This window comes from Rhizobium sp. SSA_523 (assembly GCF_030435705.1).
GTDB lineage: Bacteria > Pseudomonadota > Alphaproteobacteria > Rhizobiales > Rhizobiaceae > Neorhizobium.
This window is the reverse complement of record NZ_CP129382.1, coordinates 1,132,306-1,352,624: the sequence shown is the minus strand read 5'-3', so window position 1 is coordinate 1,352,624 and position 220,319 is coordinate 1,132,306. Positions and strand designations below refer to the sequence as shown.

Annotated in this window: 230 protein-coding genes, 2 tRNA genes and 2 pseudogenes (1 of these 234 running past the window's edge); 129 read left to right on the top strand and 105 right to left on the bottom strand. The window is 62.2% G+C overall.

Annotated features, from left to right (window positions below):
• The first annotated feature begins 8 nt into the window (after window positions 1–8).
• Together QTJ18_RS14965 and tig are read left to right on the top strand one after the other, a co-directional pair.
• A tRNA-Leu gene (locus tag QTJ18_RS14965) sits at window positions 9–93 on the top strand.
• Between the two features lie 162 nt (window positions 94–255).
• Entirely contained in the window at window positions 256–1,746 is a 1,491-nt protein-coding gene (gene tig, locus QTJ18_RS14960) for a trigger factor (RefSeq protein WP_252751344.1), read from the top strand.
• A gap of 371 nt (window positions 1,747–2,117) precedes the next feature.
• Here the strand turns inward: tig and QTJ18_RS14955 are convergent, their stop codons facing one another.
• Entirely contained in the window at window positions 2,118–2,369 is a 252-nt protein-coding gene (locus tag QTJ18_RS14955; protein WP_252750988.1) for a hypothetical protein, read from the bottom strand.
• Between the two features lie 304 nt (window positions 2,370–2,673).
• Here QTJ18_RS14955 and QTJ18_RS14950 point away from each other — a divergent pair, with 304 nt between their 5' ends.
• Window positions 2,674–2,931: a DUF6894 family protein gene (locus tag QTJ18_RS14950; protein ID WP_252750987.1), complete on the top strand. Its 258-nt coding sequence runs from the start codon at window positions 2,674–2,676 to the stop codon at window positions 2,929–2,931.
• Window positions 2,932–3,100: 169 nt separating this feature from the next.
• On the opposite strand, the gene glgB is transcribed toward QTJ18_RS14950, so the two are convergent.
• From glgB to QTJ18_RS14925, 5 genes are all read right to left on the bottom strand, one after another.
• Window positions 3,101–5,308, bottom strand: coding sequence for a 1,4-alpha-glucan branching protein GlgB (glgB, locus tag QTJ18_RS14945; RefSeq protein ID WP_252750986.1), 2,208 nt, complete (start codon window positions 5,306–5,308; stop codon window positions 3,101–3,103).
• The gene (treS, locus tag QTJ18_RS14940; RefSeq protein WP_489667170.1) at window positions 5,305–8,589 is read right to left on the bottom strand and encodes a maltose alpha-D-glucosyltransferase; all 3,285 of its coding nucleotides are present in this window, start codon (window positions 8,587–8,589) and stop codon (window positions 5,305–5,307) included. The genes glgB and treS overlap by 4 nt, the downstream gene beginning before the upstream one ends.
• A gap of 21 nt (window positions 8,590–8,610) precedes the next feature.
• Window positions 8,611–11,802 carry a maltotransferase domain-containing protein gene (locus QTJ18_RS14935; protein ID WP_252751343.1) on the bottom strand — a complete coding sequence of 1,064 codons (3,192 nt, stop codon included), beginning with the start codon at window positions 11,800–11,802 and terminating at the stop codon, window positions 8,611–8,613.
• Window positions 11,803–12,061: 259 nt separating this feature from the next.
• Entirely contained in the window at window positions 12,062–12,283 is a 222-nt protein-coding gene (locus QTJ18_RS14930; RefSeq protein WP_252750984.1) for a DUF982 domain-containing protein, read from the bottom strand.
• 191 nt (window positions 12,284–12,474) lie between these two features.
• Window positions 12,475–14,421: a sensor domain-containing diguanylate cyclase gene (locus QTJ18_RS14925; RefSeq protein ID WP_252750983.1), complete on the bottom strand. Its 1,947-nt coding sequence runs from the start codon at window positions 14,419–14,421 to the stop codon at window positions 12,475–12,477.
• A gap of 290 nt (window positions 14,422–14,711) precedes the next feature.
• On the opposite strand from QTJ18_RS14925, the gene QTJ18_RS14920 reads away from it, so the two are divergent.
• Together QTJ18_RS14920 and QTJ18_RS14915 are read left to right on the top strand one after the other, a co-directional pair.
• On the top strand, window positions 14,712–15,299 hold the full coding sequence (locus tag QTJ18_RS14920) for a thermonuclease family protein (RefSeq protein WP_252750982.1): 588 nt from the start codon (window positions 14,712–14,714) through the stop codon (window positions 15,297–15,299).
• A gap of 128 nt (window positions 15,300–15,427) precedes the next feature.
• A complete protein-coding gene (locus QTJ18_RS14915; RefSeq protein ID WP_252750981.1) occupies window positions 15,428–15,688 on the top strand; it encodes a DUF6074 family protein in 261 nt (86 codons plus the stop codon).
• 433 nt (window positions 15,689–16,121) lie between these two features.
• Here the strand turns inward: QTJ18_RS14915 and QTJ18_RS14910 are convergent.
• Window positions 16,122–16,197: transfer RNA gene (locus tag QTJ18_RS14910), tRNA-Lys, on the bottom strand.
• Window positions 16,198–16,460: 263 nt separating this feature from the next.
• Between QTJ18_RS14910 and QTJ18_RS14905 the strand changes: the two genes are divergently transcribed.
• Window positions 16,461–16,952, top strand: coding sequence for a heme-degrading domain-containing protein (locus QTJ18_RS14905; protein ID WP_252750980.1), 492 nt, complete (start codon window positions 16,461–16,463; stop codon window positions 16,950–16,952).
• A gap of 83 nt (window positions 16,953–17,035) precedes the next feature.
• On the opposite strand, the gene QTJ18_RS14900 is transcribed toward QTJ18_RS14905, so the two are convergent.
• Complete coding sequence (locus tag QTJ18_RS14900; protein ID WP_252750979.1) at window positions 17,036–17,287, bottom strand: GlsB/YeaQ/YmgE family stress response membrane protein; 252 nt, start codon at window positions 17,285–17,287, stop codon at window positions 17,036–17,038.
• 297 nt (window positions 17,288–17,584) lie between these two features.
• Here QTJ18_RS14900 and QTJ18_RS14895 point away from each other — a divergent pair, with 297 nt between their 5' ends.
• From QTJ18_RS14895 to QTJ18_RS14880, 4 genes are all read left to right on the top strand, one after another.
• A complete protein-coding gene (locus QTJ18_RS14895; RefSeq protein ID WP_489667169.1) occupies window positions 17,585–20,272 on the top strand; it encodes a mechanosensitive ion channel domain-containing protein in 2,688 nt (895 codons plus the stop codon).
• 176 nt (window positions 20,273–20,448) lie between these two features.
• Window positions 20,449–22,962 (top strand): GcvT family protein, encoded by a 2,514-nt coding sequence (locus QTJ18_RS14890; protein ID WP_252751342.1) that lies wholly within the window; start codon window positions 20,449–20,451, stop codon window positions 22,960–22,962.
• Between the two features lie 263 nt (window positions 22,963–23,225).
• A complete protein-coding gene (locus QTJ18_RS14885; RefSeq protein WP_252750977.1) occupies window positions 23,226–24,083 on the top strand; it encodes a response regulator in 858 nt (285 codons plus the stop codon).
• 15 nt (window positions 24,084–24,098) lie between these two features.
• A complete protein-coding gene (locus QTJ18_RS14880) occupies window positions 24,099–25,493 on the top strand; it encodes a GGDEF domain-containing response regulator (RefSeq protein WP_252750976.1) in 1,395 nt (464 codons plus the stop codon).
• A 3-nt stretch (window positions 25,494–25,496) separates the two neighbouring features.
• Here the strand turns inward: QTJ18_RS14880 and QTJ18_RS14875 are convergent, their stop codons facing one another.
• Both QTJ18_RS14875 and QTJ18_RS14870 read right to left on the bottom strand, forming a co-directional pair.
• Window positions 25,497–26,564, bottom strand: a complete 1,068-nt coding sequence (locus tag QTJ18_RS14875; protein WP_252750975.1) for a GlxA family transcriptional regulator — start codon at window positions 26,562–26,564, stop codon at window positions 25,497–25,499.
• A 186-nt stretch (window positions 26,565–26,750) separates the two neighbouring features.
• Complete coding sequence (locus tag QTJ18_RS14870) at window positions 26,751–26,987, bottom strand: hypothetical protein (protein ID WP_252750974.1); 237 nt, start codon at window positions 26,985–26,987, stop codon at window positions 26,751–26,753.
• 253 nt (window positions 26,988–27,240) lie between these two features.
• On the opposite strand from QTJ18_RS14870, the gene QTJ18_RS14865 reads away from it, so the two are divergent.
• Window positions 27,241–28,137: a LysR family transcriptional regulator gene (locus QTJ18_RS14865; RefSeq protein ID WP_252750973.1), complete on the top strand. Its 897-nt coding sequence runs from the start codon at window positions 27,241–27,243 to the stop codon at window positions 28,135–28,137.
• A gap of 330 nt (window positions 28,138–28,467) precedes the next feature.
• Here QTJ18_RS14865 and QTJ18_RS14860 read toward each other — a convergent pair whose 3' ends face one another.
• Window positions 28,468–29,244 (bottom strand): formyl transferase, encoded by a 777-nt coding sequence (locus QTJ18_RS14860; protein WP_301557809.1) that lies wholly within the window; start codon window positions 29,242–29,244, stop codon window positions 28,468–28,470.
• Window positions 29,245–29,523: 279 nt separating this feature from the next.
• Here QTJ18_RS14860 and QTJ18_RS14855 point away from each other — a divergent pair, with 279 nt between their 5' ends.
• Window positions 29,524–29,682, top strand: a complete 159-nt coding sequence (locus QTJ18_RS14855; RefSeq protein ID WP_252750971.1) for an entericidin domain-containing protein — start codon at window positions 29,524–29,526, stop codon at window positions 29,680–29,682.
• A 96-nt stretch (window positions 29,683–29,778) separates the two neighbouring features.
• Here QTJ18_RS14855 and QTJ18_RS14850 read toward each other — a convergent pair whose 3' ends face one another.
• Complete coding sequence (locus QTJ18_RS14850; RefSeq protein ID WP_252750970.1) at window positions 29,779–30,129, bottom strand: hypothetical protein; 351 nt, start codon at window positions 30,127–30,129, stop codon at window positions 29,779–29,781.
• A 637-nt stretch (window positions 30,130–30,766) separates the two neighbouring features.
• On the opposite strand from QTJ18_RS14850, the gene cobU reads away from it, so the two are divergent.
• On the top strand, window positions 30,767–31,306 hold the full coding sequence (cobU, locus tag QTJ18_RS14845; protein ID WP_252750969.1) for a bifunctional adenosylcobinamide kinase/adenosylcobinamide-phosphate guanylyltransferase: 540 nt from the start codon (window positions 30,767–30,769) through the stop codon (window positions 31,304–31,306).
• A gap of 68 nt (window positions 31,307–31,374) precedes the next feature.
• Here cobU and QTJ18_RS14840 read toward each other — a convergent pair whose 3' ends face one another.
• The gene (locus QTJ18_RS14840; RefSeq protein WP_252750968.1) at window positions 31,375–32,160 is read right to left on the bottom strand and encodes a TSUP family transporter; all 786 of its coding nucleotides are present in this window, start codon (window positions 32,158–32,160) and stop codon (window positions 31,375–31,377) included.
• A gap of 301 nt (window positions 32,161–32,461) precedes the next feature.
• Between QTJ18_RS14840 and QTJ18_RS14835 the strand changes: the two genes are divergently transcribed.
• From QTJ18_RS14835 to QTJ18_RS14805, 7 genes are all read left to right on the top strand, one after another.
• Window positions 32,462–33,421 (top strand): nucleoside hydrolase, encoded by a 960-nt coding sequence (locus tag QTJ18_RS14835; protein ID WP_252750967.1) that lies wholly within the window; start codon window positions 32,462–32,464, stop codon window positions 33,419–33,421.
• 135 nt (window positions 33,422–33,556) lie between these two features.
• Window positions 33,557–33,835 (top strand): acyl carrier protein, encoded by a 279-nt coding sequence (locus tag QTJ18_RS14830; protein ID WP_046797252.1) that lies wholly within the window; start codon window positions 33,557–33,559, stop codon window positions 33,833–33,835.
• A gap of 20 nt (window positions 33,836–33,855) precedes the next feature.
• Entirely contained in the window at window positions 33,856–34,326 is a 471-nt protein-coding gene (locus QTJ18_RS14825) for a 3-hydroxyacyl-ACP dehydratase FabZ family protein (RefSeq protein WP_252750966.1), read from the top strand.
• A gap of 167 nt (window positions 34,327–34,493) precedes the next feature.
• Entirely contained in the window at window positions 34,494–35,699 is a 1,206-nt protein-coding gene (locus tag QTJ18_RS14820; RefSeq protein ID WP_252750965.1) for a beta-ketoacyl-ACP synthase, read from the top strand.
• A 10-nt stretch (window positions 35,700–35,709) separates the two neighbouring features.
• The gene (locus QTJ18_RS14815) at window positions 35,710–36,999 is read left to right on the top strand and encodes a beta-ketoacyl-ACP synthase (RefSeq protein WP_252750964.1); all 1,290 of its coding nucleotides are present in this window, start codon (window positions 35,710–35,712) and stop codon (window positions 36,997–36,999) included.
• Window positions 37,000–37,204: 205 nt separating this feature from the next.
• Window positions 37,205–38,233 (top strand): zinc-binding dehydrogenase, encoded by a 1,029-nt coding sequence (locus QTJ18_RS14810; RefSeq protein WP_252750963.1) that lies wholly within the window; start codon window positions 37,205–37,207, stop codon window positions 38,231–38,233.
• A 4-nt stretch (window positions 38,234–38,237) separates the two neighbouring features.
• The gene (locus tag QTJ18_RS14805; protein ID WP_252750962.1) at window positions 38,238–39,173 is read left to right on the top strand and encodes a lipid A biosynthesis lauroyl acyltransferase; all 936 of its coding nucleotides are present in this window, start codon (window positions 38,238–38,240) and stop codon (window positions 39,171–39,173) included.
• Between the two features lie 95 nt (window positions 39,174–39,268).
• On the opposite strand, the gene QTJ18_RS14800 is transcribed toward QTJ18_RS14805, so the two are convergent.
• Window positions 39,269–39,691 carry an SRPBCC family protein gene (locus tag QTJ18_RS14800; RefSeq protein WP_252751341.1) on the bottom strand — a complete coding sequence of 141 codons (423 nt, stop codon included), beginning with the start codon at window positions 39,689–39,691 and terminating at the stop codon, window positions 39,269–39,271.
• Window positions 39,692–39,895: 204 nt separating this feature from the next.
• Here QTJ18_RS14800 and gndA point away from each other — a divergent pair, with 204 nt between their 5' ends.
• The 3 genes from gndA to QTJ18_RS14785 all read left to right on the top strand — a co-directional run bounded on the left by gndA (window position 39,896) and on the right by QTJ18_RS14785 (window position 43,996).
• A complete protein-coding gene (gene gndA / locus QTJ18_RS14795) occupies window positions 39,896–41,326 on the top strand; it encodes an NADP-dependent phosphogluconate dehydrogenase (protein WP_252750961.1) in 1,431 nt (476 codons plus the stop codon).
• Between the two features lie 150 nt (window positions 41,327–41,476).
• On the top strand, window positions 41,477–42,520 hold the full coding sequence (gene mgrA, locus QTJ18_RS14790; protein ID WP_252750960.1) for an L-glyceraldehyde 3-phosphate reductase: 1,044 nt from the start codon (window positions 41,477–41,479) through the stop codon (window positions 42,518–42,520).
• A 168-nt stretch (window positions 42,521–42,688) separates the two neighbouring features.
• Entirely contained in the window at window positions 42,689–43,996 is a 1,308-nt protein-coding gene (locus QTJ18_RS14785) for a hypothetical protein (protein ID WP_252750959.1), read from the top strand.
• 62 nt (window positions 43,997–44,058) lie between these two features.
• On the opposite strand, the gene QTJ18_RS14780 is transcribed toward QTJ18_RS14785, so the two are convergent.
• On the bottom strand, window positions 44,059–45,264 hold the full coding sequence (locus QTJ18_RS14780) for a GTP-binding protein (RefSeq protein ID WP_252750958.1): 1,206 nt from the start codon (window positions 45,262–45,264) through the stop codon (window positions 44,059–44,061).
• Window positions 45,265–45,368: 104 nt separating this feature from the next.
• Window positions 45,369–46,436: a zinc ABC transporter substrate-binding protein ZnuA gene (znuA, locus tag QTJ18_RS14775; RefSeq protein ID WP_489667163.1), complete on the bottom strand. Its 1,068-nt coding sequence runs from the start codon at window positions 46,434–46,436 to the stop codon at window positions 45,369–45,371.
• A gap of 100 nt (window positions 46,437–46,536) precedes the next feature.
• Here znuA and QTJ18_RS14770 point away from each other — a divergent pair, with 100 nt between their 5' ends.
• Genes QTJ18_RS14770 through QTJ18_RS14760 form a run of 3 tightly spaced genes read left to right on the top strand, consistent with a single transcriptional unit; the run spans window position 46,537 to window position 48,822 of the window.
• Window positions 46,537–47,607, top strand: a complete 1,071-nt coding sequence (locus tag QTJ18_RS14770) for an ATP-binding cassette domain-containing protein (RefSeq protein WP_252750957.1) — start codon at window positions 46,537–46,539, stop codon at window positions 47,605–47,607.
• Complete coding sequence (znuB, locus tag QTJ18_RS14765; RefSeq protein WP_252750956.1) at window positions 47,597–48,424, top strand: zinc ABC transporter permease subunit ZnuB; 828 nt, start codon at window positions 47,597–47,599, stop codon at window positions 48,422–48,424. Before QTJ18_RS14770 ends, znuB begins: the two co-directional genes overlap by 11 nt.
• The gene (locus QTJ18_RS14760) at window positions 48,421–48,822 is read left to right on the top strand and encodes a Fur family transcriptional regulator (RefSeq protein ID WP_252750955.1); all 402 of its coding nucleotides are present in this window, start codon (window positions 48,421–48,423) and stop codon (window positions 48,820–48,822) included. The genes znuB and QTJ18_RS14760 overlap by 4 nt, the downstream gene beginning before the upstream one ends.
• A 239-nt stretch (window positions 48,823–49,061) precedes the next feature.
• Here the strand turns inward: QTJ18_RS14760 and QTJ18_RS14755 are convergent, their stop codons facing one another.
• From QTJ18_RS14755 to QTJ18_RS14745, 3 genes are all read right to left on the bottom strand, one after another.
• A complete protein-coding gene (locus tag QTJ18_RS14755; RefSeq protein WP_252750954.1) occupies window positions 49,062–50,267 on the bottom strand; it encodes a GGDEF domain-containing protein in 1,206 nt (401 codons plus the stop codon).
• 501 nt (window positions 50,268–50,768) lie between these two features.
• Window positions 50,769–51,302: a gamma carbonic anhydrase family protein gene (locus QTJ18_RS14750; protein ID WP_252750953.1), complete on the bottom strand. Its 534-nt coding sequence runs from the start codon at window positions 51,300–51,302 to the stop codon at window positions 50,769–50,771.
• An 18-nt stretch (window positions 51,303–51,320) separates the two neighbouring features.
• The gene (locus QTJ18_RS14745; RefSeq protein WP_252750952.1) at window positions 51,321–52,016 is read right to left on the bottom strand and encodes a fumarylacetoacetate hydrolase family protein; all 696 of its coding nucleotides are present in this window, start codon (window positions 52,014–52,016) and stop codon (window positions 51,321–51,323) included.
• A 182-nt stretch (window positions 52,017–52,198) separates the two neighbouring features.
• Between QTJ18_RS14745 and QTJ18_RS14740 the strand changes: the two genes are divergently transcribed.
• Window positions 52,199–52,540, top strand: coding sequence for an ArsR/SmtB family transcription factor (locus QTJ18_RS14740; protein ID WP_252750951.1), 342 nt, complete (start codon window positions 52,199–52,201; stop codon window positions 52,538–52,540).
• Window positions 52,537–53,448: an SRPBCC family protein gene (locus QTJ18_RS14735; RefSeq protein WP_252750950.1), complete on the top strand. Its 912-nt coding sequence runs from the start codon at window positions 52,537–52,539 to the stop codon at window positions 53,446–53,448. Before QTJ18_RS14740 ends, QTJ18_RS14735 begins: the two co-directional genes overlap by 4 nt.
• A 10-nt stretch (window positions 53,449–53,458) precedes the next feature.
• Here QTJ18_RS14735 and QTJ18_RS14730 read toward each other — a convergent pair whose 3' ends face one another.
• Window positions 53,459–54,280 carry an NAD(P)H-binding protein gene (locus QTJ18_RS14730; RefSeq protein ID WP_252750949.1) on the bottom strand — a complete coding sequence of 274 codons (822 nt, stop codon included), beginning with the start codon at window positions 54,278–54,280 and terminating at the stop codon, window positions 53,459–53,461.
• A gap of 65 nt (window positions 54,281–54,345) precedes the next feature.
• Between QTJ18_RS14730 and QTJ18_RS14725 the strand changes: the two genes are divergently transcribed.
• From QTJ18_RS14725 to QTJ18_RS14675, 11 genes are all read left to right on the top strand, one after another.
• Window positions 54,346–54,801 (top strand): winged helix-turn-helix transcriptional regulator, encoded by a 456-nt coding sequence (locus QTJ18_RS14725; RefSeq protein WP_289851932.1) that lies wholly within the window; start codon window positions 54,346–54,348, stop codon window positions 54,799–54,801.
• A gap of 45 nt (window positions 54,802–54,846) precedes the next feature.
• Window positions 54,847–56,181 carry a cation:proton antiporter gene (locus QTJ18_RS14720; RefSeq protein ID WP_354669047.1) on the top strand — a complete coding sequence of 445 codons (1,335 nt, stop codon included), beginning with the start codon at window positions 54,847–54,849 and terminating at the stop codon, window positions 56,179–56,181.
• A gap of 126 nt (window positions 56,182–56,307) precedes the next feature.
• Window positions 56,308–57,714, top strand: a complete 1,407-nt coding sequence (locus tag QTJ18_RS14715) for a FecR domain-containing protein (protein ID WP_301557808.1) — start codon at window positions 56,308–56,310, stop codon at window positions 57,712–57,714.
• Between the two features lie 41 nt (window positions 57,715–57,755).
• Window positions 57,756–60,533 carry an EAL domain-containing protein gene (locus tag QTJ18_RS14710; protein ID WP_252750947.1) on the top strand — a complete coding sequence of 926 codons (2,778 nt, stop codon included), beginning with the start codon at window positions 57,756–57,758 and terminating at the stop codon, window positions 60,531–60,533.
• A gap of 211 nt (window positions 60,534–60,744) precedes the next feature.
• A complete protein-coding gene (locus QTJ18_RS14705) occupies window positions 60,745–61,779 on the top strand; it encodes an ABC transporter substrate-binding protein (RefSeq protein WP_252750946.1) in 1,035 nt (344 codons plus the stop codon).
• 5 nt (window positions 61,780–61,784) lie between these two features.
• Window positions 61,785–62,594, top strand: coding sequence for an ABC transporter ATP-binding protein (locus QTJ18_RS14700; protein WP_252750945.1), 810 nt, complete (start codon window positions 61,785–61,787; stop codon window positions 62,592–62,594).
• On the top strand, window positions 62,588–63,439 hold the full coding sequence (locus tag QTJ18_RS14695; protein ID WP_252750944.1) for an ABC transporter permease: 852 nt from the start codon (window positions 62,588–62,590) through the stop codon (window positions 63,437–63,439). The genes QTJ18_RS14700 and QTJ18_RS14695 overlap by 7 nt, the downstream gene beginning before the upstream one ends.
• A gap of 87 nt (window positions 63,440–63,526) precedes the next feature.
• The gene (locus QTJ18_RS14690) at window positions 63,527–64,885 is read left to right on the top strand and encodes an FAD-dependent oxidoreductase (RefSeq protein ID WP_252750943.1); all 1,359 of its coding nucleotides are present in this window, start codon (window positions 63,527–63,529) and stop codon (window positions 64,883–64,885) included.
• Window positions 64,882–66,042, top strand: a complete 1,161-nt coding sequence (locus QTJ18_RS14685; RefSeq protein ID WP_252750942.1) for a CaiB/BaiF CoA transferase family protein — start codon at window positions 64,882–64,884, stop codon at window positions 66,040–66,042. Before QTJ18_RS14690 ends, QTJ18_RS14685 begins: the two co-directional genes overlap by 4 nt.
• Entirely contained in the window at window positions 66,039–66,812 is a 774-nt protein-coding gene (locus tag QTJ18_RS14680) for an enoyl-CoA hydratase-related protein (protein WP_252750941.1), read from the top strand. The genes QTJ18_RS14685 and QTJ18_RS14680 overlap by 4 nt, the downstream gene beginning before the upstream one ends.
• Before the next feature lie 40 nt (window positions 66,813–66,852).
• The gene (locus tag QTJ18_RS14675) at window positions 66,853–67,776 is read left to right on the top strand and encodes a LysR family transcriptional regulator (protein ID WP_252750940.1); all 924 of its coding nucleotides are present in this window, start codon (window positions 66,853–66,855) and stop codon (window positions 67,774–67,776) included.
• Between the two features lie 66 nt (window positions 67,777–67,842).
• Here QTJ18_RS14675 and fdxA read toward each other — a convergent pair whose 3' ends face one another.
• Window positions 67,843–68,202 (bottom strand): ferredoxin, encoded by a 360-nt coding sequence (gene fdxA / locus QTJ18_RS14670; protein ID WP_252750939.1) that lies wholly within the window; start codon window positions 68,200–68,202, stop codon window positions 67,843–67,845.
• 320 nt (window positions 68,203–68,522) lie between these two features.
• Here fdxA and QTJ18_RS14665 point away from each other — a divergent pair, with 320 nt between their 5' ends.
• The 7 genes from QTJ18_RS14665 to QTJ18_RS14635 all read left to right on the top strand — a co-directional run bounded on the left by QTJ18_RS14665 (window position 68,523) and on the right by QTJ18_RS14635 (window position 78,346).
• Window positions 68,523–69,509 (top strand): BMP family protein, encoded by a 987-nt coding sequence (locus QTJ18_RS14665; protein ID WP_252750938.1) that lies wholly within the window; start codon window positions 68,523–68,525, stop codon window positions 69,507–69,509.
• A gap of 9 nt (window positions 69,510–69,518) precedes the next feature.
• Entirely contained in the window at window positions 69,519–70,922 is a 1,404-nt protein-coding gene (locus QTJ18_RS14660; protein WP_252751337.1) for an amidase, read from the top strand.
• A complete protein-coding gene (locus QTJ18_RS14655; RefSeq protein WP_252750937.1) occupies window positions 70,919–72,487 on the top strand; it encodes an ABC transporter ATP-binding protein in 1,569 nt (522 codons plus the stop codon). The genes QTJ18_RS14660 and QTJ18_RS14655 overlap by 4 nt, the downstream gene beginning before the upstream one ends.
• Window positions 72,477–73,526: an ABC transporter permease gene (locus QTJ18_RS14650; protein WP_252750936.1), complete on the top strand. Its 1,050-nt coding sequence runs from the start codon at window positions 72,477–72,479 to the stop codon at window positions 73,524–73,526. The genes QTJ18_RS14655 and QTJ18_RS14650 overlap by 11 nt, the downstream gene beginning before the upstream one ends.
• Window positions 73,523–74,467 (top strand): ABC transporter permease, encoded by a 945-nt coding sequence (locus QTJ18_RS14645; RefSeq protein ID WP_252750935.1) that lies wholly within the window; start codon window positions 73,523–73,525, stop codon window positions 74,465–74,467. Before QTJ18_RS14650 ends, QTJ18_RS14645 begins: the two co-directional genes overlap by 4 nt.
• A gap of 16 nt (window positions 74,468–74,483) precedes the next feature.
• Entirely contained in the window at window positions 74,484–75,779 is a 1,296-nt protein-coding gene (locus QTJ18_RS14640) for an amidohydrolase family protein (protein WP_252750934.1), read from the top strand.
• Window positions 75,780–76,519: 740 nt separating this feature from the next.
• Window positions 76,520–78,346 (top strand): toll/interleukin-1 receptor domain-containing protein, encoded by a 1,827-nt coding sequence (locus QTJ18_RS14635; protein WP_252750933.1) that lies wholly within the window; start codon window positions 76,520–76,522, stop codon window positions 78,344–78,346.
• Between the two features lie 52 nt (window positions 78,347–78,398).
• On the opposite strand, the gene QTJ18_RS14630 is transcribed toward QTJ18_RS14635, so the two are convergent.
• The 20 genes from QTJ18_RS14630 to QTJ18_RS14535 all read right to left on the bottom strand — a co-directional run bounded on the left by QTJ18_RS14630 (window position 78,399) and on the right by QTJ18_RS14535 (window position 90,196).
• Complete coding sequence (locus tag QTJ18_RS14630; RefSeq protein ID WP_252750932.1) at window positions 78,399–78,662, bottom strand: pyocin activator PrtN family protein; 264 nt, start codon at window positions 78,660–78,662, stop codon at window positions 78,399–78,401.
• A gap of 308 nt (window positions 78,663–78,970) precedes the next feature.
• Window positions 78,971–80,086, bottom strand: coding sequence for an ATP-dependent DNA helicase (locus QTJ18_RS14625; protein WP_252750931.1), 1,116 nt, complete (start codon window positions 80,084–80,086; stop codon window positions 78,971–78,973).
• Window positions 80,083–80,511 carry a hypothetical protein gene (locus tag QTJ18_RS14620; RefSeq protein WP_252750930.1) on the bottom strand — a complete coding sequence of 143 codons (429 nt, stop codon included), beginning with the start codon at window positions 80,509–80,511 and terminating at the stop codon, window positions 80,083–80,085. Before QTJ18_RS14620 ends, QTJ18_RS14625 begins: the two co-directional genes overlap by 4 nt.
• Before the next feature lie 41 nt (window positions 80,512–80,552).
• On the bottom strand, window positions 80,553–80,870 hold the full coding sequence (locus QTJ18_RS14615; RefSeq protein WP_252750929.1) for a hypothetical protein: 318 nt from the start codon (window positions 80,868–80,870) through the stop codon (window positions 80,553–80,555).
• 258 nt (window positions 80,871–81,128) lie between these two features.
• Complete coding sequence (locus QTJ18_RS14610) at window positions 81,129–81,329, bottom strand: DUF2783 domain-containing protein (protein ID WP_252750928.1); 201 nt, start codon at window positions 81,327–81,329, stop codon at window positions 81,129–81,131.
• Window positions 81,326–81,781, bottom strand: a complete 456-nt coding sequence (locus QTJ18_RS14605; protein WP_252750927.1) for a hypothetical protein — start codon at window positions 81,779–81,781, stop codon at window positions 81,326–81,328. The genes QTJ18_RS14610 and QTJ18_RS14605 overlap by 4 nt, the downstream gene beginning before the upstream one ends.
• A complete protein-coding gene (locus QTJ18_RS14600; protein ID WP_252750926.1) occupies window positions 81,778–81,936 on the bottom strand; it encodes a hypothetical protein in 159 nt (52 codons plus the stop codon). Before QTJ18_RS14600 ends, QTJ18_RS14605 begins: the two co-directional genes overlap by 4 nt.
• The gene (locus QTJ18_RS14595) at window positions 81,933–82,304 is read right to left on the bottom strand and encodes a hypothetical protein (protein WP_252750925.1); all 372 of its coding nucleotides are present in this window, start codon (window positions 82,302–82,304) and stop codon (window positions 81,933–81,935) included. Before QTJ18_RS14595 ends, QTJ18_RS14600 begins: the two co-directional genes overlap by 4 nt.
• Window positions 82,301–82,465, bottom strand: coding sequence for a hypothetical protein (locus tag QTJ18_RS14590; RefSeq protein ID WP_252750924.1), 165 nt, complete (start codon window positions 82,463–82,465; stop codon window positions 82,301–82,303). Before QTJ18_RS14590 ends, QTJ18_RS14595 begins: the two co-directional genes overlap by 4 nt.
• A complete protein-coding gene (locus tag QTJ18_RS14585; protein ID WP_252750923.1) occupies window positions 82,431–82,901 on the bottom strand; it encodes a hypothetical protein in 471 nt (156 codons plus the stop codon). The genes QTJ18_RS14590 and QTJ18_RS14585 overlap by 35 nt, the downstream gene beginning before the upstream one ends.
• Window positions 82,898–83,224, bottom strand: a complete 327-nt coding sequence (locus QTJ18_RS14580; RefSeq protein WP_252750922.1) for a hypothetical protein — start codon at window positions 83,222–83,224, stop codon at window positions 82,898–82,900. The genes QTJ18_RS14585 and QTJ18_RS14580 overlap by 4 nt, the downstream gene beginning before the upstream one ends.
• Window positions 83,225–83,232: 8 nt before the next feature.
• Window positions 83,233–83,964, bottom strand: a complete 732-nt coding sequence (locus QTJ18_RS14575; RefSeq protein WP_252750921.1) for an exonuclease domain-containing protein — start codon at window positions 83,962–83,964, stop codon at window positions 83,233–83,235.
• Window positions 83,961–84,275 carry a hypothetical protein gene (locus tag QTJ18_RS14570; protein WP_252750920.1) on the bottom strand — a complete coding sequence of 105 codons (315 nt, stop codon included), beginning with the start codon at window positions 84,273–84,275 and terminating at the stop codon, window positions 83,961–83,963. The genes QTJ18_RS14575 and QTJ18_RS14570 overlap by 4 nt, the downstream gene beginning before the upstream one ends.
• Before the next feature lie 48 nt (window positions 84,276–84,323).
• On the bottom strand, window positions 84,324–85,577 hold the full coding sequence (locus QTJ18_RS14565) for a RecT family recombinase (protein ID WP_252750919.1): 1,254 nt from the start codon (window positions 85,575–85,577) through the stop codon (window positions 84,324–84,326).
• Window positions 85,555–86,685, bottom strand: a complete 1,131-nt coding sequence (locus tag QTJ18_RS14560; protein WP_252750918.1) for a hypothetical protein — start codon at window positions 86,683–86,685, stop codon at window positions 85,555–85,557. Before QTJ18_RS14560 ends, QTJ18_RS14565 begins: the two co-directional genes overlap by 23 nt.
• Window positions 86,682–87,185: a hypothetical protein gene (locus QTJ18_RS14555; protein ID WP_252750917.1), complete on the bottom strand. Its 504-nt coding sequence runs from the start codon at window positions 87,183–87,185 to the stop codon at window positions 86,682–86,684. Before QTJ18_RS14555 ends, QTJ18_RS14560 begins: the two co-directional genes overlap by 4 nt.
• Window positions 87,182–87,601, bottom strand: coding sequence for a hypothetical protein (locus tag QTJ18_RS14550; protein ID WP_252750916.1), 420 nt, complete (start codon window positions 87,599–87,601; stop codon window positions 87,182–87,184). Before QTJ18_RS14550 ends, QTJ18_RS14555 begins: the two co-directional genes overlap by 4 nt.
• Window positions 87,598–88,875 (bottom strand): AAA family ATPase, encoded by a 1,278-nt coding sequence (locus tag QTJ18_RS14545; RefSeq protein ID WP_252750915.1) that lies wholly within the window; start codon window positions 88,873–88,875, stop codon window positions 87,598–87,600. Before QTJ18_RS14545 ends, QTJ18_RS14550 begins: the two co-directional genes overlap by 4 nt.
• A 58-nt stretch (window positions 88,876–88,933) precedes the next feature.
• Window positions 88,934–89,104: a hypothetical protein gene (locus tag QTJ18_RS14540; protein WP_252750914.1), complete on the bottom strand. Its 171-nt coding sequence runs from the start codon at window positions 89,102–89,104 to the stop codon at window positions 88,934–88,936.
• 477 nt (window positions 89,105–89,581) lie between these two features.
• Window positions 89,582–90,196: a LexA family transcriptional regulator gene (locus QTJ18_RS14535; RefSeq protein WP_252750913.1), complete on the bottom strand. Its 615-nt coding sequence runs from the start codon at window positions 90,194–90,196 to the stop codon at window positions 89,582–89,584.
• A gap of 113 nt (window positions 90,197–90,309) precedes the next feature.
• Here QTJ18_RS14535 and QTJ18_RS14530 point away from each other — a divergent pair, with 113 nt between their 5' ends.
• The 13 genes and pseudogenes from QTJ18_RS14530 (at window position 90,310) to QTJ18_RS14470 (ending at window position 97,771) form a co-directional block, all read left to right on the top strand.
• Window positions 90,310–90,573, top strand: coding sequence for a hypothetical protein (locus QTJ18_RS14530; protein ID WP_252750912.1), 264 nt, complete (start codon window positions 90,310–90,312; stop codon window positions 90,571–90,573).
• A gap of 138 nt (window positions 90,574–90,711) precedes the next feature.
• Window positions 90,712–91,059, top strand: a complete 348-nt coding sequence (locus QTJ18_RS14525; RefSeq protein WP_252750911.1) for a hypothetical protein — start codon at window positions 90,712–90,714, stop codon at window positions 91,057–91,059.
• A 1-nt stretch (window position 91,060) separates the two neighbouring features.
• On the top strand, window positions 91,061–91,567 hold the full coding sequence (locus QTJ18_RS14520; protein WP_252750910.1) for a ribosome modulation factor: 507 nt from the start codon (window positions 91,061–91,063) through the stop codon (window positions 91,565–91,567).
• A 57-nt stretch (window positions 91,568–91,624) separates the two neighbouring features.
• Window positions 91,625–91,873: a hypothetical protein gene (locus QTJ18_RS14515; RefSeq protein ID WP_252750909.1), complete on the top strand. Its 249-nt coding sequence runs from the start codon at window positions 91,625–91,627 to the stop codon at window positions 91,871–91,873.
• Window positions 91,874–91,885: 12 nt separating this feature from the next.
• Complete coding sequence (locus QTJ18_RS14510; RefSeq protein ID WP_252750908.1) at window positions 91,886–92,266, top strand: HNH endonuclease; 381 nt, start codon at window positions 91,886–91,888, stop codon at window positions 92,264–92,266.
• Window positions 92,263–92,874: a hypothetical protein gene (locus tag QTJ18_RS14505; protein ID WP_252750907.1), complete on the top strand. Its 612-nt coding sequence runs from the start codon at window positions 92,263–92,265 to the stop codon at window positions 92,872–92,874. Before QTJ18_RS14510 ends, QTJ18_RS14505 begins: the two co-directional genes overlap by 4 nt.
• Window positions 92,871–93,461: a hypothetical protein gene (locus QTJ18_RS14500; RefSeq protein WP_252750906.1), complete on the top strand. Its 591-nt coding sequence runs from the start codon at window positions 92,871–92,873 to the stop codon at window positions 93,459–93,461. Before QTJ18_RS14505 ends, QTJ18_RS14500 begins: the two co-directional genes overlap by 4 nt.
• Window positions 93,461–93,793 carry a hypothetical protein gene (locus tag QTJ18_RS14495; protein WP_252750905.1) on the top strand — a complete coding sequence of 111 codons (333 nt, stop codon included), beginning with the start codon at window positions 93,461–93,463 and terminating at the stop codon, window positions 93,791–93,793. The genes QTJ18_RS14500 and QTJ18_RS14495 overlap by 1 nt, the downstream gene beginning before the upstream one ends.
• Window positions 93,793–94,131: pseudogene (locus QTJ18_RS14490) on the top strand (CHC2 zinc finger domain-containing protein); the annotation flags it as partial. The gene QTJ18_RS14495 and the pseudogene QTJ18_RS14490, both read left to right, overlap by 1 nt.
• Window positions 94,132–94,215: 84 nt before the next feature.
• Window positions 94,216–94,896, top strand: a complete 681-nt coding sequence (locus tag QTJ18_RS14485; protein ID WP_489672083.1) for a DUF7146 domain-containing protein — start codon at window positions 94,216–94,218, stop codon at window positions 94,894–94,896.
• A complete protein-coding gene (locus tag QTJ18_RS14480; protein ID WP_252750904.1) occupies window positions 94,862–96,301 on the top strand; it encodes a replicative DNA helicase in 1,440 nt (479 codons plus the stop codon). The genes QTJ18_RS14485 and QTJ18_RS14480 overlap by 35 nt, the downstream gene beginning before the upstream one ends.
• Complete coding sequence (locus QTJ18_RS14475) at window positions 96,298–96,702, top strand: hypothetical protein (protein WP_252750903.1); 405 nt, start codon at window positions 96,298–96,300, stop codon at window positions 96,700–96,702. Before QTJ18_RS14480 ends, QTJ18_RS14475 begins: the two co-directional genes overlap by 4 nt.
• 247 nt (window positions 96,703–96,949) lie before the next feature.
• Window positions 96,950–97,771, top strand: a complete 822-nt coding sequence (locus QTJ18_RS14470; protein WP_252750902.1) for a hypothetical protein — start codon at window positions 96,950–96,952, stop codon at window positions 97,769–97,771.
• A 136-nt stretch (window positions 97,772–97,907) separates the two neighbouring features.
• Here QTJ18_RS14470 and QTJ18_RS14465 read toward each other — a convergent pair whose 3' ends face one another.
• The gene (locus QTJ18_RS14465; RefSeq protein WP_252750901.1) at window positions 97,908–98,354 is read right to left on the bottom strand and encodes a hypothetical protein; all 447 of its coding nucleotides are present in this window, start codon (window positions 98,352–98,354) and stop codon (window positions 97,908–97,910) included.
• Between the two features lie 33 nt (window positions 98,355–98,387).
• Entirely contained in the window at window positions 98,388–100,007 is a 1,620-nt protein-coding gene (locus tag QTJ18_RS14460) for a DUF4942 domain-containing protein (RefSeq protein ID WP_252750900.1), read from the bottom strand.
• A 130-nt stretch (window positions 100,008–100,137) separates the two neighbouring features.
• Here QTJ18_RS14460 and QTJ18_RS14455 point away from each other — a divergent pair, with 130 nt between their 5' ends.
• Window positions 100,138–100,755 carry a hypothetical protein gene (locus tag QTJ18_RS14455; protein ID WP_252750899.1) on the top strand — a complete coding sequence of 206 codons (618 nt, stop codon included), beginning with the start codon at window positions 100,138–100,140 and terminating at the stop codon, window positions 100,753–100,755.
• A 62-nt stretch (window positions 100,756–100,817) separates the two neighbouring features.
• On the opposite strand, the gene QTJ18_RS14450 is transcribed toward QTJ18_RS14455, so the two are convergent.
• From QTJ18_RS14450 to QTJ18_RS14320, 27 genes are all read right to left on the bottom strand, one after another.
• Window positions 100,818–101,531, bottom strand: coding sequence for a hypothetical protein (locus QTJ18_RS14450; protein ID WP_252750898.1), 714 nt, complete (start codon window positions 101,529–101,531; stop codon window positions 100,818–100,820).
• A complete protein-coding gene (locus tag QTJ18_RS14445) occupies window positions 101,524–101,901 on the bottom strand; it encodes a helix-turn-helix domain-containing protein (RefSeq protein WP_252750897.1) in 378 nt (125 codons plus the stop codon). The genes QTJ18_RS14450 and QTJ18_RS14445 overlap by 8 nt, the downstream gene beginning before the upstream one ends.
• A 40-nt stretch (window positions 101,902–101,941) precedes the next feature.
• A complete protein-coding gene (gene dnaN, locus QTJ18_RS14440; RefSeq protein ID WP_252750896.1) occupies window positions 101,942–103,111 on the bottom strand; it encodes a DNA polymerase III subunit beta in 1,170 nt (389 codons plus the stop codon).
• Window positions 103,112–103,180: 69 nt separating this feature from the next.
• Window positions 103,181–103,510 carry a hypothetical protein gene (locus QTJ18_RS14435; protein WP_252750895.1) on the bottom strand — a complete coding sequence of 110 codons (330 nt, stop codon included), beginning with the start codon at window positions 103,508–103,510 and terminating at the stop codon, window positions 103,181–103,183.
• A 66-nt stretch (window positions 103,511–103,576) separates the two neighbouring features.
• The gene (locus tag QTJ18_RS14430) at window positions 103,577–104,317 is read right to left on the bottom strand and encodes a hypothetical protein (RefSeq protein ID WP_252750894.1); all 741 of its coding nucleotides are present in this window, start codon (window positions 104,315–104,317) and stop codon (window positions 103,577–103,579) included.
• A 34-nt stretch (window positions 104,318–104,351) separates the two neighbouring features.
• Window positions 104,352–104,594: a hypothetical protein gene (locus QTJ18_RS14425; protein ID WP_252750893.1), complete on the bottom strand. Its 243-nt coding sequence runs from the start codon at window positions 104,592–104,594 to the stop codon at window positions 104,352–104,354.
• Between the two features lie 2 nt (window positions 104,595–104,596).
• Window positions 104,597–104,893 carry a hypothetical protein gene (locus QTJ18_RS14420; RefSeq protein WP_252750892.1) on the bottom strand — a complete coding sequence of 99 codons (297 nt, stop codon included), beginning with the start codon at window positions 104,891–104,893 and terminating at the stop codon, window positions 104,597–104,599.
• 5 nt (window positions 104,894–104,898) lie between these two features.
• Window positions 104,899–105,561: a hypothetical protein gene (locus tag QTJ18_RS14415; RefSeq protein WP_252750891.1), complete on the bottom strand. Its 663-nt coding sequence runs from the start codon at window positions 105,559–105,561 to the stop codon at window positions 104,899–104,901.
• Window position 105,562: 1 nt separating this feature from the next.
• On the bottom strand, window positions 105,563–105,886 hold the full coding sequence (locus QTJ18_RS14410) for a hypothetical protein (RefSeq protein ID WP_252750890.1): 324 nt from the start codon (window positions 105,884–105,886) through the stop codon (window positions 105,563–105,565).
• Window positions 105,879–106,208, bottom strand: a complete 330-nt coding sequence (locus QTJ18_RS14405; protein ID WP_252750889.1) for a DUF5983 family protein — start codon at window positions 106,206–106,208, stop codon at window positions 105,879–105,881. The genes QTJ18_RS14410 and QTJ18_RS14405 overlap by 8 nt, the downstream gene beginning before the upstream one ends.
• A 1-nt stretch (window position 106,209) precedes the next feature.
• Window positions 106,210–106,605, bottom strand: a complete 396-nt coding sequence (locus QTJ18_RS14400) for a hypothetical protein (protein WP_252750888.1) — start codon at window positions 106,603–106,605, stop codon at window positions 106,210–106,212.
• 32 nt (window positions 106,606–106,637) lie between these two features.
• The gene (locus QTJ18_RS14395; RefSeq protein ID WP_252750887.1) at window positions 106,638–107,792 is read right to left on the bottom strand and encodes a vWA domain-containing protein; all 1,155 of its coding nucleotides are present in this window, start codon (window positions 107,790–107,792) and stop codon (window positions 106,638–106,640) included.
• 45 nt (window positions 107,793–107,837) lie between these two features.
• Window positions 107,838–108,137 (bottom strand): hypothetical protein, encoded by a 300-nt coding sequence (locus QTJ18_RS14390; RefSeq protein WP_252750886.1) that lies wholly within the window; start codon window positions 108,135–108,137, stop codon window positions 107,838–107,840.
• 1 nt (window position 108,138) lies between these two features.
• The gene (locus tag QTJ18_RS14385) at window positions 108,139–108,510 is read right to left on the bottom strand and encodes a hypothetical protein (RefSeq protein WP_252750885.1); all 372 of its coding nucleotides are present in this window, start codon (window positions 108,508–108,510) and stop codon (window positions 108,139–108,141) included.
• Window positions 108,510–108,848, bottom strand: a complete 339-nt coding sequence (locus tag QTJ18_RS14380; protein ID WP_301557807.1) for a hypothetical protein — start codon at window positions 108,846–108,848, stop codon at window positions 108,510–108,512. The genes QTJ18_RS14385 and QTJ18_RS14380 overlap by 1 nt, the downstream gene beginning before the upstream one ends.
• Window positions 108,841–109,845, bottom strand: coding sequence for a MoxR family ATPase (locus tag QTJ18_RS14375; protein WP_252750883.1), 1,005 nt, complete (start codon window positions 109,843–109,845; stop codon window positions 108,841–108,843). The genes QTJ18_RS14380 and QTJ18_RS14375 overlap by 8 nt, the downstream gene beginning before the upstream one ends.
• Window positions 109,815–110,270, bottom strand: a complete 456-nt coding sequence (locus tag QTJ18_RS14370; RefSeq protein WP_252750882.1) for a hypothetical protein — start codon at window positions 110,268–110,270, stop codon at window positions 109,815–109,817. Before QTJ18_RS14370 ends, QTJ18_RS14375 begins: the two co-directional genes overlap by 31 nt.
• The gene (locus tag QTJ18_RS14365) at window positions 110,252–110,815 is read right to left on the bottom strand and encodes a hypothetical protein (RefSeq protein ID WP_252750881.1); all 564 of its coding nucleotides are present in this window, start codon (window positions 110,813–110,815) and stop codon (window positions 110,252–110,254) included. Before QTJ18_RS14365 ends, QTJ18_RS14370 begins: the two co-directional genes overlap by 19 nt.
• An 83-nt stretch (window positions 110,816–110,898) precedes the next feature.
• Window positions 110,899–111,804: a hypothetical protein gene (locus tag QTJ18_RS14360; RefSeq protein WP_252750880.1), complete on the bottom strand. Its 906-nt coding sequence runs from the start codon at window positions 111,802–111,804 to the stop codon at window positions 110,899–110,901.
• Window positions 111,801–112,016 carry a hypothetical protein gene (locus QTJ18_RS14355; protein ID WP_252750879.1) on the bottom strand — a complete coding sequence of 72 codons (216 nt, stop codon included), beginning with the start codon at window positions 112,014–112,016 and terminating at the stop codon, window positions 111,801–111,803. The genes QTJ18_RS14360 and QTJ18_RS14355 overlap by 4 nt, the downstream gene beginning before the upstream one ends.
• A gap of 399 nt (window positions 112,017–112,415) precedes the next feature.
• Window positions 112,416–112,652, bottom strand: a complete 237-nt coding sequence (locus tag QTJ18_RS14350; protein WP_252750878.1) for a hypothetical protein — start codon at window positions 112,650–112,652, stop codon at window positions 112,416–112,418.
• A 20-nt stretch (window positions 112,653–112,672) separates the two neighbouring features.
• Window positions 112,673–112,810: a hypothetical protein gene (locus tag QTJ18_RS14345; protein ID WP_252750877.1), complete on the bottom strand. Its 138-nt coding sequence runs from the start codon at window positions 112,808–112,810 to the stop codon at window positions 112,673–112,675.
• Window positions 112,807–113,070, bottom strand: a complete 264-nt coding sequence (locus QTJ18_RS14340; protein ID WP_252750876.1) for a hypothetical protein — start codon at window positions 113,068–113,070, stop codon at window positions 112,807–112,809. Before QTJ18_RS14340 ends, QTJ18_RS14345 begins: the two co-directional genes overlap by 4 nt.
• Window positions 113,063–113,248, bottom strand: a complete 186-nt coding sequence (locus QTJ18_RS14335) for a hypothetical protein (RefSeq protein ID WP_252750875.1) — start codon at window positions 113,246–113,248, stop codon at window positions 113,063–113,065. The genes QTJ18_RS14340 and QTJ18_RS14335 overlap by 8 nt, the downstream gene beginning before the upstream one ends.
• 199 nt (window positions 113,249–113,447) lie before the next feature.
• Window positions 113,448–113,621 (bottom strand): hypothetical protein, encoded by a 174-nt coding sequence (locus tag QTJ18_RS14330; protein WP_252750874.1) that lies wholly within the window; start codon window positions 113,619–113,621, stop codon window positions 113,448–113,450.
• Window positions 113,614–113,781, bottom strand: a complete 168-nt coding sequence (locus QTJ18_RS14325) for a hypothetical protein (protein WP_252750873.1) — start codon at window positions 113,779–113,781, stop codon at window positions 113,614–113,616. The genes QTJ18_RS14330 and QTJ18_RS14325 overlap by 8 nt, the downstream gene beginning before the upstream one ends.
• A 333-nt stretch (window positions 113,782–114,114) precedes the next feature.
• Complete coding sequence (locus tag QTJ18_RS14320; RefSeq protein WP_252750872.1) at window positions 114,115–114,744, bottom strand: hypothetical protein; 630 nt, start codon at window positions 114,742–114,744, stop codon at window positions 114,115–114,117.
• A 1,376-nt stretch (window positions 114,745–116,120) separates the two neighbouring features.
• Between QTJ18_RS14320 and QTJ18_RS14315 the strand changes: the two genes are divergently transcribed.
• From QTJ18_RS14315 to QTJ18_RS14215, 22 genes are all read left to right on the top strand, one after another.
• Window positions 116,121–116,300, top strand: a complete 180-nt coding sequence (locus QTJ18_RS14315; RefSeq protein WP_252750871.1) for a hypothetical protein — start codon at window positions 116,121–116,123, stop codon at window positions 116,298–116,300.
• Between the two features lie 135 nt (window positions 116,301–116,435).
• Entirely contained in the window at window positions 116,436–117,125 is a 690-nt protein-coding gene (locus tag QTJ18_RS14310; RefSeq protein WP_252750870.1) for a hypothetical protein, read from the top strand.
• Window positions 117,125–117,709 (top strand): hypothetical protein, encoded by a 585-nt coding sequence (locus QTJ18_RS14305; protein WP_252750869.1) that lies wholly within the window; start codon window positions 117,125–117,127, stop codon window positions 117,707–117,709. The genes QTJ18_RS14310 and QTJ18_RS14305 overlap by 1 nt, the downstream gene beginning before the upstream one ends.
• 82 nt (window positions 117,710–117,791) lie before the next feature.
• Window positions 117,792–119,678, top strand: coding sequence for a terminase gpA endonuclease subunit (locus tag QTJ18_RS14300; protein ID WP_252750868.1), 1,887 nt, complete (start codon window positions 117,792–117,794; stop codon window positions 119,676–119,678).
• On the top strand, window positions 119,678–119,914 hold the full coding sequence (locus QTJ18_RS14295) for a phage head-tail joining protein (RefSeq protein WP_252750867.1): 237 nt from the start codon (window positions 119,678–119,680) through the stop codon (window positions 119,912–119,914). Before QTJ18_RS14300 ends, QTJ18_RS14295 begins: the two co-directional genes overlap by 1 nt.
• Window positions 119,914–121,485, top strand: a complete 1,572-nt coding sequence (locus QTJ18_RS14290; RefSeq protein WP_252750866.1) for a phage portal protein — start codon at window positions 119,914–119,916, stop codon at window positions 121,483–121,485. The genes QTJ18_RS14295 and QTJ18_RS14290 overlap by 1 nt, the downstream gene beginning before the upstream one ends.
• On the top strand, window positions 121,469–123,658 hold the full coding sequence (locus QTJ18_RS14285; protein ID WP_252750865.1) for a prohead protease/major capsid protein fusion protein: 2,190 nt from the start codon (window positions 121,469–121,471) through the stop codon (window positions 123,656–123,658). Before QTJ18_RS14290 ends, QTJ18_RS14285 begins: the two co-directional genes overlap by 17 nt.
• Window positions 123,659–123,735: 77 nt before the next feature.
• Window positions 123,736–124,065, top strand: a complete 330-nt coding sequence (locus QTJ18_RS14280; RefSeq protein ID WP_252750864.1) for a DUF2190 family protein — start codon at window positions 123,736–123,738, stop codon at window positions 124,063–124,065.
• A gap of 55 nt (window positions 124,066–124,120) precedes the next feature.
• Window positions 124,121–124,375 (top strand): hypothetical protein, encoded by a 255-nt coding sequence (locus QTJ18_RS14275; RefSeq protein ID WP_252750863.1) that lies wholly within the window; start codon window positions 124,121–124,123, stop codon window positions 124,373–124,375.
• Between the two features lie 9 nt (window positions 124,376–124,384).
• Complete coding sequence (locus QTJ18_RS14270; protein ID WP_252750862.1) at window positions 124,385–124,807, top strand: hypothetical protein; 423 nt, start codon at window positions 124,385–124,387, stop codon at window positions 124,805–124,807.
• Window positions 124,804–125,592, top strand: coding sequence for a hypothetical protein (locus QTJ18_RS14265; RefSeq protein ID WP_252750861.1), 789 nt, complete (start codon window positions 124,804–124,806; stop codon window positions 125,590–125,592). The genes QTJ18_RS14270 and QTJ18_RS14265 overlap by 4 nt, the downstream gene beginning before the upstream one ends.
• Complete coding sequence (locus QTJ18_RS14260) at window positions 125,589–126,128, top strand: hypothetical protein (RefSeq protein WP_252750860.1); 540 nt, start codon at window positions 125,589–125,591, stop codon at window positions 126,126–126,128. The genes QTJ18_RS14265 and QTJ18_RS14260 overlap by 4 nt, the downstream gene beginning before the upstream one ends.
• A gap of 11 nt (window positions 126,129–126,139) precedes the next feature.
• Window positions 126,140–126,352 (top strand): hypothetical protein, encoded by a 213-nt coding sequence (locus QTJ18_RS14255; protein WP_252750859.1) that lies wholly within the window; start codon window positions 126,140–126,142, stop codon window positions 126,350–126,352.
• Between the two features lie 14 nt (window positions 126,353–126,366).
• Window positions 126,367–126,780 (top strand): GPW/gp25 family protein, encoded by a 414-nt coding sequence (locus QTJ18_RS14250; RefSeq protein WP_252750858.1) that lies wholly within the window; start codon window positions 126,367–126,369, stop codon window positions 126,778–126,780.
• Window positions 126,781–126,797: 17 nt separating this feature from the next.
• The gene (locus QTJ18_RS14245) at window positions 126,798–127,742 is read left to right on the top strand and encodes a baseplate J/gp47 family protein (protein ID WP_252750857.1); all 945 of its coding nucleotides are present in this window, start codon (window positions 126,798–126,800) and stop codon (window positions 127,740–127,742) included.
• 8 nt (window positions 127,743–127,750) lie between these two features.
• The gene (locus QTJ18_RS14240) at window positions 127,751–128,407 is read left to right on the top strand and encodes a phage tail protein I (RefSeq protein WP_252751335.1); all 657 of its coding nucleotides are present in this window, start codon (window positions 127,751–127,753) and stop codon (window positions 128,405–128,407) included.
• Window positions 128,404–130,701 (top strand): hypothetical protein, encoded by a 2,298-nt coding sequence (locus tag QTJ18_RS14235; protein ID WP_252750856.1) that lies wholly within the window; start codon window positions 128,404–128,406, stop codon window positions 130,699–130,701. The genes QTJ18_RS14240 and QTJ18_RS14235 overlap by 4 nt, the downstream gene beginning before the upstream one ends.
• A gap of 10 nt (window positions 130,702–130,711) precedes the next feature.
• Window positions 130,712–131,122 carry a hypothetical protein gene (locus tag QTJ18_RS14230; protein ID WP_252750855.1) on the top strand — a complete coding sequence of 137 codons (411 nt, stop codon included), beginning with the start codon at window positions 130,712–130,714 and terminating at the stop codon, window positions 131,120–131,122.
• A complete protein-coding gene (locus QTJ18_RS14225) occupies window positions 131,091–131,912 on the top strand; it encodes a hypothetical protein (RefSeq protein ID WP_252750854.1) in 822 nt (273 codons plus the stop codon). The genes QTJ18_RS14230 and QTJ18_RS14225 overlap by 32 nt, the downstream gene beginning before the upstream one ends.
• Window positions 131,909–132,799 (top strand): glycine-rich domain-containing protein, encoded by an 891-nt coding sequence (locus tag QTJ18_RS25560; protein WP_354669046.1) that lies wholly within the window; start codon window positions 131,909–131,911, stop codon window positions 132,797–132,799. Before QTJ18_RS14225 ends, QTJ18_RS25560 begins: the two co-directional genes overlap by 4 nt.
• Window positions 132,800–132,804: 5 nt before the next feature.
• On the top strand, window positions 132,805–133,227 hold the full coding sequence (locus QTJ18_RS14220; protein WP_252750853.1) for a hypothetical protein: 423 nt from the start codon (window positions 132,805–132,807) through the stop codon (window positions 133,225–133,227).
• Window positions 133,228–133,237: 10 nt separating this feature from the next.
• Window positions 133,238–133,459: a hypothetical protein gene (locus QTJ18_RS14215; RefSeq protein WP_252750852.1), complete on the top strand. Its 222-nt coding sequence runs from the start codon at window positions 133,238–133,240 to the stop codon at window positions 133,457–133,459.
• Here QTJ18_RS14215 and QTJ18_RS14210 read toward each other — a convergent pair whose 3' ends face one another.
• The gene (locus QTJ18_RS14210; protein WP_252750851.1) at window positions 133,460–133,936 is read right to left on the bottom strand and encodes a thermonuclease family protein; all 477 of its coding nucleotides are present in this window, start codon (window positions 133,934–133,936) and stop codon (window positions 133,460–133,462) included.
• On the bottom strand, window positions 133,930–134,133 hold the full coding sequence (locus QTJ18_RS25555) for an excalibur calcium-binding domain-containing protein (protein ID WP_354669049.1): 204 nt from the start codon (window positions 134,131–134,133) through the stop codon (window positions 133,930–133,932). The genes QTJ18_RS14210 and QTJ18_RS25555 overlap by 7 nt, the downstream gene beginning before the upstream one ends.
• A 171-nt stretch (window positions 134,134–134,304) precedes the next feature.
• Between QTJ18_RS25555 and QTJ18_RS14205 the strand changes: the two genes are divergently transcribed.
• The 14 genes from QTJ18_RS14205 to QTJ18_RS14140 all read left to right on the top strand — a co-directional run bounded on the left by QTJ18_RS14205 (window position 134,305) and on the right by QTJ18_RS14140 (window position 144,839).
• The gene (locus QTJ18_RS14205; protein ID WP_252750850.1) at window positions 134,305–135,780 is read left to right on the top strand and encodes a phage tail sheath subtilisin-like domain-containing protein; all 1,476 of its coding nucleotides are present in this window, start codon (window positions 134,305–134,307) and stop codon (window positions 135,778–135,780) included.
• Window positions 135,781–135,810: 30 nt separating this feature from the next.
• Window positions 135,811–136,320, top strand: coding sequence for a phage major tail tube protein (locus QTJ18_RS14200; RefSeq protein ID WP_252750849.1), 510 nt, complete (start codon window positions 135,811–135,813; stop codon window positions 136,318–136,320).
• A gap of 29 nt (window positions 136,321–136,349) precedes the next feature.
• Window positions 136,350–136,853, top strand: coding sequence for a phage tail assembly protein (locus QTJ18_RS14195; protein WP_252750848.1), 504 nt, complete (start codon window positions 136,350–136,352; stop codon window positions 136,851–136,853).
• 105 nt (window positions 136,854–136,958) lie between these two features.
• Window positions 136,959–139,751 carry a phage tail tape measure protein gene (locus QTJ18_RS14190; protein ID WP_252750847.1) on the top strand — a complete coding sequence of 931 codons (2,793 nt, stop codon included), beginning with the start codon at window positions 136,959–136,961 and terminating at the stop codon, window positions 139,749–139,751.
• Window positions 139,751–140,212: a phage tail protein gene (locus tag QTJ18_RS14185; RefSeq protein WP_252750846.1), complete on the top strand. Its 462-nt coding sequence runs from the start codon at window positions 139,751–139,753 to the stop codon at window positions 140,210–140,212. Before QTJ18_RS14190 ends, QTJ18_RS14185 begins: the two co-directional genes overlap by 1 nt.
• Window positions 140,213–140,280: 68 nt before the next feature.
• Window positions 140,281–141,279: a phage late control D family protein gene (locus QTJ18_RS14180; RefSeq protein ID WP_252750845.1), complete on the top strand. Its 999-nt coding sequence runs from the start codon at window positions 140,281–140,283 to the stop codon at window positions 141,277–141,279.
• Entirely contained in the window at window positions 141,276–141,518 is a 243-nt protein-coding gene (locus tag QTJ18_RS14175; protein WP_252750844.1) for a tail protein X, read from the top strand. The genes QTJ18_RS14180 and QTJ18_RS14175 overlap by 4 nt, the downstream gene beginning before the upstream one ends.
• Window positions 141,519–141,574: 56 nt before the next feature.
• Complete coding sequence (locus QTJ18_RS14170) at window positions 141,575–142,267, top strand: NlpC/P60 family protein (RefSeq protein ID WP_252750843.1); 693 nt, start codon at window positions 141,575–141,577, stop codon at window positions 142,265–142,267.
• 69 nt (window positions 142,268–142,336) lie between these two features.
• Window positions 142,337–142,840, top strand: coding sequence for a hypothetical protein (locus tag QTJ18_RS14165; protein ID WP_252750842.1), 504 nt, complete (start codon window positions 142,337–142,339; stop codon window positions 142,838–142,840).
• The gene (locus tag QTJ18_RS14160; RefSeq protein WP_252750841.1) at window positions 142,833–143,081 is read left to right on the top strand and encodes a hypothetical protein; all 249 of its coding nucleotides are present in this window, start codon (window positions 142,833–142,835) and stop codon (window positions 143,079–143,081) included. Before QTJ18_RS14165 ends, QTJ18_RS14160 begins: the two co-directional genes overlap by 8 nt.
• A 153-nt stretch (window positions 143,082–143,234) precedes the next feature.
• Window positions 143,235–143,534, top strand: coding sequence for a hypothetical protein (locus tag QTJ18_RS14155; protein ID WP_252750840.1), 300 nt, complete (start codon window positions 143,235–143,237; stop codon window positions 143,532–143,534).
• Window positions 143,531–143,767 carry a hypothetical protein gene (locus QTJ18_RS14150; RefSeq protein WP_252750839.1) on the top strand — a complete coding sequence of 79 codons (237 nt, stop codon included), beginning with the start codon at window positions 143,531–143,533 and terminating at the stop codon, window positions 143,765–143,767. The genes QTJ18_RS14155 and QTJ18_RS14150 overlap by 4 nt, the downstream gene beginning before the upstream one ends.
• Window positions 143,748–144,365, top strand: a complete 618-nt coding sequence (locus QTJ18_RS14145; RefSeq protein ID WP_252750838.1) for a hypothetical protein — start codon at window positions 143,748–143,750, stop codon at window positions 144,363–144,365. Before QTJ18_RS14150 ends, QTJ18_RS14145 begins: the two co-directional genes overlap by 20 nt.
• A gap of 111 nt (window positions 144,366–144,476) precedes the next feature.
• Window positions 144,477–144,839, top strand: a complete 363-nt coding sequence (locus QTJ18_RS14140) for a hypothetical protein (protein ID WP_252750837.1) — start codon at window positions 144,477–144,479, stop codon at window positions 144,837–144,839.
• A 95-nt stretch (window positions 144,840–144,934) separates the two neighbouring features.
• Here the strand turns inward: QTJ18_RS14140 and QTJ18_RS14135 are convergent, their stop codons facing one another.
• Together QTJ18_RS14135 and QTJ18_RS14130 are read right to left on the bottom strand one after the other, a co-directional pair.
• Window positions 144,935–145,468 (bottom strand): hypothetical protein, encoded by a 534-nt coding sequence (locus QTJ18_RS14135; RefSeq protein WP_252750836.1) that lies wholly within the window; start codon window positions 145,466–145,468, stop codon window positions 144,935–144,937.
• Window positions 145,458–146,579, bottom strand: coding sequence for a site-specific integrase (locus tag QTJ18_RS14130; protein ID WP_252750835.1), 1,122 nt, complete (start codon window positions 146,577–146,579; stop codon window positions 145,458–145,460). The genes QTJ18_RS14135 and QTJ18_RS14130 overlap by 11 nt, the downstream gene beginning before the upstream one ends.
• Before the next feature lie 98 nt (window positions 146,580–146,677).
• On the opposite strand from QTJ18_RS14130, the gene dusA reads away from it, so the two are divergent.
• Window positions 146,678–147,751 carry a tRNA dihydrouridine(20/20a) synthase DusA gene (gene dusA, locus QTJ18_RS14125; protein ID WP_489667162.1) on the top strand — a complete coding sequence of 358 codons (1,074 nt, stop codon included), beginning with the start codon at window positions 146,678–146,680 and terminating at the stop codon, window positions 147,749–147,751.
• A 27-nt stretch (window positions 147,752–147,778) separates the two neighbouring features.
• On the opposite strand, the gene QTJ18_RS14120 is transcribed toward dusA, so the two are convergent.
• Window positions 147,779–147,976 (bottom strand): hypothetical protein, encoded by a 198-nt coding sequence (locus QTJ18_RS14120; RefSeq protein ID WP_252750834.1) that lies wholly within the window; start codon window positions 147,974–147,976, stop codon window positions 147,779–147,781.
• 254 nt (window positions 147,977–148,230) lie between these two features.
• A complete protein-coding gene (gene uvrB / locus QTJ18_RS14115) occupies window positions 148,231–151,290 on the bottom strand; it encodes an excinuclease ABC subunit UvrB (protein WP_252750833.1) in 3,060 nt (1,019 codons plus the stop codon).
• Window positions 151,291–151,421: 131 nt separating this feature from the next.
• On the opposite strand from uvrB, the gene QTJ18_RS14110 reads away from it, so the two are divergent.
• Window positions 151,422–152,027, top strand: coding sequence for a class I SAM-dependent methyltransferase (locus tag QTJ18_RS14110; protein ID WP_252750832.1), 606 nt, complete (start codon window positions 151,422–151,424; stop codon window positions 152,025–152,027).
• A gap of 34 nt (window positions 152,028–152,061) precedes the next feature.
• Here the strand turns inward: QTJ18_RS14110 and QTJ18_RS14105 are convergent, their stop codons facing one another.
• Together QTJ18_RS14105 and QTJ18_RS14100 are read right to left on the bottom strand one after the other, a co-directional pair.
• Complete coding sequence (locus tag QTJ18_RS14105; RefSeq protein ID WP_252750831.1) at window positions 152,062–154,080, bottom strand: putative bifunctional diguanylate cyclase/phosphodiesterase; 2,019 nt, start codon at window positions 154,078–154,080, stop codon at window positions 152,062–152,064.
• Between the two features lie 252 nt (window positions 154,081–154,332).
• Entirely contained in the window at window positions 154,333–154,725 is a 393-nt protein-coding gene (locus QTJ18_RS14100) for an acyl-CoA thioesterase (protein ID WP_252750830.1), read from the bottom strand.
• Window positions 154,726–154,973: 248 nt separating this feature from the next.
• Between QTJ18_RS14100 and QTJ18_RS14095 the strand changes: the two genes are divergently transcribed.
• From QTJ18_RS14095 to QTJ18_RS14085, 3 genes are all read left to right on the top strand, one after another.
• The gene (locus QTJ18_RS14095; RefSeq protein WP_252750829.1) at window positions 154,974–156,785 is read left to right on the top strand and encodes a methyl-accepting chemotaxis protein; all 1,812 of its coding nucleotides are present in this window, start codon (window positions 154,974–154,976) and stop codon (window positions 156,783–156,785) included.
• 184 nt (window positions 156,786–156,969) lie between these two features.
• Window positions 156,970–158,331, top strand: coding sequence for an extensin-like domain-containing protein (locus QTJ18_RS14090; protein ID WP_489667161.1), 1,362 nt, complete (start codon window positions 156,970–156,972; stop codon window positions 158,329–158,331).
• A 147-nt stretch (window positions 158,332–158,478) separates the two neighbouring features.
• Window positions 158,479–159,537: a D-alanine--D-alanine ligase family protein gene (locus QTJ18_RS14085; protein WP_252750827.1), complete on the top strand. Its 1,059-nt coding sequence runs from the start codon at window positions 158,479–158,481 to the stop codon at window positions 159,535–159,537.
• Window positions 159,538–159,641: 104 nt separating this feature from the next.
• Here QTJ18_RS14085 and QTJ18_RS14080 read toward each other — a convergent pair whose 3' ends face one another.
• From QTJ18_RS14080 to kaiC, 3 genes are read right to left on the bottom strand one after another with little or no spacing between them, the layout of a single operon-like run.
• Window positions 159,642–161,126 (bottom strand): sensor histidine kinase, encoded by a 1,485-nt coding sequence (locus tag QTJ18_RS14080; protein ID WP_252750826.1) that lies wholly within the window; start codon window positions 161,124–161,126, stop codon window positions 159,642–159,644.
• A gap of 8 nt (window positions 161,127–161,134) precedes the next feature.
• Complete coding sequence (locus QTJ18_RS14075; protein ID WP_252750825.1) at window positions 161,135–161,425, bottom strand: circadian clock KaiB family protein; 291 nt, start codon at window positions 161,423–161,425, stop codon at window positions 161,135–161,137.
• Between the two features lie 4 nt (window positions 161,426–161,429).
• Window positions 161,430–163,115, bottom strand: coding sequence for a circadian clock protein KaiC (gene kaiC / locus QTJ18_RS14070; RefSeq protein WP_252751333.1), 1,686 nt, complete (start codon window positions 163,113–163,115; stop codon window positions 161,430–161,432).
• Window positions 163,116–163,463: 348 nt separating this feature from the next.
• Here kaiC and QTJ18_RS14065 point away from each other — a divergent pair, with 348 nt between their 5' ends.
• Window positions 163,464–164,387: an ABC transporter ATP-binding protein gene (locus QTJ18_RS14065; protein ID WP_252750824.1), complete on the top strand. Its 924-nt coding sequence runs from the start codon at window positions 163,464–163,466 to the stop codon at window positions 164,385–164,387.
• Window positions 164,387–165,148 carry an ABC transporter permease gene (locus tag QTJ18_RS14060; RefSeq protein ID WP_252750823.1) on the top strand — a complete coding sequence of 254 codons (762 nt, stop codon included), beginning with the start codon at window positions 164,387–164,389 and terminating at the stop codon, window positions 165,146–165,148. Before QTJ18_RS14065 ends, QTJ18_RS14060 begins: the two co-directional genes overlap by 1 nt.
• 22 nt (window positions 165,149–165,170) lie before the next feature.
• Here QTJ18_RS14060 and QTJ18_RS14055 read toward each other — a convergent pair whose 3' ends face one another.
• Genes QTJ18_RS14055 through cobS form a run of 3 tightly spaced genes read right to left on the bottom strand, consistent with a single transcriptional unit; the run spans window position 165,171 to window position 166,889 of the window.
• Entirely contained in the window at window positions 165,171–165,875 is a 705-nt protein-coding gene (locus QTJ18_RS14055) for a TIGR02281 family clan AA aspartic protease (RefSeq protein WP_252750822.1), read from the bottom strand.
• Window positions 165,872–166,102, bottom strand: a complete 231-nt coding sequence (locus QTJ18_RS14050; protein ID WP_252750821.1) for a DUF1289 domain-containing protein — start codon at window positions 166,100–166,102, stop codon at window positions 165,872–165,874. The genes QTJ18_RS14055 and QTJ18_RS14050 overlap by 4 nt, the downstream gene beginning before the upstream one ends.
• A 19-nt stretch (window positions 166,103–166,121) precedes the next feature.
• Window positions 166,122–166,889, bottom strand: coding sequence for an adenosylcobinamide-GDP ribazoletransferase (gene cobS, locus QTJ18_RS14045; protein ID WP_252750820.1), 768 nt, complete (start codon window positions 166,887–166,889; stop codon window positions 166,122–166,124).
• 147 nt (window positions 166,890–167,036) lie between these two features.
• On the opposite strand from cobS, the gene cobT reads away from it, so the two are divergent.
• Complete coding sequence (gene cobT, locus QTJ18_RS14040) at window positions 167,037–168,074, top strand: nicotinate-nucleotide--dimethylbenzimidazole phosphoribosyltransferase (protein WP_252750819.1); 1,038 nt, start codon at window positions 167,037–167,039, stop codon at window positions 168,072–168,074.
• A gap of 119 nt (window positions 168,075–168,193) precedes the next feature.
• Here cobT and QTJ18_RS14035 read toward each other — a convergent pair whose 3' ends face one another.
• The gene (locus QTJ18_RS14035; RefSeq protein WP_252751332.1) at window positions 168,194–169,729 is read right to left on the bottom strand and encodes a sensor histidine kinase; all 1,536 of its coding nucleotides are present in this window, start codon (window positions 169,727–169,729) and stop codon (window positions 168,194–168,196) included.
• 118 nt (window positions 169,730–169,847) lie between these two features.
• Between QTJ18_RS14035 and QTJ18_RS14030 the strand changes: the two genes are divergently transcribed.
• The 3 genes from QTJ18_RS14030 to QTJ18_RS14020 all read left to right on the top strand — a co-directional run bounded on the left by QTJ18_RS14030 (window position 169,848) and on the right by QTJ18_RS14020 (window position 171,650).
• Entirely contained in the window at window positions 169,848–170,450 is a 603-nt protein-coding gene (locus QTJ18_RS14030) for a thermonuclease family protein (RefSeq protein WP_252750818.1), read from the top strand.
• Complete coding sequence (locus QTJ18_RS14025) at window positions 170,447–171,097, top strand: uracil-DNA glycosylase family protein (protein WP_252750817.1); 651 nt, start codon at window positions 170,447–170,449, stop codon at window positions 171,095–171,097. Before QTJ18_RS14030 ends, QTJ18_RS14025 begins: the two co-directional genes overlap by 4 nt.
• Window positions 171,098–171,161: 64 nt before the next feature.
• A complete protein-coding gene (locus QTJ18_RS14020; protein WP_252750816.1) occupies window positions 171,162–171,650 on the top strand; it encodes an Lrp/AsnC family transcriptional regulator in 489 nt (162 codons plus the stop codon).
• A 103-nt stretch (window positions 171,651–171,753) separates the two neighbouring features.
• Here QTJ18_RS14020 and QTJ18_RS14015 read toward each other — a convergent pair whose 3' ends face one another.
• The 5 genes from QTJ18_RS14015 to QTJ18_RS13995 form a co-directional block, all read right to left on the bottom strand.
• On the bottom strand, window positions 171,754–172,623 hold the full coding sequence (locus QTJ18_RS14015; protein WP_252750815.1) for an NAD(P)-dependent oxidoreductase: 870 nt from the start codon (window positions 172,621–172,623) through the stop codon (window positions 171,754–171,756).
• A gap of 150 nt (window positions 172,624–172,773) precedes the next feature.
• Window positions 172,774–173,184, bottom strand: a complete 411-nt coding sequence (locus tag QTJ18_RS14010; RefSeq protein WP_252750814.1) for a CopD family protein — start codon at window positions 173,182–173,184, stop codon at window positions 172,774–172,776.
• Window positions 173,185–173,189: 5 nt separating this feature from the next.
• Complete coding sequence (locus QTJ18_RS14005; RefSeq protein WP_252750813.1) at window positions 173,190–173,750, bottom strand: DinB family protein; 561 nt, start codon at window positions 173,748–173,750, stop codon at window positions 173,190–173,192.
• Window positions 173,751–173,795: 45 nt separating this feature from the next.
• Window positions 173,796–174,614 carry a methyltransferase domain-containing protein gene (locus QTJ18_RS14000; RefSeq protein ID WP_252750812.1) on the bottom strand — a complete coding sequence of 273 codons (819 nt, stop codon included), beginning with the start codon at window positions 174,612–174,614 and terminating at the stop codon, window positions 173,796–173,798.
• Between the two features lie 85 nt (window positions 174,615–174,699).
• Window positions 174,700–174,966 (bottom strand): usg protein, encoded by a 267-nt coding sequence (locus tag QTJ18_RS13995; RefSeq protein ID WP_252751331.1) that lies wholly within the window; start codon window positions 174,964–174,966, stop codon window positions 174,700–174,702.
• Window positions 174,967–175,290: 324 nt separating this feature from the next.
• Here QTJ18_RS13995 and QTJ18_RS13990 point away from each other — a divergent pair, with 324 nt between their 5' ends.
• Window positions 175,291–177,405: an OmpA family protein gene (locus QTJ18_RS13990; protein WP_252750811.1), complete on the top strand. Its 2,115-nt coding sequence runs from the start codon at window positions 175,291–175,293 to the stop codon at window positions 177,403–177,405.
• Window positions 177,406–177,545: 140 nt separating this feature from the next.
• Here the strand turns inward: QTJ18_RS13990 and mobB are convergent, their stop codons facing one another.
• Genes mobB through QTJ18_RS13970 form a run of 4 tightly spaced genes read right to left on the bottom strand, consistent with a single transcriptional unit; the run spans window position 177,546 to window position 180,826 of the window.
• Complete coding sequence (gene mobB / locus QTJ18_RS13985) at window positions 177,546–178,064, bottom strand: molybdopterin-guanine dinucleotide biosynthesis protein B (RefSeq protein WP_252750810.1); 519 nt, start codon at window positions 178,062–178,064, stop codon at window positions 177,546–177,548.
• Entirely contained in the window at window positions 178,061–178,693 is a 633-nt protein-coding gene (gene mobA, locus QTJ18_RS13980; protein WP_252750809.1) for a molybdenum cofactor guanylyltransferase MobA, read from the bottom strand. Before mobA ends, mobB begins: the two co-directional genes overlap by 4 nt.
• Window positions 178,680–179,903 (bottom strand): multidrug effflux MFS transporter, encoded by a 1,224-nt coding sequence (locus QTJ18_RS13975; RefSeq protein WP_252750808.1) that lies wholly within the window; start codon window positions 179,901–179,903, stop codon window positions 178,680–178,682. Before QTJ18_RS13975 ends, mobA begins: the two co-directional genes overlap by 14 nt.
• A 17-nt stretch (window positions 179,904–179,920) precedes the next feature.
• Window positions 179,921–180,826: a DMT family transporter gene (locus tag QTJ18_RS13970; protein ID WP_252750807.1), complete on the bottom strand. Its 906-nt coding sequence runs from the start codon at window positions 180,824–180,826 to the stop codon at window positions 179,921–179,923.
• A gap of 657 nt (window positions 180,827–181,483) precedes the next feature.
• Between QTJ18_RS13970 and QTJ18_RS13965 the strand changes: the two genes are divergently transcribed.
• Entirely contained in the window at window positions 181,484–184,006 is a 2,523-nt protein-coding gene (locus QTJ18_RS13965; protein WP_252750806.1) for a methyl-accepting chemotaxis protein, read from the top strand.
• Window positions 184,007–184,037: 31 nt separating this feature from the next.
• Here the strand turns inward: QTJ18_RS13965 and QTJ18_RS13960 are convergent, their stop codons facing one another.
• A complete protein-coding gene (locus tag QTJ18_RS13960; RefSeq protein ID WP_252750805.1) occupies window positions 184,038–184,559 on the bottom strand; it encodes a hypothetical protein in 522 nt (173 codons plus the stop codon).
• Between the two features lie 306 nt (window positions 184,560–184,865).
• Here QTJ18_RS13960 and QTJ18_RS13955 point away from each other — a divergent pair, with 306 nt between their 5' ends.
• A complete protein-coding gene (locus QTJ18_RS13955; RefSeq protein WP_252750804.1) occupies window positions 184,866–185,357 on the top strand; it encodes a DUF2231 domain-containing protein in 492 nt (163 codons plus the stop codon).
• Complete coding sequence (locus tag QTJ18_RS13950; RefSeq protein WP_252750803.1) at window positions 185,354–187,084, top strand: PQQ-dependent sugar dehydrogenase; 1,731 nt, start codon at window positions 185,354–185,356, stop codon at window positions 187,082–187,084. Before QTJ18_RS13955 ends, QTJ18_RS13950 begins: the two co-directional genes overlap by 4 nt.
• Before the next feature lie 15 nt (window positions 187,085–187,099).
• On the opposite strand, the gene QTJ18_RS13945 is transcribed toward QTJ18_RS13950, so the two are convergent.
• Together QTJ18_RS13945 and moaA are read right to left on the bottom strand one after the other, a co-directional pair.
• Window positions 187,100–187,666, bottom strand: a complete 567-nt coding sequence (locus tag QTJ18_RS13945) for a GNAT family N-acetyltransferase (RefSeq protein ID WP_252750802.1) — start codon at window positions 187,664–187,666, stop codon at window positions 187,100–187,102.
• A 2-nt stretch (window positions 187,667–187,668) separates the two neighbouring features.
• A complete protein-coding gene (gene moaA / locus QTJ18_RS13940) occupies window positions 187,669–188,661 on the bottom strand; it encodes a GTP 3',8-cyclase MoaA (RefSeq protein ID WP_252751330.1) in 993 nt (330 codons plus the stop codon).
• 237 nt (window positions 188,662–188,898) lie between these two features.
• On the opposite strand from moaA, the gene QTJ18_RS13935 reads away from it, so the two are divergent.
• The 3 genes from QTJ18_RS13935 to QTJ18_RS13925 all read left to right on the top strand — a co-directional run bounded on the left by QTJ18_RS13935 (window position 188,899) and on the right by QTJ18_RS13925 (window position 191,391).
• Entirely contained in the window at window positions 188,899–189,300 is a 402-nt protein-coding gene (locus QTJ18_RS13935) for a gamma-butyrobetaine hydroxylase family protein (RefSeq protein ID WP_252750801.1), read from the top strand.
• A gap of 82 nt (window positions 189,301–189,382) precedes the next feature.
• Entirely contained in the window at window positions 189,383–190,591 is a 1,209-nt protein-coding gene (locus QTJ18_RS13930) for a low temperature requirement protein A (RefSeq protein ID WP_252750800.1), read from the top strand.
• A gap of 191 nt (window positions 190,592–190,782) precedes the next feature.
• Window positions 190,783–191,391, top strand: coding sequence for a pyridoxamine 5'-phosphate oxidase family protein (locus QTJ18_RS13925; RefSeq protein WP_252750799.1), 609 nt, complete (start codon window positions 190,783–190,785; stop codon window positions 191,389–191,391).
• A gap of 16 nt (window positions 191,392–191,407) precedes the next feature.
• On the opposite strand, the gene QTJ18_RS13920 is transcribed toward QTJ18_RS13925, so the two are convergent.
• Complete coding sequence (locus QTJ18_RS13920) at window positions 191,408–192,478, bottom strand: GGDEF domain-containing protein (protein ID WP_252750798.1); 1,071 nt, start codon at window positions 192,476–192,478, stop codon at window positions 191,408–191,410.
• Between the two features lie 402 nt (window positions 192,479–192,880).
• On the bottom strand, window positions 192,881–194,272 hold the full coding sequence (gene fumC, locus QTJ18_RS13915) for a class II fumarate hydratase (RefSeq protein WP_252750797.1): 1,392 nt from the start codon (window positions 194,270–194,272) through the stop codon (window positions 192,881–192,883).
• Window positions 194,273–194,886: 614 nt separating this feature from the next.
• Between fumC and QTJ18_RS13910 the strand changes: the two genes are divergently transcribed.
• Entirely contained in the window at window positions 194,887–196,683 is a 1,797-nt protein-coding gene (locus QTJ18_RS13910; protein WP_489667167.1) for a L,D-transpeptidase family protein, read from the top strand.
• A gap of 335 nt (window positions 196,684–197,018) precedes the next feature.
• Window positions 197,019–197,813, top strand: coding sequence for a class I SAM-dependent methyltransferase (locus QTJ18_RS13905; RefSeq protein ID WP_252750796.1), 795 nt, complete (start codon window positions 197,019–197,021; stop codon window positions 197,811–197,813).
• A 17-nt stretch (window positions 197,814–197,830) separates the two neighbouring features.
• On the opposite strand, the gene QTJ18_RS13900 is transcribed toward QTJ18_RS13905, so the two are convergent.
• A complete protein-coding gene (locus QTJ18_RS13900; RefSeq protein WP_252751328.1) occupies window positions 197,831–198,475 on the bottom strand; it encodes an HAD family hydrolase in 645 nt (214 codons plus the stop codon).
• Between the two features lie 256 nt (window positions 198,476–198,731).
• On the opposite strand from QTJ18_RS13900, the gene rpiA reads away from it, so the two are divergent.
• The 3 genes from rpiA to gor all read left to right on the top strand — a co-directional run bounded on the left by rpiA (window position 198,732) and on the right by gor (window position 201,687).
• Window positions 198,732–199,427 carry a ribose-5-phosphate isomerase RpiA gene (gene rpiA, locus QTJ18_RS13895; RefSeq protein WP_252750795.1) on the top strand — a complete coding sequence of 232 codons (696 nt, stop codon included), beginning with the start codon at window positions 198,732–198,734 and terminating at the stop codon, window positions 199,425–199,427.
• Window positions 199,428–199,445: 18 nt separating this feature from the next.
• On the top strand, window positions 199,446–200,012 hold the full coding sequence (locus QTJ18_RS13890) for a DUF2059 domain-containing protein (protein ID WP_252750794.1): 567 nt from the start codon (window positions 199,446–199,448) through the stop codon (window positions 200,010–200,012).
• A gap of 286 nt (window positions 200,013–200,298) precedes the next feature.
• Window positions 200,299–201,687, top strand: coding sequence for a glutathione-disulfide reductase (gene gor / locus QTJ18_RS13885; protein WP_252750793.1), 1,389 nt, complete (start codon window positions 200,299–200,301; stop codon window positions 201,685–201,687).
• A gap of 57 nt (window positions 201,688–201,744) precedes the next feature.
• Here gor and QTJ18_RS13880 read toward each other — a convergent pair whose 3' ends face one another.
• A complete protein-coding gene (locus QTJ18_RS13880) occupies window positions 201,745–202,977 on the bottom strand; it encodes a TadE/TadG family type IV pilus assembly protein (protein ID WP_252750792.1) in 1,233 nt (410 codons plus the stop codon).
• A 323-nt stretch (window positions 202,978–203,300) separates the two neighbouring features.
• Here QTJ18_RS13880 and QTJ18_RS13875 point away from each other — a divergent pair, with 323 nt between their 5' ends.
• The 5 genes from QTJ18_RS13875 to bluB all read left to right on the top strand — a co-directional run bounded on the left by QTJ18_RS13875 (window position 203,301) and on the right by bluB (window position 208,806).
• Window positions 203,301–204,677: a class II 3-deoxy-7-phosphoheptulonate synthase gene (locus QTJ18_RS13875; RefSeq protein WP_252750791.1), complete on the top strand. Its 1,377-nt coding sequence runs from the start codon at window positions 203,301–203,303 to the stop codon at window positions 204,675–204,677.
• A gap of 186 nt (window positions 204,678–204,863) precedes the next feature.
• Window positions 204,864–205,280: a GFA family protein gene (locus QTJ18_RS13870; protein WP_252750790.1), complete on the top strand. Its 417-nt coding sequence runs from the start codon at window positions 204,864–204,866 to the stop codon at window positions 205,278–205,280.
• An 87-nt stretch (window positions 205,281–205,367) separates the two neighbouring features.
• Window positions 205,368–207,041, top strand: a complete 1,674-nt coding sequence (locus tag QTJ18_RS13865; RefSeq protein WP_252750789.1) for an NAD+ synthase — start codon at window positions 205,368–205,370, stop codon at window positions 207,039–207,041.
• An 89-nt stretch (window positions 207,042–207,130) separates the two neighbouring features.
• Window positions 207,131–207,964 (top strand): TolB family protein, encoded by an 834-nt coding sequence (locus QTJ18_RS13860; protein ID WP_252750788.1) that lies wholly within the window; start codon window positions 207,131–207,133, stop codon window positions 207,962–207,964.
• Window positions 207,965–208,086: 122 nt separating this feature from the next.
• The gene (gene bluB, locus QTJ18_RS13855; protein WP_252751327.1) at window positions 208,087–208,806 is read left to right on the top strand and encodes a 5,6-dimethylbenzimidazole synthase; all 720 of its coding nucleotides are present in this window, start codon (window positions 208,087–208,089) and stop codon (window positions 208,804–208,806) included.
• A gap of 21 nt (window positions 208,807–208,827) precedes the next feature.
• Here bluB and QTJ18_RS13850 read toward each other — a convergent pair whose 3' ends face one another.
• Complete coding sequence (locus QTJ18_RS13850) at window positions 208,828–209,574, bottom strand: hypothetical protein (protein ID WP_252750787.1); 747 nt, start codon at window positions 209,572–209,574, stop codon at window positions 208,828–208,830.
• A 211-nt stretch (window positions 209,575–209,785) separates the two neighbouring features.
• Complete coding sequence (locus QTJ18_RS13845; protein ID WP_252750786.1) at window positions 209,786–212,116, bottom strand: NADP-dependent malic enzyme; 2,331 nt, start codon at window positions 212,114–212,116, stop codon at window positions 209,786–209,788.
• Window positions 212,117–212,325: 209 nt separating this feature from the next.
• On the opposite strand from QTJ18_RS13845, the gene QTJ18_RS13840 reads away from it, so the two are divergent.
• The 4 genes from QTJ18_RS13840 (at window position 212,326) to QTJ18_RS13825 (ending at window position 217,039) form a co-directional block, all read left to right on the top strand.
• A complete protein-coding gene (locus QTJ18_RS13840; RefSeq protein ID WP_489667166.1) occupies window positions 212,326–213,147 on the top strand; it encodes a UDP-2,3-diacylglucosamine diphosphatase in 822 nt (273 codons plus the stop codon).
• Between the two features lie 314 nt (window positions 213,148–213,461).
• Window positions 213,462–214,748 carry an MFS transporter gene (locus QTJ18_RS13835; protein WP_252750784.1) on the top strand — a complete coding sequence of 429 codons (1,287 nt, stop codon included), beginning with the start codon at window positions 213,462–213,464 and terminating at the stop codon, window positions 214,746–214,748.
• A 541-nt stretch (window positions 214,749–215,289) separates the two neighbouring features.
• Window positions 215,290–216,045, top strand: a complete 756-nt coding sequence (locus QTJ18_RS13830) for a hypothetical protein (RefSeq protein WP_252750783.1) — start codon at window positions 215,290–215,292, stop codon at window positions 216,043–216,045.
• A 238-nt stretch (window positions 216,046–216,283) separates the two neighbouring features.
• Window positions 216,284–217,039, top strand: a complete 756-nt coding sequence (locus QTJ18_RS13825) for a hypothetical protein (protein ID WP_252750782.1) — start codon at window positions 216,284–216,286, stop codon at window positions 217,037–217,039.
• A gap of 167 nt (window positions 217,040–217,206) precedes the next feature.
• Here QTJ18_RS13825 and QTJ18_RS13820 read toward each other — a convergent pair whose 3' ends face one another.
• A complete protein-coding gene (locus QTJ18_RS13820) occupies window positions 217,207–218,136 on the bottom strand; it encodes a calcium-binding protein (protein ID WP_301557806.1) in 930 nt (309 codons plus the stop codon).
• Between the two features lie 290 nt (window positions 218,137–218,426).
• Window positions 218,427–219,622 (bottom strand): annotated as a pseudogene (locus QTJ18_RS25595) (dipeptide epimerase).
• Between the two features lie 90 nt (window positions 219,623–219,712).
• On the opposite strand from QTJ18_RS25595, the gene QTJ18_RS13805 reads away from it, so the two are divergent.
• Window positions 219,713–220,319 carry the 5' portion of an ABC transporter permease gene (locus tag QTJ18_RS13805; RefSeq protein WP_252750780.1) on the top strand. The gene runs 554 nt beyond the window's last position, so 607 of the gene's 1,161 nt are visible here — the first part of the coding sequence; it begins with the start codon at window positions 219,713–219,715; its stop codon lies off the right edge, out of view.

The following is a 220,319-nucleotide window of genomic DNA, read 5'->3' as shown; positions in this document are numbered from 1 at the left end:
TTTGGGGCGCGGGTATGGTGAAATTGGTAGACACGCCAGATTTAGGTTCTGGTGCCGCAAGGCGTGGGAGTTCAAGTCTCTCTACCCGCACCAGTTCCGCGGCAGCTTCTGCCGCAGGCCTGATCCGACTGGCGGCTGTATGAGCCCCAGCGCAAACGAGATTGCATCGAAGCCACGACCGGCGACAGGTTCCGGCGTCGTGCTCATGGAAACCACGGCTGTGTGAGCACCGCCGCATGATATGAAGGTATGACAATGCAGGTTATCGAAACGCTCGCTGAAGGGCTGAAGCGCGAAATCAAGGTCGTAATCCCGGCCAAGGACATGGAGCAGCGCATGAACGAGCGCCTGGCGGAAGCCAAGGACAAAGTGCGCATCAATGGTTTCCGTCCTGGCAAGGTGCCGGTCGGTCATCTGAAGAAGATGTACGGCAAGTCGATCATGGCCGAGCTCGTCAACGAGATCGTCCGTGACCGGCCGAGCGCGATCCTGTCCGAGCGCGGCGAAAAGTCGGCAACCCAGCCGTCGATCTCGATGACCGAGGACGAGGCAGAGGCCGACAAGATTCTTTCGGCCGAAGCCGATTTCGAATTCACCCTGTCGTATGAAGTGATTCCGCCGATCGAATTGCAGCCGACCTCCGGCATCAAGGTGACGCGCGAAGTCGTCGACGTCACGGAAGAAGAAGTCACCGAGCAGATCCTCAAGATCGCCGAAAGCGCCCGCACCTACGAGACCAAGGACGGCGCGGCTGAGACGGGCGACCGCGTGACGATGAACTATCTCGGCAAGGTCGATGGCACTGCCTTCGACGGTGGCGCAGCCGAAGATGCCGAACTGGTCATCGGTTCCAACCGCTTCATCCCGGGCTTCGAAGACCAGCTCGTGGGCGTGAAGGCTGGCGACGAAAAGACCATCACGGTCACCTTCCCGTCGGAATATCCGGCAGCCAACCTTGCCGGCAAGGAAGCCACCTTCGACATCACCGTCAAGGACGTGGCGGCTCCTGCCGAAACCGAGCTGAATGACGACCTGGCTTCCAAGCTCGGCGTCGAATCGCTCGACAAGCTCAAGGAAATCGTTCGCGATCAGATCCAGGGCCAGTACGGCAATGTGACCCGCCAGAAGGTGAAGCGTCAGATCCTCGACCAGCTGGACGAGCTCTACAAGTTCGAAACGCCTGCCGGCCTGGTGGATGCCGAGTTCGACAATATCTGGCGCCAGATCAACACGGACCTGCAGCAGTCGGGCAAGACCTTTGCCGACGAAGACACGACCGAAGAGGAAGCCCGCGAAGAATATCGCAAGCTTGCCGAGCGTCGCGTTCGCCTGGGCCTCGTTCTCTCCGAAATCGGCGAGAAGGCCGGCGTAGAGGTGACGGAAGAGGAAATGCAGCGCGCGCTCTATGCGCAGCTCCAGCAGTTCCCGGGCCAGCAGAAGGAAATCCTCGATTTCTTCCGCAACACGCCGGGCGCCGCCGCGTCCCTGCGCGCGCCGATCTTCGAAGAGAAGGTCATCGACCAGCTCCTGTCGGAAATCGACGTGACGGACAAGACGGTCTCCAAGGAAGAGCTCCTGGCCGAAGACGAAGATGAGGACGGCGAAGCCGCTCCGAAGTCTGAAAAGAAGAAGGCCGCTCCGAAGAAGAAGGCCGCCAAGGCAGAAGCTGCCGAAGGCGAAGAGGCTGCCGCTCCGAAGAAGAAGGCTGCTCCGAAGAAGAAGGCCGCCGAGGGCGACGCCGAGTAAGCGTTGGATCGATCGAGATCTGCATGAACCCCTGGCAGCAATGCCGGGGGTTTTTCGTGTTCGGGTAGGGCGGTCGCTGCGTTTGCGGTTCCGGTTTATACGATTGGCCGCGCCAGTCTTGACCGCTGCGGTTCGCTCTGGAGTATCAGGAAGATCGATGGGTGCGAGGTCGCGGTCTTAGAACCCGGGTTCCCGGGATGCGCAAAAGCCGTCTTGGCGACCTTCAAGGCTTGTGACTGTGTTCGGGCGCTCGGTTTCGCGGCTGACCCTGAAGCAGGGCGGGGCTCACCAACTCATGCGAGTAGGGGGTCCGCGAGCCCCTGACCGGCGTCATGCCGGCTGAGGTCATAATCCTCAGCTTCTGCGCCGGCTCAAGACCGCGGGGCCCTGAGGCCCGCCAAAGCTGCCTCCACCCTTAAATTTCCATAAATGCCTGCATCGATATGGCGCACCGTATCCTCCATCGCCCAGCCGAACTGCCAGGCATGGAAGAGTTCCGCTGCATCCTCGTCGCGGGGACATTGTCCCGCGCAGTCGGCAAAGGGATTGTCGGCGAGAGGTTGACCGAGGATGCGGGCTTTGGACCCACGTTCCTGTATGTCCAAAAGCGACTCAAAATTCATGCGCTTCACCTTCCGAGAGCAGCGCCTTCTATGTGGCGCCCAACCGGCTCGCAAGGTGAAAATGTGATTGGTTGGCACTTTATTTTATTTGTCTGAAATCGAACAAAGCCTAGACGAATCAAGGACTTCTTGTTCGCAACCTGCGGCTGTCCCATCGGCGTCCGATCACACGCGGATCACACGCTTATCACATGCCCGCTCCAATGCATCACGCGAGGGTTAATCTGAGGAGGTCCGGCTCCGTCATTTGACGGGAACATTCGGTGCTAAAGGTGATTTTGTATCATCTCATCAAGGTGGTAGCATGGCTCTCTATCAATTCAGTCTCGGCAGCGATGAGGTCACGACGACCGATATTGCTGTCATCGAGCTCTCCTCGCCCGCTGATGTCGTGGAGGAGGCGGGCCGGATCCTGGCCGATATGGCGCGCGACGAATTGCGCGGGCGCGATCGCGCCTCCGTTTTCCTGATCGTGCAGGACGATGAGGGGCGGCCGGTCTTCGTCTCCAATCTCTCGTTTGCGGCAGTCTTTCCCTCCACAGTGCCGACCAAGGGTCATTAGGCGCCTTTGCCGGCCAGCCTTGGGAGGCGCGCAAGGGCGCGCCCTTGTGACGTGCAAACGGCCCGGATGAGAGGTCCGAGCCGTCAACAGTGTCCAGGACTGTCCCGTCAGGTGCGGATCGAAGGCCTTGGCCCCCGATCCGACCTTTCTGTCTGTTCGCTCTCTTCCGTCAGCTCTCCCATTTCAGGAAGATGGTGGAGAGCGGCGGAAGCGTCAGTACCAGCGACTGGCCGTGGCCATGGGCGGCCTGCGGCTCGCTCCAGGCCTCCACATTGCCGAGATTGGAGCCGCCATAGACGCCGGCGTCGGTATTCAGGATCTCGCGCCAGCGGCCTTCCACGGGCACGCCAACGCGGTAAGCCTGGCGGGGCACCGGTGTCAGATTGCTGATGGCGAGGATGAGGCCGGTCTTATCCTCTGATTTCCGGAGCATGCCGAACACCGAATTCGCCGCGTCATCGCCGATGATCCATTCGAATCCCTCGGGGTGCAGATCGCCGTATTGCAGCGCCGGCTCCGTGCTGTAGAGCCGGTTCAGGTCGCCGATCAGGCGCTGCAACCCGGCATGGTCAGGCCGGTCGAGCAGGTCCCAATGCAGGGATGCGTCGTGATTCCACTCGCTCATCTGGCCAATTTCGCCGCCCATGAACAGCAGCTTCTTGCCGGGATGAGCCCACATGAAACCGAAATAGGCGCGCAGATTGGCCATTTTCTGCCAATGATCGCCCGGCATCTTGCCCACCAGCGAGCCTTTGCCATGGACCACCTCGTCATGGCTGAGCGGCAGCATGAAGCGCTCCGAATAGGCGTAAACCATGCCGAAGGTCATCATGCCATGATGATATTGCCGGAAGAGCGGCTCCTTCTCCATGTAGTGGAGCGTGTCGTGCATCCATCCCATGTTCCACTTAAAATCGAAGCCGAGGCCGCCCTGTTCCACAGGCTTGGTGACGCCCGGCCAGGCGGTGGATTCCTCCGCCACGGTGAAAGCATGCGCGCAGCGATCATGGATGATGCTGTTCAGGTGTTTGAAGAACTCGACCGATTCCAGGTTCTCGCGGCCGCCATACTGGTTGGGTATCCATTCGCCGGCATTTCTCGAATAGTCGCGGTAGAGCATGGAGGCAACGGCATCGACGCGCAGCGCGTCGATGTGGAAATGCTCCAGCCATTCCAGTGCCGAGGCCAGGAGGAAACCTTTCACCTCGTTGCGGCCGAGATTGTAGATCAGCGTGTTCCAGTCCTTGTGGAATCCTTCGCGGGGATCTTCGTGCTCGTAGAGCGCCGTTCCGTCGAACCGGGCCAGGCCCCAGATATCGGTCGGGAAATGGGCGGGAACCCAGTCGAGGATGACGCCGATGCCGCTGGCATGGCAGCGATCGATGAAATAGGCGAAATCTTCCGGCGTTCCGTAGCGGCCGGTCGGCGCGAACAGGCCTAGCGGCTGATAGCCCCAGGAGCCGCCGAAGGGATGCTCCATGATCGGCAGAAGCTCGATATGCGTGAAGCCGAGCCGCTTTGCATAGGGCACCAAGCGCTGGCTGAGCTCCACCCAGTCAAGCGAGCGATTGTTCTCTTCCGCGATCCGCAGCCAGGAGCCCAGATGGACCTCGTAGACAGAGATCGCTCCCTCGCCGGAGCGCCGCTCGGGCGCCTTGCGCATCCAGTCGTCATCGGTCCAGCGGAAGGGCTGGCTGGATGCGACGATGGATGCCGTGGCCGGGGCCGGTTCGCTCGCCCGGGCCACCGGGTCGGCCTTTTGCGGCAGGACCTGCCCATGCGCGTCGACAATTTCGTATTTGTAGCGATCGCCCGGGCCAAGCCGAGGCACGAACAATTCCCATACGCCGGATGACTGGCGAAGGCGCATCGGGTGACGGCGGCCGTCCCAGGCATTGAAATCGCCGACGACGGAGACGCGGCGCGCATTGGGTGCCCAGACGGCGAAGCGGACGCCGGCCACGCCATCGACATCCATGGCGCGGGCGCCGAGCGTGCGTCCGAGATCGTAATGCGTTCCCTGGCCGATCAGGTGCAGGTCCAGATCGCCGAGCAGCAGGCCGAAGGAATAGGGATCTTCCGTTTCCTGCACCGCATCCGGCCAGCGGATGCGATAGAGATAGCTGCCGCCGCTATCCACTGCCGCGGCAAAGACGCCGGCGGGGTGGATCGTGTGCATCTTGCCCTTGACGCCGCCGCCATCACGGCTCAGCACCTCGACGCCCTCTGCCCCCGGCAGAAAGGCGCGGATGATCGTGGCGCCCTGGGCAGGATGCGGGCCCAGAATGGCGAAGGGGTCGCCATGGCGGCCATCCACCAGAGCATCGAGCGCTTGGCGATCGATCCCGGTCATCAGTTCAGAGCGTTCCAAATTCATGAGTTCTTCTCCGTCAGCCTGTCCACGATCGCGGCAAAGCCGCTCAGCGGGATCGGCAGCCATTTCGGCCGGTTGCGGGCTTCGTAGCCAATTTCATAGGCTGCCTTTTCGAGCAGGTAGAGGTCGAGCATCCGCTGGCGCTTCTCGGGATCGGTGGCAAGTGCCGCCGATGCCTCGCTGGCGGCGAAATAGGCATCCAAGAAGGCCTGTTCCGCCCTTTCGATGAAGCCGCGCACCAGGGCCTCGCGGTCCGGGTTCTCGGTATCGTTGACGGCTTCGGTCTCCAGATCTGCCGTGGCGGCAAGATAGCTCAGCGATCTGAGAAGGCCTGCGACGTCACGCAGGGGAATGGTCTTGGCCCGGCGTTCGGACAGATCGCGCGCCGGCTCGCCCTCGAAGTCGATGATATACGCATCCGCTTCGGCGACCAGCACCTGGCCCAGGTGGAAATCGCCGTGGTTGCGGATCATCAGGGAGCCTTCGGCAGCCTTGGCCAGATCGGCGGCAAGCGCCAGCAACTGGTCGCGGCGCGACAGGAGCCGATCCACCACTGCCGCCGTCTGCGGCTCCAGTTCCGCTTTGGCGTTCTCGAGAATGGCAAGCGCCTTTTCGATCTGGCCGACGGCACTTACCCGCCAGAATTCGACATTTTCGGGTTTGGCCGGAAGCGGACGGAAATCCTCGTCATCGGTCTCCTGCGCCAGTGCGGCATGCAATTCGCCAAGCCGGGTGCCGATGGTTGCGGACATGGCGAGCAGGGGATGCAGCATGTCCTCGATCGCATCTTCGCCCGCCTGTGTCAGGCCAATATCATCCAGCGCCCGGCGCAGGTTGGTCAGCATCCAGTTCCAGGCATCACCCTGGTTGCGGATCGCCCCCTGAACGAGGATCAAGGTGAAGCGCGAGCCGTCCGGTGCCGTCCGTGCCACCTCGCCGAGCAGCGGCGCGGTGTTCTTGTAACCGACCTTGGTGAGATAGCGCGTCATTTCCACTTCGGGATGGATTCCCGGGAAGATGTGCCGGATCAGCTTCACCATGGCCATGTCGCCGACGATGAGCGAGCTGTTGGATTGCTCGGCCGAAAGCCAGCGCACCGTCATATCCTCGCTCAGCGTCATGCAGTCGAGCTGTTCGCTACCGAGATATTCCAGCGTGCCAGCGCGGCCGGAAATCACCGAGCGCTCGCACAATCCGCGGATGACGCCGCGCGCCAGGGCCTCGACGGCAAAGCCATCGGTGAGATAGCCGACGCGACGACCCTGCCGGATGCGTGCCAGCGCCAATTGCTGCGCCAGGGCCGAGGGCTGCTGCTCGTCCCATACGGGGGTCAGCGGCAGCAGATAGGTCTCGGTATGGCCCTCCAGCTCGGCTTCGAGTTCGCAAAGCATGATGTTGTGGGTAAAGCCCATCGGCGTTGCCGCCACCAGGCGCGCACTTTTCAGCGTCTCGCCCTTGGAGCCGAACCAGCGGCGCTTTCCGAGATAGGCCGGCAGCACGTCGCGGGAGAGCATGTCCGAAAGCCGGCCTTCGTCGACGAGTTCGGTCAGGTCGCGGCGCACCACAAGTGTGGTCAGGTCGGCCATCTGCTCCGGCGGTTCGGTGCGCCAGGCGGGTCCGTCTGATTCCGCCACCAGCTGGAACCAGTAGAAGGAAAAGGGCGGCAGCGTCAGGAGATAGGTCAGCTGTCCGATCGGCGGGAAGGGCGACATGCCGGTGAGCTCGATCGGGACTCGTCCTTCGAACTCGGAAAGGTCCAGCTCCACCGCCTGCGGCAGCCGCGACAGATTTGCGACGCAGAGCAGTGTCTCGCCCTCATGCTCGCGTAGATAAGCGAGGATCTTGCGGTTGCCGGGTGTCAGGAAGCGCAGCGAACCGCGACCAAAGGCCGGGTGGCGTCCCCGCAGGGCCAGCATGCGGCGGGTCCAGTTCAGCAGGGAATGCGCGTCAGCGCTTTGCGCTTCGACATTCAGGGCTTCATAGCCGTAGAGCGGGTCCATGACCGGCGGCAGAACCAGGCGCGCGGGATCGGCGCGGGAAAAGCCGCCATTGCGGTCCGGCGACCATTGCATGGGCGTGCGCACGCCGTCGCGATCGCCGAGATAGATATTGTCACCCATGCCGATTTCATCGCCGTAATAGATCACAGGCGTTCCGGGCATGGAGAGAAGCAGGCCGTTCATCAGCTCGACCCGTCGGCGATCCCGCTCCATCAGAGGCGCCAGGCGGCGGCGGATGCCGAGATTGATGCGGGCGCGCCGATCGGCGGCGTAGATGTTCCACAGGTAATCGCGCTCTTCATCCGTCACCATTTCGAGGGTCAACTCGTCGTGATTGCGCAGGAAGATCGCCCATTGGCAATTCTCCGGAATTTCCGGCGTCTGGCGCATGATGTCGGTGATGGGAAAACGGTCTTCCTTGGCAATGGCCATGTACATTCGGGGCATCAGCGGGAAGTGGAAGGCCATATGGCATTCGTCGCCATTGCCGAAATATTCGCGCGTATCTTCCGGCCACTGATTGGCCTCGGCCAGCAGCATCTTGCCGGGATGGGTGGCATCCAGTGCAGCGCGGATCTTGCGCAGGATGTCGTGCGTTTCCGGAAGGTTTTCGTTGATCGTGCCTTCACGCTCGACGAGATAGGGAATGGCATCAAGACGAAAGCCGTCTATGCCCGTCTCCAGCCAGAAGCGCATGACCGTCAGCAATTCTTCCAGCACCTGAGGATTGTCGAAATTCAGGTCGGGCTGGTGTGAATAGAAGCGATGCCAGTAATAGGCGCCCGCCACCGGATCCCAGGTCCAGTTGGATTTCTCCGTGTCGAGGAAGATGATGCGCGTTTCGGGAAATTTCTGATCGGTGTCCGACCAGACGTAGAAATCCCGCTCCGGCGACCCGGGCGGCGCATTGCGGGCGCGCTGGAACCAGGGATGCTCGTCGGACGTGTGGTTGATCACCAGCTCGATGATCACCTGGATATTGCGCTGATGCGCGGCATCGACGAAGGCACGGAAATCCTCCATCGTCCCGTAGTCCGGGCTGACATTGCCGTAATCGGCAATATCGTAACCATCGTCCCGGCGCGGCGAGGGGAAGAAGGGCAAAAGCCAGATGGCTGTCGCACCGAGCGACGCGATGTGGTCGATCTTCTCCGTCAGTCCGGCGAAATCGCCAATGCCGTCACCATTGCTGTCATAGAAGGATTTCACATGCAGCTGGTAAATGATGGAATCCTTGTACCAGAGCAAATTGGGATCGCTCTGCACCTGTTGGCCTTGCGTCATATCCATCAAATCTACCTCCAATTACCGTACGCGCCACAGGGAGAAGGGCTGGTGCGGCTCCAGGCGGAGCCTCTGCCATTTCCCCGTCGCCACGAAGCTTGAGCCCGTGACCAGATCCTCCATGGTAAGCGCGCCATTGTCCGGGAGGTTCCATGACCAAAGCGGGATCTCGACATCCGCTTCCTGCGCATTGTGCGGGTCGAGGCTGACGCCGATCAGAAGGACGTTCTCGCGGCCGGGACTGGCCTTTTCGAAGAACATGATGTTGTCGTTAAAGGCGATCAGCGGGCGCAGGCCGAGATGCGAATGCAAGGCCGGATTGTCACGCCGGATGCGGTTCAGCATGGCGATTTCCGCCTTGATATTGCCCGGACGATCGTAGTCCCAAGCGCGGATCTCGTACTTTTCCGAATCCGCATATTCCTTGCGCTTCGCATCGGGCCGGCCCTCGCAAAGCTCGAAGCCGTTATAGACGCCCCACAGGCCGGACAGGGTGGCTGCCAGGGCCGCGCGGATGAGATAGGCCGAGCGCGGCGCGTTCTGCAGGAAGTCCGGATTGATGTCGTGGGTGTTGACGAAGAAGTGCGGCCGGAAGAATTCCTTCGGCGCTTCCGTCGTGATCTCGCGCATGTAGGTTTCCAGCTCCCACTTGGTATTGCGCCAGGTGAAATAGGTGTAGGATTGCGAGAAGCCGACCTTGGCCAGGCGATACATGACCTTGGGCCGCGTGAAGGCTTCCGAGAGGAAGACGACTTCGGGATGCCGGTTGCGGATATCGGCGATCAGCCACTCCCAGAAGGGGAAGGGCTTGGTATGCGGATTGTCGACGCGGAACAGCTTGACGCCCTGGTCGACCCATTTCTGCACCACGTTGCGCAACTCGATCCACAGACCCGGAACAGCGTCGCGGGCGTAGAAATCGACATTGACGATATCCTCGTATTTCTTCGGCGGATTTTCGGCGTAGCGCACCGTGCCGTCCGGCCGCCAGTCGAACCAGCCGGGATGATCCTTCAGCCAGGGGTGATCGGGCGAGGCCTGGATGGCAAGGTCGAGGGCGATTTCCAGGCCGTGATCCTGCGCCGCAGCGATCAGGCGCCGGAAATCCTCGAAGGTGCCGAGCTCCGGATGGATCGCGTCATGGCCGCCGGCCTCCGAGCCGATCCCATAGGGGCTTCCCGGATCATTGGGGCCGGCCTGAAGGCTGTTGTTGCGGCCCTTGCGATTGGTCTTGCCGATCGGGTGGATGGGCGGGAAATACAGGACATCGAAACCCATGTCGCGGATGGCCGGCAGGCGGCGGATGACATCGTCGAAAGTGCCATGGCGATTGGGATCGCCGCTCTGCGAGCGGGGAAAGATCTGATACCAGCTGGCAAAGGCCGCTTCGCGCCGTTCGGCGTCAAGCGGCATGGCAGCGGAGCGCACCCGGTGCGGCCGGCGATCCGCCTTGGCCATCAGGTCGAAGGTGTCGTTTGCCAGCAGCAGGGAGATCTTCTCCTGGTCCGCAGCCTGTTCCAGCCGCGCGAGCCGCTCTCTGATTGCCCCGGCGGTCTTTGTCTCGGCATGATCGAGGGCGTCGCGGATCAGCGCCATGCCTTCCTGGATTTCCAGCGTCAGGTCGAGGCGCGCCTCGTGCTTCTTGCCGAATTCGTAGCGGAAGATCTGGAAGGGGTTGCGCCAGGTCTCCACGGCATATTCATGGCGACCCATCCGGCGCGGGGTGAATTCAGCCCGCCACCGATCATTTTCCACCAGCCGCATCGGCACTTCCGTCCAGGCGTCCTCGTCGGCGGCGCGCCAGAAGAGGGCGGCGGAAATCGGATCGTGTCCGTCACCGAAAATATCGGCCTCGACCACAACCGTGTCACCCACCACGCGCTTGACGGGGAACCGGCCTTCATCAACGCTCGGCTCGATGGCTTCGATGGCAAGCCGGGGGCTGGCCGCCGCTTCCATCACATCGATGGCCGGCACGGCATTTTCGATGGCCGGCGAGCTCTTGCCTTTCAGAAGAAGCACTTCCGCGGGCTGCAGGCGCAAAGCGAGATCGACAGCCTCGTCCTCCGATTGTGCCGCGTCCGCCGGCGTCAGAGGCAGGAAGGCGGATGCCGCCTCGCGCAGCGCATTCAGAGGCGCCGGCGCGGTGCGCCGCAGGTCACGGTTGACGACCACAAGCCGCACGCGGCTGGCATTGCGCGCATCTTCGCTATCGGTCTGCAGGAGCGCGAGCGTTGAATTCTGCGTGCTGGAGATCAGTTGCAGCGGCCGGCGGGCGAATGTCGCAGCCGACGGCCTGGCAAGCTCCTCATTGATCTGCCGGATCATCGACGACAGATCATAAGTGCCGCGATCCGCCAGGCCGCGAAGGCCATCGGGAAAGCCGTGCATGGGATCGAGCGGGGCGGTGGCGCCATATTCAAAGCCCATCGGCACCATCAAGCCTTGCCCGACAAGCGCCGAGAGCTTCAATGCCTGCTCGGCACGCCGAAGGCGGATTTCCGTGCTGTCCATGCCATGCGCCACACGGCGGGCGAAAGGCGCCTCCGGAAAGGTGATCTGCCGGTCGAAGCGACGCTGAATATCATATTCCTCGACAAACCAGCGCGACTGCAGATCCCACCAGGCAAGCGAGGAGAAGCAGCCGTCAAAGCCGAGGTCGGGCAGGGCGCGGCGGCGCTCGAAGGCGGTGCCGGGCGTCCAGGCAAGAAAGCTTACGCTTGGATTTTCTGCCCGGGCCGCCTCAACGAGGCCGCGCCAGGCGTCATCCGCGGTGCGGTCTAGGCCAAGGCAGCGAAAGCCCGCAATGCCGGCGCGGACCATGGTCTTGATGCGCAGTGACCAGGCATCGAGATGCGTCCGGTAGTTCTCCGCCTCCGCCTGCGACAGACGCCGGCTGAAGGCATCCTGGGGCGAAACGCGGGGATCGGCAAGGGCATGCGCCGTCGTCTCAGTGTCTTCCCCGACCCGATCGATGACCAGGTCCAGCATCAGGCGGAGCTTGTGCTGGCGTGCCAGGTCGCAGAGCTGCTGCAGTCCGCCGGCCAGATCGTCACCCAGCCCATAGGCCGGGTCCAGGCGATCGAGGTCCTGCGCAACGAATAGGCTTGCTCCCGTCATCCGCCTGCTCAGCGGTGCGGTGAGCACCGTATCGAAGCCGAGACTTGCCGCATGCCGGAAGAGGTTTTCCCATCCGGCGGGGTCGGTCATCATCAGGGGGTGGACGTAATAGAGACGAGGGGCTTGTGTGGAAGCTGTGGACGGTGTGGAAGGTTGCGTATCAGTCGCCACGCGGTCGGCGAGGTTCATCGGGCGGTCCCTCCTGGTTGGATCTGGCCTCGGTGGATCTGGCCTGTTTCGATCTGGAAGGTCTAACGCCAAGGCGCAGGGCAGGTTCCCGGCAAAGCGTGCAGGAGAGGACCGTTATGGCGCGGCCGGCCGGGGAAAGGGGCCGGAGCGTCCGGCTCAAAGCTCAGTGCAGCTGCGCTTCATCGACCGCTTCGGCAAACAGCAGGCGGGCATGATCGGCGCTGTCGCGTCCGTCAAGCGCGGCAAGGCAGGTCTCATGCGCCTGCGCAAAGAGCAGGCTCTTCTTCTGCGGCCAACCGTGATCCATGAAATGAATGGCTTCCAGAGGCGTGCGAATGGCACGCCCTGCGGCGCGGACAGGTCTTTTCCATGGGGCGTCGAGCATCGTGGTCTCTCCCTGATACGAGGACAGACGGCTTGCTTGCGCCTGTGGCGCTGACGCGTCGGGCACGCCGGCATCTGCCTCAATGGCAGGCAACCAGCGAAAGCGCATAAAGTTCCCGGAGACGCAGCGAAAGCTCCGAGGCGCTGGCAGCCGTTAAAGTCAAAGGAAAAAAGGACGGAGGTTGATCGCCGTCATCGGACCAGGGAGGCACCCCGCGATCCGCCAAGCTTTGCCCCGAGGGGCGCCTGGTCGAGCGGGCCGCTCAAGGGGCTGTCGGACGAGACGCAGCGGTTGCGGCCACCGCGTTTGGCGCGGTAGAGCGCCCGGTCGGCGGCTTCGAACAGGGCCTTTGCCCCTTCGGATGCATCGTCCGGCAGATGCGGCGGCCAGAGCGAAGCGGTGCCGATGCTGATCGTCAGATGACCCCAGGGCAGGTTGCGCTCATGGGTCAGCCGCAGATCGGCGACGTGAAGTCGGATCTTGTCGGCCACCATCGCGGCGATTTCGGGAGCGGCATTGTCCAGGATCACGGCAAATTCCTCGCCGCCGAAACGCGCCACGAGATCGCTGCTGCGCACGGCATCGCGAATGGCGCCGGCCACCTGGCGCAGTGCCTCGTCGCCATTGGCATGGCCATAGGCATCGTTGAAGCGCTTGAAGCGGTCGACGTCCGTGACCAGCAGAGACAAGGGACGCCCGCTGGCACGGGCAATGTCCAGGCGCTGTTCCAGCTCGCGGTTGAAGGCGCGGCGGTTGGCCAGGCCCGTCAACGTATCGGTATTGGCAAGCTCGTCCAGCCTGTCCTGATGCAGCTTGTGACGCGTCACGTCGCGCGTGACGGCGACGATGCCGGTCAGCTCGCCCTGCGCCTCCACAGGGCTCAGCAGCGTTTCCAGCCAGGCCTGCCGGCCACCGGGATCGATGTAGCGGACGGTGATCCGCCGTGTTGTGCGCTCCTTCAGGAAGGCTTCGAATTTCTCGATCGCGCCGCCCCGGTCCTCCGGCGGAAGATCGTCGAAGATGCGCGTGCCGATCAGTTGCTCCGGCGGGCGGCCGAGGATCTGCGTCGAGGCGGCGGAGACATATTCGCGGACCCCGTCGAGGCTGAGGCGTTCAATGAGATCGCCTGAGGCATTGGCCAGATGCTGCAATTCCTGATCGCGCATCAAGAGCATCTTGCGGCTGTCATGATGCAGGCGCGCCTGCCTGTACCAGCGGATGCTGAGAAGAATGCCGGCCACGAGCAGGCCGACGCTGGCAAGCCATCTGGGGCTGGCGAGCCGCATCCATTGCGCCAGGATTCCCGCTCTCGGCGAGCCGATGATGATAGAAAATGCCGGCCTGTCCGACATGAAGACCGCGGTCTGGCGCTGGATGCCGTCCATCGGCCATGTGATCGGCTCCGCTTCGCCCTCCTGCCTGTCGGCATGGGCCGTCAGGCTTTTCAGGGTGTCGGGCGGCATCGTTTTCCCGATCATCGAGACAAAGGCGGAGGTGCTTCCGAGAACCGTGCCGTCGTGACGGACGAACAGGGCGTCGGCATCGCCGAAGCTGCGCAGATAGCGCTCGAGAAAGAGGTTGAAGCGTTGGATGGACAGATGGGCGACCAGAACGCCGGTAAACCGCCCGTCCGGTGCGTTCAGCCGACGGGTGACCGTGACGATCTGCTCGCCGCTTACCCGGCTGACGATCGGCGCTCCGAGATACAGCGTATCCGAGGGATCGCTGGCGTGATGGCGGAAGTAGCCGCGATCGGCGAAGCGTGCGCCCATATCGGCATCCTGGACAGTGGTGGCGATCAGATGGCCATCCGCGCTGATGACATGCAGATTGCGCAGATCATTCTCGTTGCGGGAGTAGCGGCTGAAGATCAGCGCAAGGGCAGCGCGTACGGCCGCAGGATCGGACAGGTCGCCCAGCCGGGCCTCGATGCCGAGCAGCGCCAGATCCGCCAAGTCGATGCTGTCGCTGATGTTCTGGCCAAGGGCGACGGAGGCCTGGTCCAGACTCTGATTGATGGAGGCGAGATAGGTTGCACGACTGTTCATCTCGCCCCAGAAGACGATGCATGCCGCCACGGCCACAGCCCCCAGCAGCAGGATCAGGATGTGGAAGGGGGAGCTGCTATCCGTTTTCATGGCCTTCGAGGTCCGCAATCTGTCACTCAATCAACTTGCCATGTAATAATTAGTAACAACTAAATGAGATGCCTCCGAAACGGCAGCCGGGCTCGACGTCGTCCAGCAGAATGAATCAGTCTTTAACACGGCTGTGACAACGGTTTGGCAATCTCCTCGGCAGAGAATGCGCGGCATCTTCACAAACGGGCATGGCAGAGGCGATGGCAGGCAAAGGAAGACGGACGGCACGCAAGCCGGCTTCGCGGAAAAAGACCGGGCAGAGGGGTCGCATTTGGCCCTGGCTGTTTGTGCTCACCGCAACGATCGGCGGCATTGCCGCTTATGATCATCGCGAGGAGCTTTCGGCGCTTCTGCCGGGGGATCATCGCAAGCCGGCTGTCCAGGCCGCGTCGCATCGCTCGCCGGCGCCACGCCAGGCGCCGCAGCCGCTTGTCGCGACGCCCGTCGCCTTGCCGGTGACGCGACCGGTTGCGAAGCCCACGGAGCCTGTCGCGCCGGGGGGAGCCGTGCTGGTGGGGCAGGGTTTCAGCAATACATTCTATTTCTGCGGCACATCCGGCCTCGACAATTGCGTTGCGAGCGGCGACATCTTCTGGTTTCGCAAGCAGGCCGTGCATCTGGCTGATATCGTTGCACCGGAAACCGAACGCGCCCGCTGCCCTGCGGAACGGACCAAGGGTTTCGCCGCGAAGGTGCGCCTGCGCGATCTGCTCAATTCCGGCAATTTCGATCTGGTGGATTGGCCGAATTCCGACACGGATTCCCAGGGACGAAAGCTGCGGGTGGTGATGCGCAAGGGACAGTCTCTCGGTGGCGTGCTGATCCGCGAAGGTCTCGCGCGCAGCCCCTCCGAATCGGGCCGAGGCTGGTGCTGATTGCGAGCACCATTTGTCCCGAAAGCGGATTTACGCGAAGTCTATTTTCCGTGTTCATGATTTGAGAACCAGTTCGGACGATTCTTGCCACCATGTCAGTGATTCGAGCACGTGTAGCAGGAGAGAGTATGACGCTTGCAGTTTTCCCCGCCGACAGGCGGACGGCAGAAATCCGGCGCTGTGCGCAAGCGCTTGTCAGCCTCCAGGGTGAGGCCGCAAACCTGTTCTGGCGTCGCGAAATGGCGGCATTTGCAGCCCGGCTCAGCGAGCAGGGCGTGGCAGGCTGGGAAATCTCCCATCAGGCGGCGCTGTTCATGAATGCGGTGCAACTGGAGCTGCAGCAGCTCTTTGCCGATCAGGATGACTGCGCTCTGGATGTTCGGGCCTGAGCGACCAAGGCCCGTTCTTGAGCAATCTGCCGGCCTCGCGGCCCCGCATGGCTTCCATGAAGTGAGCGAGATCTGGTTCCTGTCCGAGCCATCACGTCACAAAGCTATTTTCGACCTCTTCCAAGGCTAGATCCGCCACGTAGCGCTCCAAATCCCCATTGAGTTTGACCCTGATCCTACACTTTCCCTGATCAGCCGACGGACGGACATCCTGTGCCCGGCCGTCGGCTGCAGATGAAAATGGTCAGGTGCGAGCGCCGGGCGCCGGATCGAGGGCCAGAGATTCCAAGCGAATGTAACTAAGGAAATTCGGCGGAAGAGTCGTCTGGGCCTTGAAAGCCGTGACTGTGCCGATGCCTATCTTGCCGAACTAAAGGAGAAGGAATTTGTCACCGGATTTCCGGCGATCCCGCCGCTAAGGCGTTGAAAGTAATGGTGGGTGATGTAGGGCTCGAACCTACGACCCGCTGATTAAGAGTCAGCTGCTCTACCAACTGAGCTAATCACCCGTCCCATTTGGCTGCCGTTTGTCTCGGCGCCGCCGGTGTGATGGGGCGTATAAAGGGGAAGTTTCGGCTTGTCCAGCGCCCTCGACAAAAAACTTCGCATGTTTTTCAACGAAGCTTTCGCAGTGCAATGAAAACTCCCGCAAAACCGGGACGGGGCACGCCTGCAGCGGATCGAAAAATCGTCGGCGATGGCTGAACCGGCTTTACAGGCATGGTCCGGCGGGTCATGACATGGCCTGTCGAGATGTCAGGAGGATGACGCCGTGAGCACCAAGGACGATATTCGCCGCGTGAGCGCCCAGGAATCGGCCCTGCGCTTCGAGAAATTCGATCTGGATTCTGCCTGGACGCTGGGCCAGCATATTCGCTCGCTGGCGGCCTCGGCGCATCTTGTCTTGTCGGTCGACATCCATCTCAACGGGTCACAGGCCTTTTTCGCCGCCATGCCCGGCGCCAAGCCCGATTTCGAACACTGGATCCGCCGCAAGCGCAACCTGACCCTTCGCATGCTGCGATCGAGCTACGGGCTGGGGCTGGACCTTCTGGAGCAGAAGACGACGCTTGACGCGAAATGGGGTCTTGCGAGCACCGATTATGCCGCACATGGCGGCAGTTTCCCGATTCATGTCCATGGCGTGGGCTGTGTCGGAGCCGTGACGGTGTCCGGGCTGCCGCAGCGTGAGGATCATAACCTTGTGGTAGAGGCGCTTGCCGTGCATCTGGGGCTTGATCCGCACCAGCACAGATTGGCTTGATCAAGCAGGCCGGGCAGCGCTCACAAAAAAACGGGCCGTCTGTCGACGACCCGCTTCCGTTGAGCCTTTGAAAGGCCGTGGCCTTATCGCCTTACGGCGCGGCCGATGGCAATCAGGATACACGCCCCGATGAAGCCGGCAATCAGGTAGCCGATCCAGCCGCCCAGCACGACGCCGAAGATGCTGAGGATGGCGTTTGCGATGATCGCGCCCACAATACCCAGCAGGATGTTCATGAGGATGCCCATATTGCTCTTCATGAACTGTTCGGCCAGCCAGCCTGCGATACCGCCGATGATGATGGCGGCGATCCAACCGATTCCTGCACTTTCCATGACCTTACTCCCTGGTTTCATGTCAGCAGGGAAACGCGAGGAATGCTGGCTGGTTCCAACCCGCCGGCTTCAAGGCCATAGTTTTGCCCGCCGGTGCTGACAGATCATCGCTCCCCCCGGTGTCGGCAGCGTTTTTCCGCCCCGCATCGGCACGAATCAGGCACACATCCTTTCGGGCGCATGCCTGTGAGATAAGAGGTTTCGGCGTTGCATCATCTTCTTGTTCATCCTTTGCTTGCGACCGGCCGCGCGGCGCTGGCCTCGTGCCTTGTCTGCCTTGTCTGCCTTGTGCTGCTGATGGCCAGCATGCCGTCCGCATCGCCCGCCCGCGCCCAGCAGGACGCTCCCGCGTCGTCCGGCTCCGCGGCGTCTCCGGCCGTGCCCGCTGGAAGAGATGCAGGCGGGGCGGCGGCGCAAGAGCCGGCATCCCAAGAGCCGGCATCCCAGGGGCCGGCGCCTGGCGAGGGATCGTCCGGCAATCCGGATTCGCAGACCTCGCGGCTTGCACAGGTCTTCGACAAGGCGCGGCAGGAGTTCGAGGCACTCAGGGACAAGGCAACCTCCAGCGAAGCGGACGATGCCCAGCTGGCAGAGATCAAGACCGAGGTGGATACGCTCGTCACCCAGGTGACGGAGACCAATGCGCTCCTGCAGGAAAGGCTGAAGCAGATCGAGGCACGGCTTGCCGATCTCGGCGAGCCGCCCGGCGCCGGAAAGCCCGCCGAATCGGCGCTTGTCACCGGCGAACGCGATCACCTGCTGGCGGAGCGCTCGGAGCTCAACGCGCTCTCCAGCGACAGCGCCGGATTGACGGCGGCGACGACCGGTCTCTCCAACCGGATCACGGAACGCCGGCGGCAGATGTTCAGCGACGCGCTGCTGCGCCATACCGATCTGTCGATGGACATGATCAACGAAGCGGGTGCGGCTTTCGTGACCGAACTGCGTCTGCTGGCCGATACGGTGGGCAGCTGGGCCGGCTTCGTCCTGCGGTTCAAACTGCCGCATCTGTTGACCGCCATGGCGCTGTCGCTCGGCGCGGCGACCTTCTTCCTCTTCGGCAGCTACCGGGTATTCGGCCGCCTGGCGCGGCGCAATCCGGCGCTGGAAAACCCGCCTTACATCACCCGCCTGTCCTTCGCCTTCTGGTCGCTGATGGTGCCGGCGCTGGCGCTTTCCGCCTTCCTCGTCGCCACCTATCTCTTCCTCACCGGCTTCAACGTGCTGCGCCCCGACCTCACGCCGCTTGTCGGCGCCTTCTTCGGCTTCATCGGCGGCGTCTTCTTCGTCGCGCGCCTGAGCTATCTCGTTTTCGCCCCGGATTTTCCGCAGTGGCGGCTGGTGCGCCTCTCCAATCTCGGCGCCAGACGGGTCTTTGCGCTGGTGGTGGCGATGGCGCTGATCAACGGCCTGGATCTGCTGCTGGCCACCGTCAGCGAAGTGCTGAATTCGCCTCTGGCGCTGACCATCATCAAGAACCTCGTCGCCTCGATCATCATCGGCCTCATCCTGATCGCGCTCTCCTTCCTGAAACCGGTGCTTGCGGAAAATCGCGATCCCCGCATTCACGGCCGGGCATGGCCACGCGGTCTGCCCTTCCTGCTGCGCATTGCGGGGCTTGCGCTCATCGTCGCCGCGCTGACAGGCTATGTGGGGCTGGCGCGGTTCGGCGCGACGCAGATCGTCGTGACCGGCGCCTTGCTGGTGACGATGTATATCGGTCTGCTGTCCGGCAAGGCGGTGGCCAAGCAGGGCGCCTTCGGCGAGACGGCCTTCGGCCGCTATCTGCAGCGCCGCTTCACGCTCGGCACCGTGGCGCTGGACCAGATCGGCCTGGCCGCAAGCTTCGGCATTTACGGCCTGGCGCTGCTCTTCGGCGTTCCGCTGATCCTGCTCACCTGGGGCTTCCAGATCCAGGATATCCAGAGCGCCGCCTACCGCCTTTTCACCCGCATCACCATCGGCAATATTTCGATCTCCATCGTCGGGATCTGCGCCGGAATTCTCCTGTTCGCCTTCGCCTATATGGTGACCCGCTGGATCCAGCGCTGGGTCGACGGCAATATCATGGCGCGCAGCCAGGTGGATGCCGGCGTGCGCAATTCGGTCAAGACCGGGATCGGCTATCTGGGCGTCGGCCTGGCGCTGGTCTTCGGCGTATCGGCGGCGGGCGTCGACCTCTCCAGCCTGGCGCTGGTGGCCAGCGCGCTCTCCGTCGGCATCGGTTTCGGCCTCCAGAATATCGTGTCCAATTTCGTGTCCGGCCTGATCCTGCTCGTGGAGCGGCCGTTCAAGGTCGGCGATCATATCGTCACCGGGACGACGGAGGGGATCGTGAAGCGTATCTCGGTGCGGGCCACCGAGATCGAGACCTTCCGCAAGCAGTCGATCATCGTGCCGAATTCCGAGCTGATCAATGCCTCGGTCGGCAACTGGACGCACAAGAACCGGATGCAGCGGTCGGAAATTCCGGTCGGCGTCTCCTATGATGCAGATCCGCGCCAGGTCATGGATATTCTGATCGACGTGGTGCGCAACACGCCGCAGATCCTGCAAAATCCCGAGCCGCATGTGGATTTCGTCGCGTTCGGGGCGTCCTCGCTGGATTTCGAAGTGCGGTTCTTCATTGCCGATATCAGCGACGGGATCGGCACGCGCGCCCATGTGCGGACGGAAATCCTGCGGCGGTTCAAGGAAGCCGGCATCGAGATCCCCTATCCGCATCAGGATGTGAAGATCAGCGGGACCTTGGTCACGGCGCCGGCGGATCGGCCCGATCCCTCCGCGGAACTCAAGACAGGCGGCGAGGCCGCGCCGGAATCAGAAGCCGAATCAGGACCAGACTCAGAGACAGGCGGAGCGGGCGACCCGATGACCGAGCCCCGAGCGGAGGCGGCTTCCACGGCCGCGACCGGCGGATCGGCCGGATCCGAAAAGCGCCTCCCGGACGAAGATGATGCAGCGCCCTCGCTTGCCCGGCGATAGGCTGCCCGCCAGGCCATCCTCGACCGTTTGCGGCCCGCTTATGCCTGCGTCGCGGTGAAGCTTCACCCATGTCGTAAACAGGCGTTTCCAGGCGCGCGCGGATCGGCATAGTCGAAGCCGAAGATGTGGGCTGAAAGGCCGCAATGCAGCGCTTGCCGGACGAGGGGATCGAGGCGATGAAGACACAGGCACGGGCAGTGGTGATCGGAGGCGGCGTCGTCGGCGTCTCCACGCTCTATCACCTGGCAAAGAAGGGCTGGAGCGACTGCGTGCTGATCGAGCGCAAGGAACTCACCTCCGGCTCCACCTGGCATGCAGCCGGTCTCCTGCCGCTGTTCAACCTGTCTTATTCGGTGGGCCAGCTGCACAAATATTCCGTTCGCTTCTACGAGGAGCTGCAGACGGAGACCGGCATGAATGTCGGATTTTCCAAGGTCTCCAATATTCGACTTGCCCGCACGCGGGACCGGTGGGACGAGTATATGTACTATGCCGGCATTGCCGAGACGATCGGTGTGACGGTCAATATTCTGACACCGGACCAGGTGAAGGAGATCTGGCCGCTCTGCGAGACCGAGGGCCTGCTCGGCGCGATCCAGCATCCGGATGACGGCTATATCCAGCCGGCCGATCTCACCCAGGCGCTGGCCAAGGGCGCGCGCGATCTTGGCGCGACGATCTACAGGAACACGGCCGTGACCGCTCTCAAGCAGCGGCCCGATGGTCAGTGGACGGTGACGACGGACAAGGGTGAGATCGTCGCCGAGCACGTCGTTTCCTGTACCGGCTCCTTTGCCCGCAAGACCGGCGAAATGGTCGGCATCAACATTCCGGTCATTCCCGTCGAGCACCAGTATATCGTCACCGAGCCGCATCCGGCGATCCAGGAGCGCCGCCGGCAGGGGCTGCCGGAAATGGGCGTGCTGCGGGAATCCGATTCCGCCTGGTATATGCGCGAGGAGGCCGGTGGGCTCATTCTCGGCCCCTACGAGGTCGGAGCGCCGGTCTGTTATGTCGACGGCCCTTCGGCGGAGAGCGAATACGAGCTCTTCCAGGAGGATCTCGACCGCCTCATGCCGCATATCGAGGCGGCGATCGCAAGGGTGCCGGCCTTCGGCGAAGTGGGCATCAAGAAGGTCTATAATGGCGCCATCGCCTACACACCGGATGGCAATCCGATCGTCGGGCCGGCGCCGGGCCTCAGGAGTTTCTGGCTCAACGAGGGCCATTCCTTCGGCATCACGGCGGCGGGCGGGGCCGGCTGGCAGCTGGCCGAATGGATCGTCGATGGCGAGCCGACCGTGGATCTGATGGGGGTGGATCCCCGTCGCTTCGGTCCTTACGCAACGGAAGGCTACCTGATCGCCAAGAACGAAGAAGCCTATGCCAATGTTTTCACGATGCATTATCCCGATGAGGAGCGTGCCGCCGCGCGCCCGCTGAAGACGACGCCGATCTATGACCGGCTGAAGGCGATGGGCGGCGTGTTCGGCTCGCTCTATGGCTGGGAGCGCGCCAACTGGTTTGCGCCGGATGGCTACAGGCTTGCCGACAGCGAGAGAGGAGTCGGCGCCGACGTCATCACCAACCATAATTACGCGCCGCCGCTGGATGACGGCCGCTATGTGGAGAAATGGTCCTTCCGTCGCTCCAATTACTTCGAGCATGTGGGCCATGAGGTGGAGAGCGTCACCACCAATGTCGGCGTCCTCGACATGTCGCCTTTTGCCAAGATGGAGGTCTCGGGTCCCGGTGCCCGAGCCTGGCTCGAGACGATCTTCGCCAATGCGATCCCGAAGAAGCGCGGCCGCATCGCGCTTGCCCATATCCTGACCCCTGCCGGCGGCGTGCGTGCCGAATTCACCATCTATGAATGGGCGCCGGACCGCTTCTATATGGTCTCGGCCGGTGGTCTCGAAGCGCATGACCACGACCTTCTCCAGCGGCTGGCGCCAGAGGACGGGTCGGTCGTCCTGCGGCCGATCACACAGGCCTATGGCGTTCTCGTGCTTGCCGGCCCGCGGTCGCGCGACGTGCTGCGCAAGCTGACGCGCACCAGCCTGGACAGCCGGGATTTCCCGTGGTTGACCGGCCGGCAGATTTCCGTCGGCCTTGCCACTGCCCACGCCTTGCGGGTCAATTTCGTCGGCGAGCTGGGCTGGGAGCTGCATCATCCGATCGAGATGCAGGCCTATATCTTCGACCGGCTGATGGAGGCCGGGGCGGAATTTTCGATCAAGCCCTTCGGCATCCGCGCCATGGTGTCGATGGCGGTCGAAAAATCCTACCGCAATATGGGCCGTGAGCTGTCGATCGAATATAATGCCTATGAAAGCGGCCTCGATCGCTTCATCCGCCCGGAAAAGCCCTTCCTCGGCCGCGACGGCCTGTTGGCGCACCGGGCCGAGGGCCTGCGATGGATCTTCTCGACGATCGAGGTCAAGGGGACGACAGATGTCGATGCCCGGGGATCCGAAGCCATCTACAACAGCGCGGGAGAACTGGTCGGCCGGGCTACCAGCGGCGGCTATGGTTGGCGCGTCGGAAAGTCGCTGGCGCTTGCCATGCTCGATCCGCAGCACGCCGCAATCGGCACGCAGCTCAGGATCCGCATTCTCGGCACGCTCTACGAGGCCGAAGTGATCGGCGAAAGCCCCTTCGACCCCGACAATCAGCGACTGCGCGGCTAGAAACCCCGACATCTCAAAGACCCCGCTGCGGGGATCGACCGGCGGCAGGCGCCGCAGAATATTTACCAGGATTTGCGAAGCGGCCGCCAGCGGCCGCTTTTTTTATCCGGCAGACCATTCGCGGTCGATCCGCTTAATGTTTCAGCAATTGAGCTTGATTAGTTTGATCCTCAGCTAGGGCATTTCCGGTGAATACGGGATCATGATCATCGCATGAACCGCAGTATTTTCTGGAAATACTCTAGAGGGGACAAAGGGTGGTCATGACATATCTCGGTTTTTCGGGGATGCAGTATTCCGGTGAGCAATTTCCGAAAGCCCGGATCATCGTTGCGGAAGATTCCAACGTCTTTACATCGATGATACGTCAGCGATTGAAGGAGATCTTCAATATTGAGGCAGAGATCTGCCGAACCTTCGACGATCTGACCACTGCCAATGAACTGTCCGACGAGCCCGTCACGCTGGCCATTTCCAATATCAACCTGCCCGGTGCCGAAAACGGCGAGGCGCTGGAATATCTGGTGGACCTCAATATCCCGACGATCGTCTTCACCGGAACCTTTCAGGAGCAGACCCGCGAGGCGCTGCTGGCCAAGGAGATTGTCGACTACATTCTCAAGGACAATGTCTATGCCGTCGAGATGCTGGTCGAATCGGTCTGCCGCTTCCTGACCAATCATCGTCATCATGTGCTGATCGTCGACGATAGCCCGACTGCCCGCGCTTTGCTCTCGACGCGGCTGAAGCGTTACAACTTCCGGGTCAGCGTTGCCGAAAGCGGTGCCAAGGCAATCGAAATCCTCAAGAAGAACGCCGATATCGGCCTGGTCGTCACCGACTACAACATGCCCGATATTGACGGGTTCGAACTGACCCGTCGCATCCGCTCCGTGCGCGGCTCGCATGAATTGCGGGTGATCGGCGTCTCCTCGTCCTCCGACCGACTGCTGACGGCGCGCTTCCTGAAGGCCGGCGGCAATGATTTCATGCTGAGGCCGTTCATCGACGAGGAATTCTACTGCCGCGTCAACCAGAACCTCGACACCCTCGTGCAGATCAAGTCCATGCAGGCGGCGCAGGAGCGTCGTCAGCCAGCCATGCGCGCTGTGACAGCCTGACGAAAGGGACAGGACATGCCCTATGTCCAGCAGATCGTTGCGCCGAAACGCGACCGGGATGACGGGCCTGTGCTTCTGGTGGAGGATTCGCGTACCTTCGCCTCCATCCTGTCCTATCGGTTCCGGGAGGAGATCGGCCGCAATGTCTGCCATTGCGCCAGCCTTTCCGCCCTGCAGGAAACCTTGAAGGCAAACCGGGGCAATTTCCCGGTGGCCGTCGTCGATCTCAACCTTCCCGGCTCACCGCATGGCGAGGTGCTGGACCTGGTCATCAGCTTCGGCATTCCGGTGATCGTCTTCACCGGCAGCTTCGACATGGGCGTGCGCGAGCGTATTCTCGACCGCCGGGTCGTCGATTACGTCGTGAAGGACAATGAGCGCGCCTGCGACATGATTGTCGATTCGGTCCGCCGTGCACTCGCCAATCGCGATATACGCGTGCTTGTGGTTCACGAAGCCGGCGAGACCCGCACGCATCTGGCGCAAATGCTGAGGGCGCAGCTTCTCAATGTCATCGAGGTGGCGACCGGCGAAGAGGGGCGGTCGCTGATCGAGACCAATCCCGATATCGAACTCGTCGTGATCGGCAAGCAATTGCCGGATATGGACGGATTGCAGTTCTGCAGGCGCATTCGCCGCAAGCATGGAGAAGACCGGTTGCGCCTGATCGGCCTTCTGCCGACGGCGGACCGCTTCCTCTCGGTCGGCTTCATCAAGGCGGGTGCCGACGATGTCATCTATCAGCCGCTTCTGGCGGAAGAGGTGCAGTGCCGCGTCGCGCATGCCATCGACACCCTGTCGCAATTGAAACGCCTGCGCATCGCGGCCTCGAGCGATTATCTCACCGGCCTCTCGAACCGGCGTTACTTCTACCTCGTCGGACCGGACCGGGTGGAAAAATGCCTGCAGACCGGCACGGCCTGTTCCATGGCCCTCGTCGATATCGATCATTTCAGACGGATCAACGAAACCTACGGCAATGACGTCGGCGATACGGTGCTGATGGGGGTCGCCTCGTGCCTGCAGCAAATGCTGGCGGGCGACGATCAGCTGATTGCGCGGCTTGGCGGCGAAGAATTCGCCTTGCTGCTTGTCGGCATGGACGGTGCGCGCGCATCGATCTTCTGCGAGATGCTGCGCCACGAAATGTCGCGGCTGAAATTCACTGCCGGCGATCAGAGCGTGTCGATCACCGTGTCGATCGGCGTTGCCGAGATCGAGGGACGCGAAACCTTCGACAATTACCTGAATGCCGCCGACCAATTTCTGTTCATGGCCAAGCAGAGTGGCCGTGACCGTGTATTCTCCGATCACTGGATGCGAGTTATCGGCGAGGCGACCCGGGCGGACGGCCCGCGGCGTCCCCAGCCCTTCGAAACGGGCGGCGATGTGCTCTATCTGAGCGCCTGACTGTTACCTTAGCGCCTGGCTGGCTGTCAGCAGCGGCGGATCTGCCTTCTCCTCCCTGCTGCGCGAGGATGGCGCCGGGCTGATTGTCAGCTTGCGCTCCGCACGCTCCTGTTGCGGCGAGCGATTGTAGACCTCCCGATAGCATTTGGAGAAATGCGAGGCGGAAACAAAGCCGCAGGCAACCGCCACTTCCACGATCGGCAAGGAGGATTGCACCAGAAGATGCCGGGCGCGATCCAGCCGGATCTCGAGATAATAGCGCGCCGGCGAACGACCCATCTCCTGGCGGAACAGGCGTTCCACCTGCCGTCGCGACAATCCCACCTGATCGGCAATGTCGACGAGCGTCAGAGGCTCGGCAAGATGGCTTTCCATCAGTTCGATGATCGCCAGCACCTTGTTGTGGTGCACGCCGAGCCTGGCCCGCAAGGGCAGGCGCTGCCGGTCATTCGGGTTGCGGACGCGATCGGTCAGCTGCTGTTCGCAGACGCGGTTGACAAGCGTCTCGCCGAAATCCTGGCCGATCAGGTTCAGCATCATGTCGAGTGACGCGGTGCCGCCGGCGCATGTGTAGAGATTGGCGTCGACCTCATAGAGATCGGCATAGACTTCGACCTGAGGGAAGGCTTCGGCGAAGCCCGGCAGATTCTCCCAGTGGATGGCGCAGCGCCTGCCGTTCAACAGGCCTGCCTGCGCCAGCACATGGGCGCCCGTACAGAGGCTGCCGACGGCGACGCCGCGATTATAGGTCTCGCGCAGGAAGGCGTGGACCGATTTGTTGTTGAACTCCTCCACGGCGATGCCGGAACAGACCAGCACCATATCCGGCCGAAAGGCCCCGCCAAGATGGCGCCGTTCATCCGCCAGTGACGAATTCACCTCGATGGCGATGCCGCTCGAGGAATGCACCTTCTCGCCATCGGCCGACATCAGCCGCCAGTCATAGGCCTGATAGCCCAGCATCCGGTTGGCGATGCGCAGCGTTTCCACCGCGGCCGCAAAGGGCAACATGGTGAAATTCGGGACAAGAAGGAAAACGAGTGTCCGCTTGAGGGTGGGCGGCTTGGTCATCCGGGGTCAGGCTCCATGAGCCTATAGTGGTCGCGTGAAATTATGGCCTTGGCATGTTCCGGTTGCGACGTTTCTTACAGTGTCTGCGACATTGCGCATATTCTACTCTTAGGCAAGCAACGGCGAGGTTCGATCGGGCAATCTCCGTCGATCGATCCTCGCCGTCAGGCACACGAACCGCTCATCTTAGGAGAACTTTCGCGGCTGGTCGGCATCGGAAGGCCAACCGATATCCTTGCGCACGTCGAAGGGGAGAGCTTCGATCTCCCGCAATGTACGGGCGCGCGTCCGGGTGGTCCGCCATTGTTCGAAAGCGGAAAGAAGGGGGGAAAGGAGGGCGGTCACATGCGCCGCCAGCCTTTCCAGGCGGGACGAGGTGTGGCGGCGGGACAGGCCCAGCCGGTGGTCGAGAAGAAATGTCATGGTACGGCTCCTTGTCTGGTTGTCATGTCTGCAGGCTCTGGCTGCTGGTATGTTGGTCCTGGCTCCTCAACAGAAAGCACCGGATCTCTCCATCAATCAAACGAATGAATTTCATGGGAATCATTCACTCAAATGATGCTCCATGAGGCGTGCCCCGAGGGTCGATACCTCAGCCTGCAGTGTCGCGCCCCGTTGACGATCAATCAAATGAAATGATATGGTGCTTAAGTTCATTTAATTTGAAGGTCGTCCCATGAACGCGCCGTTTCGACAGATCCTCCCGCTGCTGGACAATGATGTGCTGCGCACCTTCGTCGCCATTGCCGATACGGGCAATTTCTCGACGGCAGCGGAAGCCGTTCTGAGGACGCCCTCGGCCGTCTCCATGCAGATCAAGAAACTGGAGGAGCAGCTACGCACGACGCTGTTCCTGCGCGATGCGCGGTCCGTATCGCTGACGCCGCATGGCGAGATGCTGCTATCCTACGCCCGGCGCATGATCGCGCTGTCCAATGAAGCGGTGTCGCGCTTCGTGATGCCGGAACTGTCCGGTGTCGTGCGCCTGGGTGCTGCCGATGACATAGCAGAGCGGTTGCTGCCGAACATTCTGAAGGATTTTGCGGCGAAATTCCCCGGCATCATGGTGGATGTCACAGTGGATATGAGCCTGAAGCTGCGGCGGCGCATGGAGGAGCAGCGGCTGGATCTGGCGCTGATCAATTATTCCGCCCGCTCCAGCATGCCCGCCGGCGAGGTGGTGTACAAGGATCGGCTGGTCTGGGCCGGAGCGAAATGCGGCACGGCGCATCTGCGTGATCCGCTGCCGATTTCGATCTGGGAAGAGGGGTGTATCTGGCGCGAGACGGCAATTGCCGGGCTGGAGCAGATGAAGCGGCCCTATCGCATTGCCTATCTCAGCGCCAATACCATGGCGCAGCGCGCGGCGGTGCTGTCCGACCTTGCCATCGCGCCCTTCCCAAGATCCTATATCACCAGCGATATGGCGGTGCTGGGTCCCAAGGAAGGTCTGCCCGAACTCATGACTTTCGACATCCGCCTCATCTCCGCGCCCCAGCTTTCCGTGCCCGCCAAAGCGGTGGCGGACAAAATCCGCGATGCCTATCGGGAATATGAAAAGGCGGTTGCCTGACAGGCGGATGCCGCGAGGCTTCACCCCGCTTCAGGCGAAGTGGGGCTTTATGTCCAGAGGCTCATGGCGACAGCCCCGACGAGGGCTGACAGCGAAGCCAGGGCGACGGCCTGGCGGAAGGTCAGGCGCAGGCGGCGTTGGTTGCCGGACCAGTCATATTGCATGGTCGGATCCTTTCAGGCGGCAGTCCGTGCTCATCATGAAACGGCGCGCAATGATGGCGGAGTGCATTCCGCCCTCCTGCATCTACGCGTCGAAGCCTATGCGAGGCTTGTTGAGGCGTTTTGAGCCTGGTCTTCCAAAAACCTCCCCGCTGCACCCGAGGATGCGTCACCAGATGCGGCGGGCAAGTCCGTGATAGAGATAGGTCCAGACCGGCGGCGGAAAGCGAAGCACGGAGCGCCCTTCCGGCACAGAGGCCTGCGCAGTGCCGTTGAGGACATCCCGCAGGAGGTCCGGCGCCATTTGGCTCGCCGCGGCCGTCAGCAGCAAGGGATAGGTGGCGATCGTGTCGTCTCGCGACGGGGCGAGCCGGATCTCGGCCAGCGTGGCCCCGGTGTCCGTGCCGGCATCGACAAGATGGAATGTCGCGCCGAACTGTTCCGGTTCTTCATCGACCAGCGCCCAATAGGCGCCCATCTGTCCGCGATAGGCCGGATTGATGCCCGCATGAAAGTTGACGACGGGGCAGGCAATCATGTCCAGCGTCTGGCGTGTCAGGAGGCGACAGGAGATGGTCAGGATCAGATCCGGGGCATATCGCGCAATGGCCTGATGCGCCGCAGCCTCGTTCACCGAGGCGACGCGGGTGACGGGCAGCAGGGGATCTCTTTCTGCCGATACGCCATACTGCGCCAGGATTTCGCGGCTGCGCCGGATCGCCAGGCGCTTGCCCAGCCGCGACACGACCATGGTCGCCAGCTGTCCGAGCGCAACCGCCAGCCCGAGGCGACGGGCCCTGCGCCGGAGGATGGCGGATTTCGGCTCGTAATCTTCCTCGATCACGGCCAGATTGGGAAAATGCGCCGCAAGGGCATTGATCATGACCTGCGGATTGGGACCTCCGGCAGTAAGAACCAGAAGCCGTGCCTGCCTTGTATCTTGCATCGTCATCGCCTGTATCGCCGCATTCGCACATACGAATGTTCAACATCAGTGAATATTCGAAAATGCTTTACCAATTGGTAGAGCGGAAGGCGTTCGGCTTTATGCTCTGCGGGCTTTCTGGAGCGAGCGAACGCCGGCAAAGCGCGGCTCTGGCGGGGCGGACGAAATTGTCTTCAAGACAGGTCACAGGCGCGTGAACTTTTTCCGACTTCAAACGTTCCCATGGCGGAAACAGGATTTCCAAGCGGACCAGCTTTTCTCTATCGGAGTTTCAAAATCATGACGGCCAAGTCAATCACCGTAATTGCAGCCCTTTTCGCAACGATGTTCTCGCTGTCGTCCTGCGGCAACACGATCCGCGGCGTCGGTCAGGATGCGGCCAATACCGTCAATGCCACGCAGGACGCCGGCACCCGCGTCCAGCGCGCAGCCCGTTGATCCGCGCTCCGGCGGTCGATGCCTTTTTAGGCGTCGGCCGTCGGATGTGTCTCGCCGCAAGTGCGGCTTGATGCCAATTTGCCTTGTGCCCGGCGCTTAGACCGGCGCCTTGGGATAGGCGCGATCAAAGCCGCCTGACTTGATGAGCCCATCGCGAAAGGCCAGGAAGGCGGGATGCTGGCTCGATTTGGCCGCCTCCATCAGGCGGATCTGCAGCCGGCCGGGCGCATGATTGCCGGTCCATTCTCCCGTCTGCGACAGTTTCAGCGAATTCAGGAAGCTAGCCTCCGACGCCCGGTCGAGAAACAGGTGCAGCCCATCCAGCAGCGTATCGTCGGCCTGTGGGTTTTCCATCATCAATCGCAGCCATGCCTGATTCTCCGCAGACAGATGCTTCAGGGCGTCGCACACCGTCTCTCGTGTGCCGATGGGGGAAATACTGGTCATCGTCTCTCGCGTCGTGATTGCCTGGACAGACGGGAGCGGATCCGGCGTCTGCGCAAGGCTACTCTCCTTCATCGGCCTTGCGTCAGACTGGCAGCGGCGAAATTGTGCCGGTCGGGTCGACCGCGCGGCACGCCGTGAGCCTCCGGCGCGACGAACATGACGGGCGGCCAGCCGCCCGCGGGTCTAAAAAGTTTTTTTGCTCTCAATCGCGAAAAGTAGCGGGAGCTAACGCCTCGGTAAGAATCAACCAGCTATGAGTGGCGCGTGGCCAAGCCGCCAAGGCTCCGGAAATGTAGTGCGTCCCGGAGCCGTTTTCTTTTTTCCGCCAGTATCTTGGCGATATCTCCCATGGTCCGGGCGAGAGCCTTTTCTGCTGAACTTCCGCCTTGCGTCAGCGTCCTGTGTGGCGACGGGCCTCCGGTTCCGGTTGACAAGCCGGTGCCGCTTTTGCAAAGCTTGCAGTGCAGCCCGTTCTAAGCGCCGGCAGGGCAGCCGATCCTTTGGTGGATTGTCCGGCTATCGGCTCGTACCGATGCATCATGATCAGCCCGGCGGCGCCTCTTCATCTACGAATTCGCCGCTTTCATGCATGCAGCCCGGTACGGGCCGAGCCATCCTTCCGCGTCCCAAGGCCCGCATGACGATTGATTCGACACCCGAGCGTTCCGGCAAGATCTCCTTCGTGCTGGGCGGTGCGCGATCGGGCAAATCCCGATTCGCCGAAGATTGCGCGGCAGCGAGCGGCCTGCAACGCCACTATCTGGCGACCTCGCAGATCTTCGACCAGGAGATGCGCGAGCGAATAGACCGGCACCGGCTGGACCGGGGTCCGGACTGGATGACGCATGAGGAGCCGCTTCGGCTGACCGAGACACTTCTTGACCTTGCCCGCGCCGACCGCGTCATCCTCGTCGATTGCCTGACCCTGTGGGTCACCAATCTGATGATGGCCGAGGCGGATGTGGATGGCGAGGCAGACCGGCTCGCCGCGGCCTTGCCGTCCTGTGCCGGACGCGTGATCTTCGTTTCCAATGAGGTCGGTCTCGGCATCGTGCCGGACAATGCCATGGCGCGCGCCTTTCGCGATCATGCGGGGCGTCTGCATCAGCGGATAGCGGCAACCGCCGACGAGGTCTTTTTCATCGCGGCAGGATTATCGCTGCGGATGAAGGGCTGATCAATTTTCGCCAACGTGCGATGCGGTCTGGCAATGGGACAGGCATGGCCGGGCAGGCCGGTTGACGGCTAGATTCCCAGCCAGAGCCGGATCGGATGGGCCGGATCCGACAGAAGTTTTGCGGCCATGGCAATGCAGGACAGGACGAGCAGCGGCTTGATGATCTTTGCGCCGCCGTGCATGGCCAGTCGCGATCCGATCTGCGCGCCGATCAGCTGGCCGACGCCCATCATCAGGCCGAGTTTCCAGAAGATGACGCCGTTGACGGCAAAGACTGCGAGCGAGCCGAGATTCGATCCGAGATTGAGAAGCTTGGTGTGGGCGGTTGCCTTCAGCATGCCGAAGCCGGCCAGCAGAACGAAGCTCAGCATGTAGAAGGACCCGGCGCCAGGGCCGAAGACGCCATCGTAAAGGGCGACGAGCGGCACGGCGATCACCGAAAACAGTGCCGGCGTCATGCGCTGCGCGCGGTCCACGTCGGAGAGGTTGGGCTTCAGGGCAAAGAACAGGGCAATGCCGATCAGCAGAAAGGGAATGGCCGCGCCGAGATAGTGGCCCGGCACATGCGACGCGATGAGCGCGCCGATGCCGCCGCCGACAAAGGCGATCGCCGCCATCGGCAATTGCGCTTTGAGATCGACATGGCCGCGCCTGGCATAGGCAATCGTCGCCGAAGCCGCACCGAAAGGACCCTGGACCTTGTTGGTGGCCAGCGATTCGAGCGGCGGTATGCCGGCCAGGAGCATGGCAGGAATGGTAATCAGCCCGCCGCCACCGGCGATCGAATCGATGAAGCCGGCCAGAATGGCGGCCAGGAACAGCAGCATCAGGATTTGAGGGGCAAGATCGTGCACGGCAGGGCTCGGTATCGGAGAAGCAGGGTCGCATCTGCGGGCAGATGCCGGGGCAGGGCGCGTGTCTTCTGACACCCTCCATGCATCCTGGCAAGCCATGCCTGCGCCGGCTCTTGGCAGGGAAAGGCAGGCAAAGACGGAAGAGGCGGGGAGAGACAGGGAAAGACGGAGAGAGTTGGGGAAAGGCTGGGAGAGGCCGGGGATGGCTTGCGTCCTGATCCGGCGGCGCTATTGTGCGCGCCTTCCAACACCAGGCCGGCGGCGCATTCATGCGCGCCGTCCAATCTTCAGGATCGTGTGCATGCATAAGGTCATATTCGATACGGATCCGGGCATTGACGATGCCATGGCGCTTCTTTTCCTTCACAAGCATCCTCAGATCGATCTGATCGGCGTGACCACGGTCTTCGGCAATGCGCCGATCGAGCTGACCACGCGCAACGCGCTTTATCTCGCGCAGGCCTGGTCCATCCCGGCACCTGTTGCGCAAGGCGCGGGAGAGACCTTCGATCCGGCGCGGGGCGGAAGCTACTGGCCGACCGCCATTCACGGTCATAACGGTATTGGCGATGTGCCCGTGCCCGAGGCTCTGTCGCGCACGGTCGATCCACGACCGGCCTACCAATTCATCATCGATACCGTGCGCGCCCATCCGGGCGAGGTCACGCTGATCGCCGTTGGCCGGATGACCAATCTCGCACTTGTCCTGCAGCACGATCCCGATGTCGCGGCTCTGGTGCGCGATGTGATCATCATGGGCGGCGCCTTCGGCATCAATGGCAATGTCTCGCCGGCGGCCGAGGCCAATATCCATGGCGATCCGGAGGCTGCCGATCTGGTCTTCACCGCGCCCTGGCGGGTCACGGTCGTGGGCCTCGACGTCACCATGCAGACCGTCATGACGAGCGGCTTCCTGGCGGAAATGGTTCAGGCCGGCGGCGCCGATATCGGTCTACTCTCCGATATCTCGCAGCTTTACATCGACTTCTACAAGAGCCGCGTCGCCGACGGCATGGTCGTGCATGACAGCTGTGCCTGCGTCTATCTCGTGCGGCCGGACCTGTTCGAGACGCGCAGCGGGCCGATCCGCGTGGTCTGCGGCGGCATTGCCGATGGGCAGACGATCCAGAAACCGGACGGCCGGGCCTTTCCGCCGGGCCACTGGGACGGCCATCCGAGCCAGCTGATCACCACGCATGTGCAGCCCGAGGCGGTGCTTTCGGTGATTCGAACGGCTCTGGTTGAGGGGCGTGCCGGCTGACGCACCGCAGCGCGCGATTGCCGTTGGGCAACAGTTAAGGTGCAAAATTCGGCCTCGCGGCTTCGAGGCCATTGGCATTGATGCCGGTTTTCCCTATGTGGAACATCAAACTTAAGAGATTCAGAGGATGAAAGCGTGACCGCTACCTTCGACAAAGTCGCCGATATCATTGCGGAAACCAGTGAAATCGATCGCGAGACCATCACCCCCGAAAGCCATACGATCGACGATCTGGGCATTGATAGCCTGGACTTCCTCGACATCGTCTTCGCGATCGACAAGGAATTCGGCATCAAGATTCCGCTGGAGCAGTGGACCCAGGAAGTCAACGAAGGCAAGGTTTCGACGGAAGAATATTTCGTGCTGAAGAACCTGTGCGCCAAGATCGACGAGCTGAGGGCGGCCAAGGCCTGACGGCCTGCCGGTGAAGCCGCATGCTTCTTGAATATTTCCAGATGATCGATCGGGTCGATTCGGTCGATCTGCAGGCCGGTATATTGACGGCACGATCTGTCGTGCCGTCGAAAAGCCCGGTCTTCGAGGGACATTTTCCCGGCATGCCGCTGGTGCCCGGTGTTCTGCTGATCGAGACCATGGCGCAGGCCGCCGGCTTTCTCGTACTGGGCGCCACCGACTTTTCCGCCATGCCCTTTCTGATGTCCGTCGACAGCGCCAAGATGCGCAGCTTCGTCGAACCGGACGCAGTGCTCGACATCGAGGCGTTTCTGGAGCATCAAGGCTCCGGCTATGCCGTTGCAAAAACCAAGATCACGGCGGCGGGCAAGAAGGTCTGCGATGCGCAGCTGAAACTGCGCACCATGCCTTTCGACCAGGTTCCGCTGGCCGATATCGTGCGAAAGCGCGCCGACGAAGTAGGGCTCGTGGACGCGCTGGCAAAGGCGTGATCCCTGGCGCTCGCAGCGGCGCAAAGTGGAATATGCGGGCCGAAGGGTTTTGGTGCTCCGGTCCGACCGAAAGCCCTCTTTCGTCAGGCGCATCCGCGCTGTAACCGGTCATGATGACGGCCCATCGTCGAAGCTTCGAAGGCGTGGGTGAAAAGGATGATCTCCAGATGAGCATTTCTGACATGGATGTCGTAATCACCGGAATTGGCATCGTCACCTGCCAGGGCGTCGGCAAGGCGCCGCATGTGGACCTGCTGACCGGCCATGAAACGCGCCGGCCGCCGGTCGAGACGGAGCGCTTCCATCCCTATCCGGTCCATCCCATGCCGGAGATCGACTGGTCGCAGCAGATCGCCAAGCGCGGCGATCAGCGCCAGATGGAAAACTGGCAGCGTCTCGGCGTTTTTGCGGCTGGTCTTGCGCTCGACGATGCCGGGCTGAAGGACAATGCGGACCTCTGCGGCACGATGGACATGATCGTTGCGGCCGGTGGCGGGGAGCGGGATATCAAGGTCGATACGCTCATCGTCGACGAGGCCCTCAAGCGCAACGACCGCGAAATGTTGCTGAACGAGAAGCTGACGACCGAATTGCGCCCGACGCTTTTCCTCGCCCAGCTCTCTAATCTCCTGGCCGGCAATATTTCCATCGTGCACAAAGTCACCGGCTCGTCCCGCACATTCATGGGCGAGGAGGCGGCCGGGATTTCCGCGGTGGAGACAGCCTATCATCGCATCAAGGCCGGCCAGTCGACCCATTCGCTGGTTGGCGGCGCCTTCGTTGCCGAACGGGCGGATATTCTTCTGCTGGTGGAGGGCATTCGCGCCCATGCGACCGGCGATTGGCGTCCGCTGTGGTCGCGTTCCGCCGAACATGGCGGCGGCATGATCATGGGATCGGTCGGTGCCTTCCTGGTCATGGAGAGCCGCACCCATGCGGAAGCGCGCGGCGCACATATCTATGCGGTCGTCGATACGATCGAGGGAGATCGCGGCAACCGGGAGGATCGCGGGCTGGAAGGCCGCCTGAGCCGCATGAGCGGCCTTGCGCGCAATGCCGTGCCCGGCGATCTCGTCGTCTTTTCGGGTTCGAGCGGGCTTGTGGACCTGGCGGCGCGCGAACGCGCGGCCCTGGAGGCGGAGTTTCCGGGCGCGGCGCTTCGCGGCTATGGCGGGGTCACGGGCCATGCCATGGAAGCACAGTTCCCGCTCGGCCTGGCTCTCGCCGCCCTCTCGCTCGATCAGGGCGCGCAGGTGCCGGTCTTCGATCCGGAACACGAAAAGCAGATGAGCGGCGGCGCCAGCCATGCGGTGGTCACGACCGTGGGCTACCTGCGCGGCGAAGGGCTTGCTGTCCTGTCGAAGAACGGTTGAGGATGACATCATGAGCACTGCTGCCTTCAAAGACCATCTGGGCCGTCCCATCATCGCCGTCACCGGAATGGGCGTCATCACCTCGCTGGGGCAGGGGCTGACCGACAACTGGTCGGCGCTGACCTCCGGCACCTCCGGCATTCACAAGATCACCCGTTTCCCGACCGAGGGCCTTTCCACCCGCATTTGCGGAACGGTGGATTTCATCGAAGTTCCCTATCCCAATTCGGTCGAGCGCTCCTTTGCCATGGCGCGCGAGACGACGACGGAAGCGCTGGCGCAGGCCGGCCTTTCCGGCGATTTCGGCGGGCCGCTCTTCCTCGCCGCGCCGCCTGTGGAGCCGGAATGGAGCGCCCGTTTCGAACTGGCGGACCGCGCGCCGCCGCCTGCCAGGGATGCCGATGCCTATGACCGCTTCCTGACCGCCATGCGCGAAAGGCCCGACCCGGTCTTTCTCGAGGCCGTGCAGTTCGGATCGATCTCCGAGCGCCTCTCCGACCATTTCGGCACGCGCGGTCTGCCGATCACCCTGTCGACCGCCTGTGCATCCGGAGCGACGGCGATCCAGCTTGGCGTCGAAGCCATCCGCCAGGGCCGGACGGACCGGGCGCTGACGGTTGCGACAGACGGCTCCGTCAGTGCCGAAGCGCTCATTCGTTTTTCGCTTCTTTCGGCGCTGTCGACACAGAACGATCCGCCGGAAAAAGCCTCCAAGCCCTTCAGCAAGGATCGCGACGGCTTTGTCATCGCCGAAGGGGCCGCGACCCTGGTGCTGGAATCGCTCGAATCAGCCGTTGCGCGCGGCGCGAAGATTCTCGGCATCCTGAAGGGTTGCGGCGAAAAGGCCGATCACTTCCACCGCACCCGTTCCTCGCCGGACGGCGGGCCGGCGATCGCGACGATCCGCGCAGCGCTTGACGATGCCGGCATGGACGAGAGCGGGATCGGCTATATCAACGCTCATGGCACGTCCACGCCGGAAAACGACAAGATGGAATATGGCGCCATGCTTGCCGTGTTCGGCGACAGGCTGAAGGATGCCATTCCATGTTCCTCCAACAAGTCGATGATCGGTCACACGCTGACGGCCGCCGGTGCGGTGGAGGCGGTCTTCTCGATCCAGACCATGTTGACGGGAACGCTGCCGCCGACCATCAATCATGTCAATCCGGATCCCGCCATTGTGCTGGACGTGGTGCCCAACAGGAAGCGGGATCAGCAGGTCACGGCCGTGCTGTCGAACTCCTTCGGCTTTGGCGGGCAGAATGCCAGCCTTGTCATGACGGCGGAGCCGGCTTAAACAGCGCTGACAGCGGAGTTTTCAAACCGGCCATCCACCGGGTCGAAGGCTGTTGGCGTAAGCTGGGGCTACGCCATGCAGCCGGTTTGTCCAGGGGAAGGAACTGGTCTGGACCGACAGGATCGGTCCGACCGGACCGAATTCCGCTCTCATTCCGGCATCATGCCCCACACGTTTTGACGCCTTCGGGCGAAGGGATATATTCATGCGCGCTCTGCAACTGATCGATGACCGCCGCCTTGAAGCGACCGATATTCCGGAACCGGAGGCACCGGCGCCAGGCGAGGTCACGCTGAGGGTCAAGGCGGTGGCGCTGAACCACATCGATGTCTGGGGCTGGCGTGGAATGGCCTTTGCCAAGCGCAAGATGCCGCTGACCATCGGCGCCGAGGCGTCCGGGGTCGTCGAAGCCATTGGTCCGGGCGTCGCAAATGTGCTGCCGGGCCAGCTGGTCTCCGTCTATGGCGCGCGCACCTGCGGCCTCTGCAGGCCCTGTCGCGAGGGCCGCGACAATCTGTGCGAACATGTCTCCGGCGTGCACGGCTTCCATCTGGACGGCTTTGCGCAGGAGAAGATCAACATTCCGGCCCGTCAGCTGGTGCCGGCACCGCCCGGTATCGATGCCATTGCCGCTGCGCTTGCTCCGGTGACTTTCGGGACGGTCGAGCACATGCTGTTCGACAATGCCAAGCTCGAGCCGGGCGAGACCATCCTCGTCCATGCCGGCGGTTCCGGCATCGGCACCGCGGCCATCCAGCTGGCAAAGAAGATGGGCTGCACCGTCATCACCACCGTCGGTTCCGACGACAAGATCGAGAAGGCGAAGGCGCTCGGCGCCGATCATGTCATCAATTACCGGACCGACCGCTTCGAGGGCGTGGTGCGCAAGCTGACCCGCAAGAAGGGCGTCGATGTCGTCTTCGAACATGTCGGCAAGGATACATGGGCCGGCTCCATGCTCTGCATGAAGCGCGGCGGCCGTCTCGTCACCTGCGGCTCCACCTCCGGCGTCTCGACCGATATCAATCTGATGATGCTCTTCCAGCAGCAGCTGAAGCTTTTCGGTTCCTTCGGCTGCCGCATGGAGAACATGGCCAATGCCATGCAGAAGATGGCGCGCGGAATCGTCCATCCCGTCGTCGATACCGAAGTCACTTTCGGCGAAATTGACCGCGCGCTGGAGCGCATGGAAGGCCGGCAGGTTTTCGGCAAGATCGTTCTGAGGATGGACTGATCCGTTGAAAATGCTGATCACCAGGATCGTGCTCTTCCTGCGTCGCCTGCAGCAATGGCTGGTGGCGCAGGCGGCTTTCGGGTTCCTCAACCTCCTGAAGCTCTTGCCGGCCGATCCGGCGATCCGCTTTGCCGATGGGCTGGTTCGAAAGATCGGGCCGATGACCGGCCGGCACAGGCTGATGCTCGTCAACCTCGAAAATGCCTATCCGGAGAAGTCGCAGGCCGAGCGCGAAAAAATCGCCCTTGCCTCCTGGGGTCATATGGGCCGGCTTGCAGCGGAATATGTCTTCCTCGATCGCCTCTTCGATTTCGATCCGGCAGCGCCGGAGCCGGGCCGGGTGGAGGTGTCGGGAATACCGATATTCCTCGATCTGCGCGACAATCCGCGGCCCTTCATCGTCTTCACGGCGCATACAGGCAATTTCGAACTCCTGCCCGTCGCCGGCAATGCCTTCGGCCTCAACGTCACGGTGATGTTCCGGCCGCCGAACAACCCCTATATCGCCGAGAAGGTCTTTTCGTTCCGCGCCTCGCGCATGGGCAAGCTCGTGCCATCGCATGCCGGATCATCCTTCGCGCTGGCGCGGCAGCTGGAGGCGGGCAGAGGCATTGGCGTGCTGGTCGACCAGAAGTTCCAGAAGGGGCTGTCGACCAGCTTCTTCGGCCGCCCGGTACAAACCAATCCGCTTCTGGCAAAGCTCGTCCGGCAGTTCGATTGCGAAGTCTATCCGGCACGGTGCGTGCGCCTGCCCGACAATCGCTACCGGCTGGAGATCGAGCCGAAGATAGACATTCCGCGCAACGAGAAAGGCGGTGTGGACGTGCAGGCGACCGGCCAGCTTCTCAATGACAAAGTGGAAAGCTGGGTGCGGGAAAATCCCGAACAATGGCTGTGGTATCACGACCGCTGGAACATCAAGCACAGCCTGAAAGGGTGAAGATCCGAAACGGCCCGGCGCTTACAGAGCCTTTCGTCGACCCATCGGGATTACGAAAGACCGCATTTCACGTTTTTGCCCGAGGCTCCAGCGCGTCAATCCTGCGCCTCGGCGCCTTCTTCCTCCATAATTTCCTTCAGGCGTGCCAGATCCTTGGCCACATGCGCGGCGTCCTTGGCGAATTGCTCGGCCGTCTGATCCGGCAGACGGGTGACCAGGAAGATCGCTTCGGCGCCGCGGCCGTTCTGGACAATGCGGAATGCGTTATGCACCTTGAGGCCGGACGGCATATGCACGGTATGGTCCATCACGCCGAACGCATTGCGCGGGGTGAAGGTGACGCGCACCTGGCCCAGCGGGCCGCCATCGGCCAGCCAGTCTTCACCCTCTTGCGTCAGTCCTGCACCCAGGCCGGATGCCCATCGCGCCATGCATTCCGGTCGATGGGCAAAATCATAGACCTCAGCCCATGGCCGATCGATCGAGACATGTACGCATTTTGCCTCCATGGGCTGCATGGCCATCCTCCATCCTGTTCATGGCTTGTTCTTTATGGCGCAGGGATTGCGAAAGGCAAGGGGATGACGCGAGCCACGGCTGCCTGCGGCAAAGGCAAATCTGTCAGGGGTTCAATTATTGGCCGGATTTGCGCTGCCTCGACCTTGCCGTCCGCCCGTTTGGATGCCAAAACAGCCTCCCAACAGTATTGGAGGCATCCCCCCGTGGAACAGGCAGAAATCGGGCTTATCGGCCTTGGCGTTATGGGTTCCAACCTGGCTCTCAACATTGCCGAGAAGGGCAACAAGATTGCCGTCTTCAACCGCAGTCCTGAAGCGACGCGAAAATTCTATGCAGAAGCCGGTGCGCTGCAGGGGCAGATCATTGCCTGCGAGACGCTGGAGCAGTTCACGGCTGCCATCCGTCCGCCGCGCCCGATCATCATCATGATCAAGGCCGGCGATCCGGTGGACCAGCAGATGGAACTGCTGAAGCCCTATCTTTCGGCCGGCGATATCATGATCGATGCCGGGAACGCCAATTTCCGCGATACGATGCGCCGCTTTGCCGCTCTCAAGGACAGCCCCTTCACCTTTATCGGCATGGGTGTCTCCGGCGGCGAAGAGGGCGCGCGCCATGGTCCCTCGATCATGGTGGGCGGCACGGAAGAGAGCTGGAAGCGCGTGGAAACCGTGCTGACCTCCATTTCGGCGAAGTTCAATGGCGAGCCTTGCGTTGCCTGGCTCGGCAATGACGGTGCGGGCCATTTCGTCAAGACGATCCATAACGGCATCGAATATGCCGATATGCAGATGATCGCCGAGATCTACGGCATCCTTCGCGACGGTCTGAAGCTGTCCGCAGCCGAAATCGGCCAGGTCTTCGGCCGCTGGAACGAGGGCCGGCTCAACTCCTACCTCATCGAGATCACCGAGAAAGTGCTGTCCGCGATCGATCCGATCACCGGTCAGCCGATGGTGGACGTCATCCAGGATGCTGCCGGACAGAAGGGAACCGGCAAATGGTCGGTGATCGAGGCGCAGAATCTTGGCGTCGCCGCAATGGGTATCGAGGCGGCCGTGGCGGGCCGTATCCTGTCTTCGCAGAAGGTGGAGCGCATCGCAGCCGAAAAGGTCCTCGGCCTGCCGGATACGGTTGCCTTCCCGGCGACTGACGGCGTTTCTTTCCTGGCGGATCTTGAGAATGCGCTGCTTGCGGCCAAGGTCGGCGCTTATGCCCAGGGCTTCGCGGTCATGGCGGCGGCCTCGAAGGAATATGGCTGGAACCTGCCTATGCCGACCATTGCCAGGATCTGGCGTGCCGGCTGCATCATCCGCTCGCAATTCCTCGATGAGATTACGTCGGCCTTTTCGAAGGATCCTGATGTTGCGAACCTGATCGTCACCCCGGCCTTTGCACAGCTGGTGAAGGAAAGCGATGGCGCGCTGCGCCGCGTGGTCTCCACCGCCGCCATGGCCGGGCTTCCCGTTCCGGCCCTGTCCTCGGCGCTGGCCTATTTCGACAGCTATCGCCGTTCGCGCGGCACGGCGAACCTCATCCAGGCGCAGCGCGATTTCTTCGGCGCCCATGGCTTTGATCGCGTCGACGGCGTTGACAGACATCACGGACCCTGGGGCAGCGGCCTGAACGCCTGATCTGCGCCCAGCCGAACAGAAACGGGGGCAGGGTGCCGATCGGCAGCCTGCCTTTGCCATCTTCGGTCATGCGCGGCGAGTCGGGCTCGGATGCCTGTCCGGCCGGCTGCGGAGCATGACGATCTGCACGACCTTATGGAGGAGTAATCAATGGCCTGGACGCCTTCGGACGACCGCTATTCGCGCATGAAATACAATCGTTGTGGCCGCTCGGGGCTGAAGCTGCCGGCGCTCTCTCTGGGCCTCTGGCACAATTTCGGCGATGATACGCCGCATCAGCGCAAGCGCGACATATGCCGCACCGCCTTCGATCTCGGCATTACCCATTTCGATCTCGCCAATAATTACGGACCGCTGCCGGGCAGCGCCGAAACGGCGTTCGGCGAGATCCTGCGCACGGATTTTGCCGGCTATCGCGATGAGATGATCATCTCCTCCAAGGCCGGCTACAACATGTGGCCCGGACCCTATGGCGAATGGGGCAGCCGGAAATATCTGATCGCGTCCTGCGACCAGAGCCTCAAGCGCATGGGCCTCGATTACGTCGATATCTTCTATTCGCATCGTTTCGACCCCGATACGCCGCTGGAAGAGACCTGCGGCGCGCTGGATCACATCGTGCGTTCCGGCCGGGCGCTCTATGTCGGGATCTCCTCCTATAATTCCAAGCGCAGCCGCGAGGCCGCGGCCATTCTCAAGGATCTCGGCACGCCCTGCCTGATCCACCAGCCGAGCTATTCGATCATCAATCGCTGGGTGGAAGAGGATGGACTGCTCGACACGCTGGATGATCTCGGCATCGGCTCCATCGTGTTTTCGCCGCTGGCGCAGGGCATGCTGACCTCGAAATATCTCGGCGGCATTCCGGATGACAGCCGCGCCGCACAGGGCAAGTCGCTGCGTCCCGCCTTCCTCAACGAGCGCAATATCGAAAACCTGCGCGGCCTCAACGCAATTGCCGAAAAGCGCGGCCAGACGCTGGCACAGATGGCGATCGCCTGGGTGCTGCGCGGCGGGCGCGTGACATCAGCACTGATCGGCGCAAGCCGGCCCGAGCAGGTGACCGATTGCGTTGCGGCGCTGGAAAAGCCCGACTTCACCAAGGAGGAGCTGGCGGAGATCGAGGTATTCGCCAAGGATGCGGATATCAATCTGTGGGCCGCCTCCGCGGAACGGAACGGTCCCTCCCGCTAAAGGTTAGACTTCAAGCCCGGTGCGCCTCCCTTGGCGCGCCCGGCCCCTGCAGAGACCCGGAAGGATCTCTCAGTCTAGGGTTGCATTTGACTATAGTCTTCGTCACATTGCTCGCCTGAATTGCACCCGAGACCGTCAGCGTCTCCTACCAGCACCCGGGAATGTGCCATGCGCCTGCCTTCCGTCCGCACATCCATGATGGCGGCCGTCCTCCTCTGCCTTGCCGCCTGGGCCATCGGTTTCCTCGCTGACCGCATTCTCTCCGCGGATGGGTCCTATTACCTGGCGCGATTGGCCGACTGGCAGGGTTTCGTTCTGGTCGGCTGGCATCGCAGCAATGCCCAATATGCCACGCAATTTCTGCCGGTTTATGGGTCGCGGCTTTTCGATCTCGGTCTGGAAGAGATCAAACATCTCTATGCGCTGAACGTCTTTCTTCCGGCGGTGGTGAGCTTTGCGCTCTGCCTTGCCTGGATGAGAAATGCGCCGACGCTGCTGGCCTATCCGCTCATTTCCTTCGTTCTTCTGGAACTCAACAGTACCTTCATCATCATGGGCGAGCATCACGTCCTTGCGCTCTGCGCCTGGCCCTTGCTCGCCTTTTGCCTGTTTCCCGAGCGGCGCTGGTATGACTGGGTCGCCTTTTACAGCCTTTGCATTCTGTCCCTGCGGCTCTACGAAGCGGCGGTTGTCGTTCTCGCCATTCCTTTTTGCCTGTGCCTGTGGAACGGCCGGACGAGCTCGATTAGGCGAAAAAGCGTGTTGTGGTTTGCGGGAGCCGTACTGCTGGCCATCGGCATCGGCATATCCCTCGACGGGATTGTGCATCCGCGCGATGTGAGCAATTACAACGGCTTTCGCGAGCAGACCATGGTCGCGCTCGGCTCGCCCCTGGCGCAGGCCTGCCTGGCCATGGTGCTGGCCGTGCTGGCCGCCCAGGTGACGGGCAAGCGCCGCTACCTCGTGGCGGGTGTCATTGCGGTGGTGGCGATCCTCTTCGTGGCGCAGATGACCTGGCACCGCATTACCGGAGGCCAGAGCTTTGCGGCCCGCACCTTCTCCGTCAGCGTGCTGCCGCTGCTGATGGCGGCGGCGGTGCTGCATGTGCGCTTACGCATCGGGCACGCCTTCGACCGGACGGCAGCCGCCTGTTTCGCCGTCTTCATCGGCATTGCCTGCGCCTATTCGGCGATTACCGAATGGCGATGGCACAAGTTGATGGTGCGCCTGGAGCAGGCGCTCGACGCCAGAAGCGGCAGGCTGTCGCTCCCGGAGATCGGCATTGGCTACGAGGAATTTGCCAGCACATTTCCGCTCCCCACCATGAGCGTGATCATGTCCGGCCCTTGCGTCACCCGCATGCTGCAGCTGCCGGACGATTACTGGGTGCCCTATGATCCCGTTCGCGACAGAATTCTGACGCGCTATCGCGACTATGCCGAGAGCGTGGGCGGGCCCGGATGTCCCTCATCCTGACCCGCTTCCTCTGACCCGCTTTCGGCTCACCCGCTCGTTCTGGCCTGCTATGTTCAGCGGGCTCAGGCGGCACGGCGGTTCCAGCTCGCAAAGGGGTCCGGCAGGTCGCGCCAACGGTCCGGTTCGAAGCGGCTGTCGGGCAGGAGGCAGGTATCCAGCCTGTCGCGAATGGCATGCTCGTCCATCTCGCCGCTGCCGATGAAGACGATTTCCTGGCGGCGATCACCCCAGACCGGATCAAGATAGCGGGCAAGGCCATCGCGGAAATCCTGATCCTGCGGCCATTGCTCGCGCGGGACCGAATCCCACCAAAGGCCAAGCTTTTGCGTGCGCACCATGGCGCCGGCCTGGGAAATTTCGCCCACATGATAAGGCCGCGTCGCCAGCCAGAAAAAGCCCTTGGCGCGGATCACGCCCGGCCAGCTTTGCTGGATGAAGGCATGCAGCCTTGCCGGGTCGAAGGGTCGCCGCGCGCGGTAGACGAAGGAGCGGATGCCGTATTCCTCCGTTTCCGGCACGTGATCCGCAAAGCCATGCAGTTCCTTGAACCAGAGCGGGTGCGTTTCGGCCTTGGCAAAATCGAAGCGTCCCGTGCCGAGCACGTCGCGCGGATCCACTCGACCAAAATCCACCTCCACAAGGCGGGCATCGGGGTTCAATCCGGCAATGATGGTGCGAGCCGCAGCAAGATCCGCGGCGCGCGCGTCCGATACCTTGTTGAGAACCACGACATCGGCAAATTCGATCTGCTCCACCAGCAGATCCACCAGGGTGCGGTGATCGCCTTCGCCTGCCGTCTCTCCGCGGTCCGCCAGGAAATCGGCCGAACCGTAATCCTTGAGCAGATTGGCGGCATCGACGACCGTGACCATGGTGTCGAGCCGGGCCAGATCGGACAGGCTGTCGCCGTTCTCGTCGCGGAATTCGAAGGTGGCAGCCACCGGGAGCGGCTCGGCAATGCCGGTCGCTTCGATCAGCAGGTAATCGAAGCGCTTCTGCGCTGCCAGTGCCCGCACTTCCTTCAGAAGATCATCGCGGAGCGTGCAACAGATGCAGCCATTGGTCATTTCCACCAGCTGTTCCTGCGTGCGCGAGAGGTCTGCCCCGCCCTCCCGCACCAGGGCCGCATCGATATTCACCTCGCTCATATCGTTGACGATGACTGCGACGCGCAGGCCCTGCCGGTTGGAGAGGATGTGGTTGAGAAGCGTGGTCTTGCCGGCTCCCAGGAAACCGGAAAGCACGGAAACAGGAAGACGAGTGTCCATGAAAGCCTCACTGTTGTTATAACATTACATTGTCTAATCTGAAAAAAGGGCGGAAGATCCGCCCTTGACGGCGCAACGCTAAGGAGAGCGCCGCCTTTTAAGGGTCAGGTGTCGCGGCCGAGGCAATCGACGAGCGAGGTGGCCAGTCCATTCATCAGGTTGAAGTAGAGATCGGGTCCGGCCTCAAGCGTCGCGCCTTCCGGGTCCAGCACGCCGGATCTGGCGCTTGTCCCTTCGGTCACCACCTTGATCAGCTTCGGCTCGAATTGCGGTTCGGCGAAGACGCAGGTCGCGCCGAGTTCGCCAATCTTCGCCTGGATCTGTTTCAGGCGCTCGGCGCCCGGAGCGCTTTCGGGGCTAACGGTGACGGACCCGGCCACCCGGACGCCGTAATGATGCTCGAAATACTGATAGGCATCGTGGAAGACGATGAAGGGCTCGTCCTTGACGGGTGCGATCGTCCTGGCAATCTCGCTATCGAGGCCATCCAGCCGCTTCAACAGGGCCATGGTGTTGCGCGTATAGGTCTCGGCATTGGCCGGATCGGCCGCGATCAGCTTTGCCTGGATCTCCTTGACCATGGCTGCGGCATTTTCCGGATCGAGCCAGAGATGCGCATCGAAGCCGCCATGATCATGGCCATGCTCCTCCTTGCCATGCTCCCCCTTGCCATGCTCCTGCGCACTATGTCCGGCATGCGCCTCTTCATCATGCCCGTGGTCATCAGCGTGGGCATGGTCGTGATCATGGTCGTGGACATGAGCATGGTCGTCGTGCTGATGCGCCTCGAAAGCGCCGCCTTCGCGGAAGGGTAGACGTTCGACGCCGGGTGCCTGACTGAGAGCGACGACATCCGCCTTGCCGGCCAGGGCGTCGAGCGGCTTGTCGAGGAAGGCCTCGAGACCGGGGCCGACCCAGAAGACCAGATCCGCGCCCTCGATGGCGCGTGCATTGGAGGGGCGCATCGAATAGGTGTGCGGCGAGGCGGCCCCTTCCACGATCAATTGCGGTTCTGCCACATCCTGCATGACGGCCGCGACCAGCGAATGGATCGGCTTGATCGATACGACGACATCCGGCGCTGCACCGGCTGCGGTCGAGGTTGCGGAGGCGAGGGCAGCGCCGAGAATGGCGGCTGCCGGAAGGGAAAGGCGGCTTGCGTTGCGCATCATGCAGACGCTCCTTGAAGTGCACTGTTATGTTATTACATAGATTGCGTTACGCTATTACGCGTGTCATAGCAAGAGCGCAATCGTGCTCCAGGATTTCGGGATGGTGATGCAGATCGAGACGCGTGACGACTTTCTCGTCTCCCTGACCAATGCCGGTGTCAGCCGGCAGGGGCGGTGGCTAGTGCGCGGCGTGGATATTGCGCTGCGCCGCGGCGAGATCGTGACCCTCATCGGGCCGAACGGCGCCGGCAAATCCACCACGGCCAAGATGGCCATCGGGGTGTTGAGGGCCGATGAAGGCAAGGTGCAGCGCAAGCGCGGCCTGGTGATCGGCTATGTGCCGCAGAAACTCAATATCGACCGCACAATGCCGCTGACGGTCGAGCGCCTGATGCACCTGACAGGCCGGCTTGGCGACGAGAAGCTCACCGCCTCTCTGGCGGCGGCCGGGGTCTTGCATTTGCGCCGGGCGGAAGTGCAGCATCTCTCGGGCGGCGAATTCCAGCGTGCCCTCCTGGCGCGGGCCATTGCGCGCGATCCCGACCTGCTGGTTCTGGACGAGCCGGTGCAGGGCGTCGACTTTGCCGGCGAGAGCGCGCTCTATGCGCTGATCGGCGATATTCGCGACCGGATTGGCTGCGGCATTCTGATGATCAGTCACGATCTTCACATGGTGATGGACAAGACAGATACGGTGATCTGCCTCAACGGCCATGTCTGCTGCCGGGGAACACCTTCGGTCGTCAGCAGGAGCCAGGATTACCGGCGGCTGTTCGGCCGCGCACCGGAAGGATTGGCCTTCTATGATCATCGTCACGATCACACGCATCTGCCGGATGGACGGGTGGTGCATGCCGATGGCAGCGTGACGGATCATTGCCATCCTGCCGACGGTCATCATCATGACCACCATGGCGATCGGCACGCCGATGGCGATCCGCCCCATGCGCATGATCACGCTCACAGTGACGGGCACAGCCACGACCATGATCATTCTCATGGTCAGGCTCCCGGTCAGGCTCCCGGTCACGCCCCCGGGCACGATCACGCACATGATCACGGACACGCCATCGATCATGGCCATTCTCAGGATCCGTCGGCTGAGGATGCCGCCCATCCGGCCAAGGTTCTGAATGGCCAAACCCGTGGGGAGGGCCATCGTGCTGGATGATTTCTTCACGCGCGCCCTTTTGGCCGGCATAGGTCTGGCGCTGACGGCCGGGCCTCTCGGCTGCCTGGTTGTCTGGCGCCGCATGGCCTATTTCGGCGATACGATGGCGCATTCGGCGCTTCTCGGCGTCGCATTGTCGCTGTTCTTCCAGATCAACCTGTTGCTCAGCGTGTTCTGCGTGGCGGTGATCGTCTCGCTTCTCCTGCTGTTCCTGCAGAAGCGCCAGGCGCTTTCGGCGGATTCCCTGCTCGGCATCCTGTCGCATTCCACCCTGGCGCTGGGGCTCGTCATGGTGGCGTTCATGTCCTGGGTGCGGATCGACCTGATCGGCTTTCTGTTCGGCGACATCCTCGCCGTGACGGTTCAGGACGTGCTCCTGATCTGGGGCGGCGGCGCCGTCGTGCTTGCCGGTCTTGCCTTCTTCTGGCGCGCGCTCATCGCCTCCACCGTCAGTCATGAACTCGCCGAGGCCGAAGGCCTCAATCCGGACCGGGCGCGCCTCTTCTTCATGCTGCTGATGGCACTCGTCATCGCAATCGCCATGAAGATCGTCGGCATTCTTCTGATCACGGCCCTGTTGATCATTCCGGCGGCCACGGCGCGGCGTTTTTCCGCCAGTCCCGAAGTGATGGCCGTCAGCGCCTCGCTGATCGGCGCCATGGCGGTGATGGGCGGCCTTACCGGCTCGCTCTACGCCGATACGCCGTCCGGCCCCTCCATTGTCGTTGCGGCGCTTGCGCTCTTCGTCGTGAGCCTGCTGCCATCCGTCCGCCGGATCCGCGCCGCCGGCTCCACCGTTCCAGGAGACCGATCATGACCACGCCGACCCTCACGAAAAACCAGACGCTTGTCTTTCAGGTGCTGACCGAGGCCGAACAGCCGATGAGCGCCTACACGATCCTGGACAAGCTGCGCGACCACGGCTTCCGGGCGCCGCTGCAGGTCTACCGGGCACTTGAGAAACTGCTGGATTTCGGCCTCGTGCACCGCCTGGAAAGCCTCAATTCCTTCGTTGCCTGTTCGCACACGCATGAGACCTGCTGCCAGGCTCACGGCACCGTCGCCTTCGCGATCTGCGAGAAATGCGGCCAGGTCAACGAGTTCCATGATCATGCCATCGACGACCGCCTGCGGGGTTGGGCCCAGCAAAAGGGGTTCAAGGCCGAGAAGACGACGATCGAACTCAGAGGGCTTTGCAGCGCCTGCGCGCCTTAAAGCATGTCGCGCAAAAGTGGTTGCCGGTTTTGCGGTCACGACATGCGAAGAGGAAAGACGCCAGCATGTCGCGCAAAAGTGGTTGCCGGTTTTGCGGTCACGACATGCGAAGAGGAAAGACGCCAGCATGTCGCGCAAGAGTGGTTGCCGGTTTTGCAGTCACGACATGCGCAGCCGCGCGTTGAACCGGCTCGCGCATGTCCGCCTGTTGCCTGAGTGAGGCTCTGGTTCGGGTCGGCTCATGCGGCCAGGGCGGCGGCGATCGTCCGGTTTCGGCCCTGTTCCTTGGCATCATAGAGCGCGCGGTCGGCCGCCATCAGCACCTCCTGTGCCGAATGTCCCTCGTTCAGGGTCGCAAGCCCTATGCTGACGGTCACGGAGCTCAGCGCTGCGGGCCACTTGGCCTGCAGCGCGCGGTGAATGCGCAAGGCGACGTCGCAGGCCGCGGCCTTGCCGGTATTGTGCAGCACCACGGCAAATTCCTCGCCGCCGATGCGGGCGGTCAGGTCATCGGCGTGGCGGATCTCGTCGGCAATGATCGAGGCGACCTGCCGCAGGCAGGCATCGCCGGCCGGATGCCCCCAGCTGTCATTATACCGCTTGAAATGATCGACATCGACCAGCAGCAAGGAGAGGTCCGCGCCGCTCTCCTGCGCGTGGCGCACGGCGCTGTCGAAGTCCTGGTCGAAGCGGCGCCGATTGGCAATACCGGTCAGCGCATCGGTGAGTGACATGGTGCTGAGTTCCTGGTTGACCTTTTCCACGCTGCTGCTGCGCAGCTGCTCGCGCAGCATCAGCAGGTAGAGATGCCGCAGCGTTGCTTCCAGCCGGTGATTTGCGACCAGCGTCACCAGCGACGCGGCAAAGAGGAAGGCGAGCGAAAGCAGATCCGGATGCGTCATGGCCGGCGCCTTCCACCAGAGGAAGCCGGCAGCCATGACGATGATGAGGCCGGACACGGTGGCGGCAACCGCCGTGCGCAGCTGGAAGACGCTGTTGGTGACGATGATCAGCAGGCCGAGGCTGAACAGAAGATGGGCCGGCGGTGCATCACGTAGGCTGACGATGATATTGATCGAGAGGCCGATCCAGACAAGGCCCGCGCCCGACACCCAGTCGCGCAGCCAGGAGGGGTTCAGGTCGCGGCTGTACCAGACGAGAGCCAGGCAGGGCAGGGAGGCCAGGACGAGGCGCAGGAACAGGAACTGCCAGAACAGATGCGGCTGGGCGGCGTGATCGATGAAAATGCCGAGGTTGAAAATGGCGATGCAGATGACGGCAGACATCACGCGATGACGCATTTTCAGATCGGCGGCATAGGCCTGATAGGCAGCTTCCGGCGGCGGCCGGAACCGCCCCTTCCGCCGTCCGGAGCCAATGGCTTCGTCCAGCAAGGGCTGCAGCACGGCGGCGCTCTCGACTTGATCCAAGGGTCGATCACTCATTGATTTCATCCATCCGATGCATTCGGCGGTAAAGGCATGACGCATAGCCCGGCCATGATGATGAGCACCGGTCCGCGCCGGCGCGATCACGATGCCCGCGCGAGGAAAACAGCGCTCGGGTCCTGATAATCAGTACGAATTTCGGGTGTCTGCGCACGCAAGCGTCTGTCTGCACGCGGCGTCGGCATAACGTTGCGGCACCCGCTTTACCGAATGAGAGCCTGCGTTCCCGTCAAATGGGTCCTCACAATGAAAAATTCTGATTGGGCTTCGACCCTAACGCTAATCGTCAAATGTAAATTTTTACTTATTTAGTTCACGCTACGTCAACGAATGAATGAACCTGCCGTACCGGCAGATGATCCTGATAAATAATATGACATGTTGTCATATTATTGCGTGGCGCGAGAATTCTTACTGTCTCTGTTCTTGGAAAGAATGTGAAGAGCGGCGACAGGCGGGAGATGGGCATCAAGCAGGCCGCGACTTCGCGGCCCGGTCTCAGTTGGAAAGGGTCCGCAGATCTGTGGCGAAGCGCTTCCAGTTCCTCGCATAGTTGTCCGCCGAAAGCGTCAGTTTCGTGATCGCCTCCTCGTCCAGCGTGCGAATGGCCTTGGCGGGCGAACCGACGATCAGCGAATTATCCGGAAATTCCTTGCCCTCGGTTACCAGCGCATTGGCGCCGACGAGGGAGTTCTTGCCGATCCGCGCCCCGTTCAGGATGGTCGCGCCCATGCCGATCAGCGAATTGTCGCCGATCGTGCATCCATGGATGATGGCGCCATGGCCGATGGTGCAGTGATGCCCGATCCTGCCGGGAAAACCCCAATCCGTGTGGATCATGGTGTTTTCCTGAATGTTGGTCATGGCCCCGATGGTGATCCACTCATTGTCACCGCGGATCGTGACGCCGAACCAGATGCCGACATCCTCGCCAATCTCAACCTTGCCGATCACATGCGCGCCGGGAGCGATCCAGAACCGGCCCGGGGCTGGCGTTTTGGGGGAACTCTCTCCCAGCGCGTAAAGCGGCATGGCCTTCTCCTTTGGCGGTCAGACGACAGTGACGTCCAATGTTGCGATCCCCTCGGCAGCGCAGACGATGCGATCGCCCTTCCGGACGGCGCCGACGCCTGCCGGCGTTCCGGTCATGATGACGTCGCCCGGCGCCAGCGTAAAGAGCTTCGACAGTTCCACGATGATTTCCGGCAGTTTCCAGATCATCTGGGCGAGGTCGCCCGATTGCTTGCGCTCGCCATTCACCTCAAGCCAGATCGGCCCGGACTGCGGATGTCCCAGTACTTCGGCGGGGACGAGATGCGAGACGGGTGCCGAAGCCTCGAAGGCCTTGGCGGCTTCCCAGGGTCGGCCGGCTTTCTTGATCTGGTCCTGCAGATCGCGCCTGGTGAAGTCGATACCGACGCCATAGCCGAACACGCAGTCCAGCGCGTCTGCAAGGGCGATATCGCTACCGCCGGATTTCAGCGCCATGACCAGCTCGACCTCGAAATGAACGTTGGAGGAGAGCGGGGGATACGGAAAGCGACCATCGGACACCAGGTTTTGCGGATTTTTCTGGAAGAAGAAGGGCGGTTCGCGCGAGGGATCATGACCCATCTCGATGGCGTGATCGGCATAGTTTCGGCCCACGCAATAGACGCGCCGAACGGGGAAAAGCGCCTGTGTATCCGCAACCGGCAGATAGACCGGTGCAGGTGGGGCGAAAACGGTTTCGAGCGGCGCAGTCATGGCGGGTCCTTCCGATGCAATATTCCTGTCTCCTCTTTAGACACTCTCTCCTCGACAAGCCAGACAGCGAATGATGGAAGAGCCTTCTGGGCGCTCTCTGTACCGGCAGGTCTTTTGTCAATAGATAGCCGATTGGCTAAGTTTCGCTTGCGCATCCATTCGGCTGTGGCATAGTTAGTCACATGACTAAGCATGATCCCGATCTGTCCATCCTCTTTCACGCCCTCTCCGATGCGACGCGGCGGTCGATTCTGACGCGTCTGGCCGAAGGGCCGGCAGCAGTCAGCGATCTCGCCGGCCCGACGGGTCTGCGTCTGCCGACCGTCATGCGGCATCTGGCGGTGCTGCAGGAGGCAGGGCTGATCGCCACGGCCAAAGATGGCCGGATCCGGACTTGCGCCATCGTGCCCGAGGCTCTGGAGCCGGCGCGTGGCTGGCTGGATGCGCAGCGGGCCCTGTGGGAAGCGCGGCTGGATCGGCTGGATGCATTTGTGATGACCGTGATGAAGGACAAGGAAAAATGACAGACAGATCCATCGGGCAGGTCCGGCATGCCTCCGGCGACCGCTTTGCAAGGCTGAGTTTCGAGCGACAGGTGGAGGCGCCGCTTTCCGTCCTGTGGCAGGCCTGGACGGCGCCTTCCGCCCGTCAGGTCTGGGCGGCTCCCTCGCCCTCGGTCACCGTCGAGTTTCTCGAGGCCGACAGCCGGATCGGCGGTCGCGAAGTCTCGCTGTGCAAGGTCGAGGGGCAGCCGGATATTCGCTGCGAGATCGGCTGGCTCGACCTCAAGCCGCAGCATCGCAGCGTCAATTACGAAATGCTGTTTTCAAACGGTGTGCCGCAATCGGCTGCACTGGTGACCGCCGATCTGTCCGGCAACGAAACGCGCAGCCGCCTTATGGTGACCGTGCAATTGTCCTCGCTGGCAACCGCCATGGAGGAGGGCTACCGGCAGGGCTTCAATGCCGGGCTGGACAATCTCTCCCATGTCGCCGCCCGAACCATGGTGCTGGAGCGGGTGATAAAGGCGCCGCGCGCTGTGGTCTGGGGCGCCTGGATGAATGCCGAGACGCTGCCGCAATGGTGGGGGCCGGAAGGCTTCTCCTGCGTGACGCGGCGGATTGCGCTTGGCGCCGGCGGCGAATGGGTCTTCGACATGATCGGTCCGGACGGGACGGTCTATCCGAACCATCACCGCTATGGCGAGGTCCTGCCCGAGGAGCGGCTGGCCTATACGCTCTTATGGGGCGAGAATGGTCCCAAGCATGCCGATGCCTGGGCTTCCTTTGCAGAGGAGGATGGCGCGACCCGGGTGACGCTGGGGATGATCTTCAGCACGACGGACGAATATCAGCAAGCCGTCGGCTTTGGCGCCCCGGCTCTGGGACAGGAAACCCTCGGCAAGCTGGAGCGCTTCGTCGCCGGCCGCTAGCTCGCGCGTTTCATGGCTTGCGCGTTGCGGCTGGCTCTTGCGCTTCTTGCGCCGCATTGCAGGCAAGCGTCAGCGCATCGCGGGCCTGGGGGATCAGCGCCAGGAGATCGCTGCCGTCCGACCGCAGAAAGCCGGCCATGGCTGCCGAGGCGATGGAAAGAAGCATTGGCGGCTGGAATGGCAGGAGCGGCAGGGCCGACAGGCGCTGGCGTTCGGCCGTCAGGCTGCTGGGCTCATAGGCCACCCCCAGCCTCTCGGCCAGTTGCGGGATGGTGAAGGGGGCGATGCCGGACAATTCGTAGATGCGGCCGGCATGCCTGCCAGGCTCGCGAAGCACCTGGACCGCCGCGTCGGCGAGATCGTCGCGCGCCACGGCGGAGATGGGAGCCGTGCCGTAAGGCACCGTGATCCGTCCCGCATGAGGTGCGGCGAGCATACCGATCAGTTCTGCGTAGAGGCCGTTGCGGAGGATTGTCCAGGCTACTCCGCTCTCCATCAGGAGACGCTCCGTGACGCGGTGCGCCAGCGCAAATCCCAGGTGATCGCTGGCGGCCGAGAGGCTGGTATAGACGATGTGGGTCACGCCGTGTCTTTTCGCCGCCGCCAGCACGGCTGCGTGGCGTTGCATGACGATATCGTCCTCGGCATAGCCGGCGGAAAGCAGAAGAAGTGTCTCGATGCCGGAAAAGTCGAGCGTGTCCGGCTGGTCGAAATCCATGACGCGATCGGCCTGCGGCGAGCGGCTGGCGGTTTGAACCGGCAGGCCTTCCGCCTTTGCCGTCTTCGCCATGCGGGATGCGAGCTGGCCCGAGGCCCCGGTAATCAGTATCATTGACGTCCCTTTCCAATTGGTGGGACCCTAGGACGTTTCGACCCTGCTCATAAGGAGGCACAATCTTGTCTGCCACGCACATTCCTGTTCGCCCCGCTGATCCGCATCCTGATGAAAGGGACGCAACGCTCGAGCCCTGCGGCGCGCCCGGTCATGAAGATTGCGGCATACGGCTGGTGCTGGACCGGCTGGGCGAGCAGTGGACGGTGATGACGCTGGCCGAGCTTTCCGCCGGTCCGCGCCGCTACCGGGAGCTGGAGCGCGCCCTTGGCGGCGTGTCGCAGCGCATGATGACCCTGACGCTGCGGCGGCTGGAGCGGGATGGCCATGTCCGCCGCGACGTCGAGGCGACAGTGCCTCCGAGCGTCACCTATGAATTGACGGAGCTTGGCCGCGCCTTTGCCGGTCAGGTGGCGGCACTGGTCACCTGGAGCAGGCAGCACAAGGCGGCAATCGAGGGCGCCCGGGAAGGTTATGACAGCCGCGCCAAGGCTCCGGCCAGACTGATCCGGATCGGCTGACGGCGGGCGGCGGGATCGAAAATCCCGCTTCTTCGTTTGGTTGGGATGATGAATATAAGCGACTGGTCGCCTGACCCTTACATTCTGGTGCTGACGGGCATGGGCTTCCTCATCGCTCTCGTTGCCTGGCTGCCCCTGGCGCTGCAGCGCCTGCCGCTCTCGCTTCCGATCGTCTGCATCGCGATCGGCGCCGGCCTGTTCCTCATTCCCCGCGTTTCCGGCGAGCCGCTGCCTTCGACCTATCCGGATATCACCGAGCGCTTCACCGAATTTGTCGTCATCATCGCCCTGATGGGCGCGGGCCTGAAACTCGATCGCGTCTTCAGCTGGCGGCGGTGGAGCGTGACCTGGCGCCTGCTCGCCATCACCATGCCGCTCAGCATCGCCGCCATTACCCTGCTCGGCGTCTGGGGTCTCGGCCTGCCGCTTGCAATCGCGCTGCTGCTCGGCGCCAGTCTCGCACCGACCGATCCGGTGCTGGCCGCCGATGTGCAGGTTGGCCCGCCGAAATCCGGCCAGGAGGACGAGGTGCGCTTTGGGCTGACCTCGGAGGCCGGGCTGAACGACGGCTTTGCCTTTCCTTTCGTCAATCTCGCAATCGTCCTGGCCGTGTCGGCAAAGAGCGGCGAGCCCTGGTTCACCCAATGGGTTCTCCACAATGTGGTGTGGGAGATCGCCGCCGGCGTCGTCGGCGGCTGGCTGGTCGGCCGTCTGTTCGGCTGGCTGACATTCCGCATGCCGGCCGAAACCAAGCTGGTGCAGACGGGCGACGGGCTGATCGCCATCGCCGCGACCTTCGTCTCCTATGGCCTGACCGAGATGATCGAGTGCTACGGTTTCCTCGCCGTCTTCATCACGGCCTTGACCTTGCGCCATGCCCATCGCTCGCACGACTTCCATCGCGAGATGCATGACGTGACAGAGCAGGTCGAGCGATTGGCCATGATGATCCTGCTCGTGCTGTTCGGCGGCGCCCTGGTCAGCGGCCTCCTGACACCGCTTGTTCCCATGGATGTGGTGGCCGCCTTGGTCATCATCCTGGTGATCCGACCGATTGCCGGTGCCGTTGGCCTGATCGGCTTCAAAGCGGAATGGCGGGAGAAGCTGACACTTGCCTTTTTCGGCATTCGCGGCGTCGGATCCTTCTACTATCTCGCTTATGGCCTGAACCATATGCCCGCAGAGGGCGGGGATCGTCTCTGGGCCATACTGGGGCTGGTCGTGCTGTTTTCTGTTCTGCTGCACGGTCTGACCGTAACGCCGGTCATGCGGCTGCTGGACCGCAGCCAGGGACGCGATCCGGATGCCGAGGTAACGCCACCGCCCGGGCTGCAGGGGCCGGCCACACCCGCCTCCGATGCCGCCCCGGGCTCCGGCTGACCAGGACTACCCTCACAAAATGCCGGATGAGTATAATTACAACCTAATAAACGTTAGAAATCCGACATTTGCTCAAACTTCCTTCAGGAGATTTTAATCCAGCTCCTACACTCATTAGGAATGAGTATGGGGGATCGCAGCATGCGTTGGTGGCTGGCACTATTGATGGTCGTGTTCATGTATTCGTCCGCGCAGGCGGCGAACGAGTGGCAGGTCAAGATGACGACCCGGAACGTCAAGGTCACCACCGACAATAGCACCTGGCTTCCTGTTCAGGTGGGCGACATGATTCCCAACAAGGCCTGGATCTCCACTGGCCCGAAAGGCCGTGTCCAGCTGACGCGCGGGGTGGAAAGCCTCACCCTCCAGCCCAATACTCTCGCAGGAATGACAACGTCGGGCTTCTTCCGCAAGACCACCGAGATCTTCCAGCAGAGCGGCACCCTGGATCTGGAGATCGAGAAGCGTAACCGGCCGCATACAACGGTGCAGACGCCGTATCTCGCCGCCGTCGTGAAAGGCACGAGCTTCAGGGTGTCGGTCGGCAAGAGATCCGCGAATGTATCCGTCGAAGAGGGTCTCGTGGAGGTCAAGGCCTTTGCCAGCGGTCAGTCGACGAATGTCGGACCGGGCCAGAGCGCCGCGGTTGACAAGGATAAAGGAATGAGTGTCGCAGGTGTGGCCTCGACGCCTTCGATCTCGGCCGGGGCGCCGAGCTCCGCCAGCGTGCTTGCGGCCGGCGCAACAGCTCTCGAGGGTCAGGGCGCTGCGACCACCTCTGCAGGCGGCGGCTTTGCCAGCGACAATGCCACAGCAGGGCAGGACGGCGAGCGCGGCGATAATGGTCCGGGTGGCGGTGGCAATGGCGGCGGAAACAGCGGAAACGATGCCGGTAGCAATTCCAATGCTGGCCTCGGCAACGGCAACGGCGGCGCCAATGGCAACGGCGGCGGCAACAATGGTGGCGGCAACGGCAATGGTGGCGGCAACGGTGGCGGCGGCAACGGCAATGGTAATGGCGGCGGCAACGGCAACGGCAACGGCAACGGCGGCGCCAATGGCAACGGCGGCGGCAACAATGGTGGCGGCAACGGCAATGGTGGCGGCAACGGTGGCGGCGGCAACGGCAATGGTGGCGGCAACGGTGGCGGCGGCAACGGCAATGGTGGCGGCAACGGTGGCGGCGGCAATGGCAACGGTGGCGGCAACGGCAACGGCGGCGGCAACAATGGCGGCGGCAACAACGGTGGCGGCAACGGCGGCGGCAACGGTAATGGCGGCGGCAACGGTGGCGGCAACGGCAACGGTGGCGGCAACGGCGGCGGCGGCAACGGCGGCGGCAACAACGGCGGCGGCGGCGGCAACAATGGCGGCGGCAATGGCAACGGTGGCGGCAACGGCGGCGGCAACGGCAACGGCGGCGGCAACAACGGTGGCGGCAATGGCAATGGCGGCGGCAACAACGGCGGCGGCAACGGCAATGGCGGCGGCAACGGCGGCGGCAACGGCAATGGCGGCGGCAACGGCCGGTAAGACCGGCTTTGGGGCAGAGGCTGCGGCGAGGGGGACAGGCAATGGCATTTGGCACACACCGCGCCGCCTTTCAGCATATCCCGCGGGTCTGTCTCATCCTGCTTGCTCTTCTGGCGCCCTTTGGCGCCTTCCGGCCGGTCACCGCCGTGATCGACCAGTTCCTCGGAGAGCTCCGCTTCTCGGCCTTCCAGCGTGACGCCTCGCAGCAGATCGCCTTCATAGCGATCGATAAGGACAGCCTGGAGAAGATCGGCGTCTGGCCATGGCCCCGCGGCATCTATGCCGATATCCTGGATTCGCTGTCGCATTTCGATCCGAAGGACATCTTCTTCGACATCGATTTCAGCACGCCATCGTCCCCTCAGGAGGACGCCAAGCTGGCCGAGGCGCTGGACCGTGCCGGGGGCGGCGTCATCCTTCCAATCTTCAAGCAGCACGGAAAGGCGGGAGAGCTTTCCGCCGTCGATCTGACGAAGCCGATCGCGCTCTTCTCCGATATGGCCTGGCCGGCCTTTGCCAATGTCGCGCTGGATGATGCGGGTCTTGTCAGCCGGTTCGCCACCTCGGATGATGCGGAGGGTCTGCGCATCCAGACCGTCGCAACCGTGCTGGCGGGCTACGAGGGCCCGGACGGGACCTTTCCCATCGATTATTCGATCCAGCCGACGACCATTCCGACTTTTTCCGTTTCGGATCTGCTGGCCGGCAAGATCCCGGCTTCGAGCCTGCAGGGCAAGACGATCGTCATCGGCGCCTATGCGACCGAATTGAAGGACATCTATCCGGTGCCAGTGCACGGGGCGATCAGCGGCCCGCTGATCCACATTCTGGCGGCCGAGACCATCCTGCAGGATCGCCTGCTCGGCGCGGTGGACCAGCTTCCGCTGGAGCTTCTTCTGGTCGCGGCCGTCATCGCGGCGGCCCTTGCGGCAAGACGTGTCCCGGTCCTGTCGGGCGTGGCGGCGACAGGGCTTGCGATTGTCGGGATGGAAGCCGCAGCGCTCTGGCTCCAGCAGTCCGGCGCCCTTATCTTGCACACCGGCGAAAGCTGGACGATCGTGCTGCTGGGCCTCTGCCTCTTCATCAGCGAGAAGTTCGATTTCAACCGCTTTCTCCTGCGCCGCGCCATGGCGGACCGTCGTCTGGCGCGCACGGTCCTGCAGCAGATCATTGCCGAAAGCTCCGATGCCGTCATCGTCTTCGACGACCGCCTGACGATCGTCGAGGCAAGCCAATCGGCGGCTGCGCTCTGGCCGCGCAAGCGCGCCGAGGCACGGCGACTGGACCGCACGCTTCCGGCGGATCTGTCATCGGCTGTCGAGCGCATGGCGGAAAACTACCGGACGGAGCCTGGGCACTCGCTCGCGGAGACCATCCATTTTTCGACCGACGAACCGCCGACGCGCCGCTATTTCGAAGCATCCCTCACCATATCGCCCCGCGTGGTGCATCTCGAGCGGGGTGGCACAGACCAGTCCTCCTTCATCGGCAGCCTGATCGTCAGGGACCGGACCGCCCAGCGCAAATATGAACAGGAGCTCTTGCGTCTGTCGCAGACCGACGAGCTCACCGGGCTGCTCAATCGGCGGGAATTCGCCGTTCGCCTCGCGCGCGAGAGCGGGCCGGTGATCGTTGCGGCGGTCGGTTTCCATCGTTTCGAGGTCGTCGCCAAGGTTCTGGGCACTATGCTTTCGGACCGCCTGCTGCCGGCGCTGGCCGACCGCTTGCGGTCTCTGCCCCAGGCGCTGCTTCTCGGCCGGCTGGGACCGGACAGGTTCGTCATCGCCATTCGCGACGGCCATGCAGGTGCCGCGGAGGCTTTGGCCGGTGCTGTGGCCGAGCTCTTCAAGGATCCGATCGATCTCGGTGGGTCGATGATCCCGGTGGATGTCCGGATCGGCCTTTATCGCAGCCAGGCCAATGACGAACCCCCGGCCAACAGTCTCGCCTATAGCGAGGCGGCGCTGGAAAGCGCCTGCAGCGTCAGCAGCCATTGGTGGCGGGAATTCGATCCTGCCCTTGCCAGCCGTCAGGAGCGGGCGCGGCGGCTGGAGCATGAGATGCGCGCCGGGCTGCAGCGCGGCGAGTTCTTCCTTCTCTATCAGCCGCAGGTGGATCTGAAGACCGGCGCCGTGGTGGGTGCCGAGGCATTGCTACGCTGGAACCATCCGGAAACCGGTGCCGTCTCCCCGGCGGAATTCATCCCTGTCGCGGAAGCGAGCGGCTTCATCCGCGATCTCGGCCGCTTCGCACTTGTCGAGGCCTGTCGCGCGGCGCGCCAGTGGCCATCCCCTATGAGCGTTGCCGTGAATGTCTCCGGGGTGCAGATCCAGGCTGGCGGGCTGCTCGATGATGTGCGGCATGCCCTGGCGGAGAGCGGCCTGGCACCCGGCCGGCTTCACCTCGAAATTACCGAATCGGCCTTTGTCGAAGGCTCGCGCGCCGTGCTCGACCTGATTGCCGTGCTGCGCGATATGGGACTGTCGATCGCGCTCGACGATTTCGGCACCGGCTATTCGAGCCTGAGCTATATGACCTCCATGCCGCTCGACAAACTGAAGATCGACCAGTCCTTCATCCGGCGGCTCGCCGCCACTCCGGGCAATCTCGTCATCATTCAATCCATTCTCTCGCTTTCCCAGGGACTTCGGCTGAAGACGGTTGCCGAGGGAATCGAGAGCCAGGAGGAATGGGACATCCTGCGGTCGCTCGGCTGCGAGGAAGGCCAGGGCTATCTGTTCGGCCGGCCGATGAGCACGCCGGACCTGCTGGTCTGCGAAAGAATGCGCGCCGAAAGCCCCGCTCTTCGCGCGGGGTGATCGCCTCGTGCTCCCGGACACGCCGCCCAAAGCCGGCGCGCTCTGGGCGGCGATCGGCACTAACCCAATTTTTGTGGCGACAGGCTTGGGAAGAACCGGGCGGCGTGGTTTGCTGAATCGGCAACGGATCGCGCTCAAAATTGTTCTTTAAGTCAACGCCTGCTTCGGCGATGATCCCGTTAATACATCTCGAAAAAGAGAGGGGATCCACATGACGCATATCTCATTCAACAGGCGAGCCTTCATGAAAACCGCCACGGCCCTGGGAGCCGTTGCCGCGGGACAGACATTCATCTCCATCCAGCCAGCCATCGGCGCGTCTCCTGCAAAGCTGCGCATGCAGCTCGGCTGGCTCGCCTCCAACGGCCTTCTGGGCGAAGTCGTGGCAATGAAGAAGGGCTACTATGCCGAACAGGGGCTGGAGCTCGAAATCGTGCCCGGCGGCCCCAATGTCGATGGCGTGGCCGGCGTTGCATCCGGCCAGTCGACGCTCGGCCAGATCTCCTCAAGCCCGTCGATCATGCTGGCGCGCGGCGCCGGCATCCCGATCAAGGCGATCGCCGCGGGCTACCAGAAACACCCTTACGCCTATTTCTCCAGGAAGGAAAAGCCGATCCGCTCCGCGCAGGATATGATCGGCAAGACGGTCGCCATCCAGCCGACCGGCGCCATTCTCTTGCGCGCCTTGCTCGCCAAGAACAATGTGCCGGAGGATCAGGTCAAGATCGTCAACATGGGTGCCGATATGAACCAGCTCGTCACCGGCCAGGCGGATGCAGTGGTCGGCTGGCTGACCAATACGAATGCCCTGAAGGTCCTGGGAGACGATCGCGTCGACCTGATGCTCTGGGATACGGGCATCCAGCTCTACGCAAACGTCTATTACACGACCGACACGGAACTGGCCGAGCATCCAAAGGAGCTGGCCGGTTGGATGGCGGCGACCGCGCGGGGCTGGGGCTATGCCCGCGACAATCAGGAAGAGGCGGTCGACATCCTGGTCGAAACCTTCCCCAATCTCGATCGGGCAAGCGAGATGGAAGCGATCGGTCCCCTGATGACCTTTGCCTTCACCGAAACGACCAAGGCCGGCGGCTGGGGCGCCATGACCGCGGAAAACTGGGCGGCACAGCTCAAATCCTACGCAGATCTCGGCCAGTTCAAGGAGAAGGTGCCGGCGGTCGAGGATGTCATGACGCTGTCCGTTCTGGACGCGACGGCCGACATCCGCAAACAGGTGGGGTAACCGCCATGGCCCTGGCTCAGCAAACACTCGACCTGCCATCGCCGAACGACCAGCTCGCCGCTGTGTCCGTCGACCATGTGGACGTGCAGTTCGGCTCCGGGCAATCGGTATTCACGGCGCTTCGGGATGTGTCGGTGACCATTCCGAAGGGGGCGCTGGTCACCATGATCGGCCCGTCCGGCTGCGGCAAGTCCACGCTTTTGCGCTGTATCGCCGATCTGGTCAGCATCAGCGATGGCGCGATCTCGGTGCTGGGCCAGTCCCCGCAGAAAGCCCGCGAGGCCCGCGATTTTGCCTTCGTCTTCCAGGAGGCGACGCTGCTGCCCTGGCGCAGCGTTCTCGACAATGTCCGTTTGCCGCTCGAAGTCGGCAAACGGTCGGACACGCAAGCCTATGCCGATCCGGAAAAGCTTCTGGCGCTGGTGGGTCTGCAGGGGCGGGAGAACGCCCTGCCACATGAATTGTCGGGCGGCCAACGTCAGCGTGTGGCCATTGCCCGCGCGCTGGTCAGCCGGCCGCGCATCCTTCTAATGGATGAACCCTTCGGCGCGCTGGACGAGATCACGCGTGACAAGCTCAATGAGGAATTGCTGCGGCTGTGGAAGGAGACAGGCACGACGATCATCTTCGTCACCCATTCCATCCCGGAAGCGGTTTTCCTCGGCGAATATGTGCTGATGCTTGCCGCGCATCCGGGTCGGGTCAAGGAATTCGTCAAGGTGGATCTTCCCTCGGAGCGCACATTGGCCATCCGCGACACCGTCGAATTCATTCGCATCACCGCGCATCTGCGCCGGCTGCTGGAGGAATGCTGATGGCCGAATCTCTCCATTCCCTCGCCCCTGCCGAAGCCAGGCGCACGGACACGGCATCGCGCCGCGCTGTCACCGCCCACCGCATCTTCGGCCCGCTGACGGATAATCTTCCCGCGGCGCTTGCCATCATCGGCTGCATCGCGCTCTGGCAACTGGTCGTCTGGGGCTTTTCGGTGCCGACTTTCATGGCGCCAAGCCCGGTCGCGGTTCTGTATGCCTTCCATGAGAACGGCGCGACGCTCTGGGCCAATCTTTTGCCGACCCTGCTGGAGGCCGCGCTCGGCTTCGTCTTCGGCAATCTCGTAGCGGTGCTTCTGGCGATATGGTTTGTCTACAGTCCGCTTGCGGAGAGGGCCTTCTATCCGATCGCCGTCATCATCAAGTCGATCCCCATCATCGCGCTCGCGCCCATTCTCGTGCTGCTGGTCGGAAACGGCATTGCCCCCAAGGTCATCATTGCAGGGTTGATCTGTTTCTTCCCGACGCTGGTCAACATGGTCCAGGGGTTGAAATCCGCAAACCCGGCAATGCTCGATCTGATGCGTGTCCTGTCGGCCAGCCACGCCGAAATCTTCTGGAAGGTGCGCCTTCCCGCCTCCTTGCCCTTTCTGTTCGCCGCCTTGAAGATCGCCGCCACCAGCAGCGTGATGGGGGCGATCGTGGCGGAATGGATCGGCTCCAGCTACGGGCTCGGCGCACTGATCATCGAGGCTACCTATAATTTCCGCTCGCCGCTGCTCTATGCAACGGTGGTGATCGCCGCGGCGCTGGCCGTCATCCTGTTCTTCGTCGTCTCGATTGCCGAGAAGAAGATCATCCGCTGGAAGCCTTCCGCTCACGAATAGCGCTTCGAGCCCCATCACCAGAAACAGCCGCGCGTCCATCGCGACGGCGCACCCTTCACCATGCCGGCATTACCGGGAGGAACGAGCATGCATGCGACCATCCACATCCCCCAACGTCCCGCAACCGTTGTCGATCGCTCCGATGTGGTCGTGGTGGGCGGCGGTCCAGCAGGAATATCCGCGGCCATCTCCGCCGCCCGCAATGGCGCATCGGTCACTCTCGTCGAACGCTATCCCTATCTCGGCGGGCTTGCGACGGGCGGCATGGTGCTGGTGCTCGACGACATGGTCAACGGGCTTGAGATCACCGTGCAGGGCATTTGCGGCGAGATGATCGACCGCATGCGGTCGAAGAACCTCTGCGTCGTGCCGGATGAGAACGACCGGCAGATCGACAGCCGCGACCTGCCGGAAAACTGGCGCCGCTGGGCGCGCTGGGGATTGTTCGATTTCCATACGCCGACCGCGCCGCACCCGATCTGCTACGCGGCGGCCTTCGATCCCGACGGCTTCAAGCAGGCGGCCTATGACATGTTCGTGGAAAGCCGCATCAAGCTGCGCACCCATAGCTGGTTCTCCTCGGCCATTGTCGAGGACGGGGTGATCAAGGGTGTGGTCTGCCAGACAAAGTCCGGGCTGGAGGCGATCATGGGGAGCGTCATCATCGATGCCACGGGCGATCTGGATGTCGCCGCCAATGCCGGTGCCGCGCATATCGAGGACACCTTCATTCTGACGACCGTCTCCCGCTGGGGTGGCGTCGACACCGAGGCGGCGGAACGGTTCGAATTCGAAGAGCCGGAGGCCTTCAAGGCGCTCGATCACGAGGCCAAGCGACTGATCGGCGGGTGCTGGTCCTATTGGTGGCTGAAGACGCCGCTGCCGGGGGTCATCTGGCTCAATTGCCCGCATATGCCCAAACTCTCCGGCCTTAAGGTGGAAGACCTTGCGGCGGCGGAGGTGGAGGGCCGGGCGCGCATGGGCCGGCTGATGGAGTTCGCCCGCGCCAAGCTGCCGGGCTTCGAACAGGCCTATGTCGTCGATTTCGCGCCCCAGACCGGCGTGCGTCAGACGCGCATGCTGCAAGGCGAATATGTGGTGACCAAGGATGATGTGATGAGCCGCCGGCATTTTGCCGATTCCGTCTGCCGTGGCCGCGATTATTACACGCCCTACCGCGCCATGCTGCCGAAGGAAGTCGACCAGCTGCTGGTTACCGGGCGTCACTATTCCGCAACGCCGCAGGCGCAGAAATCGAGCCGCGAGATCCCGCCCTGCATGGCCATGGGCGAGGCTGCCGGCGTGGCGGCAACGCTTGCGCTGAAGGCCGGCACCACCGTGCGCAAAGCCGATGTGAAGGCCATTCAACACCAAATGCGGGCTCAGGGTGCCGATCCCGGCGATACCCCTTCCGCCAATGCCAGCTATCTGGAGGCTGCCGAATGAATACCCTACCTCTGACCGATATCCGCGTCGTGGATTTCACCCAGGTGATGCTCGGCCCCTGCTGCACGCAGATGCTGGCCGATTACGGCGCCGATGTCATCAAGATCGAGAAGGAGAAGATCGGCGATCTGTCCCGCTGGTCGCTGGGTTCCGATCCCGACGGTCTCAACAATCCCGTCTTCTGCTCGCTCAACCGCAACAAGCGCAGCCTTGCGCTGGATCTGAAGCGGGAGGATGCGCGGGCTGCCGTCCTGGCGCTGATCGACCGGGCCGATGTCGTGGTCAACAATTTCCGGCCGGGCGTGATGGAGCGGATGGGGTTTGGCTATGAGGCGCTGAAGAAGCGCAATCCGAAGCTCATCTATGCGGTCGGCACCGGTTACGGATTGACCGGGCCTTACGAGCACAAAGGCGGCCAGGACGTTCTGGCACAGGCCGTTTCCGGAGTGATGCGACGCAAGTCCGACCAGAGCCACCCGCTCTCCATCTATGCCACGCCGCTGGCGGATTTCTCAGCCGGCATGCATCTCGTGCAGGGCATTCTCCTGGCGCTCCTTCAGCGCGCGAAGACCGGCGAGGGGCAGCAGGTGGCCGTCAGCCTCTACTCCTCCATGCTGGCCATGCAGATGCAGGAGGGAACGGTCCACATGATGCGCAACAAGGAGCTGAACTGGGGCGCATTTCCGCTGACCGGCGTGTTCGAGACGACCGACAGCGCGATCGTGATGGTCGGCGCCTTCAAGCCGAACCCCCTGCAGGATATCTGCAAGGCGCTGGAGATCGACGACCTGTCCGCCAATCCGCGCTATGCGAGTTTCGATGTCCAGATGGAGCACCGGCCGGAACTGCAGACTGTCTTCCGTGAAGAGTTCAAGAAGAATTCGACCGCTCATTGGGTCAAGCGGCTGGAGGGTGTCGACATTCTCTGCGCTCCCGTCCGCACGATCGCCGAAGCGCTGGAGGACGAGCAGACCCTGATCAACCGCATGATCCTGGAGGCGGGCGAAACGGCGGCGGGGCCTATCCGCCTGATCGGGTCTCCCATCGACATGTCCTCCGCCGAGGTTCGCGTGCGCATTCCGCCGCCCCGCCTGGGCGAGCACAATGCCGAAATCCTCGCTTCGATCGGTGGCGACGGGCAAGAGGATGCGGCATGAGCGTTGATTTTCTGGTCGCCGACCGCGTCGCGCGCGTAACGATCGACCGGCCCGACCGCATGAATGCCGTCGATGCCGCCACGGAAGAGGCGCTGGAAGCCATCTGGCAGGAGATCGAAGCGCGTGACGATATTTCCTGCGTTGTTTTAACCGGTGCCGGCACCAAGGCCTTTTGTGCCGGCGCGGATATGAAAGGCGTCAGCCAGTCCGGGCTGGACTATTGGGCCGTTGACCGCCGCAACGGTTTTGGCGGTCTCTCCTTCCGCCGCAGTCTCGATGTTCCGGTCATCGCGCGCGTCAACGGCTTTGCGCTCGGCGGCGGTTTCGAAATGGTGCTCGGCTGCGATATCGTGATTGCCGCGTCGAGCGCCCGCTTCGGCCTGCCGGAGGCGCGTGTCGGGCGCATGCCGCTCGATGGCGGCATGGTGCTGCTGCAGCGCAAGATCCCCTATAATCGCGCCATGGAGGTCCTGATGACGGGACGCCAGTTCAGCGCCGACGAAATGCACGCCTTCGGCATCGTCAACGCGGTTGTCGAGCCGGAGCAGCTCGACGAGGAGGTGGACCGCTTTGTCGGCGATATCGTTGCCTGCGCGCCGCTGTCGCTGAAGGCCATCAAGCATACGGTGAACCGCACGGCGCATCTAACTCCCGCCGAGGCGCAGGCCTTGAAGACACATGCGCTTGTCCGGGCGCTGCGGAGCGAGGATGCGCAGGAAGGTGTCACCGCCTTCATCGAGAAACGCAAGCCGGTGTGGAAGGGACGCTGATCGTGCGGTAGAACAGGAGCTTCGAACCGCGGGAGACGCCATGCACGCCAGCATTCTCAGGTATTTTGCCGCCGTCGCCCGCTCCGGCTCCATTCGCAGGGCGTCCGAGGAACTGCATGTTGCCACATCGGCGCTGAGCCGACAGATCAAGAAGCTGGAGGACGAGCTCGGGATTCCGCTCTTCGAGCGGATGCCGGATGGTCTGCGCTTGACCGGGGCAGGGCGGATCGTCCTGCGACACGCCAAGGCGACGCTTCAGGATTACGAGGTGATGCGCGGCGAACTCGGCGATCTTGCCGGCAAGATCACGGGGCGCATTCCGATCGCCTGCCTCGACAGTCTCGCGATCACCTTCATGCCGCAATGCCTGATGGACTTCACCCGCAACCATCCAGCCGTCGATTTCCGTATCCGGACCGAAAACTACGCCCGCATCTTCGGCCTCCTTACCGATGACGACGTCGATGTCGGCATTACCTTCGATATTGCCAGGCCAGGGGATGTCAGGCTGCTCTCCTCGGTCCCGATGCCGATCATGGCGATCGTCGCCCGTGACCATCCGCTGGCGAAAATGAAGACCGTTTCCGTGGAGCAATGCGCTCAGTTCAAGCTCCTGCTGCAGCTCGACAATGACGTGACGAGCTTCATGTTCTCTCTGGAGCTGGGCGCTCTCGAACGGCACGCCCGGGCGCTGGTCTCGAGCAATAACCAGATGATGCTGAAGCCGCTCATCCTGTCGGGCGCCGGCGTCGCCTTCTACACGCCCATGGGATTTTACGAGGAGCTCAAGGCGGGCCACGTGCTGGCGCTGCCGATCTCCGGGGTGCGGACCGAGACGGCGCGCCTGGGGGTCATCGTGCCGCGAACCCGCAAGCTTCCCTATGCCTCCGACGTGATGGCCGAATATCTCTCGGATCGTCTGGCGATTTTCGCGGCGATGATCGAGGAGATCGTTGCCCGGTGACGATCCTGCCGCAACGATCGGTGGGAGATGACGGGTCGTTGGGGATCCTGCCGGGGAGGCTGACCCTCATCCAGCGTCGTGGCCCGTCGCCTGGCCGTGCGGGAATCTTGGTTCGAAGGCGGCAACGGCCGGATGATCGGCTGCGACCATTGCCTTCTCCCATCCGCCGGGAGAGCCGAGGCCGCTGACCTCGGCCGAAAAGAACTGCCGGTTGATGTCGAGGAAGACCTCGGCCTCCGGCTTGATCTCCTCATCCCAGGTGATCGCGTCGACAGGACAGATCGACAGGCAGAGGCCGCAATTGATGCATTCGTCCGGATGAATGTAGAACATGCGGCCGCCCTCATAAATGCAGTCGACGGGACAGGCTGCGGTGCAAGCCCCATCCTTGACATCGATACAGGGCGCAGTGATCACATAGGCCATGCCGGAAACGCTCCTCGTTTGCCTCTTGCCCTGATGGATCCCGATATCTCGTCCGGATAAGGCAGGCAGGCGGTGCCAGTCTATGGTTTCAGAGGCAGGCATTGCTGGGAAGTTGAAATTTGCGCAGTGTTCGTTGCCGATTGGGCAACGCTCTGCTAGGCGCAAACCTGCGAAAGAAGTTGAGGTCAGATGCGAGCCGCAGGACAATTCTGCCAGCCAAGATGGGTAGACGTGCCCAATTTGCAATCAACTGATTTTCTTGACTTTAATTTAGGCGATGCTACGAATTTACCGAGTGGTAAAATCCAGGGGAACAATCGATGATCAACAGACTGTATCTTTCCAGGCGCGGCGTCCTTGCCTCCGGTCTGGCCCTTTCCGCAAGCGCCCTCGTGCCCTCCGTTCGTGCGGCGTCACCGGTCAAAGTCGCCGGCATTCACGGCTCGCCGGTGGAAAATGCCTGGAACTCGGTTCTCCACAAGGCACTGCAGGATGCGGCCAAGGAAGGCGTCATCGAGTATGTCTTTTCGGAAGGCGTGTCCGGAACCGATTATCCCCGTGCCATGCGTGAATATGCCGAGCAGGGCGCCAAGCTGATCATCGGCGAAACTTTCCCTGTGGAAAAACAGGCCCGCGAAGTGGCCGCTGATTATCCGGAAACCGCCTTCGTCATGGGGTCGAGCGGCAAAGAGGCCGGCGATAATTTCGGCGTCTTCGGCACCTGGAATTTCGACGGCGCCTATCTCGCCGGCATGCTTGCCGGCAAGATGACCAAGTCCAACACCGTCGGCTCGGTCGGCGCCATGCCCATTCCGGAAGTCAACATGCTGATCAACGCTTTCGGTGCGGGCGTGAAGGCCGTCAACCCGGACGCCAAGCACCTCGTGACCTTTATCGGCACCTTCTTCGATCCGCCGAAGGCTCGCGAGGCCGGCCTGGCGCAGATCGATGCCGGCGCGGACATCCTGTTCGGCGAGCGGATCGGCACGGCGGATGCGGCCAAGGAGCGCAAGATCAAGTCGATCGGTTCGCTCATTGATTATACGCCGCGCTATCCGGACACCGTATTTGCCAATGCACTCTGGAATTTCCGTCCCATCCTGAATGCCGCATTGGCCGATATTGCCGCCGGCAAGCCGACCGGTCGCGACTACACGGCCTTTGGCCTGATGAAGGAAGGCGGCAGCGACATCGTCTACGTCAAGGGCGTGGCGCCGGCCGATGCGGAAGCCGCGATGGAAGCCAAGCGCGCCGAGATCAAGGCCGGAACTTTCGAAGTGCCGAAGATCATGGACGAGCCGAAGTAAGCCTTGCCCATGCATGCGGATGCAACAGCGCTGGCAGAGGCGATCGGCGATAGCCGTCTCTCCAGCCGTCAGGTCATGACGGCCGCCATGTCGGCAGCGCAGGCTTTTAAGGATCTCGGCGCCATTGCGCATCAGGATCCGCAAAAGGGGCTTGAGGCTGCCGAACGCATCGATGCCTTGCCTGTCGACGAGCGGCGGGCCATGCCCTTTGCCGGCGTGCCGACGCTCGGCAAGGATCTTGGTGGTCCATTTGCCGGGTTTCCGGTCACGGCCGGCTCGAGGCTGATGGCGCGGCGCGGCGGAGTGGTCGATTCGGATCTGGCGGAACGGTTTCGCGCCGCCGGCTTCTGCCTGTTCGGCCTGACAACCAGTCCGGAATTCGGCCTGTCGCTGGCCAGCGAACCGGCCGTCGGCCCGCTGGCCCGCAATCCCCTGGCGCCGGCTCTTTCCGCCGGCGGATCGTCCGGGGGCGCGGCAGCCGCCGTTGCGGCGGGCATTGTGTCCATCGCCCACGCCACCGATGCCGGCGGCTCGATCCGCGTACCGGCCGCCTGCTGCGGCCTTGTCGGGCTGAAACCGAGCCGCGGCCTGATGCCGGCCGGGCCGCTCTTCGGCAATCATCTGGGCGGCATTGCCACGGAACTCGGCATCTGCCGCTCGGTGCGCGATACGTCCGCGCTCTTCGCCGCCGTGTCGGGCAAGACCCGCGGACCCTATCCGCCCGTTGCCCTGCAGCCCGTGCCGGGCGGGGGGCTGCGAATAGGTCTGCTGACCGGGACGGGGGAGGCGCTTGCCACGACGCCGGAGCGAAGCCAGGTCGTCGAGGATGCGGCGCGCCATCTGGAATCGCTCGGCCACAGGCTTGTGCCGCTCGCCGCCTCAGCAGTCGAGGCGATGGCAGCGACGAGCCGCCGCGCCTTCGTCGATATCGTCTGCGTCAATCTTGCCGATACCATTACGAGGTTCGACCTCGATGCGGGAAAAACGGAGATATTGACCCAGGCCGTCATCGAGCGCGGCCTGTCGATCACGGCGCGCGGCCTGTGGCAGAGCCTGAACGCGATGATCCTTGTCAGCCGGGATCTCTGGCGCCTGTTTGACGGCATCGACTGTCTGCTGAGCCCGATCCTGTCTTCGGCACCTCTGCCGCTCGGCTCCTTTCCCAGCAATCACCGGGATACGGATCTGCATTTTCAGCGCATGGCCGCCTTTGCGCCGCTTGCCGCCCTTGCCAATGCCTCCGGCTTTCCGGCGCTGACGCTGCCATTCGGCGCCGATGCGGAGGGATTGCCGCTGCCGGTCCAGCTCATGGCGCCCATGGGTGCGGAGCCTTTGCTGTTGCAACTGGCCGCTGCCCTGGAGCAGGATGGACGCTGGCAGCACCGTTTCCCGATTGCAGGATGGCCCTCATGAGCACAGCGGTTCTTCAGATCGAGGGTGTGAGCAAGCGGTTCGGCACCATGCTGGCCAATGACAATATCTCTCTGTCGCTGGCCAAAGGCGAGATCGTCGCCCTGCTCGGCGAAAACGGCGCCGGCAAGACGACGCTGATGAACATCCTCTTTGGCCATTACGTGCCCGATACCGGCCGCGTGCTGGTTGATGGCGCGGAACTGCCGCCCGGCAAGCCGCGCGCGGCAATTCGCGCCGGGATCGGCATGGTGCACCAGCATTTTGCCCTCGCACCCAATCTGACGGTGCTGGAAAACGTGACGACAGGCACCGAAAGCCTCTGGTCGCTCCGCCTGAAGCGGGCACAGGCCAAGGCAAAGCTGATCGGCATTTCACAGCGCTTCGGCCTGAAGGTCGATCCGGATGCAAGGCTTGGCGATCTTTCGGTCGGCGAGCAGCAGCGTGTGGAAATCCTCAAGGCGCTGTACAATGATGCCAGGATCCTGGTCCTCGACGAGCCGACGGCGGTGTTGACGCAGATCGAGGCCGAGCATCTGTTCTCCACGCTCAAGGACATGGCCCGGCAGGGGCTTTCGCTGATCTTCATCTCGCACAAGCTGGACGAGGTGATGTCGACGGCAGACCGTGTCGTGGTGCTGCGCGGCGGACGTCACGTTGCCGAGCGCAAGCCGTCTCAAACCAGCAAGGCGGAATTGGCCGAACTGATGGTCGGCCGGACCGTGGAGCGGCCCGTCCGCGACGCCTCGACGCCGGGCGAGATCGTGCTGGAAGCAGCAGGGATCACGGTGCGCCGCGGCGGCGTGGACAGGCTCAAAGCGGTGGATTTTTCGCTGCGGGCAGGGGAGGTTCTCGGCATTATCGGTGTTTCCGGCAATGGGCAGGCGCTGCTGGCGCAGCTTCTTTCCGGCACGGCGGCCAGGACGGCGGGCGATCTTCGTCTCTTCGGCCAGCCCGTGGGCACCCTCTCGGTCGCCGATGTCGTCTCCGCCGGGATCGGCCGCATTCCCGAGGACCGCAACGCCGAAGGGGCGATCGGCGAGATGGCGGTCTGGGAAAACGCGGTGCTGGAACGCCTCTCGGGTTTTTCGCGCAAGGGTCTCGTTGACCGCAGGAAAGGCATGGCTTTTGCGCAGAAGATCATCGACGAATTCGACGTGCGCGGCGCAAGCCCGGCCAGCCGCATCCGGCTGCTTTCCGGCGGCAATATGCAAAAGCTCATCCTCGGCCGGAACCTGATCGAGCATCCCCGCATCCTGATTGCCGCACAACCGGCGCGCGGCCTGGATGAAGGCGCGGTGGCCGCCGTGCATCACCGTATCCTGGAGGCACGGAGGCAGGGAACGGCCGTGCTTCTGATTTCGGAGGACCTGGATGAGGTCATGGCGCTTGCCGACCGGATCCAGGCCATTGTCGGCGGCCGTCTGTCGCCGCCGATCCCGGCACAGGAGGCCTCGGCGAGACGGCTTGGCCTGATGATGGCGGGCGAATGGCTCGGTGATCGCGCAGGCGACGGGGCGACGGGCCGGATTGGCAATTCGGAAGGAGAGGCGAACCATGCGGTTTGAGCGGCGCGAACACAGGCCGGTGGCGCTGGTCATTGCCACGCCCCTCATGGCAGTGGCGGCGGCGCTTGCGATTGCCGGCATCCTGATCGCGATTGCCGGCGCGCCGGTGCTGGAGGCCTATTGGCGCATCCTGACCGGTGCCTTCGGCTCCAGGCTTTCGGCAACGGAAACCTTGACGCGCGCCACGCCGCTGATCCTGACCGGACTGGCCGCGGCCGTCGCCTTCCGCGCCCGGCTGTGGAATATCGGCGGGGAGGGGCAGCTTTATCTCGGGGCTATCACGGTGGCCTGGGCCAGTTCGCACCTCACCGGTTCCTGGCCGTCCGCCCTGCAGATTCCGGCGCTCCTGGTGCTCGGTGCGCTTGCCGGCATGGTGCTGCTTCTGGTCCCGCTCTGGCTTCGCCTGCGTTTCTCCGTCGATGAGGTGGTCACGACGCTGCTGCTGAACTTCGTTGCGGTGCTCTTCGTCTCCATGCTGATCGACACGGTTCTGAAGGATCCGACCGCGTTCGGTTGGCCGCAGTCGCAATCGGTGGCCGATGCGGCCATGTTGCCGAAGCTCCTGGCGCGCTCGCGCCTGAATCTCGGTCTCGTCATCGCTGCCCTGCTGGCGCTCCTGCTGGCCTTCGTCCAGTCGCGCACGGTCTTCGGCATGCAGGCGCGGGCGGCAGGTCTCAATCCGCCGGGCGCTGTCTTTGCCGGCGTGCCGCTCGGCCGCACGCTGGTGATCGTCGCCTGCGTTTCCGGCGGACTTGCCGGTCTTGCCGGCGCCGTGGAGGTGATGGGCGTCAAGGGCTATGTCACGACGGATCTGTCGCCCGGCTATGGCTATTCGGGCATTGTCGTCGCCATGCTGGCCAATCTCAACCCGCTCGGCGTGGTGGTGGCGAGCCTCTTTACCGCCACCATGTTCGTCGGAGCCGATGGCATGAGCCGGGCCATGGGCATTCCAAGCTACATTGCCGATGTCATCGTAGCCTTGTCCTTGCTGACCATGCTGGTCGCCGTCTTCTTCACCCAGTACAGGATCCGCCGATGACCGCGATCGTCGATATCATCGCCTCTGCCGGGCTTTGGGCTGCGGTGCTGCGCATTGCCACGCCCCTCATTCTCGGTACGCTCGGCGCGCTGCTGTGCGAACGCTCGGGCGTCCTCAATCTGGGCATCGAAGGCATCATGACCTTCGGGGCGATGATCGGCTGGCTGGCGGTCTATAACGGTGCCGACCTGTGGACGGGGTTCGCGGTGGCCGCCCTGGCCGGCGCCCTGCTCGGCCTCCTGCATGCGGGGCTGACGGTAACGCTCGGCCTGTCGCAGCATGTTTCGGGCCTCGGCGTGACGCTGTTTGCCGCAAGCTTCAGCTATTACGTCTTCCGCCTTGCCGTTCCGGTTGCCGGCACGCCGCCCACCATCACGCCCTTCCAGCCAATCGCCCTTGCGGGCCTCAGCGACCTCCCCTTTGTCGGACCGGCCTTCTTCTCGCAGACGCCGCCCACCTATGTGGCGATCGTTCTGGCGCTCGGTCTTGCCTATGTGATCTTCCGCACGCCGCTCGGTCTTGCAATCCGCATCACCGGCGAAAATCCCCACGCGGCAGAGGCGCAGGGCATCAATCCGATGATCGTGCGCTATGGCGCAGTGATGGCCGGCAGCGCGCTGATGGGCATGGCCGGCGCCTTTCTGACGCTCTCGGCCTTCAACAGCTTCTTTCCGACCATGGTGCAGGGGCGCGGCTGGATCTGCATCGCGCTCGTCGTCTTCGCATCCTGGCGGCCGGGCCGGGCCCTGCTGGGGGCGCTGCTGTTCGCCTTCTTCGACGGCTTCCAGTTGCGCCTGCAGACGGCGCTGGGCGGCGCCGTGCCCTATCAGCTGTTCCTGATGATCCCTTATGTCCTGTCGATCGCTGCTCTCGCCGTCATGGCGCGTCGCGCGCGCGTTCCGCAGGCCCTCATGCAACCCTATCGGCGCGGCGAGCGCTGACCGGAGGACTAGATCTATGTTTGACCTCATCATCCGCAATGCCAACCTGCCGGACGGCCGCCAGGGCTTCGATATCGGTCTGGCCGACGGCAAGATCAAGGCGATCGAGACATCGATCGAAGCCACTGCCGGCGAGGAGATCGATGCGACCGGCCGGCTGGTCAGCCCGCCCTTTTGCGACCCGCATTTCCATATGGACGCGACATTGTCGCTCGGCATGCCGCGGATGAACGTCTCCGGCACGCTGCTGGAGGGCATTGCGCTCTGGGGCGAATTGCGGCCGCTGCTGACGAAGGAGGCGCTGGTCGAGCGCGCGCTGCGCTATTGCGATCTTGCCGTCTCCCAGGGCCTTCTCTTCATCCGCAGCCATGTCGATACGTCCGATCCGCGGCTCGTCACCGCGGAAGCGCTGATCGAGGTGCGCGAGCGCGTTGCCCCCTATATCACCCTGCAGCTCGTCGCCTTTCCGCAGGACGGCTATTACCGGGCCGCCGAGGGTGAGAAGGCGCTCAACCGGGCGCTCGACATGGGGCTCGACATTGTCGGCGGCATTCCGCATTTCGAGCGGACCATGGATGAGGGCCGTCGCTCGCTTGAAGCACTCTGCCGCATTGCCGCCGAGCGCGGCCTGCCGGTCGACATCCATTGCGACGAGACCGACGATCCCATGTCGCGCCATATCGAGACGCTGGCGGCCGAGACGGTGCGCCACGGGCTGCAGGGCCGGGTGGCGGGCTCGCACCTTACCTCCATGCATTCGATGGACAATTATTACGTCTCGAAACTCATCCCGCTGATGGCGGAAGCCGAAATCAACGTCATCCCCAATCCGTTGATCAACATCATGCTGCAGGGCCGCCATGACACCTATCCGAAGCGGCGCGGGATGACGCGGGTGCGCGAACTGATGGCGGCCGGCCTCAACCTCTCCTTCGGCCAGGATTGCACCATGGACCCCTGGTATTCGATGGGCTCCGCCGACATGCTGGAAGTCGGCCATATGGCGATCCATGTGGCGCAGATGGGGGGCATCGAGGACAAGAAGCAGATCTTCAACGCGCTGACGGTCAATTCGGCAAAGACCATGGGCCTTGAAGGCTACGGCCTGGAGATCGGCTGCAATGCCGATCTCATCGTGCTCCAGGCCGCCGACGTGATCGAGGCGCTGCGGCTGAAGCCGACCCGCCTGGCCGTCATCAAGGCCGGTAAGGTCATCGCGCGCTCCGCCCCGCGCATTGGCGAACTCTTCCTCGACGGACGACCCGCATCGATCGATCCCGGCCGCGATTACGTGCCGCGCAGATCTGTCTAACGGTCAGAGTTCGACGTTTGCTTCGTGCGCCGCACGGCCGCGAGAGCAGGTCAAGATCTCCAAGATCCCTATTTTCGCCTCGTGATACCTTGGACGGGTCTCTCCGCAGCCGTTCATCCTGCAGTCGAGCCATTTTTCCGCCAAACAACGGACTGATATCCATGTCAATCGACCGCAAGGGGAATGCTGCACGATCCGCATTCACACCGGGCCCATAGGCTGCCGAGCCTTTACCCGCAGCGCAGGAATACATTGCGTGGCCGACCCTGGTCCGGTTCATGAGGAGCCCTGGCTTGTTTTGCCCGCTGGAGCTATTTTACCCTGGATCTGGCTGGCGCCGCCCCTGAACACGACGGAGAAGAAACTGTTGCAAGCCTTTGTCAAGACAGACAGAAACCGGTATTTCCAGGCTCCTGTTTTCGCCGTTGCGCCTATGATCGACTGGACAGCGGTCTGCCTTAAGTACATGATTCACATGTAAAAAAATCTGCGTATGCGAGATGATGCGTACCGCAGGCGTACTAACAAAGCCAATCCATGATGGGAATGAACATGGGGGCGGAGGAGAAAGATCTCTCGATATAGAGTACAAAAATGTTACGCCTTATGCCCACAGGGACGCTTATCAGTCTTGCCGACCAGTGCACTCATTGCTATTCGCAGTTAAGGCAGTTGCCGTTCCGACGACCGGAAGTAGGTAGTTAGCCACAGCTGACCAGCCGTTCCGTGCGGAGAAAATTATGGCGAACGCGCATCATGTCAGATGGCTTCGGGAGGGCAGAGAGGCGTGGAACCTTAGGCGGAGCACTCGGCATTTTGTTCCAATCCTCCAAGATGCTAATCTGAAGGGAACCGATTTACACGGGTATAACCTGCGCGGCGCTCAGATGAGGAACGCGATACTCGCTGAAGCGGACCTTTCGCACGCTGACCTTGTGGGCGCACAGCTTTACGCCGCTGATCTGCGCCGTGCGGATCTTACAGATGCGCAATTGGGAGGCGCAAACCTTGCATTTGCTCGTTTGATTGGCGCTGATCTGTCCGGTGCGGACCTAGGCGACGCTGATTTCAGCTCAGCTGATCTCTCCAGGGCAAAGCTAACGCCTTCATTCCCATTGCGGGCCAACTTTTCTCAGTCAATCACAGTCCTTCTTGACGTGAGAACGACATCTCATGATTTGTTCGTTGATCTTTCCTTCGCGCGAGGACTCGATCAGGACCAGTTGAACGCAATGCTTGGGGACCTTATGACCGGTGTCCCTGCAGGGCTAGAGCGTCCCAGCTCATGGATCGAGTTGTCAAGCATAAGGCATCGTGCGCTGCAAGAAGATAGCGTACGCGACAGCAGCCCCCCTGATGAGAAGTTTGTCTTTCTGTCGTATGCAAGAGCCGACAAAGATTTGATGGAGAATGTGGCTCGTCGTATATTGGAGGCTGGGATTACACTCTGGCATGATGCCCATATATTTCCGGGTGATACTTGGAGAGAGGCGATCAACAGTAATCTGCAGAAAGCGGCTGCAGTTCTGACGCTATGGACAGTGAACAGTACTGAGTCTTTGCCGGTGGCTGAGGAGGCCAGTTTTGGGCAGAAGGCAAAAAAGTTGGTGCATGCGCGTATGGACGACGCACTGTTGCCCTATGGATTTGCAGAGACCCAGTACGTCGATCTAAGGGCCTGGAATAACGATGCAAATGATCCTGAATTCCGAAAGCTGTTGCAGGCGCTGAAGGATAAGCTGGATCCTCCTTCGCCAGACCAAATACAGAAACGGCTTATCGATGCGGCACCGGTAGCTGCGGTGCTTGAGAACGGCTTGGTGACGGCAAAAGACAGCCCACCGAACGCTGCGCCTCCACATCCAGACAGCAATGATTTGGAGGCGCTACTGCGGGCGCAAGAAGTCCTGGCACGAAAGGCACTCAATGCACTTCACGCCCTCGACAACAACCTAGGCGAAGGTATCCGCTTCGATTTGTCTCATTTTGTCGAACAGGTAGCGGCGAGGCCATCCAGCTGGTACATCCTCGATAATGACATCAGCGGCCTTAAGGAATATTTGACCGGCGACGACCAACCGTCATGGCCGGGAAGCACAAGAAGTATGATTGAGAACTTGTGCAGAAATCATGAGTTGCTCCGCCCGCGTTTGCAGCCCGTTCAACCGTCCTTGTCTGCACCAGAAGCACCACTTCCTCCGCCTGTTCCTGATGCTTCCAAAGTAACTGAAACGGTCCTTGAGGAGATCGCTTCGAAAGCGTCGGGCATCTTCTCAGGTGCTGACGCCGAAGAGGTATTAGCAGAACCCGCGATCAGGGCTGGCACCTACCTTGCCGTTGAAATCGATGAAGCACGGAATCCATTAAGTGCAAGCGATAAAGCTGAAGAGCAACGGCAGGTAAGGTTGCGGAAGGCGCTAATAGCTCTAGCTGGATTCATTGGAACTACAATCGCATCATTAGCGACCGGAATATCGACCAACGTCCTTACATCACCAGAAGCGGCGAAGACATTTCTCGAAAGTCTCAAGCGACTATTTGAATTGATTGTGAACATCTTCAATTAGAAGGCCGGCTTTGGCGTCACCGGCCAAACAAGCAGTCGTCAACGCTCGTCTCTCAGGCCCGCGTCATCTGCCGGAGTTCCTGTTCCGCTTCCGCCCGTCTCGCGTCCAGATAATCTGCGAGATCCTGGAGGTGGACACCCTTCGCCGCCTTGTTACTTCCCTCCATCCTGGTGACGGGGATTTTGATTTCTCCTTTGCCGACCTTCCGGAGGAAAATGTCGACGGTCAGGTGCGTGAAATAGTCAGCGCAGACGTCCTTGACGGGAATGACGGCCTTGCCGTTGTACTGCGCCATAAGAAGGAAAGCTGTGTTCATCTCGTCGTTTCCATATTTGGAGGGGAGTTAGGCGTTGCCTATAGTCTCGTAGGTGGCAACGTCGTGGATTGCATATGCCTCGACGATGTGTCGGGCTGTTGCGAGCGTACCAACTGCGCCGAACCGGCGGAGCTGCGTCAGCGGATAGAAGGTCCCGCACGGCGAGCAATGGACGCTGCCCATGTGCGTTGTGCCGATCAGGTATCGGGTGACCAGAGCGCCTGGGTTAGCGACGCCGGTTGATTCCAAGTCAGTCCAGCTCGTCTCGAAATATATCCATGCCTGCAGACGGGTTGACCAGAACCTCATCATATCACCAGCGTCAGCTGCTCGGCGGCGCGGGTGCAGGCCGTGTAGAGCCAGCGGGCCCGGTCGTCACCGAAGACGTTGGACTCGTCGAAGACGCAAACGTCCCGCCATTGTGATCCCTGCGCCTTATGGCAGGTGATCGCGTAGCCGTAGGTGAATTGCTGCGTTCCGCGGATCTCCTTGTATGGCAGCTTTCCTGCAGCGACATCGTCGTGGAAGAACTCCTTGCGCACTGTCACCTTGATTCCTGACCGATCGCCTGCCTGGTCCTCCATCGTCATCTGGATTGACTTCTTGCCGACCCGCTTCTTTGAAACGGTGAGAATGTCGCCGTTGAATATCTTCGTCTCCTTGTCGTTCCGCAGGCAGATCAACGGCTCGCCGACGACTGGCAGCGGATTATTGCCGGCGAGGTCGGCGCCGACTTTGTGTTCGCGGAGACGGCGATTGAACTTCATCCGGGTGTCGTTGCGCCCGACAAGCACGATGTTCGCGTCACGCACGAGCACCGGATCCAGGTTGCCGCGATCGGTGATGACTAGCCCGTTCGTGTTCATGAGGTCGCGGCGGTACCGGCCCTCGCGGATCTCGGTGGCGAGCCAGATGATCGGGCTGTCGGCCGCCTGCCGGTGAACCTCCGTCAGCATGAAGTCCGGCTGCTGCTCTGTGAAGAATCCGCCTCCTTTCACCGGCGGCAGCTGAGCGGGATCACCGAGGACCAGAATGGGGATGCCGAATGAGAGCAAGTCGTTTCCGATTTCCTCGTTCACCATTGAGCACTCGTCGATGACGATGAGGCAGAACTTGCTGAGGCTCTCGCGATGTCGTAGCGACGTCCTGACCTCACCAGTGATCGGATCCGTCTCGGACTCGTATATCAGCGAGTGAATGGTCTTCGCGCCGATGCATCCCTTCGATCGCATGACCATCGCCGCTTTGCCGGTGAAGGCGGCGAAGGCTACCTTGCCGCTGGCGTGCTGAGCGAGGTGGATCGCAAGGGTGGTCTTGCCGGTGCCGGCGAACCCGAAGAGCCGAAACACCGGCTGATAACGCATCCGGAGCCATGCGCCGGCCTTCGCCAGCGCCTGTTCCTGTTGGGGGGACCAGGTGGTCATGTTGCACCTCCATCCAAGGGGGCATCGATCTTGAGGACCGGGATGTGCCACTTGATGACCAGGCAGTCGTCTCGGCCGAATAGCGGCGCATACTCACCGATGATCCAGACGGGCTTTTCACATTTGCGGTCGAAGGCACCGTCATGACGGCGCCATCTAACGCCCGGCCGCTCGCCGGTTGGATGAGTGGCGCTGTATTCAGGCAAAGCGTTAAACTCACGCTTCGTCAGGTAGAGCGGCGGCAAGGAGGCGTAATCGAAAGCCTTCGTCTCGCATTCCTCCCGATACGGGCACAGTGACTTATGGAGCCGGGCGATCTCGTTGTCCCCATAGTCGGAGTCCCCGCATTCGCGGCAAGAGAATACAGGCACCGAGCAATCCGCGTCTGGATAGCACCCGCAGTTCGTGCCGCCGAGGATCGTCATGACGTGCCCTGATGCGCAGTAGGTGAGGCCGGGTTCCCGCATTATTCGCCCACCATCATCTGCGCCACCGGAATGTCCTTCAGAAGCGCGCAATCGGAGCAGAGCAGCCGGCGCACAGAGGGCATTCGATGCGCGACATTGGTCGATGGCGCGAAGACAGCGGCGATCGCCGCATTGCCCATCATCATCTCAAGCCCTTGCTGCTGCCGAATGCTCGGCAGGTCCGCGATGCATTGCGTGATTTCCACCTCATAGAAGTGGATCTCGCCGTTGTGCATGACGCCCTTGCCGCAGCCGTGGCAGTTTTCAAGCTCTCGCCGGTCGAAGGGCTTCGGGTCATTTCCCTGTTGAGTCTTCATCGTTCTCTTCCTCGATCGGGATCAGCATCAAGCGATACCCGAGATGGTTCGCGATCTCCTCGACGCGCATGACGCCAGGCTCGGTACGTCCGGCTCGGTAGGCCCAAAGAAGGGACGCACCGGTCCCCATTGTGAGGGCGAGTTGAGAGATCGAAGTTCTTCGCCTGTCGATCTCGTCAAACAAAGCTCGGACTGTTGGGCTCGCCGACCGTGACGGGCCCTTGTTCTGAATCCCCCTCCTTGATCTGGTGGGGATGGTCATCGTTCAGGAACCTCAAGACCGTGCTGGTTGATGAGTTCGACCAAGCGAGCGGCCATTGCTTTGGACTGCTCTTTGCTGATGCCGGCGGTGCTCCCAATTAGTGCGATCTGGAACGCCACATGACCTTTCTCGGTCATCAACAGGATCCCACCGCCGACGACGCTGGAGTAGGAGACCGCTTGTGCGATGAGCTTCATGGCGCACCCCCATCAGATCTGCTGGGTGGGATTGCCGGGCTTCCGTCGCATAAAGAGATGAACCTGTCTCTCAGGGCAAACCAGTCGAAGCCTGGCGCACTGGATCCGGGGAGGACGCCTGCACGGGCGAAAGCCTGCAGGCTGATCGACAGCTCTTCTTCAGCAAGGATCTCGGCGGCTGGCGCATACTTGCCGTGAGCGCATCCCCACACGACCCGCGAGGGGCCGCGGAACACGACCTCCCCGACGAGGGCGTGGGCTATTTCGTGCTCGTGGCAGTACCTCATGAGGTAGCTGCCGTAGCCACACCGCTGCGAGAGCGTCAGGTACTCATCCGTGTACTGCGGCTCGGCGCCGTAGCTGGTCCCGTCAGGAAAGTGGGTGGCGATCCAGTCCTGCCCGATATCGATCCGGCAGAACAGCATCTGGATAGAACGGAGGGGATTGGTCATGGCCAGATCCCCGCATAACCGGCGAACATGATGACCATCCCGACGGTGCTTATCAGTGCCGCTCGCTTCCCCTCTTCGTTCGTCTTGCTCCGCTCGAGCTGGTGGATACCGAAGATCACTATGAGTGCGCCGACAGCAAAGAGTGCCCACATCATCGCGATCCCTCCGTGACCGGTCTGAACTTGCCGCAGCGGATGCAAGCCTCTCCCAGATACGTCTTGGTCATGATCGCCTGGATCTCAGACTGACCGCCCTCCATGGACTTTATTCCCTCTGGAAACCGGCTATGGTACCGGGCCTGGAACTTACAGCCACCGATGAACTTGCCTTGTTGCGGGCAGGTCGCGTCGAGTTCGCTTTGCGACGAGTCTTGAGACAGATCCTGGATCAGGCCGAACATCGCAACATGCAGGCCATCCAGACGAAAGTACCGGCTGCCATGGGAATGGGTCGCTACACTCCCGTCCTCTTCCCGAACCACGACCACCTCGCCGTCGAAAAATTCGCGTTTGAAAGCAGTCATGCTTCACCACCCTTCACCAGCTTCACGCGAGCAATGTGGAGCTTCGGGTTGGCATCGCTGAATCGCTCGCGCGCCTGAAGTGGATCCGCGGCGAGGACGTCGGTGTGCCCGCCTGCGTGATGGATCCTAAAGGTCTTCTGGACCGTCTTCTCGTCTGTCATGCCTCTTTCCTTTGGTCGCATTGTTGCGGGGGTTAAGCCGGCGCTTCGGCCACCGGCTCTTGTTTGCGGGCTTCTCGCCCTGGCTGCGCGCCAGCATCCGCTGACGCATCTCCTCCTGTTTCTTCGTGAGCCGGCGGACCTTGGCGATCCGACCGATGTCGCTATCCGCCGTTGTGGCCCGCTTCTCTCCGCCTCTGCCGAACGTCTTTTCCTTGTGCTCGACAAGGAGAAGCATATCGATATGGTCTGGATCGTTGGCCGGGGGGATGGTGTCGCCGGTGTGCGGGTTGACAGGTCGCAGCTCGAGCGCTGGATTGTGGTCGAACTGGACCTCGGTGATCGTGAGCCCGATCCGGCGGAGAGCCGCGATAAGCTTCACCCGGTCAGGGATTGCCTTTCGCTTCGGCCTCGCCGGCCTATCCGGGGCCGCCGTCATGGTTCCTCCTTTGGTGCAGGCGGCTCCCGAAGGAGATCCATTGCGGCGGCAACTTGGGTGCCGCCGTCGGCGTATTTCACCCAGACCAGGCAGTCATGCGTTGCGATAACCTCGACAGCGGATGGATCTTTGCCCGCGTCAGTCGTGCTGGGAAGGTATCCCTTGTCACCCGCAACAAAGTGCCGCTGGTGAAGTGTCACGTCCTCGGGGGCGATAAACACGTCGTGATGGTTCACCGTCACATGGAGATGGGTGTCCGGGCGTTGGTCGAACCGCAACGTGCCGACGATCGTGACCTGATCGCCTTTCTTCATGAGCTCCATGACGCACCTCACGCAAACGAAGTGCCGGCCAGGCCGCGCGACTTATTGAGCCAATAGCGAGCGGTGTAGAGAACCTCTTCCTTGAACGGCCCTTTGGTGGGATCGAGAATGAAGCTGAGGTAACCCTCGTCCATATTGGACCACAGCTCGCCGGCATACTTCCCGGACTGCACCGTCTTCAGGAGCACCGGAGTGTTGGTCAGCTCAACCAGTCGCGCCGGGCTCTTCATGAGCTGCATCCGGTTGGCGATATGCGCGGTCACGTAGGCATCGGGTCCGGCTCGATGCGGAGGAAAGGCGAGCTCCGGCCATGCGAACTCCTGGTCGAGGCCCAGCCAATACCGCAGCGTCTGGTTCGAGTAGCCTGGCGCATCCTCCCATAGGTGCTTCGCGCACTTCATGGTGCAGATCCAAGGAAAGGGACCGCCGGCGAAGAAGGCGCGCTCGAATGCGGCGTTGTGGGCGCAGAAGAAGTCACCCGCTTCCATCCCCTCCATCAGCATTCGAAGAACGCGGTCCGGTGGCGGGGCGCCAATGAGCATCTCATCGCTGATGTGGTGGACGGCCCGGGCTTCCGGCGGAACAGTCATGCCGGGGTTTACAAGCAGGGCCATGGGGCGCGAGACGCGGCCAGTGTCGTCAACGTCCGACCAGCCGATTTCAACGATCCCGACGCCGTGACCTTTGAGCTTGTCTTCAGCCTGACCGGTGGTTTCCATGTCGATGACGCGGATCTTCATGCCGAAGCTCCCGCATCAGGGTGACCCACGACCATTATGTCTGCCGCGGCGCGCTGGAATGCTCGCTCCTTCGTGTCCGTGAGAGCGATCTCGGCTCTCCGGACCATGATCTGGAGAACCTTGTCCCCTGGAAAGCCGTCGGCAGCGAGCCGCTCGACCGTGTCTTTCACCAGCTGGTCGGGATGGTCGACGGAGAGGTGGAGCCGGAACTGACCACCTCTGGCGATGAATTGGTTGAGGATCAGCAGATCCTGTTCTCGTTCGGCGGCTTGTTTGGAGAGCGCCAACATCTCCTGACTGTAGGTTTGCATGATCGCGGGTTTCCTTTGCATGATTGCTGGGGGTAGATCGTCGGCCGGTCAGGGATATTTGCCGATGCTCAACTTCTCGACATCCAGAAGCGTTTTCACCTTGTGGACGAATGTCGCGTGCTCGGCCGACCAGGGTTCACCATCGCGAATGCGGCGAATGGACCAGTCCGTCATATCGATGCAGGATCTGAGGAGTGGGTGCAGATAGTCGGGCGTCTGCTCTTTCCAGACCTCGGCCGTGTTGATGAGGATGCCCTTCATCGAAGGAGGATCGATGTCAGGTGTGAGCGCGATCGCCAGGATTTTCTGGACGGCTTCGACCGTCTTTGCATGGTCATCCTTTTTCACGCTGACGTCAGGCGGTGCGGTCGGCGGGCCGGCTGGCTTGTCCGCCTTGTTGCTGTCTTGCGTCTTTCCGCCGCTGGCGCCCTGCGGTTGACGATCCGAGGTGCGCTGGCCCCTCTGGTCGTCCGCGGGCTTCGATTGCGTCTGGCGACCCTGTGCGGGCTCTTTGTCGCCCCGCCCGCCAGTCTGGCTGTCCATCGACATCTGAGGCTTGTGCTCAATAGCTGGGGCGGCCGTGGACTCGATCACTTCGCCGGTGAACGGGTTGACGCGCTCGACGGTGCGAGGCTGGGTAAAGTCGAACATATCGTCCTGGCGCTCAAGGAGTGCCCGGATCTTGTCGTTGTTGATCGCGATGTATTTGGCGCCTCGTCGAAGCACAGCCTTCCGATACATCTCATTCGTCCAGTTCTTCCAGGCTGGCGAATCCGGCGCCTTCGATGCCTTCCGAACCCGGTCGAAGTCATCCATCGACATCGTCTCGAGGTGCATCACCTTCTTGTCGCCGTCTCGGAAAATCGAGTAGCCGCCAACGACCTTGCCGCGGTCTTTCGAGAACGGATCAGATTTGTGGATAAGTGAGTCTGGGTCGGCTTCGTTGAGGATGAACTCGTCTTTCTCGAAGACGAGATTACAGGCGATTGAGAAGACGCCGCCGAGTTCCTTGACGCGTTTGATGATCCCGAGAACCATCGGTTGATACTGCAGCTCCCCCTTGTAGGGGATCATGGCAGCTTCTTTGTTGTCAGGCACAAGGCCGTCCGCCGCGCACTTCCGGATCTCGCGCTTGATAGAGAGCTCGGAGCACTTCAGAATTTCTGGGTTCTGCTGAACGGCGGTCATGAAAACCGTCCGGAGCCGATCGAACGACTGCCCGCTTTCCTGCAGCATCGGGGCCAGGTCGACCCGAAGCTCGTCAAGGACGCTGACCGCATCAACGGTGATTTGGTTGCTCATATTGAATCCCTCGGTTGTATGCCGGCATGACAGAGTGGTTGAGACGCAGTGGCGCAGCCGGCGGCGGCGTCCACAGCTGATTGGGGCCGAACTCAGCCATGAACTGGTGATAGGTTTCGATGGCGTGAGCGACGATGCGCTTGGCCTGCACGAACATCTTGTCGTCGGTATCGATCGATAGGGTGACCGGGATCATCCCCGAGTCACGTCGGATCATCACCCAGACCCAATCCACGCCGTCCGACCCGAGAAATTCTTTGAGAAACCCGTCATGCGGCGGTGCGCCGTAGACTGCGCCATATGCGAGGAGGCGCTTTGCCTCCGCATACAGGTCCATGTAAGAGGCGACCTGGATGTCGTAGCACATGTCGTAGACCTTGCGGATCGCGGCCTCCTCATGCGTGCCGCCTTTGTAGGTGGTGAACGATTTCAGGTCCACGATCAGAGACTTCACCCGCGCGCCGGCCGGGGGGATGGGGTAATCGAAGCGGGCTTTGCGGCGAACGCCTTCAATGGTGGCGATGATTGAGAGCTCCGGCGCACCGTTGATAAGCGAGCCCGCAACCATGACCGATGCGAGGGTGGGATCGCGGCTCATGTTCGCCACCGCATCCTCGATTTCCTGCACCTGCCGATCGCTGAGAAATTCGTGGTCTGGGTGTTCGATGTGCCAGCGCGCGAGGATCTCGTCGAAGAAGGGCGGGCAATCATCAAGCTCGCGGGCACGCGCCATCAGTTCCGGCTTGTTGCCGGTGAGCTTCTGGCCGTTCTGGCGCAGGAAGTCCTTGATCTGGTCGGTCGTGTTGAGCGCGTTCGGATAGTCGCTCGGGACCGGCGGGTTGGCGTAGCGCTCTTCGAAGGCGGCCTTGCCTTCCAGTACGCGGCAGTGCCAGGCACGGCCCCATGTCAGATACTCGGGCGTCACCTCCTTGCGCGGCCGAAGCCGGTCGTACTGCCATTTGCACGGATCTTTCGCCAGCGCCATCAAAGAGGTGGAGCCGATCGCGGTATCCGCGTGGTAGATCTCTTCCGGCAAGTCGAAATAGATTCCGTCCGGCAGCTCGTAGCGGCCATCGGCGTCGGGTGTGAAGTGCAGGTAGGTTTTCACTGGTCGCCTCCTTGCTTTGCTACCCGGTACCGAATGATATCGCTGTTGAAGTCCTTGTTGTCCGGCGGAGAGTGCTTCCACCAGACCCTTCGCACTCGGGCCTTTTCAACCCTGCCGTCTCGAGTCTGGACCTCGACGAGCGTATCTTCCGAGAGGGCGGGTTTCTCGTCGCCGCTCCAAACGATCCACGCCTCGTTGTCGAAGATGCCTTCCTCCGGCGGAGGGACAACAACATCGGGTAACGCGCCGTCGAGCATATCTGCAAGCGCGCGGAGTGTGCGCGCCGACTTCTCTGCTTCGGATTGGTGCTGGCTGACGCGAGCATGGAAGTCATAGGCAACGGAGACGTTGATCACGGTGCCAACCTTGACGTCCCGCCCGCCGTTGAACTTCTCCCACGCTGTGTTGTAGGTGGTGGAGAAGCCGGCTGCCTTGACGATCTCATCTTCATGCATCTCGACGAGGAAGGTGTTCTTGCTGATAGCTGCGACGACCTTCATGCTGCACCGCCTTTCATGTGTAGGCTCACCCCATCGTGGAAGCGGTAATCCCACATCGTCCGGAAATCCGTGTCGGGGGTCAGCGTCTTGGCTTCGATCTCCTCGATCAAACCGATCACTCGGGCAGCGGCCGCGTCGTTGCTCTCCGCCTTGAACTGGTACCCGTGGTTTGCCGGCTGGAGCATGTAGACTGGAGGGTCCACCGGCTTGGACGGATCGAGTGCGAACACCTGAAGCTCGTGCGTCATGCCATCGCGATGGATTACTGCAGGTGCGCCAGGAATTTCCGTCGTCAGATCGTAGAGGCAGAAAACGTAGGAGCGCCAAAGTGGATGGGCCCAAGGAGCTTCGACGATCCACGTCTTGCTAAATGCGGGAGTTGCCGGCTTTTCCGGTGTCCATTCGCGATACGTCATCCCGCAGCCTCCGCAAAAGCACGCACCCGACCGTCTTCGATGACGACAGCGGTTTCGCGATTAGACGACACCGTCTCAACCCACACCTGGAGATCATGCTCCTCGGCGTACTGGCTGAGGGCCGCCATAGATTTCGCGTCGAGGAGCGAGCCGTCGCGCACGCGGATCACGCGGAGCTTGGGGTTAAGCGCGCCGGCTACGGCGATGGAAACCCGCAGCTGCTCGGCATCGCTGCCTTGGTTGAAGGGCTGGCCGTTGAGGAGGATCTCGTCTTCGGTGAGTTCGAGTCCCGGTACCGGCAGCTTAGCCTCTCGCACCGCCTTGGCAGCCGCCGACTTGCGGTCGTTGATCGCCTTGGTGAGGGCGGCGCTCTTCTTCTCGGCCTCGGCGAGCTCCTCCTCCATGGCCATGCGCTGCTTCTTGCGCTCGACATAGCGGTTGGTCTCTTCAGCCTGGGTAACCTTCAGTCGGATGGGCTCGATGTCGTGCTTTTCACCAGACGGCACGCCATCCAGCTCGTCGCGCAGCTCTTCGATCAACTGCTCAGCGTGAACAATGGCGACCTCTGCCTCCTTGATCGCCGCCCGCTTCATGGCAATGACCAACTCCTGCGTCTCAATTCTACCGGCCAGAATTTCGCGGGTGTTGGTGTCTGCGTCGATCCTGCTGTTGTGATCCATCGCTCGGGACAGCCCCGCCATGAGATCGTCGACGCTGATCCGTTCATCGGGCGTGTCGTCAGGAACGGTGATGCCGTCGATGCGCGCCTGCAGATCGCGGATAGTGCGGTTGACATCGGTCCTGGTCTCGAAGTCCTCCTTGTTGAGGCGGTCCGCCTCGGCGAAGTCGTATGCCGGCACCAGCGCACGAAGGGCTACGACCTGATCCTTCGGCTTCATTCGCGAGAAGGCGAGGGGGTCGAAGGTGAGGTTTCCGATAAAGCTGGCGAGGAGCTCAACCGGGCTGCCATACTTGGCGCCGTCCTTATTCTGGACGGTGAGCTGGATTGCCACCTCACCTCCGTCTTTCACCTTGAACTTTTTGGTGACGACATACTCCCCGAGATCCAGCTTGATGAAGCCGGTGTCGGCACCATCGCGGACAGGCTTGGACTGCACGACCTTGTTCGTGTCGAGCGCCCACCAGATTGCATCCAAGATTGATGTCTTGCCTTGGGCGTTGTCGCCCGTGATCTCGACCAGATTTCCATCAGGCGTGATTTCCACGGCCACGAGCCGCTTGATGTTCTCCGCCTGGAGATTCACGATTTTCATAGTTGACCCTCTGCTGCGTTGCGTGCGGCTGCAGCCTCCCGAAGGAGCGCTCTCCATGTCACTGGCGAACGAATCCATCATCCCCGACATGAGCGCGAAGCAGAACGGAGCGGCGGGCATCGTCGATCAGATCGATCTGCCTGCCAGACAGCGGCATGCCGCGGTGCCAGGCACGGATAGCCTCTGCGAGGTCTTCTTCATGGTCATGGTGAGGAGTGTTGTTTCGCATCGTTGCCTCCAGCGATGGGAGGAAAGTACGATATGTACGATCATGGGTCAAGTACGATTTGTACGAAATGTCTTGCTATCAAGAATCCGGAGTCGTACAAAAGAAAAACCCCAGGCCACGAACCCGGGGTTTTGAAAAGAGAGCGGTTGGTTGAAGACGGTGGCGCTCTCTCCGTGTGATCACGGTTCGTTCTATACCACTGGGCGCAGGAATATAGAAGCCCCACTCCGAAAGTCCGAAGGGGTTCCTGCCGTTGCCTACCAGGGTGACGAGAAAGTGCGGACAACTGGCGGCGCTGGTAACGACCGTCGGGGATGGGTGATAGGCGGCTCCGTCGTTCAAGTTCACCTGGCATAGGGGCTAACTCCGGATGCTCTAAGAGCACGGGGCTTAGTCCTCCTATGTCCGGGCTCCTGGCTCACCATCGTTCAAAACAGGAAACCTACCAGACTCTTATGGTCTCTTCTGTATCCGATATTAGATGTCGTGAATCACACGTTTAGCGCGACCGAAAACGTAGAGATCATCACGATCAGCCGGTGTGGCCATGTGATCCGGATTGGTAGAGTACGGCTGCAACCTATTGGGGTTCCTCTTGAACATCTTGAAAGTTGCGTCCCCGTCGCCGAGCGAGAAGATGTAAAAGCGGCCATCGATCAGCCGGTCGTCGGACCGATCGACCAGGATAATTGCCCCGTCAGGAGCGACCCGGTTCATCGAATCTCCGTCGACCTGGAGCGCGATCCAATCCCCGCGGGGAAGCTCACCCACCTTGATCCGGCGGATGATGTCATGCTCCTCCACGGTCGGCTGGAAGCGCAAATTGCCGGCGCTGACCATCGAAAGCAGTGGAACGTCGACATCGGTGGTTGCAGGCGGCATCGAGTTCGTGCCGTATAGTAGCCATCCGGCGTCCACGCCAAACAGCTTGCCATAGGTCTCGGCCATCTTCCGCGAGATCGGCCGATTACCGTTTTCGTTGCTGATCAAGGTGTTCTTGTTCAGCTCGGGGATGAGACGCGCGGCTTCGCTCGGGCTATCGAAGCCTGCGGCGGCGCGTGCTTTCTGTAGTCTGTGCTTCGGTTCTTCCATCCGTACATTATGAACTCTTTTCCTCGCCCAAGGTGTACGATTTTGTCTTGAAAAGCGTTCGTACGTAACGTACTGTTTGGCATCTGAAGCAGACGAACCTGATTGTGGCGGACATGACCGAAGACTTATCATCAGTAGCGATTCTCCCGGTTGACGAAACTCCCAGCACCGTCGCTGACCTTATCGACAGGTGGGAAACCATCGGCGCTTTCGCGGCTGATGCCGGCTGCGGATACGAGGCGGCCCGCAAGATGCGCAGCCGCGGAAGCATTGCGCCCGGCAACTGGGACGGCGTGATCGCCGCTGCCGAAGGCAAGGGGATTCCGGGCATCAATTACGAGTGGCTGGTGAAGAGCAGATCGGCGAAGTCGGCATAGCTGGTTCGTGGGCAAAGGCGTTCTCCATCCAAGCAAGTCATCGGGGTGACGCGGCCGGCGGCGACGTCACTGGGGCCGCGCAGCACGGCAACGGTAGCAACTGCTTTTTTTCGATTTTCTAGCGTCGTGAGGTTTGATGTGGCGGGGTTTTGGAATGACGAACGAGACCTTGCTCTCCGCCAGATGGCTGCCGAAGGCACATCAATCCGCGCAATGGCAGCTGCAATCGGCGCCAGCCACGTGACGACATGGAAAAGGGTGCGCAGGCTCGGCATCAGAATTTCTGCAGCTGGCGCAAGCGATGAGGAGTCGAGGGTGCCGGCGCCGATCGGCAGCCATGTAGAAGGCTACAAGCTGGCCAGGCGCGGCTTTTACGTCCCGGCTCACCTCGAGAGCCAATACTTCGAGCTCCTGAAGGCCGGAGTGCCGATCGCTGAAGCATGTCGGCGATTGAAAATCACCACCAACCAACGATCAGAGGCGTGAAATGATGAGCAAGGACCACAATCAAAAGACCGAACAGGAGCTTCGTGAGGAGCAGAAATTTCTGCAGGGATTCACCGACATCAAGAGCCTGCGCTCCGAGATGGCAAGCACCAAGGCTGACATGGGCGCTATTTTCAAGCGGTTGAAAGATATCGGGTGGACGAAGGTCGACATCGATTTTGCTTTCTCGCTCGAGGATAAGGACGTCGGTCAGGTCATCGCCGACTTCGAGCGCAAGATCCGGATCGCCAAGATGTTCGGTCACCAACTCGGACGTCAGCTTGAACTGCTGGATAAGGACCGTACGCCTCAGCAAGACCGCGCCTACGAGGACGGGCTCGCTGCTGGAAAGCTGCGCAGGGCGAACAACAATCCCTATCACGCCGGCTCCAAAGAGGCTGACGCGTGGCAGCGAGGCTTCAATGAGGGCCACGAGTTCATCAACCGAGATATGGACGGCGCCGTCAATGGCACCAGCCAGGATGAAGGCGAGCAGGCGCCGGACTGACCCACCTGCAGGCGACCACCCCCCCCCCGGCAATGATGCCAATAACAGGAGACTGAAATGAGCGATTTTCTTGGCCATACCTACAGGGACACGATCTCCGGCTTCACCGGCGTGGCGATCGGGCACGTCGATTACATCACCGGCTGTAACCAGACCTTGCTCCAGCCGCGGACGATGGACGCTAACAAGCGTCCGGATGCTGAGTGGTTCGACGATCAGCGCCTCGAGCGCGTTCTCAACGTTTCTCGTATCGTGCTCGACAATGGCAATACGCCGGGCTGCGATCGCGAGGCGCCGAAGCGCTGATGCCTGCGTGTCATGGGCTATCAGATCACCTTGTTCCAGCAACGCAAGCTGGATGCCGCCTTCGCGAAAGCTGATCGCGAAGCGGCACTGAGGAAGCAGGACGGCCGCTGCAAATACTGTCTCTGCAAGCTCACCTACAAAAACGTCACCCGGGACCATGTGGTCGCACGGGCGATGGGTGGCCTGGACCACCGGGACAACATCGTCGCGGCGTGTGCGCGATGCAATCGCGCCAAAGGGAAGCTGTCCGTCAAGCTCTTCGTCCGAATGGTCTCGTTCCCACAGCCAGGGGAGCCGATGGCCTTTCGAATGATCTGGTTCGACCGGCGCCTCAACAAAGCACTCGACGAAATGGAAACGAACGTGTTCCGAGCTGTGGGAATCCGACGGTGAGCGAAACCAAAATCAAAAACGCGCATGTCTGGGAACGCGGCGAGCTCGACTGGTACGTCGAGCCCGAGGCAGCGACGGCCTCTCTTCTCAAGGAGGAGAGGTTCGTCGGCGCCATCCATGATCCGGCCTGCGGGCAGGGCAACATCGTCAAGACTCTCATTGCCCACGGCTACCACGCAAGTGGATCAGATGTCGTTGACCGCGCCGGCACGCCCGGCTGGTTCAAGGGCAAGGCCGATTTCCTCGGACCCGAAGCGATCTTCGCGGACAACATCGTGACCAACCCTCCGTTCTTCAGAGGCAAAGGGACGGAGTCGTTCATCCGCAAGGCGCTGCGCGTTGCCAAAGGCAAGGTTGCGGTGTTCACAGAGCTTCGCTTCCTGACAAGCAGCGTGCGCGCGAACGGTCTCTATGCCGAGCACCCACCTACGCGGATCTGGATGGTGACGCCTCGACCGTCATGCCCTCCAGGAGAGTTTCTTCTCGCAGGGGGGGAGGCGAAGGGCGGAACGCCGGATTTCTGCTGGATCATCTATGACAAGACCGCCCCGCTGCTGGGAACCGCATTCGGATGGCTCCGCGGGGACGCAAAGGGAGAGGCGCCATGACCAGTCGCGCTCCCGGCTCCTATTTCGTTTTCGACCCCGGTAGAACCATGGGATTCGCATATTGCCTTGCCGGCGGCGGCAAGCTCCGAAGCGGCACATGGCGGTTCAAGCACCAGTCGCCAGGCGCCGTCTATGCCGAGTTCCTCAGCTACCTCAAGCGCATGCTCGAGGGGCTGCCTGACCCCCAGGTCGGGATGGAGCTGATGACGATCGTCGACCACGGCGAGAACGGGAAATCAGCCATCGATGCCAAGCAGGTGATGTTCTCTTCCGGCTGGCCGACCCACGCCCAAACGCTCTGCTACAATATGGGGCTGCGGGAGCCGGAGCTGATCGCCATCTCGACATGGCGGAGCAAAACGCACGGCAAGATGCGCGTGCCTGACAACATGAAGTTCGCGAAGCCGGCTGAAAAGTCAAAATGGTTGAAGCTCCAGGCCAAGCTCTACTGCGACAAGAACGGCTGGGCCTACAACTCGGACGACGAAGCTGAAGCGCTCTGCATGCTGGACGCTCTGAGGATCATCCATGAGCCGAACTATGCCTTCGACAAAGGGCAGTCCTATCAGCAGGAGTCGTTCTTCTGATGGCCGCCGACCGCACTCCCTGCATCAACCCGCGCTGCAAGCGCACGGCGCCAGCTGACCAATTCCCTGGTGAGATGATCTGCGGAAAGTGCTTCCGCAACCTTCCTGCCGAGGTGCGTGCTGATCATCGTCGCTTCTGGCGTGAGATCCGGAAATGGGATCGGCGCATCGCAAAGACCAACGACGAGCTCAAGCTCGAGCGCATGCGATCTATCCGGCAGATGTGGAATCGTCGGCTCAACCACCATTGGGACACCGTCATCAAGCCTGCTGTCGTCGACTCTGAGAAGCCGGAAGGCCTGAACGCATTCCTTGAGGAGCTCGGGCTCTGATGCGCTTCACAGACCAGTTCATCGATGACTTGCGAGACAGGGTCTCAATCTCAGATGTAGTCGGCACCCGTGTGACGTGGGACCGGAAGAAGACCAGCCCGCAACGGCGAGACTTTTGGGGCTGCTGTCCCTTCCACGGCGAGAACCGCCCTTCGTTTCATTGCGAGGATGGAAAGGGCCGGTACCACTGCTTCGGCTGCGGCTCATCGGGCGACCACTTCCGGTTCTTCATGGACCTGGACGGCGTCTCGTTCCCCCGCGCTGTCGAGATGGTGGCTGCGCTGGCCGGGGTTAATATTCCGGGGCACGAGGAGACAGCGGCAGAGAAGAGAGAACGCCTGCAGCGCGAGGCAGGCCGCAAGAGGCGCGACCAGCAGCGCGAGGCGGATAAACGCAGGGAGGACGAGCGCAAGGCCGAATCGGTGCGCTCCATCTGGGACAGCGCGGTCCCAATCGCCGGCACCCTGGCGGAGATCTACCTCGCCAGTCGATCTATTGAGATATCCGATTTCCCGGCGGGAACGATCTGGATGCCGAGCTTGCGCTTTCACCCGGGGCTAAAGCTGGGCGGTGAGCGACACCCTGCGCTGATCGGTGGGGTGCAGGCTAAGAGCCGCAAGCTCACCGCTGTGTGGCGGATCTTCCTGAACGCAGATGGCAGCGCCCTGAAGAACGACGAAGGCAAGAAGGTCAAGCTCGGGCTCGGGCCAGCTGTGGGCGGCGCCGTGCGTCTGGGGCCGGTCACCGACGTCCTGCGGATCACGGAAGGTATCGAGACGGGGCTTGGCGTTTCGCTTCTCACCAGGCCGGGCGCTTCCACATGGGCGACTCTGTCAACCTCCGGAATGATCAACTTCGAAATCCCCGAAGGCGTGAAGCGCCTCGAGATCTACGCGGATGGCGATCGCCACCGCCTTCACAACAAGACCGGCGGTCTGATGGATCCGCCGGGCATCGCAGCAGCAAAGAAACTCCAGGATCGGGCGGCAAAGGAGGGGGTGGAGGCAGTGCTCTTCCCCTCACCGGAGCCCGATGACTGGTTGGATGTTTGGCAAGGAAGGAAGAGAGATGAGCGGCAGCAACGCTACATCGAATATCGTTAATATAAAGCTGGAGCAGATTGTGCTCGGCGCAATCCTGCTCAACGAGGACAATTACTGGCACGTTTCAGAAATCCTGACGATCGACCTGTTCGGGACCGACGATCATCAAAAGATCTTTGCGGTTATCCACGAACTGGCGAACGACGCTCGTGCAATACGAGTGGCCATTGTTGCGGGCAGAATCGGAGGGCTGAGCGAAGGCAAAGACCCGGAAGCCTATGTGTCGATGCTACTGCACGTGGCGTCCCGCGAGGAGAGTATCCCGCTTCTCGACTACGCCTATGAGCTTCGTTCCGCGGCGACCAGGCGCAAGGTGATCGCCCTCGCAGAGAATATGATCAAGTCAGCGCAGGATGTGCGACACGATGCCGACCAGATCGTGGACCGGGCGGCCGAGCGCTTGGCTGATATCTCGAGGCAGGCGGCGATCGAGCACGAAAGTACCGTGGCCGGTACCATCGGGCAGATCGTCCAGCGCGCAGGGGACAAGTCCAAGTCGACCCTTTCCATCCAGCCGTGTTTGCGAGGGCTGGAGAAAATGGTTGGCCGGATCCCGATGGGATCGCTCGTGTTGTGGGGAGGGGCGCCCGGCTCAGGCAAGACTGCAATGGCGATGCAGCAGATGCTCCACTCAAGCTCTGTCTTCCAGCACCCGTCATCTCTCTTTGAGCTTGAGATGGACAACATGTCGCTCGTAGCTCGCTCAGTATCCGGAGAGACCGGGGTGTCAATGCGGGACATCATGCAGGGCATGTCTGAAAGCCAGTTTGAGGCGATGCTCGACGCGCAACGACACTTCGCCAACCTCCCGCTGCGCATTGTGGCGCCGTCGAAGATGACAATTCAGCAGATTCGCAGCAGGGCCTACGCGCACAAGCGCAAGTTCGGTCTCCATCTGCTGGCTGTTGATCACCTCAAGCTGGTGGACCGACCGAGCAAGACGCGCATGGATCCGGTCGAGCGTGCATACGAGAATGCTCGAGACCTGAAGTCCTTGGCGAAGGATCTGGAATGTGTGGTGGTTGGTCTGTGCCAGTTCACCAAGGCGGCGCGGCAGAAAGACGTGCCGGAGCCGGAGATGGAGGACTTCTACGGAGGGTCGCTAGAGGAGCACGCTGATATCATGCTCGCCAATTTTAACCGGAATGACTGGCTCAAACGCAACCCGCCGGTAAGCAACAACAAGCGGGCAGAGCACGACGAAAAGCTGCGCATGAGCGAGGGGAAGGTGGAAGTCTACAAACTGAAGGACCGCTTCGGCACGCCCCGCGACCGGCACTTCTTTCGGTGGAACGGAAAGATCACCCGCTTCATGGACATGGAGTCGATGGAGCAGACGTCGTTCCTGGATGAGAGCGAACAAAACTTCGACCCGGATCTGCTGAACGGGAGGGCTTACGCATGAACGAGTTCGGTTACGACGTCCGACCCGTCGCCGGCGGCGGCTACCACGCGATGCTGCGCACTGCAGCGGATGGCGAGCTCAAGCCGATCGTCGGTAAAGGCGGGAAGCCACTGGTTTACCATTCGCTGAGCGATGCGCTTCACTCATTGCTCGGGCATCTCACCCGCTATGTGAACGGACACCTGGTCAGAGAGGGTGAAATAGCAGGCCAGACAGAGGCCGCCGCTCAAGCTCATTTCAAACCCATCGTCAGGCAAAAGGGCAAGACGAGGGTGATCGCAGTCGCATACAAGAAGGGGTCATTCAGGTGCAAAACCGGGGACAAAAACGCAAAGGCGGCCGACGTGTCGTCCGTCACACCGACCGAACCGTCTACATCACCTGGGTGCTCTGGGTCATAGGCATGTCGGAAAGCAGTATCGCCGCCGTTGTGTTGAAGAGGCGGAAGCAGATCGCGGGGATCGTGAGCCGGTCGCAATATTCCAATCGGTCAGCAATGACTATGGAAGAGAGGCAGGCGGCACTCGATCAGCTCTTGTCGGTGAGATATGATGAGGACGGTCAATCGATCGACGGTGGTGTCTTGGACCGGGTGCCCCGCACGGTAATCGAACTGCGCGGGAAGCAAGTAAAGGGCAGGGGGGCGTGATGGCGACCGGACAAGGGATTCTCAACCGCCTGAATGCACTGAAGATGGTTGACGCCGAGAAGCCCGGCGTCCTCCCACTCGCCGCATATTACCGCAGGAGTCCCGAGCTCGAGGCGGCGCGTGGCGCAATGTACAAGGCCGTCTTTTTCGTATCGAACATGACCGACGCCGCGATCGATGAGGCCTTGGCCAGGATGGGTGGGGAAGATGCGGATCCTCCGAAAAGATCGCCGCGCTACCAGATCGTCGACATGATCTCAGCGGTCACGGTCATCAATGAGATGGCCGGTCCCCTCGAATATCTGATCTCAGCCGGAGAGATGGAAACAAGCGCTGATGTCGAAGGCTTCGGCCGCGCTCGGTTCCATACCGCTCTCCGGCTTAGGGATTTGTTCGACGGAGCTCAGGTTAAGGGGCTCCGGTCTCCTTCTCTGTCCGGGGGAGGCGGAGGCGGGCAGCTGGCGGACATTCGGGGGTACCAGCTCGACTGCATGAAGCTGCTGGATCGGGTGCGTCGTGGGATTGCCGCTGCGTGGGCTTTCCCTTTGCTTGAGGCTCTCGTTTGGAGAGACGAGTGGCTGGACCTGGCGCCGGAGAAGAAACCCAGCAAAGCCTCAGCCCGGATGAAGACCGTGCAGGGACTCCATTACGCCCTGGACTGTGCCGGCTCGGTGCTGGGGTATATACCGGAGGAGGACATCACCCAGCGGTGGCCTTCTGGGGCTCCTCCTGTGCCGCCGTCAATTCGTCGTCATACTCGGGCGTCCACGGCAGCAAACCAGCTCGGACTGCTGACATCGCGAGCCGCTCGGCTTGGGTGAGCTCCCTCTTTCCGGTGAACGTGTTGCTGGCGGTCCACTTGTTGTTGATGCCGATGCGCTCTCCGGCGGTAGCCACCTGCCGCTGATTGAAGCCCATCCGGCTGGCCCAAATTCGGAAGTCGTTCGAGGCCGTCATTTACATCTCCGTGCATTCTCGGGTTAAATTTGCAGCGAGTTCGTAATTTTCTTCGCTCTTGAGCATGAGCTCCAGCAGGACGTGGACGGAGTGCGGGACATCCTGCTCTCCGTCCAACCACTTCATGGCCCGGTGCTGCGGCACGCCGGCGATCTCAGCAAACAGAGTGACCGTGATGTCGAGCTGATCCAGCTTGACCGCGAGATCGGCCGGAGTGATCCGCTTGTACCCGCCTGCCTTGCGTGTATCGATGGTCCGGCTGTCGTACAGGCGCAAGACCGCCTCCATCGCGGCAACCTCCGCTTCTCTTTCCGTATCGAACAGGACGACGCCGGTGCGGTCGCGCACGAGATCGGGCACCAACCCGGGCAGGGCGAACTGCCCTGCGAACTTGTCGCCGCGCGGGAGGGCCTTCGAGATGCGACGCGAGGCGGGTTTGTTACTCATTACAGGATCCTTTCAGCTGGTCACCAGCGTCGTTTACCCGACTGCCGGCCACGTGGGCCAGTCATATCGGTCCTTTCGTTTTCCATTCTTGCTGACAGTTATGAATCCGGTGTTCACGTTTGTGCCGACCTCGGAGAAGGAGTTAGGCGGCAGATCCCGCCAGGTTGCACCCATGTCCTCCATAAGTTTCCGGAACGCCACAGACTTGGCGGTCTGCCTAAACTCGGTGCCGGCTGACATGATGGCGATCAGCTGGCCGCTCGGCTTCAGAAACTTCGGTGCGTGCATGACGTGATCGATGTCCCGCTCCCGATCGAACGGCGGGTTCATGACGACCAGGTCGTAAAGGCCTGTCGTCTCCGGCTCAATCGACATGAAGTCGGCGTTGAACACCCGTCCGAGCTTCTTGGCCTTCAGGTCGGGGATGAGGTGCGGCTGGATTTCAATGCAGTCCACGATGTGGTCGAGGCGGTACCGGTCATAGTCCCAGCTTTTCTCGTAGCGAGGATAGCAGGCCACTGCCAGGTTGCCGGTGCCCGCCGACGGCTCTAGGATGCGGAGACGGTCGCTCTCCTTCGACCTATGCCAGATGGGAGCGGTCCGGAGTATGAGCTGCGCAGCGGCCGGCGGCGTGGGGTAGAAGCCAAAGTAGCGCGCCGGCGCAGTCTTGGCCTTCTCCGGGGAGAGAGGGTCGTCCTGCACCGTTCGCCCGTCGGCCAGCACCTCCCCATAATATTCCCCGATCATCCGGTTGACCTTCGACACTAGATCCTTGCGGGTAAACCAGAGGTGGGCATTGCCGTTCTTGAAGATCCGAACCTTGAAATAGTCCGTCTCCACCTCCGTTTGGCGCGCGCCAATTTGGCCATGTCGGGCAAGATCGATTTCGCCAATTGTCTTGGTGAAGTGTGCGACCGGCCTGCGCTGGCGTCGCGCCGCCGCGTTTTCCTCGTCTTGCTTCTTCACCTCGTCGAGCTTGCCGTCCAGGATGGTGAAGGTCCTCTCGATGTCGATCAGGGTGGAGCGTTCGTCCTTCCGCGGGCTCCAGTTCCAGCTGCCGTATTCATTGAAGCAGCGGGTCAGGATGACACGATTGCCGATCTTGAACCCGTCGTGAGACCGGAAGCGGCGATCGAGTGAGGCAAAGGCATTGGCCATGCCGCGCCGGAAGATGGTGTCCGCGCTCATCATGAACTGCTCAAGCGTGGCTAAGATGTTGTCGACCGTCACCGGCGGCATCCCCTTGGCCGCCTGCTCTTCGGTGATCAGCTGACCGGGCTCTGTCGGTTCTTCGATGATGTGCGACATCTGCTCGCGCAACTGGTCCTTGGCCTCTTTGTCCATCAGGTGCTCAAGGTCGGTGTGGCTGACCACCCATGCCCAAACATTCAGATCAATGATGTGCCGCTTCTCCCGCATGTAGTCTTCGAATGGCGCGCGAGTTATCGGGATGAGGGCCCGACGCGAAGCGATCTCATGTGCCGCGTTATAGGCGTTGGTTCGGGGAAACGCGCGCTTGGCCATGTCGATCGCTGCGCGCTCTGCTTCGTGTGCCGCGTCGATTTGGGCATAGGCATTTTCAAACAGCTCAAGGGCCTGGTCACGGTACCGGACGATTTGCTCGACCGTATTGCGTGGTACGATTGCGTTCATGGTGTTCTCCTTGGTGCCATGCTTGGCGGGGTCGTGGGCAAAGATTAAGATGATCTGGACTACAATTTTATAAGGGCTGCTTCACTTGCGCGTTCCTTCTTATGTGAACCGGTACACGATAGCCTCTGCCTTGGCGGGTGCCGCCATCGGCCTATTCATCTTCACGATTTTCCCGATGTGTAGGGGGGACAATTGTTCGGTTCAGGGATGGCTGAGCGCTCTGAGTGGGTGGGCGGCCGCGGCCGCGGCGCTCGTCACGCTGAATGTCCTGCGCAAACAAGTTGAGTCGCAGAACAAGCAGATCAAGTTTCTGATGGGCGAGAATCCGCCGGTTGCCGAGCATTGGAGATACGGTCCCTTTGGGGTCATCATCCGTCTGGTGAATTGGAATCAGACGAAATTCATCATCAACGCTATTGAGATCCAGGCCCCAGAGCGTCTGCTGGTTCACAGTGTGGCCCCTCTGCCCTTTGAGCGGACCCATGAAAAGTCACTTCTACAATTAGGAATGGATGTCGATGATGACGGTACTCTCTCAAGCCCGATCACGATTCCGGGGTGGGAGGGGCGCGGTGCCGAGCCGGCAGAGATATTTCTGGAGATGCCATGTGGGCCTGGCGACGGTAGATCCATGGAGGGGGACCGCAGAATAGCAACGGTTCTATTCAAGGGGCATCTCAGCGGACCTACGCGGGAAGAGATCACGGTCGCCGTCGATGTGCCGATCGATGAGTTGGTGTTCGTCTAGAGATCGCAGAGCGCCGAGAGGCGCGCTGCAGGCCGCTATCATCGCGGCGAGTGGGTTGTGCCTTATGGTTTAGCCCGGCCCTCGATTATCTCGTCCAGTTCGGCGAGAGTGAGTTTGCCGTGGTGAGGGACCATAGCCGCAAGCGCAGCATCCGCTTTGTCGAGCCAGTACCGGCGCTGTTGCTCTGGCGGCGCTCCATGGGCGGTCTGATTGGGGCTTGCAGCATCCCAAGCGAAACCGTCCTGCTCACACATCGCCTTTGCCATGCGCAAGCGCAGATCGTCCGCGTCACCATGGAGGTGCTGCGCCCCCTGGATGTTCTCGTTTTTAGGGTCATTATTGGGGTCAAAAGTGCAACATGTTGCCGGTGTTTCTGCTTTTGATCCCGGCTCGTTCCCGTTGACTTCCGCCGCGAACGCGAGTTCTCGGATGCCTTCAATGATCTCCTCCAGCTCGTGGACGTATTCCTCGCCGTTGCCTGGATATTCGACCGTTCCTGTGTCTGGATCGGTACCACCATGCTCCGCGCAGTACGCGTTCAGGCGCGTTTCAACGAAGCGAGCGGAAAGCTCGAAGCCGTCCACAAGTGTCTGGGGCGAGGGGGGTGTTGCCAAGCGCAAGAGCTCGGCTTCAGCAGCCCGCGCCCTTTCCAGGTACCGATTACTCGCCTCGAGGAGTTCATTAACGCGGTGCCGGTAAAAGCGAAGGACCGAAATGGCTCGGCCAGGCATCAGCAGGATCTTGTCCATATCCCAATCGATCGCAAGGTCACGCATTGGGAGCCTCCTTGGCTGTCATACTGCGGAGCAGCGATTGAACCGCAGCGCGCTGGTTCGCGTCTGCGATGCTGTCGAACAACAAGGCCACGCGCATGGCAGCCGGGCTGACGGCGGGCGCCGATGCTACGGACCCGCCGGTGGCTTCGATGCCCTCGAAGATCTGGGCCAGGTTGCAGTCCAGCGCCGAGCAGATCTGCGTCAGGCGGCTGGCGCTGACGCGGTTGACGCCCTTCTCGTACTTCTGGACCTGCTGGAACGTGACGCCGAGCTTCTCGGCGAGTCTCTCCTGCGAGACGCCCCGCGACATGCGGATGGTGCGGATGTTCGTGCCGACTTTCAGGTCAGCAGGATGTGGTGCAGTCTTCATTGTCATTCTCCGTTGCGTTCATGCTTGAGGGGTGGCGCCGCTATACGCGCAGCGGCATCAGGACATAGGTGACGGCGTTGTCGGCGCCGTCTTTGATGATGCCCGGGGAGCCGGCGTCACCGAGGTGCATCATTGCGCCCCCGTCGAGCTGGCCGAGGATCTCGAGGAGGTATTGAGCGTTGAAGCCGATCTCGAATGGCTCGGCGTTCGTGTCGATGTAGATTTCCGTCGAGACGCTGCCGAAATCCGGGTCGGAGCAGCTCAGCGTCAGCGCCTCGGGCGCGATGCCCAGCTTCACCGATTTGCCGCGGTCAGATGATATCGAGGAGGCCTGCTTAAGAGCGGTGATGAACTCCGCGGTGCGAGCAGTGACTTGGTTGGAGTTGCTCGCCGGCATCACGCGCTGGTAGTCGGGGAAGGTTCCGTCGACCAGCTTTGACTCAAGCATCTCCTCGCCGTTGAAGCCGAACGAGATTGCCGTGGGGGTGACGCGGACCGCAACATCGGCGGGGCAGTCCTTCCGCTTCAGCAAGCGAAGCAGCTCACCGACGGTCTTCCGGGGGATGATGGCGCCGGCATCATCCATCGCCTCGCATCCAGGGGGAGGGAGGATCTCGTAACGCCCCAGGCGATGGCCGTCGGTGGCCACAAATGTCAGCTGCCCTCGGCCCTCGTGGAAGTGCATGAAGACGCCGTTCAGATAATACCTCGTCTCTTCGGTCGAGATAGCGAACTCGACCTTCGACAAGGCTGTCAGCAGGGCGGACGCACGGATTGTGAAGGCCACGTTGGAGCGCTGCAGCGAAGATCGAAAAGCCATCTCCAAGGGAAAATCATCTTCCGGAACGTCCTGTTTGAGGGAGAGGCGCAGCTTGCCAATGGCCGCGGTCAACGCACCCTGCTCAAGGGTGAAGTTGATGCGAGCCGCGTCCTTCACCTTGTCCATGAGCCCTTTCAGCTTGTGAGCGTCGATAAGGGCGACGAAATCAGCAGACACCGACCCCGGCACGAAGGTGGTGGTGTAGATGTCCAAGTCGGTGCCGATGACATCGACGCCACCACTGCGGGCCGTGATGAGGACCGTGTCAAGAACAGCAATCGTGTTCCGCTTTTCGACAACGCGGCAGGCGTTGAGCATGGCCTTCTTGAAGATGGGGTAGTCGAGCGATGCGGTTTCCGCGCAGGTGGGGGTGATCGCCAGAGCGTTCATGTGTTTTCTCCTGGGTCGCATGATTGCGGGGGGGGGTAAAGAAAAAGCCGGGACAGGCCCGGCTTCTTGCTATTTGATGACGCCCACCTTCCGGAGGTAGGCCGGGTCGTATGACCGAAGCCGGTCTTGCACGCTCGAGCACCAGACGTCTCGGTCGTGGCCGGCATGGAACTCAGCAACGCGCTTTTGGGATTGCGAAGCCTCATAGAATTGTGCCGCCGTCCAGCCAGCAGACTGCCGCAGATCTACCAGATGATCGAGCGTGCCCTCGACGTCGATCTTCAGGTCGGGACATACCTTCTCGGCGGCCACGACCATCTGGAAAGTGACGATGTCGCTCACCGGGTTGGGTGTGACATAGGAGGTGGCGAGCATGAGAGATGCGACGACGAGAGACATGGGCTTCCCCTTTCGAATGGGGTGAAGCCTAAGTCTGACGAGACGTTCCCGTCAATAGCGCGGCAATTAGAAGCCGACGGCCTCGCTGGCAGGTGTCAGGCCGTATTTCTCGCCGAGCCATTTGATGAAGTCGACGGGATCCTCCTCATTCTCCCTTGCTTCGTTCACACGCTCCCCATGATCGTAGACGAGATCGCCGTAGCCCCACTGGCGATCGGCTTCCGCCCAGCAGGCGGCGGTGTATTTGTCGACGGACATCAACATCGTCCTGTGGAAGTCTCGGTTGCTGGGGTCCACGGAGCTCGCTTTGTCCGCCGTAACCATGGCGCAAAAGATCCCCTGAATGTCAGGCTCATAGGGTTCGCCACCGTACTGGTTGTCGCTGATGAGTTTGTCCCAGTCGAGCCGGCGAAGAACCTCCGGCACAAACTCCCAGTCATAGGCGTTTACAAACTCGTATCCTTGCGACTCCATGTGGTTGTGCACGCGAAGAGCGATGTCGCCCGCCTGCATCGAGACATGGCGCATCGCGCTTGAGCCGATCCCCTCGAATAACGGCTTGAGGAGATCCCCATCGCGCGCCTCGCACATCCACTCCCATGCGCAAAGCGCCGCCTCGAGTTGAAGAGTGGTGAAGAGGTCGTTCTCACGGAATTTGTGGGCGCCGCTGAGGGTGGCATAGACGGGGGCCGTCTGCCGATTACGCGGTTCCTTCTGGATATAGCAACTCCAGGAGTGGCCGGCCTTTTGCAGCAGCTTGAGGGAGCCCTCTTCGTCAGCATAGCCGATGAGTTTGATAATGGTCATGGTCTCTTCCTTTGCATGATTGCTGGGGGGCGGGTTAGCAGCCTGTCGGATCTGCCTTGGCGTAGCGGACCTTGCCGTCGTCCACCCATAGGCCCGTCTCGTGGTGTCCGCCATCTTTCACATAGCGGCGGGCTTCCTCCGCCGTGGTGCGCTTGTGCCTGGTCTTCGGCTCGGGAGCCGACACAGTCTTGAACTCGTGCTCCAAGGCCGCCAGGTATTCCCGGTGCGTCATCTCGATGAGTGTGGTTTGGGCGCCGCGAGTGCGGAATACGTACATGGTCAATCTCCGTAGGGCGTGGCGATCAGAATGTAATCGCGACCGCCGATGTCGATGGTGGTGAACGTGGTATCCATCATGGTGCAGAGCGAGTCGAAGTCGTCCCTGCGCATGGATGTCGGGTCAGCGTGCTGCACGCCTTCGTCATCGCGGTGCACCGCCCAAGCCTCGAGGTGCATGTCGAGCCCGCCGATGTTGATGTGAGCGAGAAGCCGCGCCCTCGGATCGGTGTCGGCGCCGGTGTCGTCCCATTGCAGGATCCCGAGCGGGATGGTGGGCGGGTTAATCTGAAATGCCATGGTCATCACTCCTTGGCGCAGAGCGCTTCAGCACGGGCAATGAGTTTGGCGACAACGCCGAGCTGCTCAACCGATACGGCAGCGTTCATGTCGTTGCCGGATAACAGTTCCGCGATCGGGCTCAGCTTCGCCAGATCCTTGACGAGCTGGCATGCGTCCCAGCTGAAGGGTTCGCCGGGTTCGCGCATGTCGATCTCAACGCCATTGCCTCCCCAAGCATCATCGTCTTCGGGATTGTCGTCGTCCGGTCCGAAGACGTGGGCGGTCTGATCGCCATCGACGCTGTCCACTTTGAAGCTGCAGTAGGTGTGGTCGGCTGCTTTCGCTTTGGCGATGGCATCCTCAAGGCTGGAGGCATGGACGGTGTATTCATATTCGCCGCGGAGGGTTGCCCAAAGGCGGATACCATACTCTCGGACAAGCGGTTCTTCTTCACCGTCAAAGTCTTCCTCCGTCTCCTGCTCCGCCATGGTGACGGCGTTCTGGACCACGGTGCTGGCTTCTTCGAAGGAGAGGCCGCACTCCATGCGGAGGTAGTGGACGAGGTTGGTGACGAGATCCTTCGCCTTGGTCTGATTGTCTTCTCCATCCATGCGGCACACAGCGGTGAAAGCATCGATGGCTTCGGCCGCCCATGCTGAACGGTCGGTGTTGGTGATGTCAGGCATGTTAGTCTCCTTGGTTGCCATGGTTGGCCGGGGCGGCCCATGGGAAAGGGCCGGTGAAAGGCTGGAGGTGCACTGCATATTTTCGGTGCTCAAGCGTGGGGTGCACTATGCAAACCTGTCTGAGCGGCGGGTCCACGATCAGGTTCAGCAGGTTGCGGAGGTCGTCGATCCTCTCCTGCGCCTCGATCGTCCACTCACCGGTGTCGATCCGGGGAGCGTGGTCCTCGTGGTCACGAATCAGGTCGAGTGCGAAATCGATAAGCTCCTGATGCCGCGCTTGGTCAGCCTCGAGGAAGAGGCGTTCGGCTATCGAGCGCTCAGCCATCCTCGTCAAAGACCGGAAGGGCGTTGATGACTGGGGCATCAGCGTCGAAGAGGATGTAGTCGCAGCCGACGGCGTGAGCATGCTGGATGACCGGGTGCATGTCCTCTGGGATGCCGTGGTCGCAGTAATCAGGGTGGCCAGGCAGCGCCGGCGCAGACATGAACCACCCATACAGCGTGGCGCCAAGGCAGCCGAGCGGAGCACCGCTGCCGGTGCCGTGGTAGCTGGCAGCATGGTTGGCAGTGGCGCTCTCGGAAAGCCAGGAACGTGCCGTTGAGGACAGGTGAGCGGTGGATACGTCGAGGAAGGTGCGGACGGTCATGTCACTTGCCCTCCAGAAAATTGCGGAGGTCGGTGATCAGATCCTCGTGCTCCTCTTGCACCGACTCTTCCTCGTCTTCCCATGCCGCGAGATTGCGGTGGAGGAGGTCGAGCATCCGCTCCCGCTCAGAGGCATGTGGCTCTTTGAACCTGCCCATTATCCTGTCATACGCCGCGAAGAGACGCGGCCATGCGCCTGTTGAACGACGCTCTTTGTCGAGCGCGTTGAAGCCTTCGCTGGCGAGGATTTCCTCGGAGGCTGATAGAAGGTCGGCGAAGCAGGCCCGAGCCTCTTCAACCTCCTTTGCATCCCTCTGAGTGTGCTCGTCCGGGTCTTCATCAGCGCGACTGCGGAACTGCGCCGCAAGCCAGTCCAAAGTTTCGGGCGCCGTTGTCATGTTCTCTCTCCGTTGTTGCCATGAGTGGCGGGTTAGATGCTTATGTTGATCGTCTCACCGAAGGGCGGGGAGAGCGTGGCGAAGTCCTTACTGTCCCTGCCGTAGACGCCCCACAGTACGGGCATCGGAGGCTCCTCGCCGAAGTCGAAGACGTACATGTCGGTGAGGTAGATGGTTGCCCGGGCATCAGGGTATTGGTCGGTGATCTTCTCGAACGTGTCCGAAAATGCGGTGCCGCCGCCGCCTGCCGGGTGGAGGACGAGCTCGTCGCCGTTCTCGAACTCCTCGATTTTGGCGACTGCGGCGTCGGCATAGATCACCGTGAGCCTGTCGACCGCGCCCTCCTGAAACGCGCCGTTCACCTCGGCGGCAAAGTCCTTCAAGATCTCCGCATCGATTGAGCCAGAGGTGTCGACCGCAATGACGATGTGGGAGACGCCGTCGCTGACGGTGCCAGGCGTGACGATGCCGAACGGGATCATCCGCCGGTTCGGGTTGGACCAGGAGAAATTCCGGGTCATGGATTCGTCAATGAAGCGGCGGAGAACCGACCGCCAGTCGACACGCGGCATCAACAGCTCGTCGATAATGCGTTGCACTCCAGCCGGGAGCTTCCCAGCCTGCGCTGCCTTGGCAGTCATGGCGGCCTGCCGGATCTGGGTCTGAATCTCGGCGCGCAGTTCAGCCTTGGCTGCCTCGTCGTGTGGAGCGCAGCCGTCAAGCGTGCCGCCGCAACCACCTACATCGCCTTGGCCCTCGTCAGAGTCGTCGCCGTTATTCTCGTCGTCGAGGATCCGGTAGATCTCCTCTGCTGACAGTCCGGTGAAGCGGGGCTCGAGCAGCCCGCAGTCAGGCATCTTGCCGACCTTGCATTCGGACAGCTCGCCGTTGATGGCGTAGTCGGCCGCCTTGTTCCAGCGGCCCGGCTTGCGGTGCTGCCGGCGGATGTGGTGCTCGAGCGCATTGTGCATGACCTCGTGCGCCAGGACGAATACCAGCTCGTCCTTCTTCAGGCTCATCACGAACGGCTCGTGGTAGTACAGGTGGCGGCCGTCGGTCGCCATGGTGTCGATACGGGGGTCATCGGTGGCGCCCACCTTCTTCAGCTGAAGCATGAGCACGCCGAAGAACGGGTGGTCCCACAGCAGCGCCGTCTGCGCGGCGAGAATCTTGTCTTGCACGTTCATGGTGATCTCCGTGGTGCATGATTGCGAGCAATGGTTGGGACAGCGCTAGAGGGTGCGCTGCATTGACAGCCGAGTGATCTCCGCCACCTGCTCCGGTAAGAGGGCCGAGCGAAAGACGTCGATGACGTTGGGATCGTAGATGCTCCGCTTCATCTCTTTGCTGCTCCCGCTACGGAGCCTGGTGAATCTTGTCAGGGTGAACAGCCGCTTCCCAATTTGGTACTCCAGGCGGAACCGGGTGCGCGGAAAAAGCTTCTTGTTGCCTTCCCAGTAGAACCGGACCTCGCCGGCTCTCTCAACCAAGACCGGGCCGGTAAAATCGGCCGCAAGTTTCTTAGCGTCCACGTCAATCTCCTCTTATTGCCAGCGCGGTCGCTTTCGCGATGTCGGCGGGTGAGAGCTTTGCTTTGAGGATGTCGGTGACAGTCCCCTCCATGACCGGGCGCTCATCAAGCCAGGCGTCGGGGTGGGCATCCTCGCTCGTCACCTCTGCTGGAATTGCGAGGCTGGCGAGCGCTTTTCGGCTGCGCCCCATGAGGCTGTCGCTGATTTTGATGTTGCTTGCCTTGAAGCGTCTTTCCCGAGCGTTGAATATCAGCACCCAATGGGCGGTCGTTTTGTCACCGCGAATCCCGTTGAAGTGCCACCGAATTTCTGGCTCAGCACCATTCTTCTCGACCAAATGGAAAGGGCCGAAGACCCTTCTGATGATGGGCATCACTCCCTCCTATAGGCGATGGCCCGAGCTGTTGCCCGGGCGATCCGCTCGTTGTCGAGCCGGTCTCTCAAGATATCGGTGACGCGCTCGCCTTCGATGATGCCGCGTTGCGCCTCGGGCAGAAGCGCCAGCTTGCCCTGCTCGCTGAGGGCGCGGGCATAGCGCGAATCTGCTTTGCCGGTGTGCGGTTTGACCGAGAACTTGCGCGTCTCAAAGTAGAAGCGCAGCGTGTAGCCGCGAACCTCGTCGTTCAAAAGTAGGCACGAGAAGAACCACTTGATACGGTGGTCTTGAACCTCTTCCCGATACGGCCCCCATATCGCTTTGAACCTAGCCAAGGGTGACGTCCTGATTTTTTACTGCCCAGTTGGTGAATGTCTGGGTGTGAGAGAGGCCGGGATCGCGCCTCACCGCGTCGACAGCAAACATGATCTCGAACTCGCGAGCCGGGATCCGGCTGATATAAGCCATGCCGTTCTCGAAGGTCTTTGCATCGACCTTGCGCGCCAAGCCGGCGGTGATCGCGAACTGTGCAGCGGGGTCTTCCGGCAGTGGCGCGCTGTTGGGATTGGTCAGGACCAAGTCCAGCGAAGGGAGGTTCTGGTAGACGCGGAGGAAGCCTTCCAGTTCTGCGGCCGCGCCTTCGCCAACGATCGCGGAAACAGCTTGAAGCCGCTGCGGTCCCTGCAGGTTGAGCACTTTGCTCGCCTGTTCCCAGGAGCGAGGGGTAGGAAATGCCCGCTCATCGTTCTTCGGCATGATGTGGATGAGCGCCGGACGGAAGCGGAGGAAGGCGATCAGCTTCGGATCCGCGCTGATCTTGTTGAAGTGTTCGATATGCACGTTGTCGTGCCCGGCACTTGTGTCGGCGTCGACATCGATGTGAGCGAAGCGGTTCGCGAGAGCCGTCGGCATGCGCTGCGCGGCTGCGCGGTCAGCCTGTCTGTTCCCCGCTGCAACGATCCGCCAGCCGGGCGGGAGGCGGTAGTCGCCCACTTTGCGCTCAAGAACGAAGCCGAACATGGCCGCCATCATAGAGGGCGGGGCCGCGTTCAGCTCGTCGAGGAAGAGCAACCCCTGATCGCCGTCGCGGTCAACCTGGGGGAACTCGTCCGGCACCTTCCACTTGGTGGTGGCCTCTGTGAGGTCCGGCAAGCCCATGAGAGCGACTGGATCGCGGGTCGATGCCCGGAAGTCGATCACCTTCCAGCCTCGCTCATTGGCAATCTGGTTGGTGATGGCCGACTTGCCGATGCCCGGCGCTCCCCACATGAAGGAAGGGATGTCAGCGTCGATGAAAGTCGTCAGAAGAGAAGCGGCTGCTTTGAGATGCATGGATCGGTCTCCGGTTTTTGCCATGCTTGGCGGGTGGGCAGGGCGCCGAGTAACCGCATACGGGTCACGTCGGCGATGTCGTCGCCTCGCAGAAGTGCGAGGGCGGTCGATGCGAGCGTCTCCCCCTTGTGGAGGATGAGAGCGGGGAAAGGGGAAAGGTCTTCCGGCAGTCGGTAATCGTGGAAGTTCGCGCTGTACTTTGGTGCAGCACTTCCGAAATACGGGCGGCGCTTCATGGCGAAGGTGCTGTCGCCGCGCCCTATCAAGGCCTCGTACCGTATGGTGCTGCCGGTCCCGTTCGGCTTGAAGGCGAACCAGAACTTGAGCCTACCGATGGCCATGTCGGGACCGGCAGTCCCAGCAACCGTGTAGGCGCTGGCGATAATCTGCCGGGCGTAAGGGCCGATCATAAGTCCGGTGGGCATGTCACGGCTTTCTCACCGAAGATCTTCAGCCAGGCACATACGGCAGGGGAAGCGGTGAGCGGTGGGAGACCAATACCGGCAGAACGCTTAGCGTTGGCCACAAGGGCGTCGAGCTCGCCCACAATATCTGGCCCAAGGCGGTGCTTATGGAGTAGCTCCTCGATCGCAGGGAGAGAGACAACGGGGCGGTTTTCGCTCGTTTGGCATCTGAATTGTTCACCATTGATGAAGGTCTTGATGCCCTCTGGGAACCCGCCACCAGCCTCGTAGGTGGTCGAGAACCATAGATTCGTCAGCTCGCGGGCAGCTGCGTCCAGCTCATCGAAGTTGCCATAGTTCGCTTCCATCTCGTGACCTTCGAATGTCTTTCCGGCCTCGATGATGGTACGCAGGGCCGTCTGGCCGTCTTCAAGGCATGCAATCTTCTCATCGGTGTGGTTGAAGGTGATCACCTCGCGGACCAGCGCATCGATCAGCGTTTCAGCCTCTCCGATGGTCTCAAGGTGGCCGCCGATCTCGATCGACGCATAGACGCGGTCTCCCATGGCGTTCTCCTGGTTGCATGATCGCGGGAAGGGGCGCCGGCAGTACGCCAACGTCCCAGGGTGGTGGTTTGTGGTGTGGTGCGTCAGGCGAGGTAGCCGGACAGCGAGTCGAGGATTGCCTGTGCCTCTGCTGCCACGTCCTTGCGGATGGCGGGGTCGTCGCGCAGCACCGATGCGTCATGCTCGGCCAGCGGTGCCAGCTTCTCGGCCATCGCGGTCAGCACTGGGTCGCCAGTGATGTTGAGGGCGGGCAGGATCTGGATCAGGTCGCGGACATTTCCGACAAGAGAGTCGCGGAAGACGCCTTCCGCCTTCTCGCCCTTCTTGACGGCTGGCTTGTAGGCATTGAGCCGCTCGACCATGCGGCCGGTGACGTCCGCCACGCGGGTGTAGACGTCCTTGACTGCGGCAGTCGTCGCTTTGCTCACCTGCTCCTCAATATCGGCTCTGATGAGGGCCGCCTGCGCTTCGCTCATGTCGACGCGGAAGTCGGACGAGGAAGGAACAGGCAATACCTTCACCTCCAGCGCGAACTTGCCGCGCAGGGCGTCGACGTCGGGATAGTCCTCGTGCTTGAACATGCCGTTCAGTCGGATGCGGGCGTCGTTCACATAGCCGGGATACTTTGAGATGAAGTCTGCGACAGCGCGATCAAACTTGCTCGACTGGCTGCGCACCCAAGCCATGTGCGCCATATAGGCATCTGCAGCCATAATCCGGGAGCCGTTGTCCATCCACGGCAGGGTGCGCTTGAGGAAGTCGGCGCGCGTTTCACTGACCACCGAAACAATCTCGGCCAGGGCTTCCTTCGGGAGAAGGAGCTTGTTGTAGCGTCCGGCGTCGGCCGCGGCATTGTGCTGCTGGTTGACCTCGTCCGTGATCTCGCGATCAAGGCGGCGGCCGGACCACTGCGAGATGGACAGACTGACCAGCATGGCGCGTGTGGACAGGGTGGAGGTGGCGGATGCAAGGGGCGTCATCGCGTTCATTTCAGGTCTCCGTTGCGCATGGTCGCGGGGTAATCTTCGCGAGCGGATTCGATCTGCTCGTCTTCGGGGTCGCTTTCATCCCATTTTATGCTGTTGGGATAGCCAAAGCCTTTGGCGACCTGGGCGCGGGCTTGGCAGATGTTCTCGGCCTCAACAGTGAGTTCGGCCGTCAGGTGGCGGATAGCGCGCACCTGCACGATGTAGGTGGGCATGGGCGTCTCCATAGGTTGCCATGATTGGCGGGGTGGCGGATGCTACCACGCACGGTGGGCGTGGACCTCACAGGCTTATGCGGACGGACACGGACCACTGCACTGGCGCGGGTATGGGTGGCGCTGGTTGCGCGCGGCGGATGATCGGCTTGGGCTTATGTTTGCGCACCTGCACGACTTTGCGGACCGGCTGAGGGCGCGGCTTTGGGACCGGAACCAAGTCCGGCAACTCTACAAAGACCTCAGCCGGTGCGGGAGGCGGCGGAGGTGCCGGCGAAACAAGAATGGCCGCCACGGGGGCGGCCACTGGCGGGCGGGGCGGTTCTTTGTCGGGCAAGACGCCAAAGGCCGCTTGCACCAATACCGCAGCGATCGCGGTCAATGTGGGGAAGCTGGTGCTCATGCCACGCTCCGCTCATAATGCGGCAGGTATCGCTCCCATTCCGCCCGCGTTGCCAGATACCGCTCATAGGCGGCGGCAAGCAGCGTGCCGGGCTCACCATGGGCGCGCGGGGTGTACCGGACGTCGCCCGCCCATTCGCGGGGGAAAGCGCGGCGGATTTCGTCCATCCAAGCCTCGTCGGCGGCCAGGTGATCCGCGTAGGCGGCAACGGCGGCGGGGTCGAGTGCGGGCATGCGGGAATCCTCCAGTTGAGTCAGCGCCCATCGCGAAGAATGCGGCGCACTTCATCGGCAGCCTCAGCCGGTGACGGCTCGCGTCCAAGTCTGGCTGCGAGCCGGTTCCAGATTGTCGCCGGGTTGTCATTGCGGAAGGTGACGGTGACGGTGATCACGCAGCACGCTCCTGAATATCGAGCGCCTCGTCACCAAGGGCGTCATAGAGGGCGTCCAGCGGCAGCAGGCGGTTCCGATAGATCGCATAGTCGCGCTTGTAGTCGTCGGGCCGGCCGGCATAGTCACGGCCGTTCGGCGCCGTGTGGCCAAGGGCTTCCATGAGCTTGCGCGCCGCCTCACGCGCTTCGATCCGCGCGTTGACCATTTGGTCGGGGCGGGTGCCATGCAGGCTGATAAGCGGGCGCATTATTTCAGCCATAGCGAACCTCGTCATAGCTGACCGGGCGGGGGCGTCGATCCGACACTCGCGGAATGGACAGGGCGATGAATGTCGAAATGTCCAACTCGTCATCATCGTGCCCGATATCCGGATCGATGAGCGAAGAGGAGGGCGTGTGGAAGGTCTCGTCACGGTGACGAGGGGCAAGGCGAGCCATGGCCTAAATCTCCATTGGTGCATGGTTGCGGGGTGTCGGGGGTGCGCGGCGCTGGTATCGCGGGCAGGCAGCGGCGCGCATGGTCCTGCCGGTGGTATTGGTGCGGGGCTTTACGGTCCCCCGCGCATGGCGTTCTCCTGGGTTCGAGAGCAAGGGCGGTGGATGGGGAAGCCGCACGCGGGGCGGCTTTGAAGGTCGATCAGATCGGGAGGCGGACGGGTGCCAGCAGCTGGCAGCCGACGGTGATGGCAGCGATAAACGCCGCCATTGCCAGCGCCGCGGTCACCTCACGCAAAAGACCGTCCTGCAGAGAGGCGAGAACGATGTGGACCGGCACGATGCGGCCGTCTTTGTCGCGAAACCGGTCATCCATGGGCGGCGATCTCCGGCAGGCGAAGGCAGACGCCATCGGCGGAAAGCCAGACGGGCTGGCGGCGCGTGTGAGGGCGGCGCCCGATGACGCCAAAGGCCAGGCAGAGCCTGCCGATGCAGACGAGACGGACTCGCCCGATTTTGCGGGTGGCGAAAAGCATAGAGGTCTCCGTGGTCGCATACTTGCGAAAGGGGGTGAGCCTTTTACCGTCATGCTCGGGACAGGGCGGGATCCTACCGCCATGTGCGTCTCTCGTGCCCGTTCCTTGGCTTCAGGGGCCGATCACAAGCGCAATCAGATCACGGTCCCACGGCTTTCTTTATCTCTCGCCCGTCGACGAGTCCCCATGCGGCTTGGCGGGTGGTGAGGCCAGCCCCGTCCATGGGATTGTCGGCATGTCGCCGCGTAAGGGCACAGAGTTGCGCTTACGTAGGGACATGAATAGGGGAGGCTAATGCCTCCCCCCTTCAATGACGGACCAACCGTGTTTCTGTCAGGCTGCATCCTCCATCTGTGCCGGTGCAGGCTTCACGGCCTTCACCTTCGCCGGCTTTGCGGGCTTTTGGGGTGCTGGCTCGACGATCGCGGCCGCCGGTGTCTTGGCCAGCGTAAGAGCGCCCTTGACGGCTTGCAGTACACGCGGATCCGCGTTCTTTTCGGTCAGCGTCTGGACGACCTTTTCCAGATACTTCACCTCATCGAAGGTCTTTTCGTCGCGCGGCTTACCCTTCGACTTCTCATAGTTCGCCGGTGCGATTTCCATCGCCTCGTCCATCTTCGACGTCTTGCCCTTGGCATATTCGAAGACGCGGCTCTCCGCGTTGAACGAGACCTTTCCGAACGCGGTCGACCACGAGACCAAGCCCTTGCGATAGTTGACCGGCGTCACCGTGTAGAGCGCATTCAGATATTTCGGATCGTTGTGCAGCTCGACATGATTCAGCGCCGAATATGCAAGCTGATGTTCCCGTTCTGCGAACGTCGCAACCGTCTTGCCGAAACCGTTGATAGCGTTGTTGAGCTTCGCACCGGTCAGAACCTGAAACTTTGCCATGATGATTATCTCCATAGTTGCCATAAGTGGCGGGGGGTGAAGCGCGATTGCTTCCCTAAAGACGTCCATGCAGCACGTCCTTAAGACTGCAATCGATAAGGCCCACCAGATGGAGTCCGGTAGGCCCACGAAAATTGTCGGTTATTCGGGTTTCTATATTCGTTGTCGCCAGTGCCTGTATCGGGTGAAGGTTGCAGCACTGAAACGCTATCGTTTTGCCTGTTATGTCTCCGCCAATCATTCAACAGTTGCCGTTTCCCGGTCTTTCCAGTTGAACCCCGTAGCGCCTCACAGGTCACAAGCGTTTGCTTGATCGATCCGGAGCCTTCACAGATGCAAGTGTTTTGATATCCGTACCTTGCCGCACGTTCTTCCCTATGTGTCACCGCTTGGCTTTGTCATGCCTTGCCGTGTCACGGTCACCCGATTCGCAACCGCATTCCCTGTTTCCCCTTTCAATCGTCCAATCGCCAGAAACCACACAAGAAATCTTGTCACGTCTCCGGTACACCTTCCGATAGTAAGGCAAAGAACCGTCGTCTTGTTTTCAAAGAACCCGGCAACCGACTTAGCCGGTCTGCCGCCCGAAACCCGTTTGCCGTGCTTCGTTGAAACCTAATCTCGTACGATTTGTACGCATTGGCAATAGGCTTGTGAGAAAAAAACCAATTAGTACGATTAGGCGATTGAATTTAAACGGATATTTTTGCGTTTCCGGGCTGGCTTTCGCGCCAGTTTTGATGGGTTTTTAGCAACAAGCCTCCCCCGGCATCCCTTGAAAGAGCGTGCTAGGCCCGGCGTTATCCGATCCTCGTTTTGCGATGCCTGGCTTGCGCACCGCTTCGAACCGACCACGCCTTAAACGTGCGGTCATGGCCAGACGCGGGAGAAGGGGAAGGGAGAGGGGAAGAGAGGATTGCGCTTGACTGTTAACCACACAGCGAGTCACACCCGTTTCCAGAAAGTCGGATTGCGTCCAGCGCAAGCGGCATCCCTTCCCCCTTCCATCGTTAGCGCATGTCGCGCCCTCCGCTTTGTGAGAGTGTGAGAGGCGCGCGCGCCGCTGCACCATAGCCTAGCGCCATGCGACCGCGTCACCGCGTCCATGCCGCGCACCGCGTTACACCGCGACGTCAGGCACCATAGCAGCAGAAGACGACAAGGAAGGGGGAAGGGCGCCAAGGCCCCCGGAGGGGGGAACGCATGGCATCCCCCGACGCCTCCCGGCGGCATCCCCCGGCATCCCCTGCCGCGCGCACCGCACCGCGACCGGCGAGAACCATTGAAAGATCAATCAGATCAACGGCTTGAGACCCTCCCCCCGAATAGGTTCTTCCCAGAGGGGGGCCGGGCACCGCGGGTCGGCGGCAGCGCAGCCTTTGAGCGGTTTTGTGCAAATCGATTTGAGGCTTCCGATTCCCGATGTTCTAGCGAGGAGAGACGCGATGTTCCGATCGCCAGTCCGAAGCACTCCAGCCACTGACCCAAGAGGTTTCGTGATCGGGATGTGGTTCTTCTACGAGGCCCTTGATGAGGATCAACTCTCTGTAATCTTTGAAACAATTCCGAAAGTGGCCATCTTCTTTCGCGGCGATCTTGTGCAGGTGCTCGTTCCCAACGCCTGAGGAAGAAAATTCCCCAGATCGCCACCGATATGAGGGAAGTCCACCGGCTGGATACCTGGGCATGAGGAATGATCTTCCAACGTATCCCCAGATGCGGGCCTGTCGTTAGAACAAAGCTTTCGTTTAGGGGTGCCGATGCGGATCGTGATAGGTCGCTCAGGTCTCAGTTCGCTGAAGAACTTCGAGAAGCTGACGGAATTACTCGCCAGCAGGCGGGCCAGCACGGAGCTGATGCGTGGCGTCATCGACGCCGGCCGAAAGACGAAGACCCCCGTGCAGAAGGCGGTGTTCCGCCAAATGGGTCTGAAGTCTGGAAACTACAACAGTCATGTGGTGGCCGGGACCAGGGGCGTGCCCCGCAAGGAGATCCTGGCGTACGACATTTTCGGCGTCAAAGGCGGCGCCAAGATCGAGGCCTACAAGGGCCTGCGGTCGGTGGGCCGAGGCAACAAGCTGAACGTTGGCCGTTCGGGTTCCGATAAGGGGACAGTCCGGTCTGCGGTCTGGAACAACCCTCGGATCTTCAAGCGGTCGTTCGAGGGCAATGCTGGCGGCTTCTATGCGATGCGCCCAGCGAGCGCAGGGACTTCGACGCGCGCACCAAAGGCGCTGTGGACATTCGGCCTGAAGGTCGCGCAGCCACGAGGGGCCGGCGGCCGCTTCGAGTCGCCGAATGTGCAGTACGGCAAGACCCGCCGATTGTTCGGCCCGTCGCTGATGAAGGAAATCCCGGAGGATCAGTCGCTCGCGACATTCCTGGCAGTCGGCCCGATCAACCTCGAGCAGGCTGTCATGAGGCGTGTGACCAAGCTCATGAGGTACTGATGACCACCCGGACGAAAAAGCCGCCATCACCAACGAAATCGCCCACTACGAAGGGCAAGCCCTTGAAAAGCAAGGTGACGAAGGTGGGCGAGAAATCGAGGGCGCCCGACCTGATCGTCTCATCGAATGAGATGGCCGACATCCTTGGGGTGACGACGCGCCGGCTCACGCAGCTGGTGAGCGAGCACGGCATCCCTTCTGAGGGCCGCGGGCGATTTCGGATCGCATCGGTGGTTCAGTCATACGCCACCTTCCTGAAGGAGGGGGCGACGAAGAAGACCGGTACCGAGAGCCTGGACGTTCTCCGCAACGAGAAGGCCCTCGACATCCGCCTCGCAAGAGCGCGGAAGGATCGCGAAGTCATCGCCCTGGACGAAGCCGTAAGCGCGGTCGAGGAGGTGACGGGCATGTACGTCGCCTCGCTGACCGGTCTCCCAGCACAAATCACGGGAGTGCCGAGAGAGCGGCAACGGCTGAATGACATCTTCGACGCAGAGCGACTTCGCCTCACAGATCGTTTCGCCAAAAGGATCGCAACTCTTCGCACGGGCGAAGAAGATCCTGACGCCGAGGCCGAGGACTAATCCGGTCGAGTGGGGGAAGACACGCGTCTATCCTGAGACGGCCGGGCACCCTGGCCAAAGGAACCCACACAAGACGCCCTACATGATCCCGTTCGCCATGGCTGTGCATGGGCGCACCCACAAGCGTGTGGTCATGGTCGTGTCGGCACAGTCAGGCAAGTCGGAGACATTCCTCGATCTCATCGGCGAGCGCCTCGACACCGCGCCGGTGCCGATCATCTATGTCGGCCCGTCGAAGCGCTTCATCACGGAGCAGTGGGAACCTCGCATCCTCGAGCTGATGACAGAAACGTCGCTCAAAGATCGCGTTGGGACCAAGAGCCGGCAGAAGGTCAGCCGCAAATTCATCAACGGCGTGCCTCTCCGACTGGCGCACGGCGGCTCGTCCGGCGCCATGAAGTCCGATCCGTTCGGCATGGCATTCACCGACGAAGCCGACGAGCTCATGAAGGAGCTGAAGGGGCAGGGGAACCCGATCGGCCTCATCGACGCTCGCGGCGATACCTACGCCGACTTCGTCCACGCCATCACGTCAACGCCGAGTGAAGGGGTGGCAGAGGTGGAAGTCGACCCTGACAGCGGCCTGGAGTTTTGGGGCGAGAGCGATCCGGAAGAGGTCAAGTCGACCGTCTGGCGCCTCTGGATGACCGGGACGAAATATCATTGGGCATGGCCTTGTCCGCACTGCGGCGAATTCTTCATCCCGAGGTTCACCTGCCTCGGCTGGGATAAGCCGAAGGATCGCGCTGGCAAAGAGATGCCTTCGACGCCGATTATGGCGAAGAACACCGCACACCTGATTTGCCCGCAGGGATGCATCATCTACGAAGAAGAATCGGTCACCATTGAGCGGGCCAACCTGCCAGCCAAGGAATGGATGAACAGCCGCGGCGTTTACGTCGCACCCGGCCAGAAGATCCTCCCGGACGGAACGATCGAAGGCCCGACACCCGAGTCGACAACGATCAGCTTTTGGGTGTCGGGCCTTTGCTCGCCGTTCGTGCCATGGGGCGAGCGTGCGCAGCGCTATGTCGAGGCGGTCCGGTCGGGTAATCCCGGCGACATTCAGTCGGTGAAAAACCAAGGCTTCGGCGAGCTCTACTCGCCGGGCGGCGGCGCGGTGCCGGATTGGAAGGAGGTCGCTGACAGAGCGTCCCCTGATTATCGGTGTGATGAGGTGCCTGACGGTGTTCGAATCCTCACGCTCACGGCCGACGTCCAGAAAGACCGGATCTATTACGTGATCCGGGGATGGGGCGCTCACGGCACATCCTGGCTGGTCAAGGCTGATGAGCTTTACGGAGCAACCGAAGAGCTGGAGGTCTGGAATGATCTGGCGACGGTAGTGACGGACACCTATGACGGCATCCCGATCAAGCTCGCTCTCATCGATTCTGGTTTTCGCCCTGGCAAGAAGTTCCTTGTGCCGGAGCACCGCGTCTATGCCTTCGCTCGACGCTTTCCCGCACTCGTAAGGGCGACCAAGGGTTCGTCGACATCGATGCGCAAGCCGATCGCCACCAGCACGATCGACATCAACATCGACGGCAAAGAGATCAAGCGCGGTCTTGAGCTGCTGCGCCTGGATACGGACTATTTCAAGAGCTGGGTACAGCAGAAGGTCCGGTGGCTCGATGGGCAGCCGGGCTCTTGGTATCTGCCCGAGGACATCTCGGAAGATTACTGCAAGCAGATCGTTTCGGAAGCGCGCATTCGCGCCCCGGGCGGAAAAGTCAAATGGATCATGAAGTCGAAGCAGAACCACTTCCTCGACTGTGAAGCCATGCAGGGGGCGGCATGCACGCTGCTCAACCTGACGAAACTGAGAGACGGGCCGCCGCAGCGCCGACGCCCCGCGCAAGAGCAACCAGCATCGCCACCGCCAGCTGCGCGGCCAGGACCTTCCTCCAAACCGGGGGGCGGCCGGCCCTCCAGCTATTGGGGAGGTGCGTCTGACAGGTACTGGTGATGGCTGACAATGACGTCCCTATCGATGGGCTCACGCCGGAAGAGAAGCGGGTCTTCCTGCGTGATCTGAAGGAAGCCTACTACTCCGGTGCGCACCGCGTTCGCTTTCGTGAACGCGATGTGACGTATCGGTCTTCTACAGAAATGAAGGCCATCATCGACGAGCTGGAGAACTCCCTGAAACCGAGCCGTCGGCCACGCGCTGCCGTCTTCACAACGTTCAGCCGGGGGTACTGATGGTTTCCAACTTCCTGGACAGAACTATCGGCTTTTTCTCTCCGGAGAAGGGGGCGATGCGGGTTGCGGCACGGAAGCGGATGGAGTTGATCGATGGCCTTAGAGGTTATGAGGCAGCGTCGGTGGGGCGGCTTGCGAAGGGCCGCCGCACTACGAACGGTGATGCAAACAGCGAGATCGCGAGAGCAGCCCCAGCTATCCGGGATAGATCGCGCGATGCTGTTCGCAATAATCCGCTCGCGGCAAAGGTTATAACCGCGCACGCCAACAACTTCGTCGGCTTTGGGGTGACGCCCCGATTCAAGACTGGCAACCCGGATCAGGAGGCGAGGCTCTCTGAGCTTTTCGATGAATGGTCGAAGGTCTGCTTTGTCGACGGCAGCACTGACTTTTACGGCTTAACCTACCTGCTCGCCCGCATGATGCCGCAGGATGGCGAGGTATTCGTACGCAAACGCAACCGGCTGCTCTCCGATGAATTGCCGGTTCCTCTCCAGCTGCAGCTTCTTGAATCCGAGTATTGCGACTGGGGGAAGACCGGCGTCATCGACGGGAACCGCGTGATCCAAGGGATCGAGTACGACGGGATTGGTCGACGACGCGGTTACTGGATGTATCCGGAAAACCCGAGAGCTTTCTATGGTCTTCTCGGGAAGAGTTATACGAGTGCGTTCATCCCAGCGACAGACGTTGTCCACCTCTACGAGGCGCAGACTAGCCAGATCCGGGGCGTGCCGTGGCTGGCGCCGGTGCTCAATGAGCTGGACGATCTGAAAGATTACGAGATCGCCGAAAACGTTCGGAAAAAAGTCGAGGCCTGCATGGTCGGAACGGTAATTCCCGGAGACGGGGAGACTGACGACGACCCGAATGTAGGTATCGAGGAGGGGCTGGCTGACGGCCCTGGCGGTTTTCATGGGCCCAGCGTGGTTGACGCCTACGGCAACCCACTGGAGCGGATGGAGCCGGGCATGTTTGCCATTCTCAGGGGCGGCAAGGACATCAAGTTCAACACCCCTGCGATCTCGGCCGGCATGGAGGCTTATATCCGAACGCGCCACAGGAGCATCGCGGCTGGTTCGCGGCTCCCTTACGAGCTCCTCATCGGAGATTTCAGCCAGGCCAACTTTGCTTCCGGCAAGCTTGGGCTGCTGGAGTATCAGCGTTTCGTCAGCCATGTGCAGTGGCACATGCTCGTTCCGCAGGCGCTCGACCCGATCGGTAAGTGGTTCATCGAAGCTGTGAAGCTCGCGAACAAGCTGCCGTTGAACGTCAAGGTGACGATCGAGTGGACGATGCCGGAGGTCGAGAGCATCACCCGCCTCGACGACGCGCGCGCCGATCTCATCGAAATGCGCATGGGCAAGCGGTCACCGCAGGAGATCATCAGCAAGACCGGGCGTGACCCGTCTGTCGTGCTGAAGGAAACCGACGAGTGGTACGCGAAGGTCGATGCCACCGAAAGCAAACTCGTCTTCGATTCTGATCCACGCAAGGTCGCCGTCAACGGCCAAGCGCAGATGTGGGGCTTGGGCGACGGCAATGGAGAAGACAATGCCTCAAGCTCTTAGGCAGGCACTGGAAAAGGAAATCCGCATCCCGAAGAGCTTCGGTGAAGTCGAGGTGCGGGCCGATACCTTCAACGAGGACGACCGCACAGTCGAGGTTTGCTGGTCCACCGGCGCCGCGGTGAAGCGCTATTCCTGGGACGAAGGATACTACATGGAAGAGCTTCAGGTGGATGCGAAGTCCATCCGGCTCGAGCGCTTCAGTGCGATGTCGCTACTCGACACGCACGACAACTACTCCATGGAATCGAGGCTGGGCACTGTCGTGCCGGGCTCGGTGCGCTTCCAGAACGGCAAGGCGTATGCGCGCATCAAGTTCTCCAGGAAGCAGCGCGCCGAAGAGATCATGCAGGACATCCGCGACGGACATCCCCTGCCGATCTCGGTCGGCTACAAAATCCACCGCTACGAAAAGACCGAAGCATCGGACGGCCAGCTGCCCGTGCTTCGGGCGACGGATTGGGAACCGCTCGAATTGTCAGCAGTGCCGATCCCCGCGGATGCCGGAGCAATCAGCAGATCCGAGCCTGACGGCAAGGACTTCGAAACAGTCCTGGTCCGGCAGGACACTAGCGCGGCCTCGCCCGCAACTACAAAGGAAAGACCCATGAATAAGCGCGAAGCCGCAAAGAAGTATACGGGCGATCAGCTGGATGCACTGGCGATCGGCTCGGGCATCTCCCGCAGCGAAGGCGAGACCGACGACGCTCTTCGTGCCCGCCTCCTGGCTGCCTACGACAAGGAAGACCGTGAAGCGGCTGATGCTGAGCAGGCTCGCAACGCTGCCGATGCCGCGCGCCGCGCTGCCGAGGAAGACGCCCAGCGCCGCGCTTCCAACCAGCAGCCGCAGACGATCACGCCCGAGCAGGCACGCGAACAGGCCCGCCAGGCAGTCGCCGCCGAAGCCCAGCGTCGTTCGGACATCGAGGCATTCGCCGCGACTGCCGGCCTGGCGCTCAGTGACGAGTTGGTTCGCACCTCGCTCGGCGACACGGCCTGCACCATGGAAAAGTTCCGCAATGCGGTGCTCGACAAGATGGTCGCCGATCAGGGCCGCAACCCTACTTTCCCTCATGCGGAGACGCGAGGCATGCAGGACGCCCAGGAAACGATGCGGCGAATGGTGGCGAACGCCATTCTTCACCGTTCCGGCATCGTTGAGAAGCTCGAGGATGGCGCTCGTGAATGGCGCGGCATGGAAACCATGGACATCGTGAAGGAGATCCTTCGTGCCCGTGGCGAAAGCACCCGTGGCAATCTTCACGACATTGCCACTCGCGGGCTTCACTCGACGAGTGACTTCCCAATCATCCTTGGGGACATCACCCGCCAGACTCTGATGAACGCTTACGGGCGCTACGAGAACACCTTCCAGCTCTTTGCGACCCGGATGCTGCTGTCCGATTACCGCGAGACGAAGGTGCTCGACATCGGCAGCGCGCCGGACCTGAAGCGAAAGGGTGAGCACGGCGAGTTCACCAGCGGCTCGGTTCGCGAAAGCGAAGAAGGCATGAAGCTCCACGCATACGGGCGGAAGATCGGGTTCACCCGTGAAATGCTGATCAATGACCAGCTCGACGCCTTCATGCAGCTCGTTGCCAACTGGGGTCTGAAGGTCGCCAAGTTGGAAGGCGACGTCGTCTGGGGCGCCATCATCAACAACTCGGTGAAGCTCAAGGACAACAAGCCGATCTTCGATGCTTCGCACAACAACGTCGCTGGCACTGGCACAGTTCTCGACAAGGCGAACCTGATCAAGGCCCGCAAGGCGTTCCGGAAGCAGACTGATATTGACGGCGAGCCGATTGACGTCACGCCGAAGTATCTGTTCACCGGCTCCGATCTGGAAGTTGATGCGCAGACGATCATCGCCGCAGCCTACACGCCCGGCAACGTCGGGGATGTCACGCCCCAGGCGATCAAGTCGCTGATCCCGGTCTACGAGTCCCGCCTCGACAAGATCCCAACCTCCGCTTGGTTTCTGTTCGCCGACGCTCAGTCGACGATGGGTCGCGGGATCAAGTATCTGCACCTCCTTGGCTCCGAAGCCCCGCGCACGAACGAGCGCATTGGGTTCGACGTCGAGGGTGTCGAGTACACGATCGCCCACGACTTCGGCGTCGGCGCGGACGACTACCGCTTCGGCTACAAGAACCCTGGCGTGGCTCCGCAGTAAGCACCTCACGCTGAATCCACAGGGCGCCGGCTAATCACCGGCGCCTTTGCTTTTTCCGCAAATAACGGGAGATCCCCATGCGCAATTTCATTCAGCCGGGCAAGGTGCTCACGATGGTAGCGCCGACCGGTGGTGCTGTCTCCGGCAAGTTCTACAAGATTGGCGCCATCTTTGGCGTGGCCGCGATCTCGGCTGCTGAAGGCGAGCAGTTCGAGCTTGCCACCGGCGAAGTCTACGAGCTTCCGAAAACCAGCGCCGAGGCGTGGACGGCAGGTGACGTAATCTATGCAACGTCCGCCGGCATCATGACCACCGTTGCCACGAGCAACACCAAGGTCGGTGTCGCCGTGGCTGACGCCGCCAACCCGTCGGGCTCTGGTCTCGTCCGCCTCAACGACAACTTCTGACAGTGAGCCAGCGGCCCTAACCGGCCGCTCCTCTTCTCCAACGAGGAACGGGAAAATGACCACGAAAACCGATAGCAAGGCCGATCGTACCAAGGTGCATGTCGCCGCCGAAGACACCATCATCGAGGGCCGGCCCGTCCGCAAGGGCGTCCAGGTTCCGACCAAGGACATGTCGGACGAGGTGCTGCAAAGCTACCTCGATGCTGGCCTCATCGCGGCCGAGAAGGCTGAGGTCACCAAGGAAGACAAGGTGATGGCGGAGGCGGCGAAAGCCATCGACAAGTCCGAAGACAAGCGCACCGAAAAGTAAGGGCCGGCCATGTCAGTATTCAACCGCCTGGACAGGATGACGAGCCGGGCGGTTGATGCCGTCAACTCCACCCGCTTCGTGCTTACCCCGATGAAAAGCACGCCGAATGGCCGCGGCGCGGTGGACCCGAACCGCAAGGTGGTGCGAGGCAAGGGGATCTTCGACTACGTCGAGATGGAATATGGCGTGCAGCTCGGCGTGCGCAAATCCTATCGCGAGGGCAACGACCTTCGCTCCGTGCAGTCCGGCCGAGACCCGCAGCTGTCGGTGGACATGATCTATTTCCCGGGGGTGGATGAGACGGCGCTGCAAGGCGACGTCATCGCATTCCCCGACGAACCCAACCTCCCAGATTTCCAGGTGTCGAAAGCACAGCGGGACGGCATGAACCGCATCCGCCTGGATCTGGTCCAGATAGGAGGGCAGGCATGAGCCTCAACCGCACCGTAGCCCGCCTGGCTGTCGTGTCGGCTCTCAACGGCCACCTCTCCCCGGTAAACGGGAAATGGCCGACTCTCGCCGGGCCCAACATTTTCGATTCGAAGATCGAGCCGGTTGAGGATATGGCAGCCGACCGCGCATTTCCCTGCTGTGTCGTCTACACGGACTATGACAAGGACCATTGGTCCAAGGGGGCGGCCGACAAGAAGGACCGCCTCATGACGGTCACCCTTGAGCTGCTGATCGTCCAGGTCGCTGAGGTGATCACGACAGGCCCTGATGGATCAGTCGTGACCCCGACATACAGCCTGGAGACGCCGGCGACAGATAGCGAGATAGAGACCTCGCTTGACCTGTTTGAGGTCCAGATCTTCCGCGCGCTGAACGCTGACAATGAGGCGGCCGGCTGCTTCAACTTTCTTTGCCCGTCATATGAGAATGTGATCAGCCGCCGCGGAGCCTCGATCGAGGGCGGCACGAGGCTGGCGGCCCGACAGATCACTCTCGAAATGAAGGCCCCCAGAGACAATGTCTATGGCGCCATACCCCCCGCCATTGGCGCATTCCTTGATAAGCTCGAGGAGCACAACGATTACGGTGGCCGTGTCGACGACATCCGCGCGATGTTCCTGGCATCGAAGGATGACACTGCCGCCGAGAAGGTTGCCAAGGCTTACAGCTATCCGTCGATCGTCGCTCGCAAGCTCGGTTACGAGACAGGGTCACAAGTTCTGCTTCCGGCCAACCTCACGTTCCATCTGGTCACGACACCATGAATCCGGAGGTTGTCTTTCAGCGGTTGATCGACCGGATAGCCACCCTCGAAAGCACGATCCAGCGGCTCCAGATCCGGCAGAACAACATGTTCAGAGAGGGCGTGGTGACGTCGGTCGACGAGGAGACGGGAACCGCCATAGTCAATGCACATGGCGTCGAAAGTAAGCCGTCGCCCTGGCTGACACAGGCGGGCGAGATCAATGAATGGGTGCCGCTCTCGGTTGGCCAGCGCGTGGTGCTGGTCTCGCCGGGCGGGGACATGGGTCGATCATTCATCATGCCCGGTGGCTACACCGACGCAGTGAAGGCGCCCGACAACACTAAGGCGCAGAAGCGGGTGAAGATCGGCGGCGCCATCATTACGCATTCAGCCGAGGGGCTGATCATCGAAGTTGGCGGCGTCTCCTACAAGTTCACCGGCTCCGGTTTCGAGCAGAGTGGGGGAAGCCAGACGCACGACGGCAAGAACGTCGGCAGCACGCACGTTCACGGCGGGGTTCTTCCCGGCGGGTTCGATACCAAAGATCCACACTGAGGAAGAAGACGATGGAAAAGAAGGTCTACTACGCCCTGTTTGAGGGAGACATCAACGGCCGGTACCGCAAAGCGGGCGACCCGGTCGGAGAGCTCACCGCGCGTGAAGCCAAGTATCCCCTGATGCACGGGCTGATCAGCGCCGAGAAGCCCGAGCCCAAGGGGAAGAAGGAGGCCGAGCGCGCCGAGCCTGATCCCGTCAACCTGGATCGGAAGACGCGCTGATGTCTCGGGTCGGCATGGACGCGCGCACCGGCCGGCTAATCTACGGCTGGGCGCACTGTGTCCAGAGCATGAGCAAGATCCTTCTCACCGAGCTCAACGAGCGCGTCCAGCGCAACGAGTTCGGTGGCGATCTGATCAAGCTCATCGATCGGCCGGAGAACGAGGAGACGATCCTCGACATCTACATTGCATCCGCGAAGGCTCTCGAGCCTCGCGTGGTCGAAGGCCGCCAATATGGCGAGCCAGGCTTCGTCCTACTCCGCACCTACCTTGATGCTGGCACGCCGGCGCGGGTGAGCCTGCTTCTGGACGGGGTCTTTTTTGAGAACGGCCACCTGGGCGACTTCTCCAATCCGCTGCCGAAGAACGCATCCTTCGTCTTTTCAGAGGAGGGCGGCACCTTTGGCCTGTTCGACACCATCTATTGAGCCGAGGGAGAGGCGCTGTGACCTACGCCCCCACCATCATCGACCTTTCCCGGGTGCCACCGCCGGACGCGATTGAGACGCTCGACTTCGAGGCGCTCTACGACGAGTTTGAAGCTCTCTTCCTGCAGGCATGGGAGCAGCTGCGCACCAGGGACGTCAACCTTCCGGTATTCACTGCCCTCACGCTGCGCTCCGAACCCGTCGGTATTGTCGGGGAAGCCGCAGTCGCTGGCCGGAACAAAGATCGCGCGCGGGTCAATGACGCCTTTCGCGCCCTGCTGCCGACGCTGGCCAAGGGCAACGACCTCGACACGATCGTTGCCGGCCGCAACATAATCCGACAGGTGATCAAGCCGGCGACCGAGACGACGCCAGCGGTAATGCAAAGCGATCTGTCTCTGCTGCGAGAATACCTCTTGAGCTACGACAGCCCCGCGGCTGGCTCAGCGGGTCGCTATCTCTTCGACGCGGAAAAGGCATGGCCACCGTCTAAGGACCGCACGCTCGGTCTTTGGGACGCGCGAGTCAACGGTCGCGCCATCCACGGACGACGCGGCGAGACAGATCTGGTGATCATCGGGCCATTCGGCCGGCTGCCCACTGCCGAGGAACTGGCTGTCGTGCGCGCCGCAGTGACGGATCCCAACCGAGCGCCGGAGGCTTGCGGCATCACGGTCATGGCCGCGCACCGCGTCGAGTATCAGGCATCATTGGTTATCGAGGTGCCGGGCATCGGGCCGTCGGCCGAGGTGCTGCGGCAGGAAGCAATTCAGAGAGTGGCCAAGGCCGCGACATCGCGCATCCTGATCGGAGGCGAGATCCCGCCTGGCTTCCTGGCGGCAGCGGCCTACGGGGACAACGTCATACGGGTGCGCGACCTGGATCCGGTGGCGATTCAGCCGGACCCCTATAGCGCACCGGTGATGACCGATCTGACCATTCAGGTGGAGGTAAGGGCTTGAGCTTGAATGTGCTGACGGCGCTCCTGCCGAACTCCTCAACCGGGCCCGCTGAAATAGCCGCGGCTTTCGCCCTATCGACGGAGCTTGAGATACCGTTCGCTGAAATGCTGGACCCGTATCGCTGCCCCGTCAACATGCTGCCGTGGCTCGCCGCCCGTCACTCCGTCGACCTGTGGTTCGATGAGTGGCCGGAAGCCCGCAAGCGGGAGGTGATCGCGCAGCATGCCGGAGTATCGGTGCTTTACGACGGCGAGCTTGCCGCATTGAAGACGACACGCGCTGCGGCCGCTCGATACCTCGAGCTGGTCGATGCGACGATCATCCATAAACGCAGTCACCCGGCTCGCTTTCCGGTCGGCCGCATCGTGCTGGGGAAGAGCCCCATCAATCACCCGCCATTCGTTGCGCGCTTCTTGGTGAAGACGACGCTCGTGCAGCCGCGCGGCTCGTTCTGTGTGGGCCGGTCGGCTCTCGGCAAGGCAGCTCTTCGGCGCCGCGATCGGCGGCCTCTGGAACGTGCTGAGAAGGCGCTGGTCGTCTCCAAGGCACCGCACACGCAATACAGCGTGTCGTTCGCTCACCGGCGGCCGATCACCCTCGACGATGGCTACGACATCGACGCCGGCTACATGCTTGGCTCCTTCATGGACAGGACCTCCCTATGAGCAAAATCGTAAACACCGTCGATGCCGAGTTTCTTGACGCGGCCGACGTCAACCGGCTCGGCCTGTTTCCGAGGGCCGCGATTGACAACGTGGTGGGCGACGCCATCGGCTATGCCAATGGCTGGGCCGGCTACACGGTGTCCAGAAAGTCGGCGCAGCTGCTGACGGTGTCGCCTGGCCGGTTCTTCGAAGGCGCCATCATCTATACCCGCGAAGATGCCGAGGATCTCAACCTCACCATCTACTTCCCAACGGATGAGGACGACGAGCGGTGGCTTGCCATCCTGCCTCGCGGCGAAGTCGTGGTCATCAAGGAGGATCGCAACATCGACACCTCCACCGACCCGGAAACACAGCTCCCGGTCGAGTTTCAGGCGTCAACGATCGAAAGCCGAACCGTGAAGTACACGGTCCTGGCAGGTGCTGCCGGGCCGTCGCCGGCGGCAAAGCCTCTGGTGTCCGACACCGATGCCTGCCTTGCCTATGTGCTCGTCACCACGCAGGGCATACAGACGATCGAGCCCGGCAACTTCTGGCGCGTGAAGTCGCTGGCGGAAGTTGAAGGCCGTGTCACATCGCTTGAGCTTCGGATCACGCAGCTCTTTGAAGAGACGGCATCGATCCGAACCGACGTCGCCAATATCGCGGCGGGCCAGAAGAACATTCCGGACCCGCGTCTTGTGGCGCAGGTGGTCCGGGACGTTGCTCGCCACAACCAGGCGCTCAATATGCCGGACGAGGCGCGCAACTACTTCTTCGACCAGGCGCTGCTGAAGGACTTCTGGGACTTCACCCTGGGCGGCTATTTCCGGATCAAGGAAGGTATCCGCTTCCAGTATGCCTCCCAGAAGGACAGCATCCTGCGGCTTCTGAACTACGATGATCCGCAGCTGAAGGTGCACGCAAACAACCTCGTGCTTCCGGCCTATGAGGAGGTGACGCGCATCACCTCGCCGGAAGGCAGCGGCCGGCAGGACATCTCCAATATCGTTCATACGATAGTGACGGCTGTTCAGCACACGGTGGCGCATGAGAGCATTCGCTATGGCGAGACGATCAACGTCTGCGAGAACACTGCTGGCTGGGGTTCGCTCGGCAGCCAGCAGTACGGCGCAGCGTTCCAGGCGAACGGCGAGACATGGGTCAACTATGGCCAGACGTCGAACCCGTGGAACCAGACCGAGACCGCGCAAAACGGTCACACGGAGTATGCTGTCGCCCGGCTCATCGTCGACACCTATTACGAGACCTATACCACCTATAACACCGAGTATTTTGGATTGGATGGGGCCATCTACGGCCAGACCTTCCTGAACTCTCAGGTGTCGGTGGCGACCTCGGTCGACCTTTATTTCACCAAGGTCGACCAGTCTTCGGATGATTCTGACGTCATGCTCTGCCTGTGTCAGGTCAACGCCAGTGCAGCACCTGCTTTCGATGCGATCCTGACCAAGGTGACCAAGCCAAAGAGCCAGCTGAAGGTGGGATGGAATAACTTCCCCCTGCCGCCGGCTCTCCTCGAGCAGGGCAAGCGCTACGGCTGGTTCGTGGTCTCGTCGGGAAATCATCAGCTGATGACCAACGACAAGAACGCCTACACCGGCGGCAGCAAGTTTGTCTGCACCGATGGCGCCTGGGCTCAAGGGACCGTGACGGAAGACTTCACCTTCCGGCTCAACGTGGCGAAGTTCAAGCAGAACCGCACCGTGGTCCAGTTCGAAAGCATCGGCCCGCTCGAGAACGGCATGACCGAAATCGAGATGGTCTACAAGCGCTGGCGGCCGGCGGCCACGCAGCTGTCGTGGGAGATCAAGGCGCAGGGCGATACCGAGTGGATCCCGCTCGATGCGCGAGAGGATAACCCGCTCGCCAATCTTCCGCCGCTGGTGCAGATCCGGCTGGTCTTCGTCGGTACGCAGGATGTGGCGCCGGCCATCATCCTCGACCAGTATGCGCGCGCAGTGTGCGGGCGGATGCGGCTCGACATGAGGGCGTTCTCGAAGCTCAAGACCTTTGGGTTCTCGACTGACGAGGCGCGCATCGTCCTGCAGATGGATAACTTCGACCCGGCGAAACACTCGGCCGTGCCGATGATCGTCCTGGCGAACAACACGGTGGTGACTGCGACGGCCATTGTGGCCGAGACGGACATCACCAAGCCGAGCCGCGTGAAGATCACGGCCGACTTCAATCTTCCCGCCGGCACCACTCAGGTCCGCGCGCGGGTGGATGCCACCACCACGTCGGTGACCGACGTCCCGTTCGGTCAGGACATCCAGATCATCGGATATTGAGGAGCCGACCATGGCGAGGACGAAGAAACAGGCAGCGCCTGCGCAGACTGATGCGCAGGCGGCGGGCACTGCGAGCAATGCCGGAGAGGCCGTCGCCCCTCCGATCGAAAATGCGCAGGAGAGCCCCACCACGCTGCGGGCGGCAGTGTCCGCAGATGCCCAGGGCAGCGGCTTGACCGACACGGCCTCTGTGGTCGGTCCGGGCGCTCTCGCAGGTTCAGCGGTCGATGCTGGCGATGAAGACGAAGCACCGATCTACCAGCCGGAGAAGACGTTCATCCTCTTTGTGAAGAAGCCTATATCGATCGGCTCCTTCAAATACCTCCCTCGGCATTCGGTGCTGGCGAAAGGGAGCCTGATCAACAGCATCATCAAGGAGTATGGTCCCGATGCCATCCGCTCTGCCGAACCCAGCGAATGACTACCGGGCGCCGCCTGCACCTGAGCGCTTCACTCTCAATCGCGAGTCCTGGGATTTAATCTTCACCAGCATCGGCGGTCGGCTGCGGGTGCTGGAGGACGTCAATTCCGGCATCGAGGCCATCAAGCTTGAGCTGCAGAACTTCGGCATCCAGCGCCTCGACGAGGCGATCAACCCGCTGATCGAGCAGACGCAGCAGTCGCTGGCAACGCTTCAGGCGGCGGTGGCAACGGCGCAGCAGGAGTTATCCGATACGGTTGAAGATGCCAATGCCGCATTCGCTGCGGCTCTGGCGATCGCCAGCCAGAGCATCGCCGACCTGCAGGAGACGCTGGACCAGATGCTGGCCGGCGGCGTGCCGGCGGCAAACGTTGCCATCACTGCTATCGACGGCCTGGCTGCAACGAACAGCCAGGCGGCTTTTGCTGAGCTGGTCGCTGATCTGGAAGCACTGGCAGACAGCGTTGCCGATAGTCTGGCGGCCGTGAGCTTTGCGACCACCCGGCCGCATGAGGTAAAGACGGCGAGCTTCGCAGCCGCCGCCTTCCGCCGCTACCGGTGCGAGACGGGTGGCGGCGTCATCACTGCAACGCTCCCGGCGGCGCCTGCTGACGGCACCATCATCACAATCCGCCGCAAGGGCGCGAACAACGTCGTCGTGGCTCGCAATGGCAAGACCATTGCCGGTTCCGCAACGGATCTCACCATCGATGGCGATAAACGGTCCATCGACCTCATCTACAACGCGACCACTTCCGATTGGGAAGTCGAGGCGAGGGCATACGCATGAGCAATCTTTCTGATCTTTTCCCCTCGTCCGGCGCGCAGATCATCGACCAGCAGACGTTCACCGCGTCTGGGACATGGACGAAACCTGCCGGTGTTCTGCCGACAGATACCGTCATTGTTGATATCTGGGGCGGTGGTGGAAGTGGGGGAGTCTACTACGCAACCACAGACAGATCGACTGGTGGTGGGGGAGGGGGTGGAGCGCATAATCGGCTCGAAGTTTTGGCTTTCGAACTGAAAGCCACCGAACCAGTTACCGTAGGCGCTGGGGGTGCAAGCTCAGCAACCAACAATATGGGGGGCGCTAACGGGAATGCTGGAGGATATTCTGAATTTAAGGGCTCAAGAGCCTATGGAGGTGGGCTCGGCAACAGTGTAGGCGCTGGCGGGAACGGCGGCGGCGTCGATAGCGGAGGGACTAATAACTCCGGGGGGATCGGTGGTTCACCTCAGACCTTGTACCCCTTGAGTAACTCAGTATCTCCTGATTTTAACGGAACATCATCACAAGCCGCTAGATGGTTTCCGGGAGATTGGGGTGGGGCCTCGGTGGTCACAGCGAACGACCCTCGTGCAAGAGCAAAGCATGGAGGCGCTGCTGCATATAATAGCGGCGATAGACAAACCAGAGATTCTGTATGGGGTGGCGCGGCGGGTGGCGCGTATGGGGACGGTCTCCCTGGGACAGAAGCCGGAGGTATCAGTCAGTTCGGGGGCAATGGTGGCAGTGTCCCTATACCTCCACTCGCTACATCGAATGTTAATGGAGTAGCGGGAGATCCTCGTGGCGGCGGCGGTTCGGGCGCGAAACGCGGGACGAACACCGGAACAACCACCTCCGGTGCAGGCGGTCGCGGTGAAGTCGTCATCACGATCATTCGGAGGTAACGGCCATGCAAGTTGCAATTGCCTCGGGTGGCGTCATCCAGAACATCATCGAAGCCTCGTCCGTCTCTGACGCGCAGACGCTCTTCCCGCGTTCGGACGTGTTCGAAGCCGCTGGCGTCGGCATCGGGTGGACTTTTGATGGAAGCACATGGGCGCCGCCAGCGTTGCCGGAGCCACCTTCAGCATTCCCCACGCTCACCCGCAAGCAGCTGCGCAACGGCCTCTTGTCGATTGGGGTCACCTCGGCCGATGTCGAGGCGCACATTACGACCATCGCGGATCCGCTGGAGCGCGAGGCAGCCATGATCGACTGGCAGGACACGCAGACCTATGAGCGGACCTATCCGCTTGTCGACCAGATCGCCGCTGCCATGTCGCTCCCACCCGAGCAGGTGGATGCGCTTTGGATGTGGTCGGCGGGGCAGTAAGGTGCCGGTCATGATTTCGGACGGATGCACCTATTGGTTCGACGGCACATGGCGGCATTGCTGCGAGGCGCACGACCTGGCTTACGCCACGGATACCGTGACGCTGCAATCGCATCTTGAGCTTGGTCTCTGTGTTGCGCAGACCAGCGGCGGTGCTGTCATGGGCGCCATCATGGCTCTCGCGACAACGGTGTGGTGGGTGTTTCGGCACTGGCGGCGGGAACGCAGGTAGCTACTGCCGGCGGGCCTCCCACGGCGGATCAAATCGGCCTTGCCAGATGCCAGCCTTCTTTGCCTCGGCTTCACGCTGAGCCTTCACGAAGGCGCCTTTGCTGTACTTGGTGTAATCGAGGGCATGACCGGATCGCACCATCCAGTCCCCGACGCTGGCGCCATCGGATCGGAAGCATTCTCCGACCATCCTATGATACCTGTCCCACTCGACGAAGTCGCATCGGGTAGGCCGGGAGGCGGCGAGGAATTGATCCAGCGCATCAGCGGCGACCTTGCCGCACCGATACATTTTGCCACTGGCGTCCCAGCAGCCTTGCCAGCTTTCTGGGGCGTCAATGCCTTGAAGCCTGATGCGCTGGCCACGGATCTCGATAGTGTCGCCGTCAATGATCGACGCCCGGCCAGTCACCGGCCCCTGTGCTCGCGCGGTCAAAGGCGCCAGCGTGAGAGCGATCGCAATGACAAGCTTCAGCATATGGACTCGCAAGGTATGCCATCAGAGTCGCGATCCAGTTTTCCGCCCCAGGAACAGTTTTCCAGATAGTAGCGGGCCTCCTCGCAGGAGCTGATTGCACTGCAGGTTTTTCTCGGCTGGCACGACCAACTTTGTGCGACCTGGATATCTGGGCGTGGGGTCTCGGCAATGGGCTTCGCGTCGGCGGCCGACGCCATCATGAGCAACGCGATGACGACTCGCATTTGTACCTCCTCAAGTTGAGCGGGTTGCAGAACAAGCACGCGCACAAGTCGCAGTCCATCCTAAAAATTCACCGAACCCGTCGTCGCCGGCGGGTTTTTCTTTGCCCGCACACAGGCGGCACCTCCAATCATGGGAAAACTGAAATGGCCGACATTTATCTGCACGGTGTGGAGACCGTCGAAAACGCAAACGGTCCCCGCCCGGTCTTCACGATCGACACCGGCGTCATCGGTCTCATCGGCACTGCGCCGGACGCAAACGCTGCCCTTTGGCCGCTCGATACGGTCGTACCGATCTACGGCGCGAACGGCGCAGTTCAGGGACTCGGTGATGCCGGCACCTTGAAGGACGCGATCGAGGGAATCTTCGATCAGTCGGGCCGGGTGTCGCAGACCATCCTCGTCGTCCGGGTCACAGAGGGCGCGAACATCGCCGCGACGATGTCCAACATTATCGGCGACTCCACAACCTTCACCGGCATGCACGCGCTGCGCAAGGCGCCCGGCAACAATGGGCTGACGCCGAAGCTGCTCACCTCACCGGGGTTCACCTCGAACCGACCGACCGACGGTGTGGCTTCTCTTGCCGTTAACACGAAGGGCGCCGGTTACACGAGTGCGCCCACGGTGGCCATCACCGGCGGTGGGGGCAAGGGCGCCAAGGCCGTTGCCACGATCAATACCGCAACCGGCGAGCTGGCTGAGATCATCATCACCAGCCCCGGCTTCGGCTACACCACGGCTCCGACTGTGACGATGAGCGGCGGCGGTGCGACCACCCAGGCTACCGCTACGGCTACCCTTGGCACAGTCGCCAATCCGGTCACCGTGGAGCTCTTGACGCTCGCCAACCGGTTCCGCGCCGGAGTGATCAAGGACTCTCTGGCGACTACCACGTCGGCGGCGATCAGCGACCGTGGCGACTACGACACGGATCGCCTCCTTATCGTCGAGCCGATGGTCAAGGTTTTCAAGGAGGGGGTGGCGGTTTCCGAACCGGCCTCTGCTCGTGTCGCCGGCCTGCAGGCCTACGTCGACTATACCGAAGGCTTCTGGGTGTCGCCGTCCAACCACGTCATCCAGGGCGTGGTGGGAGTGTCTCGGCCGATCGAGCATTCGATCACCGATCCTTCGGCGGAGTCGCAGCTCCTCAACAAGAACGCGGTGGCGTGCATCGTCCGCTCGCCGAGCGGAGGCTTTAAGCTGTGGGGTAGCCGGGTTCCTTCCTCGGACACTCTCAAAGTCTTCTGGTCGGTGCGGCGCTCGCACGACACGATCATCGACTCGATCGAGAGAGCGGCTGAGCCCTTCATCGATAAGCCGTTCAGCGTCAACATCCTCGTTGATATCGCGGAGACGGTGAACAGCGCACTCCGTCGGTGGAAGGGGATGGGCGCAACGCTCGGGGGCCGCGTCTGGCTCGATGCCGCGCTCAACACGAAGGAGACCTGGGCAAGCGGCCAGATCTTCATCAGCTACGACGCCGAAGGGCCGGCGCCGATCGAGCACATCACCTTCGTCTTCAACCGGAACACCGGCTACTACGAGCAGCTCGCCTCCGATGCCGTCCGGGAGATCGCCCGTCTGGCAGGCACGGCGCTTCCTGCGACCGCCGCCTGATCCAACCCGCACGCATAAGGAGATCTTACCATGCGGCATATCTTGCAGGGCTTCACCATGTTCATGGATGGGCTCGACTTCGGCATCGACACGGAAGAGGTGGAGCTGCCTCTCCCGACACCGATGACGCAGGACTACCGAGGCGGCGGCCAGGACTTGGGGATCTCTATGCCCATGTCCGCCATCGAAGCGCTCGAGGTCACGGTGAAGATGGCGGGACACAACCCCGACGTCCTCGCCAGGATGGCGCAGGCGCCCGGCGTCACCACTCGCGTGAACTTTCGCGGCGCGGTCATGCGGGAAATGGACGGCGGAATGGCCGCGCATGTCTGCATCGTTGAGGGCGCCTTGAACGGCAGCTCTCGCGACCGCTGGCAGCGCGGTGAGAAGTCCGGCCTCGAGTTCAAGATGAACGGCGTGAAGTATTACCGCTACGAGGCGGACTCGCGCGTGATCCACGAGCTCGGAGTTTGGCCGCCGATCCGCATCATCAACGGCGTGAACCAGCTCGCCGGTGTCAATCAGGCGCTCGGCTATTAAGCCGGGCGTCAAGTCCAACGGAGAGCGGAATGGCAGACCAGGTAACAAGGGCGCTCACGCCCGAACAGATCGCGGCGATCGAAAGCTCCGGCAGGAAGAACTCGGGTGGCTTCGTCGAGCCCAAGCTCATCCCTCAGAATGTGCGGGACGTCACGCAGGCGCACAGGGTGCGGTTCGTCGAGCAGGAGGGCAAGGCGAGACAGGTCAGCGTGTCGCTCGACTTCCCTGTGGAGGTGGACGGCAAGCTGATCGATGAGGTGACAATCCGTCGTCCGTCTATGCGGGAATGGCGGCAGTACATCCGTGACTGCCTCGACGCTGTGAAGAAATACGGCCCAGGTGCCGACGACCTGGTCGACCAGGTTTGGGTGTCCGTCCCGGCCGCCGTTCTGGAAGAACTGGACTTCACCGACGTCACCCGTGTGGAGGCGGCGCAAGACGGTTTTTTCGGAAGATCGACGTTGCCTCAAGAGACGGAGGAGGAAACGTCGGGCTCGAAATCAGAAACTGGCGAGAGCTCGCCTTCGTCGTAATGAGGGAGAGCCAGGGCGGCGTCACCCTCGAAGCAATCCTAGACGGCACCTTCCCGGATCTTGTCGATCTTTGGGAGGAGGCCGTCCGCATCAGGTAGGTGATCAATGGTAACCCGCACCGCAACCCTCAGACTCCAGCTGATTGAAGCGGTCAGCGGCCCAGCGAAAAATGCCTCCAACGCCTTGAAAGGCATCGACGGAGCGTTGGCGAGGTTCGGTCGGGGCGGCACCCCGGAGATCCGACGGCTCGTCAAGCAGCTCGAGTTTCTGCAGAAGAAGGCGGGATCGATCGAGGACTTCACGGCGTCTCGCCGGGGTTTCAAGGATCTCTCCACTCAAATGGCTGCCGCGCGCAGCAACGTGTCCCGATTGGAGCAGGCGCTGAAAAGCGCAACCAAGCCGACGGCGAAAATGAAGTCGGAGCTCGAGTCCGCACGCAGCGTGCTCAAGTCGACGACATCGGCTTTCCGGGAGCAGGGGGTTGCGGTCCGTCAGTCTGAGCGCGCTCTCCAGTCCTACGGCATTGCGGGGCGCCGGGGCATCTCGAGCTCGCAGCAGGCGATTCGTAACGAGATCGCTAGGACGATTCGAGAAATGCGCAGGCTGGACCGCGAGGCCCGCAAACCGAAGCCTTCGCGTCAGCCGCCACCGCCTCGGCAGCCGCCCGGGCCGCGGCCGCCTGGTGGGGGATCAGCTGCATATGAGGCCGCGACCGCAGCAGCCGGCGGCTACATCGCCATGCAGGGGCGGAACATCGCCGAGAAGTCATTCTTCACCGGCATCGATTTCAACCAGGCGGCCGAGTATCAAGCCGCGCTGGGAGATTTCAAGGGCAACGACCGGCTCGCGCTCAACCGCCAGGCAGAGAAGATTGGTGGCGACACCCGGTTCTCGAATGTCGACGTCGTCCGGGCCCAGACTACCATCCTGCAGCGAGGCATCCGCGACACGAAGCAGATCATGGATCTGACGCAGAAGGTCACGGATTACGCTCTCGCGATGGGGGTGACGCTGGAGGAGGGCGCCGAAGCAGTTACTGGCTCGGCGCTATCAAAGCGCATCGACCTCACCGACACGAAGGCGATCAGCAACTTCGTCGACTTCATGGTTTGGATGGCGAAGAACGGCGGTATGTCCAATGAGGACGTCAGCCAGTTCATCAAATACGGCGGTGGTCCAACTACCGGCGCCGGCCTGCCGGACCCTTACATGGCTGCCATGGGGATGATCCTCCGGCGGTCGGGAGTCCGCGGCGATGAAGCCGGCGTGTTCGCCCGCTCTGCGTCATCGAAGCTGGTTGCTCCGACGAAAAAGGGCCGTGATGCACTTGCGGCCATGGGCATCGACTTCAACAAGTTCACGACCACCGGCGCCATGAATACCGAAGGCGTCGGCATCATGATGAAGAACAATTTCGGCGAGCGCATCACGCCGGAAATGCAGGCGGCTATCACTGAGCTGATCAACAACGGCGAGTTTGTGGATCCGCAAACCGGCGAGAATCGCTCGGTAATTTCGGATAGCGGCGAGTTCGTCACGCAGATGAGCGCGATCCTATCTCCCCTGTTCGCCGACAGTAAAGGCAAGGTGGCAGTCAGAGACGCCAACGCTCTGGCCAAAGCCCTGGCGGACTACCAGAAATATTCGGTCGACAGTGTCGACGTCGTCGGCCTCATCAACGCCATCGCTGCGAGCGATCCCACGCTCGGCAACCTGAACGCCTTCTTCACTGACCGCCAAGGCGGCCGAGCGAACATGATCTTCCAGCAGTGGCCGCTTTTCACGCAGCTGCTCGAGATGATGAACAACGTGCCGGGAGGCGTGGCGAACAAGATCGGTACGGAAGCGAACCAAGGCATCTATGGTGACTGGACGAAGCTGACGGGTACGGTCGAAACAGCCTTGCTGCGCATCTCGCAGGATTGGGAAGCGGCAACCCGTCCCATGATCCGCGGCATTGACTCCACCATTGACGGCTTCACACGGCTGCCTGAGAGCACCCGTCGTCTCATCGAAGCGTTCGCTGCGGCTGCGGCCGTGCTGGCTGGGGCTGCGGCTTTTAGGGCCGGTACCGGGTTGCTTGGCCGACTTTTCGGAATGGGTGGCGGCGCAGCGGCCGCGGGCGGCGGCGCAGCGGCAGCTGCTGGGGGAGGGACGGCCTTTGGCGGTCTGCTCGCCCGATATGGCGGCAAGGGCCTCCTTCGCCTCCTTGGCCCCGCCGGAGCCGCTTACACCGGCTATGAGATCGGCAGCACGCTCGGAAAGGGCGCGCAGGAGTTGGGCTCGATAGCCGGGGGCAAACATTGGATGCCGCCCGACCGTGAGAGCCGCGACGATCTCGTCGCTCTGGCGGAAGAAAAGCGGCAGCGGATTGCGCAGATCCGCGCCAACTCCAGAATGCCGGAGATGGCTGACAATCTGATCCGGCCGATCCAGAGCGACCTCGATGCGCTCGAGGCGAGGATACGCGCATTTGACCAGATGAGCGTCAAGCCGCAAATCGACACCTCATCGATCGACATCGCCAAAGCGAGGGCTGAAGCACTGAAAGCGGCACTGTCCGGCATCAGCGCGCCGACAGCGCCCGGCTCTGCGGCGGCGGCAACGCCTCCTGCTGTGGCCGGAGCGCGTGCTCGAGGCGGGCCGGTGCAGGCGGGCAAGACCTATCTCACCGGTGAGAAGGGAGTCGAGCTTTTCACACCCGGCGCGAATGGCTTCATCACCCCGAATAACAGGATCGGCGGTGGCGGCACCAGCGTGGTGGTTCATCAGCACAACCACTTCCACGGGTCAGGTGGCAACGGCCAAGACATGGGCGACATCGTTCGAACCCTTGATCGTCAACTCAACCGAGCGGCGCAAGTCGCCTTCTCGGGGATTCCCTATGGAGACAAGTGATGCTTATGGGCTGGGGACCGTTCCGGTTCACCGTACCGAACTATTCGGTCGAGTCGCTCCGGCGGTCCACACAGCCGAGAGTGGAGGAGCAGGGCATTATCGGGGCCACGCCGACGCTTCATCGGCTGGGGCCAGGCAACGATAAGATCACGCTCTCATCGACCTTCCACCCGCGCCATCTTAATGGGCGCGGGCTGGCGCAACTGGCAGGGGTTCGCCAAGCGGTCAATAGCCTGGCGCCTCTTCCTCTCGTCCACATCAACGGAGCCGGGCAAAACGTCTTCGGCATGTGGATTGCTACGTCGCTCGAGGATGAGCAGACGATCTTCGACACGATCGGCACGCCGCAGACCGTCACCGTGAGCATGTCGCTCACAAGAGACGATAAGACGACAGCCCGCTCTATCGCGATGGCGGCGTCCGTGGGGAGCATCAATTTCAGTGTGAGGCTTGGGTTCTGATGCCGACTCCATATTTCTCGCTAGAGGCCGATGGAAAAGACGTCACACAAAACTTCCTTGGCGCCAACATGACGATGACGATCACCGACGGCGCCGGCATCAAGTCGGACACGCTGCAGGTGGTCCTCGACGATCTGGGTGGATGGACGCAGGCCCCACGAACGGGTGCGTTGCTTCGCCCAGTCGCCGGCTATGTAGATCGCGCTCGGGATTTCGGGCTCTATTCGGTCGACAGCGTAGTCTATTCCGGATGGCCGCAGAAGATCACCATCGACGCCAAGTCGGTCGCGGCCAAATCTCTAGCCAAGCAGCGTGAGCCCAAGGCCTATCCCAAAAAGGATTACCCGACCTACGGCGACATCTTCGCTGACATCGCGCGCCGGATCAATCTCAAGCTCCAAATCTCGGTCGAGATCAAAACCAAAGCGAACAGCTACGAGGCGCAGGCCGACGAGGACGCGCTGGAGTTCACCACGCGGATCGGTGAGAAGCTGAATGCGACGGTGGCCGTCAAGTCCGGCAACTTGGTCGTGGTGAAGCGCGGAGCCGGAGAGAGTGCCAGCGGTGCGGCTCTGGATCGCATCAAGGTGGCGCCGGGGCTCAACCTGCTGTCCTACACGGTTACGGAGAAGGATGAGCCGAAGCACTCCAATGTGGAGGCGACCTACTACGACCGCGCCCAGAACAAGCGCGAGATCGTGACTGTGCAGACCGGCATGCAAGGACCGAAATTCCTCTTGCGCACGCCGTTCCAGAGCGAGTCGGAAGCCAAGGAGGCAGCGGAAGCTCACGCCAAGGAGCTACTCCGCATGCAGGCCGACGCTTCGTTCGAGATCGATGGAGATCCATTTGCCCAGGCGGAAGCGTGGGCCGATGTGCAGGGAGTGAGGTCTCGGGTCGACGGGCAATGGTGGATCAAAACCGCCACCCATAATCTGTCTGCCAGCTCGCCCTACACCGTCTCGCTCCAGTGCGGGTCCAAGCCGGAGCCTCGACCGGAGAGCGGGTCAAGATCATCGTCAGCCCCGAGCGCTGAGGAGCTGATTGAAGGAGAGGACGAGCTATGAGGGAGCGAATTGTGACCGGTGCTGACGGCATCGACCGCTATGTCACGATTGAGGGAGACCGTGTCGACCAGATCGCGCACAGCTACTACGGCCGGCATCTCAAGAACACCGAGGCCCTCTATGAGGCAAACCGAGGCCTGTCGGAAAGGGGGATGCTCCTGCCCCCGGGCCTGGTGATCGTGCTCCCGCCTATCCCGAAACAGGAGACGCCCATTCCATTCCGGAAGCTCTACGACTGAGCTCGCCTTTCAGCCCGCCCAACCGGCGGGCTTTTTCTTCTAAAAGGACATGAACGATGGACAGCACTTTGAAGGCCGTGCAGCAGCGGCTGATTGATCTCGGCTACGACCTGGGCCCGGCCGGTGCCGACGGCATATCTGGGAGGTTCACCACCTCGGCCGTTGCGAAGTTCCAGGCTGACAAGGGGCTGCCGATCAAGTGGCCCGGCACGATTGGTCCGATCACGATCGCCGCCCTGAATCTCGATGCAAAGGAGGTTCATGTGACGCCTCCGTGGATCCTGGAGGGGCTCCGGAAGAAGGGTCTGCACGAGAAGACGAACAACAAAGAGCTGCGGGCCTACCTCGCAAGTGACGGTCACGCCCTCGGCGACCCCGCAAAGCTTCCCTGGTGCGGCGACTTTATGGAAACGATCATCGCGCTGACCCTCCCGCGGGAGCCCATGGTGGTGAACCCCTATTGGGCCGCCAACTGGCTGAAGTTCGGCGTCCCGGTTCAACGGGATGAATATTACCTTGGCGCCATTGGCGTGAAGGCGCGGCCGGGCGGGAACCATGTGTTCACGCTGGTCGGCCACGACAAGACGGCCGTCCACGCGCTCGGCGGCAATCAGTCCAACAGCATCAGCATCGTGAAGATCCGGAAGTCGGACATCACCGCGATGCGCTTCCCGGCCACCTATCAGTTCCCGACCGAGCAGATGTCGATGACCACGTTCACCGGCAGCTACTCGACAAAGGAAGACTGACAATAGGCGGTCGAGCAAACCCTCAGCACAAGCCGCCGTCCAGCGGCATTTTTTTTGGAGACGACAGACATGCTCCGCAAATACCTGGCAATCGCCACCCTCTTCTTCGCAGCCCTGCTTCTCGTGCCCTATGTGGCATTGGCGCAGGACGGCGCCACCGCCAATGTGGGTGGATTCTTCCACGTCCTCGAGCCCTACATCGTGGAGTTGGTCTCCGTGCTGATCGCCTTCTTCGTGGCCTGGCTCAGCGCCAAGGTGACGAAGCTGACCGGCATGCAGATCGAAGCAAAGCACCGGGAAGCTCTGCAGATGGCTCTGGCAAACGGGGCTAACTACGGGCTCAACAAAGTCGGCGGGTACCTCGACGCGAAAGACGTCAACCTGAAAAACCAGGCGCTTGCTGCTGCGGTCGCCTACGTCCAGCAGTCGGTGCCGGATGCACTCACGCACTTCGGCCTGACGCCGGCGCGCGTCCGTGAGATGGTGCAGGCAAAGCTACCGACTGGCATTTCGGCAGCGGTAGTTGGGGAGATGGAGCCCTTCGACTATAAGCCGGCGCCGGCCGATGGTTAGCGCCCTCCTGTCCTTTGTCAGCGGTCTCGTCGTCTCGTTTCTCAAGGAAGCGCTGGCGGACTGGCGGCGGGACCGCGATCTGAAAAAAGCATGGGCGACGGAAGCCGCCCTGGAGACTCAGCGGAAGATCCAGGAGGGTGCAGATGTTCAGCACCAGAACGACATGGCCGATCGCGGCACTGCTGCCGATGTGGCTGGCCGGCTGCGTCAGCGCCTCCGGCCCGGTAGCCTCGGCGGTTGACCTTGCCCGAGTTTGCCCGGCGCCGACGTCAGCCGCAAAGCAACAAGCGATCCTCCGCTACCTCGAGGGCGCCGAGCCTTCGCCGGATCTGGACGCACTGGCCACGGAATGGGAGCGCCTCGACGAGGGGGCGCGGAAGGCGAGGGGCGAGCGATGAATGACCAGCTCATCACCGACGCCGGGAAGAAGATCATGGATGCGAGCCCGGTGTTTGGCCCGCTTCTGATTATCCTCGGCCTTGTCATCGTCGCTCTCGTCCTGTGGATCCGAGCTATCCTGAAGGACAAGGACACGCGGACCGATGCTCACCTTGCCGATGTCCGCAAATATGCGGCCGAGAACGAAGCCAACCGGGCAGCACTGACTGCGAACACGGAGCAGCTTCGCGCCAACACGCAAGCCACCACGACCTTGATCGAGGTGGTTCGGGATCGTGAAAGGATGCGGGCATGAACCTGGCCGGCATTCTTGAGAGACTATTCATCGACAAGAAGACGCGCGCTCACCGCGAAGATCGCGAGCGCGTCCTCGATAGGGAGCGAGCCGAGTTGGAGACAAACCAGCAGCTTTTGAGAGGAGAGGTCCGGCAATACGAGCAGATTGTGGAGTCGAGTTCTCGGATCATGAACACGATGACGCATGCAATGATCATGATGGAGAACCCCCGTGGTAGACCTGAAAACTAACCCGCTGCTTTGGGTGACCATCCTAGTCGGCGCCGGCTATTGGGTCCTGGCCCCGCTGGCCGGCAATCCGCTTCTCTCTATCGTCATGGCACTTGCCGTGATGATCACCTCGGCGGTTGCTCTGGCGGAATACACTCCGGAAGCGTGGAGGGTGGTGGTGAAGAAGAAGCGGAGCTCCGATGAGTTCGGGCGCGGCCGGGGGAGCCATCTGGCAATCTTCGGCTTCTTCATGTTCGCCCTCGGCTCCGTGTTCTCCGGGACATATGCCCTCGCCTGGAGCTGGCTTGGCCAGCCAACAGACTGGATCGGATCAGCGTCAGCTAACTTCGGCCGCTTCTGCCACGCGGCCGGTTTCGTTCTCATGCAGGCGGGTCCGGCCTTCCAAAAGGATGGAATCGTCCTAACGAGAAGCTGGTGGGTGACCGTGATCGGAGCAGCAGCGCTGATCTTGATCGGCTTCTATCTCGGCATGCAGGTTCGGCTGGTCGAGACGACTGAACCTCTGCTGATTCCCAGATCTCTTGGATATGAGCAGCAGGCAATTTCCCGCTCAATGCTGGTCGCGACGAGCGGCCGAGCGCCGGCGGCTGTTGCATAGCAGCGCTTCCTAATATCTAAACTCTTTCGCCCTCGGCGCCCTAATCGGGTGTCGAGGGCCTTTTTTCGTTTTTGCCCGCCAGCCGAACAGCGGGCCGTCCGGAGTCCTCGCATGTCCAAGCCGATCACGCACGTTCCGATCCCGACCTTTGGCCCATCCATGGCTATCCGAGTTCATCGTGGCCACAGCATGGGTGCGATCCAAGACGGGTGGATGCTCTACTACAACGATGACAAGAGCAAACCGACGGCGGACCTCAATGGCAAGCTGTGCTTGGTGAAGCTGCCCAACGGACGGATACTGACCAGGATCGTCAAGCAGGCCTGGGACCCGAACAAGTGGGACCTGTCGACCATCAACGGGCAACAGATGATCAACCAGACGGTGGAGTGGGCGGAGCCGGTCCTCTTTATCCAGCCTCATGTCCTGACAGATGAGGAGAAGGCTTTGCTTGTTGAGGCGGAGGAGCGTTGAGATTGTTCAGCCAGCGGAGCCGCGGTGGGACGCGATTTCCCGCCGTTAACAACGCCAAGGCTAGATGCCGCTAACCCAACGGCAACTATTAGGTCTCAGCTATAAAGGACCTCTTTTGCCTCTGCTACAATTTCAGCTGCGCGAGCTTTTCCTACGTAGATGAAGTGCGAACACTCAATCACAGCGCATCTGTCCTTCCATTGCTGAAGATGTTCAACAGCGTCTACTCCGTGTGCTATAACAAGTTTGGGCCGGCACGCACTCATCAAAAAGTCAAATGGCTCTGTGATCGGCCTCGGGTATTCTGATTTTTTGGCAGATGGTCGCGCATCGATGTTAGCTTCAAGGATATTATATCCTCTGAGTTGGTCACCGATATGCTGCATCCTGGCCCGCGTTTTGCTTACCTCTTTCCGCTGCGCGAGGTACTCATCCAGCCATTGTCGTTTTTCGTACCCATGGCCTGGCGTCCAAAATCTCCACCAGTCTCCGTCTAGCTTAGTCGCCGGGTTGTATCCCACGATGAAGACGCTGCAGTCGAGCGGTGAGCCTTCGCAGACGAAGGGACGCAGGTTCGTTGGCCTGCCGATGATCTCGGCAAGCTGGATTTCGAATTGCTCAAGCTCCAACGGTGGTTTCCTTCATAGTTGTGTCCGCTTCATTCGGCCGTGTCGGTCTCCACTTCCAGCCGTCATACTTATCCGTCCGAGTTCGGATGTGCGTGTAACGCTTGAGCGACACCCACGACCGGTGGCCGGAGACTGCTGCCATATGCGGGATCGACCATCCCAGTTCGGCCAATCTGCTGATCCCTTCATGCCGGAGGTCGTGGAACCGGAGATCCACGATTCCAAGGACGGGGCATGCGCGGGTGAACGAGGCGCTTATTGCATCCGTTCCGTACGGAAAGATCCTGGCGTCCTTCTTCGGTTGGCGCTTGATGATCGCAAGCGCTTCGGGGACCAAGTCGCACCACTGGTCGTTCCCGATCTTTTGCCCTGGGTGCTTCATGTCGCGGACAAGTATTCGGCTGTGCTCTTCGTCGAGGTCATCCCAGCATAGTCGCGTGATCTCCTCCTGGCGGCGAGCCGAGAACAGGGCGAAGAGGATCAGTTCGGTCATTGGTGCCGATTTAGGAGATCGCTTGGCACGGTCGGTGAAATGCTCGAGCAGCTTGTCCAGCTCCACGATCGTAGGGCGCCGGTCTCGCTCTTTTGACTTCGATGCTGTCCCCATCCGTTTGCTGACAACCTGCGCGTCTTTCATCGCTTGCTCGTCCAGCGGAATCCCCCATGCAGGCCGAGCAAGGGTGAAAATCGCGCTGAGGTGCGACAGGTAATTCCCAACCGTCTGGGGTGCGACTTTCTGGCGGAGCGTCCTAGCGAACTCGAAAATATGCTCTGAGCGAATCGCCTCGCAGCTCATCGCGGCAATGTCGTACCCTTTTATGGTACGAAGAACCTGGGCTTTGGTACGACCGATGCCCTTCTCGTTCTCCTGCAGATACCGATCAATGGCATCAGAGAGCGTGATGTGTTGGCTCTTCCGTTTCTGCACGGCCTCTAGCCCGCCCGGGCGCCGTAGCTCCTCCTCACGAAGTTTGATCCAATCGGCAGCCGCGGGCTTTCTTGTGAAGGTGCGGCCTTCGCGGAACACGATCTTGCCCTTCTGTTTCAGAAGGATCTGAGCTACATAGACGGCTGAACCGTCCGCTCTTTTGCGTTCGACAATGGTTCCCATCTGCAAATCCCGGTACGACAGACACTTCGGCGGTACGATTTCTGGCGTACTCTTGCAGGAAAATAAACGAGAATGCAAACCGACAGCCAGTCATCTGCATGAACGAGGTGAGAATGGAACGAGAACATTCGCAGAAACCGAAGTCCCTTAGGGATCCTGTTTTCGCCGTTGCACCTATGATCGACTGGACGGATCGGCATTGCCGTTTCCTGCACCGCCAGCTGACGTCGAAGGCCGTGCTGTTCTCCGAAATGGTCGTCGCGGATGCAATCATCCATGGTCCGCGCGAGCGGCTGCTCGGCCACCACCCTGCCGAACATCCGGTGACGCTGCAGCTCGGTGGCTCCGATCCGGCCAAGCTTGTCGAGGCGGTGACGATCGCCTCGGATTATGCCTATGACGAGATCAACCTGAATGTCGGCTGCCCTTCGGATCGGGTCCAGAGCGGCACATTCGGCGCCTGCTTGATGAAGGAGCCGGCTCTGGTGGCCGCGTGCGTGGCCGCGATGAAGCGGGTCACAAGGCTGCCGGTGACGGTGAAATGCCGCATCGGCGTGGATGACCAGCAGCCGCAGACGGTTCTGCCGGATTTTCTCGCCCAGGTGGTCGGCGCCGGCAGCGATGCCGTCTGGATCCATGCCCGCAAGGCCTGGCTGCAGGGCTTGTCACCGAAGGAAAACCGCGAGATCCCGCCGCTGGATTACGATCTCGTCTATGCGATGAAACGCGAAAATCCTCATGTTTTCATCGGCATAAATGGCGGTATCCAGGATCTGAATCAGGCTCGCAAACATCTCGATCATGTGGATGGCGTGATGCTGGGCCGCGCCGCCTACCAGAATGCCGGTCTCCTGACGGAGGTGGATACAGCCATTTACGGCGCGCCGCAGCGCGATTTCGACTGGCTGCACCTGCGCGACACGATGATGGATTATGCCGAGACCGTGATCGCCTCCGGTGGCCGGCTGCACCATGTCACGCGCCATATGGTCGGCCTCTTCCAGGGGTTTGCCGGCGCGCGCCGCTTCCGCCAGATCCTGTCCTCGGAAGCGACGAAACCGGGCGCCGGACCGGAGCTCATCGCAACCGCCTTTGCGGCGGTGGATCTCACGGCCGCGCCGAAACCGGCCGCGGGCGATGCTGCGGCGGACGCCACCCGTCTCGCCGGCTGATTGGTTCTCTGCCGGCCTGCGGCTCGCTCAGGCCGCGGCGCGGCTTGCCAGCCGGGCCTGCACCTCATCGACGCTGCCACGAACATAGATGGAAACCGGCTTGCCGTTGCCGCTCATCACCGCAAGCGCGATGATCGACACCTCCGCCTCATAGACGGTGACATAGAGCACCTGGGCCGGATTGATGTAGACGGGCTGGTTATGCGTGTTGATAAAGCCGATCATCACTGTCCTGAAGTTTCGAATTATCTTGCAGACTAAATTTGTGGCATGCCCGAGTTGACGCCGGTTTAACGCACGGCGCTTTTACCCGCTTCGCTTTCGCTTTCGGTTTTGGTTTCGGTCTTTGCAGGAACGGAGGAGGCGCGGCATTGCGGATCCGCGGGCTTGACTCGAGGATCTGCGGAGTTGCGTGTGGCATGATCGGCTGTCTGTCTGACTGCGAGCGTGGGCGGGTAAAGCACCTCGCGACCAGAGCGCTAGCGCCCGGGTCTCCCCGTCTTGCCCTTCGTGCGGCCCTTGCGCTTCAGCTCTGCCGGATCCTCATAGGAGCCGATGCCGGTTTTGCCGCGCACCAGCGGGCGGGGGTCGCTCTCCGTCTGCGCAGCCTTCACGCTCTTCCTGCCGTCGTCGCCGGCGGAGGCTGCGCTCGGTTTTTCCGGCAGCCTGCCGGGCACGGGCTTTTCGGTGCGGCCGACAGTCATTTCGTCCAGCGTGTTCTTGCGGAACAGCGGCGCCCCGGTCTGGCCCGGGGCGGAGGGGATGGCCGTATCGGTGCCCGGTCCCATATCGTCAAGCGAGGGCTTGGCGAAATAAGAGGCCTGCGCATCCTGGGGTGAGGCTCCCTTTCCGCCACGCTTCGCCAGTTGCTCACCCGGCGACTGGTCCAGCGATTGGCGCGTGGCCTCGGCGCTGCGGCGCACGCCTTCCTGGGCCTTGCTCTCCTCGCGGGCGATCGGATCATCCATGCTGGCCAGTTCGACGGCCTTCAGGCGCTTGATCTCGTCGCGCAGACGGGCGGCCTTTTCGAAATCGAGGTCGGCGGCGGCATTGCGCATCTCCTTCTCCAGCGCGTTGAGATGCGTCTGGAGATTATTGCCCACCAGATGGCCGCCATCGGCGAAGCCCTTGCCGGAGGCACCGGAAATATCGGCGCGGACATGATCGCGCTCATAGACGCTGTCGAGAATATCGGAAATCCGGGCCTTGACCGATTCCGGCGTGATGCCGTGCTCGATATTATAGGCCATCTGCTTTTCGCGGCGCCGGGCGGTCTCTTCCATGGCCCGTTTCATCGAGCCGGTGATGTTGTCGGCATAGAGGATGACCTTGCCGTCGACATTGCGGGCCGCGCGGCCGATTGTCTGGATGAGCGAGGTTTCCGACCGCAGGAATCCCTCCTTGTCGGCGTCCAGAATGGCGACGAAGCCGCATTCGGGGATATCGAGACCTTCGCGCAGCAGGTTGATGCCCACCAGGACGTCGAAAGCACCCAGACGAAGATCGCGGATGATCTCGATGCGCTCCAGCGTATCGATGTCGGAATGCATGTAACGGACGCGCACGCCCTGTTCATGCAGATATTCGGTGAGATCCTCGGCCATGCGCTTGGTCAGCACAGTGCACAGCGTACGGTACCCTTTCAGCGCCGTCTCGCGGATCTCGCCCAGAACGTCATCCACCTGGCTGCGCGCCGAACGCACCTCCACCGGCGGATCGATAAGGCCCGTCGGGCGGATGACCTGCTCGGCGAAGACGCCGCCGGCCTGGTCCATCTCCCAGCCGCCGGGCGTGGCGGAGACGGCAACGGTCTGCGGCCGCATGGCATCCCATTCCTCGAAGCGCAGCGGCCGGTTGTCCATGCAGGAGGGCAGGCGGAAGCCGTATTCCGCAAGCGTGGCCTTACGCCGGAAGTCGCCGCGATACATGCCGCCGATCTGCGGGATGGTGACGTGGCTCTCGTCGATGAAGATCAGCGCATTGTCGGGGATATACTCGAACAGTGTCGGCGGCGGTTCGCCGGGCCGGCGGCCGGTCAGATAGCGTGAGTAGTTTTCGATGCCGTTGCAGGAGCCCGTCGCCTCCATCATCTCGATATCGTAGCGGGTGCGCTGCTCCAGGCGCTGCGCCTCCAGGAGGCGCCCGGCCTGTTCCAGTTCCGCCAGGCGATGCTTCAGCTCGTCCTTGATCGCCCGGATCGCGCCGTTCAGCGTCGGGCGCGGCGTCACATAATGCGAATTGGCGTAGATCTTTACGGATTTGAGGTCGCCGGTCTTGTGGCCGGTGAGGGGATCGAATTCCGTGATGGAATCGATCTCGTCGCCGAACAGCGAAATGCGCCAGGCGGCATCCTCCAGGTGAGCGGGAAAGAGCTCGATCGTATCGCCGCGCACGCGGAAGGAGCCGCGCACGAAGTTAATGTCCTGTCGCTTGTATTGCTGCGCCACGAGGTCGGCGAGCAGCTGGCGCTGGTCGATGCGGTCGCCCACCTGCATCTGGAATGTCATGGCCGTATAGGTTTCGACCGAGCCGATACCATAGATGCAGGAGACGGAGGCAACGATGATGCAGTCGTCGCGTTCGAGAATGGCACGCGTCGCCGCATGGCGCATGCGGTCGATCTGCTCATTGATCGAGCTTTCCTTCTCGATATAGGTATCCGAGCGGGGCACATAGGCTTCCGGCTGGTAATAATCGTAGTAGGAAACGAAATATTCCACCGCATTGTCGGGAAAGAAATTCTTGAATTCGGAATAGAGCTGCGCCGCCAGCGTCTTGTTCGGCGCGAGGATGACGGCGGGCCGCTGTGTCGCCTCGATCACCTTGGCCATGGTGAAGGTCTTGCCGGAGCCGGTGACGCCAAGCAGCACCTGCGACCGCTCGCCGGAGCTGATCCCCTCCACCAGATCGGCGATGGCGGTCGGCTGGTCGCCGGCAGGCTGGTAGTCGGAGGCCATGCGGATCGTGATCCCGCCCTCGGACTTTTCCGGCCGCGCGGGGCGGTGCGGCGTCCAGAGCTTGCCGTCCTTGAACAGCGGATTGCCGCTTTCGATCAGCTTCGCCAGTGCATCGACTGTGGCGGTGACCGCGCCGGGGGCGAGAGATGGGGATAGCGTCTTCGCCTCTTCCAGCGACATATCCATGCCGGCGACCGGATTGAGGCCGGCGGCGGCGCGGGTCTTCGGATCGGAGGAGGCACCGATCGAGACGCCGCGGGAGGTCTTGGAGGCGGTGGTGTTCTTGGCTGTGCCGGCTTTCCCCGCCGGGGCGCTGCGCTTGGCTCTGGCCGCCTCCTCTTCCTTGGCCTCGCGGATCGCCGCTTCCCGGGCCGCGATCTCGATCTTCTTGCGATGCTTGCCTGCCTTGGAGGCGATCTCGCGCTGGGTCTCGACGGAGGAGGCTTCCGCCTCCGCTTCCAGCTGCTGCAGCCAATCGGCGACCGAGCCGGAAAGCGGTGCGCCCTCCAGGGCACGCTGCGGCGCTTCCTCGAAACCGTTGCTGGCGTTGTTTGGCGGAGACTTTTTCGGAGCTTTCGACATGCCGGGAATATGGCGAGACTCTCACGCAATTGGAAGAGTGCCAGCGAAACAAATTGGGAACGGCAACGGGTTCTCATTGCCGGAGTTTGCGATTACATGCGGTGAGTGAGAGAAACGGAGTACCAGACCCCATGCTGTCCCTCGACAAGCGGCTCGCGCTGAAGAACAGCACGCCGCGCACCATGCTGTCGCTGCATCACACGGAAAACTGCCGCCTTCTGCCCAACCGCACCGAGCTTCTGCATCGCCTGCCGCATGGTGGCGTGGTCGCCGAGATCGGCGTCGCCTTCGGCGATTATTCGCAGGAGATCATGACGCTGAACCGCCCCTCCCAGCTGCATTTGATCGATCCCTGGGACCTCAACCGCTACAATGAGGGACATGAGCGGGTGAAGGAGATGTTTGCCGGCGAGATTGAAAGCGGCCGCGTCATGCTGCATCTGGGCGGATCGACGGAGATGCTGCCGCAATTTGCGGATGCCAGCTTCGACTGGGTCTATATCGACACCGATCATTCCTACGAAAACACCTGGAACGAGCTGCTGCTGTGCGACGCAAAGGTGAAGCGCGACGGACGCATTTGCGGCCATGATTTCTGCACCGGCAATGTCATCAAACCGGTCGTCTATGGCGTGGTGCAGGCGGTCAACCGGTTCTGCGTCGAATATGGCTGGCAGTTCGAATATCTGACGGTGGAACCGGACGCGCATTTCTCCTATTGCCTCAAGCGCCTCTGAGGCCGGGCGCGGGGATCCGACGCGCGTTTGCGGGTCAGCCGATCCTGGTCTTGCGGATCGCGCGTTCCTGGCGCTCGGCAAGCCAGCCGGCAATGCGGCTCTGGGGCATCGGCCGGGCAAAGAGATAGCCCTGGCCCTGGCGACAGCCCAGCCTTTTCAACGTGGCGGCATCCGCCTGGGTCTCCACGCCCTCCGCCAGCATTTCCACGCTCAGCGCTTCGCCGAGCCGGATCAGGGCGGAGACGATGGCCTGGTTGCGCTCGGATGCGGCAATTTGGGTGATGATGCCGCGATCGATCTTCAGCCGGTCGACCTTGAGGTCGATCAGGCGGGTGAGGGAGGAGTGGCCGGCGCCGAAATCGTCGACCGCGAGCGCGAAGCCCGACTGTTCCAGATGTTTCAGCTGCTCGCCGGCAATCACCGTGTCGAGCAGCGCCTCCTCGGTAATTTCCACCTCCAGGAGTTCCGGACGGATGGCATGGCGCGCCACCTTGCCATCGAGAAGCTCGGCGAGGGAATAGAGGGCGAATTCGCGCGGCGAGACATTGATGGCGACGGTTGCCTCCGGTAGGCCGAGACGTGGCAGGTCCAGCAGCAGCCTGCAGGCCGCATCGGCTATCGCGCCGGTCAGCCTCTCGGACTGATGGATCGCATAAGCCGCCTGGACGATTTCCGGCGGCGAGATGAAGCCGAGGCTCTGGTGATGCCAGCGCACCAGCGCTTCAAAGCCGATGACGGCGTCGTCTTCCAGGTTGATCTGCGGCTGGAACCAGGCTTCCACCTGGCCGGCCTCAATGGCCGCGACGATATCCGCCTCGATCTGACGCTGCCTTTCGGCGGCAGCACGCAGCTTGGGGTCGAATTTGCGCCAGCGGCCACGCCCCTGATCCTTCGAGCGGTAAAGCGCCATGTCGGCGGAGACGAAGAGCTCTTCCGCGGTCTCGGCATGGTCCGGATAGGTGGCGAGCCCGACCGAACTGCCCAGCATGCAGGTCTGGCCCTGCAGCAGGAAGGGCGTCCGGCCCTGGTTGAGAATGATTTCGGCCGCGCGTGCGCCTTCGAGGATCGGGTCCTTGCCGCTGATGATGACGGCAAATTCATCGCCGCCGAGCCGGGCAACGAAGCTGTTGGCGGTGGGCAGGCTGCTGCGCAGACGGGCGGCGAAGGTGATCAGCAGCTCGTCGCCGACCTGATGTCCCATCGTATCGTTGATATGCTTGAACCGGTCGAGATCGATCACCAGAAGGGTCAGCCGACGCTCCTCCCGGCCTGCGGTGGCGATGCCGTGCCGCAACACCTCGTTGAAGGCGGCGCGGTTGGCCAGCCCGGTCAGCGGATCGCGATTGGCCAGCATTTCCAGCCGCGCATTGGCTTCCAGAATGTCATGATTGGCCGCCTGCAGCGATTGCGTCACCGCCGCCGCCTCGCGCTTGCGCTCAATGCTCTCCCGGAAGATATTCTCGCTGATCTGCGAGCCGCGAACGAGGATGATTGTCAAAGCGATGACGTTGAGGCCGAGAAGGCTGCCGACGGCGCTTCCCTGAAGAAAGAGGGAGATGGTCACAGAGGTGAAGCAGGGCATGGCGAAGGCCAGAGCGTTGAACCGGAAGCCGACGCTCATAAGAACCGAACCCGCAGCCGTGCCGAGCACCATCAGGTAGATGCCGCCATCAACACCCCAGCCGCGAAATTCCGGCAGGATGAAGGGCAGGGTGGCCCAGACGGCGCCGCTGATGCCTGAGCCCATTGTCGAAACGACAAGCGTCAGCAGCGGATTGCGGGCCGCCAGCCCACGCCGCAGCAGCACCATGCGCGTTACGGCGCGCAGGACCAGTGTGGAGAGCACGACGCAGAGCCAGAGAAAGGCCGATCGGCCATCCGCCTCCCGCCATGTCGCCAGAGTATAGGCGGAGAGCGAGACAAGCGAATTGGCGAGCAGGGTCGCCGGCAGGCGCTGCAGAACGATCGTCGCCTGGGCCGAACGAAGTTCGAGGACGGAGATAGGATCGGTGGTAATGGAGGCCTCCCCGGTGCTGGCACTCTGCTCGCGCAATGATTGCTGCCAGAATGCGGGATGACCGATAATTTTTACTTAATCGGCTATCAAATCTCGACGGGAGGCGCAGCAAACCGGACGAAAATATAAGATTTGATGCAAATTTTACGCAAGTATAGATGGAAATTCGAGAAATACTACTGGGATATGCATTCAGCTAATAAAATAAACGCAACGTAAAGCTGCGTGTCTCTGTATGTACACGCAGCTAGATTGGCTCCCGGTGCAGGAATGGAACGCTCGTCCTGCTCAATCGGCTTCGGCGGGCACGGCCGCCGGCTTGCCGTCATCGTCCAGGGCCACCATCACGAAAATGGCCTCCGTAACCTTTTCGAGCTTGCCGATGCGCGCGCGATTGACCCAGGCCTCGACCTGCAGCGTCAGTGATGTGCGGCCGATCCGGGCCAGTTGCGTATAGATGCTGAGCGTATCGCCGATCTTGACCGGCCGCTGGAAGGCCATTTCCTTTACGGCAGCCGTCACGACCCGGCCATGGGCGCGCTCGCCGGCACGAATTCCGGCCGCCAGGTCCATCTGGGCCATGACCCATCCGCCGAAGATATCCCCGGCCGGATTGGCGTCGCCGGGCATTGCGAGGGTTCGCAGGGTCAATTCACCTTCGGGCAGGTCTTGCATGATCATTCGATATCCAGGGCTGATGTTGCAGAGCAATAGGAAGGCGACTGTATTGCTGCAAAGCAGGAGAGGCAATGCCTGTTCAACTCGCCTGAACTCGAGGAGGAGGCGGTCGTTGTTGCCGTACAGGCTTTGCGGGAGGGTGATCAGGCCGGATAGACTCGACAAGGAAAACAATACTTTATCGTATATTTACTTCTTCTAAAGGGCATCGCGACTATTTGATTTAAATCAAATCAGAAGGGGGATCGGTTTTGAAGCATCTTCGCATTTCCACACGCCTTTATCTTATGGTGGCCCTTGCATTGGTGGTCCTGGCGGGGGCCATGACCATCAGTCTGCTGCAGAGCTATGGCGCCTTGGAAAAGGAACGCAAGGCGGCACTGGCGGCGATGGATGCCAATGCTCTGAGCATATTGGCCATGTATCATGCCAAGGAGAAGGCCGGCACCATGACGCGGCTGGAAGCGCAGGAGGCGGCGAAGAGCCTGATCGGAACCATGCGCTACGATGGCGGCAACGGCTATTTCTGGATCAACGACATGCATCCGCGCATGGTGATGCATCCAGTGAAGCCGGAGCTGGTCGGGGCCGATCTGACCCAGAACAAGGATCCCAACGGCAAGTTTCTCTTCGTCGAATTCGTCAAGACGGTGAAGGCCAGCGGCCAGGGTTTCGTCGACTATGACTGGCCGAAGCCGGGTGCCGATCAACCCGTCGAGAAATATTCGCATGTCGCTGGCTTCGAGCCCTGGGGCTGGATCGTCGGCACCGGCGTCTATGTCGATGACCTGAAGGCTCTCTTCTGGCAGAAGGCGATGCGCTTTGCCGGCATCAGCGCCTTCGGTCTGCTGATCCTGGCCGGCGCCACCTTCGTGATCGTCAAGAGCATTACCCGGCCGATCGGCAGTCTGCGGGTCTCGCTGCAGCGCATGGCGGCCGGAGAGGCCGATGTGGAGGTTGCGAATGCCGGCGCAAAGGACGAACTCGGCGATATTGCCCGCTCGGTGACCGTTCTGCGCGATGCGGTGAACGAGCGCGCCGAGCTGCAGGCGCGGGATGCGCAGCAGCAGCGTGCGATCGCCCTCGATCGCGAGCGCACGGCCGAGGATATGCAGCACGCGACCTTACGCCAGGATCGGGCCATGCGCGAACTCGGCCAGGGGCTGGAGGCGCTGGCCAACGGCAATCTTTCCATCGAGCTTGGCGATCTCGGCGCCGGTTACGACAAGGTCCGCGACGATTTCAACCGCGCCGTGGCGTCCCTGCGGAGCACCATCAAGGACATGGCGGAAACCGGCCAGGTCGTGTCGGACAGCGCGGCCGACATCTCGGATGCGACGGCCAATCTCTCCCGCCGCACGGAGCAGCAGGCCGCCGCGCTCGAACAGACCGCGGCAGCGCTGGAAGAAATCACTGCGACGGTGAAGACGGCCTCCGAACGCGCAAGCGAAGCCCGCAGCATGGTGGCCGAGACGAAGCAGAGCGCGGACCGGTCGGGGGCCATTGTGCGCGATGCCGTCACCGCCATGGGTCGGATCGAGGATTCGTCCAACCGGATCGGCCAGATCATCGGCGTGATCGACGAAATCGCTTTCCAAACCAATCTTCTGGCACTGAATGCCGGGGTCGAGGCGGCACGGGCCGGCGAGGCGGGTCGCGGCTTCGCCGTGGTGGCGCAGGAAGTGCGGGAACTGGCGCAGCGCTCAGCCAATGCGGCGAAGGAGATCAAGTCGCTCATCCACAATTCCTCGACGGAAGTGGAAGCGGGGGTCTCGCTGGTGCGCACGACGGGCGACGCCCTCGTGGAGATCGCCCAGCTCGTTGAGCGGGTGAATGCACAGGTGGAGGGGATTGCCACGGCGGCCCGCGAGCAGGCCACGGGACTGCATGAGATCAATGCTTCCGTCAACCATATGGACCAGATGACGCAACAGAATGCCGCCATGGTGGAGGAGACCACCGCCTCCAGCCAGACGCTGGCCGAGCAGAGCCGGCATTTGCGCAGCCTGCTCTCGGGCTTCGAGCTCGACCGCTCGTCCGGCGCCTTCGGCAGGGCCGCCTGACCCAGGCTCCGGCAGCATGATCCTGCGTGACGGACCGGTGGTCCGTCACGAAAAGACCTTGTTTGGGAAAGTCTTCGTTTACCCTGTGCGCCTACAATCCTTGGCTGTGGCATTTTTGTCCGCCAAATCGTGAGCACTGTGTATGGCGTATGCTTTTTCCGCGCGGCGGGCGATTGCCTGTCTGATGATGACAACGGTGATGACCGGCTGCACGGCGGATGGTTTGGTGCCGCCGGCGCCGGTCGACCGGGGCATGCGGGTCTCGGCCATTCCTGCGCAGCCGGGCAATGCCGGCCTGGCCGGGAATGTCGGCGGCGATGCCGGCAACCAGTCCTATTCGGCCAATCCCTATCCGGGAAATTCCTATCCGGCAAATTCCGATCCGGCACAGGCCGCACCCGGCAATATGCCGGCGACGCAGCAGAGCATGGCGATGACCAGGCGACTGCCGATGATCGATAGTGATGAGGCGCTCGGCCTTTCGCCGCAAGACGCGCCGGCTCAGACGCGCGTTCTGGGAGCGCCGCCGAGCGCGCTCGGGACTCTCACCTACTCCGCCAATGGCGTGAACATCGATTCCGAACTGGGCATAGACGAAGAGGCCGCGGCGCCGGTCGTCGGCCTTGCGGAAGAACAGGATGCCGCCATAGCCGAGGGCCGCGTCAGTCAGCCCGTGGTAGACGGCATAGGCACGGACAATCCGGTGGCTCTCGGTGGCCAGGCCGGAGCCAGAGCCGGGCAGCAAATGTCGGGCGCTGGGCCGGCGCAAGGGCTGGAACCGATTTCCGCGCCGGTCGCCCCCATGCCGCCACAGGGCAAGCGCCTGGCGCAGGATCGCCGTGCGGAGCCGGGCATGGCGGCGCGCTGGGACGACCAGTCGCGGGTCACCCCGCCCAGCCGTCCGGAGCCGGAGCCGCAGCAGGTGGCCATGCTGATGCCGAACAAGCCGGGCGCGGCGCCCATGAGCCCCCGGATGAACGAGCCTATGCCCGCTTCCGAGGCGGCGTGCCGGCGCGAGCTAAAGCGCCTGGGCGTCCAGTTCACCGACAAGCCCCCCATCAATGATGGACCGAGTTGCGGCATTGATTTTCCCGTCTCGCTGAGCGGCCTCTCGGGCAATATCTCCGTCAAGCCTGCCGTCACGCTGAACTGCCAGACGACGCTGGCCTTTGCCAAATGGGTCAAGAACGAGTTGGCGCCATCGGCGCGCATCCGCTACCTGACCGGTATCCGTTCGATCCGGCCGATGGGTGGCTACTCCTGCCGCCGGATGAACAATAGTCGGCAGAAATACAATCCGATGTCGGAGCATGCGCGCGGCAATGCCATTGATATCGGCCGCTTCACGCTGAAGGACGGTCACGAGATCGACATTCGCAAGAAGGGCTTCTTCTCCTTCCGCGAAGGCGGCCTGTTGAAGGCCGTGCGCAGCGACAGCTGCAAATATTTCAATACGGTCCTGGGGCCGGGCAGCAATGCCGAGCACTGGAACCACTTCCATTTCGACCTCAGGCGCCGTGCCTCGGGCAATCGTTATTGCAGTTGAGGCTTTTCACGGCGATCGTCATCGTCATCGTCATTTGGGTTTAGCGCCGAGACGAGTCTCCAGATCCTGCGCAGACGGCTGATAGTGCCGATCACTGCGTCGGATACTGAAGGCTCCGCATCAAGGGCGCGCAGAAAGGGTTGAAGCATGGACCACATCAGCGTGGGTGTCCTTTACGGCGGCCAATCGGCCGAGCACGATGTCTCAATGATGTCGGCGGCCAATGTCATGAAGGCAATGGACCGAGCCCGCTACCGTGTGGTGCCGATCGCCATCGGCCGCGACGGGTGCTGGTGGCTGCATGACGATCATGAGAGTGCCTCCGTGCCACAGCCGGGGTCGGGCGTGCAGGTGGCCCTGGTGCCGGGCGGCAAGGGACGTCTCGTGGCAGTCGATGCGGCCGCCGCCGGTGCGCTCGCTTTGCCGCATCTCGATCTGCTTTTCCCGGTTCTGCATGGGCGCTTCGGCGAGGATGGAACGGTGCAGGGCTATGCCGAAACGGCGGGGCTCGCTTATGCCGGCTGCAATCTGTTCGGCTCGGCCGCGGCAATGGACAAGGTGATGGCCAAGCGTCTGCTGCGTGAGGCGGGTGTGCCTGTGGCGCGGGCGCTGACGCTGAGCGAACCCGACGCGCCTGGCGCGGACGCGCTGGAGGCCCAGTTCGGCTATCCCTTCTTCGTCAAACCTGCACGCCAGGGCTCCTCCTTCGGCGTCTCGCGCGTGGACGGGCGCCAGGCCGTCGCTCCGGCGCTCGCCAAGGCTTTCGAATTCGACGGCAAGGTTCTGGTGGAGGAATTCCTGAAGGGCCGGGAAATCGAATGCGCCGTACTGGAACACGCGGACGGACAGCTGACCGTGTCGCCGCCGGGCGAGATCGTCACCTCGGCGCGGCATGACTTCTACAATTACGAGGCCAAATATTTTGATCCGGACGGCGCCTTGATCGTCATTCCGGCGAAGGTTTCGGATGACATCGTCGAAGAGGCCAAAGCGCTGGCGGCGAAGGCGTTCCGGGCGCTCGGGTGCGACGGGCTGGCGCGCGTCGACTTCTTCCTGCTGGACGATGGCCGGCTGCTGGTCAACGAGGTGAACACAATGCCGGGCTGCACCAATCGCAGCATGTATCCGCTGGCGCTCGAGACCTGCTCCATCGGCTATTCGGCCTGGATCGACATCGCCATCGCTTACGGTCTGAAGCGCGGCTGAGCCGTGATCGTGACGCAGGACACAGGATCCCGCCGCAATCAATCTGCGGCGGCCCTTGCCCGTCTGCCCGTCGTTTCCCTTGCCCGTCTTTGCCCGTGTGTCCGTCAGCCCGCCATGCGGGTGATCTCGGTGGCGGGAATGCGGATGACGCACCAGACGCCATCCGGATCATAGCGCATTTCCGCACCGCCATCGGCGGCATATTGCATGCTTCGGGTGATGACCGTCTGGCCGAAACCTGCCCGCGTCGGGGGAAAGACTGGCGGGCCGCCCTGTTCCTTCCATTCCAGACTCGCGCCGCCCTCGGCGTTGTCGTGGATGGTGACGTCGACATGCCCGTCCAGGCTGGACAGCGCGCCATATTTGGCGGCATTGGCGGCGAGTTCGTGCAGGATCAGGCCGAGCGAAATGGCGGCCTGCGGCTTGACGCGGAAGTCCTGGCCGGTCAGCTGCAGGCGGGCATGCTGTTCGCCGAGATAGGGTTCGAGCTCCACCCTGACGATCTCGCGCAGGGCGACGGAATCCCAGGAGCGCTCCGCAAGAATATTATGGGTTGCGGCCAAAGCCTGGATTCGGCTGGCAAAGGCCTTCTTGAAGCTTTCGACGGTTCCGTCCGGCGTGCCGGTGCGCTTGGCGATCGACAGGACCAGGGCCAGCGTGTTCTTGACCCGGTGGTCGAGCTCGCCCATCAGCAGCAATTGCCGCTTTTCGAGCGCCTTGCGCTGCGACAGGTCGACCATGGTGACCACGCAGCCGGCAATCCGTTCTCCTAGCCGGAGCGGGGCAGCGCTGATCAGCAGGTCCTTGATGCGCGGCGCCTGCGGCGCATGCGCCTCGATGCCCTGGACGGCGCTGCCGGAAATGGCAAGCGAGACGAATTCATTGCCCTCGACGAGACCGGTTGCGTCCGGCACTACGATCGGGATCGCCGTGCTGAAAGGCAGGCCGATCGGGTTTTGCGCGGTGACGCCTTCCACCGCTGCATTGGCATGGGTGATGATGCCGTTCACATCGCAGACGATCACCGCCTCGTTGGCGGAGGCGATCACCGCATGCGCGGCGCGCTCGGATTCCAGCGCCGCCAGCGCCTGGATGCGCGCGGTGATATCGGTGAAGGTCACGGCGACGCCGCGGCTGAGGCCGAGCGTCAGCGGCGAGGCCGAGAGTTGGACATGGTGCTCGCCATCCGGGCGGTTCAGCACCATTTCCCGCGATACCTTGGCATTCAGCCCCATATGGATGGCATCGGCTATGGCGCTACGCTGGGCCTTTCCGAGACTTTGGAAAATATCGGTGTCGAGGGTGGCCTCGCGCATGCCGAGGAGCATCAGGAGGGCCTTGTTGGCATAGATCAGCCGACCGGAGACATCGAAGGCAGCCGCGCCGATCTCCATAACCTCCATGAAGGCGCGATAGGATTCCGTGCCGCCCTCAAGCGTGAAAACCTCGTCCTCGTCCTGCGGATTACGCATGACGAGCGCATCCACTTCGCCTTCACGAATGGCGCGCAGGGTCTCTTCCGCCTCTTCAAGCCGCCGCTGGAGCTCGAGAGTGGCACGATCTGCCGAAGTTCCGGGTTGTGAATGCATGAATGACGCTACTCGCTGACCTGGAGATGCACAAGAACCTTCTCGGAATCCGACAGATCCCCGATGATCTTGCGGATCGGCGTCGGCAGTTCCCGGACGAGCGTCGGGATCGCAACAATATTGTGCTCCCGTGCCAGTTGGGGCTGCTGACGCAGATCGACTACCTCCACAACATACTTGCCGGGAAGGTGTTCCTCACAAATACGGCGCAGGTTCTCGATGGCCGCCCGCGACTTCGGGGTCTGGCCGGCAATGTAGAGGATCAGCTTGGTGGGTTGGGTGGGCTCGATACCGGTCATTCAATCAATCCTTCGCGGCCATCTGGCGGCTCTGCCGCATGGCGTCGGCATCGGCGCGCCGCTGCCGTTCGATCTCGCGCTCGTCGTCCTCGAAGCGCGCAAGCTCCGCCTCGTCCGAGGCGATGCGGGCCTGCAAGGCCTCCAGTTCGGCGGCAGCGCGCCTGCGGCGCTCGGCGATCTCCTGCTTGGCCGTCTCGATCTCCCTGCGGCGCTCGATATCCTGAAGGCGGAGCCTGGCCTCTTCGGCTTTGCGCGCCGAACCCGTCAGCGCCTGGCCGGCGCCGATATAGGGTTCCAGCAGGCGGATCCCGTCGCTGGACATGACGAATTCCCGCACCTGGTTGGAATGCGCCATGCCGCGGGCCTTCAGGAGATAGAGTTCGCGGTTGAACTCGCCGCTATGTTCGCGGTTCAGCAGCAGGATCCAGCCGTCCATCAGCGAGGATAGGCCGGCTTCGGTGGCGTTGCGGCCGTCCTGCGAATGCATCAGATGGTTGACCACGGCGGTGATGCCGCGCGATTTCAGGGCATCCACCATGCGCAGCAGCATGGACTGCACTTCCAGGTCGTCTCCCGTGCCGAGAAAGGCCGAAATCGGGTCGAGCACCACCAGCGCCGGATTGAAGCGGTTGATTTCCCGCAGCATGACCGCCAGGTGCATTTCGAGGCTGTAGAAGGTCGGCCGGGCGGCGATGTACTTCAGGAGGCCGGCATCCAGGTGCCGCTGCAGATCCAGGCCGACGGAGCGCATATTGCGTACGGTCTGCTCGGCCGATTCTTCAAACGAGAAATAGAGGGCCCGCTCGCCGGCGCTGCAGGTGGCGTTGACGAAATTCGCGCCGACCGTGCTCTTGCCGGAGCCGGCGACGCCGGTGACGAGGATGCTGCTGCCGCGGTAAAAGCCGCCGCCGTCCATCATCCTGTCCAGATCCGCGATCCCTGTCGAGATGCGGGTGTCGGAGACCTGGTGGTTGAGGCCGAGCGCGCTGATCGGCAGGACGCTGAAGCCGTCGCGGTCGATCAGGAACGGATATTCATTGGTGCCATGCGCCGTGCCGCGATATTTGACGATACGCATGCGGCGGGTGGAGATCTGGTTGTGGACGCGGTGATCGAGCAGGATCACGCAATCGGAGACATATTCCTCCAGACCCTGGCGGGTCAGCGTGCCGTCGCCCCGCTCGCCGGTGATGACAGTGGTCATCCCCTTGTGCTTCAGCCAGTCGAACAGGCGCCGGATCTCGGCGCGCAGAACGGCCGGGTTCTGGAAGGCGGAGAACAGGCTCTCGATCGTGTCGAGGACGACGCGCTTGGCGCCGATCTGATCGATCGCCAGCTCCAGCCGCAGGAAAAGGCCTTCCAGGTCGTAATCGCCGATCTCCGCCACATCGGCCGGATCGACCGCCACGTGCTCGATCAGGAGCTTGCCCTGGTCCACCAGATCATCCACGGCAAAGCCGAGCGAGGCGACATTGTTGACGATGTCGATCGGCCGTTCTTCGAAGGTGACGAAAACGCCGGGCTCGTCATAATCGCGCGCGCCGTTGATCAGGAATGTGGACGCGAACAGCGTCTTGCCGCAGCCGGCGGACCCGCAGATGAGGCTTGGGCGGCCGCTCGGCAGTCCGCCCAGCGTCAGTTCGTCGAAGCCTTCAATACCGGTGAGGGATTTCTCGATACCTGGAAGCAAATGATCCAACCTTGACTCTCGATGTGACCGCATCTCATATCTTTCGGATAGACCTAAAACAAGCAGGCCGGCGCCATGCGGATGCGCCGTCAAATCATTTTTTGCGTGGAGCCTCTCTCCCGCTCGATCGAGCCGTGCCTATATAGAAGGCTTGTCGGCCCGAGGTCTGCCTTGCAATCGTGCTTGCTGAAGGCAAATTGCGGACGGCAAGAGTGAAAGTCCCGCCTGTATTCCACGTCTTTCGTGGCTGTGAGTGCCTTTGACAAGGCTTTGCGTGCCCTGCGGCCGCGATTGCCCTGGCCGGATGCGCGCCACGATTTCCTGTCCCTCCGCTATGTCTGGGAAGATATGTCCGCAATCGTTTCCATCAAGAACCTGACCAAGACTTACGCAAACGGGTTTCAGGCCCTGAACGGCGTCGATCTCGATATTCGTCAGGGCGAAATCCTGGCCCTTCTCGGGCCGAACGGCGCCGGCAAGACGACGCTTATCTCCATCGTCTGCGGCCTTGCCATGCCGACTTCCGGCCAGGTCCTGGTCGGCGGTCATGATGTGGTGAGCGAGTTTCGCGCCACCCGCAAGCTGATCGGCCTGGTGCCGCAGGAGCTGACGACGGATCAGTTCGAAACGGTGTGGAACACCGTGAATTTTTCCCGCGGCCTGCACGGCGAGAAACGCAATCCGGCGCTGGTCGAACAGATCCTCAAGGATCTTTCGCTGTGGGAAAAGAAGGATAACAAGCTGCGCGAATTGTCCGGCGGCATGAAGCGCCGTGTGCTGATCGCCAAGGCGCTGGCGCACGAGCCGCGCATCCTTTTCCTCGATGAGCCCACCGCCGGCGTCGACGTCGAATTGCGGCGCGGCATGTGGAGCGCCATCGACCGGCTGCGCGAGACCGGCGTCACCGTCATTCTCACCACCCATTACATCGAGGAGGCGGAGGAAATGGCCGACCGCATCGGCGTGATCAGCAAGGGCGAGCTGCTTCTGGTGGAGGAAAAGCGCGCGCTGATGCAGAAGCTCGGCCGCAAGGCTTTGCATCTGGAACTCAAGAACCCGGTTGCGCAGTTGCCCCAGGGCCTGTCGGATCTGGGCGTTACGCTTTCAGCCGATGGCCGCGAACTCGTGCATGAATATGGCAATGGCACCGGCGACAGCCGGATCGGCCAGGTGCTGGCCGCCGTCGAAGCGGAAGGCCTTGCCATTTCCGACATATCGACGCGGCAAAGCACGCTGGAGGATATATTCGTTTCGCTGGTGGAGGCGCGCTGATGAACATCGAGGCGATCAAGTCGATCTATCACTTCGAGATGGCACGCATGGGCAGGACCCTCCTGCAAAGCGTGATCTCGCCCGTCATCACCACCTCGCTCTATTTCATCGTGTTCGGCACGGCGATCGGCTCACGCATCAACGAGGTGGGCGGCGTTGCCTATGGCGCCTTCATCACTCCAGGCCTCATCATGCTGACGCTTCTGTCGCAGTGCATCAGCAATGGCGCGATCGGCATTTACTTCCCGAAATTCACGGGCACGATCTACGAATTGCTGTCCTCGCCGGTCTCCATGACGGAGATCGTCATCGGCTATGTCGGCGCGGCCGCCACCAAGGGCATGGTGATCGGCCTGATCATCCTCGCCACCGCCTCCTTCTTCGTCGATCTGTCGATCCAGCATCCGCTGCTGATGCTGATGTTCATGGTGCTGACGGCCGTGACCTTCTCGATGTTCGGCTTCATCATCGGCATCTGGGCCGATAATTTCGAGCAGCTGAACCTCGTGCCGATGCTGGTGGTGCCGCCGCTGACCTTTCTCGGCGGCAGCTTCTATTCGATCGACATGCTTCCGCCCTTCTGGGCAGCGGTATCGCATCTCAATCCCGTCCTCTACCTCGTCTCCGGCTTCCGCTGGAGCTTTTACGGCATATCGGACGTCAATCCCTGGGTCAGCCTCGTGATGATCGGCGTCTTTCTGACGGTGAGCCTGGCGATCGTCGGCTGGATCTTTCGCACCGGCTATCGCTTGCGCAAGTGATCCGTCGGGGAGTGCGAAACGATCAGTCGCGCAGGCGCAGCATGTCCGTCTGGATCTGCAGCGAGCCGAGCGTCGACAGGAAACTCATGCCGAGCAGGCTTTCGGCAAGCCGGCCGTCTTCCGTCACAAGGGCGCGGATGTCGGTCCGGACAATCGGGCCGATGGCGATGGATTCCAGCCGGACCGGCGCTGCGAGCGCCTGGCCGTTGGCGGTCTGGACGCGCACCGAATAAATGAGGTTCTGCGGATCGAGGCCAAGGCGCAGCGCATCGTCGTGAGAGAGAACCACCGCGCTCGCCCCGGTATCCACCAGCATCGGGACGGTAAGGCCGTTCACGTTCGCCTGTGCCTGGAAATGGCCGCCGCGGCCGCGATAGATCACCACTTCATTGCCGCCCTCGCTGGTGGTCATCACCACCGGGCTGCCAGGAATGAGGCCTGCCGTCACGCGGGCGGCGAACTGGTGCAGGTCGTTGCGATAGACATAGCCTGCCACCAGAGCCAGCGCGATCAGCAACCAGACGGCAATATTGCGCAGGACCTCGCCGGCCGGGCCGCGCCGTCCCGCCAGAATACCGGCCGAGAGCAGAACCACCAAAGCGGACAATTGCACAAGGCTTGCAAAATCGTCATTGCCGATCCCGAACACCTGGCCTTCCTGATGATTGAAGATGAGAAGCGCCAGGCCGATGCCCAGAATGAGCATGAGGAGCGTGAACCGGCTCATCCTGCCCTCCCTTGTCTGACTGTGAGCGGCGCGTCCGGCGTGCCGGACACGGGTAAGGGCGAGGATGACGGGATCTGCAGGCGCAGCGGCAGTTCGATCATAAGTGCGGCGCGCTCTTCCGGCGCCAGACTGGCCCAGGAAGCGATTTCATCGCGTGTGCGACCGCAGCCGACGCAGAGGCCGGTCGCGGTATCGATCGAGCAGACGCGGGTGCAGGGTGTCATCATGCGGTGTTATATCATGCCCTCACGCCATCGCCGCAAGAGTGCAGAGAAATGCCGTTTCCGTGATCTGCTGCGTAGCGCCGATCGTGTCGCCGGTATGGCCGTTCAGTCCGGAGCGGACCCTGGCTTCGAAAAGCTTCGCGCAGCCGATGGTGACGATCAGTGCCAGCAGGACCTGGCCGAGGGCGGCGCCGGGAAGGAGCGGCAGGAGAAGCGCGAGCGCAAGCGCCGGCAGCAGCGCCAGATTGCGCGCGGCGCGATCGGGCTGGCCAAGCGAGGCCGCCGTGCCGTCCGGGCGGGCGGGGGGCAGGCTATGCCAATGCCAGACCATCAGGGCGCGCGACAGGCTGGCCGCGGCCAGAAGCGCCATGGCGGCAGACGCAGCACCGGACAGTGAGAGGAGGGCGGAGAGTGCAGCGGCGCGCAGGCCGAAGGAGAGGATCAGGGCGATCGTGCCGAAGGCGCCGATCCGGCTGTCCTTCATGATCGCCAGCGCCTGCTGCCGGTCGCGGCCGCCAAGCAGGCCGTCGGCCGTATCGGCAAGGCCATCTTCATGCAGGGCGCCGGTGAGAAGCGTTCCGGCAGCGAGCGCCAGCAGTGCGGCAAGCCAGAGGCCGGCCGGCGCCTGCCCGAGAAGGGCAAGGAGAAGTGCCGGGAGCGCGCCGATGACAAGGCCGGCAAGGCCGAAGGCGCGCGCGGTGTGACGCATGCTGCCGTCAAACCCCACAAAGAAGCGGGCCGGCACGGGCAGGCGCGACAGGAAGCCCAGCGACCGTGCCAGATCCGTCATGAGGCCGCTCTTTGCAGCGGGATGCGTTTCGTGCGCGTTTGGCAGTTGTTCCTCCGTGCATGCCTGATAAACAGGGGCCACCAAATCAGATTCCGCCGCTTCCCACAAAGGGAAGTGTGCCAAGACTTTTAGGGAAAGAGGTATCCGATGAGCCTGAGCGGTCTGCCTTTCGATGATTTCCGCACCCTCCTGCGCGATTTGCCAGGGCCCGATGCGCATGCGCTTGTGGCAGCCCGGGAGCGGAATGCACAGCTGACCAAGCCCGCCGGCTCGCTAGGCCGGCTGGAAGAGATCGCTTTCTGGCTGGCGGCCTGGAGCGGCCGGGTTCCGGCCGTCAACCGGCCACTGGTGGCAATCTTCGCCGGCAATCACGGCGTGGCCCGCCACGGCATCACGCCCTATCCTCCGAGCGTCACCCAGCAGATGGTCGAGAACTTTGCCGCCGGCGGCGCCGCAATCAACCAGATCTGCGCGGCCTATGATCTCGGCCTGAAGATCTTCGATCTGGCGCTGGATTACCCGACTGGCGATATTACCGTGGAAGCGGCGCTGTCGGAGCGCGATTGCGCCGCGACCATGGCCTTCGGCATGGAAGCGATTGCCGGCGGCACCGATCTCCTGTGCATCGGCGAGATGGGGATCGGCAATACGACAGTGGCGGCGGCGATCAATCTGGCGCTTTACGGCGGCGAGGCGGAGGATTGGGTTGGTCCGGGCACCGGCTCGCATGGCGAGATGCTGTCGCGCAAGATTGCCGCGGTCAAGCAGGCGGTGGCCTTCCACAAGGATCACCTTTCGGATCCGCTGGAGGTGCTGCGTCGGCTCGGCGGACGCGAGGTCGCGGCGATGGCGGGCGCCATCCTGGCCTGCCGGGTCGAGAAGATCCCGGTGCTGATCGACGGCTATGTCGCAACGGCGGCGGCCGCCATCCTTAAGGCCGCCAATCCCGCAGCGCTCGATCATTGCCTGATCGGCCATGTCTCGGCCGAGCCCGGCCATATGCGGGCGATCGAGCAATTGGGCAAGACGCCGCTGCTTGCGCTTGGCATGCGGCTGGGCGAGGGCACGGGCGCGGCGCTGGCCGCGGGCATCGTCAAGGCCGCCGCCGCCTGCCATTCCGGCATGGCCACATTCGCGCAGGCGGGTGTCACGACGGCCGGAGAGCCCACGCCGCATTCGCATTGAGATCTGCTGTCCGAATTGGGATCAGCGGCGAGGCGCAGGCGGGGCCGTTTTGCGAGATACCCGGCGAAGCTCGCCGCGGCGGAGCGATCAAGGCATCGCCGCAAACGCCCCGGCCGGTCTCAGGCGAAGCTCTTGCGGCGCGGCTCGCTGGCATGCGCATCAGCCACCGCTTCCACCGATTGCAGGACCCGTGTTTTCGGCAGGATGGCGATGGCTTCTGTGCCTTCGCGCAGCTTGGATTTCAGGATGAACTGGCCATCATGCTTGGCAAGGATGGCCTGCACGATCGGCAGGCCGAGGCCCGTGCCCTGCTCGGCGCTCTTGATGGCGATGGCGCCCTGGCCGAAGGCGGAGAGCACGATCGGGATCTCTTCCTCGGCGATCCCCGGCCCATTGTCCTTGATCGCCACATATTGCCCGCCGCCGGCGGTCCAGCCGACCTTGACCACCACATCGCCGCTCTGGGTGGTGAATTTGACGGCATTGGACAAGAGGTTGAGGATGACCTGCCGGATGGATTTCTCATCCGCCCAGACCTGCGGCAGATGCGGCTCGAACTGCTGGCGGATGGTGATGTTCTTGGCGCGGGCGCGCAGCTGCACCATGCCGATGCAATCTTCGGCCACTTCCAGGAGGGACAGGGCCTCTTCCGCCAACTCGTAGCGGCCGGCCTCGATGCGCGACAGGTCGAGGATTTCGTTGATGAGGTTCAGCAGATGTTGGCCCGAGCGGTGAATGTCTCCGGCATATTCCTTGTAGGTGGCATTGGGGAGGGGGCCCAGCACCTCTTGCGCCATGACTTCCGAAAAACCGAGGATGGCGTTCAGCGGCGTGCGCAATTCATGCGACATGGACGCCAGGAAACGGGATTTCGCCAGATTGGCGTCTTCGGCGCGGCGACGCGCCTCATCGGAGACCGATTTCGCCACTTCGAGTTCGGCGATCAGATCGTCCTTTTCCGACTGGTAGGACATCAGCATCAGGTTGGACCGATGCAGCCGGTCGGCGATGGAATGAAACAGGACCAGCGACGTGGCGAACATGCCGACCAGGCCGATATCCAGGGCGTTGCGGGACAGGAAGGCCTGTCCGGCGAGCACCACGACCACCGGCAGGAAGGACAGGAGTGTGGCCTGGCGCAACATGATGTGGCCCATCGCCGAGATGGCGATTGCGACCAGCAGGATGGCGCCCTTGTAGAAGACAAAGCCCTGCATCCCGCAGGACCGGCATTCGATCAGGGCAAAGAGGGCCCAGCAGCAGCCCATCGCGATCTGTCCGCCGATCAGCAGCCGGCGCAGGCGCCGGGTGGTGGCGGGCGTCAATTCCTGCCGCTCGCCGCGGCGGGCCAGAAGCAGGTTGATGGAATGCACCGCAAGCGTCAGCAGACCCCAGGAGAAATAGCGGCTCTCGCCGGTCATGTAGAGGCCGGCCGCGGAGGCGAGTGCGACGAAGAGCGGCAGGATCAGGGCACCCTGCAGCAGAGTATGAATGTGCAGGGAAAGGGTTTCGCGGTCGAAGGCCGGGGTTCCCGTCGACGTCGACTGCAGACGCTCACGCGTGACCCGCACCGCCTTCGACACCGCGCTGTTGCGGTGCTGACGCGAGCGGTCAACGATGATCTTGTCGGGTGATGTGCTGACGCCGCTACTCATGGTCACTGACAACTCTTACCATTGCCGGTGATCCTAGGGACGAAATCTTAAGAAGATCCTGCCAGGCAAGACTTTGTTTGCCATCTTCGACAATCAAACATTTGCAATTGAGGCTTTCATGCGTCCGCCGCGACCTCGCCGAACCCGCCGCTTCGCAAGACTCAAGGATCTTTTCCTCACGTTCGCTTTTCTGCTGCTGCTGATCCTTCTGGCGGCGAGGCTCTCCGATCCCGGTCCGCCGGATGTCCATCTGCCGCCGTTCCGGGTGGTGGATGGCGATACGCTTGCGGCGGGAGACGCCAGGCTGCGCCTTATCGGCCTGGATGCGCCGGAACTGTCGCAGACCTGCCGCGATGCTGCCGACCGGGAATGGGCCTGTGGCCGCGAGGCGCGTGCAGCGCTCGCCCGGCTGCTGCGGGGAGAGGGCGTCCTGTGCCGCGGCACGGCACGCGACCGTTACCATCGGTTTCTGGTCGAATGCAGCGTTGACGGGCAGAGCGTAAACGGTGCAATGGTGAGCCAGGGTTTTGCCGTGGCGAGCGGCCTGCCGGGTTTCGAGCGCGAGCAGAAGCGCGCCGAGGCAGAGCGTCGCGGTATCTGGCAGGGCCGGTTCGAGCGACCGCGGGATTTCCGCGCCCGCTCGGCGGCAGCCGAAGAGGATGAAGACGGCGGGCGCATCTGGCAGGCGATCAGACGCATTGCATCGCTGGATTGGCTATGAGTAACGAAATTCTGACCTCCCGCTTGTCGCAGTTGTCGCGCTTGTCCGACGCCATCGCCGGTTGTCGCCTCTGTCGCGACAGGCCGGCCAAAGGGCCAGAGCACAGGCTTGTGCATGAGCCGCGCCCCGTTGCCATCCTTTCGGCGCGCGCCCGCATCCTGATTGCCGGCCAGGCGCCGGGTCTGCGGGTCCATGAAAGCGGACTGCCGTTCAACGATGCCTCCGGCGACCGCCTGCGGGAATGGCTCGGCGTCAGCCGTGAGACCTTCTATGATACCGACAATTTCGCCATACTGCCGATGGGCTTCTGCTTTCCGGGCTATGATGCCAAGGGGCATGATCTTCCGCCGCGCCTGGAATGCGCGCCCCTGTGGCGCAAAGCGGCGCTCGAGGCCATGCCGCAGATCGACACCGTGCTGGCGATCGGCGCCTATGCCCAGCGTTATCATCTCCAGAACCGCGCGGCAAAAAGCATGACCGACACGGTGCGCGCCTGGCGGGAGCATTTCTTTGTTAATGAAGGCCTGCGTATCCTGCCCTTGCCGCATCCGAGCTGGCGCAATAGCGGCTGGCTGAACCGCAATCCCTGGTTTGCCGCGCAATTGCTGCCGGTGCTGCGCGCGCATGTGGACAGCTGTCTCAGATAAAACGATTTTCGGTTACGCCGCCGCCTTTTCGCGATATGTAGAAATTCATTTCCAAGGAGTTGCAATGGACCGCCTCGACCGCAAGATCCTGCGTATTCTGCAGGAAGATTCAACGCTCGCCGTGGCTGACCTGGCCAAGAAGGTGGGTCTCTCCACCACGCCGTGCTGGCGTCGGATCCAGAAGATGGAAGAGGACGGCGTCATCCGCCGCCGGGTGGCCCTGCTCGACCCGGTCAAGGTCAACACCAAGGTCACGGTCTTCGTCTCGATCCGCACCAATAGCCACTCGATCGAATGGCTGAAGCGCTTTTCCGAAGTGATCGCGGAATTTCCGGAAGTGGTCGAATTCTACCGCATGAGCGGCGACGTGGATTACCTGCTGCGGGTCGTGGTGCCCGATATCGGGGCCTATGACGCCTTCTACAAGCGGATGATCACCCGCATCGAAATCCGCGACGTCTCCTCGGCTTTCGCCATGGAGCAGATCAAGTACACGACCGAACTGCCGCTCGATTACATGATGCTCGATAATCAGAAGGCCGGTGAGGACTGACGCCTTCGCCGCCCAGGCTATTCCGGCCGCTGCAATGGCGGCCGGAGAAGGGCAGGGCCCAAAAGGCGAAGGGCAGGGCCCAAAAGACGGGCACTGAATGCCGTCAGCGCTCCAGCCGCGCCAGAAGCGAGGACGTGTCCCAGCGCTTGCCGCCCATTGTCTGCACATCGGCATAGAACTGGTCGACGAGTGCGGTCACCGGCAGCGAGGCGCCGTTGCGCTTGGCCTCTTCGAGGACGATGGCCAGATCCTTGCGCATCCAGTCGACGGCAAAGCCGAAATCATATTTCGACTGGTTCATGGTCTTGTGGCGGTTCTCCATCTGCCAGGACCCGGCGGCGCCCTTGGAGATCACCTCCACCACCTTCTCGATATCCAGTCCGGCCTTCTTGCCGAAGTGAATGCCTTCGGCCAGGCCCTGGACCAGGCCGGCAATGCAGATCTGGTTGATCATCTTGGTCAACTGGCCCGAGCCGACCGGTCCCATCAGGCCGACCATCCGGGCATAGGCATCCATCACGGGCCGGGCCTTGGCGAAGACGTCCTCCTCACCGCCGCACATCACGGTCAGGACGCCGTTTTCCGCACCCGCCTGGCCGCCGGAGACAGGCGCATCGATGAAGAAGCAGCCGCGCGCCTGCGCCGCCGCGTCGAGTTCGCGGGCGACTTCGGCCGATGCCGTCGTATTGTCGATCAGGATGGCGCCCTTGGCCATGCCGATGAGAACGCCGGCCTCGCCGGTCGTCACCGAGCGCAGATCGTCGTCATTGCCGACGCAGGTGAAGACGAACTCGGCATCGCGCGCGGCCTCTGCCGGAGTGGCCGCCATCTGGCCGCCGTAAGTCTTCACCCAGTCTTGCGCCTTTGCGGCCGTCCGGTTGAACACCGTGACCTCGTGACCACCCTTTGTCTTCAGATGGCCGGCCATGGGAAAGCCCATGACGCCGAGGCCGATGAATGCGAGTTTTGCCATTTGTGCATGTCCTCCTGCTTGTAATCCTGGTTTAGCGCATGACCGGCAGGCTCGTCGCTGGAAAAAAAACGATGACGTGCTTGCCGGGCTGCCTTGCGCGGGAGCAGGCTGCACCCGTCACGAGGCCAGAGATAGGCGGTGTGACGCAGTTCAGAACGGCTTGACGATCGCCAGCAGCACGACCACCACCAGCGAGACCAGAACGATCGGCATGCCCTTGGCCACGAAACCCGGCGGGTCCAGGTGCGGATCGGCTTCCATGCGCCGCAGCCATTTGCTCTGCATACCATGCAGGGCCGACAGCATGATGACGATCAGAAGCTTCAGGTGCAGCCAGCCGCCGGAAAAGCCGACATAGCCGAAGGCAAGGATGAGGCCGAAGAGCCAGACGCCGGCCAGCGCGCCGGTCGTGACGAAGCGGTCGTAGCGGCGAAGCGAGGCGATGACGCCGGTGCGGATGGCCGGCGGGACCATGCCGATGACGAAGGCATTGATCAGCATGCCGCCGATCCAGATGAAATCGCAGGCCACATGCAGGGCCTTGATGATGAAATACAGCATGGGGTTCAGCTCCAGATCTGGGTTTCGGTCAGGCCGAGATCGATAAGATCCTGGCGGCGCAGGGCCTGTTCGCTCGGGTCGGCGGGGAAAAATTCGTCCAGCTGCGGCGGGGCTATGCGCGTGCCCGACAGCATGGAGTGGATCTGGCCGCGGTGGTGGATCTGGTGCTGGAAAAGGTGAAGCAGCACCCGGTCGGTGCGCTCCACCTGCTCGCGATCGCCGCGCGGAATGCCGATCTCAAGGGCCAGGATATCGGCGTCCAGCTGACGACAGTGATCGATCAGACGGCGATCGACGGCGCGCTGCTCCCGCTCCAGATCGGCGATCTGCGGGAAGGGGATTTCCGGCTCGAAGGCGGAAAGACCCGTCGGCTCGCCTTCGAGCGCGCTGACATAGAACCAGTCGACCGTCAGGAGATGGTTCAGCGTGTGGATGATCGACGGAAAGAAGCTGGTGCGGGCCGCGTGCAGTTCCTCGAAGGACAGCTGACGACAGCAGTTGAGAAGGCGGTGATTGGCCCAGGCATTGTTATAGGCCTGGGCGAGAAAATAGCGTTGCGGCGTCATGGTCCCCTCCAAAAGCACAGATAGGCTGCAGCGACAGGCGACCGATCATGCACCGGTCAGCCGCGCAATCACCAGATGGCCGGGCGTCGGCTGGCCATCCTGCATGCGCACATTGATGTCGGTCAGCTCCACAAGCTCGAAGCCCGTATCGGCCAGCCGCTCGCGCACATAGGTCTGCGAATGGGCAAAACGCTGATGCGGCCCGACCATATAGGACCGGCCCGCCATGACCGGCTCCGGCAGCGTTTCGGAGGAAAAGACGAAAATGCCGTTCTTCACCATGTTCTCGGCGGCGCCGAAGAACAGCGGTTCCAGCGCCCCCAGATAGGGCAGAACGTCGGTTGCCGTGACGAGGTCGAAGGCCTCGTCGTCATTGTCCTCGAGAAAATCCTCGACTTCGGCGACATAGAGGGTCTCGTAGAGATCCTTCTCATGCGCGATCTCGACCATGTTTTCCGAGATATCGACGCCGGTGATGTCATCCACCATGTCGCGCAGCGTGCCGCCGGTCAGCCCCGTGCCGCAGCCGAGATCGAGCATGCGCTTGAACGGACCGAGGCCGAGCGCCTGGAAGCGCTGGCGCACCAGAACCGGGACGGCATAACCGAGCTGCTCCACCAGGATGTTCTCGAAATCTTCGGCATGCTGGTCGAACAGCGTCTCGACGTAGGCATCCGGCGCCTTGGGCGGCGTATCGCCGCGACCGAGCGCCGCCATGCGCACTGCCGCGCCGCCATGGTCTTCCGGATCGATGGCCAGAACCTCTATATAGGCTGCAACCGCGGCGTCGATCTCGCCGGCCTTCTCATGCGCAAGGGCACGGTTGTAAGCCTCTGCCAGCGCTTCTTCGTCAATTTTGGCCATATCCGCCTCCCGCTGTCGCTGCCTGTCGTGCCGCGGATGTACGGCGGCGTCTGCAGCTTGGCAAGCAGGTGGTCCGAATCTCTCGTCAGTGGAGGATGAATTCTCCCTTCAGCGCACGCCATTCACCGGCGGCGATCAGCTTGCGATGCACGTATCTGACCGAATGCAGGGGGCCATCCAGCTTTTCCTGCCAGAATTGCAGGAAAGTGTTCATCTCAGGGAAATCCGGCGCCAGATCGTAATGCTGCCACAGGAAGGTCTGCAGCAGGGACGGGTGGTCGGGCATGCGGTAGAGGATTTGCGCGGTGGTGATGCCATAGCCCTTCAGCATCATTTCCATATCGGCTGTCATTGTGTTTGCCATGATCGTCCCTCGGAGTTGACCTCGGGGCGAAGGCGATCCCTCGCCCCTGGCCGATTGCAGCATTTGCGGCTTAACCGAGGCTTAACACTAGCTGCTTACAGCAGGTTTTCCCAATGAAAAACAATTGCTTAGCACTCATTATGAACAGCTGCTGCCAACCGGGTTCACATGCGGTTCATCGCGGTTGCGCTTTCCTGTGCGACGGAACCGGAGGCCAGGCTCTGCGTTAGCGAAGCCGATCGCCTCGACCAATTTGAAGATGGCTCGGCCGGCAAACATGAATGGCAGGCCAACCAGAAACAGGGAGAAATCATGTCCAAGCGAAACGGACTCCTCGCCAGCGTCGCATTGCCGCTGATGTCCCTCAGCCTTTTGGCGCAACCCGCTCTGGCGCTGACACCCGTGCCAGCGGCACCGGTCATGCCGGGACAGTCCCTGGTCCGCGTGCAGGCGCAGGTCATCGTGCCGCCGCAGGGAGATGAGCCGAGACGGGAAGAGGCGCCGCCGGAACAGCCTGCCCCTGAGGCGCCGCCGGAACAGCCTGCCCCTGAGGCGCCGCCGGAACAGCCTGCCCCTGAAGCGCCGCCGGCTGCCGAGCCGTCCGCCGAACGCCCTGCCGAGCAACCCGCCCCGGAAGCGCCGCCGGCTGAAGAGCCTCGGTCGGAGCAACCCGCTCCCGAAGCGCCGCCGGCCGCCGAACAGCCTGCCGAACGCCCTGCCGAGCAACCCGCCCGGGAAGCGCCGCCGGCTGAAGAGCCTCGGTCCGAGCAACCGGCACCCGAAGCGCCGCCGGCCGCCGAACAGCCTGCCGAACAGCCCGCCCCGGAGGCACCGCCGGCTGAACAGCCGCGGTCCGAGCAACCGGCACCCGAAGCGCCGCCCGCAGCCGAACAGCCTGCCGAACGACCTGCCGACCAGCCAGCTCCTGAAGCCCCTGCGCCCAGCTCTGAGGTTGCCCCCACCCCGAGCGAGAGCCCGGCAGCTCCAGCCGCACCTGAGGCAGCACCCGCTGCACCTGAGGCGGCACCCGCTGCACCTGAGGCGGCACCCGCCGCACCTGAGGCAGCACCCGCCGCACCTGAGGCAGCACCCGCTGCGCCTGAGGCAGCACCCGCTGCTCCTTCGGCACCCGGCGCCGAGGCCGCGCCGACCGCCGCTGCTCCCACAACGCCCGAGGAAATCGAGCGGGCGCGGCAGATCGCCGAGGATCCGGCATCCAGCAATCAGCCCGTAATCCTGCCGGTGAAAAACGGTGCAGCCGTCCTCGATAGCGCCAAGGAGGCACCTGCCGCCGGCGCCGCGCCAGCTCCTGCTGCAGCTCCTGCGCCGGGCGCAGCACCCGGGGCTCCCACCCCAGGCGCAGCCGGTGCTCCGGCAGCTGGCGCGCAGCAGGCCGCTCCGGTGGCTCCGGCCGCCGCACCCGCGGCCCCGCCAACCAGCGATGCCGAAGCGCAGGCGACCATCAGCGGCCAGCCTGCTGCCCGAATCCGCATCGAACCGGTGACGGAAGAGCGGGGCGAGCGTCTGAGCGAACGTCCGCGTTACGAGCGCCAGCGTGGCATTGACGAGCGGGAGCCGCAGCGTGACGGCCGCGTGATCATCTCGATCGACAACCGCACCTTCGTGCGCCATGACGACAGCCGTCGCTTCTACGATGACGGCTACGAGCCGGAATATGAGCGCCTTGGCGGTGGCCGGACGCGCGAACTGATCGAGCGTGACAATGGCATTCGCATCGTCACCATCCGCAACCGCTACGGCGATATCGTCCAGCGTTCGCGCATTGGCCGGGACGGCCGCGAATACGTGCTCTATTACGCACCGGAACTCATGGATGAGCAGCGCGATCCCGATTATGTCTGGCGCGATCCGGGCATCGACCTGCCGCCGATGCGGCTGACGGTGCCGGTGAGCGAATATATCATCGATACGTCCAGCGATCCGGACCGCGACTATTACGAGTTTCTCGAACAGCCGCCGGTCGAACGTGTCGAACGGGTCTACTCGCTCGATGAAGTGCGCTATTCGGCCCGCATTCGCGACAAGGTCCGGCGTATCGACCTCGATACCATCACCTTTGCCACCGGCAGCGCGGAAATCCCGATGAACCAGGCGCGCTCCATGCGCAAGGTGGCCGAGGCCATGAAGGCGGTGCTCGACAAGGATCCGAGCGAAACCTTCCTGATCGAAGGCCATACCGATGCGGTGGGCTCGGACGACAGCAACCTCGTGCTTTCCGACCGGCGGGCGGAATCGGTGGCCGTCGTGCTGGCCGATGCCTACGGCATTCCGCCTGAAAACCTGGCTACCCAGGGCTATGGCGAACGGTATCTGAAGGTGCGGACCGAAGCCGCCTCGCAGGATAACCGCCGCGTCACGATCCGCCGCATCACGCCGCTGGTCAAGCCGGTCGCCCAGAACCGCTGACGAATGGCGGATCGGCCGAGGGACCGCACCCGGTCCGGCGCGCCGGCACTGCCAACACTGTGATCGACACCGCCGGACTGGTCCGGCGGTGTTTTCGTCTGTCGGTCCGCTGGAAATGGTGACGCAATGACAGGCGCCCCTCAGCCGGCAAGCCCGACCGTTGACAGCACGAAATCGGCGATGGCTTGCGTATCGTCCAGATCGAAGACCGGCAGGGTCGCACCGTCGATCGGGTGATCGGCGGCAATGGCGCAGATATGCGGATCCGTCGGCGCAAGCGGTTCGGTCTTGCTGGCGTTGCGGCGGCGGGCCTCGATCTTCGGCACCGGCTCGCGCTTATAGCCCTCGATCAAGACGAGATCGCACGGCGCCAGGCGCGCCAGGATCTCCCCAAAGGCCGGTTCCGGGGCGCCCCGCAATTCGTGCATGATGGCAAACCGCGTGCCGGATACCAGCGCCACCTCATGGGCACCAGCCTCTCTGTGCCGGTAGCTGTCGGCTCCCAGCCTGTCGATATCGAAATCATGATGGGCATGCTTGATGGTGGATACCCGCAGGCCCCTGGCGGTGAGTTCGCTGACAAGGCGGACCATCAGGCCGGTCTTGCCGGAATTCTTCCAGCCGGCAATGCCGAAGATTTTCGGTGGTGAGGCTGTCATGGAAGCACTCGCAGAAAGGTTTCGGCCCTTTCGAGATCGGCCGGCGTGTTGAGGTTCAGGAAAGGGTCGAGCGGGCCGGCAGGCGTGTCGAGCTGCGGAAAGTCGACGCTGCGCATCATCTGGGTCTTCAGGAAAGCCTTGACCCGCGGCTCCTCCGGCCCCTCCAGAAACGCCTGCAGCCGATCGGCCAGGTCGACGCGCCAGAGACCGCAGACGGGATGGAGGGCGCCGGCGGAGGCAGCGATCGCGCTAGCGCCATCGGCATGTGCCGCCGCCGCCAGCCTGTCCACCAGGTCGAGCGGCAGGAAGGGACTGTCGATCGGCGCGGTCAGCACGTGCGAGGCGTCCGGATCCGTCTCCGCCGCGTAGCGCATGGCGGTGAGAATGCCGGCGAGGGGACCGCGCTGGCCGGGCACGGTATCGGCAATCACCGGCATACCCGGGGGCACGGCAACGGGCTCCGCGGCATTTATCGCCAGGGCGGAGACCTGCGCCACGAGCCGGGCGATCACGTGGTCGATCAGCGGCCTGCCGGAGAGCATGACGCCGGCCTTGTTCTGACCCATCCGGCGCGACTGGCCGCCGGCCAGGATGACGGCGGGCGGATGGCGTGGTTTAGGTGTCGTCATCGAGGGAGAGCCTTTCCTGCGTGCGGCGGATCATCTCGGAAAAGATAAGGGCGAGCAGGGATGAGGCGAGCATCAGGCACAGCACCGGCAGGGCACCGGTCTCCTCGGTGACCAGCCAGCCCGCCAGCACGGAACAGGCCGCGCCGCCGCCGACATAGAGAGCCCCGCCGAGGCCCGAGGCCGAGCCCGCCAGATGCGGCTTGACGCTGACCAGTCCGGCATTGGCGCTCGGCAGGGTGAGGCCGTTGCCAAGCCCGACCAGGGACAGGGGGCCGAAAAAGGCGAAGGCGCTGTCGAAGCCAAGCAGGAGGAGGAGCAGCGCCAGAATGACGCCGGCAAGCGAGATCAGATTGCCGGACATGATCATGCGAATGATGCCGATGCGGCTCGCATAGCGTCCGGAGATGAAATTGCCGAGCGTGTAGCCGAGGGCGAGAAGCATGAATTGCAGGCCGAGCATGGCCGGCGTCAGCCGGTAGATCACGGTGCCGATGAAGGGGGCGCCGCCGAGGAAGGCGTAGAAGATGCCGGAGGCGAAGCCACAGGTGAGGGCAAAGCCCCAAAAGGCCGGCGCCCGCACGAGTTCCGGCCAGGCCCTGAACTGGTCTGCAACGCTTTTCGAGCGGTGATGATGCGTCTCACCGAGATCGCGATACACCACCACGAGGCAGATAAGCGCATAGACCAGCATCACGACGAAATTCGCCTGCCAGCCATAGGCATCGTTCAGCACGCCGCCGAGGGCGGGGGCCACCATCGGGACGAGAGACATACCCATGGTCACATAGCCGATCATCGATGCCGCCTGATCGGCGGGCACCATGTCCCGGACGATGGCGCGGGAGAGCACGAAACCGGCGACGATCGCGGTCTGCAGAATGCGGCCGATCATGAAGACGGTGACATTGGGCGCCAGAAGACAGATGACCGAACCGAGCGCCAGGAGACCGATACAGGTCAGCATCACGGGGCGCCGGCCGAACAGGTCCGACAGCGGCCCGATGGCCAGCTGCAGCACGGCGGTCCCGGCCAGATAGGCCGATACGGCAAGCTGCATGACCGCGTAAGGAGTGCCGAAATGGCGGGCCATGTCGGCAAGCGAGGGCAGGAAGATGTTCAGCGTCAGGGCTGCAAGCCCCGCCACCAGAACAAGGGTGGAGATGTGCGGTGGCGTGGTTCTGTCCAGATAGACGATGCGCGGCTTGGTCAAGCGTCTGGCTCCTGCCGTCAGTGCGGTGTGCGCGGCACGCTCTCGGCGGCCGTGCTGCGTGCCCGCAGCTTTTCCCGATAGAAGGCATAGAGGCCGGAAGCAACGATCAGGCTTGCCCCGATCGCCATGGTGCCATCCGGCGTCTCGCCGAAGAAATAGAAGCCGAGCGTGAGGGAAAAGATAAGGCTGGTATAGCGGAAAGGCGCGATGAAGGAGATCTCGCCCGACCGCATGGCGATGACGATGGTCAGGTAGCCGGCGAGAATCAGTGCGGATGCCACGGCCAGACTGAGGAAGGACGACAGGCTGACGGGGCTCCAGCCGCCCATGACCGGAATGAGGGCTGCGCCGATCACCGCATTGGTCAGCCCGGCAAAGAGCGAGATGATGAGGGTCGGAATTCCAAAGGGGATCCGGCGGGTCGTGAGGTCGCGTCCGGCGGTGAAGAAGACCGTGACCACGGCCAGCAGCGAGGCGGGCAGGAAAGCTTCCGGGCTGGGCCGCAAGACGATGATCACGCCGAGAAAGCCGACAAGGATCGCCGCCCAGCGCCGCCAGCCGACTTCCTCCTTGAAGATCAGCCAGGCACCGAATGTCACCGCCAGGGGCAAGGACAGAAGAATGGTCGCCGCAACCGCGAGATCGATATGCGCCAGCGCGGAAATATAGGTGATGGCAGCGCCGATCTCGAAAGCGGAGCGTAGCAGGACCTTTGGCGAAAACATCAGCCGCCACTGATCGAGAAGCTTGTAGTAGCCGGCCATCAGCAGGAGAAGCAGCGAGGTCATGCTGCCGCGGATGAACATGATCTGGCCGACATTCATATCCGGCGTCACCAGTTTGACGAAGGCATCATTGGCGGTGAAAACGCCCATGGCGAGTGTCATCATTACGGCGCCGCGGGCATTCTGCGACAGAGGCATTTCCGATTCCCTAGGTCTTTTCTTGTTTAAAACGCGTATGCAACAAATCAGCGGGCATTCGGTTCGACCGGAGCGCGCCGGCTTGCCCCGGCGTGCCCTTGAAGGCCGATCAGGGCCGATCAGGGCAAGGCATGGCAAGTCAGGGCTGGCCAGGCCCGGCCAAGATTGGTCACGGCTGGCCAGGCCCTTCAGGCCGGTCCGGCTGAAACGGAAGGGTGACAGGCGTCGCCGATATCGTTTGGAATCGACAGAAAAGCCGGATGCCGAAAGGCCCGTGACCGGCGTCCACCCCAAACCGCTCTCTCATTGCTGATCTCCCCCTTGGCCTTCGACAACCCGGGCGGATGGTTCATCCGCTGAGGGAGCGGCAACCTCATCTGGATGATGTATTAAAGCATTGATCTGGCTAGAACCAGCCGCTTCGTAAGTTTGCCTTACGATTTCCGGCGGCGTCGTCGTCCTCCTGCCTCTCGCCCGCCACCTCTCCTAATTGATTGCTGCACGGGCTTCGGGGCGCTCGCCTTTGTTCCCATTAACGCAAAGTTCAAGATCTTGCGGTCAATCTTCGCCTGCTCCGCATGAAGCGGGAAGAACGCCCGGCCAGATGCCCCAGATGCCATTGCGCGGCTTGCCGCCGGCTTGCGTTGAGGTTGATTTATGTCGTTCCTGGATCGCCTGCTGCAAAGCCGCCGGATCGTCACCAAGGTTTTGTTGTTCGTCGTGCCGCTGATCCTGCTGATCGCAGGCGTGGGGCTTGCCGGCTTCTATACTGCCCGCATGCTGAACGGCCACATGACCGTGACGCGGGCAACGATCGATAATATCGGCGAATTCGAGCGGCTGCAGGCGGCGCTGTTCGGCTATCTGGCGCGTCCGGACGACAAGGGTCTCACGACGCTCTACGGCGCGATCGACGCGCTCGATGCCGGTCTCGATCGCCTCGAGGGACTGGTCACGACGCCGGAGGATCTTCAGCGGCTGGCATCCGTCCAGCAGACGGCGCCCGCCCTCCGGCAGGCGGCGCAGAACCTGTCGGCGATCAATCGCGACATGGATGCGACGGGGCAGGGCATGCATGACAGTGTGGAGGAGATCCGTCGTCTCGCATCGGCCGTCGGCACCCAGGTGGAAGAGGTTCGCAGGCTCGGCGAGGCGAAGGAGAAATTCGCCAAGGGTGCGCTCTTCGATGCCTTTGCGCTGAAGAGCATGGCGGGTCGCATCGACAATGTGATGGATGCGGTCAAGAATGCCGACAGCGACGAAGCCCTGCCGCGCGCGGCGTCCACCTATCTCTCGGTGCTGCAAAAGGAATTCGCCAAGGTGGAAGGCAAGGCGACCAACAAGGTCGTGCGCATGCTGGACGGGTTGAAGCAGCAGGTGGCCGAGCTCGACGCGGTGATCCAGGCAAAGCTCCCGGCCGCCGAGAAGGCAGGCCGCATCCGCAGCCTGGTTCTCGCGCTGGAGCCGGTGCGCTCCGGCTTCGCCAAGGAGACGGAAAAGAGCACCTCGACCGCGGCGGACCGCTTCGCGACGCTGGAAGACGATCTGCAGACGAACCGCAAATTGCTCGCCGCCCTTGGGGAGGCGACGCGCCTCAACGACATGCTGCTGCTGCACGGCGAGCGGCTTCAAACGGCGCTGACGTCGGAGGCAAGGCAGGCCCTGCTGGACGATATCGCCCAGCTGGCCAAAGCCAGTGCGCAGATCTCCACGCTTGGCCAGAAGAACCCGAAGATGCAGGATTTCGCGCCGGCTCTCCAGCCGATCCTCGAGCAGCTGACGCAAGGCTCGAAGACATTGTTGCTGCGCGCCGAAGACCAGCAGGCGGCGGCCGCGACCGCCCGCGAGGCCCTGACATCCGGCATGATGGCGCTGAAGGCCTTCGTGGCGCAGGCACAGGAAGCCGGCAAGCAGGATAGCGAACGCTCCGCCAATCTGTCGGTGGCGGCCACGGTCATCGGCACGCTCCTGGCGATCATCGGTGCCCTGATGCTGGTCGAAACTCTACGCGGCCCCTTGCGCCGCGTGACCGAAATCATGACTCGTCTGGCGGGTGGCGATCTTTCGGTCACGATCGACGGGCGGGATCGCGGCGACGAAATTGGCGACATGGTGCGCTCCGTCAGCGTGTTCCGCGATGCGGCTCTGGAGAATGTCCGCCTGGAGCAGGAAGCGGGCGCGGCACGGGAAGCATCCGCCGCTGAGCAGGCCTTGCGTGCCGCGGAGCGCGCCCGCATTTCCGCCGAGCAGCAACATGCCCTGTCGGCCCTGTCCGGCGTGCTGGAACGGCTCGCAGCCGGCGATCTGGCGCAGGAAATGAGCGAGGATCTCCCGGTCGACTTCGTCTCCATGGCGCAGACCTACAATCAGGCGGTGCGCAGGCTGCGCGCCACTCTTACGGATGTGCGGATGGTGGCCGATGACATCAATAGCGGCACCGGCAATCTCGCCGTGTCGGCCGATGATCTGGCTCGGCGCACCGAACAGCAGGCGGCGGCGCTCGAACAGTCGAGCCGGGCGCTGCGGCAATTGGGCGATGTGGTGAAATCCACGGCCGGCAATGCCGAACGCACCGCCCGTTCGGTGACGGAGACCGAGGCCTTCGCCAGCCGGTCCGGCCAGGTCGTCACAAACGCCATCCAGGCCATGGGCGAGATCAGCCGGTCGTCGGAACGGATCGCCACCATTATCGGCGTGATCGATGAGATCGCCTTCCAGACCAATCTCCTCGCGCTCAATGCCGGCGTCGAGGCGGCGAGGGCAGGCGAGGCCGGGCGCGGATTTGCGGTCGTGGCGCAAGAGGTGCGCGAACTGGCCCAGCGATGTGCCAATGCCGCCCGGGAAATCAAGGGCCTGATCGCCGATAGTGGCCAGCAGGTGCAAAGCGGTGTGCATCTGGTCGAGCAGACCGGTGACGCGCTCAACCAGATCATCGCCCATATCTCGACGGTGCAGGCCCTGGTGACGGATATTTCGGTTGCCACCGGCGAGCAGTCGCGGGGCATTGGCGAGGTTACCCAGGCGCTTGGCGAGGTAGAGCTGATTACCCAGCGCAATGCCGCCATGGTGGAGGAGAACACGGCCGAAATCCACGGCCTGCGCGGCCGCGTCGAAGCGCTGAGCGACAAGATCGACCACTTCCGGACGGAAGCTGGCGCTGCCGCCTCCAAGGCTGCGTAGCCGCAGGCTCTGGGGCGGTCTGAGAAATCCTTCAGTAGAGGCTGGCGGCCGCTTTCTCGGCGGTGCTTTCCCCTCCGGCGCGTATTCGGTGAAGCGTGTCGCCGGAGAACAGGATCAGGTAGCCGCCCTCCGCTTCGGCTTCCACGGCCCAGCGCGCGAGATCCGTGGCGAAGGGTTCCTCCTGCCAGATCGTGGGAAAGTCGGGGTCGACCAGAACGGTGAGCTGTCGCCCCTGGCGGTAGACCACCATATGTGAGGACAAGGGCTGCCAGGCCTGCGCCACGCGATCATCGGTGACCCAGAGACAGAGGAAGTTGCGGCACACCTGCGGGCGCTGGTCATAGGCCGTGCAGCCCTGACCGATGGCGCAGTGAGTGCAGGCGATATCGGCGGGCTTTTCGAATTCGTCGATCTCCGGCAGCACGCAGCACAGCGTGCAGCCGTGGCAGGAGCGGGCAGCGGCTTGCGCCGCGCCGGATGAAACCTCCAGCGGGCCGGCAGCTTCCGTGCCAATCTCCAGCGCCTCCGGCGGTCCGTCACAATAGTCAGCCATCTGGAATCTCCTGCTCATGGCCATTCGCCATCGATGACAGCGTCGGTCGGTCGGTCGGTCGGAGCGGATCACGGCTGCCGGCCTGCAACCGGTCCGCTTGCTTGGAACACAAGCAGGGCAGGCGGAGGGGCAAGCCGTGGGGCAGGCAGTCGGGCCGTGAGGCTCCGGCGCAGCCCACGTTTTGCGACGCCATGCAGCGTCCGGAAAGCAATCATTCAGCGCGAACTCTATTCCGCCGCGGAACAAACTGCCGCGCTGTTCGTAGAGCTTGCAGCGTTTCATCTCTATCCGCCGAGGAGGCCGCCCATGACGCCCGACCAGCCGAGACAGATAAGGGCACCGGCCTATCCGCTGTCCGCACTGTTTGCTCCCTTCACTTTTGTCTGCTTCACCCTCGCTCTTGCAACCGATATTCTCTACTGGCGTAGCGAAATGCTGATGTGGCAGAATTTCTCGTCCTGGCTTCTGCTGACCGGCGAGGTTTTCGGCGGCCTTGCCATCCTCTTCGGCATCATCGATTTCATGCGTCCGTCCACCCGCCCCTGGCGCCCGTCCTTTGCCGCGGCCGGAGTCTTTGTCTGCGTGCTGATCCTCGCTTTTGTCAACAGCCTTGTCCATGCCGGCGATGGCTGGACCGCCGTCGTACCGATGGGCCTGACAATCTCCGCCGCGACCTTCGTCCTGCTGCTGATCACGCTCTGGCTCTCCATCGCCCATGCGCGTTCCGCCCTTTACACCTATTGCGCGGCCTATGCGGTGACACAGTCCACCACCAGCACCATCGGGAGGGTGTCATGAGATCGAGATCGAAATCCGTTCGCCGCACGGCGCTGCTTTGCGCCGGGCTTGCCCTGCCGCTCTTCGCAACCGCGTGTTCCAATGAAGAGAACTTCGATGTGAGCCAGCAGATCGGCCCGGATCCGGTTTTGCCGGCGCCATCGCAGGAGCTTCTGCCGGCGCTGAAGGTTGCCGAGGTCGTGGGCTGGAAAGACGGAGAAATGCCGAGTGTGGCGCAGGGGCTGACGATCTCCGCCTATGCCAAGGATCTCGGCAATCCGCGCACCGTCCATACGCTTCCCAATGGCGATGTGCTGGTCATCCAGTCCCGCGGGCCGGAAGGCGAACCCAAGACGCGGCCGAAGGATTTCATCCGCGGCTGGATCATGGCGATCGCGCATGGCGGCGGCGGCGGCAGCAAGCCGCCGGAGAGCAATCGCATCACGCTCCTGCGCGACACCGATCGCAACGGCACGGTGGATGAGCGCCACGAGCTTCTGTCCGGCCTGCATTCCCCCTTCGGTGTCGCCTGGGTGGATGATACGCTCTATGTTGCCGCCACGGACGCGATCCTGGCCTATCCCTTCCGGCTTGGCGATACGACGGTGAGTGCCGCTCCGCGCGTCCTGACGCCTCTGCCCGGCGGGCCGATCGACCATCACTGGACGAAGGATCTGGCGCTCAGTCCCGATCAGCAAAGCCTCTTCGTCTCGGTCGGGTCCAACTCCAACATTGTCGAGAACGGCATCGAGGCGGAAAAGGGCAGGGCGGCAATCTGGCAGGTGGACCGCGAGACCGGCGCGGCAAGGGTCTTCGCCTCGGGCCTGCGCAACCCCAACGGACTGACCTTCGAGCCGGAGACGAAGGCGCTCTGGACCGTGGTCAACGAACGCGACGAACTGGGGCCGAACCTCGTCCCCGACTATATGACCTCGGTGCAGGAGGGCGCCTTCTACGGTTGGCCGTGGAGCTATTACGGCAACCACGTGGACGAGCGCGTCCGGCCGCAGCGCCCCGACATGGTGGAACGGGCGATCAAGCCGGATTACGCTTTGTCGAGCCATGTGGCGGCGCTGGGCATGACCTTCTCGCATGGATCCGCCATGCCGCAGGCCTTTGCCCACGGCGCCTTCATCGGCGAGCATGGCAGCTGGAACCGCACCGCCTTCAACGGCTATCGCGTCATCTATGTCGCCTTCGAAGGAGGGCGCCCGGTCGGCAAGCCGGTGGATGTCGTCACCGATTTCCTCAACGGCGATCAGGCGCGCGGCCGGCCGGTCGGTGTCGGTATCGACGGTACCGGAGCGCTGCTGGTGGCCGATGATGCGGGCAATACGGTCTGGCGGGTCGCCGCGGCAGATGGTTCGGTCAGCGCCGCGCCTCTGGCTACCGACCAGATGCCGGCAACATCCGCCGCAACGTCTCCCGCTTCTCGGGACCCGGCGGCTCAGGATCCGGCGGCGGCCTCCGGCGGTGCACCGGCTCCGGCGCCAGGCACGAGCGCTCAGCCGGGCTCGCCGCCCGCGCCGGCCCTGGCGCAGCCGACACAGCCTGCGCAGCCGACACAGCCTGCGCCGCCAGCACAGCCCGCGCCGCCCGCCGCGGTCGAGCCCGCGACGCCGGCCAATCCGCCGCAAGGGGCTCAATCCGGCGAGACGGATGCAACACCGGCCAATCCGCCCTCGCAGCTGGACATTGCCCCGGCCACCCTTCCGTCCGGAACGGTTGAAGGCCAGGGCCGCCCGTAACCAGCCAGCGGCCGATCAGCCTTGCTGCGCCGGCCAATCCTGCCGGCGCAGGCGGTAGAGCATGTGGCGAACCGGCCCCTTTCGGGAGAGATAAGGCAGGTTTGCGCTTCCTGTCGCGGTGAAGCCGAGCTTCTGCAGGATGCGGCCGGATGCGGGATTGTCTTCGGCATGGCCGGAGCAGAGTGCATCAAGGCACAATGTCTCAAAGGCGAAGCGGGTGAGGGCAGAGGCCGCTTCCATGGCCAGACCCTGGCCCCAGGCCACCCGCTCGAACCAGTATCCGAGCTCGCCGCAGCCGTCTGCAATCTCGTCGATATCGGCAATGCCGATCATTCGTTCCTCAAGACAAACTGAAAAGCGGAAGGCCGTCCCGCTCGTCCATTCCGCAGGATGAGTGGCGAACCAGGCCGAAAGCCGGTCGAAATCGGGCGGAAAGGAAGCGTGCCGCAGCATGCGCGCCACCTTGGCATCCGCCTGTATGGCAAGCGCGCGGGCGGCATCCTGCGGCCTGGTCGGGCAGAGGTCGAGGCGCGGCGTCTTCAGCCGAAACCCTCCTGGCGCGACCGGAAGCGCTGGCGCCATGATCAGCCGCCGGTGACGCTCATGTGACGCGAGACGGCCGGGCGGTTGTTGCGGTCGATGATGAAATCATGGCCCTTCGGCTTGCGCAGGATCGCCTCGTCGATGGCTGCCGCGAGATAGGCGTCGTCCGGTGAGGCGCGCAGCGCCGTTCGCAGATCCGCCGCATCGTTCTGGCCGAGGCACATATAGAGCGTGCCGGTGCAGGTGAGGCGGACGCGGTTGCAGCTCTCGCAGAAGTTATGGGTCATGGGCGTGATGAAGCCCAGCCGGCCGCCGGTCTCCGCAACTTCGACATAGCGGGCGGGGCCGCCGGTCTGGTAGGGGATCTCGGTCAGGGTGAACTGCTGTTCGAGAGAGCGGCGCAGTTCCGACAGCGGCAGGTACTGGTCGGTGCGGTCCTCGTCGATCTCGCCCATCGGCATCGTCTCGATGACCGTCAGGTCCATGCCGCGGCCATGCGCGAAGCGCAGCATGTCGGCGATCTCGCCGTCATTGAAGCCTTTCAGTGCCACGGCATTCAGCTTGACCTTCAGGCCAGCCTTCTGCGCCGCCGCCAGACCCTCCATCACCTTCGACAGCTCGCCCCAGCGGGTGATCTGGCGGAACTTGTCGGGGTTGAGCGTATCGACCGAGACATTGATCCGCCGGACGCCGCAGGCATAGAGTTCGTCGGCATAGCGGGCGAGCTGCGAGCCATTGGTGGTCAGCGTCAGCTCTTCCAGATCGCCGGTATCGATATGGCGGCCGAGCGCGCGCACGAGATGCATGATATTCTTGCGCACCAGGGGCTCGCCGCCCGTCAGCCTGAGCTTGCGCACGCCCTTGGCGATGAAGGCCGAACAGAGCCGGTCGAGTTCTTCAAGCGTCAGCAGGTCCTTCTTCGGCAGGAAGGTCATGTTTTCCGCCATGCAGTAGGTGCAGCGGAAATCGCAGCGATCGGTGACGGAGACGCGCAGATAGGTCACCGCACGGCCGAAGGGATCGATCATCGGCATCTTGGCGTTCACGATCGGAGCGGGATTGACGGGCGTGTTGACAAAACTGTTCAAGGCATGTCCTCCATCCGCGCAAGATGGGTCTTGCAAGCGGTTGCGTCAAGGCAGATACAGAGACGTGACCGGAGAGCGCAAGCCTCGCTTTTGCAAGACGTGGCCGAAACCGGCCGCTTGCTTCGACCATCTTGCGCCAGCGCCGGCACGCCCCATGTCTTCACCGTGCAACGGACAAAAGCAATGACCCAGCCTTCTTCCCCGGAACCAGAGCCGAACAGCTGGCCGACCGAATTGCGCGTGTCCGCCGATCGGCGCATGCTGACCGTCAGCTTCGACGACGGCCGCAGCTTTGCGCTGCCGGCCGAGATGATGCGCGTCCTGTCGCCCTCGGCCGAGGTGCAGGGGCACGGACCTGGACAGAAGGTCACCGTGCCCGGCAAGCGCAACGTCACGATCCGCAATCTCGTGGCGGCCGGCAATTACGCGGTCAGGATCGCCTTCGACGACGGTCATGACAGCGGAATCTTCACCTGGCGCTATCTGCAGGAGCTCGGAGAGGGCGGCGACGCCCTGTTTGCCGCCTATGAGGCGGAGCTTGCGGAAAAGGGGCTGAGCCGGGATCCCGGCGGCCCGCGGCGATAGGCTGTAGAACGGCTGCGGGAACGGGTACGGGACAAGGCGCAGACGGTGGCGATGGAACAGGCGCGGGAACAGGCGGTGGTGCGTGGGACAGACGGATAGCAGCCAGCACTGGCTGCGCGAGGAAGAGCAGGAAGACAAGCGGGTCGGTTTCCCGGAACTGTTCTTCGACCTGGTCTTCGTCTTTGCGCTCATCCAGCTCTCGCATTTCATCGTGGAGGAATTTTCCTTCCACCGGCTGCTGCAGGGCGGCGTGGTCGCGCTGGCGCTGTGGTGGGTCTGGAACCACACGGCCTGGGTCATGAACTGGCTCAATCCGGAGCGCATGCCAATCCGCGCCCTTCTGTTCGGCCTGATGTTCTTCGGACTCTTGATGGCCTCCGCCATTCCGGAAGCCTTCGAAGGCAAGGCGCTGATGTTTGCCGGCTCCTATATCGCCATGCAGCTCGGCCGGTCGCTGTTTGCCGTCTATGCCTTCCGCAATGTCCTGCCGGATGTCAGGCGCAACTTCATCCGCGTGTCGATCTGGTTTTCGCTGTCGGCCGCCTTCTGGCTCGCCGGTGCTCTGGCCGGCGAGCAGATGCGGCTCATCCTCTGGTTCATTGCCCTCCTGATCGAATATGCGGCGCCGGAGGCCCGCTTCATCGTGCCCGGCTTCGGACGCTCGCATGCCAGCGACTGGGACATATCCGGCGAGCACATGGCGGAGCGATGCGCGCTCTTCGTGATGATCTGCCTGGGTGAAAGCATTCTGGCGATCGGCCGCAGTTTCGCCGACGAGGATCTGACGCCGCTTCTGGTGGTCATCTTCATCAGCGCCTTTGCCGCCAGCGTCACCATGTGGTGGATCTATTTCCATTTCGGCCAGGCGAAGGCGCGCCACGAGATCGAGGAGACGGACGAGCCGGGCGAGGTGGCGCTGCATGTGTTCACCTATGGCCATATGCCCGTTGTGGCCGGGATCATCCTGGTGGCTGTGTCGGCCGAGCATATCCTGGCGCATCCGGGCGATGCCGGCGATGCTGCTCTTGCTGCCGTCATTCTCGGCGGTCCCATCCTGTTTCTCGGCGGCAATCTTCTGGTCAAGCGGATGACGACGGGCCGCATGCCGCGATCGCATCTGGCCGGCATGGCGCTTGCCGTGCTCTGCCTGCCCATCGCCGCCATGCTGCCCAATTACTGGAGCGGGCTGCTAGCCCTTTCGACCCTGCTGCTGGTCGCCGGCTGGGAATATCGCGGCCTTGCCCGCACACCGCATTCGGATGAGCAGGTGGGCGAGCTGGAAGGCGAATGACGGCTTAGCCGGCGCGACCCTCGCCGGCCTCGGCGCGGGTTGCGACAGAGTCCGCCGTTCGGTCTGTCCTTCCGGCCAGGATCTGCTATAAGCCCCGCGCCACCGGTCTGGTTTTGACATTTGCAACCGCCCGCAGCAGGCTTGAACGCAGATGTCGACGTCAGTCCGCACGATTGCAGAGGAGCACGAACATGTCCGTCATCACCAGCGTCGAACAGCTGCGCGAAATCTACAATGGCTGCAGCGAAGCCGCCCTGGTGAAGGTGACGCCGCGGCTGACGGCGGAATATCGCCGCTTCATCGAAGCCTCGCCCTTCATGGCGCTTGCAACGGTCGGACCGGAGGGCATGGATTGTTCGCCCCGGGGCGATCTTGGCGGGGTGGTTCGCATTGCAGACGACAAGACCGTGCTGCTGCCGGACTGGCGTGGCAACAACCGCATCGATTCGCTCCTGAACATCGTCCGCGATCCGCGTGTCTCGCTGATGTTCCTCATTCCGGGCTCCAGCACCGTGATGCGGATCAACGGCCAGGCCGTCGTGTCGATCGCGCCGGATCTGCTGGAAAGCTTTAAAATGGACGAAAAGCACCCGCGTTCGGTCGTGGTGGTGACAGTGGACCACGTCTACTTCCAGTGCGCGCGGGCGGTGATGCGCGCGGACCTCTGGAACCAGGAGCGGCATGTGGACCCGGCTAGCCTGCCCACGGCCGGCGAGATGCTGAAGGCGGCGCAGCGGGAATTCGATCAGGAGACCTATGACCGGGAATGGCCGGCGCGGGCGACCGCCAGCATGTGGTGAGCGCGCGGGCCGCGCCTCACCTCTTATAGATCAGCCAACCCTTGCCGACATAATCCTTGCGCATCCCCTCCTCGAAGGGGACGGAGCGGTTGCGGCCGGCGTTTTTCGCACCATACAGGGCCGTGTCGGACTTGGCGTAGAGATCCCCCGGGTCGTCGGCCTGCGATGCCATCGCATAGCCGAGCGACAAGGTCACGGGGCCGTAATCGACGCCGGTCCTGGTGTTGCGGAAGGGGCGGGTTTCCAGCGCGCGGCGGATCCGCTCGCACATGGACATCACCTCGTCGGGCGTATTTCCCTCGACGATCAGCGCGAATTCCTCTCCGCCGGTCCTGGCGATGAACACATCGCGGCGGACATGGGAGCGGATGACGGCGGCCACGGAGGCCAGCACCTTGTCGCCGACCGGATGACCCCAGGTGTCGTTGATCTTCTTGAAATTGTCGATATCGGCGAGAACCAGCGCCGTCACCGGCAGGCGCATCGGATCGTCGTAAAGGCTGCTGAGCTTCTCGTCGAAGGCCCGGCGGTTGGACAGGCGCGTCAACGAATCGGTATTGGCAATCCGCTTGTAATCGTCGAGTTCGCGGCGAACCTGCTCCATTTCCTGCGATTTCAGCGCCACGCCTTCGACAGTCCGTTCGCCGCTGGCAAGGGTCTCGCCGGTCGCCTTTGCCAGCAGCGCAATGGCGCTGCGCAGGATTTCGGCAGAGGCGTGGTTCTTGGAATTGATCTGGCTGGCCGTCTCATCCAGCAGCCGGTTGTAGATCTGCAGCGAGGATTGTTCCTGCTGGAGGATCTTCAGGAGCGCGTCGAGCTGGCCCAGCAGCTGGTCATGGGCATTCTCCACGACATTGGACTGATTGGTGCCGAGATGCACCGCCGCCAGCTCGTCGAGTTCCTCCTGTGTCGTCCGGCTACCCAAAAGGGCGAGGTCACGCGTCAGCGTCGGATTGGTGCCGATATAGGCTTCGTAGAAGAGGTGGTAGTTTCTCGGAATTGGCGACGCGCCCATCGAGCGCATGGCGTGGGTGATCTGGCTGGCAATATCGGGGGCTTGCGCTTTCGGCGCAACGACCGTTGTCATCCCGTAACTCCGATGTCTGCACGTGATTGTATGATGAGTACAGATAATCACAAATTATGTGGAAATGATTAAATTTAAGCGTTCCTGGCGCTGCACATTAACCGCAATAGTGGTGCTCGCAAAGGAGAACTTGCCTTTTGATCAGGGGGTTGAGGAAGTCAAGAGCGGATCTTGCCTTTTAGCCCGCCCCCGCTGCCGGAGTTGCTGGACGCGACCCGCGCACGTCTTGGTCGCATTACAACCTATAGGACATGCTACTGGCGGGGTGAGGCCTTCGGGAGGTAAACCGAACCGGCATCTGCCCGCCGATGCAATGAGGGGGCGTGATCGCCCCCTCTGCGGTTCGTGCCCGGTATGGCGGTTCCTGCCTGTAGTCCGGCTTACTTCGGGCTCCAGTCAGGCTTACTTCGGGCCGATCATGTTTTCCGGGCGGACATATTGATCGAATTCCTCATTGGTGAGGTAACCGCCGCCGACGGCCTCCTCCCGCAGGGTCGTGCCGTTCTTGTGCGCCGTCTTGGCAATCTTGGCGCAGGCATCGTAGCCCAGCTTGGAGTTGAGTGCGGTGACGAGCATCAGCGAGTTTTCGACGCCGCGCTTGATGTTGTCTTCGCGCGCCTCGATTCCGACGACGCAGTTGTCGGTGAAGGAAACGGCGGCGTCGCCCAGCAATTGCACCGACTGGAGGAAGTTGTAGGCCATCATCGGATTGTAGACGTTCAGCTCGAAATGGCCCTGGCTGCCGGCGAAGGTGATGGCGGCATTGTTGCCGAAGATATGCGCGCAGACCTGCGTCAGCGCTTCGGACTGCGTCGGGTTCACCTTGCCCGGCATGATCGACGAGCCGGGCTCGTTTTCCGGCAGGGCCAGTTCGCCAAGCCCGGCCCGCGGACCGGAGCCGAGGAAGCGGATATCATTGGCGATCTTGAAGAGGGCCGCGGCAGCCGCATTGATGGCGCCGTGGGAGAAGACCATGGCGTCATGGGCGGCAAGCGCCTCGAACTTGTTCGGCGCGGTGATGAAGGGCAGGCCGGTGATTGCGGCAATCTCCTCGGCGACCTTTTCGGCGAAGCCGACGGGGGCGTTGAGACCGGTACCGACGGCCGTGCCGCCCTGCGCCAGCTCGTAAAGGCCGGACAGCGAGACTTCCAGGCGCTTGATGGCCGAGGCGACCTGCGCGGCATAGCCGCCGAATTCCTGGCCGAGCGTCAGCGGGGTTGCGTCCTGCGTATGGGTGCGGCCGATCTTGATGATATGGGCAAAGGCCTTGGATTTCGCTTCGAGAGCCTGATGCAGGTGCTTGAGGCCGGGGATCAGATGTCGGACGATCTGCTCGGCGCAGGCGATATGCATGGCCGTCGGATAGGTGTCGTTCGACGACTGGCTCATATTCACATGGTCATTGGGATGGACGGGCTTCTTCGAGCCCATCTCGCCGCCCAGCATTTCGATGGCGCGGTTGGAAATGACTTCATTGGCATTCATGTTCGACTGCGTGCCGGACCCCGTCTGCCAGACGACGAGCGGGAAGTGGTCGTTCAGCTTGCCGTCGATGACTTCCTGTGCGGCGGCAATGATGGTTTCGCCGATCTTGGGGTCGAGACCGCCCAGTGCCATATTGGCGCGGGCCGCCGCCTGCTTCACGATGCCCAGAGCGCGGACGACGGAAAGCGGCTGCTTTTCCCAGCCGATCTTGAAATTGCCGAGGGAGCGCTGGGCCTGCGCGCCCCAATAACGGTCGCTCGCGACCTCGATCGGGCCAAAAGTATCGGTTTCAGTGCGCGTGGTCATCATTCTGCCTCTGTGTGACACGGGTGCTCGGAACATCTCGCGGCGGGCGGACGCGGTCCGGCCGCGGCCGCGAGCCATGGCGGGCGAATTACTATACGATTGGTCCGGGACTGCAAGCACTGCGAAGGTGGCAGGGCCGCTTGCCCATGCGTGGTATTCCGGTCACGCTTGCGAAAACTTCACGGCCGTTTGAGCGGCCGAAGGCGATGGAACGTGGTGTTCCAATGCCCATGTCAGTAAAAATTTAACCAATGCTTTCTTAATGTTCTGGAAATGATTGGCGGGCGCCGCTGACCCTGAGCCGGGCTTGTCCTCCGTCTTTCGTTTGCTTTTCACGCCGCGCGCGATCCGCTACACAGGCGCGGTTACATTTCGGAAGCCTGCTGATTCAAGGCTCACAAGGTGACGGGGACCAGAACTTGCCGCACGCTCATAAGAAGACTTCGCTCTCGCTCGCTCTGCTGTCGGGCATTTCGTTCACGGCGTTTTGCGCTCCCGCAGCCAATGCCCTGACGCTGATGGACATGATCCGCGGGAATCGCCCGAGCATCCAGGAACAGGTCGAGAGCCGGATGCCGGCCGCGCCGCTGTCGGCGAAGGAGCAGCGCGCGATTGACATGAGCGATCCGGAGCCGCTGCCGAAGGTCACCGGACCCAAATATTACACCTACAAGACCGATGCGATGCGCAGCGTGAAGACGGCCGGCTTTGCCGAGGCCGTGCAGGATGCGGATGCGCGTTTCCTGACGGATGCCAAGGTGCAGGCGCCCAGCGATATCGCAGCCGCGCTGGAGACCTATTATGCCAAGGGCGGCAAGCTGCTCTGGGTCGAAAAGGGTGACGTCAATGATCGCGCCCGCCTTGTCATCGCCGCCATGCAGAAGGCGCGGGAATACGGTCTCGATCCGGCCGATTACCGCCTTGCCGTACCGGCGCTGACCACGGCAAGCGTTCAGCCTACAAGCTCCCAGACTGCAAGCTCAGAGACTGCGAGCATCCAGCCCGCAAGCGTGGATGCCACGGGCGCACCGGAACAGACGCCTGCGGCACCGGTCGAAATGGCCTCTGCGGGCCTTCGTCCGGCAGCAGGGGAGGCAGGCGCCTCTTCCGACCAGTTCGGCAAGGACCTGATGCAGTTCGAGCTTGCGCTGTCGGCCAAGGTGGCGATGTTTGCGCAGGACATGATCCGCGGCCGCATCGATCCCAACAAGATTTCCGGCTATCACGATCTGGAACGCCGCAGCGTCAATCTCGATACGGTGCTGCCCTTTGCCGGCAGGGCGCCGGATGCCGGTGCCTATCTCCTCAGCCTGGCGCCGCAGAGCCCGCAATTCACGGCCCTCAAGGATGAGCTTCATCGCCTGCTCGGTGAGACCGGGACGGCAGAAGCCTCCGTCTCGCTGCCGGACAATCTGCTGCTGAAGCCCGGCGAGACGAATGAGGCGCTGGCCAAGGTGATGACGGTCATCGAGCGGCGCGCGTCGGACCAGTTCAAGACCGAGCATGCGGCGGTTCTGGCCGCCTATCAGGATACGCCGGTTTATGCGCCGGAACTGGTCGAGCTGGTCAAGGGCTTCCAGAAGGAAGTCGGTCTGAAGCCGGACGGCGTCGTCGGGCCGGCAACGGTTCGTGCCATGACCGGCCACACCAATGAGAGCAAGATCGCAAAGCTGGTCGTTGCCATGGAAGAGGCGCGCTGGCTGCCGGACGATCTGGGCAGCCGCTTCGTCTTCATCAACCAGCCCGCCTATCAGGCCTATTACCACGAGAACGGGCAGGAACAGTTCTCCATGCGCGTCGTGGTCGGCTCGCCGTCGCACCAGACCTATTTCTTCCGCGACCAGATCGAGACTGTGGAGGTAAACCCCTATTGGGGCGTTCCGCAGTCGATCATCATCAATGAAATGCTGCCGAAACTGCGTCAGGATGCGAGCTATCTCGATCGTCTGGGCTATCAGGTCGAGGTCAAGGGCAAGGCCGTCTCCTCGACCGCCGTCAACTGGTATGGTTCGACTCAGGCGATCTCGGTCCGCCAGCCGCCCTCCAGCGACAATGCGCTCGGCGAATTGAAGATCCTCTTCCCCAACAGCCATGCAATCTACATGCATGACACGCCGCAGAAGGCTTTCTTCAAGCGCGACATGCGCGCCCTCAGCCATGGCTGCGTACGGCTTGCCGAACCGCGCAAGATGGCGGCGGCGGTGCTCGGCATCAGTGAGGCGGAGGTCGGCCAGAAGATCGCGCAGGGCAAGAATGCCGCCCTTCCGGTCACGGCGAAGATCCCGGTCTATGTCGCCTATTTCACCGCCTGGCCGAACAAGGACGGCAAGGTCGAGTTCTTCGACGACGTCTACGGCCGCGACACGGCGATGGAGAAGGCCTTTTCCGCCGTCAGCAAGAGCCGCGGCGTTTGAGGGGCCTGCGCGGCGTCTACCCTAAGGTTCCGGCCTCACGCCCTGCCGTGACATGGCGCCGATCCTGCCTCGGCGGCAAATGATGTGACGAAGAGCCGGCCATCTGCCGGCTTTTCCGTTTCCACGGCCATTGTTCCGCTCCCGGATCCTGAATTGTCTTTTCGGGCCGTCTTCAGGGGCTCGCTGCAGGAGCTCTCCTGAATGGGCTCGCTGCATCGTCTGGAGCGTCTGGGCTCTCACCGAAAATTGCGCGTATTCGAGCTTGAAAGCACAGCCCGCCTTTGCCACCCTGGCCCCGTCAGAGGCGTTGATCGCCCTGCGCGCAGGAGAGGAAGATGGGCTTGTCCGGTGTCGAGAATGCCAAGCAATACGGCGATGTCCGCAAGATCGCTGCGCGCGCCCGTCTGCACAGCCGCTACACGATCGCCGAGATCGGCTGGTTCGAATGGGTCGCGCAGAACCTTCCGCTTGCCACAGGGGCAAAGATCCTCGATGTCGGCTGCGGCCCGGGCTGGTTCTGGACGAGTGGCGGCCCGCTGCCCGACAGGCTGGACCTGACGCTGGTCGATCGGTCTGGCGCCATGGTGGGCGACGCGCTGGAGCGCTGCCATGATCTGCCGCTGGCCGCGCTGCGGGGCGAGACCGCCGATGCCGTGGCGCTTCCTTTTGCCGAGGGGCAGTTTGACGGCGTCATCGCCATGCACATGCTCTACCATGTCGAGGCGCCGCAGCGGGCGATCGCCGAAATGGCGCGCGTCCTGAAGCCCGGCGGCTTCCTGGCGGTGACGACAAACGGCGCGAACAATCTGCGTGCGCTCTACGAATTGACGCGTGTCCTGGGTGCAGCGCCGCTCGATCCGGCGGCCGCAATCTTCGGTTTCAAGGAGGCGGACGAGATGATGCGCCAGACGTTCGGGACGGTCTCGATCCTCCGGCATCCGGCCCGGCTGAGGGTCACCGATCCGGAAGACGTCTTTCTGGCAATGACATCCTTTCCGCCTGGCGAAGATGCCTCCAGCGACACCCTGGAGGCCTTTCGTGCCGCCATCGCCGAAGCATTCGAGAGAGGCGGCGGCGCGGTGGAAGCGGAGCAGGAGCGGGCCTTGTTTCTGGCGCGGAAGGCCGGCTGATCACATTTGGCCGTCGTTCAGGCGACGGCCTTGGCCATGACGTCAGCCACCAGATCCGGCGTCAGTTCCGAGAAATGGCCGATGATGCGGGTCGGTGCCAGCTCGGCCATCGGCACGTCCGAATAGCCGAAGGTGACGCCGACCGAACCCACGCCGGCATTTTTCGCGGCCATGATGTCGTTGACGCTGTCGCCGACCAGAATGCTCCTGAGGGGATCGCCACCGGCGCGCTCTATGGTGCCGAGCAGATGGCGGGCATCCGGCTTGCGGACCGGAAATGTATCGCCTCCGGTGATCGCGGCAAAGCGCTGCGTCAGCCGCAGGCGCTCCAGAAGGGGCAGGGCCAGCTGTTCGAGCTTGTTGGTGCAGACGGCAAGCCGCATGCCGGCCGCCTCCAGACGGTCGAAACAGTCGAGCAGGCCTTCATAGGCCTGGCTCTTGCCGGGCATATGCGCGAGGTAATGGTCGAGAAAATGCGAAAGCAGCCGCTCCACGTCGGCGTCGTCGACCGGCACGTCACGCAAATTGAAGGCGCGGCGGATCATTACGCGCGCGCCCTGGCCGACGAGATGCGTCAGATCGTCGAAAGTGACGGGCGCCAGGTCGCGCAGCGCGATGGTGTCGTTCAGGCTCTCGATGAGATCCGGCGCGGTGTCGATCATGGTACCGTCGAGATCGAATACCACGAGCGGCCCCGAAGCGGAGTTCGACGCAGACTTTGTTGCAGAAACGGGGAGCACGTGCAGGGCCTTTTGTGAGACAGCAATGTGCCTCCCTTAGCGGCTGGATCTGTCATTTGCAATTTTGCTGCCGCTTTATTGCGGCCGGGTTGGCCGCTTTGCTTGGCGGAGGGACTTTTGTTTGACGGGCGGGGCGTGTAAACAGCACTTCGACGAAACAGACGGGAGCTTGCGGCGCATGGACGCCCGGGAAATGAAAGTGAAGGCCGCAGAGGCCGCTCTTCAATATGTCGAAGACGGCATGCGGCTTGGGATCGGGACCGGTTCGACGGCGGAGGAATTCGTCCGTCTTCTCGGGGAAAAGGTGGCCGAGGGGCTGAAGGTCGAGGGTGTTCCCACCTCCGAACGCACCGCGCGGCTTTGCCTGGAACTTGGCGTGCCGCTGCGATCGCTGGACGAATTGCCGGAACTCGATCTGGCAATCGATGGTGCCGACGAGGTGGATGCCGGCCTGCGCCTGATCAAGGGCGGCGGCGGGGCGCTGTTGCGCGAGAAGATCGTTGCCTCGGCCTCCGCCCGGATGATCGTGATCGCCGACGAGAGCAAGGTGGTGGAAACGCTCGGGCGCTTCCCGCTGCCGATCGAGATCAATGCCTTCGGCATGGCCACGACACGCATCGCCATCGAAAGACTGGCCTCCCGGCTTGGGCTGACCGGCGACATCAAGCTGCGCAAGTCGGAAGACGGCGCCTTCACCACCGATGGCGGCCACCATATCTATGACGCATTTTTTGGCCGTATTCCTGATGCAGAGGCACTGTCCAACCAGCTGAATTCCATTCCCGGCGTCGTCGAACACGGGCTGTTCATCAACATGGCGTCCTTCGCGATCATTGCCGGACCGGCAGGAGCGCGGACGCTGAAGGCGAATTAACACAGGAGCATTGAGACCATGATCAGACAAGCGGTTTTCGGCCGTGCCGCCGCGCTGGCAATCCTTCTTTCCGGCATGGGTTTCGGCGCGAGTGCCGGTGCCCAGGACATCACGCCCGAGCACCTGAAGGCTGCGCGCGACGTCATCAGCTCCCTGAACGCCACCGCGCGCTATGACGACATCCTGCCGAACCTGGCCGAGCGGCTGAAGAACGAGTACACGCTCGCTTCGCCGAACTATGTCGACCAGATCAACAAGGCTGTCGATGAACAGGCTCTGGCCCTGGCGCCGCGCCGCGCCGATCTGGAAAAGGAAGTGGCCTCGATCTTCGCCCGTTCCTTCACGGAAGAGGAACTGAAGCAGATCGCCGCCTTCTATGGCTCCGAGGTCGGCAAGAAATATCTGCAGTCTCTGCCGCTGCTGCAGCGCGAATCGGTGCGCGCCGCGGAAATCTGGGCAAACGGCGTCTCCCGCGACCTGACCAATAGCAGCAGCGAAAAGCTGCGCAGCGTGATGGATGCCGTGACAGTCCAGCCGCCGGTGGCACAGGTCGGGCAGGGCGAAGCGCCCGCCGCCAAGCCCTGATCCTTCAGTTGGCAAACGAGAGGGTGAAGAAGATCACGATCATGTCGGGCGTTTTCTGCCTGTAATCCGCATCATGATCTCGTCTCGCGGTCGGTGCGGAACCGGCGGCGCAAACCGCGCCTCTGGTCCGGCTCCCGGCTTCCATCCGCTCCGCCTTCTCAAGACATTCTGCGAAAGCCCGGCTGCTGCCCGGGCTTTTCTTTTGCCGGTCTGGCATCCTATATGCAGATGACCGCAGCGGTGCTGCCGGCCATTTTTCTTTTTAAGATGACGCAAGGAGTTTGCCATGACCTCTCATGATTATGATCTGTTCGTGATTGGGGGCGGTTCCGGCGGCGTACGCTCCGCCCGGCTTGCTGCGGCCATGGGCAAGAAGGTGGCGATCGCCGAAGAATTTCGCTTCGGCGGAACCTGTGTCATCCGCGGCTGCGTTCCCAAGAAGCTCTTCGTCTATGCCTCGCAATATCACGAGCATTTCGAAGATGCCGCCGGCTATGGCTGGACCATCGGCGAAAGCCGCTTCGACTGGCCGGCGCTCGTTGCCGCCAAGGACAAGGAGATCGCACGGCTTGAGGGTCTCTATCGGCGCGGGCTGGAGAATGCCGGCGCGGAACTCCTCGATACGCGTGCGGAGCTTGTTGGGCCGCATGAGATCCGCCTTCTCAAGACCGATACAGTGGTGACGGCGCAGACGATCATCATCGCCACCGGCGGGACTGCCAATCCGCATGCCTCGCTTCCCGGCCATGAACTCTGCATCACGTCCAACGAGGCCTTCCATCTGGAGACATTGCCGAAATCGATCCTGATCGCCGGCGGCGGCTATATCGCCGTGGAATTCGCCAATATCTTCCACGGGCTCGGCGTCGAGACGACCCTGATCTATCGCGGCATGGAAATTCTCTCCCGTTTCGACCGCGACATGCGCCAGGGGCTGCACGCGGCGATGGAAGCGAAGGGCATCCGGATCGTCCTGACCGATGTCATCGAGGAGGTGACGCGCTCGCCCGCAGGCGGTCTGACGGCCCGCACCAAGGCCGGCGCGACGATCGCCGCCGATCAGGTGATGCTGGCGCTTGGCCGCGATCCCAATACCGCCAATCTGGGCCTGGACAAGGCCGGGGTCGAAATCGACCAGCGCGGGGCGGTGAAGGTGGACGCCTATTCGCGCACCAATGTGGAGCATATCTATGCCCTGGGCGACGTGACGGATCGCGTCCAGTTGACACCGGTCGCCATCCATGAGGCCATGTGCTTCATCGAGACCGTCTACAAGAACAATCCGACGGCGCCGGATCACGATCTGATCGCAACGGCGGTCTTCTCGCAGCCGGAGATCGGCACGGTCGGCCTGTCGGAAGAAGAGGCCTGCAACCGGTTCGAGGAGATCGAGGTCTATCGCGCGGAATTCCGACCGATGAAGGCGACGCTGTCCGGGCGACAGGAAAAGATGATCATGAAGCTGATCGTCAATGCCGCCGACCGCAAGGTGGTGGGCGCGCATATTCTCGGCCATGACGCCGGTGAAATGGCGCAATTGCTCGGCGTGTCGCTGAAGGCCGGGGTCACGAAGGATGATTTCGACCGGACCATGGCGGTGCATCCGACCGCTGCGGAAGAGCTGGTGACCATGTATCAGCCGAGCTATCGGGTGCGGGGCGGCGAGCGCGTCTGACCCTTCCAGCGGCCGCCCGTTCCAGCGGCTGCAGCAGGCCCGATATGCGGGCAAACCCTAACGCAGGATCCGCGTGCTGCGGAAAATCTTGTTGTAGATCTGGTCTACGGCCTCCTGGATACGGGGGCCGTCGTCAGCCATGACATAATCGTTCGGAGATGAGGCGCAGTCGCGCAGCACTTTCGGGATGCGCTTGAGCGATTGCTTCAACTGCACATCGTTTGACGGCGGATAGAAGGTCTGGACTGTCAGGATGCTGATGCCCTTCTGCTTCAGGCCCTCGCATTTCGGCCCGTAGACAATGCCGAAGGTGCGGTAGGGCGGATAGCTGTCGACGCCATCGGTCATGAAGACCAGATAGGTCTTGCGCTTGTTCGGCGAGGAGCCGTCACCGATATTCTTCAACCGGGTGCCGAGGATCTGCAGGCCCTGAGACAGATAGGTCCAGCCATCGCCGCCTTCCGGGCCGATAATGCCTCTTTGCGGATTGACGGCTTCGATCTCGACATTCGGAAGCGCCTTCTGGATGGCGCGCGCATCGGCTGTCATCGGCGCTATCTCCTCGAACGTGGTCGCAACCGTGAAGATCCCCATCTGCACCACATTCGCATTGGCATCCATGGCATCCTCCAATTTGCTGGTGAACTGGCCGAGCGCCGTGCGGACGAAATCCATTTTCATCTTGACGCGCAGCCGCCGCGCCTTGGCCAGCCCGTCTTCGAGACCCCGCGCCGCAAGGGCTGGATCGTGGCAGGCAAATTCGCAACCGTTGACCCGGACCCAGTAATCAAAATCCTTCTGTGTCCCGGGCAGGGCCATGGAATTGGAGTTGTCGATGAGAAAGGCGACCTGCAGATAGGTCTTGGTGCCGAGCGTGGTTGATGCCAGGGCGGAGACGGGCATGGACTTGTGGTTGAAGAAGCCGCCAAGCATCAGCTCCACCGGCATGGAGGTTTTCAGCATGACCGATTTGGGCGGACCCTCTGCGAAGGACACTTCGAGCTCCGGCGGATGCCTGCCGCCATTGGCGGTCAGGTTGGCATCGAGGAACTGCCTGGCCAAGTCTCGCAAGTCGTCGGGATCCGTGGTGCCGGCATTATAGGCTTCGGATACCGCCAGAGACGCGGCATCGGTCGCCGATGCCAGGTGCGAGCGCTGCTCGTTCAAATGGGTGATGTCGATGGCGAGCGCCGCACTCATGCACAGGACCGGCAGGAGCAGCGCGGTCATCATGCCGAAATTGGCATCACACGAGCGCCACAGCTTCCGCAATATGGTCAAATATCTCATCTGATGCATGATCCGTTGTTTCGGTCATACTTCAAGTCTCGCGTAAAATAAGACTTAATCCTACAGTATAGGATATAATAACGCGGATTACGCATATTATTACTTGCTGTTATATAAGCGTCTTACTTCGGTGAGGGTCAGGCTGGCGCGGTTGGCCAGGGCCGCGCATCTTTCGAAGGAGCCGCGGGGACCATGCCGGCGGGCGGCCCTGCCGACCGGGTCCCCTCGCTCAACGGCTATGCAAACGAATGATGAAGGGGTATAAGCCGCGCCTATCGAACCAAAGCCGGCCCTGCCGGCGCAATGAACGACGGAACACGGACATGGCACAGAACTGGACACCGAACAGCTGGAGGCAAAAGCCCATTCAGCAGGTGCCGGATTATCCGGATGCGGACGCTCTGACGGCGACCGAAGCGCAACTCGCCACCTTTCCGCCCCTGGTTTTTGCAGGAGAAGCCCGCCGGCTGAAGAAGAGCCTGGCCCAGGTTGCCGATGGCAACGGCTTCCTGCTGCAGGGCGGCGATTGCGCCGAAAGCTTCATGGAACATGGCGCCGATACCATTCGCGACTTTTTCCGTGCCTTCCTGCAGATGGCCGTGGTGCTGACTTTCGGCGCCCAGCAGCCCGTGGTGAAGGTCGGCCGCATTGCCGGCCAGTTCGCCAAGCCGCGCTCCTCCAATATTGAGAAACAGGGTGATGTGGAGCTCGCCTCCTATCGCGGCGACATCATCAACGGCATCGATTTCACGCCGGATGCCCGCATCCCCAATCCGGAGCGTCAGCTGATGGCCTATCGCCAGTCGGCGGCTACGCTCAACCTGCTGCGCGCCTTTGCCATGGGCGGCTATGCCAATCTGGAGAATGTCCATCAGTGGATGCTGGGCTTCGTGAAGGACAGTCCGCAGGGCGAGCGCTATCGCAAGCTGGCGGCGCGGATTTCCGAAACCATGGATTTCATGAAGGCAATCGGCATCAGCTCGGAAACCAATCCGAGCCTGCGCGAGACCGATTTCTTCACCAGCCATGAGGCGCTGCTGCTGGGCTATGAAGAGGCGCTGACCCGCGTCGATTCCACCTCCGGCGACTGGTATGCCACGTCCGGCCATATGATCTGGATCGGCGATCGCACGCGCCAGGCCGACCATGCGCATGTGGAATTCTGCCGCGGCATCAAGAACCCGATCGGCCTGAAATGCGGTCCCTCGCTGCAGCCGGATGATTTGCTGCGCCTGATCGATATCCTGAACCCCGCCAATGAAGCCGGCCGCCTGACCCTGATCTGCCGCTTCGGGCATGAAAAGGTTGCCGATCACCTGCCGAAGCTGATCCGGGCCGTGGAGCGCGAAGGCCGCAAGGTCGTCTGGTCCTGCGATCCGATGCATGGCAATACGATCACGCTCAACAATTACAAGACGCGGCCATTCGAGCGGATCCTGTCGGAAGTCGAAAGCTTCTTCCAGATCCACCGTGCCGAAGGATCGCATCCCGGCGGCATCCATGTGGAAATGACCGGCAAGGATGTCACCGAATGCACCGGCGGCGCGCGCGCCGTGACCGCTGGCGATCTGCAAGATCGCTACCACACCCATTGCGATCCGCGACTGAACGCCGATCAGGCGCTTGAGCTGGCCTTCCTGCTGGCCGAGCGGATGAAGACCGGCCGTGACGAAAAGCGGTTGGCCGTCGCCAACGGCTGACCCTTCGCCGGCCAGAGGCCATCCAGACGGCATTGCAACATTCTATCAAGGCCGGCGCTCCCGCGCCGGCCTTGATCGTTTTGCAGCATGATCAAGTTTGTTGAACCTGTGCTTCATCCGAAGCGATTTGACGGCACGGATCAGCTGGCGGACAACTAAGTCCTCGATGTCTGCGGGAGGAAAGCGATGGAAGAGACTGTGCGCCACGGCCACTGCCTGTGCGGAACCGTTCGGCTGACGATGAAGGGTCCGTTCGGCCCGGTCATCGCCTGCCATTGTTCGCAATGCCGACGTCAGACCGGGCTGTATCTGACGAGTACGGATGTCGAGCGGCGGCACCTGTCGATCGCCGGCGAGGACGCCATTGCCTGGTATAGGGCGAGCGACAAGGCCTCGCGCGGCTTTTGCAGCCGTTGCGGATCGCTGCTCTTCTGGGCGGCGGATGGTGCGTCGAAGATCTCCGTCATGGCCGGCCTGTTCGATCAGCCCTCCGGCCTGCAGATCGATCATCACATCTATTGCCGCGACAAAGGTGACTTCTACGAGATCACCGATGGGCGACCGCAATATGATACCTATCCGGCACCGGCGCCGGATGCCTGAGGCCGGCAAAGCCTCACGGGGGCCTTCGCAAAAATTTCGCGGTCCGCAACGTTGCTCCTTCCCAAGGTGCACGCTAGATCATGACGCATGACCCAGGATAACGCTCAGACACTTCGTATCGCTCTTGCACAGCTCAACCCGACCGTTGGCGATGTGGCCGGCAATCTGGCGCTTGCCAGAGAGGCGCGCCAGAAGGCCGCGCGCGAAGGCGCCGATCTGGTCGTTTTCACCGAGCTTTTCCTCTCCGGCTATCCGCCGGAGGATCTCGTGCTGAAGCCTGCCTTCCTCTCCTCATGTTGGCGCGCGCTGGAGACCCTGGTGGAGGATACCCGGGATGGCGGGCCAGGGGTCATCATTGGCCTGCCGCGACAGGGCGAGAAGGGACGGCACAATTCGGCCGCCATCGTCGACGGCGGCCAGATCCTGTCGCTGCGCGACAAGATCGACCTGCCGAATTACGGCGAATTCGATGAGAAGCGGGTCTTCGACGAAGGCGAAATGCCGGGTCCCGTCAATTTCCGCGGCGTGCGGATCGGCGTGCCGATCTGCGAGGAAATCTGGAACGATCTCGGCGTTTGCGAAACGCTGGCCGAAAGCGGCGCCGAACTGCTGATCGTGCCGAATGGCTCGCCCTATTATCGCGGCAAGGTGGATGTGCGCCATCAGGTGGCCCTGCGGCAGGTGATCGAGAGCGGCCTGCCGCTGATCTTCGTCAACCAGCTTGGCGGCCAGGACGAACTCGTCTTCGATGGCGCGAGTTTCGGCTTCAATGCCGACAAGACGCTGGCCTTTCAGATGCCGGAATTCGAGACGGCGCTGGCAGTGACCGAATGGCAGCGGCAGGACGGCGGGTTCCGCTGCGTCAATGGGCCGGTCACCGCCGTTCCCGAGGGCGAGGAGGCCGATTATCGCGCCTGCCTGCTCGGCTTCCGCGATTACGTCAACAAGAACGGCTTCAAGAGCGTGGTGCTTGGCCTGTCCGGCGGTATCGATTCCGCCGTCTGCGCCGCGATCGCCGTCGATGCGCTGGGGGCGGAGCGGGTGCGCACCATCATGCTTCCCTATCGCTACACATCCGAGGAGAGCTTCAAGGACGCCGAGGATTGCGCAAGGGCACTTGGCTGCCGTTACGATACCGTGCCGATCGTCGAGCCCGTCGAAGGATTCCTCTCCGCCCTCTCGGAGCTTTTCGAGGGGACGGAAGAGGGCGTGACGGAGGAAAACCTCCAGAGCCGGACGCGTGGCACGATCCTGATGGCGATCTCCAACAAGTTCGGCGCCATGGTGGTGACCACCGGCAATAAATCGGAAATGTCGGTGGGCTATGCGACGCTTTACGGCGACATGAATGGCGGCTTCAATCCGATCAAGGATCTCTACAAGATGCAGGTCTACGCCATTGCCGCGTGGCGCAATGGCGAAGTGCCGCCCGGCGCTCTCGGCCCCGGTGGCGAGGTGATCCCGAAGAACATTCTGTCCAAGGCTCCCTCGGCCGAACTCCGCCCCAACCAGACCGACCAGGATTCGCTCCCGCCCTATCCGGTGCTCGATGATATTCTGGAATGCCTGGTCGAGGGGGAAATGGGGGTCGAGGATATCGTGGCCCGCGGCCATGATCTTTCAACCGTCCACCGTGTGGAGCATCTGCTTTACCTGGCGGAATACAAGCGCCGCCAGTCGGCTCCGGGGGTCAAGATCACCAAGAAGAATTTCGGCCGCGACCGGCGCTATCCGATCACCAATCGCTTTCGCGACCGGTAGGCAAGGTCAGGCCGCCGCAGGCGCGCAGCGACGGCAGGAGCCGGGCGCGGGGCCTGGCGGATGGCGAGGGAAGCGACGGAGGGATCGTGATGCGCAGTTCGATCGAGATCTACGACCTGAACAGCCGCTCCTCGCGCGTTGTTCTGCAGAGCGATGACCTGTTCGAAGCGCCGAATTTCTCGCCGGACGGCCGCTGGCTCATGCTCAATTGCGAGGGGCGGATGTACCGTCTTCCTGTCGTGGCGGGCAAGGGCGCCGAGCGGATCGATACCGGCTTTGCCATCCAGTGCAACAATGATCACGGCATATCGCCGGATGGCCGTTTCATCGCCATTTCCGACAAGAGCGAGTTCGGCCAGTCGGCCATCTACACTCTCCCGGTTGGCGGCGGCATTCCGACGCTGGTGACGCGCAATTTGCCCTCCTACTGGCATGGCTGGTCGCCGGATGGCCGGCGCTTTGCCTATTGCGGCATTCGCAGCGATCTCTTCGACATCTACACCATTGGCATTGACGGCACCGACGAGCAGCGCCTGACAAAGGGTGAGGGCCGCAATGACGGACCGGATTATTCGGCCGATGGCCGCTGGATCTATTTCAATTCCAGCCGCACGGGCCGCATGCAGATCTTCCGCGTGCCGGCGCTGGGCGGCGCGGCCGAGCGGATCACCGACAGCCCCTATGCCGACTGGTTCCCGCATCCCTCGCCGGACGGGCGCAAGATCGTCTTTCTCTCCTATGACGGCGAGGTGCATGATCATCCGCGCGATCTCGATGTGCGCATTCGCCTGATGGATTCCGATGGCGGCAATGTCGAGACGCTGCTGGAGCTCTTCGGCGGGCAGGGCACGATGAATTCGCCGAACTGGGCGCCGGACGGCTCCGCCTTTGCCTATGTGCGTTACGAGCCGGTGGCACCATGAGCCGCGCCGCGATCGAGGGTCGGGCCCATGAGGACGATGCCGAGGGGGGAAACGCCCGTGACGAGACTGCCCGTAACGAGAATACCCGTGACGAGACTGCCCTTGACGAGAATGCCGGGGCGATGGCCGCCGCCGGACCTTTCAATGCAGACGCCCGCGCAGCCGTCTATGCCGCCATTCACGGCCGCCGTGACGTGCGCGACCAGTTCCGGCCCGATCCGCTGCCGCAAGATCTGATCTTGCGCCTGCTGGAGGCGGCCCATGCGGCGCCCTCCGTCGGGTTCATGCAGCCCTGGAGCTTCATCCTCATCCGCGACGAGGCGATCAAGGCGCAGGCGCATGCCGCCTTCCGCCGCGCCAATGAGGAGGCGGCGGCCCTGTTTTCCGATGAGCGGCAGGCGCTCTACCGCAGCCTCAAGCTGGAGGGTATCCGCAAGGCGCCGCTGTCGATCGTGGTCACCTCGGATCCTGACCGGGCGGGACCCATTGTGCTCGGCCGTACGCACAACCCGCGCATGGATGTCTATTCCACCGTCTGCGCCGTGCAGAACCTATGGCTTGCCGCCCGGGCGGAAGGTGTCGGGGTCGGCTGGGTCAGCATCTTCCATGATGACGACATACGCCGGCTGCTCGACATTCCCGATCGCGTGGAGATCGTCGCCTGGCTATGCCTCGGCTATGTGGACGAGCTTTATTGCCAGCCGGAACTTGCCGCCAAAGGCTGGCGCCAGCGCCTGCCGCTCGACGAGCTCGTCTTCGAGAACCGCTTTGGCGCCAGCCGGGCGGGCAAGGCAGGCAAGATGGACAGGGCGGGCAAGACGGGCGCCAGCAAGGGGAAATGACCTCTGATCAGGCGCCAGCGCTCATTGCTGGGGCTGCGCACCGGGTGTGGCGGGATTGGCGAGATCGATCCGGCTGTCATCGGGAAAGAATTGCGGCCCGACCATGCGCACCGGCCTGTCCGGGTTCCACTGGCGTTCCGGAACGACTTCGCTCGTATCCCGCCGCACGCGTGCCGCCTGCTCGCTGCTGCGGGTCGAAAGCGGCGTGATCGCGCTTTCCTTCGGTCGGGCCTGATCGGCGGGGCGAAGATCCGTCTCCTGCGACAATGCGGCCGGAATCGTCGCATAGTCGATCTCGCCGCAGCGCAGGCTGCGCATTTCCTCGCGCAGCTCCGTTTCGCTGCGGCCGAGCGAAGAGACGACCTTCAGGCTGTCGGCGCCGTGATGGAGAATGCCTCGATGATTCTCCTCCATGGCCGCGAGAGTGGCGGATAGATCGGCGCATGCCTCCGCGGTCTCGCTGCTTGTCTCCTGCGTTGGCGAGGCGCCGAGGTGGATAATGCTGCCGCTCTCGCTGGAGCCCCGGCAATGGCGCCGCGCCATTTCGCCGCGCACCTTGCGGATCTCCTGCATCTGGCGCGTGACGGCCGCCGCATGGCTGCGCAGCTCGGCCGCATTGCCGATCGCCTGGGGCGTTGCCGCGATCTGACGACCGAGCGCCAGGCAGCGTTCGGCGGTCGAGGCCATCGAGGCCGTGTCATTGGTGGCAAGCGCGGTTGCGGGGACCAACAGGATCAGGGCTGGCAGGAGGGAGCGGGCCTTGGTCATCAGTCTCGTCTTTCCCAGTGTCTGGACCGAAAGATGATGCTGCGTGCCGGCCGGATCCTCAAGCGGGTGAAGGACGGACCATGCCGCAGACCGGGAGCTTGCCGGATGCGACCTGCTTTCGCCAAGCTCAGGGCACCGTAATCTCCTCCGGTTGACAATGTGATAAGGCGCGCACTGTTCCGTCCGCGCCTCAGGCTTTTCGCTCCTCGTCTCAGCTGGGCTGGGAGAGGAAATCCGCATGCGAGGCCTCGACCACCGCCAGCGCGGCCATGTTGACGACCCCGCGCGAGGTGACCGAGGTAGAGAGGATATGCGCCGGCTGCGCCGCGCCGAGCAGGATCGGACCCACATGCAGGGCGTCCATCATGCTGCGGACGAGGCCGAGCGAGATATTGGCGGCATCGAGATTGGGGAAGACCAGGAGATTGGCTTCGCCGGACAGGTCGCTATCGGGCATTGCGCGCTTGCGCAGGGCCTCCGACAGGGCCGAGCCTGCCTGCATTTCGCCATCCACTTCCAGTTCGGGCGCCCTTTCCCGGATGAGCTCCAGTGCCGCGCGCATCTTGCGGGCGCTTTCGGAATTGCGCGAGCCGAAATTGGAATGGCAGATGAGCGCGGCCTTGGGCACGATGCCGAAGCGGCGGATCTCCTGCGCCGCAAGCACGGCGATCTCGGCGATCTCCTCATGCGTCGGATTGTAGTTCACGAATGTATCGGTGAAGAAGACGGGCCCCTTCTGGGTGATCAGCAGGCTCAGGCTGGAAAAGGCCTTCACGCCCGGGCGTCTGCCGATGATCTGGCCGACATCGCGCAAATGCTTGTCGAAGCGGCCTTCGACCCCGCAGATCAGCGCATCGGCATCGCCGCGCTTGACCGCCAGGGCGCCGATGACCGTATTATTGGTGCGCACGATGGTGCGCGCCGCTTCCGGATTGATGCCCACCCGGCCCACAAGAGCGAAATATTCATCGACGTAATCGCGGTAGCGCGGATCGTCCTCCGGATTGACGACAGCGAAATCCTCATTGGGCCGCAGCCGGATGCCGAACCGCTTCAGTCGCGCCTCGATGACAGAGGGACGGCCGATCAAGATCGGCTCGCCCGTCTTTTCCTCGAGCAGAACCTGCGCCGCGCGCAGCACGCGCTCGTCTTCGCCCTCGGCAAAGATCACCCGCTTCTTCTCCGCCTGCTTGGCGCTGGTGAAGATGGGCTTCATGACGAAGCCGGAGCGCCAGACGAAGCGGTTCAACTGGTCCAGGTAATGTTCGAAATCGGTGATCGGCCGCGCGGCAACGCCGCTATCGGCGGCGGCCTTGGCCACGGCCGGTGCAATGCGCAGGATCAGGCGCGGATCGAACGGCGAGGGGATCAGGTAATTGGGACCGAAGACCGGCGTTTCGTCGGAATAGGCGCGCGCCGCCACATCGGAGATCTCTTCGCGGGCGAGGCCGGCGATCGCCTTGACGGCGGCCATCTTCATATCTTCGTTGATCGTGGTCGCACCGCAATCCAGGGCGCCGCGGAAGATATAGGGGAAGCAGAGGACATTGTTGACCTGATTGGGAAAATCCGACCGGCCGGTGCAGATCATCGCATCCGGCCGCGCCGCGCGCGCCAGCTCCGGCATGATCTCCGGCGTCGGATTGGCCAGCGCCATGATCAGCGGCTTTTCGGCCATCTGTTCCAGCAGCTCCGGCTTCAGCACGCCGGCGGCCGAGAGGCCCAGGAAGACATCGGCGCCGCCGATCGATTCGGCGAGGGCGCGCTTTTCCGAGGCCTGCGCGTAGATATCCTTCCAGCGGTCCATCAGCACCTCGCGGCCCTCATAGACGAGGCCCTCGATATCATGCACCCAGATGTTTTCGCGGCGTGCGCCGAGCGAAACGAGAAGGTTGAGGCAGGCGAGCGCCGCCGCGCCGGCGCCGGAGGTCACGATCTTGACCTCCTCGATCTTCTTGCCCGCAAGCTCCAGCCCGTTGAGGATGGCCGCCGCCACGATGATTGCCGTGCCGTGCTGGTCGTCGTGGAAGACCGGAATATTCATCTTCTCGCGAAGCTGGCGCTCCACTTCGAAACATTCCGGCGCCTTGATGTCCTCCAGGTTGATGCCGCCGAATGTCGGCTCCAGCGCGGCGACCGTGGAGACCATTTCCTCGACCGTCGTGGCGGCGATCTCGATATCGAAGACATCGATGGCGGCGAATTTCTTGAAGAGGACCGCCTTGCCTTCCATCACCGGCTTGGAGGCCAGCGGACCGATATTGCCAAGGCCGAGCACGGCCGAGCCGTTCGAGACGACGGCGACGAGATTGGCTCTGGCGGTGTAATCGGCGGCTGTTTCCGGATTGTCGCGAATGGCAAGGCACGGCGCCGCAACGCCGGGCGAATAGGCGAGCGCCAGGTCGCGCTGGTTGCCGAGCGGCTTCGTCGCGACGATCTCCAGCTTGCCCGGGCGGGGATAGCGATGGAAGAACAGGGCCTGTTCGTCGAGATCAGCCTTCGGCGCCTGAGTGTCGTCGGAACCCTTGTCGTTCGTAGCCATTGCCATCTCCTTTCCGATTTTCTTGTTTTGCGGTGTCATACATCAAACTATGGCCTGGAACAGCAGCGATTTTGCCAGGGCGCCGGCAGCTTGCCCAAAAATCGTCCCGAGGATCCCAAGCGAATCCTCGATAACACCTTCTGCTGTCATCTTCCTGATAAACGAGTCTGTTTTTCAGATGCAGAGGGCGGCATGACGAAAGGGCTTCTATCGTGGCTGACAATGTGGAAGGCAGGCAGTTCAGAACTCTGTTCATTTCCGATGTTCACCTGGGATCGAAAGCGGCCCGCACCGATTTCCTGCTGGATTTCTTGCGTCACCACGAAGCGGAGACCATCTTCCTTGTCGGCGACATCGTCGATGGCTGGCGCCTAAAGCGCAACTGGTACTGGCCGCAGGGCTGCAATGATGTGGTGCAGAAACTGCTGCGCAAGGCCCGCAAGGGCACGCGCATCGTCTATATTCCCGGCAATCACGACGAATTCCTCCGCTCGTTTCCGGGCATTCACTTCGGCGGCATCGAAGTGGCCGAGCGCATGATCCACGAGGCGGCCGACGGCAGGAAATATCTGATCCTGCATGGCGACGAATTCGACGTGGTGGTGCGCAATATCCGCCTTCTGGCCTATCTGGGCGATTGGGCCTATGACGCGGCGATCGCCATCAATGTCGTTCTCGCGGCGGTTCGCCGCCGGCTGAATCTGCCCTACTGGTCGTTCTCCGCCTGGGCCAAGCTGCAGGTCAAGCAGGCGGTGAACTTCATCGGCGAATTCCAGAAGGTCGTCGCGGAAGAAGCGCGCCGCAACAATGTCGACGGGGTGATATGCGGCCATATCCATCATGCGGTGATGGAGGATATTGACGGCATCCGCTACATCAATACCGGTGACTGGGTGGAGAGCTGCACCGCAATTGCCGAACATTGGGACGGCACCTTCGAGCTGATCTCCTGGCGGACCGCCGGCCAGAAGGCCGATGTGCTGGCCCTGCCGGCGCCCTCTGCCTCGGTCAAGGATATGCAGGCGGCGTGAAGCCTTCCCCCATGCGGCTCGCAGAAGCCAGGGCTGCAAGGGGGTTGCACCCGCAAAGGCGCTCTGTCGGTTCACGGCTTCCCTGTTCCTGTTCGGCGCCGAAGTGTCCGGGCCCATCCCGCATGCGTCTGGATCAGCCCGGACAATGAATGGACAGGCCGCCGTGCCTTGCGGTTCCTATCATCGACATTGGTATAGCAGCCGGAAACACCGGAAATCGCAGCCCTGTCTATGACGGCCGCTTTGCGTGGCAACGCGTTTTGCGTGTATGAAACCCCCGTTCCTTGCATCTTCCATGTGATTCCGGAGCCCTCGTGGCCAATCCCAATCCTGAACTGCCGGCCCCCAGGCGTTTTTCCTCGCGCTGCGCGCTGGGCTATGCGGCCGCGCTCGGGGTCAGCGGTATCATCCTGCCGTTCTTTCCTGTCTGGCTGAAATCGCTTGCGCTGAATGCGGATGAGATTGGTGTCGTTCTCTCGGTGCCGATCCTGTTCAGGCTGGTGACGGCACCGCTTGCCGGATTCTGGGCGGATCGGCTGGCGGAACGCGCCATGGTTCTCTGGATCTCTGCCGGGCTGGCGCTGCTGAGCGCCCTGCTGCTGACCCGCGTGAGCGGTTTCTGGCCCGTGCTCCTGATCTACGCGCTACAGGGGGCCGCTTTTGCGCCTTTCATGCCGGTGATGGAATCGATCACAGTGACCGGCGTGCGTCGCTGGGGGTTCCGCTACGGATCGATCAGGGTCTGGGGGTCGGTCGCTTTCGTCCTGGCGACGCTGGGGGCGGGGGTGGCGATCTCGGCCTCCTCGCCGCAATTCATTCCCTGGGCGATCGCCGCAGCCTATGGCTTTGCCGTGGCAGTGGGCTTCATCGTGCCGCGCCTTGGCCGCGCCGTGCCGCCCTCGCAAGCTCCGCCGGACCTGCCGGCCATGGCCGGACCCGGGCTTCCGGCCTCGCTGGTCGCTCGGCTGAGACACGGGCTGAGAGGCCGTCCGGGGAGTGGAATGGAGGCGGGTCCCGGAGCGGGGTCCGGCGCCGGCCGGGGTCCTGGGCAGAGCCTGCTGCTTCTGATGATCGGCTGCAGCCTCGTGCAATCGACCCATGGCATGTTCTACGGGTTTTCCGGCATTCACTGGCAGAGCGCGGGTTTCAGCGGCGGCGAGATCGGCCTGTTATGGTCGGCCGGCGTCGCGGCGGAGATCCTGTTCTTCTTCGTGGCCGGCACGCTGACAAAATGGCTTTCGGCCGACAGGATGATCCTGTTCGGCTCGGCTGTCGCCATCCTCCGCTGGTGCATTTTCGTTGAGCCGCTCGGCCTGTACGCCTCCCTGCTGCTGCAGCTGTCGCATGCCTTCAGCTTCGGTTTCCTGCATTTCGCCATTCAGCAGAAGATCGTCGAAACCGTGCATGAAAGCCGCGAAACCTCCATTCAGGGCCTGTATTTCTTCCTCAATGGCGTCTTCCTGGCAGGCTCCACTTTGCTGTCCGGCCTTCTCTACAGCCATTTCGGCCAGCAGAGCTATTATGCCATGGCCCTGCTGGCGGCAGCCGGGCTGGCCGTCTGTCTCCTGGTTGACAGAAGAGGCGCGATAACGCGCCGCTAAAGCAGGTCCAGCAAAAGTGCGTCAGCGGTTTTGCGTACGGACTGCGTAAAAACAAAGAGATCGAGCATTTCCGGTGATCCCGCTTTTAGCGGAAATGCTCGCAAGCAGGTCCAGCAAAAGTGCGTCAGCGGTTTTGCGTACGGACTGCGTAAAAACAAAGAGATCGAGCATTTCCCGTGATCCCGCTTTTAGCGGAAATGCTCGCGAGCAGGTCCAGCAAATTGCGTCAGCGGTTTTGCGTACGGACTGCGTTAAAACAAAGAGATCGAGCATTTCCGGTGATCCCGTTTCTACCGGAAATACTCCAGCAGCTGGCGCGAGATTTCGCGTCGTCCCGGCATCTGCCCCGGAGCGGCGCCTTCGGTGGGTGAGGAACGTCAAAACCAGCCCCTTGCATTTAACGCTTCGTTAGCGTGGTCGGCGCCAAAACTTGTTCTGCCAATACTGTATTTATATTTGTCCGCCGAGAAATGATTTTCGGCTTTTTCCTTGCCTCACGTCGCCATGAGGGAGGCGCGCTGGCAGCCTGACGAGGTTTGCCATGCCCAACACCATGAATGCCGCGCTCCTGATCCTCTCGCAACCTGTGCGGGCTGCAGCGCAGGAGGCGAATGCCGTCGATACGATTCTCTCCATCGTCCACGAGCAAAAAAAGGCCGGCCCGCGCGCCGTGGGCGGCACGGTCTCCAGCGAGATCAGTTCGGCGCAGGAAAGCGCCATGGCAGCCGGAGCCAAGGCCAGCCTGAACAGCAAGCCGCAGGCGCGTGGGTTCAGCGTTATGGAATATGATGCGCAAGCCGCCGCCTCCGGGTTTTTCCCGATCGAGAGATCAAAAGAAAATGCCGACGCCCTTGCCGATATGCTCGCAACGAGGATTGCGGAGTACAATGCTAGGTTCAAGGTCAGAACAATTCCAACATATGAAGAATATTTGACGAAAGAGAAAGAGAATTTTCTAAGAGATTATAAAAATGCTTTTACGGAAGAGAAACTGAAGGAAATGGTAGATTATTCTTTCAATGAGGAAGGTTATAAGCGAAGAGTGAAATCGACGAACGAAATAAATGACGTCATTATGGGTACATCAGATGATGCTTACGGTCGCCTGTTCGGTATTGGAGATAGGTTTCGAGAAATTTTCGGCATCGAGTTGAAATTGAAGTTCGATGAGCACGGGCGGGTCTCCGTGGATCCGTTCGAGATGAGGGTCGATGGGAAGCTCCTCATGAATTATGAAGAGCATAGTCAAAGGCCGGGTCTGTGGCTCTTTCTGAGAAATGACCCGTATACTCGATAATAGCGGAGAGGCTCCCCATCATTCTGGCGTCCCGGCATCTGCCCCGGAGCGGCGCCTTCGGTGGGTGAGGAACGTCAAAACCGGCCCCTTGCATTTAACGCTTCGTTAGCGTGGTCCGCGCCAAAACTGGCTCTGCCTATACTGTATTTATATTTGTCCGCCGAGAGATGATTTTCGGCTTTTTCCTTGCCTCACGTCGCCATGAGGGAGGCGCGCTGGCAGCCTGACGAGGTTTGCCATGCCCAACACCATGAATGCCGCGCTCCTGATCCTCTCGCAACCCGTGCGGGCTGCAGCGCAGGAGGCGAATGCCGTCGATACGATTCTCTCCATCGTCCACGAGCAAAAAAAGGCCGGCCCGCGCGCCGTGGGCGGCACGGTCTCCAGCGAGATCAGTTCGGCGCAGGAAAGCGCCATGGCAGCCGGAGCCAAGGCCAGCCTGAACAGCAAGCCGCAGGCGCGTGGGTTCAGCGTTATGGAATATGATGCGCAAGCCGCCGCCTCCGGGTTTTTCCCGATCGAGAGATCAAAAGAAAATGCCGACGCCCTTGCCGATATGGTGGCCACCAGGATAGCGGACTACAATGCTCAGTTTAAGGTTCGAGATATTCCCACATTCGAGGAATATGTAAAAGAAGGGAAAGATAGATTTCTAGAAGAAAACAAAAGGTCATTTACGGAGGAAAGACTAAAGGAATTGGCTGATTCGTTTTACAGTGAAAATGGCTACAAACGCCGAGTAGAATACATGGAAGGAAATAATAAATCAATCAAAGAGGCAGCGGATGATGCGTACAGGCGACTGCTCAATATCAGGGAGAGGTTTCAAGAAATTTTCGGCGTCGATTTGAAATTGAAGTTCGATGAGCACGGGCGGGCCTCCGTGGATCCGTTCGAGGTGAGGGTCGATGGGAAGCTCCTCATGAATTATGAAGAGCATAGTCAAAGGCCGGGCCTGTGGCTCTTTATGAGGAATGACCCGTACACTCGATAATAACGCACTCTTTCGATCCGAAAGATTACGTGTGACCGCTGCTATTTCAACTGGTTTCCGTTCCTGTCTCGAAATGTCACCCCCGACGCGATGTCGGAGGTGACTGCCTGATCCAGAATTTTCATTTAAAAAGCCATCGCAAGGCGATGCGAGTATCAATAGCTCATTCAAAATACGTGAAAGTCGAAATCGGAAGCCTTCAGATCTGTAGTCTTGATCCCGACCAGGTTGATTTCAACATCACCAAAGGTCACGCGAGTATCATTTCCGGCCTGGTCGATCTTCAGCGCAGAGAAGCTCGATGCCAGCCTGCTGTCGATCTGGATGATATCCTCGCCTCTCGCGAAGTCCTTGATGGTGCTATGGTCGTGAGCATTGGTGAACTGGAATGTATCGGCACCCGCTCCACCATTCAGTTCATTCGTTCCCGATCCTCCGTTCAGGATGTCATTGCCACCCTGGCCGAAGAGCTTGTCATTGCCCGCGCCACCATTGAGAGTATCATTGCCCTGGGCCCAGAAGCTGACCTGCCAGGGGTTTTGATTTGTCGTATCGCCGAAGAGCGTATCGTCCCCGTCATTGCCGTCAAGCGTGTCGTCGCCGAGGTCGCCTTCGACATATTCTCCCAGCTTGCCGCCAATGAAATGATCATTGCCTTCCCTGCCGAAGATCTTGACGTTGTAAGACATCTCCACGACGCTGGAAAAGTCGACCATCCCTTTGAAGTAAACGGGATGCGGACCATCGGTGTTGAACATGATCCGTTCCACGCTGTGAAGGCCGTCATAGTCGATCATGATCGCCGTCCACCAATAGCCGGCCTTCGGTGAGACCCAGATGGTATCGAAGCCACCGCGACCGTTGAAGGTTTCCCAGCCGTTTTGAATGCCACCTAAGGTGGACATTCCGTAATCACTCCCACCGATCTGGAAGACATTGTCGTCGCTGTCGCCGACGAAGTCCTCGTTCGGCCTTACGCCATACTGCCAATAGGAAATTCCTGGTCTTGTATAAGGCATGCCGTTTCTCCTCAAATCAACGGCGCACAGGAGCAAAGACCTGCACAGGCTGACTCTATGCGCCAGCCAAAAAATCACGCGCTAAGTCATGATGTGCGCGCAGTAAAGATCACGCAAAGATACATCAGCGCGTCGGTTGAACAGCACTTTCTAAATCGCATTACAGTAGTAACTATCTCAGAAATTTCCAGAAATGCAATATTGAAAGAATTACTTTTCTTATTATAGGAAGATGAGGTTTAACATTCTAATTTTCAATTTTTTACTGTCCAAATGCATTGCAGCCGCGTGCGCGCGGTCAGGCGCGAGCGGCCAGCCTTTGTGCGCGAGCGGCCAGACGTTGTGCGCGAGATGGTGCTTAGGACAGGTCAGCCCCAGAGCGGCGGCTCCGGCGGAAAGACGAGGGATCCTTCGTAGCGCAGCGCCGGTTGCCGGTCGCGGGAGAGCAGCAGGGGGCCATCCAGATCGGCAAAGGCGCAGCCTTGCGCCAGGAGCACGGCGGGCGCCATGGAGAGCGAGCTGGCCAGCATGCAGCCGACTATGATCGTGAAGCCGAGCCGCTCGGCCTCGCGCTTCATCTCGAGCGCTTCGGTCAAGCCGCCGGTCTTGTCCAGCTTGATGTTGACGGCATCATAACGGTCCCTCAGCTGCGCCAGGTCCTGCGTCGCATGCACGCTCTCATCGGCGCAGACGGGAACGGCCCGGCGGATGCGTGCGAGAATGGCATCATCACCGGCCTTCAGCGGCTGCTCGATCAGGGCGATCCGCGCTTCCTCTGCCACGGCCAGGTGGCGCTCGATCGTCTGTGCCGTCCACCCCTCATTGGCATCGAGCAGGATGGTCGAGCCTGCGTCACGGTCGTGACGGCATCGGCGGTCCCGTGCGCCAGGCCATGATGGCGCGCAGACGGGAACGGCGCGGATGCGCGAATGGCACCGGCCTTCAGCGGCTGCTCGATCAGGGCGATCCGCGTTTCCTCTGCCACGGCCAGGTGGCGCTCGATCGTCTGTGCCGTCCACCCCTCATTGGCATCGAGCAGGATGGTCGAATCGGGTGCCGCCTGGCGCACGGCGCGGATGCGCGATTCGTCTTCGCCCGTCCCCACCTTCACCTTCAACAGCGGCCGATGCGCATTGGCAGCGGCCTGGGCTGCCATCGCCTCCGGCGTTGCCAGCGATATGGTGAAGGCCGTGACCAGGGGGCCGGCATCCGGCGCGATGAGGCTTGCCACGCTTTGCCCCGTGCGTTTCGCCTCCAGATCCCATAGCGCGCAATCCACGGCATTGCGCGCGGCGCCGGCGGGCATGGCGCTGCGAAGCCCCTCGCGGTCAAGCCCTTGCGCAATGGGATCGGCCATGGCGGCAATGGCGGCCGCCACGCCTTCGACGCTTTCACCATAGCGCGCATAGGGAACGCATTCGCCACTTCCGATTGCAGGTCCCGCCGGGCCGTCCGCCGCGATGGTGCAGGTGACGACATGCGCTTCGGTTTTCGATCCGCGCGAGATGGTGAATGCGCCGGCGATGGGGAAGATTTCAGTTGTGACTTTGAGGTGACGCGACATGGATTTCCTTGTCCGGCGCATGGCAATTCGAAAGCGGGTGGTTATATTGCCCGTCTGACCGAAAGGTTCAACCATGTGTTCGAGCAAGACATGACTGTGAAGCCCAAAGCGGCCGACGAGCGACCTGCCGCCATTGAGACGGCTTCTTCCGGCACTGGGGCGGAACGTCTTGTGCTGTCGGGCGATTGGCGCAACCGCGCCATCAGCGGTGTTTTGCGCGAGCTCGCCCGGCATGAGCATGGCGGTTCCGGAGCGCTGACCGTCGATGCGTCCGGCATTGATTTTATCGACACGTCCGGTGCCTGGCTGATCCGGCGGATGATCCTGCGCCAGCAGGCGGCTGGCCGCACGGTGGAAGTGACCGGCGCCAGCCAGGCGCTCGGCGAGCTGCTGGATGCCCTGCCGGACAAGGAGCCGGCCGGCCCCGCCTCGGAAAAAGACAGACGCACCCTGTTTCAGCGCCTCTTCGAGCCAGCCGGCAAGGCCATTGTCGAACTGGCCGGCGATGCGGTTGCCGGCATGCACATTCTCGGTTCGGCGGTGGCCGGCGGCCAGGTGAAGGTGGGGCGCGGCTCCAGTATTTCGGCCGCCTCCGTCGTCACCCATATCGACCGGATGGGCGTGCGTGCCGTTCCGATCATCGTGCTGATGTCTTTCCTGATCGGCGCGATCATCGCGCAGCAGGGCGCTTTCCAGC

Bases quoted from the DNA above. Each gene is read 5' to 3' on its own strand.
- QTJ18_RS14210 (WP_252750851.1), bottom strand. From the start codon at position 133,936: ATGCTGAAGCTTGTCATTGCGATCGCTCTCACGCTGGCGCCTTTGACC.
- fdxA (WP_252750939.1), bottom strand. From the start codon at position 68,202: ATGGCCTATGTGATCACTGCGCCCTGTATCGATGTCAAGGATGGGGCT.
- QTJ18_RS14230 (WP_252750855.1), top strand. From the start codon at position 130,712: ATGGCGAGGACGAAGAAACAGGCAGCGCCTGCGCAGACTGATGCGCAG.
- fumC (WP_252750797.1), bottom strand. From the start codon at position 194,272: ATGATGACCACGCGCACTGAAACCGATACTTTTGGCCCGATCGAGGTC.
- QTJ18_RS14030 (WP_252750818.1), top strand. From the start codon at position 169,848: ATGCGTCCGCCGCGACCTCGCCGAACCCGCCGCTTCGCAAGACTCAAG.
- QTJ18_RS14285 (WP_252750865.1), top strand. From the start codon at position 121,469: ATGCCTCAAGCTCTTAGGCAGGCACTGGAAAAGGAAATCCGCATCCCG.
- QTJ18_RS13950 (WP_252750803.1), top strand. From the start codon at position 185,354: ATGAGATCGAGATCGAAATCCGTTCGCCGCACGGCGCTGCTTTGCGCC.
- QTJ18_RS14200 (WP_252750849.1), top strand. From the start codon at position 135,811: ATGCGGCATATCTTGCAGGGCTTCACCATGTTCATGGATGGGCTCGAC.
- QTJ18_RS14020 (WP_252750816.1), top strand. From the start codon at position 171,162: ATGGACCGCCTCGACCGCAAGATCCTGCGTATTCTGCAGGAAGATTCA.
- QTJ18_RS14535 (WP_252750913.1), bottom strand. From the start codon at position 90,196: ATGGAAGAACCGAAGCACAGACTACAGAAAGCACGCGCCGCCGCAGGC.
- QTJ18_RS14460 (WP_252750900.1), bottom strand. From the start codon at position 100,007: ATGAACGCAATCGTACCACGCAATACGGTCGAGCAAATCGTCCGGTAC.
- QTJ18_RS13925 (WP_252750799.1), top strand. From the start codon at position 190,783: ATGTCCGTCATCACCAGCGTCGAACAGCTGCGCGAAATCTACAATGGC.
- mgrA (WP_252750960.1), top strand. From the start codon at position 41,477: ATGGCCTGGACGCCTTCGGACGACCGCTATTCGCGCATGAAATACAAT.
- QTJ18_RS14595 (WP_252750925.1), bottom strand. From the start codon at position 82,304: ATGACTGCTTTCAAACGCGAATTTTTCGACGGCGAGGTGGTCGTGGTT.
- QTJ18_RS14275 (WP_252750863.1), top strand. From the start codon at position 124,121: ATGACCACGAAAACCGATAGCAAGGCCGATCGTACCAAGGTGCATGTC.
- QTJ18_RS14220 (WP_252750853.1), top strand. From the start codon at position 132,805: ATGCAAGTTGCAATTGCCTCGGGTGGCGTCATCCAGAACATCATCGAA.
- QTJ18_RS14445 (WP_252750897.1), bottom strand. From the start codon at position 101,901: ATGAAGACTGCACCACATCCTGCTGACCTGAAAGTCGGCACGAACATC.
- glgB (WP_252750986.1), bottom strand. From the start codon at position 5,308: ATGAATTTGGAACGCTCTGAACTGATGACCGGGATCGATCGCCAAGCG.
- QTJ18_RS14720 (WP_354669047.1), top strand. From the start codon at position 54,847: ATGATGAATATAAGCGACTGGTCGCCTGACCCTTACATTCTGGTGCTG.
- QTJ18_RS14880 (WP_252750976.1), top strand. From the start codon at position 24,099: ATGCCCTATGTCCAGCAGATCGTTGCGCCGAAACGCGACCGGGATGAC.
- QTJ18_RS14395 (WP_252750887.1), bottom strand. From the start codon at position 107,792: ATGAACGTGCAAGACAAGATTCTCGCCGCGCAGACGGCGCTGCTGTGG.
- QTJ18_RS14170 (WP_252750843.1), top strand. From the start codon at position 141,575: ATGGACAGCACTTTGAAGGCCGTGCAGCAGCGGCTGATTGATCTCGGC.
- QTJ18_RS14400 (WP_252750888.1), bottom strand. From the start codon at position 106,605: ATGACAACGGCGCCCGAAACTTTGGACTGGCTTGCGGCGCAGTTCCGC.
- QTJ18_RS13900 (WP_252751328.1), bottom strand. From the start codon at position 198,475: ATGATCGACACCGCGCCGGATCTCATCGAGAGCCTGAACGACACCATC.
- QTJ18_RS14785 (WP_252750959.1), top strand. From the start codon at position 42,689: ATGCGCCTGCCTTCCGTCCGCACATCCATGATGGCGGCCGTCCTCCTC.
- QTJ18_RS14875 (WP_252750975.1), bottom strand. From the start codon at position 26,564: ATGACCAAGCCGCCCACCCTCAAGCGGACACTCGTTTTCCTTCTTGTC.
- QTJ18_RS14175 (WP_252750844.1), top strand. From the start codon at position 141,276: ATGAGGGAGCGAATTGTGACCGGTGCTGACGGCATCGACCGCTATGTC.
- QTJ18_RS14035 (WP_252751332.1), bottom strand. From the start codon at position 169,729: ATGAGTAGCGGCGTCAGCACATCACCCGACAAGATCATCGTTGACCGC.
- QTJ18_RS14600 (WP_252750926.1), bottom strand. From the start codon at position 81,936: ATGATGTGGGCACTCTTTGCTGTCGGCGCACTCATAGTGATCTTCGGT.
- QTJ18_RS14375 (WP_252750883.1), bottom strand. From the start codon at position 109,845: ATGCATCTCAAAGCAGCCGCTTCTCTTCTGACGACTTTCATCGACGCT.
- QTJ18_RS14570 (WP_252750920.1), bottom strand. From the start codon at position 84,275: ATGCAAACCTACAGTCAGGAGATGTTGGCGCTCTCCAAACAAGCCGCC.
- QTJ18_RS14060 (WP_252750823.1), top strand. From the start codon at position 164,387: ATGAACATCGAGGCGATCAAGTCGATCTATCACTTCGAGATGGCACGC.
- QTJ18_RS14385 (WP_252750885.1), bottom strand. From the start codon at position 108,510: ATGCCCATCATCAGAAGGGTCTTCGGCCCTTTCCATTTGGTCGAGAAG.
- QTJ18_RS14320 (WP_252750872.1), bottom strand. From the start codon at position 114,744: ATGGACGTCTTTAGGGAAGCAATCGCGCTTCACCCCCCGCCACTTATG.
- QTJ18_RS14740 (WP_252750951.1), top strand. From the start codon at position 52,199: ATGACTAAGCATGATCCCGATCTGTCCATCCTCTTTCACGCCCTCTCC.
- QTJ18_RS14305 (WP_252750869.1), top strand. From the start codon at position 117,125: ATGACCACCCGGACGAAAAAGCCGCCATCACCAACGAAATCGCCCACT.
- QTJ18_RS14215 (WP_252750852.1), top strand. From the start codon at position 133,238: ATGATTTCGGACGGATGCACCTATTGGTTCGACGGCACATGGCGGCAT.
- QTJ18_RS14205 (WP_252750850.1), top strand. From the start codon at position 134,305: ATGGCCGACATTTATCTGCACGGTGTGGAGACCGTCGAAAACGCAAAC.
- QTJ18_RS14730 (WP_252750949.1), bottom strand. From the start codon at position 54,280: ATGATACTGATTACCGGGGCCTCGGGCCAGCTCGCATCCCGCATGGCG.
- QTJ18_RS14235 (WP_252750856.1), top strand. From the start codon at position 128,404: ATGAGCAAAATCGTAAACACCGTCGATGCCGAGTTTCTTGACGCGGCC.
- QTJ18_RS14620 (WP_252750930.1), bottom strand. From the start codon at position 80,511: ATGACGATCCTCGGCGGCACGAACTGCGGGTGCTATCCAGACGCGGAT.
- QTJ18_RS14165 (WP_252750842.1), top strand. From the start codon at position 142,337: ATGCTCCGCAAATACCTGGCAATCGCCACCCTCTTCTTCGCAGCCCTG.
- QTJ18_RS14580 (WP_252750922.1), bottom strand. From the start codon at position 83,224: ATGGAGCTCATGAAGAAAGGCGATCAGGTCACGATCGTCGGCACGTTG.
- QTJ18_RS13905 (WP_252750796.1), top strand. From the start codon at position 197,019: ATGGGCTTGTCCGGTGTCGAGAATGCCAAGCAATACGGCGATGTCCGC.
- QTJ18_RS14925 (WP_252750983.1), bottom strand. From the start codon at position 14,421: ATGAAAACGGATAGCAGCTCCCCCTTCCACATCCTGATCCTGCTGCTG.
- QTJ18_RS14080 (WP_252750826.1), bottom strand. From the start codon at position 161,126: ATGCATTCACAACCCGGAACTTCGGCAGATCGTGCCACTCTCGAGCTC.
- QTJ18_RS14685 (WP_252750942.1), top strand. From the start codon at position 64,882: ATGAATACCCTACCTCTGACCGATATCCGCGTCGTGGATTTCACCCAG.
- QTJ18_RS14735 (WP_252750950.1), top strand. From the start codon at position 52,537: ATGACAGACAGATCCATCGGGCAGGTCCGGCATGCCTCCGGCGACCGC.
- QTJ18_RS14770 (WP_252750957.1), top strand. From the start codon at position 46,537: ATGGTGATGCAGATCGAGACGCGTGACGACTTTCTCGTCTCCCTGACC.
- QTJ18_RS14405 (WP_252750889.1), bottom strand. From the start codon at position 106,208: ATGACCGTCCGCACCTTCCTCGACGTATCCACCGCTCACCTGTCCTCA.
- QTJ18_RS14025 (WP_252750817.1), top strand. From the start codon at position 170,447: ATGAGTAACGAAATTCTGACCTCCCGCTTGTCGCAGTTGTCGCGCTTG.
- QTJ18_RS14475 (WP_252750903.1), top strand. From the start codon at position 96,298: ATGAACGAGTTCGGTTACGACGTCCGACCCGTCGCCGGCGGCGGCTAC.
- QTJ18_RS14750 (WP_252750953.1), bottom strand. From the start codon at position 51,302: ATGCCGCTTTACGCGCTGGGAGAGAGTTCCCCCAAAACGCCAGCCCCG.
- QTJ18_RS13880 (WP_252750792.1), bottom strand. From the start codon at position 202,977: ATGAGATATTTGACCATATTGCGGAAGCTGTGGCGCTCGTGTGATGCC.
- QTJ18_RS14430 (WP_252750894.1), bottom strand. From the start codon at position 104,317: ATGACCATTATCAAACTCATCGGCTATGCTGACGAAGAGGGCTCCCTC.
- QTJ18_RS14715 (WP_301557808.1), top strand. From the start codon at position 56,308: ATGGGGGATCGCAGCATGCGTTGGTGGCTGGCACTATTGATGGTCGTG.
- uvrB (WP_252750833.1), bottom strand. From the start codon at position 151,290: ATGTCGAAAGCTCCGAAAAAGTCTCCGCCAAACAACGCCAGCAACGGT.
- QTJ18_RS14515 (WP_252750909.1), top strand. From the start codon at position 91,625: ATGAGCGATTTTCTTGGCCATACCTACAGGGACACGATCTCCGGCTTC.
- QTJ18_RS13850 (WP_252750787.1), bottom strand. From the start codon at position 209,574: ATGACCAAGGCCCGCTCCCTCCTGCCAGCCCTGATCCTGTTGGTCCCC.
- QTJ18_RS14815 (WP_252750964.1), top strand. From the start codon at position 35,710: ATGAGCACTGCTGCCTTCAAAGACCATCTGGGCCGTCCCATCATCGCC.
- QTJ18_RS14365 (WP_252750881.1), bottom strand. From the start codon at position 110,815: ATGGGAGACCGCGTCTATGCGTCGATCGAGATCGGCGGCCACCTTGAG.
- QTJ18_RS14100 (WP_252750830.1), bottom strand. From the start codon at position 154,725: ATGATCATGCAAGACCTGCCCGAAGGTGAATTGACCCTGCGAACCCTC.
- QTJ18_RS14295 (WP_252750867.1), top strand. From the start codon at position 119,678: ATGGCTGACAATGACGTCCCTATCGATGGGCTCACGCCGGAAGAGAAG.
- QTJ18_RS14300 (WP_252750868.1), top strand. From the start codon at position 117,792: ATGATCCCGTTCGCCATGGCTGTGCATGGGCGCACCCACAAGCGTGTG.
- QTJ18_RS13830 (WP_252750783.1), top strand. From the start codon at position 215,290: ATGCCCAACACCATGAATGCCGCGCTCCTGATCCTCTCGCAACCTGTG.
- QTJ18_RS14355 (WP_252750879.1), bottom strand. From the start codon at position 112,016: ATGCCCACCTACATCGTGCAGGTGCGCGCTATCCGCCACCTGACGGCC.
- QTJ18_RS14000 (WP_252750812.1), bottom strand. From the start codon at position 174,614: ATGGCCAAAATTGACGAAGAAGCGCTGGCAGAGGCTTACAACCGTGCC.
- QTJ18_RS14470 (WP_252750902.1), top strand. From the start codon at position 96,950: ATGGCGACCGGACAAGGGATTCTCAACCGCCTGAATGCACTGAAGATG.
- QTJ18_RS14530 (WP_252750912.1), top strand. From the start codon at position 90,310: ATGACCGAAGACTTATCATCAGTAGCGATTCTCCCGGTTGACGAAACT.
- QTJ18_RS14015 (WP_252750815.1), bottom strand. From the start codon at position 172,623: ATGGCAAAACTCGCATTCATCGGCCTCGGCGTCATGGGCTTTCCCATG.
- QTJ18_RS14325 (WP_252750873.1), bottom strand. From the start codon at position 113,781: ATGCTTTTCGCCACCCGCAAAATCGGGCGAGTCCGTCTCGTCTGCATC.
- mobB (WP_252750810.1), bottom strand. From the start codon at position 178,064: ATGACAGCCTCACCACCGAAAATCTTCGGCATTGCCGGCTGGAAGAAT.
- QTJ18_RS14655 (WP_252750937.1), top strand. From the start codon at position 70,919: ATGAGCACAGCGGTTCTTCAGATCGAGGGTGTGAGCAAGCGGTTCGGC.
- QTJ18_RS14890 (WP_252751342.1), top strand. From the start codon at position 20,449: ATGAAGACACAGGCACGGGCAGTGGTGATCGGAGGCGGCGTCGTCGGC.
- QTJ18_RS25555 (WP_354669049.1), bottom strand. From the start codon at position 134,133: ATGGCGTCGGCCGCCGACGCGAAGCCCATTGCCGAGACCCCACGCCCA.
- QTJ18_RS14700 (WP_252750945.1), top strand. From the start codon at position 61,785: ATGGCCCTGGCTCAGCAAACACTCGACCTGCCATCGCCGAACGACCAG.
- QTJ18_RS13910 (WP_489667167.1), top strand. From the start codon at position 194,887: ATGAGCGATCCGGAGCCGCTGCCGAAGGTCACCGGACCCAAATATTAC.
- QTJ18_RS14520 (WP_252750910.1), top strand. From the start codon at position 91,061: ATGATGAGCAAGGACCACAATCAAAAGACCGAACAGGAGCTTCGTGAG.
- QTJ18_RS14160 (WP_252750841.1), top strand. From the start codon at position 142,833: ATGGTTAGCGCCCTCCTGTCCTTTGTCAGCGGTCTCGTCGTCTCGTTT.
- QTJ18_RS13965 (WP_252750806.1), top strand. From the start codon at position 181,484: ATGTCGTTCCTGGATCGCCTGCTGCAAAGCCGCCGGATCGTCACCAAG.
- QTJ18_RS14690 (WP_252750943.1), top strand. From the start codon at position 63,527: ATGCATGCGACCATCCACATCCCCCAACGTCCCGCAACCGTTGTCGAT.
- QTJ18_RS14650 (WP_252750936.1), top strand. From the start codon at position 72,477: ATGCGGTTTGAGCGGCGCGAACACAGGCCGGTGGCGCTGGTCATTGCC.
- QTJ18_RS13825 (WP_252750782.1), top strand. From the start codon at position 216,284: ATGCCCAACACCATGAATGCCGCGCTCCTGATCCTCTCGCAACCCGTG.
- QTJ18_RS13995 (WP_252751331.1), bottom strand. From the start codon at position 174,966: ATGACAGCCGATATGGAAATGATGCTGAAGGGCTATGGCATCACCACC.
- QTJ18_RS14660 (WP_252751337.1), top strand. From the start codon at position 69,519: ATGCATGCGGATGCAACAGCGCTGGCAGAGGCGATCGGCGATAGCCGT.
- QTJ18_RS14895 (WP_489667169.1), top strand. From the start codon at position 17,585: ATGGCCAGCATGCCGTCCGCATCGCCCGCCCGCGCCCAGCAGGACGCT.
- QTJ18_RS13845 (WP_252750786.1), bottom strand. From the start codon at position 212,116: ATGGCTACGAACGACAAGGGTTCCGACGACACTCAGGCGCCGAAGGCT.
- QTJ18_RS14745 (WP_252750952.1), bottom strand. From the start codon at position 52,016: ATGACTGCGCCGCTCGAAACCGTTTTCGCCCCACCTGCACCGGTCTAT.
- QTJ18_RS13935 (WP_252750801.1), top strand. From the start codon at position 188,899: ATGACCCAGCCTTCTTCCCCGGAACCAGAGCCGAACAGCTGGCCGACC.
- QTJ18_RS14705 (WP_252750946.1), top strand. From the start codon at position 60,745: ATGACGCATATCTCATTCAACAGGCGAGCCTTCATGAAAACCGCCACG.
- QTJ18_RS14090 (WP_489667161.1), top strand. From the start codon at position 156,970: ATGATGACAACGGTGATGACCGGCTGCACGGCGGATGGTTTGGTGCCG.
- QTJ18_RS14510 (WP_252750908.1), top strand. From the start codon at position 91,886: ATGGGCTATCAGATCACCTTGTTCCAGCAACGCAAGCTGGATGCCGCC.
- QTJ18_RS14340 (WP_252750876.1), bottom strand. From the start codon at position 113,070: ATGGCTGAAATAATGCGCCCGCTTATCAGCCTGCATGGCACCCGCCCC.
- QTJ18_RS13960 (WP_252750805.1), bottom strand. From the start codon at position 184,559: ATGGCTGACTATTGTGACGGACCGCCGGAGGCGCTGGAGATTGGCACG.
- QTJ18_RS13890 (WP_252750794.1), top strand. From the start codon at position 199,446: ATGATCAGACAAGCGGTTTTCGGCCGTGCCGCCGCGCTGGCAATCCTT.
- QTJ18_RS14155 (WP_252750840.1), top strand. From the start codon at position 143,235: ATGAATGACCAGCTCATCACCGACGCCGGGAAGAAGATCATGGATGCG.
- QTJ18_RS14180 (WP_252750845.1), top strand. From the start codon at position 140,281: ATGACGATGACGATCACCGACGGCGCCGGCATCAAGTCGGACACGCTG.
- QTJ18_RS14350 (WP_252750878.1), bottom strand. From the start codon at position 112,652: ATGCCCGCACTCGACCCCGCCGCCGTTGCCGCCTACGCGGATCACCTG.
- QTJ18_RS14310 (WP_252750870.1), top strand. From the start codon at position 116,436: ATGCGGATCGTGATAGGTCGCTCAGGTCTCAGTTCGCTGAAGAACTTC.
- QTJ18_RS14270 (WP_252750862.1), top strand. From the start codon at position 124,385: ATGTCAGTATTCAACCGCCTGGACAGGATGACGAGCCGGGCGGTTGAT.
- QTJ18_RS13860 (WP_252750788.1), top strand. From the start codon at position 207,131: ATGCGCAGTTCGATCGAGATCTACGACCTGAACAGCCGCTCCTCGCGC.
- QTJ18_RS14865 (WP_252750973.1), top strand. From the start codon at position 27,241: ATGAACGCGCCGTTTCGACAGATCCTCCCGCTGCTGGACAATGATGTG.
- QTJ18_RS14575 (WP_252750921.1), bottom strand. From the start codon at position 83,964: ATGAAGATCCGCGTCATCGACATGGAAACCACCGGTCAGGCTGAAGAC.
- QTJ18_RS14335 (WP_252750875.1), bottom strand. From the start codon at position 113,248: ATGGCTCGCCTTGCCCCTCGTCACCGTGACGAGACCTTCCACACGCCC.
- QTJ18_RS14250 (WP_252750858.1), top strand. From the start codon at position 126,367: ATGGACGCGCGCACCGGCCGGCTAATCTACGGCTGGGCGCACTGTGTC.
- QTJ18_RS14855 (WP_252750971.1), top strand. From the start codon at position 29,524: ATGACGGCCAAGTCAATCACCGTAATTGCAGCCCTTTTCGCAACGATG.
- QTJ18_RS13875 (WP_252750791.1), top strand. From the start codon at position 203,301: ATGGCACAGAACTGGACACCGAACAGCTGGAGGCAAAAGCCCATTCAG.
- QTJ18_RS14450 (WP_252750898.1), bottom strand. From the start codon at position 101,531: ATGCGTGACCTTGCGATCGATTGGGATATGGACAAGATCCTGCTGATG.
- QTJ18_RS13945 (WP_252750802.1), bottom strand. From the start codon at position 187,666: ATGGCGCCAGCGCTTCCGGTCGCGCCAGGAGGGTTTCGGCTGAAGACG.
- QTJ18_RS14435 (WP_252750895.1), bottom strand. From the start codon at position 103,510: ATGTCTCTCGTCGTCGCATCTCTCATGCTCGCCACCTCCTATGTCACA.
- QTJ18_RS14820 (WP_252750965.1), top strand. From the start codon at position 34,494: ATGAGCATTTCTGACATGGATGTCGTAATCACCGGAATTGGCATCGTC.
- QTJ18_RS14695 (WP_252750944.1), top strand. From the start codon at position 62,588: ATGCTGATGGCCGAATCTCTCCATTCCCTCGCCCCTGCCGAAGCCAGG.
- QTJ18_RS14760 (WP_252750955.1), top strand. From the start codon at position 48,421: ATGACCACGCCGACCCTCACGAAAAACCAGACGCTTGTCTTTCAGGTG.
- QTJ18_RS14010 (WP_252750814.1), bottom strand. From the start codon at position 173,184: ATGCTGTATTTCATCATCAAGGCCCTGCATGTGGCCTGCGATTTCATC.
- QTJ18_RS14370 (WP_252750882.1), bottom strand. From the start codon at position 110,270: ATGCCCACCGGACTTATGATCGGCCCTTACGCCCGGCAGATTATCGCC.
- QTJ18_RS14850 (WP_252750970.1), bottom strand. From the start codon at position 30,129: ATGACCAGTATTTCCCCCATCGGCACACGAGAGACGGTGTGCGACGCC.
- QTJ18_RS14075 (WP_252750825.1), bottom strand. From the start codon at position 161,425: ATGACCGGTATCGAGCCCACCCAACCCACCAAGCTGATCCTCTACATT.
- QTJ18_RS14870 (WP_252750974.1), bottom strand. From the start codon at position 26,987: ATGACATTTCTTCTCGACCACCGGCTGGGCCTGTCCCGCCGCCACACC.
- QTJ18_RS14935 (WP_252751343.1), bottom strand. From the start codon at position 11,802: ATGATGACCGACCCCGCCGGATGGGAAAACCTCTTCCGGCATGCGGCA.
- QTJ18_RS14540 (WP_252750914.1), bottom strand. From the start codon at position 89,104: ATGCGAAACAACACTCCTCACCATGACCATGAAGAAGACCTCGCAGAG.
- QTJ18_RS14005 (WP_252750813.1), bottom strand. From the start codon at position 173,750: ATGACGCCGCAACGCTATTTTCTCGCCCAGGCCTATAACAATGCCTGG.
- QTJ18_RS14605 (WP_252750927.1), bottom strand. From the start codon at position 81,781: ATGACCAATCCCCTCCGTTCTATCCAGATGCTGTTCTGCCGGATCGAT.
- QTJ18_RS14675 (WP_252750940.1), top strand. From the start codon at position 66,853: ATGCACGCCAGCATTCTCAGGTATTTTGCCGCCGTCGCCCGCTCCGGC.
- QTJ18_RS14465 (WP_252750901.1), bottom strand. From the start codon at position 98,354: ATGAGTAACAAACCCGCCTCGCGTCGCATCTCGAAGGCCCTCCCGCGC.
- QTJ18_RS14255 (WP_252750859.1), top strand. From the start codon at position 126,140: ATGGAAAAGAAGGTCTACTACGCCCTGTTTGAGGGAGACATCAACGGC.
- QTJ18_RS14280 (WP_252750864.1), top strand. From the start codon at position 123,736: ATGCGCAATTTCATTCAGCCGGGCAAGGTGCTCACGATGGTAGCGCCG.
- QTJ18_RS14260 (WP_252750860.1), top strand. From the start codon at position 125,589: ATGAATCCGGAGGTTGTCTTTCAGCGGTTGATCGACCGGATAGCCACC.
- QTJ18_RS14665 (WP_252750938.1), top strand. From the start codon at position 68,523: ATGATCAACAGACTGTATCTTTCCAGGCGCGGCGTCCTTGCCTCCGGT.
- QTJ18_RS13990 (WP_252750811.1), top strand. From the start codon at position 175,291: ATGTCCAAGCGAAACGGACTCCTCGCCAGCGTCGCATTGCCGCTGATG.
- mobA (WP_252750809.1), bottom strand. From the start codon at position 178,693: ATGACGACACCTAAACCACGCCATCCGCCCGCCGTCATCCTGGCCGGC.
- znuA (WP_489667163.1), bottom strand. From the start codon at position 46,436: ATGATGCGCAACGCAAGCCGCCTTTCCCTTCCGGCAGCCGCCATTCTC.
- QTJ18_RS14315 (WP_252750871.1), top strand. From the start codon at position 116,121: ATGTTCCGATCGCCAGTCCGAAGCACTCCAGCCACTGACCCAAGAGGT.
- cobU (WP_252750969.1), top strand. From the start codon at position 30,767: ATGACGATTGATTCGACACCCGAGCGTTCCGGCAAGATCTCCTTCGTG.
- tig (WP_252751344.1), top strand. From the start codon at position 256: ATGCAGGTTATCGAAACGCTCGCTGAAGGGCTGAAGCGCGAAATCAAG.
- QTJ18_RS13865 (WP_252750789.1), top strand. From the start codon at position 205,368: ATGACCCAGGATAACGCTCAGACACTTCGTATCGCTCTTGCACAGCTC.
- QTJ18_RS14055 (WP_252750822.1), bottom strand. From the start codon at position 165,875: ATGAGCCGGTTCACGCTCCTCATGCTCATTCTGGGCATCGGCCTGGCG.
- QTJ18_RS14900 (WP_252750979.1), bottom strand. From the start codon at position 17,287: ATGGAAAGTGCAGGAATCGGTTGGATCGCCGCCATCATCATCGGCGGT.
- QTJ18_RS14625 (WP_252750931.1), bottom strand. From the start codon at position 80,086: ATGACCACCTGGTCCCCCCAACAGGAACAGGCGCTGGCGAAGGCCGGC.
- QTJ18_RS14950 (WP_252750987.1), top strand. From the start codon at position 2,674: ATGGCTCTCTATCAATTCAGTCTCGGCAGCGATGAGGTCACGACGACC.
- QTJ18_RS14825 (WP_252750966.1), top strand. From the start codon at position 33,856: ATGCTTCTTGAATATTTCCAGATGATCGATCGGGTCGATTCGGTCGAT.
- cobT (WP_252750819.1), top strand. From the start codon at position 167,037: ATGAGCCTGAGCGGTCTGCCTTTCGATGATTTCCGCACCCTCCTGCGC.
- QTJ18_RS14415 (WP_252750891.1), bottom strand. From the start codon at position 105,561: ATGCCTGACATCACCAACACCGACCGTTCAGCATGGGCGGCCGAAGCC.
- QTJ18_RS14195 (WP_252750848.1), top strand. From the start codon at position 136,350: ATGGCAGACCAGGTAACAAGGGCGCTCACGCCCGAACAGATCGCGGCG.
- QTJ18_RS14755 (WP_252750954.1), bottom strand. From the start codon at position 50,267: ATGAGTGATCGACCCTTGGATCAAGTCGAGAGCGCCGCCGTGCTGCAG.
- QTJ18_RS14550 (WP_252750916.1), bottom strand. From the start codon at position 87,601: ATGACGTATCGCGAATGGACACCGGAAAAGCCGGCAACTCCCGCATTT.
- QTJ18_RS14810 (WP_252750963.1), top strand. From the start codon at position 37,205: ATGCGCGCTCTGCAACTGATCGATGACCGCCGCCTTGAAGCGACCGAT.
- QTJ18_RS14265 (WP_252750861.1), top strand. From the start codon at position 124,804: ATGAGCCTCAACCGCACCGTAGCCCGCCTGGCTGTCGTGTCGGCTCTC.
- QTJ18_RS14640 (WP_252750934.1), top strand. From the start codon at position 74,484: ATGTTTGACCTCATCATCCGCAATGCCAACCTGCCGGACGGCCGCCAG.
- QTJ18_RS14630 (WP_252750932.1), bottom strand. From the start codon at position 78,662: ATGAACACAGCTTTCCTTCTTATGGCGCAGTACAACGGCAAGGCCGTC.
- QTJ18_RS14545 (WP_252750915.1), bottom strand. From the start codon at position 88,875: ATGAAAATCGTGAATCTCCAGGCGGAGAACATCAAGCGGCTCGTGGCC.
- moaA (WP_252751330.1), bottom strand. From the start codon at position 188,661: ATGCCGATGATCGATCCCTTCGGCCGTGCGGTGACCTATCTGCGCGTC.
- QTJ18_RS14140 (WP_252750837.1), top strand. From the start codon at position 144,477: ATGTCCAAGCCGATCACGCACGTTCCGATCCCGACCTTTGGCCCATCC.
- QTJ18_RS13920 (WP_252750798.1), bottom strand. From the start codon at position 192,478: ATGACAACGGTCGTTGCGCCGAAAGCGCAAGCCCCCGATATTGCCAGC.
- QTJ18_RS14065 (WP_252750824.1), top strand. From the start codon at position 163,464: ATGTCCGCAATCGTTTCCATCAAGAACCTGACCAAGACTTACGCAAAC.
- QTJ18_RS14780 (WP_252750958.1), bottom strand. From the start codon at position 45,264: ATGGACACTCGTCTTCCTGTTTCCGTGCTTTCCGGTTTCCTGGGAGCC.
- QTJ18_RS14565 (WP_252750919.1), bottom strand. From the start codon at position 85,577: ATGAGCAACCAAATCACCGTTGATGCGGTCAGCGTCCTTGACGAGCTT.
- QTJ18_RS13955 (WP_252750804.1), top strand. From the start codon at position 184,866: ATGACGCCCGACCAGCCGAGACAGATAAGGGCACCGGCCTATCCGCTG.
- QTJ18_RS13970 (WP_252750807.1), bottom strand. From the start codon at position 180,826: ATGCCTCTGTCGCAGAATGCCCGCGGCGCCGTAATGATGACACTCGCC.
- QTJ18_RS14885 (WP_252750977.1), top strand. From the start codon at position 23,226: ATGACATATCTCGGTTTTTCGGGGATGCAGTATTCCGGTGAGCAATTT.
- QTJ18_RS14710 (WP_252750947.1), top strand. From the start codon at position 57,756: ATGGCATTTGGCACACACCGCGCCGCCTTTCAGCATATCCCGCGGGTC.
- QTJ18_RS14360 (WP_252750880.1), bottom strand. From the start codon at position 111,804: ATGAACGCGATGACGCCCCTTGCATCCGCCACCTCCACCCTGTCCACA.
- QTJ18_RS14835 (WP_252750967.1), top strand. From the start codon at position 32,462: ATGCATAAGGTCATATTCGATACGGATCCGGGCATTGACGATGCCATG.
- QTJ18_RS25560 (WP_354669046.1), top strand. From the start codon at position 131,909: ATGAGCAATCTTTCTGATCTTTTCCCCTCGTCCGGCGCGCAGATCATC.
- QTJ18_RS14610 (WP_252750928.1), bottom strand. From the start codon at position 81,329: ATGAAGCTCATCGCACAAGCGGTCTCCTACTCCAGCGTCGTCGGCGGT.
- QTJ18_RS14555 (WP_252750917.1), bottom strand. From the start codon at position 87,185: ATGAAGGTCGTCGCAGCTATCAGCAAGAACACCTTCCTCGTCGAGATG.
- QTJ18_RS14290 (WP_252750866.1), top strand. From the start codon at position 119,914: ATGGTTTCCAACTTCCTGGACAGAACTATCGGCTTTTTCTCTCCGGAG.
- QTJ18_RS14590 (WP_252750924.1), bottom strand. From the start codon at position 82,465: ATGACAGACGAGAAGACGGTCCAGAAGACCTTTAGGATCCATCACGCA.
- dnaN (WP_252750896.1), bottom strand. From the start codon at position 103,111: ATGAACGCTCTGGCGATCACCCCCACCTGCGCGGAAACCGCATCGCTC.
- treS (WP_489667170.1), bottom strand. From the start codon at position 8,589: ATGACGCAAGGCCAACAGGTGCAGAGCGATCCCAATTTGCTCTGGTAC.
- gor (WP_252750793.1), top strand. From the start codon at position 200,299: ATGACCTCTCATGATTATGATCTGTTCGTGATTGGGGGCGGTTCCGGC.
- QTJ18_RS14680 (WP_252750941.1), top strand. From the start codon at position 66,039: ATGAGCGTTGATTTTCTGGTCGCCGACCGCGTCGCGCGCGTAACGATC.
- QTJ18_RS14050 (WP_252750821.1), bottom strand. From the start codon at position 166,102: ATGATGACACCCTGCACCCGCGTCTGCTCGATCGATACCGCGACCGGC.
- QTJ18_RS14420 (WP_252750892.1), bottom strand. From the start codon at position 104,893: ATGGCATTTCAGATTAACCCGCCCACCATCCCGCTCGGGATCCTGCAA.
- QTJ18_RS14615 (WP_252750929.1), bottom strand. From the start codon at position 80,870: ATGAAGACTCAACAGGGAAATGACCCGAAGCCCTTCGACCGGCGAGAG.
- QTJ18_RS14410 (WP_252750890.1), bottom strand. From the start codon at position 105,886: ATGGCTGAGCGCTCGATAGCCGAACGCCTCTTCCTCGAGGCTGACCAA.
- QTJ18_RS14480 (WP_252750904.1), top strand. From the start codon at position 94,862: ATGAGCGGCAGCAACGCTACATCGAATATCGTTAATATAAAGCTGGAG.
- QTJ18_RS14150 (WP_252750839.1), top strand. From the start codon at position 143,531: ATGAACCTGGCCGGCATTCTTGAGAGACTATTCATCGACAAGAAGACG.
- QTJ18_RS14645 (WP_252750935.1), top strand. From the start codon at position 73,523: ATGACCGCGATCGTCGATATCATCGCCTCTGCCGGGCTTTGGGCTGCG.
- QTJ18_RS14860 (WP_301557809.1), bottom strand. From the start codon at position 29,244: ATGCAAGATACAAGGCAGGCACGGCTTCTGGTTCTTACTGCCGGAGGT.
- QTJ18_RS13870 (WP_252750790.1), top strand. From the start codon at position 204,864: ATGGAAGAGACTGTGCGCCACGGCCACTGCCTGTGCGGAACCGTTCGG.
- cobS (WP_252750820.1), bottom strand. From the start codon at position 166,889: ATGACGGATCTGGCACGGTCGCTGGGCTTCCTGTCGCGCCTGCCCGTG.
- QTJ18_RS14120 (WP_252750834.1), bottom strand. From the start codon at position 147,976: ATGATCGGCTTTATCAACACGCATAACCAGCCCGTCTACATCAATCCG.
- bluB (WP_252751327.1), top strand. From the start codon at position 208,087: ATGGCCGCCGCCGGACCTTTCAATGCAGACGCCCGCGCAGCCGTCTAT.
- QTJ18_RS14110 (WP_252750832.1), top strand. From the start codon at position 151,422: ATGCTGTCCCTCGACAAGCGGCTCGCGCTGAAGAACAGCACGCCGCGC.
- QTJ18_RS14800 (WP_252751341.1), bottom strand. From the start codon at position 39,691: ATGCAGCCCATGGAGGCAAAATGCGTACATGTCTCGATCGATCGGCCA.
- rpiA (WP_252750795.1), top strand. From the start codon at position 198,732: ATGGACGCCCGGGAAATGAAAGTGAAGGCCGCAGAGGCCGCTCTTCAA.
- QTJ18_RS14130 (WP_252750835.1), bottom strand. From the start codon at position 146,579: ATGGGAACCATTGTCGAACGCAAAAGAGCGGACGGTTCAGCCGTCTAT.
- QTJ18_RS14225 (WP_252750854.1), top strand. From the start codon at position 131,091: ATGCCATCCGCTCTGCCGAACCCAGCGAATGACTACCGGGCGCCGCCT.
- QTJ18_RS14330 (WP_252750874.1), bottom strand. From the start codon at position 113,621: ATGGATGACCGGTTTCGCGACAAAGACGGCCGCATCGTGCCGGTCCAC.
- QTJ18_RS14635 (WP_252750933.1), top strand. From the start codon at position 76,520: ATGGCGAACGCGCATCATGTCAGATGGCTTCGGGAGGGCAGAGAGGCG.
- QTJ18_RS14955 (WP_252750988.1), bottom strand. From the start codon at position 2,369: ATGAATTTTGAGTCGCTTTTGGACATACAGGAACGTGGGTCCAAAGCC.
- QTJ18_RS14500 (WP_252750906.1), top strand. From the start codon at position 92,871: ATGACCAGTCGCGCTCCCGGCTCCTATTTCGTTTTCGACCCCGGTAGA.
- QTJ18_RS14190 (WP_252750847.1), top strand. From the start codon at position 136,959: ATGGTAACCCGCACCGCAACCCTCAGACTCCAGCTGATTGAAGCGGTC.
- dusA (WP_489667162.1), top strand. From the start codon at position 146,678: ATGAACGAGGTGAGAATGGAACGAGAACATTCGCAGAAACCGAAGTCC.
- QTJ18_RS14085 (WP_252750827.1), top strand. From the start codon at position 158,479: ATGGACCACATCAGCGTGGGTGTCCTTTACGGCGGCCAATCGGCCGAG.
- QTJ18_RS14495 (WP_252750905.1), top strand. From the start codon at position 93,461: ATGGCCGCCGACCGCACTCCCTGCATCAACCCGCGCTGCAAGCGCACG.
- QTJ18_RS14185 (WP_252750846.1), top strand. From the start codon at position 139,751: ATGCTTATGGGCTGGGGACCGTTCCGGTTCACCGTACCGAACTATTCG.
- QTJ18_RS14930 (WP_252750984.1), bottom strand. From the start codon at position 12,283: ATGCTCGACGCCCCATGGAAAAGACCTGTCCGCGCCGCAGGGCGTGCC.
- QTJ18_RS14585 (WP_252750923.1), bottom strand. From the start codon at position 82,901: ATGACGGCGGCCCCGGATAGGCCGGCGAGGCCGAAGCGAAAGGCAATC.
- QTJ18_RS14425 (WP_252750893.1), bottom strand. From the start codon at position 104,594: ATGTACGTATTCCGCACTCGCGGCGCCCAAACCACACTCATCGAGATG.
- QTJ18_RS14915 (WP_252750981.1), top strand. From the start codon at position 15,428: ATGACGCTTGCAGTTTTCCCCGCCGACAGGCGGACGGCAGAAATCCGG.